224 protein-coding genes, 1 tRNA gene and 1 pseudogene (2 of these 226 cut by a window edge) are annotated in these 224,680 nt (G+C 69.7%); 134 read left to right on the top strand and 92 right to left on the bottom strand.

What is annotated here, in order from left to right:
* Both RAC69_RS05490 and RAC69_RS05485 read left to right on the top strand, forming a co-directional pair.
* On the top strand, positions 1 to 97 hold the final stretch of the coding sequence (locus RAC69_RS05490; protein WP_375085711.1) for an MATE family efflux transporter. The gene continues 1,382 nt to the left of window position 1, outside the view; 97 of the gene's 1,479 nt are visible here — the last part of the coding sequence; its start codon lies beyond the left edge, outside the window; its stop codon occupies positions 95 to 97.
* Positions 98 to 242: 145 nt separating this feature from the next.
* Entirely contained in the window at positions 243 to 623 is a 381-nt protein-coding gene (locus tag RAC69_RS05485) for a hypothetical protein (protein WP_375085709.1), read from the top strand.
* A gap of 107 nt (positions 624 to 730) precedes the next feature.
* Here RAC69_RS05485 and RAC69_RS05480 read toward each other — a convergent pair whose 3' ends face one another.
* Together RAC69_RS05480 and RAC69_RS05475 are read right to left on the bottom strand one after the other, a co-directional pair.
* Entirely contained in the window at positions 731 to 1,204 is a 474-nt protein-coding gene (locus tag RAC69_RS05480; protein WP_375085707.1) for an acyl-CoA thioesterase, read from the bottom strand.
* 71 nt (positions 1,205 to 1,275) lie between these two features.
* Positions 1,276 to 1,875: a hypothetical protein gene (locus RAC69_RS05475; RefSeq protein ID WP_375085706.1), complete on the bottom strand. Its 600-nt coding sequence runs from the start codon at positions 1,873 to 1,875 to the stop codon at positions 1,276 to 1,278.
* A gap of 267 nt (positions 1,876 to 2,142) precedes the next feature.
* Between RAC69_RS05475 and RAC69_RS05470 the strand changes: the two genes are divergently transcribed.
* Together RAC69_RS05470 and RAC69_RS05465 are read left to right on the top strand one after the other, a co-directional pair.
* The gene (locus tag RAC69_RS05470; protein WP_375085704.1) at positions 2,143 to 2,757 is read left to right on the top strand and encodes a ClpP family protease; all 615 of its coding nucleotides are present in this window, start codon (positions 2,143 to 2,145) and stop codon (positions 2,755 to 2,757) included.
* On the top strand, positions 2,754 to 3,347 hold the full coding sequence (locus RAC69_RS05465; protein ID WP_375085702.1) for a ClpP family protease: 594 nt from the start codon (positions 2,754 to 2,756) through the stop codon (positions 3,345 to 3,347). Before RAC69_RS05470 ends, RAC69_RS05465 begins: the two co-directional genes overlap by 4 nt.
* A gap of 6 nt (positions 3,348 to 3,353) precedes the next feature.
* Here the strand turns inward: RAC69_RS05465 and RAC69_RS05460 are convergent, their stop codons facing one another.
* The 4 genes from RAC69_RS05460 to RAC69_RS05445 all read right to left on the bottom strand — a co-directional run bounded on the left by RAC69_RS05460 (position 3,354) and on the right by RAC69_RS05445 (position 6,112).
* Positions 3,354 to 3,692 (bottom strand): helix-turn-helix domain-containing protein, encoded by a 339-nt coding sequence (locus RAC69_RS05460; protein ID WP_375085700.1) that lies wholly within the window; start codon positions 3,690 to 3,692, stop codon positions 3,354 to 3,356.
* 315 nt (positions 3,693 to 4,007) lie between these two features.
* The gene (locus RAC69_RS05455; protein WP_375085698.1) at positions 4,008 to 4,505 is read right to left on the bottom strand and encodes a MarR family winged helix-turn-helix transcriptional regulator; all 498 of its coding nucleotides are present in this window, start codon (positions 4,503 to 4,505) and stop codon (positions 4,008 to 4,010) included.
* Positions 4,505 to 5,164, bottom strand: coding sequence for a GTP cyclohydrolase II (ribA, locus tag RAC69_RS05450; protein WP_375085696.1), 660 nt, complete (start codon positions 5,162 to 5,164; stop codon positions 4,505 to 4,507). Before ribA ends, RAC69_RS05455 begins: the two co-directional genes overlap by 1 nt.
* A gap of 27 nt (positions 5,165 to 5,191) precedes the next feature.
* Positions 5,192 to 6,112 carry a DMT family transporter gene (locus RAC69_RS05445; RefSeq protein WP_375085694.1) on the bottom strand — a complete coding sequence of 307 codons (921 nt, stop codon included), beginning with the start codon at positions 6,110 to 6,112 and terminating at the stop codon, positions 5,192 to 5,194.
* 113 nt (positions 6,113 to 6,225) lie between these two features.
* Between RAC69_RS05445 and RAC69_RS05440 the strand changes: the two genes are divergently transcribed.
* Positions 6,226 to 7,062 carry a sulfurtransferase gene (locus RAC69_RS05440; protein ID WP_375085692.1) on the top strand — a complete coding sequence of 279 codons (837 nt, stop codon included), beginning with the start codon at positions 6,226 to 6,228 and terminating at the stop codon, positions 7,060 to 7,062.
* A gap of 17 nt (positions 7,063 to 7,079) precedes the next feature.
* On the opposite strand, the gene RAC69_RS05435 is transcribed toward RAC69_RS05440, so the two are convergent.
* A complete protein-coding gene (locus tag RAC69_RS05435) occupies positions 7,080 to 7,988 on the bottom strand; it encodes a helix-turn-helix domain-containing protein (RefSeq protein WP_375085691.1) in 909 nt (302 codons plus the stop codon).
* A 301-nt stretch (positions 7,989 to 8,289) separates the two neighbouring features.
* On the opposite strand from RAC69_RS05435, the gene RAC69_RS05430 reads away from it, so the two are divergent.
* From RAC69_RS05430 to RAC69_RS05420, 3 genes are all read left to right on the top strand, one after another.
* Positions 8,290 to 8,928, top strand: coding sequence for an acyl-CoA synthetase (locus RAC69_RS05430; protein ID WP_375085689.1), 639 nt, complete (start codon positions 8,290 to 8,292; stop codon positions 8,926 to 8,928).
* Entirely contained in the window at positions 8,925 to 9,272 is a 348-nt protein-coding gene (locus RAC69_RS05425; protein ID WP_341933004.1) for a hypothetical protein, read from the top strand. The genes RAC69_RS05430 and RAC69_RS05425 overlap by 4 nt, the downstream gene beginning before the upstream one ends.
* A 64-nt stretch (positions 9,273 to 9,336) precedes the next feature.
* Positions 9,337 to 10,758, top strand: a complete 1,422-nt coding sequence (locus RAC69_RS05420) for an MFS transporter (RefSeq protein WP_375085687.1) — start codon at positions 9,337 to 9,339, stop codon at positions 10,756 to 10,758.
* A gap of 38 nt (positions 10,759 to 10,796) precedes the next feature.
* Here RAC69_RS05420 and RAC69_RS05415 read toward each other — a convergent pair whose 3' ends face one another.
* The 3 genes from RAC69_RS05415 to RAC69_RS05405 are packed head-to-tail and all read right to left on the bottom strand — an operon-like array spanning position 10,797 to position 13,002.
* On the bottom strand, positions 10,797 to 11,087 hold the full coding sequence (locus RAC69_RS05415; RefSeq protein ID WP_375085686.1) for a hypothetical protein: 291 nt from the start codon (positions 11,085 to 11,087) through the stop codon (positions 10,797 to 10,799).
* Positions 11,084 to 12,466: an adenylosuccinate lyase gene (gene purB, locus RAC69_RS05410; RefSeq protein ID WP_341936187.1), complete on the bottom strand. Its 1,383-nt coding sequence runs from the start codon at positions 12,464 to 12,466 to the stop codon at positions 11,084 to 11,086. The genes RAC69_RS05415 and purB overlap by 4 nt, the downstream gene beginning before the upstream one ends.
* Complete coding sequence (locus RAC69_RS05405) at positions 12,463 to 13,002, bottom strand: low molecular weight protein-tyrosine-phosphatase (RefSeq protein WP_341933007.1); 540 nt, start codon at positions 13,000 to 13,002, stop codon at positions 12,463 to 12,465. The genes purB and RAC69_RS05405 overlap by 4 nt, the downstream gene beginning before the upstream one ends.
* A gap of 156 nt (positions 13,003 to 13,158) precedes the next feature.
* Here RAC69_RS05405 and RAC69_RS05400 point away from each other — a divergent pair, with 156 nt between their 5' ends.
* On the top strand, positions 13,159 to 13,437 hold the full coding sequence (locus RAC69_RS05400) for a hypothetical protein (protein WP_375085684.1): 279 nt from the start codon (positions 13,159 to 13,161) through the stop codon (positions 13,435 to 13,437).
* The gene (locus tag RAC69_RS05395) at positions 13,434 to 14,714 is read left to right on the top strand and encodes a hypothetical protein (protein ID WP_375085682.1); all 1,281 of its coding nucleotides are present in this window, start codon (positions 13,434 to 13,436) and stop codon (positions 14,712 to 14,714) included. Before RAC69_RS05400 ends, RAC69_RS05395 begins: the two co-directional genes overlap by 4 nt.
* A gap of 17 nt (positions 14,715 to 14,731) precedes the next feature.
* Here RAC69_RS05395 and RAC69_RS05390 read toward each other — a convergent pair whose 3' ends face one another.
* The 3 genes from RAC69_RS05390 to RAC69_RS05380 form a co-directional block, all read right to left on the bottom strand.
* Entirely contained in the window at positions 14,732 to 15,136 is a 405-nt protein-coding gene (locus RAC69_RS05390; RefSeq protein WP_375085680.1) for a phage holin family protein, read from the bottom strand.
* A gap of 64 nt (positions 15,137 to 15,200) precedes the next feature.
* Positions 15,201 to 15,569 (bottom strand): type II toxin-antitoxin system death-on-curing family toxin, encoded by a 369-nt coding sequence (locus tag RAC69_RS05385; RefSeq protein WP_375085678.1) that lies wholly within the window; start codon positions 15,567 to 15,569, stop codon positions 15,201 to 15,203.
* 3 nt (positions 15,570 to 15,572) lie between these two features.
* Positions 15,573 to 15,779 (bottom strand): ribbon-helix-helix protein, CopG family, encoded by a 207-nt coding sequence (locus tag RAC69_RS05380; protein ID WP_375085676.1) that lies wholly within the window; start codon positions 15,777 to 15,779, stop codon positions 15,573 to 15,575.
* 62 nt (positions 15,780 to 15,841) lie between these two features.
* On the opposite strand from RAC69_RS05380, the gene RAC69_RS05375 reads away from it, so the two are divergent.
* From RAC69_RS05375 to RAC69_RS05350, 6 genes are all read left to right on the top strand, one after another.
* Positions 15,842 to 16,909 (top strand): histidinol-phosphate transaminase, encoded by a 1,068-nt coding sequence (locus RAC69_RS05375; protein WP_375085674.1) that lies wholly within the window; start codon positions 15,842 to 15,844, stop codon positions 16,907 to 16,909.
* A gap of 86 nt (positions 16,910 to 16,995) precedes the next feature.
* Entirely contained in the window at positions 16,996 to 18,123 is a 1,128-nt protein-coding gene (locus RAC69_RS05370; protein WP_375085672.1) for a thiamine pyrophosphate-dependent dehydrogenase E1 component subunit alpha, read from the top strand.
* Positions 18,120 to 19,100 carry an alpha-ketoacid dehydrogenase subunit beta gene (locus RAC69_RS05365; RefSeq protein ID WP_375085671.1) on the top strand — a complete coding sequence of 327 codons (981 nt, stop codon included), beginning with the start codon at positions 18,120 to 18,122 and terminating at the stop codon, positions 19,098 to 19,100. Before RAC69_RS05370 ends, RAC69_RS05365 begins: the two co-directional genes overlap by 4 nt.
* A 122-nt stretch (positions 19,101 to 19,222) precedes the next feature.
* Entirely contained in the window at positions 19,223 to 20,578 is a 1,356-nt protein-coding gene (locus RAC69_RS05360; protein WP_375085669.1) for a dihydrolipoamide acetyltransferase family protein, read from the top strand.
* A 60-nt stretch (positions 20,579 to 20,638) separates the two neighbouring features.
* Positions 20,639 to 21,469: an alpha/beta fold hydrolase gene (locus RAC69_RS05355; RefSeq protein ID WP_375085667.1), complete on the top strand. Its 831-nt coding sequence runs from the start codon at positions 20,639 to 20,641 to the stop codon at positions 21,467 to 21,469.
* Positions 21,459 to 21,896 carry a GbsR/MarR family transcriptional regulator gene (locus RAC69_RS05350; protein ID WP_375085665.1) on the top strand — a complete coding sequence of 146 codons (438 nt, stop codon included), beginning with the start codon at positions 21,459 to 21,461 and terminating at the stop codon, positions 21,894 to 21,896. The genes RAC69_RS05355 and RAC69_RS05350 overlap by 11 nt, the downstream gene beginning before the upstream one ends.
* On the opposite strand, the gene RAC69_RS05345 is transcribed toward RAC69_RS05350, so the two are convergent.
* The gene (locus RAC69_RS05345; protein ID WP_375085663.1) at positions 21,829 to 22,455 is read right to left on the bottom strand and encodes a 2'-5' RNA ligase family protein; all 627 of its coding nucleotides are present in this window, start codon (positions 22,453 to 22,455) and stop codon (positions 21,829 to 21,831) included. The genes RAC69_RS05350 and RAC69_RS05345 overlap by 68 nt on opposite strands.
* Positions 22,456 to 22,500: 45 nt before the next feature.
* On the opposite strand from RAC69_RS05345, the gene RAC69_RS05340 reads away from it, so the two are divergent.
* Positions 22,501 to 23,556 (top strand): dipeptidase, encoded by a 1,056-nt coding sequence (locus tag RAC69_RS05340; RefSeq protein ID WP_375085662.1) that lies wholly within the window; start codon positions 22,501 to 22,503, stop codon positions 23,554 to 23,556.
* A gap of 49 nt (positions 23,557 to 23,605) precedes the next feature.
* The gene (locus RAC69_RS05335; RefSeq protein ID WP_375085660.1) at positions 23,606 to 24,475 is read left to right on the top strand and encodes a LysR family transcriptional regulator; all 870 of its coding nucleotides are present in this window, start codon (positions 23,606 to 23,608) and stop codon (positions 24,473 to 24,475) included.
* 7 nt (positions 24,476 to 24,482) lie between these two features.
* Here the strand turns inward: RAC69_RS05335 and RAC69_RS05330 are convergent, their stop codons facing one another.
* Together RAC69_RS05330 and RAC69_RS05325 are read right to left on the bottom strand one after the other, a co-directional pair.
* Positions 24,483 to 25,928 (bottom strand): LCP family protein, encoded by a 1,446-nt coding sequence (locus RAC69_RS05330; protein WP_375085658.1) that lies wholly within the window; start codon positions 25,926 to 25,928, stop codon positions 24,483 to 24,485.
* Positions 25,929 to 26,052: 124 nt separating this feature from the next.
* Entirely contained in the window at positions 26,053 to 27,273 is a 1,221-nt protein-coding gene (locus RAC69_RS05325; protein WP_375085657.1) for an ROK family protein, read from the bottom strand.
* A 101-nt stretch (positions 27,274 to 27,374) separates the two neighbouring features.
* On the opposite strand from RAC69_RS05325, the gene RAC69_RS05320 reads away from it, so the two are divergent.
* The 18 genes from RAC69_RS05320 (at position 27,375) to RAC69_RS05235 (ending at position 44,166) form a co-directional block, all read left to right on the top strand.
* Positions 27,375 to 28,718, top strand: coding sequence for an extracellular solute-binding protein (locus RAC69_RS05320; RefSeq protein ID WP_341933022.1), 1,344 nt, complete (start codon positions 27,375 to 27,377; stop codon positions 28,716 to 28,718).
* On the top strand, positions 28,715 to 29,683 hold the full coding sequence (locus tag RAC69_RS05315) for a carbohydrate ABC transporter permease (protein WP_375085654.1): 969 nt from the start codon (positions 28,715 to 28,717) through the stop codon (positions 29,681 to 29,683). Before RAC69_RS05320 ends, RAC69_RS05315 begins: the two co-directional genes overlap by 4 nt.
* Complete coding sequence (locus RAC69_RS05310; RefSeq protein ID WP_341933024.1) at positions 29,683 to 30,561, top strand: carbohydrate ABC transporter permease; 879 nt, start codon at positions 29,683 to 29,685, stop codon at positions 30,559 to 30,561. Before RAC69_RS05315 ends, RAC69_RS05310 begins: the two co-directional genes overlap by 1 nt.
* Before the next feature lie 55 nt (positions 30,562 to 30,616).
* Positions 30,617 to 32,308, top strand: coding sequence for a glycoside hydrolase family 13 protein (locus RAC69_RS05305; protein ID WP_375085652.1), 1,692 nt, complete (start codon positions 30,617 to 30,619; stop codon positions 32,306 to 32,308).
* Positions 32,309 to 32,490: 182 nt separating this feature from the next.
* Positions 32,491 to 33,516, top strand: a complete 1,026-nt coding sequence (locus RAC69_RS05300; protein WP_375085651.1) for a metal ABC transporter solute-binding protein, Zn/Mn family — start codon at positions 32,491 to 32,493, stop codon at positions 33,514 to 33,516.
* Positions 33,513 to 34,355 carry a metal ABC transporter ATP-binding protein gene (locus RAC69_RS05295; protein WP_375085649.1) on the top strand — a complete coding sequence of 281 codons (843 nt, stop codon included), beginning with the start codon at positions 33,513 to 33,515 and terminating at the stop codon, positions 34,353 to 34,355. Before RAC69_RS05300 ends, RAC69_RS05295 begins: the two co-directional genes overlap by 4 nt.
* The gene (locus RAC69_RS05290) at positions 34,352 to 35,230 is read left to right on the top strand and encodes a metal ABC transporter permease (protein WP_375085647.1); all 879 of its coding nucleotides are present in this window, start codon (positions 34,352 to 34,354) and stop codon (positions 35,228 to 35,230) included. Before RAC69_RS05295 ends, RAC69_RS05290 begins: the two co-directional genes overlap by 4 nt.
* A gap of 77 nt (positions 35,231 to 35,307) precedes the next feature.
* Entirely contained in the window at positions 35,308 to 35,724 is a 417-nt protein-coding gene (locus RAC69_RS05285) for a Fur family transcriptional regulator (RefSeq protein WP_096713480.1), read from the top strand.
* 65 nt (positions 35,725 to 35,789) lie between these two features.
* Positions 35,790 to 36,755, top strand: a complete 966-nt coding sequence (locus tag RAC69_RS05280) for a permease (protein WP_375085806.1) — start codon at positions 35,790 to 35,792, stop codon at positions 36,753 to 36,755.
* Positions 36,748 to 37,545 (top strand): TIGR03943 family protein, encoded by a 798-nt coding sequence (locus RAC69_RS05275; protein WP_375085644.1) that lies wholly within the window; start codon positions 36,748 to 36,750, stop codon positions 37,543 to 37,545. The genes RAC69_RS05280 and RAC69_RS05275 overlap by 8 nt, the downstream gene beginning before the upstream one ends.
* Positions 37,535 to 39,169 (top strand): hypothetical protein, encoded by a 1,635-nt coding sequence (locus tag RAC69_RS05270; RefSeq protein WP_375085642.1) that lies wholly within the window; start codon positions 37,535 to 37,537, stop codon positions 39,167 to 39,169. The genes RAC69_RS05275 and RAC69_RS05270 overlap by 11 nt, the downstream gene beginning before the upstream one ends.
* Positions 39,170 to 39,174: 5 nt before the next feature.
* Entirely contained in the window at positions 39,175 to 39,870 is a 696-nt protein-coding gene (locus RAC69_RS05265) for a DNA-3-methyladenine glycosylase (protein ID WP_375085804.1), read from the top strand.
* A 149-nt stretch (positions 39,871 to 40,019) separates the two neighbouring features.
* Positions 40,020 to 40,256, top strand: coding sequence for a 50S ribosomal protein L28 (gene rpmB, locus RAC69_RS05260; RefSeq protein WP_025102729.1), 237 nt, complete (start codon positions 40,020 to 40,022; stop codon positions 40,254 to 40,256).
* Positions 40,256 to 40,426, top strand: a complete 171-nt coding sequence (gene rpmG / locus RAC69_RS05255; RefSeq protein ID WP_017203558.1) for a 50S ribosomal protein L33 — start codon at positions 40,256 to 40,258, stop codon at positions 40,424 to 40,426. The genes rpmB and rpmG overlap by 1 nt, the downstream gene beginning before the upstream one ends.
* 3 nt (positions 40,427 to 40,429) lie before the next feature.
* On the top strand, positions 40,430 to 40,735 hold the full coding sequence (gene rpsN / locus RAC69_RS05250) for a 30S ribosomal protein S14 (protein WP_067195802.1): 306 nt from the start codon (positions 40,430 to 40,432) through the stop codon (positions 40,733 to 40,735).
* A gap of 263 nt (positions 40,736 to 40,998) precedes the next feature.
* Positions 40,999 to 41,583, top strand: coding sequence for a TetR/AcrR family transcriptional regulator (locus RAC69_RS05245; RefSeq protein WP_375085641.1), 585 nt, complete (start codon positions 40,999 to 41,001; stop codon positions 41,581 to 41,583).
* A 199-nt stretch (positions 41,584 to 41,782) separates the two neighbouring features.
* A complete protein-coding gene (locus RAC69_RS05240) occupies positions 41,783 to 42,070 on the top strand; it encodes an HU family DNA-binding protein (protein WP_050724056.1) in 288 nt (95 codons plus the stop codon).
* A gap of 86 nt (positions 42,071 to 42,156) precedes the next feature.
* The gene (locus tag RAC69_RS05235; RefSeq protein ID WP_375085639.1) at positions 42,157 to 44,166 is read left to right on the top strand and encodes a cytochrome c oxidase assembly protein; all 2,010 of its coding nucleotides are present in this window, start codon (positions 42,157 to 42,159) and stop codon (positions 44,164 to 44,166) included.
* Between the two features lie 28 nt (positions 44,167 to 44,194).
* Here the strand turns inward: RAC69_RS05235 and RAC69_RS05230 are convergent, their stop codons facing one another.
* Positions 44,195 to 45,259: a hypothetical protein gene (locus RAC69_RS05230; RefSeq protein WP_375085637.1), complete on the bottom strand. Its 1,065-nt coding sequence runs from the start codon at positions 45,257 to 45,259 to the stop codon at positions 44,195 to 44,197.
* A gap of 184 nt (positions 45,260 to 45,443) precedes the next feature.
* Here RAC69_RS05230 and RAC69_RS05225 point away from each other — a divergent pair, with 184 nt between their 5' ends.
* Positions 45,444 to 46,841: an ATP-dependent RecD-like DNA helicase gene (locus RAC69_RS05225; protein WP_375085636.1), complete on the top strand. Its 1,398-nt coding sequence runs from the start codon at positions 45,444 to 45,446 to the stop codon at positions 46,839 to 46,841.
* A 54-nt stretch (positions 46,842 to 46,895) separates the two neighbouring features.
* Here the strand turns inward: RAC69_RS05225 and RAC69_RS05220 are convergent, their stop codons facing one another.
* Both RAC69_RS05220 and RAC69_RS05215 read right to left on the bottom strand, forming a co-directional pair.
* The gene (locus RAC69_RS05220; RefSeq protein ID WP_375085634.1) at positions 46,896 to 47,543 is read right to left on the bottom strand and encodes a heme oxygenase (biliverdin-producing); all 648 of its coding nucleotides are present in this window, start codon (positions 47,541 to 47,543) and stop codon (positions 46,896 to 46,898) included.
* Between the two features lie 66 nt (positions 47,544 to 47,609).
* Entirely contained in the window at positions 47,610 to 47,924 is a 315-nt protein-coding gene (locus RAC69_RS05215) for a DUF2470 domain-containing protein (RefSeq protein ID WP_375085632.1), read from the bottom strand.
* An 86-nt stretch (positions 47,925 to 48,010) separates the two neighbouring features.
* Here RAC69_RS05215 and RAC69_RS05210 point away from each other — a divergent pair, with 86 nt between their 5' ends.
* Together RAC69_RS05210 and corA are read left to right on the top strand one after the other, a co-directional pair.
* Complete coding sequence (locus tag RAC69_RS05210) at positions 48,011 to 49,294, top strand: serine hydrolase domain-containing protein (protein ID WP_375085631.1); 1,284 nt, start codon at positions 48,011 to 48,013, stop codon at positions 49,292 to 49,294.
* 34 nt (positions 49,295 to 49,328) lie between these two features.
* Positions 49,329 to 50,345: a magnesium/cobalt transporter CorA gene (gene corA, locus RAC69_RS05205; protein ID WP_341933040.1), complete on the top strand. Its 1,017-nt coding sequence runs from the start codon at positions 49,329 to 49,331 to the stop codon at positions 50,343 to 50,345.
* Between the two features lie 39 nt (positions 50,346 to 50,384).
* On the opposite strand, the gene RAC69_RS05200 is transcribed toward corA, so the two are convergent.
* Together RAC69_RS05200 and RAC69_RS05195 are read right to left on the bottom strand one after the other, a co-directional pair.
* A complete protein-coding gene (locus RAC69_RS05200) occupies positions 50,385 to 50,615 on the bottom strand; it encodes a multidrug transporter (RefSeq protein ID WP_375085630.1) in 231 nt (76 codons plus the stop codon).
* Positions 50,602 to 52,011, bottom strand: a complete 1,410-nt coding sequence (locus RAC69_RS05195; RefSeq protein ID WP_375085629.1) for an APC family permease — start codon at positions 52,009 to 52,011, stop codon at positions 50,602 to 50,604. Before RAC69_RS05195 ends, RAC69_RS05200 begins: the two co-directional genes overlap by 14 nt.
* Positions 52,012 to 52,161: 150 nt before the next feature.
* Here RAC69_RS05195 and RAC69_RS05190 point away from each other — a divergent pair, with 150 nt between their 5' ends.
* Positions 52,162 to 52,851, top strand: coding sequence for a GPP34 family phosphoprotein (locus RAC69_RS05190; protein ID WP_375085627.1), 690 nt, complete (start codon positions 52,162 to 52,164; stop codon positions 52,849 to 52,851).
* Positions 52,852 to 52,890: 39 nt separating this feature from the next.
* Here the strand turns inward: RAC69_RS05190 and RAC69_RS05185 are convergent, their stop codons facing one another.
* The gene (locus RAC69_RS05185) at positions 52,891 to 53,625 is read right to left on the bottom strand and encodes a DeoR/GlpR family DNA-binding transcription regulator (RefSeq protein WP_375085625.1); all 735 of its coding nucleotides are present in this window, start codon (positions 53,623 to 53,625) and stop codon (positions 52,891 to 52,893) included.
* A gap of 64 nt (positions 53,626 to 53,689) precedes the next feature.
* On the opposite strand from RAC69_RS05185, the gene RAC69_RS05180 reads away from it, so the two are divergent.
* Positions 53,690 to 54,073, top strand: coding sequence for a DUF4406 domain-containing protein (locus tag RAC69_RS05180; protein WP_375085624.1), 384 nt, complete (start codon positions 53,690 to 53,692; stop codon positions 54,071 to 54,073).
* A 22-nt stretch (positions 54,074 to 54,095) separates the two neighbouring features.
* Here RAC69_RS05180 and RAC69_RS05175 read toward each other — a convergent pair whose 3' ends face one another.
* Complete coding sequence (locus tag RAC69_RS05175; protein WP_375085622.1) at positions 54,096 to 54,998, bottom strand: SDR family NAD(P)-dependent oxidoreductase; 903 nt, start codon at positions 54,996 to 54,998, stop codon at positions 54,096 to 54,098.
* 56 nt (positions 54,999 to 55,054) lie between these two features.
* On the opposite strand from RAC69_RS05175, the gene RAC69_RS05170 reads away from it, so the two are divergent.
* On the top strand, positions 55,055 to 55,687 hold the full coding sequence (locus RAC69_RS05170; protein WP_375085620.1) for a DUF1684 domain-containing protein: 633 nt from the start codon (positions 55,055 to 55,057) through the stop codon (positions 55,685 to 55,687).
* A gap of 12 nt (positions 55,688 to 55,699) precedes the next feature.
* Here the strand turns inward: RAC69_RS05170 and RAC69_RS05165 are convergent, their stop codons facing one another.
* Genes RAC69_RS05165 through RAC69_RS05155 form a run of 3 tightly spaced genes read right to left on the bottom strand, consistent with a single transcriptional unit; the run spans position 55,700 to position 59,831 of the window.
* A complete protein-coding gene (locus tag RAC69_RS05165; protein WP_375085618.1) occupies positions 55,700 to 57,115 on the bottom strand; it encodes an FGGY family carbohydrate kinase in 1,416 nt (471 codons plus the stop codon).
* Positions 57,112 to 58,296 (bottom strand): NAD(P)/FAD-dependent oxidoreductase, encoded by a 1,185-nt coding sequence (locus RAC69_RS05160; RefSeq protein WP_375085616.1) that lies wholly within the window; start codon positions 58,294 to 58,296, stop codon positions 57,112 to 57,114. Before RAC69_RS05160 ends, RAC69_RS05165 begins: the two co-directional genes overlap by 4 nt.
* A 41-nt stretch (positions 58,297 to 58,337) precedes the next feature.
* Positions 58,338 to 59,831, bottom strand: coding sequence for an APC family permease (locus tag RAC69_RS05155; RefSeq protein WP_375085614.1), 1,494 nt, complete (start codon positions 59,829 to 59,831; stop codon positions 58,338 to 58,340).
* Between the two features lie 88 nt (positions 59,832 to 59,919).
* On the opposite strand from RAC69_RS05155, the gene RAC69_RS05150 reads away from it, so the two are divergent.
* From RAC69_RS05150 to RAC69_RS05125, 6 genes are all read left to right on the top strand, one after another.
* Positions 59,920 to 60,660 carry a GntR family transcriptional regulator gene (locus tag RAC69_RS05150; protein WP_375085612.1) on the top strand — a complete coding sequence of 247 codons (741 nt, stop codon included), beginning with the start codon at positions 59,920 to 59,922 and terminating at the stop codon, positions 60,658 to 60,660.
* Positions 60,657 to 61,298 (top strand): HAD family hydrolase, encoded by a 642-nt coding sequence (locus RAC69_RS05145; RefSeq protein ID WP_375085611.1) that lies wholly within the window; start codon positions 60,657 to 60,659, stop codon positions 61,296 to 61,298. The genes RAC69_RS05150 and RAC69_RS05145 overlap by 4 nt, the downstream gene beginning before the upstream one ends.
* Positions 61,299 to 61,417: 119 nt before the next feature.
* Positions 61,418 to 62,725 carry an extracellular solute-binding protein gene (locus RAC69_RS05140; protein WP_341933053.1) on the top strand — a complete coding sequence of 436 codons (1,308 nt, stop codon included), beginning with the start codon at positions 61,418 to 61,420 and terminating at the stop codon, positions 62,723 to 62,725.
* Positions 62,726 to 62,796: 71 nt separating this feature from the next.
* Positions 62,797 to 63,669 carry a sugar ABC transporter permease gene (locus RAC69_RS05135; protein ID WP_341933054.1) on the top strand — a complete coding sequence of 291 codons (873 nt, stop codon included), beginning with the start codon at positions 62,797 to 62,799 and terminating at the stop codon, positions 63,667 to 63,669.
* On the top strand, positions 63,666 to 64,559 hold the full coding sequence (locus RAC69_RS05130) for a carbohydrate ABC transporter permease (protein ID WP_375085609.1): 894 nt from the start codon (positions 63,666 to 63,668) through the stop codon (positions 64,557 to 64,559). The genes RAC69_RS05135 and RAC69_RS05130 overlap by 4 nt, the downstream gene beginning before the upstream one ends.
* 1 nt (position 64,560) lies before the next feature.
* Positions 64,561 to 65,286: an alpha/beta fold hydrolase gene (locus tag RAC69_RS05125; RefSeq protein WP_375085607.1), complete on the top strand. Its 726-nt coding sequence runs from the start codon at positions 64,561 to 64,563 to the stop codon at positions 65,284 to 65,286.
* Between the two features lie 91 nt (positions 65,287 to 65,377).
* Here RAC69_RS05125 and RAC69_RS05120 read toward each other — a convergent pair whose 3' ends face one another.
* The 3 genes from RAC69_RS05120 to hisD (RAC69_RS05110) are packed head-to-tail and all read right to left on the bottom strand — an operon-like array spanning position 65,378 to position 68,204.
* On the bottom strand, positions 65,378 to 66,121 hold the full coding sequence (locus RAC69_RS05120; protein ID WP_375085605.1) for an HpcH/HpaI aldolase/citrate lyase family protein: 744 nt from the start codon (positions 66,119 to 66,121) through the stop codon (positions 65,378 to 65,380).
* Positions 66,118 to 66,876 carry an SDR family NAD(P)-dependent oxidoreductase gene (locus RAC69_RS05115; protein WP_375085604.1) on the bottom strand — a complete coding sequence of 253 codons (759 nt, stop codon included), beginning with the start codon at positions 66,874 to 66,876 and terminating at the stop codon, positions 66,118 to 66,120. The genes RAC69_RS05120 and RAC69_RS05115 overlap by 4 nt, the downstream gene beginning before the upstream one ends.
* Positions 66,873 to 68,204, bottom strand: coding sequence for a histidinol dehydrogenase (gene hisD / locus RAC69_RS05110; RefSeq protein ID WP_375085602.1), 1,332 nt, complete (start codon positions 68,202 to 68,204; stop codon positions 66,873 to 66,875). Before hisD (RAC69_RS05110) ends, RAC69_RS05115 begins: the two co-directional genes overlap by 4 nt.
* Positions 68,205 to 68,303: 99 nt before the next feature.
* On the opposite strand from hisD (RAC69_RS05110), the gene RAC69_RS05105 reads away from it, so the two are divergent.
* The 3 genes from RAC69_RS05105 to RAC69_RS05095 all read left to right on the top strand — a co-directional run bounded on the left by RAC69_RS05105 (position 68,304) and on the right by RAC69_RS05095 (position 71,704).
* Positions 68,304 to 69,305, top strand: coding sequence for a LacI family DNA-binding transcriptional regulator (locus tag RAC69_RS05105; protein ID WP_375085600.1), 1,002 nt, complete (start codon positions 68,304 to 68,306; stop codon positions 69,303 to 69,305).
* A 217-nt stretch (positions 69,306 to 69,522) separates the two neighbouring features.
* Positions 69,523 to 70,503, top strand: coding sequence for an ester cyclase (locus tag RAC69_RS05100; RefSeq protein WP_375085598.1), 981 nt, complete (start codon positions 69,523 to 69,525; stop codon positions 70,501 to 70,503).
* Positions 70,504 to 70,534: 31 nt separating this feature from the next.
* Entirely contained in the window at positions 70,535 to 71,704 is a 1,170-nt protein-coding gene (locus RAC69_RS05095) for a cupin domain-containing protein (RefSeq protein ID WP_375085596.1), read from the top strand.
* 64 nt (positions 71,705 to 71,768) lie between these two features.
* On the opposite strand, the gene RAC69_RS05090 is transcribed toward RAC69_RS05095, so the two are convergent.
* Positions 71,769 to 72,695, bottom strand: coding sequence for a LysR family transcriptional regulator (locus RAC69_RS05090; RefSeq protein WP_375085594.1), 927 nt, complete (start codon positions 72,693 to 72,695; stop codon positions 71,769 to 71,771).
* A gap of 77 nt (positions 72,696 to 72,772) precedes the next feature.
* Between RAC69_RS05090 and hisD (RAC69_RS05085) the strand changes: the two genes are divergently transcribed.
* Positions 72,773 to 74,089, top strand: coding sequence for a histidinol dehydrogenase (gene hisD, locus RAC69_RS05085; RefSeq protein ID WP_375085592.1), 1,317 nt, complete (start codon positions 72,773 to 72,775; stop codon positions 74,087 to 74,089).
* Positions 74,090 to 74,246: 157 nt separating this feature from the next.
* Here hisD (RAC69_RS05085) and RAC69_RS05080 read toward each other — a convergent pair whose 3' ends face one another.
* Positions 74,247 to 74,462 carry a hypothetical protein gene (locus RAC69_RS05080; protein ID WP_375085591.1) on the bottom strand — a complete coding sequence of 72 codons (216 nt, stop codon included), beginning with the start codon at positions 74,460 to 74,462 and terminating at the stop codon, positions 74,247 to 74,249.
* 40 nt (positions 74,463 to 74,502) lie between these two features.
* On the bottom strand, positions 74,503 to 74,658 hold the full coding sequence (locus RAC69_RS05075; RefSeq protein ID WP_375085589.1) for a hypothetical protein: 156 nt from the start codon (positions 74,656 to 74,658) through the stop codon (positions 74,503 to 74,505).
* Between the two features lie 3 nt (positions 74,659 to 74,661).
* Here RAC69_RS05075 and RAC69_RS05070 point away from each other — a divergent pair, with 3 nt between their 5' ends.
* From RAC69_RS05070 to nhaA, 3 genes are all read left to right on the top strand, one after another.
* Entirely contained in the window at positions 74,662 to 77,127 is a 2,466-nt protein-coding gene (locus RAC69_RS05070; RefSeq protein ID WP_375085587.1) for a glycoside hydrolase family 2 protein, read from the top strand.
* 71 nt (positions 77,128 to 77,198) lie between these two features.
* Complete coding sequence (locus tag RAC69_RS05065; protein ID WP_375085585.1) at positions 77,199 to 77,372, top strand: hypothetical protein; 174 nt, start codon at positions 77,199 to 77,201, stop codon at positions 77,370 to 77,372.
* 71 nt (positions 77,373 to 77,443) lie between these two features.
* On the top strand, positions 77,444 to 78,694 hold the full coding sequence (gene nhaA, locus RAC69_RS05060; protein ID WP_375085584.1) for a Na+/H+ antiporter NhaA: 1,251 nt from the start codon (positions 77,444 to 77,446) through the stop codon (positions 78,692 to 78,694).
* Here the strand turns inward: nhaA and RAC69_RS05055 are convergent.
* Positions 78,666 to 80,318, bottom strand: a complete 1,653-nt coding sequence (locus RAC69_RS05055) for a RecQ family ATP-dependent DNA helicase (RefSeq protein WP_375085582.1) — start codon at positions 80,316 to 80,318, stop codon at positions 78,666 to 78,668. The two genes, nhaA and RAC69_RS05055, sit on opposite strands and share 29 nt — an antisense overlap.
* A 48-nt stretch (positions 80,319 to 80,366) precedes the next feature.
* On the bottom strand, positions 80,367 to 81,434 hold the full coding sequence (locus RAC69_RS05050) for a spore photoproduct lyase family protein (protein ID WP_375085581.1): 1,068 nt from the start codon (positions 81,432 to 81,434) through the stop codon (positions 80,367 to 80,369).
* Between the two features lie 79 nt (positions 81,435 to 81,513).
* On the opposite strand from RAC69_RS05050, the gene RAC69_RS05045 reads away from it, so the two are divergent.
* Positions 81,514 to 82,500 (top strand): alpha/beta fold hydrolase, encoded by a 987-nt coding sequence (locus RAC69_RS05045; RefSeq protein ID WP_375085580.1) that lies wholly within the window; start codon positions 81,514 to 81,516, stop codon positions 82,498 to 82,500.
* A gap of 1 nt (position 82,501) precedes the next feature.
* Here the strand turns inward: RAC69_RS05045 and RAC69_RS05040 are convergent, their stop codons facing one another.
* From RAC69_RS05040 to RAC69_RS05030, 3 genes are all read right to left on the bottom strand, one after another.
* Positions 82,502 to 83,077, bottom strand: coding sequence for a sigma-70 family RNA polymerase sigma factor (locus RAC69_RS05040; RefSeq protein WP_375085578.1), 576 nt, complete (start codon positions 83,075 to 83,077; stop codon positions 82,502 to 82,504).
* A gap of 78 nt (positions 83,078 to 83,155) precedes the next feature.
* A complete protein-coding gene (locus RAC69_RS05035; RefSeq protein WP_375085577.1) occupies positions 83,156 to 83,386 on the bottom strand; it encodes a hexameric tyrosine-coordinated heme protein in 231 nt (76 codons plus the stop codon).
* Between the two features lie 30 nt (positions 83,387 to 83,416).
* A complete protein-coding gene (locus RAC69_RS05030; protein WP_375085575.1) occupies positions 83,417 to 83,962 on the bottom strand; it encodes a carboxymuconolactone decarboxylase family protein in 546 nt (181 codons plus the stop codon).
* 123 nt (positions 83,963 to 84,085) lie between these two features.
* On the opposite strand from RAC69_RS05030, the gene RAC69_RS05025 reads away from it, so the two are divergent.
* From RAC69_RS05025 to RAC69_RS04995, 7 genes are all read left to right on the top strand, one after another.
* Positions 84,086 to 84,937 carry an AraC family transcriptional regulator gene (locus tag RAC69_RS05025; protein WP_375085573.1) on the top strand — a complete coding sequence of 284 codons (852 nt, stop codon included), beginning with the start codon at positions 84,086 to 84,088 and terminating at the stop codon, positions 84,935 to 84,937.
* Positions 84,938 to 85,054: 117 nt separating this feature from the next.
* Positions 85,055 to 86,161 (top strand): LacI family DNA-binding transcriptional regulator, encoded by a 1,107-nt coding sequence (locus RAC69_RS05020; protein ID WP_375085571.1) that lies wholly within the window; start codon positions 85,055 to 85,057, stop codon positions 86,159 to 86,161.
* Complete coding sequence (locus RAC69_RS05015) at positions 86,158 to 87,783, top strand: FAD-dependent oxidoreductase (RefSeq protein WP_375085570.1); 1,626 nt, start codon at positions 86,158 to 86,160, stop codon at positions 87,781 to 87,783. Before RAC69_RS05020 ends, RAC69_RS05015 begins: the two co-directional genes overlap by 4 nt.
* Positions 87,784 to 87,835: 52 nt before the next feature.
* Positions 87,836 to 89,143: an ABC transporter substrate-binding protein gene (locus tag RAC69_RS05010; RefSeq protein WP_375085568.1), complete on the top strand. Its 1,308-nt coding sequence runs from the start codon at positions 87,836 to 87,838 to the stop codon at positions 89,141 to 89,143.
* Between the two features lie 4 nt (positions 89,144 to 89,147).
* Positions 89,148 to 90,098 (top strand): carbohydrate ABC transporter permease, encoded by a 951-nt coding sequence (locus tag RAC69_RS05005; protein ID WP_375085566.1) that lies wholly within the window; start codon positions 89,148 to 89,150, stop codon positions 90,096 to 90,098.
* Positions 90,088 to 91,017, top strand: coding sequence for a carbohydrate ABC transporter permease (locus RAC69_RS05000; RefSeq protein WP_375085564.1), 930 nt, complete (start codon positions 90,088 to 90,090; stop codon positions 91,015 to 91,017). Before RAC69_RS05005 ends, RAC69_RS05000 begins: the two co-directional genes overlap by 11 nt.
* 100 nt (positions 91,018 to 91,117) lie before the next feature.
* Positions 91,118 to 93,115 (top strand): DUF1349 domain-containing protein, encoded by a 1,998-nt coding sequence (locus RAC69_RS04995; RefSeq protein ID WP_375085563.1) that lies wholly within the window; start codon positions 91,118 to 91,120, stop codon positions 93,113 to 93,115.
* Positions 93,116 to 93,171: 56 nt separating this feature from the next.
* Here RAC69_RS04995 and RAC69_RS04990 read toward each other — a convergent pair whose 3' ends face one another.
* Together RAC69_RS04990 and RAC69_RS04985 are read right to left on the bottom strand one after the other, a co-directional pair.
* Positions 93,172 to 93,624, bottom strand: a complete 453-nt coding sequence (locus RAC69_RS04990; RefSeq protein ID WP_375085561.1) for a BLUF domain-containing protein — start codon at positions 93,622 to 93,624, stop codon at positions 93,172 to 93,174.
* Between the two features lie 69 nt (positions 93,625 to 93,693).
* Positions 93,694 to 94,209, bottom strand: coding sequence for a TetR/AcrR family transcriptional regulator (locus tag RAC69_RS04985; RefSeq protein WP_375085560.1), 516 nt, complete (start codon positions 94,207 to 94,209; stop codon positions 93,694 to 93,696).
* A gap of 126 nt (positions 94,210 to 94,335) precedes the next feature.
* On the opposite strand from RAC69_RS04985, the gene RAC69_RS04980 reads away from it, so the two are divergent.
* Entirely contained in the window at positions 94,336 to 95,475 is a 1,140-nt protein-coding gene (locus RAC69_RS04980) for a zinc-binding alcohol dehydrogenase family protein (protein ID WP_375085559.1), read from the top strand.
* Between the two features lie 221 nt (positions 95,476 to 95,696).
* Here the strand turns inward: RAC69_RS04980 and RAC69_RS04975 are convergent, their stop codons facing one another.
* The 3 genes and pseudogenes from RAC69_RS04975 to RAC69_RS04965 form a co-directional block, all read right to left on the bottom strand.
* The gene (locus RAC69_RS04975; protein ID WP_375085802.1) at positions 95,697 to 96,005 is read right to left on the bottom strand and encodes a TIGR02391 family protein; all 309 of its coding nucleotides are present in this window, start codon (positions 96,003 to 96,005) and stop codon (positions 95,697 to 95,699) included.
* A 47-nt stretch (positions 96,006 to 96,052) separates the two neighbouring features.
* Positions 96,053 to 96,586: pseudogene (locus RAC69_RS04970) on the bottom strand (SDR family NAD(P)-dependent oxidoreductase); the annotation flags it as partial.
* 79 nt (positions 96,587 to 96,665) lie between these two features.
* The gene (locus tag RAC69_RS04965) at positions 96,666 to 97,454 is read right to left on the bottom strand and encodes a TetR/AcrR family transcriptional regulator (protein WP_375085557.1); all 789 of its coding nucleotides are present in this window, start codon (positions 97,452 to 97,454) and stop codon (positions 96,666 to 96,668) included.
* Positions 97,455 to 97,584: 130 nt separating this feature from the next.
* Between RAC69_RS04965 and RAC69_RS04960 the strand changes: the two genes are divergently transcribed.
* The 3 genes from RAC69_RS04960 to surE are packed head-to-tail and all read left to right on the top strand — an operon-like array spanning position 97,585 to position 100,762.
* Positions 97,585 to 98,784, top strand: coding sequence for an aspartate aminotransferase family protein (locus RAC69_RS04960; protein WP_375085556.1), 1,200 nt, complete (start codon positions 97,585 to 97,587; stop codon positions 98,782 to 98,784).
* Complete coding sequence (locus RAC69_RS04955; RefSeq protein WP_375085555.1) at positions 98,784 to 99,944, top strand: NAD(P)/FAD-dependent oxidoreductase; 1,161 nt, start codon at positions 98,784 to 98,786, stop codon at positions 99,942 to 99,944. Before RAC69_RS04960 ends, RAC69_RS04955 begins: the two co-directional genes overlap by 1 nt.
* The gene (gene surE / locus RAC69_RS04950; protein ID WP_375085553.1) at positions 99,944 to 100,762 is read left to right on the top strand and encodes a 5'/3'-nucleotidase SurE; all 819 of its coding nucleotides are present in this window, start codon (positions 99,944 to 99,946) and stop codon (positions 100,760 to 100,762) included. Before RAC69_RS04955 ends, surE begins: the two co-directional genes overlap by 1 nt.
* Before the next feature lie 130 nt (positions 100,763 to 100,892).
* Here surE and RAC69_RS04945 read toward each other — a convergent pair whose 3' ends face one another.
* Complete coding sequence (locus RAC69_RS04945; protein WP_375085551.1) at positions 100,893 to 102,392, bottom strand: APC family permease; 1,500 nt, start codon at positions 102,390 to 102,392, stop codon at positions 100,893 to 100,895.
* 201 nt (positions 102,393 to 102,593) lie between these two features.
* Here RAC69_RS04945 and RAC69_RS04940 point away from each other — a divergent pair, with 201 nt between their 5' ends.
* The 6 genes from RAC69_RS04940 to RAC69_RS04915 are packed head-to-tail and all read left to right on the top strand — an operon-like array spanning position 102,594 to position 109,407.
* On the top strand, positions 102,594 to 103,670 hold the full coding sequence (locus RAC69_RS04940; protein WP_375085550.1) for a phosphotransferase: 1,077 nt from the start codon (positions 102,594 to 102,596) through the stop codon (positions 103,668 to 103,670).
* Positions 103,667 to 104,428, top strand: coding sequence for an SDR family NAD(P)-dependent oxidoreductase (locus RAC69_RS04935; RefSeq protein ID WP_375085548.1), 762 nt, complete (start codon positions 103,667 to 103,669; stop codon positions 104,426 to 104,428). Before RAC69_RS04940 ends, RAC69_RS04935 begins: the two co-directional genes overlap by 4 nt.
* Before the next feature lie 46 nt (positions 104,429 to 104,474).
* Entirely contained in the window at positions 104,475 to 105,845 is a 1,371-nt protein-coding gene (locus RAC69_RS04930) for an aldehyde dehydrogenase family protein (RefSeq protein WP_375085546.1), read from the top strand.
* A gap of 34 nt (positions 105,846 to 105,879) precedes the next feature.
* Positions 105,880 to 106,782 (top strand): alpha/beta fold hydrolase, encoded by a 903-nt coding sequence (locus RAC69_RS04925; protein WP_375085544.1) that lies wholly within the window; start codon positions 105,880 to 105,882, stop codon positions 106,780 to 106,782.
* Positions 106,779 to 108,293 carry a flavin-containing monooxygenase gene (locus tag RAC69_RS04920; protein ID WP_375085542.1) on the top strand — a complete coding sequence of 505 codons (1,515 nt, stop codon included), beginning with the start codon at positions 106,779 to 106,781 and terminating at the stop codon, positions 108,291 to 108,293. The genes RAC69_RS04925 and RAC69_RS04920 overlap by 4 nt, the downstream gene beginning before the upstream one ends.
* A 7-nt stretch (positions 108,294 to 108,300) precedes the next feature.
* A complete protein-coding gene (locus RAC69_RS04915; RefSeq protein WP_375085541.1) occupies positions 108,301 to 109,407 on the top strand; it encodes an alcohol dehydrogenase catalytic domain-containing protein in 1,107 nt (368 codons plus the stop codon).
* Positions 109,408 to 109,473: 66 nt separating this feature from the next.
* On the opposite strand, the gene RAC69_RS04910 is transcribed toward RAC69_RS04915, so the two are convergent.
* Together RAC69_RS04910 and RAC69_RS04905 are read right to left on the bottom strand one after the other, a co-directional pair.
* Positions 109,474 to 110,235, bottom strand: coding sequence for a glucose 1-dehydrogenase (locus RAC69_RS04910; protein ID WP_375085540.1), 762 nt, complete (start codon positions 110,233 to 110,235; stop codon positions 109,474 to 109,476).
* Entirely contained in the window at positions 110,232 to 110,672 is a 441-nt protein-coding gene (locus tag RAC69_RS04905) for an ester cyclase (RefSeq protein WP_375085539.1), read from the bottom strand. The genes RAC69_RS04910 and RAC69_RS04905 overlap by 4 nt, the downstream gene beginning before the upstream one ends.
* Positions 110,673 to 110,825: 153 nt before the next feature.
* Between RAC69_RS04905 and RAC69_RS04900 the strand changes: the two genes are divergently transcribed.
* From RAC69_RS04900 to RAC69_RS04885, 4 genes are all read left to right on the top strand, one after another.
* On the top strand, positions 110,826 to 111,599 hold the full coding sequence (locus tag RAC69_RS04900) for an electron transfer flavoprotein subunit beta/FixA family protein (protein ID WP_375085537.1): 774 nt from the start codon (positions 110,826 to 110,828) through the stop codon (positions 111,597 to 111,599).
* Positions 111,600 to 111,607: 8 nt separating this feature from the next.
* Positions 111,608 to 112,561 carry an electron transfer flavoprotein subunit alpha/FixB family protein gene (locus RAC69_RS04895; RefSeq protein WP_375085535.1) on the top strand — a complete coding sequence of 318 codons (954 nt, stop codon included), beginning with the start codon at positions 111,608 to 111,610 and terminating at the stop codon, positions 112,559 to 112,561.
* A gap of 704 nt (positions 112,562 to 113,265) precedes the next feature.
* The gene (locus RAC69_RS04890; RefSeq protein ID WP_375085533.1) at positions 113,266 to 113,994 is read left to right on the top strand and encodes a cytochrome b/b6 domain-containing protein; all 729 of its coding nucleotides are present in this window, start codon (positions 113,266 to 113,268) and stop codon (positions 113,992 to 113,994) included.
* Positions 113,995 to 113,997: 3 nt separating this feature from the next.
* Positions 113,998 to 114,135: a hypothetical protein gene (locus RAC69_RS04885; RefSeq protein WP_375085532.1), complete on the top strand. Its 138-nt coding sequence runs from the start codon at positions 113,998 to 114,000 to the stop codon at positions 114,133 to 114,135.
* A gap of 134 nt (positions 114,136 to 114,269) precedes the next feature.
* On the opposite strand, the gene RAC69_RS04880 is transcribed toward RAC69_RS04885, so the two are convergent.
* From RAC69_RS04880 to RAC69_RS04870, 3 genes are all read right to left on the bottom strand, one after another.
* Positions 114,270 to 115,304, bottom strand: coding sequence for an aldo/keto reductase (locus RAC69_RS04880; protein WP_375085531.1), 1,035 nt, complete (start codon positions 115,302 to 115,304; stop codon positions 114,270 to 114,272).
* A gap of 24 nt (positions 115,305 to 115,328) precedes the next feature.
* Positions 115,329 to 115,745, bottom strand: coding sequence for a DUF1761 domain-containing protein (locus RAC69_RS04875; RefSeq protein WP_375085529.1), 417 nt, complete (start codon positions 115,743 to 115,745; stop codon positions 115,329 to 115,331).
* A 78-nt stretch (positions 115,746 to 115,823) separates the two neighbouring features.
* Complete coding sequence (locus RAC69_RS04870) at positions 115,824 to 116,279, bottom strand: VOC family protein (protein ID WP_375085528.1); 456 nt, start codon at positions 116,277 to 116,279, stop codon at positions 115,824 to 115,826.
* Between the two features lie 97 nt (positions 116,280 to 116,376).
* On the opposite strand from RAC69_RS04870, the gene RAC69_RS04865 reads away from it, so the two are divergent.
* On the top strand, positions 116,377 to 117,378 hold the full coding sequence (locus tag RAC69_RS04865; RefSeq protein WP_375085526.1) for a helix-turn-helix transcriptional regulator: 1,002 nt from the start codon (positions 116,377 to 116,379) through the stop codon (positions 117,376 to 117,378).
* Between the two features lie 80 nt (positions 117,379 to 117,458).
* Here RAC69_RS04865 and RAC69_RS04860 read toward each other — a convergent pair.
* Positions 117,459 to 117,532 (bottom strand) — tRNA-Gly (locus RAC69_RS04860).
* 92 nt (positions 117,533 to 117,624) lie between these two features.
* Here RAC69_RS04860 and dcd point away from each other — a divergent pair.
* Both dcd and RAC69_RS04850 read left to right on the top strand, forming a co-directional pair.
* Positions 117,625 to 118,230, top strand: coding sequence for a dCTP deaminase (gene dcd / locus RAC69_RS04855; RefSeq protein WP_096714482.1), 606 nt, complete (start codon positions 117,625 to 117,627; stop codon positions 118,228 to 118,230).
* A gap of 1 nt (position 118,231) precedes the next feature.
* The gene (locus RAC69_RS04850) at positions 118,232 to 118,750 is read left to right on the top strand and encodes a hypothetical protein (RefSeq protein ID WP_375085524.1); all 519 of its coding nucleotides are present in this window, start codon (positions 118,232 to 118,234) and stop codon (positions 118,748 to 118,750) included.
* A 27-nt stretch (positions 118,751 to 118,777) separates the two neighbouring features.
* Here RAC69_RS04850 and RAC69_RS04845 read toward each other — a convergent pair whose 3' ends face one another.
* On the bottom strand, positions 118,778 to 119,209 hold the full coding sequence (locus RAC69_RS04845; protein WP_375085523.1) for a DUF6069 family protein: 432 nt from the start codon (positions 119,207 to 119,209) through the stop codon (positions 118,778 to 118,780).
* A gap of 83 nt (positions 119,210 to 119,292) precedes the next feature.
* Between RAC69_RS04845 and RAC69_RS04840 the strand changes: the two genes are divergently transcribed.
* The gene (locus RAC69_RS04840) at positions 119,293 to 119,877 is read left to right on the top strand and encodes a TetR/AcrR family transcriptional regulator (RefSeq protein WP_375085522.1); all 585 of its coding nucleotides are present in this window, start codon (positions 119,293 to 119,295) and stop codon (positions 119,875 to 119,877) included.
* Positions 119,878 to 119,982: 105 nt separating this feature from the next.
* Here RAC69_RS04840 and RAC69_RS04835 read toward each other — a convergent pair whose 3' ends face one another.
* On the bottom strand, positions 119,983 to 120,615 hold the full coding sequence (locus RAC69_RS04835) for a hypothetical protein (RefSeq protein WP_375085520.1): 633 nt from the start codon (positions 120,613 to 120,615) through the stop codon (positions 119,983 to 119,985).
* Between the two features lie 313 nt (positions 120,616 to 120,928).
* Here RAC69_RS04835 and RAC69_RS04830 point away from each other — a divergent pair, with 313 nt between their 5' ends.
* Positions 120,929 to 121,288: a MarR family winged helix-turn-helix transcriptional regulator gene (locus RAC69_RS04830; protein ID WP_375085518.1), complete on the top strand. Its 360-nt coding sequence runs from the start codon at positions 120,929 to 120,931 to the stop codon at positions 121,286 to 121,288.
* 87 nt (positions 121,289 to 121,375) lie between these two features.
* Here RAC69_RS04830 and RAC69_RS04825 read toward each other — a convergent pair whose 3' ends face one another.
* Positions 121,376 to 121,612, bottom strand: a complete 237-nt coding sequence (locus tag RAC69_RS04825; protein WP_375085517.1) for a hypothetical protein — start codon at positions 121,610 to 121,612, stop codon at positions 121,376 to 121,378.
* Between the two features lie 80 nt (positions 121,613 to 121,692).
* Here RAC69_RS04825 and RAC69_RS04820 point away from each other — a divergent pair, with 80 nt between their 5' ends.
* On the top strand, positions 121,693 to 122,928 hold the full coding sequence (locus RAC69_RS04820; protein WP_375085516.1) for a DUF222 domain-containing protein: 1,236 nt from the start codon (positions 121,693 to 121,695) through the stop codon (positions 122,926 to 122,928).
* On the opposite strand, the gene RAC69_RS04815 is transcribed toward RAC69_RS04820, so the two are convergent.
* From RAC69_RS04815 to RAC69_RS04805, 3 genes are read right to left on the bottom strand one after another with little or no spacing between them, the layout of a single operon-like run.
* The gene (locus tag RAC69_RS04815; RefSeq protein WP_375085514.1) at positions 122,925 to 123,860 is read right to left on the bottom strand and encodes a cation diffusion facilitator family transporter; all 936 of its coding nucleotides are present in this window, start codon (positions 123,858 to 123,860) and stop codon (positions 122,925 to 122,927) included. The two genes, RAC69_RS04820 and RAC69_RS04815, sit on opposite strands and share 4 nt — an antisense overlap.
* A 40-nt stretch (positions 123,861 to 123,900) precedes the next feature.
* A complete protein-coding gene (locus RAC69_RS04810) occupies positions 123,901 to 125,310 on the bottom strand; it encodes an MFS transporter (RefSeq protein WP_375085512.1) in 1,410 nt (469 codons plus the stop codon).
* 48 nt (positions 125,311 to 125,358) lie between these two features.
* Positions 125,359 to 126,273, bottom strand: a complete 915-nt coding sequence (locus RAC69_RS04805; protein WP_375085510.1) for an Lrp/AsnC family transcriptional regulator — start codon at positions 126,271 to 126,273, stop codon at positions 125,359 to 125,361.
* A gap of 222 nt (positions 126,274 to 126,495) precedes the next feature.
* Here RAC69_RS04805 and RAC69_RS04800 point away from each other — a divergent pair, with 222 nt between their 5' ends.
* From RAC69_RS04800 to speB, 4 genes are read left to right on the top strand one after another with little or no spacing between them, the layout of a single operon-like run.
* Positions 126,496 to 127,818, top strand: a complete 1,323-nt coding sequence (locus RAC69_RS04800; protein WP_375085509.1) for an MFS transporter — start codon at positions 126,496 to 126,498, stop codon at positions 127,816 to 127,818.
* A 48-nt stretch (positions 127,819 to 127,866) separates the two neighbouring features.
* Entirely contained in the window at positions 127,867 to 129,534 is a 1,668-nt protein-coding gene (locus RAC69_RS04795; RefSeq protein ID WP_375085508.1) for an amidohydrolase, read from the top strand.
* A gap of 1 nt (position 129,535) precedes the next feature.
* Positions 129,536 to 131,167, top strand: coding sequence for a thiamine pyrophosphate-binding protein (locus tag RAC69_RS04790; RefSeq protein WP_375085507.1), 1,632 nt, complete (start codon positions 129,536 to 129,538; stop codon positions 131,165 to 131,167).
* A 16-nt stretch (positions 131,168 to 131,183) separates the two neighbouring features.
* The gene (speB, locus tag RAC69_RS04785; protein WP_375085504.1) at positions 131,184 to 132,134 is read left to right on the top strand and encodes an agmatinase; all 951 of its coding nucleotides are present in this window, start codon (positions 131,184 to 131,186) and stop codon (positions 132,132 to 132,134) included.
* Positions 132,135 to 132,171: 37 nt separating this feature from the next.
* Here the strand turns inward: speB and RAC69_RS04780 are convergent, their stop codons facing one another.
* Positions 132,172 to 133,041, bottom strand: a complete 870-nt coding sequence (locus RAC69_RS04780) for a serine protein kinase RIO (protein WP_375085503.1) — start codon at positions 133,039 to 133,041, stop codon at positions 132,172 to 132,174.
* Positions 133,042 to 133,298: 257 nt separating this feature from the next.
* Between RAC69_RS04780 and RAC69_RS04775 the strand changes: the two genes are divergently transcribed.
* A complete protein-coding gene (locus RAC69_RS04775; protein WP_375085501.1) occupies positions 133,299 to 134,501 on the top strand; it encodes an MFS transporter in 1,203 nt (400 codons plus the stop codon).
* 9 nt (positions 134,502 to 134,510) lie between these two features.
* Here the strand turns inward: RAC69_RS04775 and RAC69_RS04770 are convergent, their stop codons facing one another.
* The gene (locus RAC69_RS04770; protein WP_375085499.1) at positions 134,511 to 135,428 is read right to left on the bottom strand and encodes a helix-turn-helix domain-containing protein; all 918 of its coding nucleotides are present in this window, start codon (positions 135,426 to 135,428) and stop codon (positions 134,511 to 134,513) included.
* A 94-nt stretch (positions 135,429 to 135,522) separates the two neighbouring features.
* On the opposite strand from RAC69_RS04770, the gene RAC69_RS04765 reads away from it, so the two are divergent.
* Positions 135,523 to 135,984 carry a DUF3817 domain-containing protein gene (locus tag RAC69_RS04765; RefSeq protein ID WP_375085497.1) on the top strand — a complete coding sequence of 154 codons (462 nt, stop codon included), beginning with the start codon at positions 135,523 to 135,525 and terminating at the stop codon, positions 135,982 to 135,984.
* 26 nt (positions 135,985 to 136,010) lie between these two features.
* Here the strand turns inward: RAC69_RS04765 and RAC69_RS04760 are convergent, their stop codons facing one another.
* Entirely contained in the window at positions 136,011 to 136,940 is a 930-nt protein-coding gene (locus RAC69_RS04760) for an NAD(P)/FAD-dependent oxidoreductase (RefSeq protein WP_375085496.1), read from the bottom strand.
* A 210-nt stretch (positions 136,941 to 137,150) separates the two neighbouring features.
* Between RAC69_RS04760 and dnaK the strand changes: the two genes are divergently transcribed.
* The 5 genes from dnaK (at position 137,151) to RAC69_RS04735 (ending at position 142,615) form a co-directional block, all read left to right on the top strand.
* Positions 137,151 to 139,019, top strand: coding sequence for a molecular chaperone DnaK (gene dnaK / locus RAC69_RS04755; protein ID WP_375085494.1), 1,869 nt, complete (start codon positions 137,151 to 137,153; stop codon positions 139,017 to 139,019).
* Between the two features lie 2 nt (positions 139,020 to 139,021).
* A complete protein-coding gene (locus tag RAC69_RS04750; protein WP_341933119.1) occupies positions 139,022 to 139,660 on the top strand; it encodes a nucleotide exchange factor GrpE in 639 nt (212 codons plus the stop codon).
* 7 nt (positions 139,661 to 139,667) lie between these two features.
* Positions 139,668 to 140,651, top strand: a complete 984-nt coding sequence (locus RAC69_RS04745) for a DnaJ C-terminal domain-containing protein (protein WP_375085493.1) — start codon at positions 139,668 to 139,670, stop codon at positions 140,649 to 140,651.
* Between the two features lie 45 nt (positions 140,652 to 140,696).
* A complete protein-coding gene (locus RAC69_RS04740) occupies positions 140,697 to 141,128 on the top strand; it encodes a heat shock protein transcriptional repressor HspR (RefSeq protein ID WP_375085491.1) in 432 nt (143 codons plus the stop codon).
* Positions 141,129 to 141,211: 83 nt separating this feature from the next.
* Positions 141,212 to 142,615, top strand: coding sequence for an FAD-dependent oxidoreductase (locus RAC69_RS04735; RefSeq protein ID WP_375085489.1), 1,404 nt, complete (start codon positions 141,212 to 141,214; stop codon positions 142,613 to 142,615).
* A gap of 12 nt (positions 142,616 to 142,627) precedes the next feature.
* Here the strand turns inward: RAC69_RS04735 and RAC69_RS04730 are convergent, their stop codons facing one another.
* Positions 142,628 to 143,272, bottom strand: coding sequence for a Pr6Pr family membrane protein (locus tag RAC69_RS04730; RefSeq protein ID WP_375085488.1), 645 nt, complete (start codon positions 143,270 to 143,272; stop codon positions 142,628 to 142,630).
* A gap of 210 nt (positions 143,273 to 143,482) precedes the next feature.
* Here RAC69_RS04730 and RAC69_RS04725 point away from each other — a divergent pair, with 210 nt between their 5' ends.
* From RAC69_RS04725 to RAC69_RS04710, 4 genes are all read left to right on the top strand, one after another.
* Positions 143,483 to 144,469, top strand: coding sequence for a carbohydrate ABC transporter permease (locus tag RAC69_RS04725; protein ID WP_375085486.1), 987 nt, complete (start codon positions 143,483 to 143,485; stop codon positions 144,467 to 144,469).
* Positions 144,469 to 145,422 (top strand): carbohydrate ABC transporter permease, encoded by a 954-nt coding sequence (locus RAC69_RS04720; RefSeq protein WP_375085484.1) that lies wholly within the window; start codon positions 144,469 to 144,471, stop codon positions 145,420 to 145,422. Before RAC69_RS04725 ends, RAC69_RS04720 begins: the two co-directional genes overlap by 1 nt.
* Before the next feature lie 74 nt (positions 145,423 to 145,496).
* A complete protein-coding gene (locus tag RAC69_RS04715) occupies positions 145,497 to 146,861 on the top strand; it encodes an extracellular solute-binding protein (protein ID WP_375085483.1) in 1,365 nt (454 codons plus the stop codon).
* 181 nt (positions 146,862 to 147,042) lie between these two features.
* Complete coding sequence (locus RAC69_RS04710) at positions 147,043 to 147,483, top strand: DoxX family protein (RefSeq protein WP_341933127.1); 441 nt, start codon at positions 147,043 to 147,045, stop codon at positions 147,481 to 147,483.
* A 22-nt stretch (positions 147,484 to 147,505) separates the two neighbouring features.
* Here RAC69_RS04710 and RAC69_RS04705 read toward each other — a convergent pair whose 3' ends face one another.
* Entirely contained in the window at positions 147,506 to 148,429 is a 924-nt protein-coding gene (locus RAC69_RS04705; RefSeq protein WP_375085482.1) for a hypothetical protein, read from the bottom strand.
* 84 nt (positions 148,430 to 148,513) lie between these two features.
* On the opposite strand from RAC69_RS04705, the gene RAC69_RS04700 reads away from it, so the two are divergent.
* The 5 genes from RAC69_RS04700 (at position 148,514) to RAC69_RS04680 (ending at position 154,250) form a co-directional block, all read left to right on the top strand.
* Positions 148,514 to 149,668: a DUF4185 domain-containing protein gene (locus RAC69_RS04700; protein WP_375085480.1), complete on the top strand. Its 1,155-nt coding sequence runs from the start codon at positions 148,514 to 148,516 to the stop codon at positions 149,666 to 149,668.
* Between the two features lie 148 nt (positions 149,669 to 149,816).
* Complete coding sequence (locus tag RAC69_RS04695; protein WP_375085478.1) at positions 149,817 to 151,181, top strand: ABC transporter substrate-binding protein; 1,365 nt, start codon at positions 149,817 to 149,819, stop codon at positions 151,179 to 151,181.
* Between the two features lie 113 nt (positions 151,182 to 151,294).
* Positions 151,295 to 152,188, top strand: coding sequence for a carbohydrate ABC transporter permease (locus tag RAC69_RS04690; protein WP_375085477.1), 894 nt, complete (start codon positions 151,295 to 151,297; stop codon positions 152,186 to 152,188).
* Positions 152,188 to 153,093, top strand: a complete 906-nt coding sequence (locus RAC69_RS04685) for a carbohydrate ABC transporter permease (RefSeq protein ID WP_375085475.1) — start codon at positions 152,188 to 152,190, stop codon at positions 153,091 to 153,093. Before RAC69_RS04690 ends, RAC69_RS04685 begins: the two co-directional genes overlap by 1 nt.
* Before the next feature lie 44 nt (positions 153,094 to 153,137).
* Positions 153,138 to 154,250, top strand: coding sequence for a DUF4185 domain-containing protein (locus tag RAC69_RS04680; protein WP_375085473.1), 1,113 nt, complete (start codon positions 153,138 to 153,140; stop codon positions 154,248 to 154,250).
* Between the two features lie 58 nt (positions 154,251 to 154,308).
* Here RAC69_RS04680 and RAC69_RS04675 read toward each other — a convergent pair whose 3' ends face one another.
* On the bottom strand, positions 154,309 to 155,442 hold the full coding sequence (locus RAC69_RS04675; protein ID WP_375085471.1) for a glycoside hydrolase family 172 protein: 1,134 nt from the start codon (positions 155,440 to 155,442) through the stop codon (positions 154,309 to 154,311).
* 104 nt (positions 155,443 to 155,546) lie between these two features.
* On the opposite strand from RAC69_RS04675, the gene RAC69_RS04670 reads away from it, so the two are divergent.
* From RAC69_RS04670 to RAC69_RS04650, 5 genes are all read left to right on the top strand, one after another.
* A complete protein-coding gene (locus tag RAC69_RS04670) occupies positions 155,547 to 156,533 on the top strand; it encodes a LacI family DNA-binding transcriptional regulator (protein WP_375085469.1) in 987 nt (328 codons plus the stop codon).
* Positions 156,534 to 156,677: 144 nt separating this feature from the next.
* Positions 156,678 to 158,168 (top strand): FGGY-family carbohydrate kinase, encoded by a 1,491-nt coding sequence (locus RAC69_RS04665; protein ID WP_375085467.1) that lies wholly within the window; start codon positions 156,678 to 156,680, stop codon positions 158,166 to 158,168.
* The gene (locus RAC69_RS04660) at positions 158,165 to 160,780 is read left to right on the top strand and encodes a GH116 family glycosyl-hydrolase (RefSeq protein ID WP_375085466.1); all 2,616 of its coding nucleotides are present in this window, start codon (positions 158,165 to 158,167) and stop codon (positions 160,778 to 160,780) included. The genes RAC69_RS04665 and RAC69_RS04660 overlap by 4 nt, the downstream gene beginning before the upstream one ends.
* Positions 160,777 to 162,411 (top strand): fucose isomerase, encoded by a 1,635-nt coding sequence (locus RAC69_RS04655; protein ID WP_375085464.1) that lies wholly within the window; start codon positions 160,777 to 160,779, stop codon positions 162,409 to 162,411. Before RAC69_RS04660 ends, RAC69_RS04655 begins: the two co-directional genes overlap by 4 nt.
* A gap of 169 nt (positions 162,412 to 162,580) precedes the next feature.
* Positions 162,581 to 163,507: an endo-beta-N-acetylglucosaminidase H gene (locus RAC69_RS04650; RefSeq protein WP_375085463.1), complete on the top strand. Its 927-nt coding sequence runs from the start codon at positions 162,581 to 162,583 to the stop codon at positions 163,505 to 163,507.
* A gap of 19 nt (positions 163,508 to 163,526) precedes the next feature.
* Here RAC69_RS04650 and RAC69_RS04645 read toward each other — a convergent pair whose 3' ends face one another.
* The 4 genes from RAC69_RS04645 to RAC69_RS04630 are packed head-to-tail and all read right to left on the bottom strand — an operon-like array spanning position 163,527 to position 169,946.
* Positions 163,527 to 166,790 (bottom strand): GH92 family glycosyl hydrolase, encoded by a 3,264-nt coding sequence (locus RAC69_RS04645; protein ID WP_375085461.1) that lies wholly within the window; start codon positions 166,788 to 166,790, stop codon positions 163,527 to 163,529.
* Positions 166,787 to 167,719, bottom strand: a complete 933-nt coding sequence (locus RAC69_RS04640) for a carbohydrate ABC transporter permease (RefSeq protein WP_341933143.1) — start codon at positions 167,717 to 167,719, stop codon at positions 166,787 to 166,789. The genes RAC69_RS04645 and RAC69_RS04640 overlap by 4 nt, the downstream gene beginning before the upstream one ends.
* A complete protein-coding gene (locus RAC69_RS04635; protein WP_341933144.1) occupies positions 167,716 to 168,642 on the bottom strand; it encodes a sugar ABC transporter permease in 927 nt (308 codons plus the stop codon). The genes RAC69_RS04640 and RAC69_RS04635 overlap by 4 nt, the downstream gene beginning before the upstream one ends.
* A 2-nt stretch (positions 168,643 to 168,644) precedes the next feature.
* Entirely contained in the window at positions 168,645 to 169,946 is a 1,302-nt protein-coding gene (locus RAC69_RS04630) for an extracellular solute-binding protein (protein WP_341933145.1), read from the bottom strand.
* A 212-nt stretch (positions 169,947 to 170,158) separates the two neighbouring features.
* On the opposite strand from RAC69_RS04630, the gene RAC69_RS04625 reads away from it, so the two are divergent.
* Positions 170,159 to 171,469 carry a glycosyl hydrolase gene (locus tag RAC69_RS04625; protein WP_375085459.1) on the top strand — a complete coding sequence of 437 codons (1,311 nt, stop codon included), beginning with the start codon at positions 170,159 to 170,161 and terminating at the stop codon, positions 171,467 to 171,469.
* A 15-nt stretch (positions 171,470 to 171,484) separates the two neighbouring features.
* On the opposite strand, the gene RAC69_RS04620 is transcribed toward RAC69_RS04625, so the two are convergent.
* Entirely contained in the window at positions 171,485 to 172,516 is a 1,032-nt protein-coding gene (locus tag RAC69_RS04620; RefSeq protein WP_375085458.1) for a LacI family DNA-binding transcriptional regulator, read from the bottom strand.
* Between the two features lie 166 nt (positions 172,517 to 172,682).
* Here RAC69_RS04620 and RAC69_RS04615 point away from each other — a divergent pair, with 166 nt between their 5' ends.
* Together RAC69_RS04615 and RAC69_RS04610 are read left to right on the top strand one after the other, a co-directional pair.
* Entirely contained in the window at positions 172,683 to 175,679 is a 2,997-nt protein-coding gene (locus RAC69_RS04615) for an alpha-mannosidase (RefSeq protein ID WP_375085456.1), read from the top strand.
* An 87-nt stretch (positions 175,680 to 175,766) separates the two neighbouring features.
* Positions 175,767 to 176,177 carry an MmcQ/YjbR family DNA-binding protein gene (locus RAC69_RS04610; protein WP_375085454.1) on the top strand — a complete coding sequence of 137 codons (411 nt, stop codon included), beginning with the start codon at positions 175,767 to 175,769 and terminating at the stop codon, positions 176,175 to 176,177.
* A gap of 140 nt (positions 176,178 to 176,317) precedes the next feature.
* Here RAC69_RS04610 and RAC69_RS04605 read toward each other — a convergent pair whose 3' ends face one another.
* Positions 176,318 to 176,908 carry a hypothetical protein gene (locus tag RAC69_RS04605; RefSeq protein ID WP_375085452.1) on the bottom strand — a complete coding sequence of 197 codons (591 nt, stop codon included), beginning with the start codon at positions 176,906 to 176,908 and terminating at the stop codon, positions 176,318 to 176,320.
* 106 nt (positions 176,909 to 177,014) lie between these two features.
* On the opposite strand from RAC69_RS04605, the gene RAC69_RS04600 reads away from it, so the two are divergent.
* Positions 177,015 to 177,677, top strand: coding sequence for a GntR family transcriptional regulator (locus RAC69_RS04600; RefSeq protein ID WP_375085451.1), 663 nt, complete (start codon positions 177,015 to 177,017; stop codon positions 177,675 to 177,677).
* Between the two features lie 62 nt (positions 177,678 to 177,739).
* On the opposite strand, the gene RAC69_RS04595 is transcribed toward RAC69_RS04600, so the two are convergent.
* Complete coding sequence (locus RAC69_RS04595; RefSeq protein ID WP_375085449.1) at positions 177,740 to 178,777, bottom strand: zinc-binding dehydrogenase; 1,038 nt, start codon at positions 178,775 to 178,777, stop codon at positions 177,740 to 177,742.
* 140 nt (positions 178,778 to 178,917) lie between these two features.
* Between RAC69_RS04595 and RAC69_RS04590 the strand changes: the two genes are divergently transcribed.
* From RAC69_RS04590 to RAC69_RS04550, 9 genes are all read left to right on the top strand, one after another.
* On the top strand, positions 178,918 to 179,901 hold the full coding sequence (locus RAC69_RS04590) for a phosphoglycerate dehydrogenase (RefSeq protein ID WP_375085448.1): 984 nt from the start codon (positions 178,918 to 178,920) through the stop codon (positions 179,899 to 179,901).
* 46 nt (positions 179,902 to 179,947) lie between these two features.
* Positions 179,948 to 181,249, top strand: coding sequence for an ABC transporter substrate-binding protein (locus RAC69_RS04585; RefSeq protein ID WP_375085446.1), 1,302 nt, complete (start codon positions 179,948 to 179,950; stop codon positions 181,247 to 181,249).
* Positions 181,250 to 181,316: 67 nt separating this feature from the next.
* Complete coding sequence (locus tag RAC69_RS04580) at positions 181,317 to 182,255, top strand: carbohydrate ABC transporter permease (protein ID WP_375085444.1); 939 nt, start codon at positions 181,317 to 181,319, stop codon at positions 182,253 to 182,255.
* A complete protein-coding gene (locus tag RAC69_RS04575) occupies positions 182,252 to 183,115 on the top strand; it encodes a carbohydrate ABC transporter permease (protein ID WP_375085442.1) in 864 nt (287 codons plus the stop codon). The genes RAC69_RS04580 and RAC69_RS04575 overlap by 4 nt, the downstream gene beginning before the upstream one ends.
* 2 nt (positions 183,116 to 183,117) lie before the next feature.
* A complete protein-coding gene (locus RAC69_RS04570; protein ID WP_375085440.1) occupies positions 183,118 to 184,866 on the top strand; it encodes a dihydroxyacetone kinase family protein in 1,749 nt (582 codons plus the stop codon).
* Positions 184,863 to 185,594, top strand: a complete 732-nt coding sequence (locus tag RAC69_RS04565) for an SDR family oxidoreductase (RefSeq protein WP_375085438.1) — start codon at positions 184,863 to 184,865, stop codon at positions 185,592 to 185,594. Before RAC69_RS04570 ends, RAC69_RS04565 begins: the two co-directional genes overlap by 4 nt.
* 80 nt (positions 185,595 to 185,674) lie before the next feature.
* Positions 185,675 to 186,544: a dihydrodipicolinate synthase family protein gene (locus RAC69_RS04560; RefSeq protein WP_375085436.1), complete on the top strand. Its 870-nt coding sequence runs from the start codon at positions 185,675 to 185,677 to the stop codon at positions 186,542 to 186,544.
* A gap of 127 nt (positions 186,545 to 186,671) precedes the next feature.
* Positions 186,672 to 187,898, top strand: a complete 1,227-nt coding sequence (locus RAC69_RS04555) for a glycosyltransferase (protein ID WP_375085435.1) — start codon at positions 186,672 to 186,674, stop codon at positions 187,896 to 187,898.
* A gap of 9 nt (positions 187,899 to 187,907) precedes the next feature.
* Complete coding sequence (locus RAC69_RS04550) at positions 187,908 to 189,113, top strand: glycosyltransferase (protein WP_375085433.1); 1,206 nt, start codon at positions 187,908 to 187,910, stop codon at positions 189,111 to 189,113.
* On the opposite strand, the gene RAC69_RS04545 is transcribed toward RAC69_RS04550, so the two are convergent.
* Genes RAC69_RS04545 through RAC69_RS04535 form a run of 3 tightly spaced genes read right to left on the bottom strand, consistent with a single transcriptional unit; the run spans position 189,107 to position 190,384 of the window.
* The gene (locus tag RAC69_RS04545) at positions 189,107 to 189,601 is read right to left on the bottom strand and encodes a hypothetical protein (protein ID WP_375085432.1); all 495 of its coding nucleotides are present in this window, start codon (positions 189,599 to 189,601) and stop codon (positions 189,107 to 189,109) included. The two genes, RAC69_RS04550 and RAC69_RS04545, sit on opposite strands and share 7 nt — an antisense overlap.
* Before the next feature lie 13 nt (positions 189,602 to 189,614).
* Positions 189,615 to 190,163: a hypothetical protein gene (locus tag RAC69_RS04540; RefSeq protein ID WP_375085431.1), complete on the bottom strand. Its 549-nt coding sequence runs from the start codon at positions 190,161 to 190,163 to the stop codon at positions 189,615 to 189,617.
* 59 nt (positions 190,164 to 190,222) lie between these two features.
* Positions 190,223 to 190,384 carry a hypothetical protein gene (locus RAC69_RS04535; RefSeq protein WP_375085429.1) on the bottom strand — a complete coding sequence of 54 codons (162 nt, stop codon included), beginning with the start codon at positions 190,382 to 190,384 and terminating at the stop codon, positions 190,223 to 190,225.
* 87 nt (positions 190,385 to 190,471) lie between these two features.
* Here RAC69_RS04535 and RAC69_RS04530 point away from each other — a divergent pair, with 87 nt between their 5' ends.
* Entirely contained in the window at positions 190,472 to 191,443 is a 972-nt protein-coding gene (locus tag RAC69_RS04530) for a helix-turn-helix domain-containing protein (protein ID WP_375085428.1), read from the top strand.
* Positions 191,444 to 191,510: 67 nt separating this feature from the next.
* Here RAC69_RS04530 and RAC69_RS04525 read toward each other — a convergent pair whose 3' ends face one another.
* Entirely contained in the window at positions 191,511 to 192,209 is a 699-nt protein-coding gene (locus RAC69_RS04525) for an NRDE family protein (protein WP_375085427.1), read from the bottom strand.
* 72 nt (positions 192,210 to 192,281) lie between these two features.
* Between RAC69_RS04525 and coaBC the strand changes: the two genes are divergently transcribed.
* Together coaBC and RAC69_RS04515 are read left to right on the top strand one after the other, a co-directional pair.
* Entirely contained in the window at positions 192,282 to 193,496 is a 1,215-nt protein-coding gene (coaBC, locus tag RAC69_RS04520) for a bifunctional phosphopantothenoylcysteine decarboxylase/phosphopantothenate--cysteine ligase CoaBC (RefSeq protein WP_375085425.1), read from the top strand.
* A 71-nt stretch (positions 193,497 to 193,567) separates the two neighbouring features.
* The gene (locus RAC69_RS04515) at positions 193,568 to 195,793 is read left to right on the top strand and encodes an ATP-dependent Clp protease ATP-binding subunit (RefSeq protein ID WP_375085423.1); all 2,226 of its coding nucleotides are present in this window, start codon (positions 193,568 to 193,570) and stop codon (positions 195,791 to 195,793) included.
* A gap of 26 nt (positions 195,794 to 195,819) precedes the next feature.
* Here the strand turns inward: RAC69_RS04515 and RAC69_RS04510 are convergent, their stop codons facing one another.
* The 3 genes from RAC69_RS04510 to RAC69_RS04500 all read right to left on the bottom strand — a co-directional run bounded on the left by RAC69_RS04510 (position 195,820) and on the right by RAC69_RS04500 (position 199,091).
* The gene (locus tag RAC69_RS04510) at positions 195,820 to 197,334 is read right to left on the bottom strand and encodes an APC family permease (protein WP_375085421.1); all 1,515 of its coding nucleotides are present in this window, start codon (positions 197,332 to 197,334) and stop codon (positions 195,820 to 195,822) included.
* A gap of 146 nt (positions 197,335 to 197,480) precedes the next feature.
* Positions 197,481 to 198,068 (bottom strand): nitroreductase family protein, encoded by a 588-nt coding sequence (locus tag RAC69_RS04505; protein ID WP_375085420.1) that lies wholly within the window; start codon positions 198,066 to 198,068, stop codon positions 197,481 to 197,483.
* A 114-nt stretch (positions 198,069 to 198,182) separates the two neighbouring features.
* Entirely contained in the window at positions 198,183 to 199,091 is a 909-nt protein-coding gene (locus RAC69_RS04500; protein ID WP_375085418.1) for a LysR family transcriptional regulator, read from the bottom strand.
* A gap of 146 nt (positions 199,092 to 199,237) precedes the next feature.
* Here RAC69_RS04500 and RAC69_RS04495 point away from each other — a divergent pair, with 146 nt between their 5' ends.
* Positions 199,238 to 202,711 carry a bifunctional proline dehydrogenase/L-glutamate gamma-semialdehyde dehydrogenase gene (locus RAC69_RS04495; RefSeq protein WP_375085417.1) on the top strand — a complete coding sequence of 1,158 codons (3,474 nt, stop codon included), beginning with the start codon at positions 199,238 to 199,240 and terminating at the stop codon, positions 202,709 to 202,711.
* 68 nt (positions 202,712 to 202,779) lie between these two features.
* On the opposite strand, the gene RAC69_RS04490 is transcribed toward RAC69_RS04495, so the two are convergent.
* The 6 genes from RAC69_RS04490 to RAC69_RS04465 form a co-directional block, all read right to left on the bottom strand.
* Positions 202,780 to 203,895: an ABC transporter permease gene (locus RAC69_RS04490; RefSeq protein ID WP_375085415.1), complete on the bottom strand. Its 1,116-nt coding sequence runs from the start codon at positions 203,893 to 203,895 to the stop codon at positions 202,780 to 202,782.
* Positions 203,892 to 204,785: an ABC transporter ATP-binding protein gene (locus RAC69_RS04485; protein WP_375085413.1), complete on the bottom strand. Its 894-nt coding sequence runs from the start codon at positions 204,783 to 204,785 to the stop codon at positions 203,892 to 203,894. The genes RAC69_RS04490 and RAC69_RS04485 overlap by 4 nt, the downstream gene beginning before the upstream one ends.
* Positions 204,786 to 204,905: 120 nt before the next feature.
* On the bottom strand, positions 204,906 to 206,129 hold the full coding sequence (locus tag RAC69_RS04480) for a hypothetical protein (protein WP_375085412.1): 1,224 nt from the start codon (positions 206,127 to 206,129) through the stop codon (positions 204,906 to 204,908).
* Between the two features lie 9 nt (positions 206,130 to 206,138).
* Positions 206,139 to 207,332, bottom strand: coding sequence for a benzoate/H(+) symporter BenE family transporter (locus RAC69_RS04475; protein ID WP_375085411.1), 1,194 nt, complete (start codon positions 207,330 to 207,332; stop codon positions 206,139 to 206,141).
* Between the two features lie 23 nt (positions 207,333 to 207,355).
* Positions 207,356 to 208,045, bottom strand: a complete 690-nt coding sequence (locus tag RAC69_RS04470) for a response regulator (protein WP_375085409.1) — start codon at positions 208,043 to 208,045, stop codon at positions 207,356 to 207,358.
* The gene (locus tag RAC69_RS04465) at positions 208,042 to 209,370 is read right to left on the bottom strand and encodes a sensor histidine kinase (protein ID WP_375085407.1); all 1,329 of its coding nucleotides are present in this window, start codon (positions 209,368 to 209,370) and stop codon (positions 208,042 to 208,044) included. Before RAC69_RS04465 ends, RAC69_RS04470 begins: the two co-directional genes overlap by 4 nt.
* A 76-nt stretch (positions 209,371 to 209,446) precedes the next feature.
* On the opposite strand from RAC69_RS04465, the gene RAC69_RS04460 reads away from it, so the two are divergent.
* From RAC69_RS04460 to RAC69_RS04440, 5 genes are all read left to right on the top strand, one after another.
* Positions 209,447 to 210,625 carry an MFS transporter gene (locus RAC69_RS04460; protein WP_375085405.1) on the top strand — a complete coding sequence of 393 codons (1,179 nt, stop codon included), beginning with the start codon at positions 209,447 to 209,449 and terminating at the stop codon, positions 210,623 to 210,625.
* Between the two features lie 51 nt (positions 210,626 to 210,676).
* Positions 210,677 to 211,126 carry a VOC family protein gene (locus RAC69_RS04455; RefSeq protein WP_375085404.1) on the top strand — a complete coding sequence of 150 codons (450 nt, stop codon included), beginning with the start codon at positions 210,677 to 210,679 and terminating at the stop codon, positions 211,124 to 211,126.
* Complete coding sequence (locus RAC69_RS04450) at positions 211,126 to 211,824, top strand: winged helix-turn-helix transcriptional regulator (RefSeq protein WP_375085402.1); 699 nt, start codon at positions 211,126 to 211,128, stop codon at positions 211,822 to 211,824. Before RAC69_RS04455 ends, RAC69_RS04450 begins: the two co-directional genes overlap by 1 nt.
* 32 nt (positions 211,825 to 211,856) lie before the next feature.
* The gene (locus RAC69_RS04445) at positions 211,857 to 212,483 is read left to right on the top strand and encodes a dihydrofolate reductase family protein (protein ID WP_375085400.1); all 627 of its coding nucleotides are present in this window, start codon (positions 211,857 to 211,859) and stop codon (positions 212,481 to 212,483) included.
* 153 nt (positions 212,484 to 212,636) lie between these two features.
* Positions 212,637 to 214,358 (top strand): collagen binding domain-containing protein, encoded by a 1,722-nt coding sequence (locus RAC69_RS04440; protein WP_375085399.1) that lies wholly within the window; start codon positions 212,637 to 212,639, stop codon positions 214,356 to 214,358.
* Between the two features lie 63 nt (positions 214,359 to 214,421).
* Here the strand turns inward: RAC69_RS04440 and RAC69_RS04435 are convergent, their stop codons facing one another.
* Positions 214,422 to 215,237 carry a Cof-type HAD-IIB family hydrolase gene (locus RAC69_RS04435; protein ID WP_375085397.1) on the bottom strand — a complete coding sequence of 272 codons (816 nt, stop codon included), beginning with the start codon at positions 215,235 to 215,237 and terminating at the stop codon, positions 214,422 to 214,424.
* A gap of 7 nt (positions 215,238 to 215,244) precedes the next feature.
* Positions 215,245 to 216,105: an exodeoxyribonuclease III gene (locus RAC69_RS04430; protein WP_375085395.1), complete on the bottom strand. Its 861-nt coding sequence runs from the start codon at positions 216,103 to 216,105 to the stop codon at positions 215,245 to 215,247.
* A 37-nt stretch (positions 216,106 to 216,142) separates the two neighbouring features.
* Here RAC69_RS04430 and pyrE point away from each other — a divergent pair, with 37 nt between their 5' ends.
* Positions 216,143 to 216,703, top strand: a complete 561-nt coding sequence (gene pyrE / locus RAC69_RS04425; protein WP_375085393.1) for an orotate phosphoribosyltransferase — start codon at positions 216,143 to 216,145, stop codon at positions 216,701 to 216,703.
* Positions 216,700 to 217,602 carry an ROK family protein gene (locus RAC69_RS04420; protein ID WP_375085392.1) on the top strand — a complete coding sequence of 301 codons (903 nt, stop codon included), beginning with the start codon at positions 216,700 to 216,702 and terminating at the stop codon, positions 217,600 to 217,602. The genes pyrE and RAC69_RS04420 overlap by 4 nt, the downstream gene beginning before the upstream one ends.
* A gap of 27 nt (positions 217,603 to 217,629) precedes the next feature.
* On the opposite strand, the gene RAC69_RS04415 is transcribed toward RAC69_RS04420, so the two are convergent.
* Entirely contained in the window at positions 217,630 to 218,025 is a 396-nt protein-coding gene (locus tag RAC69_RS04415) for a hypothetical protein (RefSeq protein ID WP_375085391.1), read from the bottom strand.
* A gap of 212 nt (positions 218,026 to 218,237) precedes the next feature.
* On the opposite strand from RAC69_RS04415, the gene RAC69_RS04410 reads away from it, so the two are divergent.
* Entirely contained in the window at positions 218,238 to 219,404 is a 1,167-nt protein-coding gene (locus RAC69_RS04410; protein ID WP_375085389.1) for an anhydro-N-acetylmuramic acid kinase, read from the top strand.
* A gap of 93 nt (positions 219,405 to 219,497) precedes the next feature.
* Here the strand turns inward: RAC69_RS04410 and RAC69_RS04405 are convergent, their stop codons facing one another.
* From RAC69_RS04405 to RAC69_RS04380, 6 genes are all read right to left on the bottom strand, one after another.
* Positions 219,498 to 219,671 (bottom strand): hypothetical protein, encoded by a 174-nt coding sequence (locus RAC69_RS04405; protein WP_375085387.1) that lies wholly within the window; start codon positions 219,669 to 219,671, stop codon positions 219,498 to 219,500.
* Positions 219,668 to 220,234 carry a YdeI family protein gene (locus RAC69_RS04400; RefSeq protein ID WP_375085386.1) on the bottom strand — a complete coding sequence of 189 codons (567 nt, stop codon included), beginning with the start codon at positions 220,232 to 220,234 and terminating at the stop codon, positions 219,668 to 219,670. Before RAC69_RS04400 ends, RAC69_RS04405 begins: the two co-directional genes overlap by 4 nt.
* 1 nt (position 220,235) lies before the next feature.
* Positions 220,236 to 221,045 carry an HAD-IIA family hydrolase gene (locus RAC69_RS04395; RefSeq protein WP_341933183.1) on the bottom strand — a complete coding sequence of 270 codons (810 nt, stop codon included), beginning with the start codon at positions 221,043 to 221,045 and terminating at the stop codon, positions 220,236 to 220,238.
* 64 nt (positions 221,046 to 221,109) lie between these two features.
* Positions 221,110 to 221,742, bottom strand: coding sequence for a metal-dependent transcriptional regulator (locus RAC69_RS04390; protein WP_375085385.1), 633 nt, complete (start codon positions 221,740 to 221,742; stop codon positions 221,110 to 221,112).
* A 38-nt stretch (positions 221,743 to 221,780) separates the two neighbouring features.
* Entirely contained in the window at positions 221,781 to 222,083 is a 303-nt protein-coding gene (locus tag RAC69_RS04385) for a hypothetical protein (RefSeq protein WP_341933185.1), read from the bottom strand.
* Between the two features lie 76 nt (positions 222,084 to 222,159).
* Positions 222,160 to 223,443 carry an Nramp family divalent metal transporter gene (locus RAC69_RS04380; protein WP_375085384.1) on the bottom strand — a complete coding sequence of 428 codons (1,284 nt, stop codon included), beginning with the start codon at positions 223,441 to 223,443 and terminating at the stop codon, positions 222,160 to 222,162.
* Between the two features lie 69 nt (positions 223,444 to 223,512).
* Here RAC69_RS04380 and RAC69_RS04375 point away from each other — a divergent pair, with 69 nt between their 5' ends.
* Positions 223,513 to 224,190 carry a TrmH family RNA methyltransferase gene (locus RAC69_RS04375; protein WP_375085383.1) on the top strand — a complete coding sequence of 226 codons (678 nt, stop codon included), beginning with the start codon at positions 223,513 to 223,515 and terminating at the stop codon, positions 224,188 to 224,190.
* A gap of 46 nt (positions 224,191 to 224,236) precedes the next feature.
* On the opposite strand, the gene RAC69_RS04370 is transcribed toward RAC69_RS04375, so the two are convergent.
* A complete protein-coding gene (locus RAC69_RS04370) occupies positions 224,237 to 224,524 on the bottom strand; it encodes a hypothetical protein (RefSeq protein ID WP_375085381.1) in 288 nt (95 codons plus the stop codon).
* A gap of 134 nt (positions 224,525 to 224,658) precedes the next feature.
* A protein-coding gene (locus RAC69_RS04365) for an MATE family efflux transporter (RefSeq protein ID WP_375085379.1) crosses the window boundary here: on the bottom strand, positions 224,659 to 224,680 show its end. The gene runs 1,298 nt beyond the window's last position; 22 of the gene's 1,320 nt are visible here — the last part of the coding sequence; its start codon lies beyond the right edge, outside the window; it ends in the stop codon at positions 224,659 to 224,661.

The raw sequence follows: 224,680 nt of genomic DNA, 5'->3' as shown, positions 1-224,680 counted from the left end.
CGGCCCGACCGATGGATCCATGGTCGTGGATGCCGTCGTCACCCAGCCGATCCGCACCGTGCGGGGGTCGCGCTTCGGGTGGCTGACCCGACGTTGAACGGCTCGTCAAGATTACGCAACATCATCCTGCAGATGGATGCCGGAGCGGCGCCTCCTTCGTACTGTTGATGGTGCGGAGGGTCCGCTGACGGGGGGTCGTCATGACGTCATCGAGGGTTGCGAGCGATCTGGCATCGGTTCTGGTGCCGATCGGTGTAGTGGGGGCCGTGTTGGCCGGGTTGTGCGCGCTGGTCGCGGCGATCGCCATCGTGCGCGGAGCGGCCGGTCTGGCCGGCGGCGCGGTCGGGGTCTGGGTTCCCGCCGCGGTGCTGAGCCTGGCCGCGTCGTTCGCGAATCAGTGGACGCCGGCCGTCGTCTCGGGGGCGCTGCTGGTCGGCCTGCTCGTGATCGGCGCTGTCGTGCGCGGCATCGTCAATGCGGGGGAGCCCGCGCGGTCGACGGCGCGCGCCGCCCGCCTCGCCGCGTCGACAGGACAGGCGCAGGCGGCGCAAGCGGTCACGACGGCGGCGGCAGCCACGTCGTCGCCGCCCGCGACGGGAACCATCCCGGCGCTCGCCCGCTGACCCGCCCGCTCACGCGTCGCCGCGCGGTCCGGGCGTAACGAAGGAGATCACGGGCATCGCAGGCCGGATGCCGCGGCGAGTCCTTCATCACGTGCGATCCCGTGCGATCAGAGCTTCGGCAGCGGAACCGTCCCGGTCACGAGTCGCTCCGTCGGCATCCGGTCCCGGTTGTAGGTGATCTCGCGGTACCCGTGCGGTGTCGGACGCCCGTTCTCGTCGAGGCTCACGAACACGATCTTCTCGATCGTGAGGATGCGCTTCCGGGTGATCATGTTGCGCGCCACCGCACGCATCGTGAGCGAGGTGATGCCGAAGTGCGTCGCCTGCAGTCCGAGTTCGACGAGGTCTCCCTGTACGGCCGAGGCCTCGAACGTGATCTCCGAGATGTGCTTCGTGACCGCGCGGTAGTTGCCGAGCTGCACGATCGCGTAGATCGCCGCCTCCTCGTCGATCCACTTCAACAGGCTGCCGCCGAACAGCGAACCGTTGGCGTTCAGGTCCTCCGGGCGCACCCATTTGCGGGTGCGGAAGTTGATGCCGTCCTCCGACCATTGCCACTCGGGTGTCTGCTGCGTCGTCATGCGGTCGAGGCTACGTCCGTCATGAGTCGGCGATGTTACGCGCGTGCGAAGGATCGCGACGCCGGTACGCCCTACTCGGCCACCTCCTGCTCGAAGGGGAAGAGCGACCAGGGTGCGCAGGAGTCTGCCGACACGTCGATGACGGGGGAGCCGGCGGTGTCCGGCTCGAGCTCGCGACGGAGGCAGTCCAGCAGGTCCGCGCCGGAGAACACCACGTCGGTCTGCCAGACCGAGAAGACGGGAGCGCCGGGGCCGGCCGGGGCGGCGGGCATGTACCGGTGCGCGAACAGGGGAACGAGCGTCGGCCACTGCCCGACCCGCTCCGTCACCAAAGCGCTGCGCGCTTCAGCGTTCGGCGGCCTGACACCCCAGCCGGCGGGCCAGAACGCGTTGTTCTCGACGTCGAAAAGCACCCCCTCGCGGGGCCAGTCGAGGCGGGACCGGATGCTGTCCTCGCTGTCTCTCGTCCAATGCAGCCACCGTTCGCCCGCCGGCTGGACCCGCGCGAGCAGGTGCCGATGGTCGGGGCTGAACACGAATCCGTAGCGGGCTTCGATCTCGGCGAGTTCGGCGGGCTGCAGCCCGGGATCGAGGGGCACTCCGTGAGCCTCGAGCAGGGCGATGCAGGCGTCGATGTCGACGCCCTCGCCGGCGCCGTCGTGAAGGGGCATGGTGTTCTCCGGATTCGTGGTGGACGAGCCCACCGTATTCCAGACACGCTCGGGCAGCGCGCACGGAACGACGGACACGCGTGTCGAAGGAGATCACGCGTTCGTCTGGGGCAGCTGCGAGCGAACCTCCTTCGCAGCGAGAGATCTCCTCCGTCACGAGCGACGCGCGGCACGGCTCGCCGCACGCGAACGCCGACTCTGCTCACGGCGGATCCGCCCCCGGCGGATTCCCGCGCGGACGGAGAGGGGACGACGGATGCTGGGGGCATGAGCGAAGACAACCCCATCCCGCGGTTCGGACCGGAGGCCCGCCGTGCGCTGTTCCACGAGCGGGTGCTCGTGCTCGACGGCGCCCTCGACGACGACAACGGCACGCTGCTCATGACGCAGCTGCTGACCCTGTCGGCCGAGGACCCGACCACCGACATCGCCCTGTGGATCCACTCCCCGGGTGGCTCGGTGCCGTCCATGCTCGCGATCCGCGACCTCATGACGCTGATCCCGAACGACGTGTCTACCCTGGCCCTCGGGCTGGCCTGCAGCGCCGGCCAGTTCCTCCTCTCCGCCGGGGCGAAAGGCAAGCGCCGGGCGCTGCCGCACGCCCGCATCCTCATGCATCAGGGGTCCGCGGGCATCGGCGGATCCGCGGTCGAGATCGAGACCCAGGCCGGCGACCTGCGCCACATGCGCGACACGGTGCTGGGCCTCATCGCCGATGACACGGGGCAGCCGCCCGAGCGCATCTTCGAGGACTCGCTGCACGACCGCTGGTACACCGCACAGCAGGCGCAGGACTACGGCTTCATCGACGGCATCCTCGATTCGGTCGCCGAGATCATGCCGCGCCGGCGTGCGCGGGTCGGACTGGGGGTCGACTCATGAGCAGCTACACGATCCCGAACGTCATCGCGCAGCATCCGCGGGGCGAGCGCGTGATGGACGTGTACTCGCACCTGCTCGCGGAGCGCGTGATCTACCTGGGCACCGGCATCGACGCGGGCGTCGCCAACGCGCTCATCGCGCAGCTGCTGCACCTCGACGCCGACAGCCCGGAGTCGGCCGTGCAGTTCTACGTCAACAGCGAGGGCGGCGATCCGGGGGCGGCTCTGGCGATCTACGACACCATGCGTCACATCCGTCCGGCGATCGCGACGACGTGCGTCGGCCAGGCGATCGGCCCGGCGGCGCTGCTGGTCGCGGCGGGCGCAGCGGGGCAGCGCTCCGCACTGACGCACGCGCGCATCGTGCTGCACCAGCCGGCCGGACAGTCGCGCGGCGCGATCCCCGATCTGATCCTCGCGGCCGACGAGGTGGTGCGGGTGCGCTCCGACATGGAGTCCATCCTCGCCAGGCACTCCGGGCGCACGGTCGACGAGCTCCGTGCCGACACCGACCGCGATCGGGTGTTCACCGCATCCGCAGCGCTCGACTACGGCCTCATCGACACCGTGCTGGGGGAGCGGACGGTGTGAGCAGGCTCAGGCTGCGAGGGAGAACGCGCCCCGGGCGGCGGACACGGCAGCGGATGCCGGAGCCGCCGCCGTCCGCAACTCGTCTGCCACCGCGCTCGTGAGCTCGATGAGCGAGGTGTCGAGTGCGCCGGCGATCGCGGCGATCATCTCGCTCGACGGCTCCTTGAGTCCGCGCTCGACTTCGGAGAGATACTGGGGCGAGACGCCGGCGCGGTCTGCGGTCTCCGTGAGCGTCTCCTCGCGGTCGTGCCGGCGGCGCCGCAGCTGATTGCCGAGCAGGTGGCGCCACAGCGGCTCGGGGTCGGCGGGGCGGGGTGCGTGGGGGAACGGGACGATGTCGGCCATGACTCACGGTACGTCTCGCGCTCGTCGGGCACCGAGCGGGTCTGCTCAGATCAGAACCGGAGCAGAACCGAAGCCGCAGCGATCATCGGAAGGCGATGTTCACGCACCCCTGACTCTGCCGTGAACGGCGGCCTGTTACGTTCCTACCTGCCGGAACGACGGCCCACGAGGCCGGAGCCGGTTGCCACTGATTGGGAAAAAGGGTGGGCGGGGAGCGGGGCGTGGGGTACGTCTCGCTCTCCGCGCCCTCCCGTGGCGGCTCTGACCGCGCACCTCGGGAGGTGTCCACGCACCTCGGGAGGTGTCCACGCGGTCTCACCGAGAGACGTGTGCCGCCCTGGTCTGCGGGGGAGAGGCGAGCGCCTCCGTGACCCCCGGCAGCAGCTTCGCCGCGATCCGACCGAGCTGCTCGCGCTCCTCCTCGGTGAGCGGATCGAGCACGAGCTCCCTGATCTGCGCGACGTGCACGGGGGCCGCTCCGCGCAGCAGTTCGCGCCCCTCGGGGGTGAGGGCTGCGGTGAGCGTCCGCTTGTCCCGGCCGCAGGTCGTTCGGGTGACCCAACCGCGCTCCTCCAGCACGTCGAGGGCGTGACTCAGCCGCGACCTGCTGAGGCCCGCGATGCCGGCGAGGTCCGTCATCGTGATGGCCGCGGCATCCTCCCTCGCGAGCGAGACGAGGATCGCATAGTACGCGTGCTTGAGTCCCGTCTCGGCCTTGAGGGTGCGATCGAGGACCTGGGGAAGCAGCTGCACGAAGCGGATCGTCGGCAGCCACGTCGCCATCTCGGCGTCGTCCAGCTGCCGCTCGCTCATCACGCCGCCGACAGGTCGATGGTGTGCGAGGTGTGGTCGCGCTTGGCCTCGAGGTAGCGGTGATTCGCCGTCGTCTCGTGCACACCCGTGCGCACCTGCTCGACCACCTCGATGCCGAGCCCTGCGAGCTGCGCGGCCTTGTCGGGGTTGTTGCTCAGAAGGCGGATGCGGTCGGCTCCGACCGCCTGCAGCATCTGCGCGGCGACGGTGTAGTCGCGCTCGTCCTCGCCGCGACCGAGCGCGACATTCGCCTCGTAGGTGTCGAGACCGGAGTCCTGCAGCGCATAGGCGTCGAGCTTCGCGTAGAGGCCGATGCCGCGTCCCTCCTGGCGCAGGTAGAGGAGGAAGCCGCCCTCGTCGGCGATCCGCTCCACGGCCTCGCGCAGCTGCGGTCCGCAGTCGCATCGCTCGGAGCCGAACACGTCGCCGGTGAGGCACTCGCTGTGCGGGCGTACCAGCGGCGCATCTCCGCCGTCCGCCGAACGCCCGAGAGCGCCTCGCCAGTCGCCCAGACCGAGCAGCAGGTGCTCGCGGCCATCGGCCAGGCCGTCGAAGGTGACCACGTCCGCCGTCGTGGAGTATCCGTCGCCGAAGCGCATCGGCACACGCACGCGCGTCCGCTCGGTCGCGAGCGGGACGACGGTTGAAGTTTCAATCATGTGGGGTGAAACGCGCGCCCCGCGCTTCTATTCCCGCGACGTGGTCGCGGGTTCGTCCGTCACCGCCGGACGCCGGCGACGCACCGGCTTCAGCTCGCTGGCGAGGATGCCGAGCACGACCAGCGCCCCGCCGAGCAGAGCCGTGACGGGCAGGCGCTCGCCGGCGACGCGTCCGATGACCGCGGCCCAGACAGGCTCGCCCGCGTAGATGATGGTGGCGCGCGTGGGAGAGACCGACTTCTGCGCCCAGTTCATCGTCAGCTGGATGAGGCAGCTCGCTGCGCCCAGTCCGACCGCGCAGCCGACCCAGACCCACGAGAACGCGGGCAGCGACTCCCCGACGATCGGCATCGTGAGGAGTCCGAGGAGGCCGGCCGTGAGGAGCTGGACCACCGTGATCCGCCCGAGGTCGATGCGCCCGGCGAACAGCGAGATGAGGATGATCTCGGCGGCGATCGGCAGGGTGCTGATCATCGTGATGATCTCGCCGGAGCCGAGGCTCAACGCGACGGCGTCGGGTCCCGCGATGAGCACGAGTCCCACGAACGCGAGTCCTGCGCCGACGAAGGCCATGACCGGAGGCCGACGCCGGAACACCGCCCACTGCGCGAGCGGCACCAGCGGCACGTACATCGCCGTGATGAAGGCGGAGGTGCTGGAGTCGATCGTCTGCAGGCCCACGGTCTGCAGGCCGTACCCCAGGTGGATCATCACGCCGATCGCGACTCCGGCGCCGATGTCGCGCCAGCGGATGCCGCGCAGCGCGCTCCGGAAGATGACGACGCTGATGACGCCGGCGACGAGGAAGCGGAGACCGACGAAGAACCACGGCCCGGAGTGCTGCATCGCCCAGTGCACGAGCAGGAAGGTGCTGCCCCACACGGCGGTGATCGCGATGAGGGCGGTCTCCTGCGGGCGGAGCCGCATCCAGCGGAGTCGAGAGGGCATGCTGTCCCTTCCCGACGCGGCCCTCACGAGCCTACCGCCGCGGTGACGCGCCGAACGTGACGGCGTGTGGCGCCCGCGTCCCGACTCTGCCGCGCGCTGGGTAGCCTCGCATCATGAGCAACTTCGTGAGCGTCGCCGAACTGAACGAGCTGCAGGCCTCGGGGGCGCCGGTGCGCGTGATCGACGTGCGCTGGCGGCTCGATCGGCCGGACGGCCGCGCCGACTACCTGTCGGGGCACATCCCCGGAGCCGTGTACGTGCCCCTCGACACCGAGCTCTCGTCGCACGGTGAACCGGCCGACGGACGGCATCCGCTCCCGACGACCGAGCAGCTGCAGGATGCCGCGCGCCGCTGGGGTGTACACGACGGAGACGTCGTGGTCGCGTACGACGACGCGAAGGGCGTCGCCGCCGCGCGCGCCTGGTGGCTGCTGCGTCAGGCGGGTGTCGACGTGCGCGTGCTCGAAGGCGGGATCCGCGGCTGGCGCGACGCCGGGCACGACGTGACCACCGACGATGTGACGCCGGAGGCGGGCGACGTCACGCTCGCGGCGATCGGGGCCTCGGCGATCACGATCGACGAGGCGGCCGCGCTGCCGGCATCCGGGGTCCTGCTCGATGTGCGCGCGGGCGAGCGCTACCGCGGGGAGGTCGAGCCGCTCGACCCGCAGGCCGGCCACATCCCCGGCGCGGTCAACCTGCCGACCGTGCTGCACTTCGACTCCGCCGGACGCATCCTCGACCACGACACCGTGCGGGCGACCTTCGCCGCCGTGGGAGTGACCCCCGGCACGGCCGTCGCCGCCTACTGCGGATCGGGCATCACGGCCGCGCACACCGCGCTCGTGCTCGGCGAGGTCGGCATCGAGGCGAAGGTGTTCCCCGGTTCGTGGAGCCAGTGGTCGAACACACCGGGGCGTCCGGTCGCGGTGGGCGACCAGCCCGGCTGAATCGCGTCGCCTGCGGGCTAGCGTCCGTCGTCGTACGCCCAGCTGAGGCCGAGGGCGCCGGGGCCGAAGCCGCGTCTGATCTGCGCCACCGCGGTGCGCCCGCCGATCTCCGTCGTGGTCGTGGTGGTGCCCTGCGGGTTGTCGACGCGCTCGGTCACGTGGTCGGGGATCGCGTCCGGGTGGAAGCGCGTCCACACCAGCAGCTCGCGGCACTTCATCGCCACGGCGTGGCCGGTCTCGCGCTGCGGAGGGTAGTCGGGCGGGTAGTCGACCGCCCACTCGACGATCGTCGTGTCGGGGGCGGCGAGCGGCGCGTCGAGCTCGAAGAGCACGCCGTGCACCTCGCCGTTCGGGTGCGAGTACCGCGCCGCGATCCGTCCACCCGCGATGGCGGTGATGATCGGCGCCGGCGTCCGCTCTCCCGGGGTGAGCTCGAGGAACGGGATCGACGTGATGGTGCCGACCGTCGACTGCACGATGCTGCGGGTCTCGCAGTGCGCCACGTTGCCCGCCGCGTCGACGTCGGTGACGGAATGGGTGGTGAGCTCTCGCGCGGTGTCGGGGTACGCGGCGCCGAGCGCCGTGAACGCGTCGCGGACCGCGCGCTCGAGCTCCTGCTCGTTCATGGGGAACTGATTGGGACCGATCGGACCGGTGCGGTTGGTCGTTCCGAGCCGTACGGTCAGCTCGCCGGGGGCGAGGTGCAGGAGCCGCTCGATCTCGGCGATCGCGGCGAGAGACTGCACGCCCTCCGGTCGGCGCCGACCGGAACGCCAGTAGCTGAGCGTCGCCATCGACACGCCGTTGCCACGTGCGCGCAGCATCTCGTGGAGACGGGCCAGAGACAGCCCGCGAGCGTTGATGGCATCGCGCAGAGCGCTGGAGAACTCGTCCGACGTACGCCGGATGCTTCTCTCGAAACTCATCACACCACCCCCACCGGTATGTGAACAACCGGCCCCTACAGTGAGCATACGACCACTCAGGCATCCCGACGGGGACGAGGTGCCGTTTCTGGGGTCTACAGGGTTGCATCGAGGCAGGCAGGGTGCCCGACCTTGCACTCGATCGGCTCGACGCGGTGCCGCCCCCGTCACTGCGTATCACGTGGGGCCTGACGATCGATCTGGGGAGATCCGTCAGGCCTCACGGACGCTCCCGGCCGTCCGCACCCCCTGCGCCCCGCGCGTAGACTGGGGGGAACCACCCGGAGGACTCTGGATCGTCATGTCTGCCCCTGCTCGCGCGTTCACCCCGCGCCACGTCCAACTGCTGCGCGCGCTCTTCGCCGCGGCGGCGGCCGTGATGATCACCTTCTCTCCCGACCACTCGGCGGCCGTCGGCCTCTCGGTCTTCAGCGGGTTCGTGCTCACATCCTCGCTCGTCATGCTGCTCGCGGTGTGGCTCGTGTTCCCGGTCGGACAGCGCTGGTCGTGGGTCGTGCTCGCCCTGCTCGGATTCGCCGCCGGAATGACCGCCGGAGTGCCGGCGTGGCGCACCGAGGACCTCTTCTTCGTCGTCGTGATCGCCTGGGCGCTGACGACCGGCGTCGTCGAACTCATCGTCGGCCTTCGCGCACGCCGCGCCGGTGAGACGACCGCGCGCGACTCGATCACGGTCGGCGCCTTCGGCATCCTCCTCGCCGTGCTGCTGCTGACCATCCCCGCCGGCTTCGTGCAGCCGTACGCCATCCAGGGCGCCGGCGAGTTCGAACTGACCGGCATCATCCTCGGCGTGGGCATGTTCGGCGGCTACGCGGCGATCGTGGCCGTGTTCCTCGGCATCGCCGGGCTCACGCCGAAGCGCGTGGAGCCCGCCGCCGCGGCATCCGCCCCCGCCCCGGTCGAGCACGGAGGTGACCGATGAGCGAAGAGAAGCCCACCCGCCGCGACATCCTGCGACCCCTGCACCTGCTGGGCATCGCGCTCGCGTGCGGAGTGTTCGCCGCGATCGTCACGCTCGTGTCGACCGGTGCGTTCACCGCCCGCGTGAACACGGCGATCGCGAACGGCAGCTACGAGGGGCTCACGCCCATCGCGCTCGGCCTCGTCGTCGGCGGCGGCGCGTTCATCGTGACGCTGCTGTTCCTGGCGATGCTGATCCTCGTCGTCGATCCCGCCGACGTGACGAAGACCGTCGACCGCCCGGTGCTCTACGACGCCGAGCCCGACGCCGACTCCGACGGGCCGGCGACGCGCTCCGAGTCCTGACCGCTCGCTCCGCGATTTCGCACGTCTGCGGAATATCGGGGATGCCGGGCGGCTTGTCCTCAGGGTGACAGCATCCATCGACCGCGCCTCGGTCGGACTCCGTTCGGAACGCGGGCCGGTGCTCGGCGCCCTCATGCTGTCGACCGGCCTCATCGCGATCGACGCGACCATCCTCGCCACCGCGGTGCCCAGCATCGTGCGCGACCTGGGCAGCTACGAGCAGTTCCCCTGGCTGTTCTCCGTCTACCTGCTCGCGCAGGCGGTGAGCGTGCCGATCTACTCGCGCTTCGCCGACACCGTCGGACGCAAGCCGATCATCCTGCTCGGGATCGGGCTCTTCCTGCTCGGCTCGCTGCTGTCGGGTTTCGCGGGGAGTATGACCGCGCTCATCGTGTTCCGCATCGTGCAGGGGCTCGGCGCCGGTGCGGTCGCGCCCATGTCGATGACCATCGTCGGTGACATCTACACGGTCGCCGAACGCGCGAAGGTGCAGGGCTACATCGCCTCGGTGTGGGCGATCTCGTCGGTCGTCGGCCCCGCGCTCGGCGGCATCTTCGCGCAGCTCGATGCCTGGCGCTGGATCTTCTGGATCAACATCCCGCTCTGCCTGATCGCGGCCTGGATGCTGCTGAGGCGGTATCACGAGCAGAAGCAGACGCAGCAGCATCGCATCGACTACGCGGGCGCCGCGCTGCTCACGGTCGGTCTCACCGGACTCATCCTCGGGATGCTGGAGGGCGGCAACGCCTGGGACTGGATCTCGTGGCCGAGCGCCGTGTGCTTCGGGCTCGGCGCTGCTGCGCTCGTGGTGTTCGCCTTCGTCGAGCGCCGCGCCGCCGAGCCGATCGTCGACCTGCGGCTGGCCGCCCGACCGCTGATCCTCACCACCACGGTCGTGTCGCTCGGCATCGGCGCCCTCATGACCGGCGTCACGAGCTTCGCCCCCGCCTACCTCGAAGGGTCGATCGGCATCGCGCCGCTGCTGTCGGGTCTCGCGGTGGCGGCCCTCACCCTCGGCTGGCCGCTCGCCGCCGCGAACGCCGGACGCCTGTACCTGCGCATCGGCTTCCGGCGCACCGCCCTCACCGGGCTCGGGATCACCACGGTCGCCGCCGTCGCACTCGCCGTCGTCTCGCCCTGGCCGAACCCGTTCGCCATCGCCGGGGTGGCGTTCGTGCTCGGCTTCGGGCTCGGCTGGAGCGCCGCGCCCACCCTCATCGCCGCGCAGGCCTCGGTCGGGTGGGGCGAGCGCGGGGCGGTCACCGGCATGAACGCGTTCGCGCGATCAGCCGGCAGCGCGCTCGGCGTCGCGGTGTTCGGAGCCATCTCCAACGCGGTGATCGCGCGGGGAGCCGGGCCCGGCGACCCGGCGACGATCGTGAACGCCTCGTTCTGGGTGTTCGTCGCTGCGGCGATCGTGGCGGTGCTGACTCTCGCCGCGGCGTTCTTCATGCCGCGCGACCCGGCCGGAGCGCAGTCGGGCTGATCCGCAGCCGGGGCCTGACGCCGGTGGGTCGCCCCCGCTCAGCCGGCGAGCTCGCGCAGCCGCACCACGATGCGGTCGAGCAGGTCGTCGACCGTGTCCGCGTCGTAGCCGGGCGTGAAGCCGCGCGGAGACCCGAAGGAGGTCGTCACGACGTCGCCCGCACTCAGACCCGTCGCGGTCGCGCGCGCCCGCTCCCACGCCTCCAGCGTCGAGCGGCACTCGTCGAGGAAGCGGTCGACATCGTCGATGTCGTAGCGGGATCCGAGGCGTCGCACCGGAATGCGGGCGCCCGCGACCTCGGCCGCCGTGAGCCCGCCGCTCCCGGTCATCGTGCGAGCTGCTCGGCGATGCCGGTGTACGTCGCGGGCGTCAGCGCGAGGAGGCGCTGCTTCGCGGCATCCCCGATCTCGAGCGTCTCGACGAAAGCGGCGAGGTCCTCTGCCCCGACCCGGTGCCCGCGGGTGAGCTCCTTGAGCAGCGCGTACGGGTCCTGGATGGTGGAGCGGCCGGCGACGACCTCGGCGCGGATCACGGTCTGGATGGCCTCGGCGAGGACCTCCCAGTTGACGTCGAGGTCGGCGAGAAGCACGTCGCGCGACAGCGAGATCGCGTTGAGGCCGCGGCGCAGGTTGTCGAGGGCGAGCAGCGAGTGACCGAACGCGACGCCGATGTTGCGCTGCGTCGTCGAGTCGGTGAGGTCGCGCTGCAGCCGGCTCGTCACCAGCGTCTGGCCGAGCGATGCGAGCAGGGCGCCCGAGATCTCGAGGTTCGCCTCGGCGTTCTCGAAGCGGATCGGGTTGATCTTGTGCGGCATGGTCGACGAGCCGGTCGCACCGGCGACGGGGATCTGCGCGAAGTACCCGAGCGAGATGTACGTCCAGATGTCGGTCGCGAGATTGTGCAGGATGCCGCCGGCGTGCCGCACCCGGTCGTACAGCTCCACCTGCCAGTCGTGCGACTCGATCTGCGTGGTCAGCAGGTTGAACCCGAGACCCAGACCCTCGATGTACTCCCGCGCGATGGTCGGCCAGTCGGCATCCGGATCCGCAGCGAGGTGCGCCGACCAGGTGCCGGTCGCGCCCGAGAACTTGGCGAGGTAGTCGGATGCCGCGATCTGCGCGCGCACGCGCTCCAGCCGCCATGCGAAGACGGCGAGCTCCTTGCCCATGGTCGACGGCGTCGCGGGCTGGCCGTGCGTGCGCGACAGCATGGCGGCGTCGGCGTGCTCGGATGCGAGTTCGCGCAGCTTCGCGATCACGGTGTCGAGCGCGGGCAGCCAGACCTCCTCGACGGCGCGCTTGACGGTGAGCGCGTAGGAGGCGGAGTTGATGTCCTCGCTCGTGCAGGCGAAGTGCGTCAGCTCGGCGATGCGGTCGAGACCCAGCGTGCTCAGGCGATCGCGCACGAGGTACTCGATGGCCTTCACGTCGTGCTGGGTGACGGCCTCCTTCTCGGCGAGCCAGTCGATCTCGGCCTGACCGAAGTCGCGGTAGAGGGCACGGAGGCGCTCCTTGTCGGCATCCGACAGCGGGCTCGTCTCGAACAGCGACCGGTCGGTGAGGGCGATCAGCCACTCGACCTCGACCTCGACCCGCGCGCGGTTGAGTCCGGCCTCGGAGAGGAAGTCGGCGAGCCCGGTGACGGCGCCGCGGTAGCGGCCGTCGAGAGGGCTGAGGGGCTGCGGGGGGAGCGAGGGCGTGAAAGTCAGGGGAGTCCTCCTGATCGGGCCCCGATCCCTCGGGGCGAGCGGGGCTGGCGAAGAGCCGGCTCGAGCTGGCGGAACAGCCCGCGGGTCGCCGTCTCGATCATACCGAGCACCGAATCGAACATCTCGGGGCCGGCGTAGTACGGGTCGGGCACATCGGGTGACGGCGCCGTCGGGTCGAAGGCGAGCAGCAGCGTGACCTTGCCCTCCTCGTCCTCGTCGCGCGCCCATTCGCGCAGCACCCGCTCGTGCGTGCGGTCGAGCGCGACGACGAGGTCGTTCTCGGCGAACGACGCGTACGTGAACTGCTTGGCCCGGTGCTGCGAGCCGTCGTAGTCGCGGCGGGCGAGGGCGTCGATCGTGCGATGGTCGGCGCGTTCGCCCACGTGCCAGTCGCCGGTGCCAGCGCTGCGCGACACGATGCGCGACCCGAGTCCTTGGCGCTCCGCGAGATCGCGGAAGACGATCTCGGCCATCGGGGAGCGGCAGATGTTCCCCGTGCACACGAAGATCACGCGGAAGGGATCTTCAGATGTCACCGGTCCATTCTGCCCGTCGGGAGCTGATCGCGCGACGCCGGGATGCCGCGGCCACCTGTTCTGCACCGTGCAGCTCACCGGGAAGATGCTCACGGACACCGGCCGCGGACGCCTGCGGTCGGCGCGGGCGTCGGCGGAGCGGCGGATGCTCGGTGCATGCTCTCGCTCGCCCCGCCGGCCGACCCCCTGACCTCCGGTCCCTTGACCTCTGACGCGCTGTGGGCGTTGCTGCAGGCGCTCGCCTCTGTTCGCGTCGCGCAGGACGCGCTCGACGCTGCTGCCGGCGACGTGCTCGCACTGTCGCTCGACGCCGGCTGGCGCTCGGACGGAGTGGCGGCGCTCCAGGAGCTGCTGGGCGAGCTCGCTACCAGGACGCGGGTCGCGGCGGCCGACGCAGGACTGCACGAGGCGAGGATCGCGAGCGTGAGCGCATGAGCGGGATCGACGTCGGCCATGGTGGGGCGATCTCGGTCGACCCCGACGAGCTGCGGCAGCTGGCGGGTCGGATGGATGCCGCAGCGCTCCGCCATGACGAGGCGGCTCGGGCGCTGCGCACCGCCTATCAGCGGATCGTCGACACCCCGGGGCTCAGCGCCCTCGTCGACACGGTCGCGCTCTGGGGTCTCTGCCAGCGGTCATCGGTGTTGCACGGGGAGTGCGTCGACGCGGCCGCGAGCACCCGACTCATGGCCGACACCTACGAGTACGTCGAGCTGCTGATCGAGGCTCGGGCACGGTGGTTCGGCGCGGTGGGAGATGAGGCGCGTGCCGGCATGCGGCGACTCGAGGAGTCGGATCCGCGGATCCCGGACCTGGCGCGCGGGCTGATCGAGCGGTGGGAGGACGAGCGCTTCGCGGGGCTGATCACGCAGGTGCCGCTCGGTGGGCTCCTCGGTCCTGTCGGCATCGTTCCGGCACTCGTGGGCGCCGGGTCGAGGCTCGGCGTGATCCCCCGGGGATCCCGGCTGCGCGGCGTGACGGAACCGGTGACGGTGACGCCTGTGAAGACCGCGACGCCGTCCGCCGCGCCCTCCGGGCTCGCGGGCGCGCTGAGCCGGATCCCCGAGAAGCGCGGAGCGCAGGTCGCCGTCGAGAAGTACTCGTTCGCCGGCGGCGCCGCGAAGTACGTGGTCTACGTGAAGGGGACCCAGACATTTGCGCCCGGCGACATGGGCGGACCAGACCCGTGGGACATGAAGTCGAACTCGCAGCTGTACCTCGGTCAGACCTCCGCCTCGTATGAAGCGACGCTCGCCGCCGTCGAAGCGGCCGGTGCCCGGCCCGGCGACGAGGTGCGGATCGTCGCGCATTCGCAGGGAGGCATGGTCGCATCGCACGTCGCGATGCAGAGCGAGTACGACGTGCCCCTCGTCGTGACCGCAGGCAGCCCGGTCGATCCGACCCTCGACGAGGATCAGACCCTCGTCGCGCTCGGCTACACCGACGATCCGGTGCGGGCGCTCGCGGGCGGCGGCTCGCCCGCAGGCACGGGCTCGCGGGACAGCGTCGTGGTCACCGCAGAGCACTCACCGGGTTTCGCGTGGGGCGACTTCGGCGAGCCACACCTGCTCGCCGCGTACGTCGACCTGGCGGAGGATGCCGACGCCGCGGCCGATCCGCGCATCGAGAGCGTCGAACGGCTGTGGGACGACCTCGACGACGCCGCAGTCATCGAGCGCACCGAGTACCGCGCCGAACGGACGGCTCGGTGAGGCAGACGCCGGCGCGGTCAGTCCCGGCGGGACGTGCGGCGCTGCGGGCGCAGGATGAAGTTGAACACGCCGTTGATCACCGAGATGATCAGCGCGGCGAGCACACCCCACCAGAACGAGCCGACCGTGAGGCCCCATCCGAAGCCGCTCGTGATCCAGGCGGTCAGCCACAGCAGGAAGCCGTTGATCACGAAGCCGATCAGCCCGAACGTGATGATGTACAGCGGGAAGGCGACGATCTTGACGACGGTGCCGATGATGGTGTTCACCAGCGCGAAGATCGCAGCGACGGCCAGCAGGGTCAGCACGAGCTGCAGCGTCTCGCCTGGAGGGAACGCCGTGATCGTGACCTGCAGCACGGGGATCAGCGTGACGACCCACAGGGCGAACGCGTTGACGACGACTCGGATGATGAAGCGCATGGTCAGGCCAGTCTCGCACGAGGGTGCGCGGATGTCAGGAGGCGTGGGCCGGGCAAAGCGGTGCTCATTGGGATCGGACGTGCGCGGCAACCATCGTCGCGATCTGCTCCAGGTCGATCCGGCTCTGCGCGACGTCGAGCACGAAGTCGAAGGCTTCGTCGTTCGTGAAGGTCAGCTCGAACCCGTTCATGCGGATGAAGATGAAGGTCAGGACGAGGGAGATTCGCTTGTTTCCGTCGAACAGCGAATGGTTCTGGGCCAGCGAACTGATCAGCGCCGCCGCCTTGCCCTCGAACGTTGGATATGCGTCCGTGCCGAACATCCCGGCTGAGGGCCGCGCCAACGCCGAGAAGAGCAGGCCCTCGTCGCGGACGTGCAGACCGAGCTTCGCAATGACCGCGAGAGCCTGCTCGGGCTCTATGTACTCCGTCACCGTCTATGCGTCTTCGAGTCGTCGGATGGTGTCGGCATACCGATCCGTGATCTCGTCGGTCAGCGACAACACGCGATCCGTCTTCGACTCGCTGTTAACGAAGCGCATCGCGGCCTCGATGAGCAACGCGTGCTTCGAGGTGTGCCGAGCGCGAGCGATCACCTCGAGCTGCGTGTCGAGTTCTTCCGGAAGTCGCACCGTCATAGCCATACCAGAATGGTACTACCGCCTTCTCCTGGCCGCCACGGGCCTGTGGATCCTAGAGTGGTGCTGTGACCGACCCGATCCTCCCGCGCATCCGCCCCGCCATCGCCGCCCTCGCGCCGTACCGGCAGGGCAAGCAGGCCGGGCCCGATGCGTTCAAGCTCTCGAGCAACGAGAACCCCTTCGAGCCGCTCCCGTCGGTCGTCGAGGCTCTGCAGCACACGACGCCGATCAACCGCTACCCCGACGCGACCGCTGGCCGCCTTCGCGAGCGCCTGGGAGCCCGGTACGGAGTTGAGCCCGACCAGGTGCACGTCGCGGCGGGCAGCGTGTCGATCCTGCACCAGCTGATCCTCGCCACGGCCTCCGTCGGCGACGAGGTCGTCTACGCCTGGCGGTCGTTCGAGGCGTACCCGAGTCTGCCGCTCGTCGCGGGCGCGACCGGCGTGCAGGTTCCACTCACGGCCGACTCCCGCCACGATCTCGATGCGATGGCGGATGCCGTCACCGACCGCACCCGCGCGGTGATCCTCTGCACGCCCAACAACCCCACCGGTCCGATCATCACGCGCGCCGAGTTCACCCGCTTCCTCGAGCGAGTGCCGTCCGACGTGCTCGTGATCCTCGATGAGGCGTACGCCGAGTTCGTCACAGACGAGGACGCGATCGACGGTCTCGCCGAGCGCGTGTTCGAGCAGCATCCGAACGTCGTCGTGCTGCGCACGTTCTCCAAGGCCTACGGCCTCGCCGGCCTGCGGGTCGGCTACGCGATCGGCAACGAGAAGGTCCTCGACGCGGCGCGCACCACCGGCATCCCTCTGTCCGTCACCTCCGCCGCGGAGAACGCCGCGATCGCGAGCCTGGGCGCCGAGTCCGAGCTGCGGGAGCGCGTCGCCGTGCTCGTCGAACGCCGCACCCGGCTCATCGACGGTCTGCGGGCGCAGGGGTGGGACGTCCCGACCTCCCAGGCCAACTTCGTCTGGCTCCCGACGGGCGCGGAGACGGATGCCGCGGCTGCCGCGTTCGCCGAGAACGACCTCGTCGTCCGTCCGTTCTCGGGAGACGGCATCCGCATCTCGGTGGGCGAGGAGGCGTCGGTCGACCGCGTGCTCGCCGTCGCCGCCATCCTGCGCTGACCGGCCGTTTCTTCGGATTCCCGGCAGTTACGAGGGCGTCCTAGGTATACGTGACCTGGCATGCGGCCGCGGGTAGCGTGGACCGCGTGAGTACCCCCGAGACCCCCCTCGTGCGTGTCCTTGACGCCGACGGCAGCTTCGCCCCGAGCCCCGCAGCCGAGCAGTATCTGCCTCTGATCGAGGCGATCAGCGACGCCGAGCTCGAGCAGTTCTACCGAGACATGGTCGCCATCAGGGCGATCGACACCCAGGCGACCAACCTGCAGCGGCAGGGGCAGCTCGCCCTGTGGCCGCCGAGCCGCGGGCAGGAGGCGGCGCAGGTCGGCTCCGGTCGGGCGGCCCGCGCGCAGGACACGATCTTCCCCTCGTACCGCGAGCACGTCGTCGCCCGCATCCGGGGTGTCGACCCCGTCGACATCATCAAGCTCATGCGCGGGGTGTCGCACGGCGGATGGGACCCGACCGACCCGAAGAACGGCAACACCCGGCTCTACACGCTGGTGCTCGGCTCGCAGACCCTGCACGCCGCCGGCTTCGCGATGGGCCTCTCGTTCGACGGACGCACCGGCACCGGCGACCCCGAGCGCGATGAGGCGGTGATCGTCTACTACGGCGACGGCGCCTCCAGCCAGGGCGACGTCCACGAGGCCATGGTCTTCGCCGCGAGCTATCAGGCCCCGACGGTGTTCTTCCTGCAGAACAACCACTGGGCGATCTCCGTGCCCGTCACGACCCAGTCGCGGGTGCCGCTCGTCGAGCGGAGCGGCGGCTACGGCATCCCGAGCGTCCGTGTCGACGGCAACGACGTGCTCGCCAGCTACGCCGTCTCGCGCGGCGCGCTCGACGAGGCGCGCGCCGGCGGCGGACCCCGCGCCATCGAGGCCGTCACCTACCGCCTCGGCGCGCACACCACCAGCGACGACCCCACGAAGTACCGCGGGTCCGACGAGGAGGAGTCGTGGGCGCTCCGCGACCCCATCGTGCGCATGCGCGCGTTCCTCGAGAACCGCGGCGCCTCGGCGCAGTTCTTCGCCGACACGGATGCCGAGGCGGCCGACGCCGCGGAGGATCTGCGTGCTCGCACCGTCGAACTCGGTCCGCCCAGCGCCGACAAGATGTTCGACCACGTGTACAGCGACCCGCATCCGCTCATCGCCGAGCAGAAGGCGTGGCGCGCCCGCTACGAGGCGTCGTTCGAGGGAGGCCAGGCATGACTCTCGAGACGATGCCGTTCAGTAAGGCGTTGAACGCCGGTCTGCGCAAGGCGATGGAGGACGACCCGAAGGTCTTGCTCATGGGCGAGGACATCGGCAAGCTCGGCGGAGTCTTCCGCGTGACCGAGCATCTGCAGCGCGACTTCGGCGACCGCCGGGTGCTCGACACCCCGCTCGCCGAGTCGGGGATCGTCGGCACGGCCATCGGTCTGGCCATGACCGGCTTCCGCCCGGTGATCGAGATCCAGTTCGACGGTTTCGTGTTCCCGGCGTTCGACCAGATCACGACGCAGCTCGCCAAGCTCACCAACCGGCACGAGGGCTCGCTGAGCCTGCCGATCGTGATCCGCATCCCGTACGGCGGCCACATCGGCGCGGTCGAGCACCACCAGGAGAGCCCCGAGGCGTACTTCACGCACACGCCCGGTCTGCGGGTGGTGTCGCCGTCGACGCCGAACGACGCGTACTGGATGATCCAGGAGGCCATCGCGTCGAACGACCCGGTGATCTTCATGGAGCCGAAGAGCCGCTACTGGCCCAAGGGCGAGGTCGAACTGGATGCCTCCGCCGCGCCGCTGCACGCCTCGCGCGTGGTGCGCACCGGAACCGACGTCACACTCGTCGGCCACGGCGCGATGGTCACCACGCTGCTGCAGGCGGCCGCGCTCGCCGAGTCCGAGGGCACGAGCTGCGAGGTCGTCGACGTGCGGTCGCTGTCCCCGATCGACTACGAGCCGATCCTCGGTTCGGTGCGCAAGACCGGACGCATGGTCTACGCGCAGGAGGCGCAGGGCTTCACGAGCCTCGGCTCCGAGGTCGCGGCGACCGTCATGGAGCGCGCGTTCTACGCTCTCGAAGCCCCCGTGCTGCGGGTGTCGGGGTATGACACCCCGTTCCCGCCCGCGAAACTCGAGGGCGCGTACCTGCCGGATGCCGACCGCATCCTCGAGGCCGTCGACCGGTCCCTGGCCTACTGATGCGTGCCGCAGTCGCCTTCCCCCGGGTCATTGAGCGAGGAGCGCAGCGACGAGACGAAATGCCTCACCGCGTTTCGTCTCGCTCCGCTCGCTCAACGACCGCGAACGAGTAAGGATCAATCATGAGCACGCAGAACTTCAACCTCCCGGACGTGGGCGAGGGCCTGACCGAGGCCGAGATCGTCGCGTGGAAGGTCGCCCCGGGTGACACCGTCGCGATCAACGACGTGATCTGCGAGATCGAGACGGCCAAGTCGCTCGTCGAGCTGCCGTCGCCGCACGCGGGGGTCGTCGGTGAGCTGCTGGCGGCCGAGGGCACGACGGTCGAGGTCGGATCGCCGATCATCACCTTCGTGACGGATGCTCGCGACGACGCCGGACCCGGTGTGATCGCGACGGCCGAGGCGCCCGCTCCCGAGGAGGGCGGCGGATCCGTGCTCGTCGGATACGGCTCCGGCGGTGGCGCGACCTCGCGGCGCAAGCGCCCCGCGGAGCGCCCCGTGCGCTCGTCGGTGGGTGTGATCGCGAAGCCGCCGATCCGCAAGCTCGCCCGCGATCTCGGTGTCGACCTGACGACCGTCGCCCCGACCGGCGCCGACGGCGAGGTCACCCGCGACGACGTCGTGAAGCACGCCGAGCAGGCGAGCGTCTTCCGCAACATCCAGACCCCGGAGTGGGGCGATGTGCGCGAGGAGACCGTGCCGGCGCCGCCGTCCGCCCCGGCCGGGCTGGCCCGCGGATTAGCTCCGGCTCCGGCATCCTCTCCGGCATCCGACGATCGCACGGAGTCCATCCCGGTGAAGGGCGTGCGCAAGGCGACGTCGTCGGCGATGGTGCAGAGCGCGTACTCGGCGCCGCACGTCACCGTGTGGAAGGAGATCGACGCCTCCCGCACGATGGAGCTCGTCAAGCGTCTGAAGGCGTCGCCGGACTACGCCGACATCCGTGTCTCGCCGCTGCTGATCATGGCTCGCGCGGTCATCTGGGCTGCTCGCCGCACTCCCCTCGTGAACGCCGCGTGGATCGACACCGAAGACGGCGCCGAGATCGCCGTGCGCCACTACGTGAACCTCGGCATCGCCGCGGCCACTCCGCGTGGTCTGCTCGTGCCGAACATCAAGGACGCGCAGGACCTCAGCATGAAGGACCTCGCACGGGCACTGAACCGGCTGACGCTCACGGCGCGCGAGGGCAAGACGCCGGTCGCCGACCAGCAGCACGGCACCATCACCATCACCAACATCGGCGTGTTCGGGATGGATGCCGGGACGCCGATCATCAACCCCGGCGAGTCGGGGATCGTGGCGATGGGCACCATCAGCCAGAAGCCGTGGGTCGTCGACGGCGAGGTGCGTCCGCGCTGGGTCACGACGGTCGCGGGATCCTTCGATCACCGGGTCATCGACGGCGACGGCATGAGCCGCTTCATCGCCGACGTCGCGAGCGTGCTGGAGGAGCCCGCACTGCTCGTCGAGTGAGGCGGAGCGCCGCCGGGACTCGCCCGCACGACGACCATCCGAATCGTCTATATTCAGAGAATGGTGAAAATAGCCGGTACGCTGGACAGGCCGACCGCCCGGCTGGCGTACTCGGACTCCGGCGACGGCTCAGTCGTCGTGGTGCTCACCCACGGTGCGGGCATGGACCGTTCGATGTTCGAAGACCAGGCGGATGCGCTGGAGAGGCGCGGCATCCGCGTGATCTCCTGGGATCTCCGCGGTCACGGCGACTCGACGTTCGACCACGGGGCCCGGTTCACCGCCGACGATGCCCTCGCAGACCTCGATGCCCTTCTGACGCACTGCGGTGCGGACGCCCCGCTCCTCGTCGGACACTCGCTGGGCGGCAACCTCGTCCAGCGCTTCGCGCAACAGCATCCTGATCGGGTCCGAGGGCTCATCATCATGGACTCCACGTGGAATACCGGCCCGCTCACCCTGGCCGAGCGTGTCGGACTTCGCCTCGCGGCGCCGGCCCTGGCGCTGGTCCCCGCGACCTCGCTTCCCGGTCTCATGGCGCGGGCGTCGGCCGTCACCGACGACGCGATCCGGCGGACGACGGAGGTGTTCGCGCGCATGCCGAAGGCGCGCTTCCTGGACGTGTGGCGGGCCACGGTATCGTTCGTGTCTCCCGACCCGACCTCTCGCTCATCCGTCCCGCTCGCGCTCGTGCGCGGCGCACGAGATGAGACAGGGAACATCGCGACAGCGATGCCCCGCTGGGCCGCCCACGAGGGCGTCCACGAGCACGTCGTGGCAGATGCCGGACACATCGTCACCTGGGACGCTCCGGCAGCGAGCACGGACGTGCTTCTGCAGGTGCTGGCGGAGTGGAACCTCATCGCGAAGGAGGAAGACGATGACGCCTGAGGAAGAGTCGTTCGTGAACGACATGGGAGACACGCTCGCCGGATGGCACCTGCGTCGGGCGACGGGCCGGACCTACGGCTACCTTCTCCTTCGCGGCGAGCCGTGCACGAGTGAGGCGCTGCGCGAGGATCTGGCGCTGAGCGCCGGCGCGGTCAGCGAGGCCGTGCGGGAACTCGTGTCGTGGGGCCTCGCACGCACGGTCCCTCAGTCGGGGAGTCGCCGGATCCTCATCGAGGCGGCCGGTGGGTTCGAGCAGCTCCTCGCGGCGAGCCACGAGCGATCGCGCGCCTTCATCAGAACCCTGCAAGGCGCCGAAGGGCTGACCGATGACCGGCGCGCGACGGAGAGGCTCCGCGACGTCACGAACCTGTTCTCGTCCTACATCGAGGCGGGGGAGCAGGTTCTGCGCAGCCGACGGGGCGGCTGAGCGCGCGGCGCGCCTTCTCCTGCTCGCCTCCCGGACCCACCACCATCCTGACGACCCCGGCATCCGCGTCCCAGTGCCGCACGACGCCGGCCCGTCCGTGAATGTCCGCGCCGAGGCGCTCGAGCGCGGCGGGCAGGTCGGCAGCGCGGATGCGACGCGCGAGGGCGACGTGCGGCATCCACTCTCCCGGCGCGGTGTGCGGCGCATCCTCGCCGGGACCGACCGCTGACAGGATCGCCTCCCGCAGCGCCAGCAGCCTGTCCGTCGGCACGACGCTGCGCGCCAGAACCCGTCGCTCCCCGGTCCCGAAGAGCAGCGGAGCCCCGAGCGTGATCGGGAAACCCGTCATCGCGGCGAAGACCTCCGGAGCGACCGGCGCGAGACCCACGCGCGCGACCAGGGTGATGTGCGGACGGTTGCTCGCCGCCGTGTGCGCCGCGAGACTCGACACCCCGAGGTCGGCGAGCGCCTGCCACTCGACGCGCACCGCGGACTCGGTCTCGGGGTCGAGCAGCAGCTCGATCGCTGAGGGGGAGCGCCGCGGCTCGGAATCGTGCACGGTGCGATTATCCCGTGACGGTGACGATGCCTCTAGCCTCGTCGTATGACCGACTCACCGCTGACCGATCCATCGCCGGCCGGACTCATCGACGGACACAACGACCTGCCCTGGGCGGCGCGCACGCTCGCCGGCTACTCCGTCGAGGGGCTCGACGACGCCGCGGCGCCCTCCCCGTTCCAGACCGACCTGCCTCGGATGCAGGAGGGCGGCGTGCGAGGTCAGTTCTGGTCGGTCTACGCGGAGGACGAACCGGGGGTGGATGCCGTCCAGTACACCCTGGAGCAGATCGACTTCGTGCACCGCCTCGTGCGACGCTACCCGGACCGACTCGCCCTCGCGCACACGGCCGCCGACGTCGAACGCGCCGGGCGAGAGGGGCGGATCGCCAGTCTGCTCGGCGCCGAGGGCGGCCACAGCATCGGCGGATCGCTCGCGACGCTGCGGATGTTCGCGCGGCTCGGTGTGCGGTACATGACTCTCACGCACAACAACAACACGCCCTGGGCCGACTCCGCGACCGACGAATCGCAGCACGACGGGCTGAGTGCGTTCGGCGAGTCGGTCGTGCGCGAGATGAACGCCCTCGGCATGCTCGTCGATCTCTCGCACGTGTCGGAGGCGACGATGGACCACGCGCTGCGCGTCACCGACTCGCCCGTCATCTTCAGCCACTCGTCCTGCCGGGCGATCACCGACCATCCGCGGAACGTGCCCGACGGCATCCTGCAGCGGCTGGAAGGCAACGGCGGCGTCATCATGGTCTCGTTCGTCCCCGTCTTCGTGTCGCGCGACTGGGCCGACTGGTTCGCCGCCGGACAGGACGGCGACGCGCCGCCGGTGACCATCGACCACGTCGTGGCGCACCTCGACCACGCCAGAGAGGTCGCCGGCATCGACCACGTGGGGATCGGCAGCGATTTCGACGGGTTCGACCACTTCCCCGAGGGGCTCGCAGACGTCACGGGGTTCGCACGGCTGCGCGAGGCCCTCTCGGTGTCCGGGTGGTCGGATGCCGACATCGACAAGGTCTGGTCGGGCAACATCCTGCGGGTGCTGCGCGCGACGGACGACCGGTTCGCGGCGCAACTGCCCGGGTAGCACCCGCACCGGCCGGCCTGCAGGCGCCCACTGATACGTTGGCATACTGATGTCCCGTCCCTCGCTCGGCCAGATGGAGGCCCTGGTCGCCGTCGCAGACCACGCATCCGTCACCGCCGCGGCCGACGAACTGGGCGTCTCCCAGCCCTCCCTCACCAGACGGCTGCAAGGGCTCGAGCAGGCCCTGGGCGTCGCGCTCCTCCGTCCCTCCGGCCGGGGCGTCGAGCTCACGCACGCAGGAATGGTGGCAGCCGCCGCGGCCCGCCGCGCGCTCACCGAAGTCTCGGTGATCGATGCGCTCGCCGAATCCGTGCGGACCCTCGCCGCCGGATCCCTCCGCCTCACCGGCCTGCCGTCGCTGATCTCGTCGCTGGCCCCCGACCTCGTGGGCCCCTTCCACCTCGCGCACCCCGGCGTGACCCTCAGCATGACGACCGAAGAGGACCCGGCGGCGGTCGTGGCATCGCTCCGCGAGGGACGCGCCGACCTCGCGCTGTGCGCGCTCGACGGCGTGCCGGGCGACCTCGTCGCGGTCGAACTGCCGTCGCAGCGTTTCATCGCGGTCGCTCCGGATGCCGTGGGCGACCGCCCGCTCCGCGAGCTGCTCGCCGATTCGACGCTGGTGACCCTTCCGACGGGCACGTCGATGCGCGCGACGACCGAAGAGGTGTGCCGTCGGCTCGGCGCGCGCCCGGCTCGGGTCGTCACCACGACGCAGCGCGACGGCCTGGTGCGGCTCGCCCTCGCGGTCGGCGGCGTCACGGTCGTCCCCGATGCCTTCGCCGAGCTCGCCGTCGCCCTCGGCGGACGCTGCATCGCCGTCGACGACCAGCCCGCACGGCCCATCGGGCTGCTGCACACCGCCGACGCGCTGCGGAATCCCGCCGTCGCGGGCCTGCTTCAGACGCTGCGGGGCTGAACCGCGCTCACGCCGCGCACAGGTCGGTGTCGGCGCTCCGGCTGACCGCGTCGACGGGACGCGGCGGCACGTGCACCTCGGCGGCCCGATCGGGGAAGTCGGCGCCGAGGACGAGCTGCACGCCGGAGCCGCTGCCGGTGCGCACCTCGATGCCCCCGCCGAGGTCGACGACGAGGCTCGCGGCAGTGGCCTGCGCCTCGGCATCCTCCCCGGCGACGATGACGGTGGTCTCGGTGCGCTCCGCGTTCGACAGCCCCTGCACGGTGTACCCGAGCGCGCGGACGTCGTCGGCGACGCGGCCGGCGAGCCCGCCGACGCCGGCGCCGTTCGAGACCGTGAGCGGTGTGGCCCGCACTGCGGCATCCGGCACCTCTTCCTCAGCCGGAGGGGCGTCGGCAGCCAGCTCGATCGGCACGTCGTCCCGGATGGCCTGGAACACGACGGTGGCGTCTGCGGCCGGCACGACCCTGTTGCGGTCCTGCGGCGCCGGCGTCCACGGCATCGTCAGGAACGTGACGTCGCTCAGCGGCACTCGGGCGAGCCGGGCCGCGAGACCGGCGAGGTCGGTCAGTGCTCCGAGCCCCGGATCGACGGTCATCGACGAGGTCGCGGCGTCGAGGAACGCGTACAGGCGATCGGGCCGAACGAGCACATCGCTCTTGGTGGCCTTCTGCACGATCGCCGACAGCACCATCTGCTGATGGCCGAGTCGGGCGATGTCGCTCTCCTCGGCGAGGGCATGCCTGGTGCGGGCGAGCGCCAAAGCCTGTGCCCCGTCGACGGACTGCGGGCCGGCCGGCAGGTCGAGACGCGCGTGGCCGTCCTGCAGCGGCTCCGGCAGGCAGACGTCGATGCCGCCCAGGGCGTCGACCATCCCGATGAAGCCCTCGAAGTCCATCTGCACGAAGTGGTCGATGCGCACTCCCGTGAGCTTCTCCACCGCGGCGACGGAGCAGGCCGGGCCGAGGTTCAGGGCCGAGTTCAGCATCCCCGATCCTCCCCTCGACGACCCGCGACCGGTGTCGTCGCAGGCGGGCAGGTCCATGAGCGTGTCGCGGGGCAGCTGCACGGCGTCGATGCGGCTGTTGTCGTCGGCGATGTGCGCGAGCACCATCGCGTCGCTGCGCTGGGTGCCGTCGTCGTCGCCGAACTCGTCGGACGCCAGCGCGCGCGCATCCGAGCCGAGGAGCAGGATGTTCACGGCGCCGGTCGCCGGCTCGTCCTCGACCGGATCGTCCTGACCGCCGACCGAGGCGCGGATCGGCGCGGTCGTCACGTTGCCCTGCAGCTGGGCGACCGCCACGAGGCCGGTCGCCACCAGGCCGACGATCAGCACGCCGGCGGCCAGCGCAATCGCCCGGCGTCGGCGCCTCCGACGGGGGAGGGAAGCGGCGGGGGCGGCGGAATCGACGGAATCGGCGGCGGGCGAAGGCGGGGTCTCAGGGCGTCTCACCGATCCACGTCATCACGGCCGCCGGACGACCACAAATAGCGCCCAAGCCTTCACCCATGCATCCGCTGCATGAATGGACGCGAACGGATGCCGTGGCGCGCCGCTGCGCGAGCGCGGCGCGCCGCTACGCGAGCGCGGCGAGTCGTCGCTCGGCGAGCAGCGGCACGGCCCGCTCGCGCGCCGCACGCCGGGCGGTCGTGACCGCGCCGATCGAGACGACCTCGGCGCCGAGCGTGGAAGCGAGGATCTCGGGTGCGGGCAGGTGCAGCTGCGCGGGGAGCACCTCGCGGGCCGCGGCGAGCACGGGTTCGATGCTCTCGGCGACGGCGCCGCACACCACGACCCGCGCCGGGTCGTACATGCTGCCGAGCACGCCGACGACGCGGGCGAGGGTCTCGCCGACCCGGGCTGCGGCGAGGAGCGCGTCGGCATCGCCGGATGCCGCGGCCATCAGCACGACCCGCGGGTCGACCTGCTCGGCATCCGCCAGTCGGCCGATCGCCGTGTCGTGCGCGATCTCGCCGCTCTCGACCGCCGCGCGCACCTGGTCCTGCAGGGCGTAGCGGAGCCCGACGGCCGATCCGACGCCGATGATGTGGTCGAACACGACGCCCTCGCCGACGCCGCCGTGCGCGCCGTGCAGCACGTGGCCGTCGACCACGACGCCGCCGCCGAACCGTTCGCTCGCGAGCAGGGCGACGTAGTCACGGCATCCGACGGCGGCGCCCGACGAGCCCTCTGCGATCGCGGCGAGCTGGGCGTCGTTCTTGATCTCGACCACACGGGCCCAGTCGGACAGGGCGGCGGCGAGACCCGGATTGGTGCGCTCCCAGAAGCCGTCCGGGTGCGGCGGGGACATGCCGTCGCGATCGACGGGCGCGGCGACGCCGACGCAGATCGCGAGGATGTCGTCGCGCACGGCATCCGCCTCCTCCAGCGCCCGCGCCATCTGCCCGAGGATCGTGTCGCGCCTGGCGCGTCCGGACTGGGTGGGGTCGAGAGCGGTGCGGTGATGCACGAGGGTGCGGTCGAGCACGTCGGCGACGGTCACGGTGAGGTGGGTGTCGCCGGCGTCCACGCCGATGACGACGCCGAGGTCGGGCGCGAGCACGAAGCGCCGTGCCGGTCGGCCGGAGCGATAGCTGCCGGCCGCCCTGGCGTTGGGCAGCTCGCGCAGCACCTGCGCGCTCACCAGCGTGTCGATCGCGTCGATTGCGGTCGAGCGGGTCATCGAGGTACCGGCCATGACCTCGGTCGCCGTGAATTCTCCGCCGGTCCAGGCGAAGTCGAGCACGGCGCTCACGCTCGCGCGACCGGTGCCGAGGCCGGCGCTCACTTCTGTCACGGCTCTTGACCTCACTCTCGCTCAGATGAGAGAGTACCGGTCATCGAAGTAAATTCGCTCACTAGATTTAGTCTGCTGATTTACAGGACGAAAGGACGACGGTGTCTGACAGATCCCCACGCCCGGCCCGCATCGCGGCCGGGGTCGCGGCGCTCGCGCTCGTCGGCGCAGCGCTCACCGGATGCTCCTCGGCGGGCGGTGCCGAGACCATCCGCTTCACGTTCAACAAGCGTGAGGCCATCGAGTTCATGACCGAACTCGTCGCCCAGTACAACTCCTCGCAGGACAAGGTGCACGTCGAGGTCGACACGTCCGGAGTCGACGTCATCTCGGCGAGCTTCGTCCGAGGGAACCCGCCCGACATCATGCTCGCCAACTACAACTACGAGGTCGCCCGCTTCGTGCAGCGCTGCGCGCTGACCGACCTCTCCGGCACCGAGGCCGCCGGTCAGATCCGCGACGACCTCGGCCCGCTCATGGATCAGTACGGCTCCTGTGAAGGGCGCACGAGCGCCCTGCCCTACTCCGTGATGGCGGCATCCGTGATCTACAACAAGGAGATCTTCGAGCAGCAGGGTCTCGAGGTCCCGACCACGTGGGACGAGCTGATCGCCGTGTGCGACCAGCTCAAGGCCGCGGGCATCGACCCGTTCTACGCGACGTTCAAGGACGACTGGACGGTCGCGCAGGGCTGGTACGACTACACCGCCGGCGGCTCGGTCGACGTGATCGACTTCTTCGACGCCATGGCCACCGAGGGCACAGAGGTCGGCCCGGACTCGTCTGTCTCGTTCGAGAAGGACTTCGCCGAGCCGATGGACAAGATGCTCCAGCTCGCGAAGGACTACACGAACGCGGATGCTCCCAGTCGCGGCTACGGCGACGGAAACCTCGCCTTCGCGAAGGGCGAGGCCGCCATGTACCTGCAGGGCCCGTGGGCGTTCAGCGAGATCGCGAAGACCTCTCCCGACCTGGCCCTCGGCACGTTCCCGCTGCCGATGACGAACGATCCGTCCGAGCTCGGGGTCCGCGTCAACATGGACCTCGCGGCCATGATCCCCGAGGGCTCCCGACACCAGGAGGCCGCCCGCGACTTCCTCGAATACCTCTTCCTGCCCGAGAACATCCAGGCGTACAACGAGTCGCAGCTCGGCTTCACTCCGACCACCGACGCCCCCGCACCCGACGACCCGCGCATCGAGGGGATGATCGAGTACTACGACAGCGGGCAGATCTACCAGGGCCCGTCGGTGCTCGTGCCGAAGACGCTGCCGCTCAACAACTACGTGCAGGCCATGGTGCTCGGAGCCTCTCCCGCATCGACGCTCCGCACCATGGACGCGGACTGGGCGCGCATCGCGTTCCGCGCGCCCATCCCCAGCACGGAGGACAACGCGTCCGCCGATGCCCCCGCATCCGGCGAGACAGAGGAGTCCACGCCATGACGAACGCCGCCACGACGCGCTCCGCGTCGAACCTCACCAAACCGAATACCCCGACCACCGACACGACCGCGATCGTCACGGGCAGCGCCCGCGGCCTCCGACGCCACCGTAAGCGGGTCGAGCCCATCTACTACCTGTTCCTGCTGCCGACGCTCGTGATCTTCACGCTCGCGATCACGGTGCCGGGCGTCATGGGCATCTTCTTCAGCTTCACCGACTCGATCGGCCTGGGGGAGTGGAGCTTCAACGGCGTCACGAACTACGTCGCGATGTTCAGCGATCCGTCGATCCTGCAGAGCTACCTCTTCACGTTCGGCTTCTCGATCGCGACCGTGATCGTCGTCAACGTGATCGCGTTCCTGCTCGCGGTCGGGCTGACGTCCCGCATCCGCTTCAAGACCGGGCTCCGCACGATCTTCGTGATCCCGATGGTGATCTCGGGCATCATCATCGCCTACGTCTTCAACTTCCTGTTCTCGAACTCGATCCCCGAGGCGGGTGCAGCCACGGGCATCCCGTGGTTGGAGACGAGCCTGCTCGCCAACCCCGACCTCGCCTGGGTCGCGATCGTGATCGTGACGGCCTGGCAGGCCACGCCGGGCACACTGCTCATCTACATCGCCGGACTCCTGTCGGTGCCGGGCGAGGTGTACGAGGCGGCGAGCATCGACGGTGCGAGCAAGACCCAGCAGCTGCTGCGGATCACGGTCCCGCTCGTGGCCGGCTACGTGGTGATCAACGTGATCCTCGGTTTCAAGGGCTTCCTCAACGCCTACGACATCATCGTCGGACTCACCAACGGCGGACCCGGCACTGCGACCCGCAGCGTCGCGATGACGATCATCGCCGGGTTCAACGGCGGCGACTACGCCTACCAGATGGCCAACGCGACGATCTTCTTCATCGTCGCCGTGCTCATCTCGCTGCTGCAGCTCTCGCTGACCCGCGGAAGGAACGCCCTCTGATGTCCACCCAGACACTCACCACCGTCACCGCCGACGGCAAGAAGCCGCGTATCCGCATGGAGCGCGTCAACTGGTCGGGCACCGTCATCCTCATCCTCTGCGCGGTCACCGTGCTGCTGCCGCTGTACGTCACCATCTCGATGGCGTTCAAGACGACAGGACAGGCCGTCGACGGCAACGCGTTCTCGCTGCCGGCGCCGTTCAGCATCGACGGGTTCGTGCAGGCGTGGAACCTCACGAAGTTCCCCGTCGGCGCCGGCATCTCGCTGCTCGTCACCGCAGGCACCGTGGCGGCCACGATCATCCTCGCGGCGTTCGCCTCGTACGCGATCGTGCGCAACTGGGACCGCAAGCTGTTCCGCTGGTCGTTCTTCTACCTGCTCGCGGCGATGTTCATCCCGTTCCCCGTGGTGGCGCTGCCGCAGATCCAACTCACCGGACGCGTCGGCCTCGACAACCCGTTCGGCGTCATCATCCTCGCGACGATGTTCCAGCTGAGCTTCAGCGTGCTGCTGTTCACCGCGTTCCTCCGCTCGATCCCGATCGAGCTCGAGGAGAGCGCCCGCATCGACGGTGCGTCGACGTGGCAGACGTTCTGGCGGCTCATCTTCCCGCTGCTCGCACCGATGAGCGCGACCGTCGGCATCTTCGCCTTCCTCTATGCGTGGAACGACTTCATGATGCCGTCGCTCATCATCTCCGACCCCGCCCTGCAGACCCTGCCGGTGCGGCAGAACCTCTTCCAGAACCAGTTCAGCAACAACTACAACGTCGCCTTCGCGTCGTACCTCATGGCCATGGCCCCGGCGATCCTCGCGTACCTGTTCACGCAGCGCTTCGTGATGGAGGGCGTGACGCAGGGCGCCGTCAAGGGCTGACCATCCGAACCACCGAAAGAATCCGAACCACCGAAAGAAGGAGCACCACCCTCTTATGACCGATGCGACTCTCACCGAGACCCGCAACGACCACTCCGACATCACGGCGGCCTGGTGGCGTCAGGCGATCGTGTACCAGATCTACCCCCGCAGCTTCGCCGACGCGAACGGCGACGGCCTGGGCGACATCCCCGGCATCGTCTCTCGCGCCGACTACCTCGCCGAGCTCGGGATCGACGCCGTCTGGCTCAGCCCGTTCTACCCCTCGGCGCTCGCGGACGGCGGATACGACGTGGCGGACTACCGCGACGTCGACCCGCGGCTGGGCACGCTCGCCGACTTCGACGAGATGGTCGCGGCACTGCACGAGCGCGGCATCCGCGTCGTCGTCGACATCGTGCCGAACCACAGTTCCGACCTGCACGAGTGGTTCCAGGAGGCGCTCGCCGCCGGGCGCGGATCGGCCGCGCGGGAGCGGTACATCTTCCGCGAGGGGTCCGGGCCGGACGGCGACGAGCCGCCGACCGACTGGACCGCCGCGTTCGGCGGGTCGGCGTGGGAGCGCGTCGAGGACGGCCAGTGGTACCTGCACAGCTTCGCACCGGAGCAGCCCGACCTGAACTGGGACCACCCGGAGGTCCGCGAGGACTTCCTCACGACGCTGCGCTTCTGGTCTGACCGAGGGGTGGACGGCTTCCGCATCGACGTGGCGCACATGCTGACCAAGGATCTCAGCGAGCCGCTGCCCAGCACCGCCGAGCTCGACGCACTGCCGCACGACGGCAACCACCCGCTGCACGACCGCGACGACGTGCACGAGATCTACGCCGAGTGGCGGCGGGTCTTCAACGAGTACGACCCGCCCCGCACGGCTGTCGCGGAGGCGTGGGTGAGCACCCCGGAGCGCCGCGCGCGCTACGCCTCGGCCGAGGGGCTGGGTCAGGCGTTCAACTTCGACCTGCTCGTCGCCGACTTCGACGCGGAGCAGTTCCGCACGGTCATCACCGACAACCTCGCGCAGGCGCGCATCACGGGGTCGTCGACGACGTGGGTGCTGTCGAACCACGACGTCACGCGTCACGCCACCCGCTACGGCCTCGCTCCGCTCAACGGGCGCAAGGGCGTAAAGCAGGGTGTGGAGTGGGTGGCCGCGGGCGGACCGGCCGAACAGCTCGACCGCGAGCGCGGGCTGCGTCGGGCGCACGCCGCGACGCTGCTGCTGCTCGGTCTGCCCGGCAGCACGTACCTGTACCAGGGCGAGGAGCTCGGGCTGCAGGAGGTCGCGGAGATCGGACCGGAGCAGCGCCAGGATCCGTCGTTCTTCCGCGGGGCCGAATTCGACGGCCTCGGAAGGGACGGATGCCGCGTGCCGCTGCCGTGGACGGCATCCGGTCCGTCGTTCGGCTTCGGTGCCGGCGACGCGCATCTGCCGCAGCCGGAGTGGTTCGCCGAGTACGCGGTCGACGTGGAGGATGCGGATCCGTCGTCGACCCTCGCGCTGTACCGTGAGGCGCTGCGGCTCCGTCGCCTGCTGCAGACCGACGAGACCCTGGAGTGGGTCGAGACAGGGCGTGCCGACGTCCTGCGCTTCGCGCGGCCGAACGGCTGGCAGATCGTGACGAACTTCGGCTCGGAGCCGTTCGACCTGGGCGCGGAGGCCGACGACCTCGTCCTGGGCACGCTCGTCGAGGGGGCCGTGCCCGCGGACTCGACGGTCTGGCTCGCGCCGCAGGGTCTCATAGCCTGACGCTCGACGGGACGGATTCCGCCGTGGCGGCCCGCCGCCGTGCCGAGGCCACCGCCCCGTGGGACCCACCGCCCCGTGGGCCGCGGGTGGTGGGTCTCGACGTATTCGACGGCTTTCGGCGGCACGGATCGCGGCATCCTCCCGATTTGATAATGGTTCTCATTAGCGCTTAGAGTGAGAGCATGAAGAAGCCCGTCGTCGCCCTCGCCCTCGCATCCGTCGCCGCCCTGTCGCTGGCCGGATGCTCCACCACCCCGGCCGCGGGAGAGGGCGGCGACGACGGCATCACGGTCGTCGCGAGCACCAACGTCTACGGCTCGCTGGCCGCGCAGATCGGCGGCGATCGCGTCGAGGTCGAGTCGATCATCACCTCGGCCACGCAGGACCCGCACTCGTACGAGGCCTCGGCGCGCGACCGCCTCACGGTGCAGAAGGCCGACCTCGTGATCGAGAACGGCGGCGGATACGACTCCTTCATCGACACGCTGCTGCAGGACGCGCAGGATCCGCACGTCGTCACGGCCGTCGAGTACTCGCACGACTACCCGGGCAACGAGGGCCATGACCACGCCGACGACGAGGAGGGCCACGACCACGGCGACGAGGCCGCCACGGAGGAAGAGGGCCACGACCACGAGCACGCCGACGGAGAAGAGGGCCACGAGGGTCACAACCACATCGAGGGCTTCAACGAGCACGTCTGGTTCGACCCGCACACGATGGTGCACGTCGTCGAGGCGATCGCTGACGAGCTGTCGGAGCTCGACCCCGACGGCAAGGACGACTTCACCGCGAACGCCGACAAGATCGTCGCCGACCTCGAGGGGTTCGAGGCCGACCTCGCGACCCTGAAGACGGATGCTGCGGGAGCGAACGTCATCATCACCGAACCGCTGCCCGGCTACATCGCCGCGGCGGCCGGCCTCACCGACGTCACGCCCGAGGGCTTCGCCGAGTCCGTGGAGGAGGGCACCGACGTGGCCCCGGCCACGCTGCTCGCGACCCTCGACGTGATCTCCGCGGGAGACGTGCGCGCGGTGCTGACCAACGCGCAGACGGGTGGCGCCGAGACGCAGCGCGTCGAGGATGCTGCGACGGATGCCGGTATTCCGCTCGTCGCGTTCACGGAGCTGCTGCCCGAGGGATCGTCGTACTCTGAGTGGATGAGTGACGCGATCCAGAGCCTCGCCGACGCGCTCCAGTCGTGAGCGGCGCCGCCGACACGACCGCAGGCCCCGCGCCGCGCACCCCCGTCCTGGAGGTGCGCGGCGCCGCCCTGCAGCGCGGCGACCGCGAATTGTGGTCCGGTCTCGACCTGACCGTCGAGCCGGGGGAGTTCATCGCCGTGCTCGGACCGTCGGGGTCGGGCAAGACCACGCTGCTGCGCAGCATCCTGGGCCTGCAGCCGCTGTCGGCAGGAGAGATCCGCGTCTCGGGCGGGCCCGTGCGCAAGGGCAATCGCCGCATCGGCTACGTGCCCCAGCAGCGCACCCTCGCTCCCGACACCAGCATGCGCGCGCGCGACCTCGTCGCCCTCGGCGTGCAGGGCAGCCGGTTCGGATTCCCCGTGCCCCACCGCGGCGACAAAGCCAAGGTCGACGAGCTGCTGCGCGCGGTCGGCGCCTCGCACTTCGCCGACCGGCGGGTGGGGCTGCTCTCGGGTGGAGAGCAGCAGCGCCTCCGGGTCGGACAGGCGCTCGCCGACGAGCCGTCGCTGCTGCTGTGCGACGAACCGCTGTCGAACCTCGACCTCGCGAACCAGGTCGCCGTGACCGACATCATCGACCGGCAGCGCCGTGAGCGCGACGCCGCCGTGCTGTTCGTCACCCACGACATCAATCCGATCCTCGGCCGCGTCGACCGCATCCTCTACATCGCCGGCGGCCGCTTCGTGCTCGGCACCCCCGAGGAGGTGCTGCAGACCCGCGTGCTCACCGAGCTCTATGGCACACCCGTGTTCGTGCTGCGCGCCGGCGATCGGCTGGTCGTCGTCGGAGTGCCGGATGCCGAGCCCCACCACGACCACGATCACGAGGCCCACGCATGACCGCCGCCACCGGCATCGTCCAGACCGTGGACTGGAGCGACGTGTTCTCGTTCCAGGACTACGGCGACCTCGTCGCGCTGCTCGCCAACTCGATCGTCGCGGGCGCCGTGCTCGGCATCGTCGGCGGACTCATCGGCGTCTTCGTGATGCAGCGCGACCTCGCGTTCGCCGTGCACGGTGTCAGCGAGCTCTCGTTCGCGGGCGCGGCCGCTGCCCTGCTGTTCGGCGGCAGCGTCGTCGCCGGCTCGCTGGGCGGAGCGCTCGTCGCGGCCGTCCTCATCGGCATCCTCGGCGCGAAGGCGAGGGACCGCAACTCGATCGTCGGCGTGCTGATGCCGTTCGGTCTCGGTCTCGGCATCCTGTTCCTGTCTCTCTACGACGGCCGCAGCGCGAACCGCTTCAGCCTGCTGACGGGTCAGATCGTCTCCGTCTCGAGCCCCGACCTGGGCTGGCTGCTCGGCATCAGCATCGTGGTGCTGCTCGGTCTGCTGCTCATGTGGCACCCGCTGCGCTTCGACTCCCTCGATCCCGAATCGGCCGCGGCGCGCGGCGTGCCCACCCGCGCGGTGAGCCTGCTGTTCATGGTGCTGCTCGGCCTCATCGTCGCGGTCAGCGTGCACATCATCGGCGCGCTGCTCGTGATGGCTCTGCTCGTGACGCCGGCCGCCGCCGCGATGCGCGTGACCGCCGGACCCGTCGCGGTGCCGCTGCTCGCGGCGCTGTTCGGATTCGTGTCGGCGGTGGGCGGCATCCTGCTCGCGCTCGCGGGCACCCTGCCGGTGAGCCCGTACATCACGACCCTGTCGTTCACGATCTACGTCGTGTGCTGGATCATCCAGCGGGTGCGCGGAGGCGTGCGGCGCGTCCGCGCCTGACGCCGTCCGGAAGGGCGCCCGTCCCAGCGGCGCCGCTCCCAGCCCCCGACAAGCACGGCGCGCCTAGAATCGTGGGTATGGCTCAGCGGAACACCTGGCAGCGCGAACGCGTGCGCGAAGCGCTCGCCGACGCGCGCGGATTCGTGAGCGCCCAGAGCCTGCACGCGTCGCTGCGCGACGACAACACGGGAATCGGCCTCGCCACCGTGTACCGCGCGCTCGCCGGCCTCGCCGCTTCCGGCGATGCCGATTCGCTGCAGAGCCCCGAGGGCGAGGCGCTGTACCGCGCCTGCACGACGCAGGGTCATCACCACCACTTGATCTGCCGCAACTGCGGTCTCACCGTCGAGATCGAAGCGAAGGACGTCGAGCAGTGGGCGCATCGCACCGCCGCCCTGCACGGGTTCACGGACGCCGCGCACGTGGTCGACATCTTCGGCCTGTGCGCCCCCTGCACCAACAAGCGCGCCGCAGAAGAGGCAGCGATCGCGTGACGGCGCAGGCCCCGACCCGCACGGCGCACTCGCACGGGCCCGTCAGGCCGCCGCGGTCGCCCTGGATCGGCGTCGCCCTCGGCGCCGGCATCGTCGCGGCGCTGTTCCTCGTCGACGCGTTCCTCCCGAACCTCTACGACGCGGCGCTGCCCAGCCGGGCACAGGATGGCCTGACCCTCGCTCTCAGCGTGCTGATCGAGGCACTGCCCTTCGTCATCCTCGGCGTGCTGCTGTCGATCGTGGTGCAGGTGTGGCTGCCGTCCGACGTCATCCACCGCTGGCTTCCGCGACGCGCGTGGGCCCGCCGTGCCGTGCTGTCGCTGCTTGGCATGCTGATCCCGGTCTGCGAGTGCGGCAACGTGCCCTTCGCCCGCGGACTCATGATGCGCGGACTCGCCCCGGCCGAGGCGCTCACGTTCCTCATCGCCGCCCCGATCGTGAACCCGATCGTGATCCTCACGACGCACGCGGCGTTCGGGTTCGACGACGGCATCCTCGTCGCCCGTCTCATCGGCGGCTACGTCATCGCGAACCTCATCGGCTGGATCTACAGCCGACACCCCTCGCCCGACTCGCTGCTGACGCAGCGCTTCGTCGACACGTGCGAGCGGGTCACGCACGAGCCGGGAACCCCGGTGCGCCGCAGCCTCACGCAGTTCCTCGTCGAGCTGCGCGCGGTCATGCCGGCGCTCATCATCGGATCTGCCCTGGCCGGTGCGGTGCAGGTGCTCATCCCGCGGGAGCTGCTGCTCGCGATCGGATCCAACCCCGTGCTGTCGATCGTCGCGATGATGGCGCTCGCCATGACCGTCGCGATCTGCTCGAACGTGGATGCGTTCTTCGCGCTGTCGTTCGCCTCGACGTTCTCCTCGGGCGCGATCGTCGCGTTCCTGCTGGTCGGGCCGCTCGTCGACGTGAAGATGCTCGCGCTCATGCGCACCACCTTCACCACCCGCACGCTCGCGGGAATCGTCGGCGTCGTCGTGCTCGCCGCCTTCGCCATCGGGATCGGGGTGAACGTCTTTGTCTGAGCAGTCCGTCTCGCGCCGCCGAGCCCTCGGCACCCGCTGGCTGGGTGTGGGGCTCGCGACCATCGTCTCCATCGTCACGCTCGGCCTCGGCGTGACCGGACGCCTCACCCTCTACATCAGCCCCGAGTCGGTGTGGTTCGCCTGCGCCGCCGCGGTCGTGACCCTCGCGGCCGCGATCTGGTCGTGCACGCTGCCGCTCGGCGCCGAGACCGACCACGGGCACGATCACGGATCTCACGATCACGGATCGGACCATGCGGATGCCGAGGACGCGCGGCCCTCCGCCCGCCGCGCTTTGGCGACGGCCGGCACGGTCGCCGGTGGCGTGATCGCGTCGGGTGTCGTGGTCGCCGCACTCGTGCTCCCTCCCGCCTCCCTGTCGGTCGAACTCGCGATGTCGCGCGCGGGGGAGCAGACCGCGCTCTTCGTCGGCGCCGATGACGTGACGCTGGGCGTCGCCGACACCTCGACGTTCGGCGTGGGCGACTGGGCGAGCGTGTTCGCCTCCGCCACGAACACCGCCGCCTACGACGGCAAGGCCGTGTCGCTCACGGGGTTCGTCACGCCGTCGGATGCCGACGGCGTGAACCTCACGCGGCTCGTCATCACGCACTGCGTGATCGACGCGCAGACGGCGACGCTGCCCGTCACGATCGACGCGGGGGAGTTCAAGACAGGACAGTGGGTGCAGGTCGAGGGCACCGTGAAGGCGGATGCCGACGGCCGACTGCACGTCGACCCGACCTCGGTGCAGCCCATCGACGAGCCCGGGGACCCGTATGAGTACTGACGAGCCGCCCGTCCCGCGCACACGCGCCGAGATGCGTGCCGCCCGCGAGGCCGCCGCCCGCGAGGCCGCCGCCCGCGAGGCGGAGGCCCGCGAGGCCGACGTCACTTCCCGCGGGTCGTTGAGCGAGGACGGCGCAGCCGACCGAGACGACACGCACGGGGTTCGACCCGACGCCGCCCCGTCGCCGGAACCGGGTGTCTACTCACCTCCGCCGCCCGCGACGACCGAGGGCCCGACCCCCGCCGACGCACCGCCGCGCAATCGCCGCTTCCTCGTCGCGCTCGGGGCCGTGCTCGGCATCCTCGTCCTGGTGGGCGCGGGCCTCGGCGTCGTGAGCCTGACGCAGGGCCCGCGGATCACCGAGGTGCAGGTGAACCCCGAGCAGGCGGTCGAGACGTCGGGCAGTCGGGTGATCCTCACGACGAACCAGGCGCTGTCGGCGATCGACGAGTCGCAGGTGACGGTCGAACCGGCTGTTCCATTCACGCTCGATGCGGCAGGGCGCGGTGTCGGCATCCGCTTCACGGTCCCCCTCGACGACGCCACCGAGTACACGGTGCGCATCGCCGACGCGACCGGAGCCGGCGGGGGTCCGTCGACGACGCTGACGACGAGTTTCACGACGCCGTCGTCGAGCATCTTCCTGCTGCGGCGCGATGCCGACGGCGACGACACGATCTTCCGCACCGATCTGACGGGTGAGAACGCCGTGCCGGTGTACGCCGCCGACAAGATCAACGACTTCCGCGCGACGTCGACGCAGCTGGTCGTCTCGGTCGAAGAGGACGAGGGGTCGAAGCTCCTCGTCATGAAGCGCGACGGTTCCGATCCGCGTGAGCTGAAGCTCCCCGGTGACGGATACGTCGGCGCGATCCAGGTCTCCGACCGCGGCGGGTACGTCGGCTACAGCTACTCCGACCGCGAGCTCAGCGACACCGAGGGGCGAGCGAGCGTCCTCGTCACCCAGTCGCTCAGCGGCGACGACGACCCGGTGGTGACCGAGGTCGGCGGCACGGAGGCGAACATCTTCGTCTGGCAGTTCGTGCCCGACAGTTCGGCGGTGCTGTTCATCGACTTCGACGGGGCGCTGTCGCTCGTCGACCGCTCGACGGATGCCGGTGTTCAGTCCCTGGGGCTGGCGACGACCATCCAGGGCATCAGCCGCGGCACGTACACGGCGATCGTCGAGCGGCTCGACGGCTCGGTCGTCGAGCTCAACCTCACGGACGGATCGGAGCAGCCGCTCGCCGCCTCGAACCCCGACTACGGCACGGCGACGACGATCACGCCCTATCCGGGCGGCACGCTGCGGCACGTCGTGGCGCGTGATGAGAACGGCATCCCGTCCGGCCAGGCGATCATCACGGTCGACGACGAGGGCACCGCGATCCCCCTCGTCGAGGTGGGGTCGACCGATTCGATCCTGCAGGCGTGCGCGTCGCCCAGCGGCCAGTACGCCGCCGTCGTGATCGCCCCCGACCTCACCGACAACCCGTACGACCGCATGCTGCTGCCCCTGCCCGAGAAGATGGAGACGCATCTGCTCGACCTGCGCACGGGCGACGAGATCGTGGCCCTCACCGGGTTCGACGCCTCGTGGTGCCAGACGGCGCCGCAGTTCTGAGCACCATGCCGTTGGATGCCGTGCACCGGGCGACCCGCGCCGAGCTGTCCGGCCTGCCGGTCGACGTCGCCCCGTCGTTGCTGGGCGGAGAGCTGCGCACCCTCGTCGCCGGCTCCGCGGTGCACCTGCGGATCACCGAGGTCGAGGCATATCACGGGCAGGGCACCGGGCCGCATGCCGACCCCGGTTCGCACGCTCGCATGGGCCGCACGGCACGCAACGCCACGATGTGGGGCGAGCCGGGGCACCTGTACGTGTACCTCAGCCACGGCATCCACTCCTGTGTGAACGTCGTCTCGGGCGCCGAGGGTCAGGCGGGCGGGATCCTGCTGCGCGCCGGCGAGGTCGTGCACGGTGTGGATGCCGCCGCCATCCGCCGTCGTGCCGAGCCGCCTCTCACGTCGCGCCTGCTGCGCGACCTCGCCCGCGGGCCAGGGCGTTTCGGGCAGGCGGCCGGGCTGCGGCATCCGCTGCACGACGGCATCGACGCGGTCGCCGGGTCCGAGCTGGAGGGCGCGCGGGCGGAGCTGTGGCTGCGCGACGAGCCGGTGCTCGACGTCGCGACGGGGCCGCGTGTCGGCGTCGCCGGTGTCGCGGGTACCGACGCCTTTCCGTGGCGGTTCTGGATCGCCGGCGACCCGACCGTCTCGCCGTTCCGCTGGGGGAGGGGTGCGCAGGCCGCGTCGATCGGGCGAGCCTGACCGTGCTAGACTGACTCTTTGTCTGCGCACACTCCTGTGCGCAGTTCGCGTGCTACAGGGTTCCCGAGCTTGTCGACGGGCCCGTGGCGTGCAGACAAGGGATCTTGGGTGAGGCCGTCCGGCCTCACGGTAATGAAGGAGTCACCATCATGGCAGCAGTGTGCCAGGTGACCGGTGCTGTTCCCGGCTTCGGTCACAACGTCTCGCACTCGCACCGCCGGACGAAGCGCCGCTTCGACCCGAACGTGCAGAAGAAGACCTATTTCGTCCCGTCGCTCGGTCGTAAGATCACGCTCAACGTGTCCGCCAAGGGCATCAAGGTGATCGACGCCCGTGGCATCGAGAACGTGGTCAAGGACCTCCAGGCGAAGGGTGTGAAGCTCTAATGGCCAAGAAGGCTCAGGACGTCCGTCCGATCATCAAGCTGCGTTCGACGGCAGGTACGGGTTACACGTACGTGACGAAGAAGAACCGCCGCAACACCCCCGACCGTCTCGTGCTCAAGAAGTACGACCCGGTCATCCGTCAGCACGTCGAATTCCGAGAGGAGCGTTGATCCATGGCTAAGAAGAGCAAGATCGCTCGCAACGAGCAGCGCAAGGCAGTCGTGGACCGCTACGCGGAGCGTCGTCTCGAGCTGAAGAAGACCCTCGTCGACCCGAACGCGTCGGACGAGGCCCGCGAGGCCGCTCGCGTCGGCCTGCAGAAGCTGCCGCGCAACGCGTCGCCGGTGCGCCTGCGCTCGCGCGACGTCATCGACGGCCGCCCCCGTGGTGTCCTCACGAAGTTCGGCATCTCGCGTGTCCGCTTCCGTGACATGGCGCACCGCGGCGAGCTGCCCGGCGTGACCAAGTCGAGCTGGTAAGCCACAGCATCCAGTCGGAAGGGGCGAGGATCTTCGGATCCTCGCCCCTTCTGCATCCCCGGGCTCTGCCTCGCCCGCGTCCTGTCCCCCGCCGCGCGTATCCCCCCGGGCGCGCCCGCGTACCGAAGGAGATCGCACGTATCGAAGGATCGGATGCCGCATCCGGTCCTTCGATACGCGTGATCTCCTGCGGTACGCGCCGCGGGATCCCTCCGTGATCCTCGCGGGACAGCGCGACGGATGCCACGATGAGAGGGATCGCCATGGACACCACGACTCCCCGACGGCCGAGCGCCGCGCGCATCCGCCTCATCGACACGGCGACCCGCCTCTTCTACGAGGAGGGGATCCACGCGGTCGGCGTCGACCGCATCATCGAGGAGGCGGGCGTGACGCGCGCCACCCTCTACAAGCAGTTCGGCGGCAAGGAAAACCTCGTTCTCGCCTACCTCCGCAACGAGGACGGAGTGCTCCGGTCGCTGTTCGACGAGGCGGAGTCGGATGCCGCGGGCCCGGCGACCCTCGTCGACGCCGTCATCGACCGGATCGCCGCCGACATCCGCCAGCGGCACACGAGAGGCTGCCCCTTCATCAACGCCGCGGCGGAGTACCCCGACGCGGCTGGTCCGGTGCGCACGGTGATCGACGAGCATCGCGACTGGTTCCGGTCCGCCCTGGAGGGCGTCGCTGCGGCGGCCGGTCTCCGGCATCCCGCGGAGGTCGCGGACTCGCTCGTCATGCTCCGTGATGCCGCACTCGTCGGCGGCTATCTCGACGGCGAGGACCGCGTCGCTCCGGCCTTCGAGCGAACGGCCCGGGCGGTGGTCGACGACCACCGAGGGTCGTGAGCGAGCCCGTCACGGGGCGTCCTCAGGCGTCACATTCGTCACATCTGCACCACGACACGCCAAGGAAAAGCCCAAAACCCGCGAAATGACGCGGAAATGAGGGTCGTCGTTGGTACATTCAAGGCGGTCACACGACCAACGGCAGGCGCCCGTCTGCCGAACCACAAACGATGCGACGGATCCGTCGCTGGAGGATGACATGGCTGACAAGTCCATCACCAAGACCGAGCTCGTCGCGAGCATCGCTTCCGCCACCGGCCAGAGCCAGGCCACCGTCTCGGGCGTTCTCGACGCGCTGTTCTCCTCGGTCTCCGACGCCGTTGCCAAGGGCAGCAAGGTCTCGATCCCGGGCTGGATCTCGTTCGAGCAGGTCGCGACCGCCGCTCGCACGGGCCGCAACCCGCAGACCGGCGCCGAGATCAAGATCCCGGCCGGCAAGCGCGTCAAGGTGACCGCCGGTTCCAAGCTCAAGGCTGCCGTCAAGTAAGACCGCACCTTTCGAAGGCCGCTTCCGATCCGTTCGGGGGCGGCCTTCGGCGCGTCCTCCCCGGCCACGCGGCTTAGGCTGGAGGGGTGAGTTCCCGCGCCGTGTCAGCCCCGACGAGCCCTGCCTATCGTGCAGTCGGCGTCGGCATCCTGCTCGCGGGCGGACTCGTCGCCGTGGTCGTCGCCCTGATCCTCGGCGGAGGCGCGGCCCCGCTCCTGCTCCAGGACCCCGGACCCTTCGTGCGCTGGGCGATCCCCGTCGTCAAGCTCGTCATGAACATCGCCGCCGCAGCCATGCTCGGCTCGCTCGTGCTCGCCCTCTTCGCGCTGAAGTCGGAGCAGAACTCCTTCGAGGTCGCGCTCAACACGGCATCCGTCGGCGCAGCCGTCTTCACGGTCTCGGCCGGCATCAGCGCGTTCCTGACCTTCATGGCCGCGTTCAACCCGCAGCTGAGCGCCGAGCGGGAGTTCGGGTCCCAGCTCGGCCGCTTCCTGCTTGAGACCGCGCTCGGCCAGTCGTGGCTGATCACGACGATCATGGGCTCCGTCATCACGGTGCTCGTGTTCGCCTGGCGCAGCTGGCTGCCCACCCTGCTCACGGCCCTGCTGGCCGCGGCATCCTTCCTCCCCCTCGCGACGCAGGGGCACTCCGGCGAGCTGTCCGGTCACAACGTGGCCGTCAACTCGATCCTCCTGCACACGATCGGCGCGGCAGTCTGGCTCGGCGGCCTGCTGCTCGTGATCGTGCTGCGCGGTCGATCCGACATCGGCACGGCGAAGCTCGTCGCCCGCTACTCGAGCCTCGCGATCGCGGCGTTCGTGGTCGTCGCCGTCTCGGGACTCGCTCGCTCGGTGGTCGCCCTCGGCGACATCACGCAGCTCATGACGCCCTACGGCGGCATCCTCATCGCCAAGGTCGTGCTGCTCGTCGGCATGGGGCTGTTCGGGGCCTGGTACCGCATCCGTCTCATCCCGCGGCTCGACGGCGCGCAGGGGGCGCGCTGGTTCTGGATGCTGGTGCTCGGCGAGATCGCGCTGATGGGCCTCGCGTCCGGTGCCGCCTCGGCGCTCGCGCGCACGCCCCCTCCCACCGGGGAGGAGGCGGCTTTCGTGCAGACGCCGGCGGAGAACCTCACGCGCTCCCCGCTGCCGCCCGAGTTCACGATCGACCGCTGGTTCACGGCCTGGGACATCGACATCCTCTGGCTCGTCGCGGCCGGGTTCGGTCTGTTCTTCTACCTCGCCGGCGTCCGCCGCCTGCAGAAGCGCGGCGACCGCTGGCCGATCCACCGCACGGTGTTCTGGGTGCTCGGCGTGCTCATGCTCGTGTGGGTGACCGGTGGGCCGATCAACGCGTACCAGGAGTACCTCTTCAGCGTGCACATGCTCGGGCACATGATGCTGTCGATGGCGATCCCACTGCTGCTGGTCTCGGGCGCACCGATCACGCTCGCGCTGCGCGCGATCCACAAGCGCGACGACGGCACCCTCGGCGGTCGCGAGTGGATCATGTGGGCCGTGCACTCACCGTTCGCGAAGGTGGTCACGCACCCGTTCGTGGCGGCGGCGATCTTCATCGTGTCGCTCTGGGCGTTCTACTTCACCGACCTCGTGCGCTGGTCGATGTACGAGCACCTCGGCCACGAGTGGATGGTCGCGCACTTCCTCATCTCGGGCTACCTGTTCGTCATGAGCCTCGTCGGGGCCGACCCCGTTCCGTACCGCCTGCCGTACCCGGGCCGTCTCATCACCCTCATCGCCGTCATGGCCATGCACGCGTTCTTCGGCATGGCGATGATGATGCAGGAGGGGCTGTTGGTCGCCGACTGGTTCGGCTCGATGGGCCGCGACTGGGGCCCCTCCCCGATGGAGGATCAGTACATCGGCGGCGGCATCGCGTGGTCGATCGGAGAGATCCCCACGCTCATCCTCGCGATCACCGTGGCGATCCAGTGGAGCCGCAGCGACACCAACCTGCAGAAGCGCCGCGACCGGCATGCCGACCGCACGGGCGATGCCGAGCTCGAGGAGTACAACGCCCGGCTCGCGGAGCTGGCAGACCGCGACCGGCGCGAGGCGGAGCGCGCGGCGCGCTAGTCGCGCGACCCGTCAGCCCTGCGACGCGCTAATCCTGGGGCGCGTCGTCGGGCGACCCCACGCGGATCGACGCCGAGCCGTCGGGCAGGATCGTGATGGTGCCGTTGACCTGGAAGGGCACGTCCTCGGAGATCGCCTGCACCGTGCCGTCGAACAGGGAGCGGATCTCGACCTCGACGTGCGCCACGGCATCCGTCGGGGGGATGCTCCAGTGACCGTTGTCGTCGGGGACGACCGTGACCTGCGGCTGTGCGGCGATCGACCATTCCGGCAGCGAGGCGATGCGGTTCGACACCTCCAGTCCGAACGGGCAGGCCGTCGGCTGCAGCACCTCCTGCGTGGTGCACGCGGTCAGGAACTCCTCGACGCGCTGCTGCACGACCGCCGTGAACTCCTCGGTCGGCTCGGTCTGCACGTCGAGAGGCGTGACGGCGAGCGGGGTGTCGGCGAGCACGCCCACCCCCGTCGACGTCGAGATCGGGGTGTCGACGGTCACGGAGTAGATGCCGGGGGTGAACACGAGCATCGGGAGCGGGTCGAGCGGCGCGGCATCGGCCGAGATCTGCCGACGGTCGACCTCGAAGCCGTTGATCGAGAACCGGTCGGCACCTCGGAGCGTGAGGTTCACGACGGCGAGCGGGCTGGTCGTGAAGCGCCAGTTCGGGGTGACCCCGGCCCAGCCGTCCTGGGCGACCGAGAACGTCGTCGTGCCGTCGTGCTCGCCCGCGCGGTACGAGACGGTGACGGCGATATGGTCGCCCTCGGGCTTCTCCGACACGATCTCGACCTGCGAGAGCGGCGCGAGCGCGGCCTGACGCAGCATGGCTTCGGATGCCGTGGCCATGATGCCCGCCTCCTCCAGCGTCTCGCTGTCGATGGCCACACCGGGCACGCGGAGCGCGTCGGCGGCCTTGCCCTGCGACAGCAGGTCGAGATATCGCTCGACGAACGCGGACGGGCCGTAGAACTGCTGATACAGCGTGGCGCCGCCCGCCGCCAGGGCGGCGACGAGCACGAGTCCGACGACGGCGAGAAGCGCGAGGTCGGCAGCGAGACGGGAGCGCCGGGGCGCCTTCGTCTCGACCTGCTGCATGGCGCAAGTCTAGGAGGGAGCGCTGGGGGGACGCCGAGCGTCGCCGCGTCGTCGCGCCCGTGTCAGACGGATGCCGCGCGGTGCCGCCACGTACCATGGGGGAGCGTGCGCACGGCATCCGTGTGCGCGCCCCCGCGGCCGTGATCGCCGCGCTTCCACCCGTCGCCAGCCCTGTGAGAGAGTCGTGTCCCTTCCCGCCCTGTCAGAAGAGCAGCAGGAGCTGTTCCGCCTGATCGAGGACACGAGCGAGCACGTCTTCATCACGGGCCGCGCCGGCACGGGAAAGTCCACCCTCCTGCAGCATTTCGCCTGGAACACCAAGAAGCAGATCGCGATCTGCGCACCGACCGGCGTCGCCGCCCTCAACGTCGAGGGGCAGACGATCCACTCGCTGTTCCGGTTGCCGATCGGTCTGATCGGCGACTCCGACATCGACCAGAACGACAACACCCGCCGCATCCTCAACGCGATAGAGACGCTCGTGATCGACGAGATCTCCATGGTGAACGCCGACCTCATGGATGCCATCGACCGCTCGCTCCGGCAGGCGCGCGGCAAGCGCGGCATCCCGTTCGGCGGGGTGCAGGTCGTCATGTTCGGCGACCCGTACCAGCTGGCGCCGGTCCCGCCGCGCGGCGACGAGCTGCGCTACGTCAAGGACCACTACCGGTCCTTCTGGTTCTTCGACGCGAAGGTCTGGGCAGGCTTCGACGGCGGCGATGCGGAAGCACCCTCGGGCGATGCCCTGTTCGCGGTCGACACCCGCGCCGAGCTGCACGTGCGCGAGCTCGTGCAGATCCACCGGCAGTCCGACGACGGCTTCAAGGCGATGCTGAACGCCGTGCGCTACGGCCGCGTGACCGCCGAGATCGCCGGGGTGCTCAACGCGCAGGGCGCGCGGACGCCGCCCGAGCCCGAGCCGGGCGAGGTGCCGATGATCACCCTGGCGACGCGCAACGACATCGTGAACGGCATCAACAGCCGTCACCTCGCGGCGCTGCCCGGCAAGGAGCAGACGGCGAAGGCCGAGATCAACGGCGAGTTCGGCCGGGGGGAGGCGTCGCTGCCCGCCGAGACCGAGCTCAAGCTCAAGGTCGGAGCCCAGGTGATGTTCCTGCGCAACGACACGTCGATGTCGGGGGAGCCGCCGCGGTGGGTCAACGGCACGATCGGCACGGTCGTGCGCATCCTCGGCGAGACCGTGCGCGTCGAGATCGACGGCGAGGAGGTCGACGTCGAGCCCGCCGTCTGGGAGCGATTCCGATACTCGTACGAGCCCACCACGAAGAAGCTGACGCGTGACGTGATCGCCGAGTTCACGCAGTTCCCGCTGCGTCTGGCGTGGGCCGTGACGATCCACAAGTCGCAGGGCAAGACGTACGACCGGGCGATCGTGGATCTCGGATCGGGGGCGTTCGCGCCCGGTCAGACGTACGTCGCGCTCTCCCGGCTGACCTCGCTGGATGGGCTGTACCTCTCGCGGCCGCTGCGCCCGAGCGACATCCGCGTCGACGAGGACGTGCGGCGCTTCATGCGCGACGCGTGGATCGCGCGGTCGACCCCGGAGGTCGGGAAGGGCTGAGGTGTCCCGGAGGTCGTCGACCGAGCGGAGCGGGACGAAACGCGGTGGCCTGCGTCAGGCGGCGACGCGCGCCCGGTCGAGGTCCTCGAAGAGCTCGGTGTTGAAGCGGTACGCCAGGAGCACCTCGTCGATGACGCGCTCGCGCTCCGCATCGTCCCAGGGTGCGGCGTCGAGCTGCTCGCGGTAGACGTCCTTGAAGGCGTTCGGGTCGGCGATGTCGTCGAACAGGTAGAAGCCGATGCCGTTGGTCTCGAAGCCGAAGCGGCGCGCCATGACCCGGCCGATGAAGATGCCGCCCGACAGGTCGCCGAGGTAGCGCGTGTAGTGGTGGGCGACGAACCCGCCGACCCAGGTCGCGCCGACGTGGCGGATGCGCGCGACATAGGCACGCGTCGTGGGCAGCGGCGTGATGAGCGAGCGCCACTCGTCGCCGAGCAGGAACGCGAGGTCGGCCTCGAGAGCCGGCAGACGGGTGAGCTTGTCGCTGAGGAAGACCGAGGCGACGGGGTCCTGGCGCATCCGGTCGCCCGCGCCTTCGAGCGCCTCGTAGATGAAGTAGTGCTGCGCGACGAGGGAGATGTAGTCCTCGCGGGAGCCCTCGCCCTTGAGCAGATCGGACATGAACCCGGCCCCCTCGCTGCGCGAATGCGAACCGGAGGAGCGCTCACGGAGGGCGGCGGAGAAGGAGAGGATCTCGGACATGTCCTCAGTGTAAGGGTTACCTAACTTGAAGCGAAACCCTCGATCCCGCTGTGTCGGCGCCCGTCGTCAGTCGTGGGGCCGCGGCTCGATGCCGAGCTTCGCGCAGGCGAGGTCGTAGATGGCGACGACCTCGCGCCGCACCGCCGGACGCTCGGTGATGGGGCCGCCCGGCCACGGGACGCGCAGCTCGGACGCGGTGCCGCCGCGGGTCACGCTCCACGTGCCGCCGTCGCCGTCGAAGCCGGTCATGGTCGATCCCGTGACCTCGCCCTCCTCGCCGGTCGAGAACGCCCTGGCGATCAGCATGTTGTCGTCGGTGTGGTCGCCGTTCATGTGACGGAGGACGGCGGCGATGATGTCGGCATCGAAGGCGTGGGGCATGATCATCACCCTACGGGCACGCCCGATGCGTACTTTCAGCCTCCGCGTTCTAGACTCGGGAGACACGTCTTCCGGGGGTCCCCTTCATGCAGCTTCTCTCGTCGCGCAGGTTCCGCGCAGCAGCGGCCGGCGTCGCCATGCTCGGGATCTTCCTCACCGGGTGCACGTCCGAGCCCTCTTTCAGTTACGAGCCGCCGGCTCAGGTCGACGGCGCTCTGCCCGATGACACGGTCGCGGCGATGCAGGATGCCGTCACGAACGCGCTCACGGCCTCCGGCGCGACCGGTGCGGTCGTCGGCGTCTGGGTGCCGTGGAGCGGCAAGTGGGTGACCGGCGTCGGGACGCAGGATCCGGGTGCCGGAGCCGAGATCAGCACCGACATGGCGTTCCGCATCGGCGACGTGACCCGCCTCATGACCTGCGACGTGCTGTACGCGCTCGCCGACGAGGGGACGGTCGACCTCGACGACCTCGTGCCCGACTATGTCTCGGGTGTGCCCGACATGAAGGATGTCACGCTGGTCGACCTGTGCAACGGCACGAGCGGCATCGGCTCGTCCGAAGCGGTCGCCAAGTCGGCGTGGCTCAACACCCCGGAGCGCGTGTGGTCGCCCCTGGAGCTGGCCTCCTACGGTCTCGGCGCCGGACGTGTCGCCCCGCACACCACGTACCGCGAGTCGGACGCCGGGTACCTGATCCTGGGTCTCGCCCTCGAACGGGCTTCCGGCCTCTCCGCCTCCGAGCTCATCGCGCAGTACGTCACCGAGCCGCTGGGGCTCCCGAACACGTCGCTTCCGCGCGCAACCGCGGCGCCGCCGTCGGCGGGCGCGGTCATGGAGGGCCACTACCTGTCGCCCGTCGAGGGCGGGTACAACTGCGCGGCTCCCGTCGACATCACGACCATGTCGTCGAGCACCGGGTTCACCGACTCGGGCGTCGTGTCGACCATCGAGGACCTCGGTCGCTACGCCCAGGCCGAGGCGGCCCAGGTGCTGCGGACCGAGGAGGAGCCGAACCGCTTCGGCGCCCCGCTGCCCGCCTACGAGGGTGCGCCGTCGTGGCAGCAGGCGACCGGCGGCGCGAGCCTCGTCGGCTCCATGGTCGGTCAGTACGGCTGGACTCCCGGCTACGCCACGGCCGCGTACTCCGACCCGACCACCGGTTTCACGGTCGCCGTGTCGCTCAACGACTCGACGCAGGGCGGCACGGTCGCCGCGTACCTCGCGTGGGAGCTCGCCGCCATCGCATCGAAGGCCCCCGCTGCCTCCGGACAGACGGCGCCCGAGTTCGGTCTTCCCTTCACCGCCGAGCAGTATCACCAGGCGATCGCCGAGACGGCCATCGCCTGCGTCGCCCCCGCCGAGGGCTGAGCGCACCCGGCACGGCCTGAGCAGGAGGAGCGCCATGCCGATCATCGACAACGCCATCTATGTCGACGGTGTCCGCACCGAGAACCCCGCGAGCCTCAGCGAGACCTTCGAGCTCATGCACGCGCGCGGCGGCATGAGCTGGATCGGCCTGTATCGGCCGAGCGCCGATGAGATCCGCGAGGTCGCCGAGGAGTTCGGCATCCATCAGCTCGTGGTGGAGGACGCGCTCTCGGGCCATCAGCGCTCGAAGCTCGAGCGCTACGGCGACGTGCTGTTCATGGTGCTGCGTTCCGCCCGCTACCTCGACGCGACGGAGGAGGTCGAGTTCGGCGAGATCCACGTGCTCGTCGGACCGGAGTTCGTCGTCACGATCCGCCACGCCGAGTCACCCGACCTCGGCAAGGTGCGGCACCGCCTGGAGGGTGACCCCGCGCTGCTCACGCAGGGTCCGGAGGCGGTGCTCTACGCCATCCTCGACGAGGTGGTCGACGAGTACGCCCCGGTGCTCGCCGGTCTCGAGAACGACATCGACGAGATCGAGAGCCAGCTGTTCGAGGAGGGCGTCGACGCGACCCAGCGCATCTACGAGCTCGGTCGCGAGGTCATCGACTTCCAGCGGGCGACGCAGCCGCTGTCCGGCATGCTCGACGCCCTGCTTCGCGGATCCGAGAAGTACCACGTCGACGAGGAGCTGCAGCGGTACCTGCGCGACGTGCTCGACCACACGCTGCGGATCGCCGACCGGGTCACCACGTTCCGCACCGTGCTCGACAACGCGCTCACGGTGGAGTCGACGATCGTCGCCCGCCGCCAGAACGAGGAGATGCGGCGCATGACCGAGCTGAGCATCCGGCAGAACGACGAGGTCAAGCGCATCTCCGGCTGGGCCGCGATCCTCTTCGCCCCGACGCTCGTCGGCACGGTCTACGGCATGAACTTCGACAACATGCCTGAACTGCACTGGGCGTTCGGGTACCCGATGGCGATCGGGCTGATGCTCGCGATGGGCGTGGGCCTCTACGTCGCGTTCAAGCGCAAGGGCTGGCTCTAGCCGAGCGCCGGCCGCGCCGTCGGTCGGAGAGCACGCGGCTCAGCGGTCGACCGGGCGGCCCTCGTCGTCGAGCTCGACGCCCGGGCCGGGGCCGGGGCGCACCGCGGCATCCGGAGCGATGTCGATGCGCGTCACGCCGTCGTGCTCGGTGACCTCGATGCGCGGAGCCGCGTCCTCCTCCGTCGCGTTCGGGGCGGTGGTCAGCTGGTCGTGACGCTTCTCTTCGAAGCTCATGTCGTCGACGCTGCTCGTGTCGTCAGGCGTTGCCATGGGTGTCCTCCTGGGTGTCGTGAGGGGTGGTCGGTGAGGCGGATGCGGTGGCGGCTGCTGTCGCCCGGTCGGAGCGGGCGCGTCCCCAGCGGGCGAGGACGAACAGCACGACGCCGACGGCGAGAAGGATGGCGCCGAAGAGCCAGACGACGGGACGCTGCTGGGTGAGCAGCAGGATGCAGGACGCGACGCCGAGCACCGGCACGAACGTCCAGACGCGGAAGTGGTCGCGCTCGACGCGGTCGCGACGGAGCACCAGCACCGACACGTTGACGCTGAGGAACACGAACAGCAGGAGCAGCACCACGGTCTCGGCGAGTGTCGCGAGGTCGCCGACGAGCGTCAGGCCCATCGCGACGAGGGTCGTGGTGAGGATCGCCACCCACGGCGTCCTGCGGTTCGGGAGCACCCGCCCGAGGATGCCCGGCAGGAGGCGCTGCTCGGCCATGCCGTAGGTGAGACGGCTCACCATGATCATCGTCAGCAGTGCGCCGTTGGCGACGGCGATCAGCGCGATGAGGCTGAACAGCCACGAGGGGATGCTGACGCCGGTGGCCTCGACCACCGCGAGCAGCGGGCCGCTGGACTCCTGCAGCTCGGACGCGGGGAGTGTGAGGGAGCTCGCGACGCCGACGAGCACGTACACCGCGCCGGCGGTGGACAGCGCCCCGAACAGGGCGCGCGGGTAGGTGCGGCGGGGGTTCTTGACCTCTTCGATCATGTTCGCCGAGGTCTCGAACCCGACGAACGAGTAGTACGCGATCACGGCTCCGCCCAGCACTGCGAGCGCGACCGGCGTGCCGTCGGGGGTCGCGGTGAGTCGCGACGCGTCACCGCCACCGCCTGCGACGAAGATGCCGACCACCGCGATCACGATCACGAGGCCGCTGAGCTCGATCGCCGTCATCACGAGGTTCGCGCCCATCGATTCCCGGATGCCGCGGGCGTTGAGGGCGGCGACGACCGCGAGGAAGACGATGGCCACGGGAGTCGCAGGCAGGTCGAAGAACGTGCCGAAGTAGTCACCGGCGAAGGCGATCGCGAGACCCGCCGCACTCGTCACGCCCGCGGCGAGCATGCTGAACCCGACGAGGAACGACACGATCGGACTGCGGAAGGCGCGCTCGGCGAAGACCGACGCCCCGCCGGCACGCGGGTACTTCGTGACCAGCTCGGCGTAGGAGCCTGCGGTGAGCAGCGCGAGCAGGAGTGCGAGCAGCAGGGGTGCCCACAGCATCCCGCCGACCTCTTCGGAGAGCACGCCCATGAGCGCGTAGATGCCGGCGCCCAGCACGTCGCCGAGGATGAAGGCGAACAACAGCGGTCCGGTGATCGCACGCCGCAGCTTCGTGGGCGTCTCGGCGCCGGCGGGCGCGTCTGTGGTGTCGGATGCCATGCGCTGAACCCTAGGAACGCGATCGTCGTCGGGCGACGGGGTTGACACGGCGGGGTCCGGTCGGCCACACCCGGTCGGCCGGGCGGCGGACCCGGCGAATCATTCCTCCGGTGGATGCCGGGCGGCGGCGCTCCTGCGTACCGTGGAGGCATGCTGATCGTCGAAGAGCTCCACATGCTCCTCCTCCGTCCTGACGGCCGGGTCGAATCCTCGGTGAGCGTCAATCGCCTGTACGGCGAGATCGCCGCCGTGCTCACCGACCTCGCGCTGCGTGGTCGCATCACCCTCACCGAGGAGCGTCATCCCGTCGTCGAGATCGCGTCGACCGAGCCGACCGGGCACCCGGTGCTCGACACGACGCTCGAGCGGCTGGTGCCGCTGCGCGGCAAGCGTCTGCAGTCGCTCATCGGCCGTCCCAAGCTCGACCCGCTCGAGGTGGTCGTCGAGTCGCTCGTCGTGCAGGGTGTGCTCGTGCGCGGTGAGCGCGGATTCTTCGGCTGGGGGTCCGTGCGCACGCCCGAGTCCGACCCGGCGCCCGAGCGCGTGCTGCGCGCCCGCCTCGCCGACGTGATCGCAGGCAACCGCGCCGCCACCAGGGCCGATCTCTCGCTGCTGTCGATCCTGCAGAACCTGAACGCGGCGCACGCGATCCTCCGGGAGGAGTGCGCCGGTGCTTCGGCTCGCGACCTCAAGAAGCGGATCGAACAGCTGACGGCGGACGCGCCGCAGGCCGACGGCACCGCGGTCGGCGACGCGGTGGCGAGCGCCCTCGACGCCGCGATGGCTGCGGCGATGATGGCGGCCATGACTCCCGCGATCGTCGGGGCCACGGTCACCTGAGCCCGGTCACCCGAGCCCGGTCACCCGACCTGCCGCCCGTCAGACCGTCGGGAGGCGTCCGATGAGGGGATTGCGGTCGTCGGGGTCGACCACGATCCCGGTCACCGCATCGAGGGCGAGAACGGGGAAGTGCGACGTCGCCCCGATCTTCTCCTCGCTGCCCAGCACGTAGGTGCGTCGGCTCCGGGCGGCGACGGCTCGTTTCGTCGCGGCGTCGTCGAGACGCCCGGTGGTGAGGCCGTTCTCGGGATCGATGCCCGTGACACCGAGGAAGAACGCGTCGGAGGAGAGGTGCTGCAGGGCTTCGATCGCCAGCGGTCCGCCCGACACGAGCGAGTGGCGCGACAGCTCCCCGCCGATCATCACGACCCGGGCGTCGGTGTGCTCGGCGACCGCCAGTGCGACGGCGGGGCTCGGAGTGATCACGGTCAGGTCGGCGCCGGGCGGCAGCATCCTGGCCATCGCGAGCGTGGTGGTCCCCGCGTCGAGCACGACGGTGGATGCCGGGGCGATGAGGTCGACCGCGCGGCGGGCCACGCGCTCCTTGCTCTCCGTCGCGAGGCGGAGTCGCGCGTCCACGGGGCGGTCGGCGGCGGGAATCGGGAGTGCTCCGCCGTAGACGCGGACGAGCTCACCGGCCTCGGCCATCTCGCGGAGGTCGCGACGGATGGAGTCCTCCGACAGCGACAGCTCGCGGGCGACGTCCTTCGCGACGATCCGACCGTCGCGCTGCAGGATCTCGCGGAGGTGGGTCCTGCGCTGCGCGCTCAGCATCCGGATAGCCTCGTTCTTTCATGTAGTTGCACGTTTGTGCACGGTTAACGATACAGTGCTCGGCATGAACACACCACTCCTGATCCTCATCGCCGGCCCCTACCGCTCCGGAACCGGCGGAGACCCCGCGCTCATCGCTCGCAACCTCGAACGGCTCGAGGAGGCGGCTGCGCCGATCCACCGCCTCGGACACGTGCCGATGATCGGCGAATGGGTAGCTCTCCCCGTGCTGCGCGGACTCTCGGACAGCGCCGCGGGAGGCGAGGCAGGAGAAGACGGCGACGTCATGTACGAGACGGCCCACCGCCTGCTGCAGCACTGCGACGCGGTGCTGCGCCTGCCCGGAGCCTCAGCGGGCGCGGACAAGGACGTCGAGATCGCTCTCCAGCGCGGACTCCCCGTCTACCGCTCGCTCGACGAGATCCCCGCCGCGGTCCACGTCGCCTGACGTCCACGGGCGGCGCGACCGATCACGCCGGGAACGTCACTCCGGTGAGCTCCTCGGCGGCCGTCCAGAGGGCGCCGCCGACCTCCCGCGAGCGCACCTCGTCCGACGCGCGGACGCGGCGCGGAGCGCCGCGGAACTCCAGCGGTCCGCCCGGCCCCCAGTAGTCGCCGCCGGTGGCGTCCGGCGAGGCCGCGGCGTGCACGATCGCCGCGGCACCGGCATCCTTCCCCTGCACCACCCCGCGGGTGAGGGAGGCGAGTCGTCTGGTCGACGGCCGGACGGGGGCGAGGCCGTCGCGCTCCGGGGTGAGCGGGTCGACCGCATAGCCGGGGTGCGCGCAGAGCGCCGAGCGCGCCGTGCCGCGCCACCGTCGATCGAGCTCGAACGCGAGGGCCATGAGCGCGGCCTTCGAGCGTCCGTACTGCCGCAGCGAGCTGCCGGTCCACGGGGCGTCGAGCGTGTCGGGGGAGATGCGCGCGAACCGGTGTGCGATCGAGCCGACGGCGACGACCCTGGCATCCGGAGCGAGAGCGGGTGCGAGCTGGGCGAGCAGAGCGAAATGGCCGAGCGCGTTCGTCCCGATCATGAGGTCGTGCCCGTCGGCGGTGCGCTCGCCGCGGTCAGCCGCCTTCACCCCCGCGTTGCAGATCACGCCGTGCAGAGGCTCGTCCACGCTCGCCGCCGCAGCGGCGATGCCGGTCAGCGTACCGAGATCGAGGGAGAGGATGCCGACGTCGGCGCCCTCGACGTGCGTGCGGATCGACCGCTCGGCCACGGTCGCGCGGTCGACCGAGCGGCATCCGAGCACGACCCGCGCGCCGCGGGCGGCGAGCAGCTCGGCGCACCAGTATCCGATGCCGGCGTTCGCCCCGGTGACGAGGAACGTGCGGCCGGCCAGGTCGCGGGTCTGCGGGGTCGGGGTCATCACACCAACCTACGGTGCTCGGCCCCGGGCGGCGCTGCCTCCCGTAGCCTGGGCGCATGACCACGCAGAGTGCACGAACGGCCCTCGAGGTCGCCGACTGGCGGCGCCGCGTCTTCGCGCTGTACGCCGCGATCCGTGAGGCCGATTCGCCCGAGGAGGCCCACGAGCTCTGGCGCATCGAGCGCGACGAGCTGCTGCTGCGGCATCCGGCCACGCCGCTCCTGCCCGACGACCGGGTGCTCTTCGAGGGCGTGCCGATCGCCTCGTACGACCCGGAGTGGCGCTTCGAGCTGCCGATCGAGCCCGCGGAGCCCGGCGGTTTCGAGTTCGCGACGGGCACCGACGGCGTGGTGCCGTTCGAGCGCGTCGGTCTCGTCGAGATCCCCGGCGTGGGCAGCCTCGACGTCTGGCGGCTCACCACCTACGGGGGCGGTCTGTTCGTCCCGGTGCGCGACGCGCTCGCCGGTACGCCGGACGGCACGTACGGCGGCGGACGCTACCTGCTCGACACCATCAAGGGCGCGGACCTCGGGTCGGATGCCGAGCGCGGTACCGTCGTGCTGGACTTCAACTTCGCCTACAACCCGTCGTGCGCCTACGACCCGGCGTGGGCGTGTCCGCTCGCGCAGCCGGGCAATGTGCTGCCGGTGGCTGTGCCGGTCGGCGAGCTCTACGCGGGGACCGCCTGACCGCCGGGCGGGTCAGGACAGCGACTCCGCCACCGCGCGCCAGCGCCCCGAGAACTCCGCGGCTCTGTCGTCCGACCACTGCGGCTCGTACGTCTGCGAGGGCGACCACGGCACGATCGCCTCGTCGAGCGTGAGCGAGGGATCCGCCGCGCAGCGGGCGAGCGCGGCAGCGCCGAGAGGTGTCGCATGCTGCGACGGATACACGTCGACGGGGACGCGCATGAGATCGGCGACCGCCTGCATGAGCACCCGGCTGCGGGTCAGCCCGCCGTCGACCCGCAACCGCTGGAGCGGGGAGCCGAGGTCTGCCGACATCGCGCTGGCCAGCTCGGCCACCTGCGCCGCGATGCCCTCCAGCACCGCGCGCACCAGATGCTCGCTGCCCGTGGACAGGGTCATGCCGGTGAACGTCGCCGTCGCGTCCGGACGCCACCAGGGAGCGGCGAGTCCCGCGAGGGCCGGCACACACAGCACGCCGTCCGCGTCGTCGGCGGCGACCCGGTCGAGATCGGCGGCCGTGTCGATGAACGTGAGCTTCTCGAGCCAGCGCACCGCGGACGCGGCCGTGTACACCTGACCGTCGAGGCAGTAGCTGGTCTGCTCGCCCTGCTGCCACGCCACCGACGACGAGAGCCCGGCGGTGGAGCGCACGGCCTCCGTACCGGTGTTCGCGAGCAGGAACGCGCCGGTGCCGAACGTGCACTTGGCCTCACCGGGTTGCAGGCAGCGTTGCGCGACGAGCGCCGCCTGCTGGTCGACGATCAGCCCGCCGACCGCAGCGGAGCCGCCGAAGGCGGTCGTCGTGCCCGCGACGTCGTCGGACGCGAGGATGCGGGGGAGTCGCTCGTCGGCGAGTCCGAACAGGTCGAGCAGCTCGGGGTCCCAGGCGGCGCTGTCGAGGTCGACCGCCAGGGAGCGGCTGGCGGTCGAGGCGTCGGTGACGAACTCGCCCGTGAGGCGGTGCAGCAGCCAGCTGTCAGAGGTCGTCACGACGCCCTCGCGGGTGAGAGTGCGCCGGATCCACGCCTGCTTGGGTGCCGAGAAGTATGGGTCGAGCACGAGTCCGGTACGGCGGGCGATGTCGTCCGCGTGGTCGCGCAGCTCGGCGCACACCGATTCGGCGCGGCGGTCCTGCCACACGATCATGGGCGACAGCGCGGCGCCGGTGTCGGGATCCCACGCGAGCACGGTCTCGCCCTGGTTCGCGAGGGTGACGATGTCGACCTCGGCGCCCGCCTCGGCGACCGCGGTGCGTCCGGCGCGGAGCACCGAGTCGAGCAGCGCCTCGGGGTCCTGCTCGACTCCGCCGCCCGAGAGGTACGTCGGCCGCACGGCGACTTCGCTCAGGGCGAGGATCTCCCCGGACTCGTCGACGACGACCGCCTTGGTGCCCGACGTGCCCTGGTCGATCGCGAGCACGGTGGTCATGACGGCTGATCCTCGCCCGCAACGGCACCCGGCAGCACGCCGCGGTGCTCGGCCGTGCGACGCCACCACGGCGTGCTCGCGGCCGGAACCGGCGCCGCGGGCGTGGGCGGCTGCAGCGGACCGACCTCGATGCCGACCGCGGGGAGCAGCTCCGCCACGTGATCGGCGATGCCGAGTGACGCGGTGAGGCCCGTCGAGCGGATGGCCGCGACGTTGATCAGGCGGGCATCCTTCTCCGACGACCCGATCACGTAGTTGCTCCCTCGGCCGGCAGGGCGGAGCCCCGCGTAGCTCGCGATCGGCTCGAGGCCGTCCAGCGCGGGGAACTGCGCGACGGCCTTGGCGAGGATCTCCTCCCGTGCCTCCCGGCGCACCGTCCAGTCGTCCTTGTCGTCGAGGTCGACCGCGGTCGGACCAGCGATCACCTTGCCGTCGAGCGTGGGGAAGACGAGCACGCCCTTCGTGCGCTTCGTCGGCACCGGCAGGATGATGCGGTCGAGCGTCGCGCCGCCCGGCAGCTCGAACACGAAGAACTCGCCCTTGCGCGGGTAGATCTCGAACGAGTCGTCGCCGATGAGCCGGGCCACGTCGTCGGCGTGCAGCCCGGCGGCATTGACGACCGCGGCGGCTCGAATGGTCCGGCCGTCGATCGTCTCGACCACGATGGCCTCCTCGCCCGGCGTGAGCGCGGAGACGCGTGCGCCCAGCTCCACCCGTGCCCCGGCGGCGACAGCCGACGCCGCGAGCGCCGACGTGAACGCGACGGGGTCGCTGACGGACTCGCCCGGTACCAGCAGGGCGCCGTCCGACTCGCGGATCTCGACCTCCACGCCGTTCGCGGCGGCGCCGGCCGCGAGCGCCGCGACCGTCTCGGCATCCTCGTCCGTGTGCGGCACGAGCTCGGCGCCGCAGTGGATGACGGGCACTCCGAGCGCGTCGAGGATGGCCGGACGGATGCGGGCGGCGCGCAGGATCAGCTCGGTCTCGAGCTCGCCCGGGGTCGAGTCGAAGCCGGTGTGCAGCACGCCGGAGTTCGTGCCGCTCGCCGCGAGACCGAGCGCGCTCTCGGCTTCGAGGAGCACGGCATCCACTCCGCGGTGCGCGAGCGTGTAGAGCAGGGCCGACCCCACGATTCCTCCGCCGATGACGACGACGGGGAGGGCGGGAGAGGGGGAGTTCATGATGGTTCCACTTTCGCTGGTTTCTCTGGAGGAGGGGCGTCTCACCGGGAGGCGGACGCGGTGTCGTCGTCGAACGTGCGGTCGACGTCGGCCATGTCGGGCATGGTGAGACCGCGGCGTCCGCGTGTCGCGAGCAGGTAGACGAGGTACGCGATGCCGATCACGAGCATGATGCCGACGTACAGTCGCGGCTGCTCGAATGAGACGTCGCGGAAGATGAGCAGCTCGTACACGAGCCAGACGCTCGCGAGGATCAGCACCGGCACCTCCCACCGGCCGAGCGAGAACCCGGCGCTCGCGGGGAGCGAGCGGCGCTTCACGATGTACAGCAGCACGGTGCCCGCGTAGATGATCGCCGGCAGCAGGGTCGCCGCCGAGAACAGGATGAAGAGCGCGTCGCTCGTGCCGCTGAAGATCGCGAGGATCGCCTGCGTGATGACGAGGTAGCCGAGCGTCGCCGCCACCGGGGTGTGCCGGGTGCGGCTGACGCGGCGGAGCAGCTGCCAGGCGGGGAAGCGCTCGTCGCGCGACATCGCCCAGATCAGGCGGGTGCCGCTGAGGGTGATGACGAGGCCGCACGAGAAGATCGAGATGACGACGAGCACGAGCAGGATCTTCCCGACCACGGGGCCCAGCACCGAGGTAATGACGGTGGCCACCGGGGTCGCCGACTCGGCGAGCTTCGCGGTGTCGCCCGCGAGTGCGGTCACGGCGATGAGGAACAGCATCCCCAGCACGCCGAGGGCGACGACGGCCTGCACCATGGCACGGGGGATCACGCGCTCCGGGTTCTTCGTCTCCTCGGCGAGGTTCGCGGCCGACTCGAAGCCGACGATCGTGAACGCGCCGAGCAGGAACGCGAGCGGGAACGGGCCGGCCTCGGTGAGCCCGCCGAAGTCCCAGTACCCCGCTTCGGCGACGGGTGCCGTGGCGAACAGCTGCGAGAAGTCGAGGCGTCCGAGCGCCGCACCGACGGCGAACAGCAGCACGGTGATGCCGATCATCCCGATGATCTGCACGGTCACGGCGACCTCGTTGACGCGGTTGGTGACCTTGGTGCTCAGGGCCACGAGGATCGCCTGCAGCAGCATCACGAGGGCTGTGATGACCCAGCAGTTGGCGGGGCTCGGGGCGTAGCCGAACAGCTCGGGCAGGATCGTCGCGGCGATCGTGTAGTCGACCGCGACCACCACGACGACGAGGAAAGCGAACGAGATCCACCCGGTGAGCCAGCCGAGGATCGGGTTGGCCAGGCGCGACACCCACTGGTAGGCGTAGCCGCTGATCGGGATGCGGGCGGCGAGCGCGCCGAAGATGAGCGCGACCATGGTCTGACCGACGACGGCGATGGGCCAGGCCCAGATGCCGCGGGGTCCGCTGCTGTTCAGCACGGCCCCGTAGGTCGTGAAGATGCCGGTCGCGATCGAGACGAACCCGAAGGCGACGGCGAAGGATGCGTAGAGCCCGAGCTCCCGCTTCATGCGGGTGCCGGTCGGGGCTGCGGGCGGGGCGATGGGAGCTTCGGGTGTTTCCATGACTCGACCTTCATTCGACGGCGGTGGATACAGCTGGTCTATACCAAGGCACGGTAGAGCGAGCACGAGTAGCGTGTCAATGGTGGGCATGCGCGAGACGGAAGAATTCACACGGACGAAATCTGGCGAGCCCGCCTACGTGCGCATCGCCGGCGAGCTGCGCACCCGCATCGACGAGGGTGAGCTCACCCCCGGCACGCCCCTGCCGGCGGAACGAGACCTGAGCGTCGAGCTCGGCGTGAGCCGCATGACCCTCCGCCGTGCGCTCGGGGTGCTCGAGAACGAGGGGCGAGTGCACCGCGACGCGACCCGCGGCACCTTCGTGTCGGAACCCCGCGTGCGCCTGCGGCTCGGCTCGTTCTCGCAGGAGATCGCCCGTGCGGGCGGCAACCCGGGAGCCGAGCTCCTCTGGGCCGAGGAGCGACCGGCCGACGAGACCGTCGCGGCGGGGCTCGGCATCCCTGCCGGCTCACTCGTCTACGCGCTTCGGCGCCTGCGGCGCTCGAACGACGAGCCCCTCGCCGTGGAGACGACCTACTACCGCGCCGACCTCGTGCCGGGCCTGCTCGACGGCGACCTCGCAGGGTCGCTGTGGGACGAGCTGCGCGCGCGGTTCGGCCTCGCCATCGCCCGCACCTCGGCGGAGCTCGAGGTGGTCGTGCTGGATGCCGACGATGCACGCCGCCTGGGCACTCGCCGCGCCGCGGGCGGACTGCAGCTGACGCGACGGACGTTCCTCGCCGACGGCGACTGCCTGGAGTTCGCGGTCGACGTCTACCGCGCCGACCGGGTCTCGCTCATCATCGACCGGGCGGTCGACGCGGAGTGACCACGGTCTTCGATCTCGACGGGGTGCTCAGCCGCGCCGACACCATGGCCACGCTCGTGTTCGCGCGGCTGCGGTCGCGCCCGTGGCTCGTGCTGCCGGTCGCGGCCCTCGCGGTGACCGCCGCGCTCGCTCCGGCGGCGGGGTCGCTGCGCCCGCGGTGCAACCGCGCCATCGTGCACGTCGTCCTCTCCGGGGTGTCGGAGTCCGCCTACGCGCGGCTCGCTGTCCGCACCGCGCAGGGGCTCGCCGCACGGCCCGACAACGTGCGGCCCGAGGTGCTGACCGCGCTGCGCCGGGCATGGGCCGACGGCTCGGGCGTCGTGACGACCGCGACCGAGCACGCGCTCGCCGCGGCGTACCTCGACGCCCTCGGCGTCGGCGGGATGCCGCTGCTCGCGTCGCGCTTCCGCTTCTCCGCCCGGGGTCCGCGCTTCGCGGACCACAACGTGGGCGAGCGCAAGGTCGAGACCCTGGAGGCGATGCGCCCCGGCGCGATCGCGGATACGCTCTACACGGATTCCGCGAGCGATCTGCCGCTCGCCCGACGCAGCCGTCGGACCGTGCTGGTCGACGCCCGACCCCGCTCGACGCGGGAGTTCTCGCGTCACGGCATCTCGTTCGAGGCGCTCGGCGGGTGACCTCGCCGGTGTCGGGACGGCCGGTGTGGCACGACCGGTGCAGTATACGTATTCCAACTGTCGAGAAAGCCCGAATATAGGCTTCCCTAAGTCGACTGCATACGTATACCATCAGCGACATGGGACACACACAGCACCGAGCACTGCCGGTACTCGCACTCGTCGCCGTGGGCATCGTCGCCCTCGCCGGCTGTGGCGCGGGTTCCCGCACCGACAATGAGAACTCGACGAAGGTGACGTGCGACTACACGGCACCCGAAGGCAAGACGACGGTCAACGTCCTCGCCTACAACTCCTCCGCGATCGACCCGTTCACCGACACGATGGTGTCGAGCTGCTCGACCGACGACGTGACGCTGAAGCACGACCCGATCGACTTCGGCGGCCAGGTGACCAAGACCACCGCGACCCTCGCGGGCGACACGGGCACCTACGACATCATCGAGACATACGGCTTCGTCATCCCCGGATTCGGCGAGGAGGAGAAGCTCGTCCCCCTCAACGATCTGTGGGACAAGTACGCCGACGACTACGGCCTCGGCGACATCAGCCAGTCGATGGTCGAGGGCATGTCGTACGACGGCGACATCTACGCGGTGCCGATGCAGGCGCAGATGTTCGTCATGGCGTACCGCACCGACATCTTCGACGACCTCGGCCTCGAGGTCCCGACCACGTTCGACGAGATGATCGACGCGGCCGAGGCGATCAAGGGCGCCGGGCTCATGGACTATCCGATCGCCCTGCCGTGGCTCGCCACGGCCGACGTCACCACCGGCTTCCAGGGTGCGATGAACTCGCTCGGTGCCGACTTCGTCACCGCAGACGGCGAGGTCACGCTCGACACCCCCGAGGCCAAGCAGGCCGTCGAGGCGATGCTCGCGCTCAAGCCGTACATGGACCCGCAGGTCACCACGTTCGACCAGCCCAAGGTGCAGCAGCAGATGTTCAACGGCACCGCGGCGATGTCGATCATGTTCTCGGGTCGCATGTTCGACCTGACGCTCGACTCCAACTCCAAGTTCGCCGACTCGTTCGGGTTCGCCGGGGCGCCGAAGGTCACCTCCGACGCGGAGTACTCGTACAACCGCCTCTCGATCGACGGCTGGTCGATCCCGTTCAACACCAAGCTGGACCACGACATGCTCTTCCAGATGATGGCCTCCGCCGTCAGCGAAGACGCGTCGAAGGCTTCCGTCCCCGCGGCCTACCCGGCCCGTGAGGGAATGGTGACGGAGAAGAACTCCCCGTACGGTGCGGCGGCCAACGACTCGATCGCCAGCGCCATGCCCCCGATCGTCTCGCCGATCGCGGCCGACATCACCAACGAGATCCGGCCGATCCTGGTCTCGATCCTGAACGGCCAGATCGCGGTCGACGAAGGACTCGCCCAGATGCAGGCCGCCGGCGAGAAGATCGCCGGCTGACCGACGCACCGACGTCATGACTGTGGCCTGAGCGCGAGTTCAGGCCACAGTCCGTCCAAGGGAGGACGCTTATGAAGGCACGCGAGTTCTGGCTGCTCTTCTTCCCGAGTCTGCTGGTGATGGGGGCGCTCCTCGTGCTCCCGCTGGTGCGCACCGTGCAGTGGAGCTTCGAACAGGTCCGCTACGGCTCACCGGGCACCTTCATCGGGCTCGAGAACTTCACCGACGCCCTGACCGATCCGCGCTTCCACAAGGCGGTCGTGTTCACGGTGGTCGTGACGATCATCACCACCGCCATCCTGCTGGTCTTCGGCTACATCATCGCCACCGGCATCAACCGCATCACCACCTCGCGCCCCCTGGTGCTCGGCATCATGCTCGTCTCGTACGTGCTGCCGAATCTCGTGGGCGCCGTCGCGTTCTCGTGGCTCTTCGACGACAACTTCGGCGGAGTCGTCAACCGGCTCATCGGCTTCTTCGGCGGCACCCAGGTGCTGTGGTTCACCGACCAGGTGCCCAACGCGATCCTGGTGATCGCGAACACGGTCTGGCACATGCTGCCGTTCGCGATGCTCATCATCCTCGCCGGGCTGCAGGGCGTGCCGAACGAGCTGAAGGAGGCCGCGAAGATCGACGGGGCCAACGCGTTCCAGACGCACATCAGCGTGATCATCCCGACGATCCGCGGCGTGCTCGGGTTCGTGACCCTGATCACGATCATGGACGTGCTGCGCATGTTCGACAACCTGATCCCGCTGTCGCCGCAGGCGCAGAACATCGGCAACGAGTCGATCATGCTCTACGTCTACTCGGTGGCGTTCGCCGACGGCGCCGAGAACCTCGGCCTCGGCAGCGCGATCAACGTGCTCACCATCCTCCTGATCCTCATCATGCTGATCCCGTTCATCCGGGGCATCTTCAAGGAAGCGAAGGCCGAACGATGAGTCTCACCTCCGCAGAGCTCTCGACGAGAGCCATCGTCACCCGCGGCGCGCCGAAGCGCCGCCGCCGCGGGCCCCACCGCCCGCCCGTCATCACGGGGCTGCTGCTCGGCATCCTCTGCGTGGTCGTGCTGAGCCCGTTCATCTGGATGACGCTGTCGGTGACCAAGCCCACCGACGTCGCGTTCTCGAACCCGCCGGTGCTTTGGGACTACCAGCCCACGCTGCAGGCGTTCGTCGACCTGTGGGAGACGACGTACTTCGCGGACTACCTCGTCAACACGCTCGTCGTCGCGGTGGTCTCGACCGTGATCGCGCTCGTGATCGGCATCCCCGCGGCGTACGCGCTGTCGCGCTTCCCGAGCTACGTGTCGGCGCTGCTGCTCGTTCTCGCGCTGATCTTCCGGGCGCTGCCGCGCTTCTCGGTCGTGCTGCCGATGTACGACATCAGCCGCGCGCTCGGCATCTACGACACGACGTTCGCGCTCGCGATCGCCCTCGTCGCGATCAACCAGCCGTTCACGATCTGGCTGCTGCGCAACTTCTTCGCCGAGATCCCGCGGGAGCTCGACGAGGCGGCGATGATCGACGGCTGCACCCGGATCGGGATGCTGCGGCGCGTCATGATCCCGTTGATGGGGCCGGGCATCCTCACCGCCGGCATCTTCGTGTTCCTGTTCGCGTTCCAGGAGTACCTCACGGCGCTCGTGCTCACCGACACGTCGTCGAAGACGGTTCCGGTGTTCATCGCGACGCAGCTCGGACAGACCCTGCCGATGCTGCAACAGGCGGGAGCCGCATCGATGCTGCTGACCATCCCGGTGTTCGTGATCGCGTTCATCGCGCAGAAGTACCTCGTCGCCGGTCTCAGCGACGGCGCCGTGAAGGGCTGACGTGTCGGCATCCGTCCCGCCGCTGACGCTGCTCGCCGGCATGAACTGCACGGCCGACCTGTGGGCGGACGCCGGCTTCGACACGGAGGGTGGAGGGGTGATCCGGCCGATGCTGGATCGCCCCTCGCTCCGCGCGCAGGTCGACGCGCTGCTGGCGGAGCTGCCCGCGCAGTCGGTGATCGTCGGGCACTCGCTCGGCGGGATCGTAGGCATGGCGCTCGCCCTCGCCGCTCCGCACCGCGTGGCGGGGCTCTGCCTCGTGTCGACGAACGCGAAGGCGCCCACCGGGGCGCAGCGCGCGGGCTGGACGGAGTGGATCCGCCGCCTCGACGACGGCGACGACGCCCGATCGCTGCAGCAGAGCATCCTCGAACCGCTCCTCGGCGAACGCCTGGCCGCCGAGCGCCCCGACCTCGTGGAACGCGCCCTGAGCATGGGCGACGACACGGGCGTCGACCTGCTGCGCACGCAGCTCGAACTGCAGCTGACCCGCGTCGACCTGCTGTCGCGGCTGTCATCGCTGCGGATGCCGACGCTCGTCGTGTCCGGACTCGACGACGTCATCTGCCCGCCTCGGTTCCACACCGAGATCGTGGCGGAGATCGACGGTGCGCGGCTGGTGTCGCTCGACGCCGGTCACCTGCTGCCGCTCGAACGGCCGCGGGAGTTCGGCGATCTCGTGCGCTCCTGGTGCGCGCAGCGGGTTCGGCCGGCAGCCGTGGCGTGAGCGGGCGACGCACGCACTGCAGGAGATCTCACGCAACGAAGGACGGATGCCGCGATCGCGTCCGTCGTCACGCGAGATCTCCTGCGCAAGCTCAGCGCGTCGGAGCGGCCAGATCGCGCAGGTGCGTCATGAGCGACGACGCGAGGTTGTAGACGACGAGGTCGGCGCCGTGCGCGAACGCCGCAGTCGCGGCATCCTTCGTCCCTACGATGTCCATGCGGAGGGCAGCGGAGCGCGCGAGCGCCCCGTTCACGACCGCGACGGCCTCGGACACCGGCAGGTCGTCCGCTCCGGATGCCGCGGCGAGGTCGGCCGGGCCGATCATGATGCCGTCCAGGCGCGGGGTCGACGCGATGGCCTCGACGTTCGCGACGCCGCGCGGCGATTCGATCATGCCGAGCACCAGGGTGTTCTCGAGCCACCAGTCCCGGTGCGCGGCTGCCGCGACCTCGCCGAAGCGCCCGACGCGGCTGTAGGTCGCGAAGCCGCGCGAGCCGACGGGCGGATAGAGGGAGGCGTCGACGAGGTCGGCTGCGTCCTCGGCCGTGTCGAGGTGCGGGGCGAGGATGCCCTGCGCGCCCTGGTCGAGCACCCGCAGCACGAGGCCGCGGTCCTTCTCGCCGACCCGCACGACGACGGGCACGCCGTGCACCGCCGCCAGCGCGATGTGGTGACGCAGCGCGACGATGTCGGCCGGTCCGTGTTCGCAGTCGATCAGCACGAAGTCGAAGCCGGCGACGGCCAGCATCTCGACGGTCTCCTCGGCCGGCATGCGCAGCAGAGCGCCGATGAGCTTCTCACCGGCGCTCGCGCGCTGCCGCAGCGAGGCGGTCACGCGACCATCCCCGCCGAGAGATCGACGTCAGCGCCGCACATGCCGGGCATCGCGAGCATCGCGACGACGGCTGCGCCGACCTCCTCCTCGGTCACCATGCGGCCCAGCGCGGCCCGCGACACGAATGCCTGCTCGGCGTCGTCGACGCTCGTGCCGGACCGCTCGGCCTCGAGGCGGAAGTTGCGCGCCATGCGCGGCCCCTGCACGGGACCAGGCGACAGCGAGTTCACCCGCACACCGGCCGGCCCGACCTCGAACGCGAGGGTCGAGGTGAGCCCGATGACGGCCATCTTCGAGGCGCAGTACGGAGTGCGGTGGGCGAGCGGGCGCTTGCCCGACACGGATGCCACGTTGATGACGTCGCCGTCACCGCGCTCGACCATGCCCGGGAGCATCGCCTTGCACAGCAGGAACGTGCCGCGCACGTTGACCGCGAACACCTCGTCCCAGTCGTCGACCTCGATGTCGGTGAGCGCCGCCACCGGGCCGGGGATGCCGGCGTTGTTGACGAGGATAGACACCTCGGTGCCCTCCAGCGCGCTGCGCAGGGCGTCGACGGATGCCGGGTCCGCGACGTCGCACGCGACAGCGCGGGACCTCGGACCGAGTTCGGCGACCACGGCGTCCAGCTTGGCGGTGTCGCGGCCGACCACGACGACCGAGGCTCCGACGGCGTGCAGGGCGCGGGCGATCGCCGCCCCGAGTCCGCTGCCGCCGCCGGTGACCACGGCCGTGCGGCCGGTGAGATCGGTCATCGGGCGTCCGCGCCGATCGCGGCGTGGCTCTCGTCGATCCAGTCGAACTGCGTGCCCGCGTGACGCCACGCGCGCGCGTCGCCCGAACGGGCGTGACCCTCGAACAGCTCGACGCGGGCAGCGCGTCCGCACACGGCGCCGAGCTCGGCGGACGACTCGGTGTTCTGCACCTCCTGGTACGTGACGGTGCGCAGGTACTTGCCGACCCAGAGACCGCCGGTGTAGCGGGCGGCGCCGAGCGTCGGCAGCACGTGGTTCGTGCCGATCACCTTGTCGCCGTACGACACGCAGGTGTTCTCACCCAGGAACAGGGCGCCGTAGTCGTGCATCCTCGTCAGCGCCTCGCGCGGGTTCTCGGTGAAGATCTGCACGTGCTCGAACGCGAAGTCGTCGGCGATGCGGTACGCCTCGTCGAGGTCGTCGGCGACGATGACCTGGCCCCAGTCGCGCCAGGCGGGCCCGGCGTAGTCGCGCGTCGGCATGCCGGGGAGGATCCGGTCGATCCAGTCGATGACCTCCTCGGCCAGTTGCCGCGAGGTGGTGACCAGCACGGCGGGGGAGTCGGGGCCGTGCTCGGCCTGCGACAGCAGGTCGACCGCGGTGAAGAAGGGGTCGGCGTGCTCGTCGGCGACGATGAGGATCTCGGTGGGGCCGGCGAACAGGTCGATGCCGACCTCGCCGAACAGCTGGCGCTTGGCCTCGGCGACGTAAGCGTTGCCGGGGCCGGCGATCATGTTGACCGGCTCGATCGTGTCGGTGCCGACGGCCATGGCTGCCACGGCCTGCACTCCGCCGAGGATGTAGATCTCGTCGGCGCCGGCGAGCTTCATGGCGGCGACCGTGGCGGCAGGGATCTCGCCGCGGATCGGCGGGGTGCACGCCACGACGCGGGGCACCCCGGCGACCTTGGCCGTGATGATGGTCATGTGCGCGGAGGCCGTGAGGGGGTACTTGCCTCCGGGGATGTACGCGCCGGCCGCCTGCACCGGCACGTGCTTCTGGCCGAGGAAGACCCCGGGCAGCGTCTCGACCTCGATGTCGACGAGGGAGTCGCGCTGAGCCTGGGCGAAGCGACGAACCTGCGCCTGCACGAACTCGATGTCGGCGATGACCTGCTCGTCGAGCGTGCCCATGATCTGCGCGATCTCGTCGTCGGAGAGCCGGTACGACTCCGGGCTCCAGTTGTCGAACTGCTCGGCGTAGCGTCGGACGGCCGCGTCGCCGTTCTCGCGGATGTCGCCGATGATCGCCCTCACCCGCTCCGCGACGTCCTGCTGAGCGGTGTCCGCGAACGTCTTCGTCGGCGCGGTCTTCAGATGCAGGGGCATGGCCCTTCCTTTCATTGCATACGTATGTGCTGATTATGACCGCGTATGCATTCCGGCGTCAAGGGCGGTAGAATCCGGTGACCGAGGGGGAGGCCTGACATGGTCGTCACGAGCCGGGATGTAGCCCGTCTGGCAGGGGTGTCGCAGCCGACGGTGTCGCGCGCGCTCCGTGACGACGCCCGCGTGTCCGAGGCGACCAAGCTCCGTGTGCGTGAGGCGGCCCAGCTGCTCGGCTATGTGCCGAGCGAGGCCGGCCGGGCGCTCTCGTCCGGCCGCACCAGGCGCATCGGCCTGCTGCTCACCGACCTCGACAACCAGTTCTACTCGCACATCATCGCGCCCGTGCATCGCGAGCTCGAGGCCCTCGGCTACCAGCTGATGCTGCACACCGAGTCGGCCGACAACGACACGGTCGTCGAGCGTCTGCTCGCGAACGGCCTCGACGGCGTCATCCTCGCCACCACGACCGTCGACTCCGTGGCTCCGCTGCGCCTGCGTGACCGGGGTCTGCCCTTCGTGTACTTCAACCGCACCGGGTCTTTCGTCGATGCGGACGCGGCGGTCGTGAACTCCGTGCCGGGCTATCGCGAGGCGGTCCGAGCGGCCGTCGCCCTCGGGCACCGGCGCATCGGCGCGGTGCTCGGGCCGAGCAACACCAGCACGGGGCAGGGGCGCGAGGCGTCGCTCCGCGACGCCCTGAGCGCCGAGGGGCTGCAGCTCGACGAGCGCGACGTGCGCCGCACCCGCTACGGTGCGACCGAGGGAGAGGCCGCCGCAGCCGAGCTGCTCGCCGGGTCGGACCGCCCCACGGTGCTCTTCTGCGGCAACGACGTCGTCGCATACGGCGCGCTCAACGCCGCCCACCGCGCCGGCCTGCGCGTGCCGGAGGACCTCTCGGTCATCGGCTTCGACGACCTCCCCGAGGCGGCATGGCCCATCATCGACCTCGCCACGGTCGGCTATGACATCGTCGGCATGGCGCGCGCGGCGGCAGACCTCGTCGTGCGGCGCATCGAGGAGCCGAGCGCCGAGATCCGGACGTCCGGGTTCGCGTCGACCTTCATCGCGCGTCGCACGCTGGCGCCCGCGCCGACGCGCTGACTCCGCGGGTCTCTCCGCTCCTGCGGCAGCTCCTCCCTCGTGCGCTGGAGCGTCGACCGCGGCGTCCGTTCCGGCCTCGATCGACGGCCCCCGGGGAATGACCACGTGTGCGCTGGAACCTCTCTTGCGCTGTCTTGTGCATACGCATACACTGACCACAACGAGGCGTGCGATCACCGATGAACCGCAGCGTCGTATCTCGAAGGAGTGGAAAAGCGTGTCTCTCGACCCGGTCGCCTACCTGCCGTACAAAGACCCCGACGACTTCATCCGCGAGGTCACCGACCTCATCTGGGTCGATCGGTCGATCAGCTACATCCGTGAGAACTACGAGCCCGACTCGATCGTGCACGGCGCCCTCGGCACCTCCACGACCCGTCAGGAGGTCATCGAGGGGTCGCTCATGCGCATCTCGGCGACGCCCGACCGCACAGGTCAGGCCGAAGACGTCATCTGGGAGGCCCGCGGCGACGACGCGTTCCTCAGCTCCCACCTCGTGCTGTCGGGAGACCTGCACTCGCCGTACGTGAGCCGCACGATCGCGAACTGTCTCTACCGCCGCGGCCGCATGGTCGAGGAGTGGGTCGTGCGCGACACGCTCGCCGGGGCGCTGCGCCGCGGCGACGACCTCGACGAGCTGGCGCGGGCGCAGGCGTTCCGCGGCTTCTCCGGCTCCTGGACCGAGCCCGCCCCCGCCGACCCCATCGCGAAGGGCGACTCGGGCGTCCGCCCCGACGAGCACCGCGCCGAGGTCGAGACGGTCATCGACATGATCCAGACCGTGTGGAACGACCGTGACCTGCAGAAGGTGGAGAAGTACTTCGACCGCGACCTCACGCTCAACACGGTCGGCGACCGCACCATCATCCGCCCGGAGGGCTACCGCCGCGCGCTGCTGCGCCTGCTCGAGTCGTTCCCCGGCGGGCAGTTCGAGATCCGCGACATCCAGACCAACTACGACGTGCGCTACGCGGGCCTGCGCGTCGCCGTCGTCTGGAAGTTCGTGGGGGACTACAACGGCGTGCCGAACTACGGTCCGCTCACCGGCACGCCGATCGACCTGATCGGCATCTCACAGTTCACCTTCCACAACGGCGCCATCGTCAAGGAAGTGCGCCTGTGGGACGACATCGCACTCCGTGCGCAGATCGCAGGGTCGCGCGGCGACGAGCCGGTGCCCTTCGCCAACATCTACTGATCATCGACTGATCGACAAGGGAGAAGAAGACATGAGTACCGTCATCGAGGGCACGACGGACGTCGTCGTCGACACCGAGGAGATCCAGCGACGGACCATCCGCCGTTCGGACTGGGTGCCGTGCAACTCGGCGTTCATCGACTGCCGCACCCCGGGGTCCGACCGCAAGGAGAACTACTCCTTCATCGGCGCCGGCGTCTCGCAGAACGCGAGCCAGTACGTGAACCTCGAGGTCAACCACGGGTTCAACACGGGCGCCGCCGGGATGCCGAACGGCATCTCGAACAACCTGCACCTGCACTTCACGGCCGAGGTGTTCATCAACCTCGGCGGAGAGTTCCGGCTGCGGTGGGGCGTCGACGGCAAGCAGGGCGAGTACATCAGCCACGACGGCGACATCGTCACGATCCCCACCTGGATCTTCCGCGGCTTCACCAACGAGGGACCGGACGACGGCATCCTCTACACGGTGCTCGGCCGAGACGACAACGGCGGCATCATCTGGGGGCCGTCGGTGCTCCGTGAGGCGGAGTCGTACGGACTGCACCTCACGGCCGACAACAAGCTGATCGACACCGTCGCGGGTGACGTGCTGCCCGACGACGTGGCGCTCATCAAGCCGATGAAGCAGCACTACATCGACGAGCTCACCGAGTACTCGGTGGAGGACATGCGCTCGCGCGTCATCCAGCCCGGCGACCGGAAGTACTCGGCCGCGGCGCTGCTGTGCGCGGCAGTCGACGGCGGTCGCGTCGAGCTCGCCACCGCGATCGGCTACGGCATGAGCGAGAACCGCCGCCAGGTGCCGAACGTGCACGAGCCCCACTCGTTCAACCTCGCGTGGGTCAAGGCCGAGCCCGGTCAGGGCGTGCTGCGTCACCGTCACGACAAGACGCAGGCGCTGCTGTTCAAGACCGGACGCTGGGAGGTCACCCTCAACGGCGACCCGTCGACGACGGTCACACTCGGGGCGGGTGACACGTTCTCGGTGCCCGAGGGCGCCTGGCGCTCGTACGTCTGCGTCGAGGGCGACGAGACCGGCTCCGGCACGGTGCTCGTCGTCAACGGCGGCGACGACCGCGTCTACCTCGAGTGGGCCCCCGAGGTCGTCGAGGCCGCGGCTGCCGCCGACTGGACGATCGACCCCAACGGCTACCTCGCGCCGCTCGGCGTGATGGTCACGGCCACGGAAGACGACTGAGCCGACGCCGCTCACGACGGGGCGCGGGGAGCGATGGCTCCTCGCGCCCCGTCGCGTCTGCGGTTCACTGCAGCGGCGTGCGCCCCGCGTGCTCGGGGAGGCGTTCGCGCAGCATCCGCTCGGCGAGCTCCGCGAGCTTGCGGGTCGCCGGCGACAGCAGCACCCCTTCGCGCTGCACGAGCGCGATCGTGTCGTGCATGGGGTCCGCGAACGAGAAGGTGCGGATGCCGGGAGGGAAACCGTCGGCCTCGGCGATCGACCGCGACACGATCGTGTCGGCCGTGCCGGCGGCGACGAGGCTCAGGGCGGTCTCGACGTGCTCGACCTCGACCGACGGCTCGATCGTGAGGCCCTGCAGGCGGGCGCGCTCCAGCAGCTGCCTGCGTGTCGGGTCGTCCCATCCGGCGAAGGCGTCGTACAGCACGAGTTTCGCCTCGGCGACCTCGGAGATGGTCACCGGTCCGCTGTCGACAGGCCTGGTCGAGGAGACGTAGAGCACCTCGTCGCGGAAGAGCGGCTTGACCTCGAGGCCGTCCTCGTCGATCGGCAGCACGAGCAGACCGGCCTCGAGCTCCCCGCGCGCGATCGACCGCGCGACGTGCGCGGAGTTGATGCCCACCAGCCGCAGACGCACGTTCGGATGCCGGTGGTGGAACGTCTCGGCGAGATCGGCGAGGGCGTAGTACGCCGCGTTGCGCAGCACGCCGAACGTGCAGATGCCGCGGTCGAGCGAAGCCAGCGAGTGGATCGTGTCGATGCCGTTCTGCACGGCGCTGACGGCCTGCGCGGCGTGCGGGCGCAGCTCCTGTGCGGCGGCCGTCGGCACGAGACGGCGGCTGCCGCGCACGAAGAGCGTCGCGTCGAGCTCGCGCTCGAGGCGGGCGACGAGCTCCGACACGGACGCCTGCGTCATCCCCAGACTCGCCGCCGCTGCGGTGAACGAGCCGTGTTCGAGAGCCGCGAGGAAGGCGGTGAGCTGGGTGATGGTCACGGGCCAATGGTAAACCCGATGCATCCGTTCGGATCATCAGGCTTGTCGGATGGATGCCGCCGATCTAGCCTTCCTGCATGCGTTACTCTCCTGCAGTCCTCGCGCGTCATGATGGCGCCTTCCACCACCTCAAGACCCCGCTGATCGACGCCCCGGCCGCGCAGCGCGACCCCGCCGTAATCGAGACCGTGACGACGATGCTCGCCGACATCCGGGAGCGCGGCATGGACGCCGTGCTCGACTACGCGAGGAAGCTCGACAACTATCAGGGCGCTGTTATCGAGCTCACGCCCGAGCAGATCGCGAGCAGCGGCGAGCGACTCGATCCCGCCCTGCGCGAGGCGATCGAGCTCGGCGCCGCGCGCACCCAGGCCTTCGCCCGCGAGCAGCGCTCGCACCTCGCCGACTTCGAGACCGAGCTGGTGCCCGGCCTCGTGACCGGTGCCAAGTACATCCCCGTCTCCCGCGTCGGCGCCTATCTGCCGGCCGGACGCTTCCCGCTCACGGCGAGCGCGTTCATGACCGTGGGCGTCGCGAAGGCCGCGGGCGTGCCGACCGTGATCGCCTGCACGCCCCCGCAGCCCGACGGCGGAGCCAACGACGCCGTCGTGTACGCCGCGCACCTCTCCGGCGTCGACCGCGTCTTCGTCATCGGCGGAGTCCAGGCGCTCGCCGCCATGGCCTACGGCCTGCTGGGCGAGCTGCCCGTCGACATGCTGGTCGGCGCGGGCAACGCCTTCGTCGCCGAGGCGAAGCGTCAGCTGTTCGGCACCGTCGCGATCGATCTGCTCGCCGGCCCCAGCGAGGTCGCGGTCATCTCCGACGAGACGGCCGATCCCGAGCTCGTGGCCGCCGATCTGCTCGGTCAGGCCGAGCACGGCCCCAATTCCCCGGCTGCGCTCATCACCACGTCGGAGGAGCACGCTCGCGCCGTGATCGCCGAGATCGACCGACAGCTCGAGACCCTCGCGACCGCCGAGATCGCCGGCGCGGCCTGGCGCGACTACGGCGTGGTGACCGTCGCGAAGGACCGCGAGACCGCCGCGGCCCTCATGGACGACCTCGCCCCCGAGCACCTCGAGATCCTCACGGCCGACGACGACTGGTACCACGAGAACCTCCGCAACTACGGGTCGATCTTCCTCGGGCCGTGGAGCACCGTCGCCTACTCCGACAAGGGCATGGCGGGCACGAACCACGTGCTCCCGACGGCCGGCGGCGCCAAGCACAGCGCCGGGCTCTCGGTGTCGCGCTTCCTCAAGCCGCTCACGTACCAGCGCATCAGCCGTGAGGCGACGCCCGCGCTCGCAGACGCCGTGCAGGTGATCTCCGACTCGGAGGGCATGGCCGCGCACAGCGCGACCGCCACGCTGCGCACGGCTCGCCTCGGCTGACGGCATCCGTCTCCGCAGACGGCATCCGTCTCCGCGGACGGCGGGCCGCCAGGACGCCGACGCCCCGGTCCGCGCCGAGGCCCCGGGCTGTGTACGTCACCAGCCCGGGGCCTCGGCAATGCACCGGGGCGTCGGCAATGAACCGGCGCCCGACGGATCAGCCGCCCGACGGGTTCTCGACGGGCTTGCCCTCGTCGTCGGTCGTCTGCTCGTCGAGCGTCTCGCGGACGTCGTCGGAGTCGTCGGAGTCGTCAGGGCCGTCGGTCTCGCCCGTGTACCTCTTGTCGCCGGAGTCGTCGGGCGCGCCGCCCGACGCCGTGTCGGCCTCCTCGCCGGAACCGGGAGTGCCCTGCGTGTTCGACGGGTCGCTCATGTCGTCCTCCTCTGCTCATGTTCGGTCGTGTGCGTCGACCCTAGGTCGGCCCTCTCGCACCGGTCAGGGGGTTGACCGGCGTGGCCATCGGGTTCATGCTCTGCGCCAGCGTTGACTGGATGCTGCAGATGTGCGCCGACGCGGTCTCCTCGGCGGCGCCCGACGCTTCCCCCGAGCCGTGACCGATGAAAGGCACCCTGTGACCGTCACCCGACGACCCCTGCACGACGGATGGACTGCGATCGCCGCGAGGGGGACCGTGCCGCCGGCTGTCGCCGACGCCGGTGCGATCCCGGCGCAGGTGCCGGGCAGCATCCACACCGACCTGCTCGCGGCTGGTCTCATCCCCGACCCGTACCTCGACGAGAACGAGAAGACCCTGTCGTGGATCGGCCTCGTCGACTGGACCTACCGCACCACGATCCCCGGGGTGGACCCGGATGCCGACGAGCGCCACGATCTCGTGTTCGACGGCGTCGACACGGTCGCGTCGATCCGCCTGAACGGCGTCGAGATCGCGAGCGTGCAGAACATGCACCGCTCGCACCGCATCGACGTCACGTCGGCGCTGCGCGCGGGGGAGAATGAGCTGGAGGTGGCGTTCCGGTCGCCGATCCGTGCGGCGGATGCCGCCAGCCTCGCGCTCGGCGCCCGCCCGCACGCCAACCACCACCCGTACAACGCGCTGCGCAAGATGGCGTGCAGTTTCGGCTGGGACTGGGGCATCGACACGACGACCTCGGGCATCTGGCGCCCCGTCGCCATCGAGAGCTGGTCGGATGCGCGGCTCGGGGACGCGCTGATCGCGGGCGACGTGGTCGAGGGCGTGCCGCGGGTGCGGGCCACGGCATCCGTCGACGGAGCCGCCGATGGTCTGCGTGCGCGGCTCGTCGTCGCCGGGGCGGAGTTCGAGGCCGAGGTGCGCGACGGCGCGGTGCTGGTCGAGGGCGACGTGCCGTCGGCCGAGCCGTGGTGGCCGCGGGGCCACGGCGCGCAGCCGCTGTACGACGCGCGGCTCGAGCTGCTGCGCGACGGCGAGGCGATCGACGAGCACGAGCGGCGGGTCGGGTTCCGCTCGGTCGCGGCGCGACTGCAGGAGGACACGGAGGGCATCGGGTTCGCGATCGTCGTGAACGACCGGGCCATCGAGATCCGCGGGGCGAACTGGATCCCCGACGACGCGTTCCCGCACCGCGTCGACCGGGCACGGTACGCCGAGCGACTCGCGCAGGCGGAGTTCGCGGGCCTCAACCTCATCCGCGTGTGGGGTGGCGGCATCTACGAATCCGACGACTTCTACGCCGAGTGCGACGAGCGCGGCCTGCTGACCTGGCAGGACTTCCTGTTCGCGTGCGCGGCGTACTCGGAGGAGGAGCCGCTGTGGACGGAGGTCGAGCTCGAGGCCCGAGCCGCCGTCATCCGCCTCGCCTCGCATCCGTCGCTCGTGATCCTCAACGGCAACAACGAGAACATCTGGGGCCGACAGGAGTGGCGCTGGGAGGGGCGACTCGACGGTCGCACCTGGGGCGCCGGGTACTACTACGAGCTGCTGCCGGCGATCGTCGGCGAGCTCGCCCCGCAGGTGCCCTACACGCCCGGCAGCCCGTTCAGCCCCGACCGCGACGACCGGCAGAACGCCGCGGAGCGCGGCACCATGCACGTGTGGGACACCTGGAACCAGAAGGACTGGACGCACTACCGCGACCACCGTCCGCGATTCGTCGCGGAGTTCGGGTGGCAGGGACCGCCGACGTGGAGCACGCTCACCAGGGCTGTCGGCGACGACCCGCTCACCCCCGAGTCGCCAGGCATGATCGTGCACCAGAAGGCGATCACGGGCAACGACAAGCTCACCGACGGCCTCGTGCCGCACCTGCCGCTGCCCAACGACATGGACGACTGGCACTGGGCGATGTCACTCAACCAGGCGGTGGCCGTGCGCACCGCGATCGAGTGGTGGCGCTCGCTCGCCCCGTACAACACAGGCACCGTCACCTGGCAGCTCAACGACTGCTGGCCGGTGACCTCGTGGGCCGCCGTCGATGGAGACGGGCGCCGCAAGCCGCTGCTCTTCGCCCTGCGGGCGGCGAACGCTCCGCGCCTGGCGACGATCCAGCCCGGCGCCGAGGGGCTGACCCTCGCCGCCACGAACGACACCGACGAGGACTGGCGCGCCGAGTTCGCGATCACCCGCCGGTCGTTCGAGGGTGTGCCGCTCGCCGAGCAGACCTGGTCGGTCGTCGTGCCGGCGCGCGGCATCGAGCGGGTCGCCCTCGCCGCCGACGTCGCTGCCGCGCAGGACGCCGCCGGCGAGATGATCCGCGCGACCGCGGCCCGCGGGAGCGCCGCCGCAGACGCGACCGCCGACTGGTTCTTCGCGGAGCCGCGCGACTCGTCGCTGCCCGCCGCGTCGACCGAGGTCGCAGCGCACCGGACGGATGACGGCTGGGCCGTCGACGTCACGGCGGGGACGCTCGTGCGCGATCTCACGCTGCTCGTCGACCGCATCGATCCTGCGGCCGAGACGGACGAGGCGCTCGTCACGCTGCTGCCGGGCGAGACCGCCCGGTTCACCGTGCGGGGAGCGACGGATGCCGACGCCGCGGCGTTCTCGGACCGGCTGGTGCTGAGGTCGACGAACGACCTGATCCGACGGGATTCCTGACCGTGGGGAGGGTCCGGTCGATGGCGGATGAGCGCTGTCGGCCGGACCCGGCCCGGCGGTAGAATGGGGTCATGCCTCCCCGTCCGATGCCCGCTGCGGTGCGCGCTCCGCGCCTGCTGGTATCGGCGACCCCGATGGCCGCCGGCGAGAAGGTCGTCATGCACCCGGGGACCAACGGATGGACCAGCGTCTGGGGCACGCTGTCGCATGGAGAGATCGCGGGCTGCCCGCCGCCACGCAGCTGACGCACCGCCGACCCCGGTGGGTGGTGCGCTCCTGCTCGTGTCGCCCGTTCCCACCGTGAGGTAGGTCATCCATGTCCTCGTCGTCCATCTTCCGCGTCGCGCCCCATGAGCTGTGGCGTGGCGTGCGCTCCACCGTCCGCAGCGACGTCACCGCAGGAGTGCTGCTCCTGGCCGCGACCGTCGCCGCCCTGATCCTCGCCAACAGCCCCGCGTCGGGCTGGTACGCCGCGATCCGCGACGTCACGTTCGGCATCCCCGAGCTGCATCTGGAGCTGTCGGTCGGCGCGTGGGCGGCCGACGGCCTGCTCGCGATCTTCTTCTTCGTCGTCGGACTCGAACTGAAGGAGGAGTTCGTCGCGGGGCGCCTCCGCGATCCGCGGGCTGCCGCGCTCCCCATCGCCGCCGCCGCGGGCGGCGTCGTCGCTCCGGCGCTGATCTTCCTGCTCTTCACCGCCGGAGACGCGGACGCCGCATCCGGCTGGGCGATCCCGACCGCGACCGACATCGCCTTCGCGGTGGCCGTGATCGCAGTGGTCGGGCGCTTCCTTCCGCCCGCGCTCCGGGTGTTCCTGCTCACTCTCGCGATCGTCGACGACCTCATCGCGATCACGATCATCGCCACCGTCTACACCGACACGATCAGCCTGCCGTGGCTCGCACTCGCACTGCTGCCGCTCGCCGGATTCGCCGTCGCCGCGCAGCGGGGCGTGCGCGCGTGGTGGATCCTGCTGCCGCTCGCCCTCGCCACCTGGGCGCTCATCCACGCCTCGGGCGTGCACGCCACCGTGGCCGGTGTGCTGCTCGGGTTCACGGTGCCGGTGCTGCCCACGCCTCGCGCGCGCGTGCGCGTCGACCGCCGGGAGTCCGAGCCGGTGTGGGAGGGGCTGGCCCCGCACTGGGCCGATCGGTGGGGCGTCGTCGCCACGGTGTTCGCGGTCCCGGTCTTCGCGTTCTTCTCCGCCGGTGTCGCGATCGGCGGGGCGGAGGGGCTCCGTTCGGCGTTCAGCGATCCGCTGACACTGGGCATCGTCGTGGGTCTCGTCGCGGGCAAGCCCCTCGGCATCCTCGTGACCACCGTCGTGCTGACCCGCCTTCCCGGGTTGCGGCTCGATCCGTCCCTGCGCTGGTTCGACCTCACCGGCATGTCGTTCGTCGCCGGCATCGGCTTCACGGTGTCGCTGCTCGTGGGCGAGCTGGCCTACGGGAGCGCCTCGGTCGCCGACGAGCACGTGAAGATCGGTGTGCTCACAGGCTCGCTCGTCGCCGCCGTGCTCGGTGGTGCGTTGCTCGCGATCAGCGACCGGCGGGCTCGGCGAGCGTGAGCGCGCCGCTGTCGATCGCGGTGAACGACAGCACCTTGTACCCCTCTGACGCGAAGTACACCGTCGCCCGGTCGGCCTCCACGCCCGTGACCGTGCCCTCGCCCCAGTCGCGGTGCCGAACGCTCTGGTCGATCGAGACGGGGGCATCGGCGATCGCCGCGTCGTCATCGGTCGACCTCGAGGCGTCGCGCTGTTCGCACCGGTCGCAGTTGTCGCACCAGGCGGGGCCGTCGACCCCGAAGTACTCGAGCAGCACCCGGCGACGGCACTGCGTCGTCTCGGCGTACGCGCGCATCATCGCGAGACGGGAGTCGGCGATCCGCTCGCGTGACTCCAGCGTCTCCCGCACGGCCTTCGTCGCCTGCGCCGCTGTGACCGGGCGGACCAGGCGCACCCCGTCGGTGGTGTCGACGAGGCCCGCGTCGACCAGGTCGTTGACGAGACGGGTGACCGTGCGCGTGGGCCTGCCGACGGCATCCGCCAGCGCGCGCAGGTGGGCACCGGGCGTCGCGACGATCGCGGAGCGCACCGCGCGGATGTCGGCGGTGCGCACCGAGCGCCTCGTGAAGAAACGCCGGAGCCCGAGGTCTTCCGGCCGGTAGTGCAGGGCGGTGGTCGCCGGCTCTCCGTCGCGGCCGGCGCGTCCGACCTCCTGGTAGTACGCGTCCAACGATTCCGTGACCGTGGCGTGCAGCACGAAGCGCACGTCTGCCCTGTCGATGCCCATCCCGAACGCGGAGGTCGCGACGACGACGTCGAGGCTGCCGTCGCGCCAGCGGTCCTGCACATCGCGCCGCTCCGCGGCCTGGAGTCCCGCGTGGTAGGCGGCGACGCGGCGGTCGTCCGAGGCGATCTCGTCGGCGTAGCTCTCGGCCTCCTTCCGCGTCGCGACGTACACGATGCCCGGCGCGGTCCACGTGCGAGCCTCCTGCACGACCGCGGCCTTCTTCTCGGCGTCGCTCTCGTGCCGGTGCACGACGAGACGGATCTCCGGACGGTCGACGCCGTGCACCTGCACGTCGACGTCGGTCATCGACAGCTTCTCGATGATCTCGGCGCGGACCGGTTCGGAGGCCGTCGCGGTCATCGCGAGCACGGGCGGGTCGCCGAGTTCGCGGCGCACATCGCCGAGCCGTGCGTAGTCGGGGCGGAAGTCGTGCCCCCACGACGACACGCAGTGCGCCTCGTCGACGACGAACAGCGAGACGCCCGCCGCAGCCAGGCGTGCCACCGTCTCCTCCTTCGCCAGCTGCTCGGGGGCGAGCAGCACGTACACCGGGCCGCCCTGATCGATGAGCTCCCAGGCGTGAGTGGCGTCGGCGGCGGAGGTCGAGCCGTTGAGCGCGACGGCCGGCGGGGCGGCCGGCGCCTCGCGGATCGACGCAAGCTGGTCGGCCTGCAGGGCCACGAGCGGCGAGACGACGAGCACGACGCCGCCGCGCTGCGCGCCGGCGACCTGGTACACCGCCGACTTGCCGCCGCCGGTGGCCAGCACGAGCAGAGTGTCGCGCCCAGCGACCGCCGAGGTGATGGCCTCGCGCTGCCCGGGCAGCAGCTCCTCCCACCCGAATCCGTCGCGGGCGATGTCGTCGACGGAGGCGGGGGACGTGCGAGAAGAGCTCATGTCAGCGACGGTATCCCCGCGATCCGGAACGTGCGCGAGGGTTGACATCTAGAACGCGTACCGGATGCGGCACGAGGGCAGGTGACGGGCGACGAGCCGGGTGAAGGTCTCGACGTGCCCGCGTTTGAGGTCGGCGCGATATCGCACGTTGACCGCGCCGTTCTGCGACACCTTGGTCTCCTGGGTCGCCGGCGTCCACAGCAGGTCCTCGGCCTTCGGATGCCAGCCGAGGTTGACCTCGTGCAGTCGTTCGTTGTGGGTGAGGAAGATGACCTCGGCCGCCAGCTGCCGTTTCGCCGCAGGTGACAGCACGTCGTCGAGGTGCACGAGCAACTCGGTCCACTCCTCGAGCCAGGTGGGCGTGACGATGATCGGCGAGAAGTTGAGGTGCACCTCGTAGCCGGCCTCGACGAAGTCGTCGATCGCGGCGATGCGCTCGGCGATCGGCGAGGTGCGGATGTCGGTGACCTTCGCGACGGATGCCGGCATGAGCGAGAAGCGGATGCGGGTGCGGCCGAGCGGATCCCAGTCGAGCATGTCGCGGTTGACGTACTTCGTCGCGAACGACGCCTTCGCGGTGGGGAGCATGCGGAACAGGTCGCAGACGTCGCGCACGTTCTCGCTGATCATCGCGTCGACCGCGCAGTCGCTGTTCTCGCCGATGTCGTACACCCACGCCTCGGGGTCGCACTGGTTCGGCTCGGTCTTCGGCCCCTGCTTGCTGACGTGCCGGGCGAGGTGCGCCGTGATGCGGTCGATGTTGGTGAACACCGTGACCGGGTTGCTGTAGCCCTTGCGCCGCGGCACGTAGCAGTAGGCGCAGGCCATGGCGCAGCCGTTCGCGAGCGAGGGGGCGATGAAGTCGGCCGAGCGGCCGTTGATCCGTGTCGCGACGCTCTTCTTCTCGCCGAGCACGAGCGCCTCGGTCTTGATGCGCACCCAGCGCGCCACGTTGCGCTCGTCACCGTGCACCTCGGGGATCTGCCAGTGCGACGCGACCGGCACGATCGCCGCGTCGGGCCACCGGGCGATGATCTCCTGCCCGCGGGGCGAGCGCGCGGCATCCGGCTCCGCATAGATCCGCCTGACGTCGAGCAGGGGAGAGGGCGCACGCATGCCTCCTGTCTACTCCCGGGCACCGACATCGCGGGTCCGTCCGCGCCGAATCCGTGCCGCGGACTGGCAGGGTGGAGGGGTGACGAGCGGATCGGACAGGCCAGAGGTGATCGTCGAGCACGTGACCTCGCCGTCGGCGACCACGCGCGTCACCCGGGTGACGACGACAGCGGCGGCGGGTCGGGAGCCCTTCGTACTGGTCGCGGGCATCGGCGTCGCGGCGAGCTACTTCGAGTTCCTCGCACCGACGCTCGCGCAGCGGGGCGACGTGTACGCCCTCGACCTCGCCGGATTCGCCGGCGTCGCGAAACCCCGCGAACGCACGCCGTCGATCTCGTTCTTCGCCGACCAGGTCGAGGCGGTCCTCGACCACTACGGACTGTCGACGCCGGTGCTCATCGGCCACTCGATGGGGTCGCAGATCGTCACCGAGGTGCTGACGCGCAGGCCCGACCTGCGTCACGCCGTGCTCGTGAGCCCCGTCGTCGACGAGCACGAGGCCACCGTCTTCCGCCAGGCGGTGCGATTCCTGCAGTCGTCGCTGCGCGAGTCGCTGCACCTGGCCATGATCGCCGTCTCGGCGTACATCCTCTGCGGCCCCGTGTACTTCCTCCGGGTGCTGCCGCACATGCTCCGCTACCGGATCACGGATGCCGTCGGCGGACTCTCGACGCGGATGCTGTTCATCCGCGGTGAGCACGATGCGACCTCGTCGCGGCGCTTCCACTCGCGACTGATCGCCGCCTGCCCGTCGGCGTCCCGCTGGGAGATCGAGGGAGCGGCGCACTCGATCATCAACGCGCACGCCGTGGGGGTCGCGAAGCTCACGATGCGGCATCTGGACGACGACCTGCCTGCGCGGGGCCGGATGTCGGACGAGGAGGCGCTGACGCCTCCGCCCGTCCGGACCGATCTCGCGATGATCGTCGGCGCCGTCGCGGCTCGGGTGCGCGAGTGGGTGAGCGCACTGCGCGGCGACGAGGCGGGCGTCGCCGATGCCAAGGAGGACCACGCGCGGATCCTCTGGCGCGCGTACCGGTCGGGCGCGCGGCACGCGCGGGACTGACTCAGGCGGGCTCGGGGGTCCCGATGCCGGCGGTCTCGGGCCGGGCCCGCTGGGAGTGGTCGTGGAGTCCGGAGAGCCCGGCGCGGGTGTGCGACCGTACCGCTGCGAGCGTCTGCGCCGTGCGGGCGGCGATCTGGAACTGCGTCAGCCCGGCGTAGTACGCGAGTGCGATGCACTGCGACTGCTCGGGCGGGAGGCTGCGCATCGCCTCGCTGAGCCGGTCGGCGTAGGACTCCTCGTCGGCGGCTCCGCCCTCTGCCTCCGACTCGACCGACCGCAGATGGGCGACGGCGTACCGATGCGCGATGCCGCACAGCCACACCGCGATGGTGTCGCGGGAGGCGTCGAAATCGGCGGCGTGCTGCCAGGCGTGCAGGTAGGTCTCCTGCAGCACCTCCTCGGCCGCGGTCCGGTCGCGGACGACGCCGAGGATCAGGCCGAACACCTGCGCGGAGGTGAGGTCGTACACCTGCGCGAGGGCGGCCTGTCCGCCTGCGGCTGCCTCGGCCATCAGCCGGCGCTCCGCACCCCGCGCAGCATCCTCACCGGAGGAGGAGAGCGGGGTGGGAGCGTCCATGACCTGATCGTCGCACGCGGCAGGAAGTGGCGCGCGTGCTTGAAACGGGCGGGGAAAGGTGGTAGCCGTCGCCCGACGTCACCCCCGCCAGTACCCGTTGGCCGTCGCCACCGTCTGGAAGTTAGTGGCGACGACCTGGGAGATGGCGATGAGCGCTCCGAAGTCCTCCGCGTAGACGGCGCGGACGCGCTCGCGCACCTCGGCCGAGGGCTGGGTGAGCTTCACCGCGGTGCGGGACAGTCTCACCGCGAGGGCGTACCCGTCCTCCGGAGTCGGAGTGAGCAGTGACGGAAGCCAGGAGTCGGTCATGAGAATGCCTTTCGGTGGATGCCGGAGCGATCAGCGCGCGCGGCGGAGCGGGACGGTGGGGAAGTCGATCGGGACATCGAGGGCGATGCTCACGTAGTTCGTGAAGAGGTTGAGCGCGACCTGGCCGATGGTCTCGACGATCTGCTCGTCGGTCCAGCCCTGGTCGCGGACCGCCTGCACGTCGGCCGGAGACAGCTGGCCCCGGTCGTTCACGAGCGCGAGCGCGAACGCGAGGAGCGCAGCGGTCTTCGGATCGTCCGACTCGCCGTGCTGTGCGGCGGCGAGGGCGTCGCGCGTGAGTCCCGCCTTCTTCCCGAGCGCGGTGTGGGCGGCCAGGCAGTACTCGCACGAGTTGCGATCGGCGACCGCGACGGCGATCTGCTCGCCGAGGGCCGCACCGAGGGTCCCGCCGCCGAACGCGCCGAAGGAGCCCCACATGCTCGCGAGTGCGGCGGGCGAGTTGGCCACCGCGCGGAACATCGCCGGCACGGTGCCGAAGGCGCCCGAGATCTCGTCGAGGTGCTCCCTGACGGTGCCGATGGTGTCGTTGCGGTCGATGAGAGGGACGTTGGCCATGGTTCTACTCCTTGATCGGGCCACCCTCACGCGGGTGGCGATGACTCCATCCTTCCGATCGACCGTGGACGATACGCACCATTCCGTCTTGACTAATTGACAGATAGTCCAGATACTGAGCCCATGCCCCCCGTCGATCGCCTCTCGCCCCTGCTCGCGCGATTCCGGGTGCGCACACGCCTCTTCCACAGCGGGCCGTTGTGCGGGGTCACCGCGTTCCCCGCCGAGGCCGGACGCGGGTTCCTTCACGTCCTGCGGGAGGGGGAGATGGAGATGGAGGTCAGGCGACCAGGCGGCTCATCCGACCGGATCGCCGTGACCGAGCCGAGTCTGCTGTTCTTCCCTCGGCCGACCGAGCACGTCTTCGTCGGCGCGCCGACCGAGGAGTCCGACTTCGCGTGCGCGACCGTCGAGCTCGCCGGCGGTGCACAGCATCCGCTCGTGCGGGCGCTGCCGTCGGTCGTCGTTCTGCCCCTCGCCGAGGTCACGACGCTGCGACCGGCGCTCGACCTGCTCTTCGCGGAGGTCGACGATGCGCGCTGCGGGCATCCGATCCTCATCGACCGGCTGTTCGAGGTCGTTCTCATCCAGCTGCTGCGGTGGATGCTCGACAACCCCCAGCGACTCGCGCTGCCGCCCGGACTGCTCTCCGGGCTCTCCGACGAGGGGTTGGCACGCGCGCTGTCGGCCGTGCACGAGGCGCCGGGCGAGCCGTGGACGCTGCTCGCCCTCGCCCGCACCGCTGCCATGTCGCGGAGCGCCTTCGCCGCCCGCTTCAAAGACGTGGTGGGCACCACACCCGCCGACTACCTCACGGAGTGGCGCCTCACGATCGCGCAGGAGCAGCTGCGCGCGGGCACCCCGGTCGGCACGATCGCCGCGGAGCTCGGCTACGCGAGCGCGTCGGCGTTCTCCCGCGCGTTCTCTCAGCGACTCGGATGCAGTCCGAGGGCGTGGCTCGCGCTCGCCGCCTGACGCGCCACGGGCGGGCGCCCCCGGCGTCCGCGCTAATAATGCGTATTATCACGTTGACCATCTCGGTCCTCTGTCGCCAGAGTGAGGGAACACCCCGCAGGCGATCAAGGAGGATCGATGCCGCACCACCGCTCGACGCAGGCCGATGTCGCCGCTCTCGCCGGCGTCAGCCAGGCGACCGTCAGCATCGTGCTGAGCGGGCACACGCCGAAGGGCGTGCGCATCTCGGAGGCCACGCGCAACCGGGTGCTCGAGGCGCTCCGCATCACGGGCTACTCGGCCAACCCGGTCGCGCAGCGCCTCGCCGGCGGCAAGAATCAGCTGCTCGGCGTCTTCACCTACGAGAAGACGTTCCCGCGCGGAGGCCGTGACTTCTACGGCGCCTTCCTGAACGGCATCGAGGAGGCGGCCGAGCAGCTCGGCGTCGACATGCTGCTGTTCACCTCGGCGCGGGTGGTCGACGGACGACGCCGGCTCGCGGGCGACGGGTGGCAGCGGCTGGGCATCGCCGACGGATGCCTGCTGCTCGGGCAGCAGGAGGACCGCGAAGAGCTGCAGCACCTGCTCGACACGAACTATCCGTTCGTCTTCATCGGCAAGCGCGAGACCGACAAGCACCTGCTGCCGTACGTCGGCGCCGACTACGTCACGGCCACCGCGCGCCAGGTCGATCGGCTCGTCGCTCTCGGGCACACCCAGATCGCCTATGCGGGCGCGCGCAGCGACGACCAGTCAACGCGCGATCGCGTCGACGGCTACCGAGACGCGATGAAGGCCAAGGGGCTCGCGCCCCGCTTCCTCGACCTGCGCGACGGCGCCCGCGGCACCGACGAGATCGTCGAGCGCGGCATCACCGCCCTGCTGCTCGCTCCCGAGAACGACCCGGACGAGATCGCCGACGCGCTCGAGGCGAGGGGGCTCGCCGTTCCGCGCGATCTGTCGGTCGTGCTGCTCGGTCAGCCGCACCTGCCGCTCCGCCGCGGGCGCCGGTGGTCGGGTTTCTCCGTCCCTCGCGAGGAGATGGGCGCCCGCGCCCTCGTGCTGCTCTCGCGGATCGTCCATCAGGATGCCGAGCCGACCCGCCGCGCCTCGGTCCGCCCGTCCGCCGCCCTGCGGCTCACGGACGCCGACTACCACCAGATCATCGACTGCCCGGACGTCGAGGGCGACACCGTCGCGCTGGCCCCCTCCCTCACCCGACCCTTCGAAAGGAACCCTTCGTGACAACGCGAGAACTGACCACCGACATCCTCGTCGTGGGCGCCGGACTCGGTGGCGTGGCCGCCGCCCTCGCCGCCGCCGACCGAGGTGCCCACGTGATCCTCACCGAGGAGTACCCGTGGATCGGCGGCCAGCTCACCTCGCAGGCGGTGCCGCCCGACGAGCACCCCTGGGTGGAGGAGTTCGGCATCACCGCCCGCTACCGGCAGCTGCGCGACGGCATCCGCGAGGTCTACCGTCGCCGCTATCCGCTGACGGAGGCCGCGACGGGCCGCGCCGACCTCAACCCCGGTGCGGGCTGGGTGTCGAAGCTGTGCCACGAGCCGCGGATCGCGGTCGGAGTGCTGGAGGAGATGCTCGCCCCGCACCGGTCGACGGGCCGCATCCGTCTGCTGGAGCGCGTGCGTCCCGTCGCGGCCGACGTCGACGGAGACCGCATCACCCGCGTCACGCTGCAGTCCGAGGTCGACGGCGAGACCGTCTCGGTCACCGCGCAGTACGTGCTCGACGCGACCGAGACGGGCGAGCTGCTGCCGCTGTCGGGCACCGAGTACGTGACCGGCTTCGAGTCGCGCGCCGAGACCGGCGAGCCCAGCGCCCCCGACGAGGCCCAGCCCGACAACGTGCAGGCGCTCAGCGTGTGCTTCGCGATCGAGCACGTCGACGGCGACCACACGATCGAGCGCCCGGCCGACTACGACTTCTGGCGCGACTATCTGCCCGAGGCCTGGCAGGGCAGCCGGATGCTGTCGTGGGAGGCCCCGAACCCCCGCACCCTCGAGATGGGCACGCGCGCATTCGACCCCAACCCGGGCGACGACGTCGCCGAGGTCGACGCCGACCAGTCGCGCAACGCGGGTGACGCGAACCTGTGGACGTTCCGCCGCATCGCCGCGCGCGACCAGTTCGCGGCCGGCTTCTACGACAGCGACATCTGCCTCGTGAACTGGCCCAGCATCGACTACTTCCTCGCCCCGGTGCTCGACGTGTCGCGCGACGAGGAGCTCGAGCACTACCGGCGCGCCAGGCAGCTCTCGCTGTCGATGATGTACTGGATGCAGACCGAGGCGCCGCGCGCCGACGGCGGCACCGGATACCCCGGTCTGCGGCTGCGCCCCGACGTGATGGGGTCGGACGACGGGCTCGCACAGGCCCCGTACCACCGCGAGTCGCGGCGCATCAGGGCGCTCACCACGGTCACCGAGAACGACGTCTCGTACGACGTACGCGGAGACGACGGAGCGACCAGGTACGAGGAGTCGGTCGGCGTCGGCATGTACCGCATCGACCTGCACCCCTCCACGGGCGGCGACACCTACATCGACGTGGCCTCCACGCCCTTCGAGATCCCGCTCGGCGCGCTCATCCCGCAGCGCACCGCCAACCTGCTCGCCGCGAACAAGAACATCGGCACGACGCACATCACGAACGGCTGCTACCGGCTGCACCCCGTGGAGTGGAACGTCGGCGAGGCGGCCGGTCACCTCGCCGCCTACTGCGCCGCGACGGACACCACTCCGCACGAGGTGCACGGCGACGTCGGCATCCGCTCCGACTACCAGCGCGAGCTGGAGGCCGCGGGCGTCGAGCTGCACTGGCCGGAGGGCCGCGTCTACGCCTACTGACCACCCCACCTACTACCCACCCGAATCACAGCACAGCAAGGAGAAGACAACCATGAGCACATCCGCATCGCGTCGTCGGCGTCTGCCGATGACGGCCGGGGCCGGCATCGCCGCCGTCGCCCTCGTGCTCGCCGGATGCAGCGGGAGCCCCGAGGGCACCGCCACCCCCGACGAGCCCGTCGAGCTCCGCATGACGGTCTGGACGGCCGACGAGACGCAGCTCGGCCTGTTCCAGGAGATCGCCGACGAGTACGTCGCCGAGAACCCGGAGCTGGTCTCGAAGGTCACCTTCGAGCCGATCCCGTTCGACGACTACACGACGACGCTCACGACCCAGCTCGCGGGAGGCAACGCCCCCGACCTCGGCTGGATCCTCGAGAGCTACGCCCCGGAGTTCGTGTCGTCGGGTGCCCTCTACGACATCACCGGCACGCTGCAGGACCACGAGGGGTACGAGTACGACGACCTGCTCGACTCCTCGCTCGCGCTCTGGCAGCAGGACGACAAGCTCTTCGCGTACCCGTTCTCGAATAGCCCGTTCGCCGTGTTCGTGAACACCGACCAGATCGCCGCGGCCGGTCAGCCGAACCCGGCCGACCTCGTGGCCTCGGGCGACTGGACGTTCGATGCGGCCCGCGACATCTCCGCCGCCTCCGCCGCGACCTCGGGCAAACAGGGTCTCGTCGTGCGCGACTTCGACTATAAGGTGTGGGAGAACCTCGCCACCATCTGGTCGTCGTTCGGCGCCTCGCCGTGGAGCGAGGACGGCGCCAGCTGCACGCTGACCGACCCCGAGATGGTCGACGCGATGACGTGGATCCACGACGCGATCTTCGTCGACGGCGCGATGCCCGAGCCCGGAGTCACCGCCGACTTCTTCGCCGGGGACGCCGCGATGACGATCACGCAGATCAGCCGCGCGTCGGCCCTCGACGACTCGTTCGGCTGGGACGTCGTGCCGCTGCCCGACGGCCCGGAGGGGCGCCAGAACGTGATCGGACAGGCCGGCATCGGCGTGTTCGCGAACGCGGAGAACCCCGGCGTGGCCGCCGATTTCCTCGCCTTCTTCACGGCGCCGGAGAACGCCGAGAAGCTCGCCGCCTACTTCCCGCCGCCCCGTGAGTCGCTGCTGAACGCCGAGACCCTCGCCGCCGGCAACCCGCGCCTCACCGAGGAGCAGCTGCAGGCCGTGGTCGTCGACGGCATCCAGGATGCCGTCACCAAGCCGGCGCACCCGAACTTCGCCAAGATCCAGGACACGGTGCGTGCGCAGCTCGACGCCCTGTGGACCGCGGACGCCGACGTGGAGTCCGTGCTCGGCAGCACCTGCGAGACGATCGCTCCGCTTCTGGAGGGCTGATCGCATGACATCCTCCGCCGTCCTCGCGGCGGCCGACACCGCGGAGCGGAAGGGGCGTCCCGCACGCCCCCGCCGCTCCGCGGCGACGCGGCAGGACTGGATCGTCGGGTACACGATGGTCGCCCCCGTAGTGCTCGGCGCCGTCGCCTTCGTCATCGTCCCGCTCGTCGCCGTGCTCTGGTTCTCGCTGCACGACTGGAACGTGCTCGCCAACACCTTCGTGTTCTCGGGAACCGACAACTACGAGCGGATGCTGGCCGACCCCGGACTCAGGGACTCGCTGCTCGCGAGCCTGTGGTTCTCGATCGGGCTGGTCGTGCTCAACGTCACGCTCGCCCTCTTCCTCGCGGTGCTTCTCAACCAGAAGCTGCCGGGGACGACGACCTTCCGCACGTTCTTCTTCTCGCCGGTCGTCGTCTCGCTCGTCGCGTGGACCATCGTCTGGAGCTTCCTGCTGCAGTCCGACGGCGGCATCAACGGCTTCCTCGCCACCGTGGGAATCGAGGGGCCGAACTGGCTGCGCAACGACGTCACGGCGATGCTCGCCGTGATCGTGGTGCAGGTGTTCAAGAACGTCGGCCTCAACATGATCCTCTTCCTGGCCGCGCTCCAGGGCGTGCCGGAGGAGATCGGGGAGGCCGCACGGATCGACGGGGCTGGCGCCTGGCGTCGCTTCCGCTCGATCACGCTGCCGATGATCAGCCCGACCATCCTGCTCGTGATGATCCTCACCATCGTCGGCTCGCTCGAGGTGTTCGCGCAGATCGCGGTGCTCACCGGAGGCGGGCCGGGCAACTCCACGACCGTGCTCGTCTACTACCTGTACCAGCAGGCGTTCCGCTTCAACGACTTCGGCTACGCGAGCGCCATCGCCGTGCTGATGTTCCTCATCGTGCTCGTGCTGACGCTCGTGCAATGGCAGACCAGGAAGAGGTGGGTCTTCAATGAGAACTGACGTCATCGACCGGCCGGAGTCCCTCAGCACCCGTGCCGTCACGAACGGATCCCCGGAGCGTCGCGAGCGGCCGGGCGCCGCCACCCGCCGCCGGCGCTGGTTCGCGGGAGGCCTCATCGCGCTGATGGCCGTGCTCAGCATCCCCTTCGTCTTCCCGACGCTGTGGATGATCACGAGCAGCTTCAAGCCGATGAGCGAGATCCTCCAGAAGGTCCCGACCCTGTGGCCGGCCAACCCGTCGGCAGACGCGTACGGCGAGGTGTTCCGCCTGCAGCCGTTCGCGCAGCAGTACTGGAACAGCCTCTACATCGCCGCGCTCGTCACGGTGGGCACGATGCTCGTCGCCGCCATGGCCGGGTACGCGTTCGCGCGCATCCGCTTCCCCGGCGCGAACGCGCTCTTCCTCGTGGTGCTCGTGGGGCTGCTGGTGCCCAGTGAGGTGACGATCGTCCCGCTGTTCCGCTTCGTGAACTCCCTGGGGCTGATCAACACGCACTGGCCGCTGATCGTCATCCCCGTGCTCGGGGCGCCGGCGGTGCTCGCGGTGTTCATCATGCGCCAGTTCTTCCTCGGGCTGCCGACGGAGCTGGAGGAGGCTGGGCGCATGGACGGCCTCGGGCGCTGGGGCATCTTCTGGCGCATCGCCTTCCCGCTGGCCCGGCCCGCGCTCGCCGCGGTCGCGATCTTCACGTTCCTGAAGTCCTGGAACCTGTACCTCGAACCGATCGTGTACCTGTCGAGCAAGGACATGTTCACGCTGCCGCAGGCGCTGACGCAGTACGTCGACGCCTACGGCGGGCCGATGTGGAACGTGCAGCTCGCCGCCACGACGCTCACGGTCGTGCCCGTGCTGGTCGTCTTCCTGTTCGCGCAGAAGCAGTTCGTGCAGGGACTCGCCCACACCGGTCTGAAGGGCTGACCCGGAGCGCCCTCACTCGCGTCACGCCCGGTTCCGACCGGGCACTGTTCGTCGCGCCCTCGCCAGGGCATCCATCGCAGGATCCACCGAAGGAGAAGCAATGAGAACGACAGCCAGACGTGCGCAGCGACGCGCACTGTCGCTCGCCGCCGTCGCCGTCGCCGCGGTCATGGCGGCGGGAGGCGCCCTGCCCGCGCAGGCGGCACCCGTCGGATCGGGAGGCGGAGTCGCCGCTGAGGTGGCACCCCCGCCCGCCGATTGGCCGGTCTTCGGCTACCAGGGGATCATCACCGACAAGTTCGACATGGTCTACAACCCGACCGACGAGTACATCTTCCCCAGCGTCTTCCACGCCGGGGAGCACTTCGCGGACCCGCTCGGCGAGTGGTACCTCTACCTCGCGCCGCACGACGACCCCGGCGGGATCGTGCTGATGTACGCCGACAGCCTCGAGGGTCCGTGGACCGAGTACGCCGCGGGGCCCGTCATCACGAACGACTGGCCGCCGCACTACGGACCGGTGCCGCACGTGTCCAGCCCCGACGCGTTCTGGAACGCCGACGAGGGCAAGATGTTCCTCTACTTCCACGGCAACAACTCGGTGACGCGCTTCGCGACGAGCGCCGACGGGGTGACGTTCGAGTACGGCGACATCGCCGTCACGAACGCGATGGGCGACGTGCCGGGCACGCGCAGGATCACCGAGAGCTCGTACGCGCGGGTCTTCGACCACCCCGATCCCGACTCGCCGTACAACTACGCGATGTTCTACATGGCCAACGACGACACCCCGATCGCGGGCGGTCTCACCGGCATCCGTCGCATCCGGCTCGCGGAGTCCGTCGACGGGCGCACCTGGGTCGTCGACCCCGTGCCGGTCGTCGAGCCGGGCGAGGAGGAGGGGGCGAACGTCTCCGGACCCAACCTCTGGGAGCACGACGGCCAGCTCTACGTGCTGTACCACGCGTCGAGCGGCAAGTCCTATGCGCGCACGATCGACCCGACGCTGCGCGACGTGGGGGAGACGCCGATCCTGCTGCACGAGTCCAGCGGACTCGGCACCGACACCGGCCGGGTGGCATCGCCGGAGGTCGTGACCGACGGCGGCGAGACGTATCTGTTCTATGAATCCGGAGACCGCCTCGGCGGCACGATCGCCTGGGCGAAGGCCGGGGCGGAGACGGTCATCGAACCCCCGTTCGGTGGGTTCGCCGAGGATGCCGCGAACCCGCTGTTCGCCACCTGTGCCGCCCCGGGGTCCGACGAGTTCGACGGCGCGCTGGGCGACCAGTGGGATCGCACGGTGCGGGCGGATGCTGCGCGGCACACCGTCTCCGACGGCGCGCTGATCGTGCCGACCTACACGGGAGGGGTGTCGGCGGCACCGCTGCTGCAGCAGGAGCTGCCCGCCGGGGCGTGGCAGGTGACCACCAAGGTCGGTCTCACGCCCACCCAGAACTTCCAGCAGGCCGGTCTGCTGCTCTACGCCAGCGACACGAACTATCTGAAGTTCGACCTGGGCAAGGCCACGCCTGGTCGGGTCGTCGAACTGGTGGGGGCGGGCTCCCCGGCCTTCACCAGTCAGCAGCGCACCGACGTCGGCGAGGTCTGGCTGCGGCTGACCAGCGACGGCCGCGAGATCGAGGCGTCGGTGTCGTACGACGGCTCGACGTTCGAGGCGTTCGGGAACCGGGTGCGACTGGAGACGTCTCCCGGCGTCCCGCGGTACACCCACGTCGGGCCGTTCGCCTTCCGCGGCGCCACGGCGGCGGCGGAGCTCCCCGCGACGTTCGACTGGTTCCGCTTCTCGCCCACGCCCGAGGCGTACGCGGCATGCATCGACGCCGGCACGGACCCCGGCACGGACCCGGGCCCCGGCACGGATCCCGGGGCCGGATCGGGCGGCGGCGCCGACCCGTCCACGGGAACGGATGCCGCGGGTGCGGCAGGATCCGGATCGGTCGCCGCCGCTCCCCGCCCGCGGGCGGGAGCGCTCGCCGCCACCGGAGCCGACCCCGTGCCGTTCGTACTCGCCGGAGCGCTGCTGCTCGTCGTCGGGGGCGCGCTCGTGCTGCGACGGAGGAAACGGCTCGGCTGATCTCCGTCGGCTGATGTCCGTCGGCTGATCTCCGACGACGCGCCGGGAGGCGTCCGCTACGCCTCCCGGCGCTGTTCCCCGTCGCGCACCCGGAACCACATGGTGAGTTCCATGAGCGCCCGACCGATCATGTCGTGGTCGCCCATCCTCAGGTCGTCGAACGAGTCGCGGTATCCCTCCGCCGGAGTCGCGTCGAGGGCGGAGAGCGACTCGTAGCCCATGGTCCAGTGCGCGAAGCGGCGCTCGTGCAGCGGCTCCTTGAGGAGGATGCGCACGTCGCGGTGCCGGCGATCCTGCACGATGCGCCCCATCAGGTGCTCGACCTCGTCACGGTCGCCCTCGAGGATCTGCACGAACTCGCCATCGCGGTGCAGGAGCAGTCCCGTGATGCCGCGCGACCGGTTGCCCGCCCTGCTGCTTTCCAGCAGCTCGCTGAGCTCTTCCTCGGTGAGGCGCTGTGCTGCGGAGCTGGTGTAGACGAGCGAGAGCATCGGGTGGTCCTGGTCCATGTGGTCAGGCTAGCGAAAACACTTCCGTTCGAGAGGCACGCCGGGACGTCCTCGTCGCGATCCGTCGGGTCACTCGTCGATCCACTGTCGCAGGTCGTTCCACACCGACGACAGCGCATCCTCCAGCGGGGTGTCGGCGGGCCCGTCCAGCCACCTGTCGATCGCGAGGTCGAAGCAGGTCACGGCGAGGGCCGCCAACGTCTTCGCCTGCGCGGACCCGATGCCGCGCTGCGTCAGGGACTCGTCGATCGCGCGCGCGAGATGATGGCCCCGCAGCAGGTCACGCTCGTGGAGCGCAGGCTCGCCCTGGATGATGCTCCGCCGACGAGCGATCTGCTCTCGCCAGTCCTGCAGGCCCCGTCCCGCGGCGGCGAGACCTGCGCGCACCGTGGCTGCCCCGCCGCTCTCGGGAGGAACCGACTCCATGAAGTCGCTCACGGCTCGGGGGAGCTCGCGATCTCGGAGGAACAGCACGTCGCGCTTGTCGGCGAAGTGTCGGAAGAACGTCCGCGTGGTGAGTCCCGCCGCCTGGGCGATCTGCGGAACCGTGGTGCCGCCGTAGCCCTGGGCGGAAAACAGGGTCATCGCGGCGGCTTCCAGTCGGAGCGCGGCGTCCGGTGACCATCGAGGCATGCGCCCATGATGGCACGAACTGTCATCACGTGTACAGTGATGACACGACATGTCATCAGCGGAAAAGGATGCAGAACGATGAACTCGAACTCGGCGGCGTGGATCGACTCTCCCTATGCGGATCTGACCGTCCGACAGGCCCCGGTGCCGACGCCGGGTCCCGGACAGCTGCTGATCGCCGTCCGCGCGGTGGCGGTGAACCCGCTCGATGCGATCATCCAGTCCAACGGCGCCGTGATGTACGGCTGGCTGCGGTACGCGGTGATCCTCGGGGAGGACGTCGCGGGAGTCGTCATCGGCACCGGGACCGGCGTGGACGACTTCGCCGTCGGCGATCGGGTCGTCGCCTACGCGATGGGCCTCGAGAAGGGGCGGGATGCTGTCTCCGAGAGCGGCTTCCAGGAGATCGTGGTCGTCGAGGCGGGCCTCACTGCCGCCTTGCCGACCGCCGTGTCGTTCGAGGACGGCGTCGTGCTGCCCCTCGCGCTGTCGACGGCCGCAGCCGGCCTGTTCGAGGAGGGACAGCTGGCGCTGGACTTCTCTCGGCTCGGAGGCGCGCCGCCGCGCGACGAGGTCGTCGTGATCTGGGGTGGAGCGACGTCGGTCGGCGGCAACGCGATCCAACTCGCCCGCGCGGCAGGCTATCGGGTCATCACGACGGCCTCCGCCAGGAATCACGACCTGATGACGCGCCTCGGGGCGGAGGCCGTGTTCGACTACCGCGACCCGCGAGCGGTCGATCGGATCGTCGCCGAGGTCGGCGGCTCCCGAGTGGCGGGCATCCTCGCCGTCGCCGTCGGGTCCGCCGAGCCCTCGCTGCGGATCGCGCGCGCGACGGGGGCCACGAAGATCGCGATGGCGAGCCCGCCTGTCTCGTTCTACGACCAGCCACGCCGGCGCGGCTTCTCCCTCGCCCGCATCCGCCTCTTCCTGACGCTCGGAACCCGCACTGCGCTGCTGCAGGTGCGGAGTCGCTCCCGTGGAATCACGCCGTCGTTCATCTGGGGGAGCGCCATCGCCGCCTCGCCGGTCGGCCCCGCCATCTGGGGCCGCTACCTTCCCGCCGCGCTCGCCTCCGGGGAGCACCGCCCCTATCCGCAAGCCCGTGTCGCCGGACGCGGCCTTGCGGCGGTCCAGCACGCGATCGACACTCTCCGCGACGGAGTCTCGGCGCAGAAGCTCGTCATCTCGCTGGATGAGGCGCAGCGGGGATCCTGATCGATCACCGGGGAGGAGCCGACCCGCGTCGGACTCATGTGGTGTCACTTCCAAAGCTATCCCGGACTATGACCAGCAATTGCCCCATTGTTCGGACTGAGTCTTCCGCTGATTTCCGTGAATCGGACAGGACGGCGTTCCATGGTCACTTCGGACAAACTGAAACTGTAAAGGCCAGATCCGGCCGCTATTCGCCTCACAGTGCGATCCCTTGCTTGCCGCTATTTCAGAGGGGTCAGAGAAGCGCCATCCAATCGACGGTGGACGTATGAGAACAGGGCGAATGCATCGAAGAAGTCCGGCATTGCTTCGGCGGCGTTGATGCGATTGGAGTGAGCACGAGGGTTTCTGAAATGCCCGTGGATGCCCAGCAAGAGGTTGTTGAAGCCACGATGCTCGCTGATGTCGGAGTCTGACTCATACGCATTGATGAAAAGAACGGGCTTCTCGCGCCCCGTGGCGAAAACTCCGTTATACAGAGCGACGCCGTCGCCCGCCAGACCCGTGATTCCCCGCACCCGAGCGGGGATGCTCTTCGCTGCCTTGGAGAGCGCATGGAACAGGGAACGATTGACGAACTCTTCGGCGTGTCGCCAATTATCGGTGCAACGGCGTTGACGCGGATGCCGGCACCGCCGAACTCGAGAGCGGCGATCTTTGTCGCTGCGATCACGGCATGCTTGGAAGTGCTGTACGAGGCGTAGCCGGGCGTCCCGATGACCCCGAGTATCGACGAGGTGTTGACGATGGCGCCGCCGCGGCCCATGAACTCCCGGGCAGCCTTCATTCCGTTGATGACTCCCCAGGCATTCACCCGCTGATGCGTCTCGAAATGGGAGGCAGTGGTGTCGACGATGTCGGTGAGCGGCAAAGCGATGCCGGCGTTGTTGATGAGGACGTCGATGCGTCGAGCGGCGCCGGCGGCATCGCGGACGGCATCCTTCATCTCCGCCTCATCAGACACATCGGCGACGGCGAATCGTCAGCCGATATCGCGTGCCGCAGCCTCCGCCGCCGCCGGATCTCGGTCGATCACTGTCACCGAGGAACCCGCCTGTGCGAGCCTCCGCGCGGTCGCTAGCCCGATCCCGGAGCCTCCTCCGGTGACCATGGCGATCTTTGGTCCAGCCTGAACTTCCTTCACCCCTGACTTCGTCGTTGCTAACGTTCGTTAGTAACGACGAACGCTATCAGGAGATGGCCAGGAGGGCCCGGGTCAGATTCCACACCGTGACCATGACCGCATCGCGTTGCGCGCTGGGGACCTGGGTCGACGAGCGAAGCTCTCCGGGCAGGAAACGATGCGCACTGTTGCACAGCAGCATCACGGCAGACGATACGTCCTCTGACGAGGATTGCCCTGCGTTGACCTCGATGACGAGTGCGCGGATGAAGTTCAGGTAGAGGGCCTGCTCGTCGCGGATGTGCTCGAGCACGCCGTCCGGCAGCGCGCCGGCGACGCCGAACTGATTTATGGCCGCGTCCCACGCGACCGCGGTCTCACCGAAGTCGATCTGCCATCGGACATGCCTGGCGAGAACGGCGTGAAGTTGATCCACGGCCGACAGGTCGTAACGGATGTCCTCGATGACGAAGGCGTGGAACTGGTCGAGGATGCTGCGGAGTCCTACGGCCAGGATCTGCGTCTTACCGTCCGGGAAGTGTGAGTACAGGCTGGCAGCCTTGATGCCGACATCCGAGGCGATATCTCTCATCGAGGTGCCCGCGAATCCGGTCTTTGTGAACAGGGACATCGCCGTGGCCAGGATCTTCGCTTTGGCGGGGGACGGGGCATCTGCCGCGTTCTGTCGTTCTTGGACCCGTAGCACGAGTCGCAGAAGCGACTCGCGGGAACTCGGACTTGCCTCGGCCATCGAACTCTCCTCGCGCGCAAAGGTGGGCTGCGCCTCATCAGTGTACGGGTCGCTTGTCGAAGGCAGAGGTGATTGACGTATGAGGCTAACAGACGTTAGCCTCATAGAAACCGCGTCAGTAAGGACAACAATGTCAACGCCCGTAGCGCATCCGGTGTCTAACACAGCCCCGGCACGATCTCGCTTCCTCGCCAGAGGGGTCTCGTCAGCCGCTCGGCTCAGGGCGCGCCCGCTCGTGCTCCGTTCCGCCCATGATGCGCGCGTTGTCGACGTCGATGGCCGCGAGTACGCCGACTTCGTCCTCGGCATGGGGCCGATCCTCCTCGGCCACAGCCGACCAGAGATCCTCGACCGCGTGCAGACGCGGATGCGGCAGGGTGCGCTGTACGGCACGACCGAGCAGGAGTTCGAGCTCGCCGAGACTCTCTGCCGTGTCCTTCCCCACGCAGAGACGGTCGCTTTCTCCAACACCGGGAGCGAAGCGACACACCTCGCTCTCCGACTGGCGAGGGCAGGGACCGGCCGCCGCCTCATCGTCAAGTTCGAAGGTCATTACCACGGGTGGATCGACCCCCTGTTCGCGAACACCCAGATGAACGACGCGACGCGAACCGCCGACTTCCCGGTACCCGGCCAGCACAGTGTGCGCGGACAGGCGAGTTCCGCCGATGTCATCGTGATCCGCTGGAACGACGTCGACGAACTCCGGCAGGTCTTCTCCGACCACCGCGGCGAGATCGCGGGCGTCATCGTCGAGCCGATCCCCATGAACTTCGGCACGCTCATGCCGGACGCAGAGTTCGCTGCCGAACTTCGCAGCATCACGGCGCGAGACGGGGCGCGGCTGATCTTCGACGAGGTGCTGTCAGGATTCCGGCTCGCACTCGGCGGTGCGGCCGAGATCCTCGGCGTCAGCCCGGATCTCGCCGTCTACGCCAAGGCCATCGCGAACGGCTTCCCACTCGCCGCGGTCGCGGGCACACTCGAGGCGATGGATCCGATCATCAATGGGCCGATGCTGCCCGCCGGCACCTACAGTGGCAACCCGATCTCGGTCGAAGCCAGCCTCGCTGCGCTGGACATCCTGCAGAACGACCGCACGGAGATGTACCCACGGCTCGACCACCTCGGCTCTCGCCTCGCACAGCAGATCCGTGCCATCGCCGATGAGACCGGCGCCCCCCTCAGCGTGAACCAGATCGGCTCTGTCCTGCAGATGTTCTGGGGCGTGGACAAGACCATCCGGGCATACGCCGACGCGGACACGAGCGACCGGGCGACGATGAGCCGCCTCAGCGAGGGGCTGCTCGACAAGGGCTCACTCGTCTCCGGACGTGGTCTCATTCTCTTGAGCGCCATGCACACCGAGGCAGACATAGACGCACTGGCCGCCGCACTGCGCGACGGCGTCGACGAGATCACCAAGGAGAACTAATGAGCGACACCACCCCACAGCTTCGCGTCGTGGTCATCGGTGGCGGAGTGGCCGGTCTCAGCACCGCGTACTACGCCGCTCGCGGCGGAGCATCCGTGCACGTCATCGAGAAGGACTCCATCGCGGCGGCCTCATCCGGCCTCTCCGCCGGCATCTTCAACCGTCAGACCTTCAACCCGGTCGACCTCGCGCTTCGCGTGGAGAGCGGCCGCGAGTTCGCCGAGTTCGAGCGGGAGACGAGCTTCGCCGTCACGCGCACCGGATACATGCGTCTTGCTCGGACAGCCGCCCAATGGGAGCGCGCCGTGTCCACGATCCAGAGCGGTGATTATCCCGACACCACTCTCATCGACGCGGCGCAGGTTGCGGAGCTCGTGCCAGGGATGCGGATCGACGACGTGTTCGGGGCGATGTACGGCCCCGAGGACGGTTTCATCGACGGGCCGGAACTGTGCGCGGCGTTCCTCGAGCTGGGTAAGCGCCACGGTGTGACCTTCGCCGGCAACACCGCGGTCCTCGGGGCCGATACGAGCGGTGCCCGCATCACACTCAAGACGTCCTCCGGGTCGGTGGACGCTGACGTCGTGGTGAACGCGGCCGGTGCGTGGCTCTCGAAGGTGGGAGACCTGCTCGGCGCCCCCGTCGGCATCAACAACCAGCGGCACGAGGTCGCCGTCGTGCACGTGCCGGAGCTGGCCGACGTGAAGGTTCCCGCCGTCCAGACGTACTTCCCCGGTTCTGGTGAAGACGCCGTGTACATCCGACCGGAAGGTCCGGGTCGGTTCCTCACCGGTTTGCACTCGTACGAGTCCTCGGGAGAGCAGGCTGACCCGGAGGCGTACGCGCGGAAGGTGTCCGAGCAGTACATCGAAGAGGTCGCCGAGGCGCTCATCGACCGCTTCCCCGAGTGGGAAGATGCGAGCATGGAGGCCGGCTGGGCGGGAATCTACCCGCACAGCCTCGACGGCGCCTTCATCGTCGGTCCACACGAGCAGGACAGGCGCATCGTCACGGTCGGCGGTCTCGGAGGCGTCGGCCTCACCGTGTCGCCGGCCATCGGACAGATCGCCGCTGACTGGGTCCTGCATGGCGAGTCCACACGATTCGACTTCGTCGACGACCTGCTGCCCGACGCTCCCTCGCGCAAGGTCAACGCCTGATGGCGCGGGTGCTCCTCACCAACGACGACGGCATCTCATCGCCGGGACTTCTTGCGACCAGACAAGCGCTGGCCGACGCAGGACTGCAGGTGCTCGTCGTCGCTCCTGACGGCAACCGCAGCGCCATGGGCCATCGGATCAACATCCGCTCCGAGCTCACCCTCCGACTCGAGCGCTCCGACGAGGTCGGGGAGATGTGGTCGTGCTCGGGAACGCCGGCGGACTGTGTGCGCATGGCCTACTTCACCGCCGATCTGCCGGAGTTCGACGCGGTGGTGTCGGGAATGAACCTCGGGCCGAACCTCGGCGAGGACGTCTTCTACTCCGGCACGGTTGCCGCCGCCATCGAGGGAGCCTTGCTGGGCAAGCCCGCGATTGCGGCTTCGCAGGCCAGTGGTCATCTGCCGGAGTCGTTTCTCGCGCAGGCGCCCACGGAGTTCCCCCACGCGCGCTTCGTTGCGGACCTCGCAAAGCGGGTTCTCGCCGCTTCAGCAAGCCTCGACGGCGTCATCCTGAACGTGAACCTGCCGTCCACGCTCGAACGTGGTGTCGATGCGGCGTACGCGCGCCTGGGGCGGCGCGACTGGACGACCACCGGAAACACCACATCCCGTGACGGCGACACCATCACCGTCTCGAGGCCGTGGATCGCCGAGCCGACCGCTCTCGTCGAAGAGGGGACCGACTTCCACGTCGTGCTATCAGATCGGATCAGCGTCACGCCGCTCCGGGTGCGCAGTGGCCTAGAAGATCTCTCTGCCTCGTGGCGTGAGCACGCGCCGCTGTCCATCACACTTGAGAGCGTCGACCTCGTGTAACCCCCGCCGCACATGAGAGAAGAGCCGGAGTCCCGATGTGACTCCGGCTCTTCTCTTATGCGACCCGAGCGGCTGACCGTGCGAATTGCGAGCCGGCGCGGCCCCAGGAGGTCGCGCCGACTCGCAGGGCTCAGTTCTCGCGTACCTGCTCCAGCGAGGACTGCGCGTCCGCGCCCAGCGGCGCATCACTATCGGTACGGGCCTCCATCTCATCAGCGAGAATCTCCGGGTCGACGGGGTCACCTTCGACCCGGCGGCGACGCAGCCACCAGACGAAGGGAACGAGGCCGACGACAACGGGGATGATGAACAGCCAGTACGAGACGCGCAGCCCGGCGAAGACGGGGTTGGTGAGGTCGGATGGCCATTGCAGCGCGATGAGAGCACCCGCGGCGGAGATCAGAGCGACGATGTTGACGGGCATGCCCCAGCGCCCCAGGTTGAAGCCGCCCGTGATCCGTCGACGCGGCCACCCTTTTAGGCGAGCGACGAACAGGGCAGCGATGAGAAGGAAGTACGCGACGTAGATCGCTGACGTCGCCCCCGCCGCCAACGCCGAGATCGTCTGCGCGATGAGCAGCGGGATGGCGGTGAGGATGCCGACCGTGATGATCGACACGGTGGGAGTGCCGCGGAAGGTGCGAGCGAGCACGGAGCCGCCGGGCAGCTGATTCGCGCGGGCCATTCCGAACAGCTGGCGGGAGACAGCCGTGAAGAAGGCATTGCAGCCGAGGATCTCGATCACGAGGAGGAGAACGAGGTACACCTTCGCGGCCCAGGAAGGCAGCCATGCGTCCATGATGTCCGTGAGGGCTGTCGGGCTGTCGATGATCGTGTCGACATCAGGGATGGCGAGGATTACGACGACGAGGAAGAAGACCCCGATGAGGACGGTCATGCCGAAGGCGATGAGCACGGCCTTCGGGGCGACCCGACGCGCGTCCTTCGTCTCCTCGCCGACGGCGCCTGCCGATTCGAAGGTGAACATCACCCAGAGGGGCATGAAGATACCGCCGAGGAGAAGCATGGGTATCCAGTCGGTGAAGGACTCCGCGTGGCCCAAGTCGAAGAAGATCGTGAGGGGCTGGTGCTCGCTCGCGATGAAGAGCCATGCCGTCAGGCCCACCGCGATGATGAGCTCGAACACGACACCGATGAAGATGATCTTCCCGAGCAGTTCGATCCCGAACGCGTTGACCACGGTGGCGAGAACGATCATGCCCAGTGTGATCAGAGCCGCTTCCAGAGGCGAGAACTCGATCCCGAGGAGGGGGCCGACGGTGAGGGGCACGAGGAAGTACCACCCGGTGAGCGCCCAGCACTGCGCGAACAGGTACAGCCACCCGATCCACCACCCGAGCCGGGTGCCGGCGACGCTGGCGCCCCAGTGATAGAAGGCACCGGCGAGAGGCATTCTCGAGGCGAGTTCCGCCCAGAGAAGACACATCGCGAGCACGCCGATGGCGACGAGCAGCCAGCCCCAGAACATCGCGGGACCGGAAGTGGAGATGGCGAAGTTGAACAGGCTGTAGATGCCCGCAGTCGCGCCGACCGTGGAGAACGCGAGAGATGCGGTCTCACGGAGATTGAGTTTTCGAGCAAGCTGCCCGGATCGGGTTGTATGGGGCATGGTACCTTCCTTGGTATCGCCAAGCTAACAATCGTTAGGTATAGTGAGTATGGGCCAGTGATCAGCGATGATCAAGGGTTTGAGCGGCAATTTACACATCCGACACAAAGCACGTGCAAGATAGAGACGAGATCGCCGAAGATCCGTGAGCGGCTCAACCTAACGAAAGTTAGGAACTGGCATGAGGCAAGCGAGGAACCAATGACGTACACACTCAGCTTCGAAGATGGCATCGGCGACGCCCTGCGGCAGCGCGTGCACGAGACGCTGGACGCTCTCGATGTCCCCGAGGTCCGAGGCCCCGTAGACGTGCGGGTGCTTGACGGGGGGGCGATGAACCAGAACTTCGTCCTGCGGACGCTTTCGACCGATCTCGTCCTGCGGATCGCCGGTGTCGAGGTCGACCGTTTTGGCGTCGACCGAGCACAGGGTCTCGCCGCGCACCGAGAGTGGCAGACAGCGGGGATCTCTCCTCGGCTGTATGCCGCGACGCTCCCGAGCGGCGACTGCGTCTCGCAGTTCCTCAACGCTCGCACGCTCGACCGCGCCATCCTGCAGCAGCTGGGCACCCTCGAGGCGTGCGTTCGTGCATTGAACGTCGCTCACCACACCTCGACGGTGGGCGGAGCGTGGTCGATCTTCGATGACATCGACCGTTACCGCACCCTTGCAGAAGAAGAGCGGCTCGCGCTTCCGGAGGACTTCTCCCGCTTCGTCGTCGCATGTGACGCCATCGAGCTGTCGCTGTCGACAGCAGAGATCCCGGATGTCATGGCACACAACGACCTGCAGCTGCAGAACTACCTGCTGGCAGAGGACGGCGCCTGGATCATCGACCTCGAATACGCCGCGCCCGCCAGCCCCTACCTCGACCTCGGCATGCTGTACGGCTACGGCGAGTTGAACCCCGCGCAGCGGGACTCGCTGCTCGAGACGTACTTCGGGTTCGTACGCGAAACCGACCAGCACCGTCTGGAGCTGATGCACTTCGCCGCCGCCCTGCGCGAGGCGATCTGGTCGGTCTGCGCGCAGCCCACGCTCGGTGAAGCGACGGGGTGGAGCTACGCGGACTGGGCGCTGCGGTTCTTCGAGAAGGCGCGGGCGGTCATGTCAGATCCCGGATTCGACGACCGGGTCGCGCGTGCAGGTCGCGCCCAGGATGACGACCGCGCGTTCGAGAACGCCGCACGGCTCGCCGAAGCGAACGCCGGAATCTTCCGCGCTCGCGCGCTGGGTGGCGAACTCAGCGCCGCCATCTCGACGGGCGCGATCCGATGACCGCGACACGGGTCGCGCTCGTCACCGGCGGCGGCAGCGGCGTCGGACGGGCGACGGCAGTCAAGCTCTCCCGTGAGGGATACCAGGTGGTCATCGTCGGTCGCGACGGTGCAAAGCTCGACGAGACCGCGACGCTCGCCGAAGGAATCGTGGCGATCCCGGCGGACATGGGCTCCGAGACAGAGGCCTCGAGAGTCGTTCAGGAGGTCGAGGACCGCTTCGGTCGACTCGACGCCCTCGTCAACGCGCACGGAGTCATCGGACCGGTGAAGCCGCTCGAAGAGCTCGACGAGAACGACTGGCTGAGCACCATCCAGATCAATCTCATGGGTCCCATCCGAGCCCTCTCGGCCGCGATCCCCGCCCTGGAGCGCGCCGGTGGCGCTGTCGTCAACGTCGTCTCGATCAACGCCCTTCAAGCTGAACCCTGGGTCGCGCCGTACGGCGTCACCAAATCGGGACTCCTCGGATTCACACAGTACGCAGCCATGGAGCTCGCCGGCCGAGGTGTCCGTGTCAACGCGGTCCTTCCCGGGTGGGTCCGAAGCCCGATGTCGGATCCGTTCTTCGACGAACTCGGCCTGGCCGGGAAGAAGATTTCCACCAACCTTCTCGGCCGACCGGCCGAGCCAGAGGAGATCGCCGAGGTCATCTCGTTCCTGGTCGGTCCCGGTGCCAGCTTCATCAGCGGCGAAGGAATCGTCGCGGACGGCGGCCAGAGGATCGCCCTCGCCCCGCTCCGCGCGGCCGACGACTGACCCCACTCCCATATCCCCTCACCATCTCGAACTAGGAGACACCTCGATGTCGACCATCACCGTCATCAACCCCGCAACCGGACAGGCAGACGCGCACTGGGACTACAGCACCGACGCGCACATCACCGACGCACTCGACCGGGCAGACTCCGCGTACCGCGAATGGCGCACCTGGAGCCTGGCCGAGCGCACGCAGGTCCTTCGCAACTTCGCCGCACTCGTCGAAGAACGACGCGAGGAGATCGCCGAGGTGATCTCTCGCGAGATGGGAAAGCGATTCGCGGACGCGAAGGGCGAACTGCAGTACGCCATCGACATCCCGCGATACTACGCCGACAACGCGGAGGAGTTCCTCGCCGACGAGGCTCGCGAGAGCAACACCGGTGGACGCGCAGTCGTCCGGAAGTTCTCGACCGGCGTCATCCTCGGAGTCATGCCCTGGAACTACCCCTACTACCAGGTCGTCCGCTTCGCGATCCCGAACCTCGCCGCGGGTAACACCGTGATCGTCAAGCACGCGTCTCAGAACCCAGAGTCCGCCGAACTCATTGAAAAGCTCTTCCTCGAGGCCGGCCTCCCGGACGGCGCATACATCAACCTTCGTCCGTCTCATGCCCAGGTGGAGACGATCATCGCCGACCCGCGCGTGCAGGGCGTGTCCGTCACTGGTTCCGAGGCCGCCGGATCTGCCATCGCGGCGACCGCAGGTAAGCACCTCAAGAAGGTGCTGCTCGAGCTGGGAGGCTCCGACCCGTACCTCGTCCTCGACACCGACGACATGGCCTCTGTCGCCTTCCACTGCGCGAAGGCGCGGATCAGCAACAGCGGCCAGTCCTGCAACGGCGGCAAGCGATTCATCGTCCTGGACGCCCTCTACGACGACTTCGTGGAGCAGTTCACCGAACAGCTGACGGCTTTCACGCCGGGTGACCCGTTCGCCGAGGATGCAGGCTTCGGGCCGCTCAGTTCCGCAGCCGCCGCGCAGGAACTCGCCGAGCAGGTCGAAGACGCGACCAGCAAGGGTGCCACGCTCCGTCAGGGCGAGACCGGCGACGGTCAGGGGGCCTTCTTCCCCGCATCCGTCCTGACGGACGTCACCCCTGAAATGCGGGCGTACTCCGAAGAGCTCTTCGGCCCCGTCGCGGTCGTCCACCGTGCACGCGACATCGCGCACGCGGTCGACCTCGCGAACGAGTCGCGCTTCGGCCTCGGTGCCGCCGTCTTCCACCGCGACCTCGCCGTCGCGGAAGAGGTGGCCAACCGTCTCGAAGTGGGGATGGTCTGGGTGAACGAGCGCGAGGGCGGCGGTCCCATGCTGCCCTTCGGTGGCGTCAAGGCATCCGGCTTCGGCCGCGAGCTCGGCCCGGACGGCATCGGCGAGTTCATCAACCGCAAGCTCATCCACCTTCCCGCCTGACTCGGCGGACGAACGAGTCGGAGGTTCATCTCTCATGTCCATCTACCCGGGTGCGGTGCGCCTCACGGTTCGGCACGACGGCGTGGACGCCGTCGTGCACGACGGCGGTGTCGAGAACGGGCCTCCCATCGTCCTGCTACACGGCACAGGAGGACGGGTCGAGACACACTTCTTCACCGTCTATCCGATGTTGGCGTCCCGCCATCGTGTCATCGGCATCGACCTGCCGGCTGCCTCCTCGACGGGGGAAGCACTCTCCGTCGAGGAGCTGGCGGCTCACGTCTGGGCCGTGATCGAGGAGCGTGCGCGCGGACAGCGCGTGGCGCTCGTCGGGTACTCCCTCGGGTCATCGGTGGCGGCTGTCGCGGCCGCCACCCGACCGGCCGATGTCGACAGCCTCGTGCTGCTCAACGGATGGGTTCAGACCGACAACGCCCTGCGGTTGAGATTCGAGCTGTGGCAGCAGCTGTACTCACGTGGGCTTCGTGACGAGCTCGCACGTTTCATGCTCATGAGCGTCTACAGCCGCTCCTACCTCGACTCGATCCCCTACGTCGGTCCACGCCCGTGGGCTCAGGTCGAGCAGATGCTCGACGACTACTCGGTCGGACCGGGAAGCGAGCAGCAGGTGCGTGTCAACGCGGCTATGGACCTCACACGTGTCCTTCCGCGCATCACCGCCCGCACCCTCGTCATCGGAAGCATCGACGACCAGTACATCCCTTTCGTGCACAGCAAGGAACTGTTCGGCGCCATCAGCGCGGCGTCCCTCGCCGCCATCGGCGGTGGCCACGGATCGGTCACGGAGCGTCCTGCGGAGGTCTTCCACCTCGTTGACCGTTTCGTCCGCGATCCCGCGGCATACCCCGCGGGGAGCATCGTCGGGGACGATTCGGTTCTTCAACTCGCGGCACTCAGACAGGAGCAGAGCGCATGACCGAGAACGACACCCAGTTCGCAGGCGCCACCGAGGACGACGTCGATGTCATCATCATCGGCACCGGCTTCTCAGGGCTGGGGCTTGCCGCGCAGCTGAAGAGGCGGGGGAAGGACTCCTTCGTCGTGCTTGAGCGAGCGAGCGACGTGGGGGGCACGTGGCGGGACAACACGTACCCCGGAGCCGCGTGCGACCAGCCGTCTCACATGTACTCGTTCTCCTTCCGTCTCAATCCGGAATGGAGCAGCATCTTCTCGGCGCAGCCCGAGATCTGGGAGTACCTGCGCGAGACCGCGAGGCATGAAGGCATTCTTCCGCACGTCCGCTTCGACACGGAGGTGATCGAAGCCGAATGGGTGACCGACGAGAACATCTGGGTCGTGCACACCAGTCGGGGCGATTTCCGTGGACGTTTCCTCGTGAGTGCGGCGGGGCTGCTCTCGGAACCGAAGCTGCCCGACATCGCCGGGCTCGCTGACTTCCGGGGAGACCTCTTCCACTCCGCGCGGTGGGATCACGACACCTCTCTCGAAGGCACACGCGTGGGCATCATCGGCACCGGAGCATCCGGTGTGCAGATCATCCCGGAGCTCGCGAAGATCGCCGATCACGTCGACGTCTTCCAGCGAAGCGCTCACTGGGTCACCCCGCGCGGTGTCCACGAGTACACCGCCGTGGAAAAGGGGATGTTCCGCAAAGACCCCGAAGCGCTGCAGCGTCTGCGGACGCAGATGTTCTGGGAGAACGAAGAGCGCTTCGCGGCCAGAGCAGCAGTACCAGCCCTGCTCGACAAGCTGCGCGGCGTCGCGCTGGCTCTGTTGGAAGAGCAGGTCCCCGACCCTAAGCTGCGACGCAAGCTCACCCCGACCTTCGAGATCGGGTGCAAGCGCATTCTCAAGTCGAGCAACTACTACCCCGCTCTGATGCAGGAGCACGTGGACCTGGTCACCGAAGGCATCGACCACATCGACGCCACCGGCATCGTGACGAAGGACGGCGTCCACCACGACCTCGATGCGCTCGTGCTGGCGACGGGGTTCGAGGCGACGGACCTCCCCATTGCGCGGAGGATTCGCGGCGAAGGTGGCAGGTTGCTGTCGGAACGATGGGCGAACGGCGCGGAGGCGTACAACACGACCTCCGTGAGCGGCTTCCCCAACTTCTTCGTCATCGGGGGGCCCAACACCGGCATCGGCCACAACTCCCAGGTCTACATGTTCGAGTCGCAGATCGAGCACATCCTCGGATGCTGGGATTACATGACCGTGCATGGAATGACGCATATCGAAGTACGCACCGACGCAGAGGATCGCTTCCGCGATGGGCTCGACAGGCGTTCGGCGTCGACGGTGTGGTTCACCGGTGGATGCGACAGCTGGTACATCGACCCCCGCAACGGACGGTTGACCACCCTCTGGCCGGACTACTCGCACATGTTCCAGGAGGAGATCGCTCCCTTCGACCCCGACGCGTACGTCATGTCCACGCATGCCGTCGAGCAGGATGCGTGAGCACGCCATGAAAATCACCGGTGCCGTCCTGGCCGACGCAGGCGTCGAGCGTCCCTACGCGCGATCCCGTCCTCTCCACGTCGAGGAGATCGAGCTGGATCCGCCGCGCGCCGGCGAGATCCTGGTCCGCATCGAGGCCGCAGGGCTCTGCCACTCCGACCTCTCCGTCATCAATGGCTCGCGCCCTCGTCCCCTGCCGATGCTGCTGGGCCACGAGGCTGCCGGCATCGTCGTGGGTCTCGGTCCCGATGTGGACGACATCACGGTCGGTGAGCGGGTCGTCATGACCTTCCTCCCGCGGTGCGGTGAATGTGAGGCATGCGCGACAGACGGCCGCGTCGCCTGCAGCGTCGGCAGCGCGGCGAACAACGAGGGCGTACTCCTCGGCGGAGGCCGTCGACTCCATCGAGACGGCGAGCAGGTCAACCATCACCTCGGCGTCTCGGGTTTCGCCGATCACGCCGTCGTGAGCCGCAGGTCCGTGGTGGCCGTGCCGGACGACCTGCCCGCAGACCTCGCCGCCGTGCTCGGTTGCGCCGTCCTCACGGGAGGCGGCGCCGTGCTCAACGCGGCTGAACCGGAACCGGGGGAATCCCTCGCCGTGATCGGGCTGGGAGGTGTCGGTATGGCAGCTCTCGCCGTCGCCGCGGGTATCGAAGGTGTCCGCACCGTCGGCATCGACATGTCGCGCGAGAAACTCGACACCGCACGCGCGCTCGGCGCGGACGAGGTGTACACGCCGGACGAGGCTCTCGACGCGGGCATTCGGGTGTCCCATGCCGTGGAGGCCGCGGGTCACCCCGCCGCATTCGAGACCGCGCTCGCGCTGACGAAGGCGGGCGGGCGGACGGTGACCGTCGGGCTTCCAGCGCCGGATGCGCGGGCCTCGATCTCCCCGCTGCTCCTGACAGCTGAGGCTCGCACCATCATCGGCAGCTACCTGGGTTCCGCCGTCGCGGAACGCGACATCCCGATCTACGTGGAGATGTGGCGACAGGGGCGTCTGCCGTTGGAGCGGCTGGTTTCCGGGCACATCACGCTCGACCAGATCAACCAGGGCATGGACGATCTCGCAGATGCGAAGGTCCTGCGTCAGATCGTGACGTTCGTGTAGAGGCTGAGGTCTCACCGGCCCTGCACACTCATGGAGGCCCCGACCGAGTCGGGGCCTCCATGAGTGTCAGCGAGCCGCGATGAGCCCGCCATCGACGACGATCTCGGCGCCGGAGACGAACGAGCTATCGTCCGAGACCAGGAACAGCACAGCTCCCGACACCTCATCGGGTGCAGCTCCTCGACGAAGCGGTGTCGCAGCGAGGAAGTCCTCGAGAGCGGATGCGGGCAGACCGCTCAGCTCCGTTTCGAGCATGGGGGTGTAGACCACACCCGGGTGGACGCTGTTGACGCGGATGCCGGCCGGGCCGTGCGTGGCTGCCGCGGCTTTGGTCATCACGGTGACCGCACCTTTTGATGCGGTGTAAGCGACGTACCCCGATGTTCCCACAAGCCCGTACACGGATGAGATGTTGACGATGGAGCCTGCTCCCTGACGCTGCATCACGGGTACGACGTGCTTCATGCCCAGGAACACTCCCTTGGCGTTGATCGCCATCGTCCGGTCCCACTCCGCCTCCGAGGTCTCGACAGCATCAGCGAGCTGGACGACCCCTGCGTTGTTCACAAGGAAGTCGATGCGCCCATGATCGGTCATCACATCCGTGACGAGTGCCGACCAGGCATCCGCGGATGTGACATCGAGAAGTCGACCGAGCGTGCGGTCAGGCGTTGCTGCCGTCGTGCGCTCGAGACCCTCTTGGTCGATGTCTGCGGCGTACACGGCCGCTCCCTCGCCCGCCAGACGTGTCACGTGAGCGGCGCCCATGCCGCCTGCTGCACCGGTGACGATTCCCACACGCCCTTCGAGGCGTCCGTGCGCACTCATCGCAGCTGCGATTCGATCCACCCGGTGTCGTAGGCGAGCGTCTCGTGGCGCACCTTGGTGTTGTCCTCGTTGCAGCGGTAGATCGCCACCGCCGTGTACGAGATCCGGCGGCCGGTGGGCGCGTGGCCCATCAGCTCACCGGTGTGATCTCCGCTGATGTCGAGGACCATGGTCGAGACGTGATCAGTGTTGATGATCTCGTTCGGCACGATCCGGATGTTGGAAAGACCTCCGAAGAACCCGTGGCAGAAATCCCAGAGCTCGCTCAGGCCATGAACGACGTCCGACGTCGAGGTGTCCTCCAGGATGCAGTCGTCTGTGAACAGCTCGCAGATCGCGTCGGACATCCGGTCGAGCCACCCCTCCTGGGACGGATCGGCCGAGGCGATCAGTTCGAACTCGCGGAGCATCGGAGCGCTGGGTGCGGGGATGGACATGAACTCTCCTCAGGTTGGCTAACAACTGTTAGTGGCTTACAGTAGTCATCAACGGTCCAACTCGCTAGAGCGGTTCATAATGAGCTAACGCTCGTAAGTCAGGCGCCGGACTATCCGCCAAACGCAGCGCTCGTCATCGGGAGGAAGAGCGACATGAAGATCGTGGTCCTGGTCAAAGAGGTTCCGGACACATACGGAGATCGTCGTCTGTCTCTCGAGACAGGCTTGACCGACCGAGCTGAGGGTTCGGTGCTCGACGAGATCTGCGAGCGCGCAGTGGAGGTGGCGGTGTCGTACGCGGGGACCGCTGCTGACGTCGAGGTGGTCCTCCTGTCGATGTCCGCCGAAGGCGCGTCGTCGTCCGTTCGAAGAGGCCTGGCGATGGGCGCCACGTCAGCAGTCCAGGTGCGTGATGACGAGCTCCTGGGCGCCGACCTCAGTTTGACCGCCGAGGTGCTGGCCGCTGCGCTGCGGCGAATCGGATTCGATCTCGTCATCGCCGGGAACCAGTCCACTGACGGCGCGGGGGGAGTGATCCCTGCGATGGTCGCCGAACTGCTCGACGTGCCGGCCGCTACCTACCTGTCATCCGTGCGCATCGAGGACGGGGCGGTCTCCGGCATCCGCGCATCGGATGCCGCCGACGTCTCCCTCCGCGCTGAGTTCCCGGCCGTGATCTCCATCACGGAGAGTCTGCCCGACCCGCGTCTGCCGAACTTCAAAGGCATCATGGCCGCGAAGAAGAAGCCGTTCGAGACGCTGACTCTCAACGATCTCGACGTCGCCCCGCTCGCCCCGGACGCCTCCCGCTCGATTGTCATCGATGTGAGCGAGCGTCCTGCCCGCGCAGCCGGACGCAAGATCGTCGATGAGGGGCAGGCGGGCACCGAGCTCGCGACCTTCCTGCGCGAGAACCGACTGGTGTGAGGTGGACTGTGAACTTTCCCTCTGATTCGATCCTGGTCGCCCTGGAGGCCTCACCGGCGGGCACCCTTCTGAATTCGGCGGCTGAGCTCTTGGGCGCGGCCGCGTCCATCGGCACGCCCGTCGCACTCGTGCGTGGTGACGAGAGCCTCGCCGCTGCGGCGGCGGAACGAGGAGCGGCCATCGTGCTCGTCGTCGAGCACGCCGGCGACCCCGTCGACTGCTTGGTCTCTGCTGCGGAGGCTGTGAGCCCCGACGCCGTCTTGATCTCCAACAGTGTCGAGGGCCGTGAGGTGGCAGGGCGCTTCGCGGCGCGACGTCGTGCCGCCATCGCCGTGGATGCGGTCGGCGTGGAAACGGACGCGGAAGGGATCGTCGCCCACCACTCCGTGTACGGCGGCGCGTACGAGGTGCGTTCGGCACCGACATGGGGCGCTCCCGTCATCACGCTTCGCGAGGGCGCCGTGGAGGCGCGTGCGGGGGCGGTCGCTCAGCCGCGTACCGAGACGCTCTCCGTCACCGCAACGGCCAGACGCACGGCGGTGGTCGAATCTGTGGAGCCGCGGATTCTGCAGACATCCAGGCCCGAGTTGCGCGGAGCGACGAAGGTCGTTTCGGGCGGACGGGGGTTGGGCTCGACTGAACAGTTCGCTCTCGTCGAGCAGCTGGCGGATGTTCTGGGGGCGGCAGTCGGTGCCTCCCGAGCCGCCGTCGATGCCGGGTACGTGCCCCATTCCTTCCAGGTTGGCCAGACAGGTGTGGCCGTATCGCCGCAGCTCTACGTGGCGCTGGGAATCTCGGGTGCCATTCAGCACAAGGCGGGCATGCAGACAGCGAAGACCATCGTGGCGGTCAACAGCGACCCGGATGCACCGATCTTCGACATCGCAGACTTCGGCATCGTGGGCGATCTCTTCCAAGTGGTCCCCCAGCTGATCGCAGCACTCGAGACGCAGAAAGTATGACGAACACAGGCATCGTGCTCAGGCGCGGTCTGCCTCGACGGGAAGGTGGCGCCCCGTGGCCGCCTGAGACGGCGGCGCCAGCAGGATCTCATACGCACCCACGGCGAGAGCCTGGGCGGCCTGACAACTCGGCTACCTCATTCGAGGCCCACGACGCCCGAGTCAGGTGGCGCCGTGGGCTGCCCCGAGTCGCTGGAGGTGAGGGCTGGCCCCCTGTCTCAGCTGAACTGTCCGGGGCCGTAGCTCAGGCGACTGCGGCAGTGCAGCCGCGCTCGCGTCGCGGACTCCCTCGAGTGGCTGGCGGAGAACCCTGGCCGCCCGAGGTCTCGATACGAAGGGCAGAAGGTGACGGGTCTCGTCACCCGCTCGCCGCCGTCGGGCCTGTGCCGAGCATGTCTGATACGCGTGGTCCGACGGGGGAGCTCCTCTCGGAGCCCATCCGTCACACGCGGACCGCCTGGGCAGGGACGCGGGACCGCAGCGGGGCACTCCCCAACGAGGACTCCGTGATGCGGAGATCGTCGGCGCGACTGGTGCTGGCGAAAAGGGCCGTCCTCGGAGCTGCCGCGTTGACGTTCCTCGCGGGCATGGCTGTCCTGGCATCCCGGATCGTGCTGTCGACGTCTTGGGGGGCGGACTTCCTCGCTCAGTACCCGGGCGAGTACCACCTGCCAGAAGCCGCCCCTGTCGGCGTGCCAGGGTGGATGGCCTGGCAGCACTTCTTCAACGCGTTCCTCATGGTGCTGATCATCCGCTCAGGTCTCCAGGTGCGAACGGAAAAGCGTCCGAGCGTCTCGTGGTCCCCGAGGTGGAACCCGCAACGAAAGATCAGCCTCACTATCTGGTTCCACCAGGCGTTGGATGTCCTGTGGCTCACGAACGGGTTCGTGTTCGTGATCCTCCTGTTCGCGACAGGTCAATGGATGCGCATCGTCCCGACCAGTATCGACGCGATCCCCAACGCCATATCGGCTGCTTTGCAGTATGCCTCGCTGGATTGGCCTACGGAGAACGGCTGGGTGAACTACAACGCTCTACAGCAGATCGCCTACGGGCTCACCGTGTTCGTGGCTGCGCCTCTCGCCGCGATCTCTGGCGTTCGCATGTCCGGCATCTGGCCGGTAAAGGCTCGGCGTCTTTCGCGGCTCTACCCGGTCGAGTGGGCACGGGCCATCCACTTCCCCGTGATGCTCTACTTCGTCGTCTTCATCGTGATCCACGTCATCCTGGTCTTGGCGACAGGCGCATTGCGGAACCTCAACCACATGTACGCCGCACAGGGGTCCCCAGATCCGACCGCCTATGCGGACAACTGGCTCGGATTCTGGCTCTTCGTGTGTTCGCTCGCCGTCATCGCCGCTGCGTGGGCAGCCGCGCGACCACTCGTTCTCGCCCCCATCGCGCGACTCTTCGGAAGCGTGAGGCGAGGGTGAGGGGTGATCTACGGGCAGGAGTGCATCACGGCCGACGTGGAGATCGTCCCCGCCACCGACGTGAACGGCGCCATTCAGCGCCTCGAAGAGGGTGACATCCGCTACCGCTTCGTGCTGGATTTGCAGGGCGGGCTCGGATGACTAATCTTGCGGCTGCTCGTCGAGGCCCCTCGGCGATGGCCTTCCAGTTGAACCGTAGCTTCGACAACGCGGCGCTCGAGTATCTCTCGAGCGCCGCCTTGCCACACAAAATGGAGTGATAGCGCGCGTTCGTTCTACGCCGCTGAGCGCGCCCCCAGGCGTCGGCGCCGGAGGGCCGGATCAAGGAGTGAGGCGGGCACGTAGCCCACGTCACTGACCCCGACATCCGTGCCAGGGGGCACCACCTTGTCGATCTGATCGAGAACGTCGTCGTCGAGTTCGACGACGGCACCCGCCAGGAGGTCATCGAGCTGCTCTGCAGTGCGTGGGCCGATGATCGCGGACGTCACCGAGGGGTTTGCACTGATGAATGCGAGGGCCATGTGGGTCATCGAGATTCCTGCGCGTTGGGCCACGGGTGCCAGGCGTTCGACAGCATCGAACTTCTGGGGGTCGGTCATGTGGCGGGGGCCCCATTTCGCACGGCTCGAAGACACGGACGCGCCAGTCTCCCCGAGATACTTACCCGTGAGCAGGCCCCACGCCAGCGGACTCCACGTGAGCACACCAAGGCCGTGCCGGTCGCATACCGGGAGCACCTCGCGCTCGATTCCCCGAGCGAGGATCGAGTAGCTCGGTTGCTCGGTATGCAGTTTCACCCTGTTGCCGCGCTCGGCGATCCACATCGCCTCGACGATGTCGGACGCGACGAAGCTCGAGGACCCCACAGCGCGAATCTTGCCGCTTGTAACGAGGTCGGTCAGCGCGGACAAGGTTTCATCGAGGTCGGTCAAGGGATCGAAGTGATGGATCTGATAGAGGTCGATGTGATCGACACGGAGTCGTCGCAGCGAGTTCTCCACCGCCGAGACAATCCACCGACGCGACGCCCCGCGGTGATTGAGGTTCTCGCTCATCGGTCCACCGAACTTGGTCGCGAGAATGACGTCGTCTCGACGACCTCGAAGAGCGGAGCCGAGGATCTCTTCGGTGGCGCCGCCGCCGTAGACGTCCGCGGTATCGACGAAGTTGATCCCCGCATCGAGAGCGCGGTGCACGATGCGACGACAGTCGTCAGGGTCGGGTGTTCCGACAGGTCCGAACATCATGGTTCCCAGGCAGTAGGGGCTGACCTGCATGCCGGTGCGGCCGAGTGGTCGCAGGTGCATTGGAGTGGTCCTTTCTCGAGACGGTCACTGCCAGGCGGTGAGGATGACGCACGCGATTACCGTGCACACGATGAAGTACGGCGCGTTGATGAGCGTGTAGAGCAGTGGACGCGGGAAGTTCGGGTTGATGGCGATGGTCAGAGTCTGCGCGACCAGGTATCCGATGGCGATCACCAGCGCGAACACCACGCCGTCTCCGACGGAGTCGATGTCGAGCGCGCGCAGCAGGACGGCGCTCGTCGTTACGACCAGAAGGCTCGAGACGAGGGGACCGACGATGAAGAGGGCGCCCGGTCGGGGCAGTTCGCGATCCTCGTTGCCGAGGGCGACGCGGTACGGGGTGCCGACGACGGCGGTGAAGTAGACACCGCCGAGGACTGCGAAGACGAGAGTGGAGGCGATGACGGCGAGCCAGTTGATCTCGGGGATGACAGAGAGCACAGAAGGATCTTTCGTTAGGAGGGAGATGGGGAGCATCGGCCGCGGCGACGGCTTACGGTCGCCGCGGCCCTTGAGGATTTAGGACGCGGTGACGCTCGCGCTCCACGTGACGCCGAACCTGTCGGTCAGCATCCCGAAGCCGGCGCTCCATGCGGAGGCTGCCAGCGGCTCGATGACTTCTGCGTCCTCGGCGAGGCGGTCCCAGTAGGTCTGCAGCTCGTCGAGGGTCGCTGCGCTGATCGAGACGAAGACGGCCTGGTCGGTGATCGTCGTGTTGTTCTCACGGCGAGTCGATCCGCCGCCGGCGAGGCCGGAGGCCGCGTTTCCGGGGATGTCGTACGCCATGACGCGGAAGCCGTTCTCCGCGGCGACGAGACCGAAGACGACGTTGTCCGCTCCGGGGAGTTCGGCGGGCATCCCGAAGTCCGCGTAGGTGTTGACGACGACGTGGCCTCCGAAGACGGAACCGTAGAAGTCGAGTGCCGCGCGGGCATCGCCGCGGAAGTTCAGGTGAGTGGTGGTCTGGACGGTCATGACGCTCCTTGGTGATGAGAGGGCGGGTTGCCCTGTACCAAGAGAGTGACAGTCCATTAGGTCAGTTTCTGTCCGGTTGCGCGATTATCCTCGACATATGTCGTCAACCACCACACGGCTCCTCGAATTGCTCTCGCTGTTGCAGACGACGCGCGAGTGGCCAGGGCCGGAGCTGGCATCGCGTCTGGGTATCAGCGACCGCACCGTACGGCGCGACATCGACCGGCTTCGCGACATGGGATACAACATCCGCGCCACGCACGGGTCCGATGGCGGGTATCGTCTGCAAGCCGGAAGTGAGCTGCCGCCGTTGCTCTTCGACGAGGATCAGGCGCTCGCTGTCGGAATCGCACTCCAGACGGTCGTCGGAGTGGGGGTGAGGGATGCGGCGGAGCGGGCCCTGCTGACCATTCGCCAGGTGATGCCGTCACGCCTGCGGCATCGTCTCGACGCCGTCGATGTCGTCTCCATCGCCTCGCGACCCGGTGCGGCGTCCCCGCACACCGTGTCACCCGACGTGCTGGTCGCGCTGTCCACAGCCATCTCCTTCTCTGAGGTCCTCAGGTTTGACTACGCGAGCCGAGAAGGATCCGAGCGAGACGACCCCACTCGCCCCGCCCGGCGGGTGGAGCCGCATCGGATCGTCACATCACACGGGAACTGGTACCTCCTTGCGTGGGACCTCGACCGTGACGACTGGCGCCTCTTCAGTGCCGACCGCATCACTCCCCGCGTTCCGACGGGACCCCGCTTCACGCCCCGCACGGTCCCCGGAGGCGACGTCGAAGAATTCGTGGCCGCTCGGTTCAAAGGCTCCGACACGAATAAATGGCCATGCCGCGGATCCGTCATCCTCGACCTCCCTCTGCGCGAAGTGCTCCCCTTCGTCGGCGACGGTCGAGCCGAGGCCCTCGACGACGACCGATGCATCCTCACCGCAGGATCCTGGTCGTGGGGTTCGCTCGCCGCCGCCCTCGGTCGATTCGAGGTGCAGATCGAGGTCATCGAACCCACCGAGCTCCGCGACGCGTTCGCCACTCTCGCGCAGCGGTATGCCCTGACGGCGACGGGAGGCGGAGAGGTTACGGCTACTCCGTGAAGACTGAGTCGCTCCGATGACCCTTGAAAACTTCAGTCTGAAGAGGGTCCGGAATGTCCGGGATAGCTTTGGAAATTACATGGAGGGGCTGACGGGAATCGAACCCGCGCTGTCTGCTTGGGAAGCAGAAGTTCTGCCATTGAACTACAGCCCCGTACCCGTTCCGAAGACCGGGTGATCGCAAGCCTACCCGCCAGGCACGTCACGACCAAAGCGTCGCGCCGACGCGGCAACTAGGCTGGTGCCGTGCTTCTCAGCGATCGCGACATCAGGGCAGAACTCGCATCAGGCCGGATCGGCCTGCAGCCGCACGAGCCGGAGATGATCCAGCCGTCGAGCGTCGATGTGCGCCTGGACCGCTATTTCCGCCTGTTCGACAACCACAAGTACCCGTTCATCGATCCGTCGGTCGATCAGCCGGAGCTGACGCGGCTGATCGAGGTCGACCCCGACGAGCCGTTCATCCTGCACCCGGGGGAGTTCGCGCTGGGGGCGACGTTCGAGCAGGTCACGCTCGCAGACGATGTGGCCGCGCGTCTGGAGGGCAAGTCGTCGCTGGGGCGCCTCGGGCTCATCACGCACTCGACCGCCGGCTTCATCGACCCCGGCTTCACGGGGCACGTGACGCTCGAGCTCGCGAACGTCGCGACGCTGCCGATCAAGCTGTGGCCGGGCATGAAGATCGGGCAGCTGTGCTTCTTCCGCCTGACCTCCCCGGCCGAGAACCCGTACGGGTCGGGTCCCTACGGCAACCGTTACCAGGGGCAGCGGGGGCCGACGGCATCCCGGTCGTTCCAGAATTTCCACCGCACGGACGTCGGGGTCACGGATGTCGGAGCCCTCGGAGGCTGACATGAGCGACGACAGCACACGCCCGCAGGACGACTCGGCGGATGCTGTCGCGCCACCGCCCGCGACGCCGGTTCCCGACGAGCTGCTCGCCGCGCCTCCGGCATCCGACACTCCTGTCCCGGAGGGGCTGCTGACGCCGCCCCCGGCATCCGACACCCCCGTGCCCGCGGCGCTGCTGACGCCTCCGCCCGCCGACATCGCACCCGCGGACGCTGTGATCCCCCCTCCGCCGGCGGATGCCGAGCTGCCGGCGACCCGCAGCGCTCGCCGCCGTCCAGCCGTGCTCGCGGACGATGCTCCGTCGGCGGTCGCCGACGACTGGGCCCGTCCGTCGGTGGCGCCGCAGGATCCGGACCGCGGGTCGTATCGCGGCCTCGCGGTGGCGGTGTTCGCGGTGCTCGTCCTGCTGCTGGCCGGCGCGATCGCGGGCGCGGCCTACCTCGCGACGTCGGTCGGGCTGCCGTTCGCGGCGGATGCCGTCGCCGCGCCGATCTCGACGGCATCCGCTCTCCTGGGCTGACGGGGTCGCGCCGCCGCTCTCCCTCTGTCAGCGCCTGCGCGCGGCGAGCGCGTACGCGGGGACGGCGACGGCCACGACGACGACGTGCATCACCATGAGCGCGATCACGGCGCCGGTGGTCGTGCCGGGGATGAAACCCAGCGCGAGCAGCAGCACGTCGGGGATGAACGAGGCGACCGTCACCAGCGGGACGAGGATCGACAGCGTCCGGCGCGGATCCTTCGCGCGCCGGGTCGCGAGTGACCAGCCGACCCACCCGGCGGCGACTCCGAGCGCGGTGAAGAGCCCGAACGCGGGCGGGGTGAGGGGTCCGTAGGCGGCGGGTGCGCCGGTCGCGATCGCGACGGCGGCGACGACGGCATTGAGTGCGATGGCGACGGCGACGGCGGCGGTGAGGATCAGCGCCGCGCGGGCGCGTGGCCGGGTCGCGGCGGGCTGTGCGGATGCGGTGGTGACCATGACGACTCCTTGCTCGAGGAATACGGTACTGATCAGTACCGCTATATACGGTACTGCTCGATCCCGGAATGTACAATGGGCACGTGGGAGCGGACGAGGCGAGCAGGGCGGCTGGTCGCCCGCGCGACCCCGGAGTCGAGGTGGCGATCCTCTCGGCGGTGCAGGACCTCCTCGTCGAGGCCGGGTACGACGGCACGACCATCGCGGCGGTGGCGGAGCGGGCGCGGTGCGGCCGGTCGGCGATCTACCGCCGCTGGGAGACCAAGGCCGAGCTCGTCGTCGCCGCGGTCCGCGCTCTGCAGGTCGCGACGGAAGCACCGGACACGGGCACCCTGCGCGGCGACCTGCTCGCCGCCGCAGGGCACTTCGCCGACGCCGACGAGCGGACAGCCACGGTACTCGCCGGCATCCTCAGCGAGATCGGCCGCGATGAGGAGCTGCGCACCGTCGCCTATCGGGTGATCGGCGGACCGCCTGTCGCCGTGCTGACCACCGTGATCGAGCGGTGGAAGGAGCGCGGCGAGGTGCGCCAGGATGCGCCCGTCGCGCTCATCGCCGGGATCGTGCCGACCGCGGCGTTCGGCAGCGTGAGTCTGCGCCGCCGCGCTCTCGATCCGGAGACGGTCGCGGACCTCATCGACCAGGTGGTGCTGCCGGCCCTGCGGTAGTCGCCGGAGTCGGTCGCCGTGCGGCGACGCAGGCGCGGGAAAGGTCGGCGGAGACGCAGAGAGCCCGACCCTGCGTGAGGATCGGGCTCTGCGAGGATGCCGTGGTCAGGCGTCGTGACCGCGACGGAAGCCGGCGTCGAAACCACGCTCGAACGCGTGGGCGGGGTGGCCGCGGTGGCCGCAGTCGTGGCCGTGCTCGCGCTCGAAGCCGTGACGCGGGTCGAAGCCGTGACGGTGCCCGAAGCCGCGGACGTGACCGAAGCCGCGAGGGCCGCCGAAGCGGTGACCGCGTCCGTGGCGGTGGTGCCGTCCGCGTCCGCGCGGGAGCGGCGATTCCTCGTCCCAGCCGAGTGCGCGTGCGATGCTCTCGAGGGAGGACATCGTCGTGGCGAGGTCGTCGGGGGAGACGGCGTCGGTGACCGTCGCGCGGATGCCGTCGACGAGGGCGCCGAGTCGGTCCTTGGCGGCGCGTCCCTCATCGGTGAGCGCCCAGCCGTCGCCGTCGGCGACCACCCAGCCGCGGTCGACGAGATCGTGCAGCTTGTGCGCCGTGAGCGGGCGGCGGGCGGGAGCCGTTCCGTCGACGACGTTCAGCAGCCGCCAGTCGCGTCGAGTCGCGTGCTCGCCGGCGAAGGCGGTCTCGAACTGCGCGGCCATCAGGCGGTCGACAGCCTTCAGCCAGTAGCCGAAGGGGCGGTCAGGGGTCTGCTCGGTGTTCTGTGTATCGGTGGTGTTCATGGGAAGTCCTTAGATGTCAGTGTGCATGTGCTTGTCACAGTGCATGTGTATGTAGTGTGACATGGACATGGATTACATGTCAAGTCGCATGTAAAATCGAGCTGTGACGACTTCAGACGAAGACCCCACCGAGGCGATCGCCCGCGCACTCTCGCGGCTGCGTGGAAGGCGTCCGGGAGAGTGGGGGCGGGGTCCGGGCGGGCATGGTCCGCACGGGTGGCACGGCGGGCCGCACCCCGACCACTTCGAGCACGGTCACCCGGGCCACTCGGTTCACTCGGGCCACACGGGTCGCGCGGGGATGCCGCCCTGGATGACCGACCCGTCGGGGCGCTTCGGCGGACCGGCGCGGATGCGGATGCTCGAGGCGCTCGCCGCGGCATCCTCTCCCTTGAGCGTGAGTGATCTCGGAGCCGCGATCGGCGTCGATCAACCCCGCGCGTCCCGCCTGGTCCAGCAGGGTGTCGCGCACGGGTGGGTGCGCCGCGAGGCCGACCCCGACGATGCGCGTCGGACGCGCATCGCGCTGACCGACGAGGGGCGCACCCTCGCGAATGGGATGCGCGGCGAACGACGAGAGATGCTGGGGAGCGCGCTGGCCGCGTTCACCGACGAGGAGCGGACCGAGTTGGCGCGGTTGCTCGGGAAGCTGGCCGACAACTGGGGTGCGTAGGCGCTTCTCTCCCATGGCTCTTCGGATGTGCCGGAACGGCGGACGCGAGTTTCGGAATACTGCTCTGAGCTGGGATAAATCATCCCGTTATCGGGTCCGAATGTCGGAGGCGACGGGTTGTATGGGGGTATGACATCCCGCACCCGCGAGCTCCTCGATCAGGTCGTCTCCGACCTGGATCGCGCGCTCGGCGACGACGCGCTCGCCGGAATGACCGACGATGAGCGCATCGCGGTCATCGCGTCCGCGGGCGCAGTCCTGCGTCGCGCGGAAGCCGTCGTCGTCGAGGCGCTCGCCACCGCAGACGCGGCCGATCTCCCGCACGCCGCCGGGTGTCGCTCGCAGAATGAACTGCTGCAGCGTGCTCTCGCGGTCGACGTACCGCCGCGACGCGCATCGGTCGGGTGGTCGGCCTCGTGCGGCGCGACGTCAACCTGCTGTCGGGCGAGCGGATGCCGGCGCGATGGCCCGCACTGCGCGATGCGTTCATCGACGGCAGGGCGGGAATCGCCGGGATGCTGGCGGCGACCGCACCGGTGGAGAAGGCGTGGGAGCGGCTCTCTGCCGACGAGCGAGCGGGTGCAGACGAGTGCCTCGCCCAGGCGGCGCGTGGGCGAGGCGGCAGGGATGCAGACGGTCCGGGTTCAGAGACTGGCGAGCGCGGTGATGCAGGCGGCGAGGGCGATGACGCTGCGTCGAGTGCCGATGACGGACCGGTGCCGACACCCGACGATCTCGCGTACCTCGCGCATGCTCTCGTCGCCGTGCTCGACCCCGACGGAGCCGAACCCGATGACCGCAACGCCCAGCATCGACGCGGGATCACGCTGGGTCGACTTCGCGACGGTGTGCGACCCATCCGCGGGTGGCTGTCGCCCGAGGTCGCCGCGCAGCTCGAAACCGGCATCGACGCGATCACCAACCCCACCGGAGCGGGGTCGGCGTCGCGCGTCGCGTTCCTGCCCCGCGACCCCGACCCGTTCGACTCGGATCCGTTCAACTCGGACCCTCGCGCGGTGATCGACGCGCGCACAGCGGTGCAGAAGCGTCACGACGCGTTCGCTGCCGTGCTCGCGATCGCCGCCCGGCACAAAGACATGCCGACTCTCGGCGGAGCAGCGCCGACGCTCGTCGTCACCGTCGACGCACGTGACCTGGAGGAAGGCGCGGGGTGGGCCACGCTGCCCGGCGCTCACGGTGACTCGCACGGCCAGATCCCGGTCGGGGTCGCGGCCCAGGTGGGCTGCTCAGGCACGATTCAGCGCGTCACCATGGACGCGGGCCGGATCGTCGGGATCGACAGCACGGACCGCGTGTTCACCGTGCACCAACGACGAGCGATCGTCGCACGCGACAAGGAATGTCTGATCCCCGGATGCCATGTCCCGGCGTCCTGGTGCGAGATCCACCACGTCACCGAACATGCCAGAGGCGGACCCACCCACACCGACAACGGTGTCCCCCTCTGCTGGTGGCACCACCGGTCACTCGACCACTCCGGGTGGGAGATCCGCATGAACGAGGGCATACCGGAAGTGCGCGGGCCTGCCTGGTGGGACCCGGAACAGCGATGGCGCGCGCCCCGGCTCAGCGTGCCGTCGCGACTCAGCGCGCCGCGCCCGTTCGCCCGAGCGTGTTAGACCGTGGCGACGCCCGCTGGCGCCCCGAAGTCGAGAGACGTCTCGTCGTCGACCGACAGCGACAGCACGACCGTCTCGACCACCGGGTGCGACTCGATCTGCCGTTCGACCTCGCGCAGGCGGCGGGCCACGTCGTGCTCCCGCGCGTCGCCCGCGAGGTCGACCTCCGCGACGATGAACAGTCGGTTCGGACCCACGTACTCGATATGCAGATACGTGAGTCGTTGGATCTGCGGCGATGTCAGCAGCGCGCGCCCCACCCGCTCCCGCAGTGCCGGCGACGCGTTCGACCCGATGAGGAACGCGATGTTCCGCCGGATGAGGATCAACGCCACGACACCCAGTAGCACGCCGACGAGGATCGACCCGACCGCATCCCACGCCGCGACGCCCGTGATCTGATGCATCGCGATCGCGCCGCCGGCGATGACGAGCCCGATCAGCGCCGCCGCATCCTCGAAGAACACCGCCCGAAGGGTCGTGTCGCTCGTCTCGAGCACGTAGTCCCACGTCGACGACCCCCGCTCTCGGGCGAGCTTCCGCGACCGCACGAGCGCCTGTGTGAACGACGCCCCCTCGAGCACGAACGCGATGCCGAGGATCGCGTACGCGATGCCGGGGCTCTCCACCGGGCCGGTGTCCGACAGCTCCTGCACGCCGTGCATGATGGACACGATCGATCCGGCGGTGAAGATCCCGAACGCCGCGACCAGCGACCACACGAACGCCGCGCGACCGTACCCGAGCGGATGCCGCTCGTCCTTCGCCTTCGCACCGTGCCGGTCGGCGATGAGCAGGAAGATCTCATTCCCGGCATCCGCCCACGAGTGCGCGGCCTCGGCGACCATCGACGCCGACGACGTGATCACGGCCGCCACCGTCTTGGCGATCGCCACGAGGACATTGGCGAGGAACGCGATGATGACCGTCACGCGGTCAGGCTACTCCCGTCCACGCCGGGGTGGGCGCGGGTCAGCGCGTCGTGGCCCCGACCGGCAGCAGCAGGAGGAACCCGGCGATGAGCACGATCACGATCCCGACGATGCCGAAGGCGGTCGCACCCGTGAGCACGATCAGCAGCGTCCACGCGCCTGACGACATCCAGCTCGCCGCGCGACCCGTCGTGGCGTACAGGCCGAAGATCTCACCCTCGCGTCCGGCCGGAGTGACGCGGGCGAGGAACGAGCGCGCTGCCGCCTGCGCGGGCCCCACGAACGCGCAGAGGAGCAGACCGCCGATCCAGAAGACGATCGTGCCGGCATCCACGAGGACGAACACGGCGAGACCGGCGAGGATCATCGAGGCGAGAGACACGAGGATGATGCGCTTCGGGCCGTAGGTGTCGTCGAAACGTCCCGCGATGATCGTCGAGACGCCCGCGATGAGGTTCGCCGCGATGCCGAAGATCACGAGCTCCAGGAACTCGAATCCGAACACCTGCCCCGCGATGATCGCACCGAATGCGAAGACGCCGCCCAGCCCGTCGCGGAACACCGCGCTCGACAGCAGGAACCAGAACGTGTTGCGCGTCTCGGGGTTGCGGTACAGGCCGACGACGTCCTTCACCAGCAGTCCGTACGATGCGAAGAAACCCACTCTCCGCTCCGGGCGGCCGAGCGACGGCTCGGGCACGTTGAGGAAGATCGGGATCGAGAACACGATCGCCCAGATCGCACAGCCCACCGCGATGATCCGGAACGGCAGCCCTCCGTCCTCCGGCAGACCGAACCAGTCGAGCATGTAGAACACGACGACCAGCACGAGCGCGAGGATGCCGCCGATGTAGCCGAATCCCCAGCCGAGACCCGAGATGCGGCCCACGGTCTTCGGGTTCGCGATGCCGATGAGCATGGCGTTCGAGTTCACGGCGGCGATCTCGCCGAACACCGACCCCGCCGAGATCAGCGCCACGCCGAGCCAGAACAGCGCAGGCGTCGGCTCGACGAACCACAGGCCGAACATGCACGCGATGAGCGCACCCGTGCCGATGCCGAGCCACAGCTTCTGCCTGCCGGCCGCGTCCGCACGCTGACCCAGGACGGGGGCGATGAGCAGGATCGCGATGCCCGCGATCGTCGACCCCAGCCCGAGACCCGACGCGAGGTCGGCCTCGGCCGCCAGCCGCACCGGGTCCTTCGCGTCGAGCGCCGCGATGTCCGCGGGCAGGAAAGCCTCGGTCGTCAGGTACAGCGCCGTGAAGATGAACGTGAGGATGACCGTGTTGAAAGGCTGTGTCGCCCAGTCCCACAGCGCCCACGAGAACACCTGCTTCCTCGGTGCGGGGGTGTCGCCGCGCAGGTCGAGGCCGATGACGCCGACCGCGCCGCTGTTCGCCGTCGCAGCGGGGTCGGGGACCGCGCTGCTCTGCGGGGATTCGCTCATCCTCGCAGTCTGGCGGCGCGCGGTGAACGGACGGTGACGGCGCGCCGTTCAGCCCTGCCCGACCAGCCGGGTCAGAGCGGGCGCATGCAGGGTGCGCGCGTAGTCCTCCTTGAGCACCGCCAGATGCAGCCACGCCTCGATCCGCGTGACGCCGGGAAGCGACCGCAGGCGCTCCAGGCTCGCATACAGCGCCCCCGCCGACGGCTCGACCAGGGTCGCGACCGCGTCGAAGCGGCCCAGAGTGCGTGCAGCGAAGTCGATGCCCCGCCCGGTGCGCAGCTCCTCGATCACCGCATCGTCGTCGTGGTTGAGGTTCAGCCCCACCCCCATCGACAGCTGCCGGTGCGCGAGGCCGCGCGCCTCGACCGCGCTGATCTTGATCACACCGCCGTCGATGAGCCGCTGCACCCGGGTCGCCACCGCCGACGGCGACAGCCGCACCGCCTCGCCGAGTGCACGGAAGCTCATCCGCCCGTCCGACTGCAGGTGCTCGATGAGGTCCTCGTCGATCGTGTCGAGCGTCACGTCTCCGTGGTACTCCGACACGAAGAACCCCTTCACCACCGTCGAGTAGATGATCGTGTTGATGTCGAGCACGCCCCCGATCGCGCGGATCTGCGCGAGCAGATCGTGCAGCTCCGCCATCGACCCGAGACGCACCTCCGTCACCAGGTCGTGCGCGCCGCCGACCGCCGACACGAGCACCGTCTCGCTCATGTCCCGGAGGTGCTCGGCGACCACCTCCACCGATCCGTCGGTGCGGATCGACACGTGCGCGAGCACGTGCTGCCCCAGGAACACCGGATCGACCGCGGCGACCACGCGCACGGTGCGATCGTCGAGCATCGCCCGCAGCCGCGCCGCCACGGCCGCGCGCGACTGTCCGAGCCGCACCGACAGCGAACGGATGCTGGAACGACCGTCCTCCTGCAGGGCACGGATCAGTTCGGCGTCGAAATCCATGGGTCCGCCCACATTCGTCAGTTTCCCGCGATCGCGCGACTGCGCGTGCACATCTGCAGTGTAAGCGCACTCGTGGCGGGCGGGAAGGCGAGAGATGCGTCAGTGTGCGATCAGAAGTCCAGTGAATCGTCTGTCACGCTGGAGTTCTGGTCTTGTCGCAGACCCGGTCCCGTCCGTAGCATCCTTCGCTATCCGAACATCTTCCGCAAAGGAGCGGGCCTCATGGCTTCCATCCACAGCAAGGCGCGACGCGCGGGCATCGCCGCCTTCGTCGGCACCACCATCGAGTGGTACGACTTCTACGTCTACGCGACCGCCGCGGCGCTCGTCTTCGGTCCGCTGTTCTTCCCGAGCGGCGACCGTCTCGCCGAGACCGCCGCCGCGTTCGCGACCTTCGCCGTCGCCTTCCTCGTGCGTCCCCTCGGCGGCATCGTCTTCGGTCACATCGGCGACAAGCTCGGCCGTCGCGTCTCGCTCGTCATCACGCTGCTGCTCATGGGCGTCGCGACGGTGCTGGTCGGTTGCCTGCCCACCTACGAGAACATCGGCATCCTCGCACCGATCCTCCTCATCCTGCTCCGTGCGATCCAGGGTCTCGCGGTGGGCGGCGAGTGGGGCGGTGCCGTGCTCATGAGCGTCGAGCACGCGCCCGAGAAGTCGAAGACGTTCTACGGCGGATTCACCCAGCTCGGCAACCCGGCCGGTGCGCTGCTCGCCTCGGGCATCTTCGCGATCATGTCGCGCGGCGGCGAGGACTTCATCATCGACGGCGGCTGGCGCATCCCGTTCCTCCTCTCGATCGTGCTCGTGGGCGTCGGCCTCTGGGTGCGCTACCGCGTCGAGGAGTCGCCGGTCTTCGAGAAGAAGATCGAGGGCCGCAAGCAGTCCATGCCCCTCGCCTTCGCGTTGCGCGCCAACTGGAAGCCGATCCTGCTCGGCATCGGCATCTTGCCGATCTCCACCGGCGGCTACTACCTGGCCACGACGTTCGCGACCGCGTACGCCACCGGCGAGCCCATCGCGATCAGCGAGCAGGTCATCCTCGACGCCATGACGATCGCCTCGTTCGTCGAGTTCCTCGTCACCCTCCCGGTCGCCTGGCTGGGCGACAAGTGGGGTCGCAAGAACGTCATGTACATCGGTCTCGTCACCTCGGTGCTCACGTTCGTGCCGTTCCTGCTGATCATGCCGGGCCGCGTCGAACCGCTCATCTTCCTGTTCGCCTCGCTCGTGCGCATCGCGATGAGCGCGACCTACGCGCCGATCGCCGCGATCCTCGCGCAGATGTTCCGTCCGCAGGCCCGCTACACGTCGATCGCCCTGTCGTACGGCGTGGGCGCCGCGGTCTGGGCCGGCTTCTCGCCCTGGTTCGCGACGCAGCTCATCGCCTGGACCAGCAGCGTCTGGGCGGTCATCGCGATGTTCATCGGCATGGCGATCATCGCCGGCATCTGCACGCGTCTCGCGCCCCAGCACTCCGACGAGGCGCCGGTCACGGCATCCTTCACCGCCCGCACCGACACGACGGCGAACCGGCTCCCCTGACCCGCGCCGCTCCCGCCCCACCCGACCGCATCGACAGCGAACAGGCCCATGAGAAAGCTCACCCCCTTCGACCGCTCCGCCCAGACGACGCCGCGACTGATCACGGCCCGCGCGATCCACACCGTGGATGCCGACGCCGCCACCGCGACGGCCCTGCTCACCGACCGCGGCCGGATCGTCGCGATCGGCTCGCTCGCGGAGTGCGAGCAGGCGGCCGAGCGGGCGGGCCTGCGCCCCGAGCGGGTCGACCTGGGCGATGCGGTCGTGGTGCCCGGCTTCGTCGACGCGCACGCGCACCCCCTGATGTTCGGTCAGATGATGACGTGGGTGGACTGCGGACCCGAGAAGGCCGGCAGCATCCCCGAGATCGTGGCGCTGCTGTCGGCCGCGGCGGCCGAAGCGCCGACCGGACGTCCGGTGCGCGGGTACGGGTACGAGCAGCGGAACCTCGCCGAGAAGCGGCACCCCACCCGCTTCGAGCTCGACGAGGTCGCCCGCGACCGCGAGGTGTACCTCATGAACGCCTCTGGTCACGGCGGCGTCGTGAACTCGTACACGCTCGCCGCGGGCGGCGTCGACCGCGACACCCCGAACCCCGACGGCGGCGAGTTCTTCCGCGACGCCGACGGCGAGCTGACGGGCGAGCTGTCGGATGCCGCGTGCAACATCCTCACCGGCGTGCACGGCGTGAAGATCGGCCACCACGGACCGAACTTCCATCTCGCCGACGAACCGGAGGAGCACCTCAGGCAGCTGGATGCCGCGACGCAGCGCTTCCTCGCGGGCGGGGTCACGTCGATCGGCGACTGCCAGGTCACCCGGCGCGAGTTCGACATGTACCTGCGGCTCGCCGAGACCGGACGCCTCGAACTGCGCGTGTCGATGTACCTGCTGTCGCACCTGCTCGACGAGGCGCTCGAGATGGGCCTGGTCGGGCAGTTCGGCAACGCGCACCTGAGCTTCGCGGGCATCAAGTTCTACGCCGACGGCACTCTCGGCGGGTGGACGGCGTACTTCCCCGACGGCTACGTCGGCGACCCGTGCCGCACGGGGCAGCTCTACCACGAGCCCGCCGACTACGCGGCGCTGATCGCGAAGGCGCATGCGGCCGGGCTGCAGACCGCCACGCACGCCCAATCGCCCACGGCGATCGAAATGGTCGTGTCGGCGATCGAGGCGGCGCTCGCCGAGCATCCCGATGCCGACGCCCGTCACCGCATCGAGCACTGCGGCCTGCCCACCCCCGAGCAGATCGAGCGGATGGCCGCGTCGGGCATCCGTCCCGTGAACCAGACGCAGCACTACTTCAACTGGGGCGAGGGCGTGGAGGAGGCCATCGGCACCCCCGGTGAGCGCTTCAACCCGCTCGGCGAGTTCGAGCGCGCCGGCGTGCCGATGACCATCTCGTCCGATGCCCCCGTCGCCGAGCCGATCCCGCTCGAGGCCATCCAGACCGCCGTCACCCGGGTCACGCGGCGCGGCCACAGGCTCGGCCCCGACGACCTGCGCATCTCGGCCGCTGCCGCGCTCCGCGCGCACACGTACGAGGGGGCGGTGTCGATCGGCCGCGAAGACGACCTGGGCTCGCTCGAGGTCGGCAAGTACGCCGACTTCGTCGTGCTGTCGGACGACCCGCTCGCAGTGGCCGGCGAGGACATCGCGCAGATCGCGGTGCGCGAGACCTGGGTCGACGGCGAGCGGCGGTACCGTGCCTGACGTGAGCGCCGTCCTCGATGACACCACCGACTACTCCGACACCGCGGGGCGGGCGGTGCTCGAGACCATCCGCGGGTACGGCGTCGACGCCGTCTTCGGCATCCCCGGCACGCACAACCTCGAGCTGTACCGACCGCTCGCCGACCTCGGCATCCGGGTCGTGACGAACCGTCATGAGCAGGGTTCGGGCTACGGCGCGGACGGCTGGGCTCAGCAGACCGGCCTGCCGGGCGTCGTCATCACGACCTCGGGACCCGGCCTGCAGAACGCCATGAGCGCGATCGGCACGGCCTTCTGCGAGTCGCGTCCGCTCCTCGTCCTCTCGCCGGGAGTGGCGCGCGGGGCCGAGTTCGCCGACGTCGGCACGCTGCACGAGACGAAGGACGCCACGGCCATGGTCGGCGCGATCGCCGAGTGGTCGCGCCGGGTCACGAGCGCGACGGAGGCGGTGGATGCCGTGCACGACGCGTTCGCGCTCTTCCGCACCGGTCGGCCGCGCCCCGTGCACATCGAGATCCCGCTCGACGTCCTCGAAGCGCCGGCCGACGTGCCCGCCGAGGCACGTCGGCCGCGGCCGCTCCCGCCGCGAGCGTCGGGCGACCCCGCAGCCCTCGCCGAGGCCGTCCGACTCCTCGTCGGGGCCGAGCGTCCGGTCGTCCTCGCCGGCGGCGGATCGACGGATGCCTCGCACGAGCTCACCGCGATCGCCGAACGCCTCGGAGCGCCGGTGCTCACGACCCTGAACGGCAAGGGCGTCGTCGACGAACGGCATCCGCTCTCCCTCGGGTCGAACCTGCGCCTGGCCGCCGCCCGCGCCGTCGCCGAGGGCGCTGATGTGCTGCTCGTGGTCGGCTCGAAGCTCGGAGAGGCGGAGCTGTGGGCACCGAGGCTCGAAGCCGAGGGCTCCGTCGTGCGCGTCGACATCTCCCCGGCGCAGCTCGACAAGAACCTCGCCGCGACGGTCCGTCTCGTGGGAGACGCCGCCGCCGTGACCGGCGAGCTGCTGCGCCTGCTGCCGGCCGGTCAGCGGACCGCGCGCGATGTGACCGCGGAGCGCGAGGCGATCGAGCGGGAGTCCCGCGAGACGGCCCCGGAGACCGTCGCCCTCGCCGAGCTCATCGTCGACGCCCTCCCCGATGACGCGATCGTCGCGGGCGACTCCTCGCAGGTCGTCTACATGGCGCTCGGGAGCATGCTGCGCTCACCGCATCCGCACACGCTGCTGTACACGCCGACCTACGCGACCCTCGGCTACGGCCTGCCCGCCGCGATCGGCGCCAGGGTCGCGCAGACCGAGCACCCGGTCGTGAGCGTGATCGGCGACGGCGCGCTCATGTTCTGCGTGAACGAGCTCGTCACCGCCGTCGAGCAGCGCCTCGACCTCACGATCGTGTGCGTCGACAACGGCGGCTACGCGGAGATCCGTCAGAACGAGGTCGACCGCGGCATGGCGCCCGTCGGCGTCGACCTCGTGCAGCCCGACTGGGCCGCCCTCGCCGCCGCGTTCGGCGCGCAGGGTCGCCGCGTCGACGAGCGATCCGACATCGTGCCGAGCATCCGCGATGCGATCGCGACCGGCGGCGTGCAGCTCGTGCACCTGCCCCCGCACCTCCTCCAGCCCTTGACTCCCTGACGAACAGGAACGACACATGACCGAGAACGTGGGCCCCGTCGACGCCTCAGCCAACCCCCGCTACTCCGGCATCGCGACCTTCGCGCGGCTGCCCCGCATCGAGGACGTCGAGCGCGCCGACATCGCGGTCGTCGGCATCCCGTTCGACTCCGGAGTGAGCTATCGGCCCGGCACCCGCTTCGGTCCCTCGCACGTGCGCGAGTCATCGCGCCTGCTGCGGCCGTACAACCCCGCGCAGGACGTGTCTCCGTTCGAGCTGGCTCAGGTGGTGGACGCCGGTGACATCCCCGTGAACCCGTTCGACCTGACCGAGGCGGTCACCGAGGTCGAGACGGCAGCGCGCGCCCTCGGTGACCGGGTGCAGCGCATCGTCACGATCGGCGGCGACCACACGGTCGCGCTGCCGCTGCTGCGGGCGGTCGCGGCGAAGCACGGGCCGGTCGCGGTGCTGCACTTCGACGCCCACCTCGACACGTGGGACACGTACTTCGGCGCCCCGATCACGCACGGCACGCCGTTCCGCCGCGCGAGCGAGGAGGGGCTGATCGACCTGACCGCCAGCTGCCACGTCGGCACGCGGGGGCCGCTGTACTCGAAGCAGGACCTCGAGGACGACGCCCGCCTCGGCTTCTCCATCGTGTCGAGCGAGTACATCGAGGAGCACGGCGTCGAGGCCGGCATCCAGCGCATCCTGCAGCGCGTGGGCGATCGGCCACTGTACGTGTCGATCGACATCGACGTGCTCGACCCCGCGCATGCGCCCGGCACGGGAACCCCCGAGGCCGGCGGTCTCACGAGCCGCGAGCTGCTGCGCATCCTCCGGGCGCTGCGCGACCGCGACATCGTCGGCGCCGACGTCGTCGAGGTGTCGCCCGCGTACGACCACGCGCAGATCACGGGGATCGCTGCGAGCCACGTCGTCTACGAACTGGTGTCGCTGCTCGCCGCCCGCGTCGGCAGCCGCTGAGGCACTCCGCCGAGGAGCCGATCCGGTCGCCCTCGGGCTACCCGAAGGCCGCTGCGAGCAGCTCGGAGAACAGCTTCTCGGGGTCGGCGTCGATGCGCCGGCGCGCGAACCAGTCGCACACGTTGACGCAGTCGCGATGCAGGAGGTCGAGTCCCTGCGGGTTCGCGATCACGTCGACGATCTGGGGCAGGTCGATCACTCGCACGCGTTCTTCGTGCACGAGCAGGTTGTACGCCGAGAGGTCGCCGTGCGCGAACCCGGCCGCGGCGAACACGCGCATGAGGTCGACGATCTGCGTGAAGTACCCCGCGAGCTGCGCCCGGTCGCCGCGGGTCTGGGCGAGGCGCGGGGCCGCGACACCGTCGGCATCCCCGATGAACTCCATGAGCACCTCCGTGCCGCTCACCTGCACCGGGTAGGGCACCGGGGCCCCGAGTTCCCACATACGACGCAGTGCTGCGAACTCGGCGAACGACCACTGCGCCGCGGCGACCTCCCGCCCGTGAGCGGACTTCTTCGCCAAAGCGCGGGTGTCTCGCGTGTTCCGCGTCGTGCGCCCCTCGGTGTACACGGCGGAGCGGTGGAACCCGCTGCGGTTGCTGTCGCGGTAGCGCTTGGCAGCGAGGAGCGTGCGCTGGCGCGGATCGCCGGGCACGGCACGTTCGAGCAGGAAGACGTCGGCCTCCTTGCCCGTCTTGAGGATGCCAAGTTCGGTGTCCAGCGCTCCCGCGCTGGTCACCACCCAGCGGGGCCGCGGCTCGGGCCCGCGCTCCGTCGGGGTGGTGAACGGCCAGGTGGTCCAGCGCTGGTCATCGCCGGGTTCGACGTCGGCGAACACGGGCACGGTCTCGAAGGGGGAGGAGTCGAAGAGAGAGGAGGCTTCCGAGGAAGCGGAGTGATCGGACACGGTGGGGCTCCGGGGAGAGGGAGGCCGCGCGTGGATCAGGAGCGGGCGGCCTCGGGAACGATGTCGGCGGGGGACGCGACGAAGACGGTGTTCATGTCATCCCCTCCTTCGATCGGGCCTCCCGGGCGATTCCCGGTGCGTCGTCGAGCATAGGGCGGCGGCGCCGACGCTGTCCAGCCGCGCACCTCCGGACGAACGGTCGGATGCCGTGGACGCCGCGTCGGGCGCGACGCGGGTCGGCCCGCGATGCTGGAAGCATGACCACGACCGCCCCCGTTCCCGTGACGACCTCCCGCGCCGACGGCATCCGCTACGGCGGACTCGTCGTGCTGATGCTGATGGGCTTCCTGCTCGTCACGGCCGAGTTCCTCCCCAACGGCGTGCTCACCGAGATGGCAGACGCCCTCGGCGTCACACCAGGGCAGGCGGGGCAGACCGTGACGGTCACCGCGCTCGTCGGCCTCGTGGTCGCGCCCACGGTCGGGCTGATCTTCCCCCGCCTCGATCGACGGTCGCTGCTCGTGTGGATGGCGCTCGCCGCCGCCGTGTCGAACCTCGTCGTCGCGATCGCGCCGAACCTGCTCATCGTGCTGCTGGCGCGATTCCTCCTCGGGGCCGCGATCAGCGCGTTCTGGGCCATGTCCATCACGGTCGCCGTGCGGCTCGCCGGACCGGAGCACCTCGGCCGCGGGGTCATGTTCACCTCGGCCGGCGTCTCGCTCGCGACCGTCGCCGGTGTGCCGCTCGGCGTCATGCTCAGCGAGCTCGTCGACTGGCAGGCGGTGTTCGCGATCGCCGGCGTGCTCATGGTGCTGCTGGCCGCAGCGCTGCGGTTCGTGCTGCCGTCGGTGCCGGCGGAGCAGGCGTCCAGCATCCGTCTCCTCGTCGACACGCTGCGCCGACCCGGCATCGGACTCGGCATGATCGGTCACGTGTTCGTCGTGCTGGGGCACTTCCTCGCCTACACGTACGTGCGGCTCGCGCTCGAGCGGATCCCCGACGTCGACGCCTCGACGATCGTCGTGCTGCTGGCGCTGTTCGGCCTCGGCGGCCTCGCGGGCAACCTGTCGATCGGGTTCGTGATCGACCGGCGGTTCGCGTTCTTCGCGGTGTTCGCCCCCGCCGTGATCGCCGTGTCCGTGCTGGCGATGATCCTGCTCTCCGGCGCCGTCGTCGGGGTCGGGGTCGTCGTGCTCGTGTGGGGCTTCTTCTTCTCGTCGTGGCTGCTCGTCGCGAACACCTGGGTCGGGCACCGCATGCCCGATCGGCTGGAGGCGGGCGGCAGCCTGGTCGTCGTCGGATTCCAGGGCGCCATCACGCTCGCAGCCGGCGTCGGCGGACTGCTCGTCGACACCCTGAGCGTCGAGGCGGTCTACGTGATCGGCGCGGTCGTGCTCGTGCTGGGTGCTGTGCTGTTCGGGGCGTCGAACCGGGTCAGCTCGCGCGCGGCCCGCGGCTGAGGCGCAGGGTCAGGCCGGGACCGGCGTGCGCTGCGACGCCCGCCAGGCCGACGGCGTCAGCCCCGTGCGGCGACGGAACGCACGGCTGAACCCCTCGTCGGAGGCGTAGCCGAGCTCACGGGAGGTCTCCGACACCGTGCGGCCGGCCGCCAGCATCCCCTTCGCCACGTCGATGCGCACCTCGGTGACGTAGTCGGCGGGCGAGCGGCCGATCGCGTGGCGGAACCGCTCGGCGAACGCCGACCGCGACATCGCGCCCACGGTCGCAAGGCTCTCGACGGTCCATTCCCGGCCGGGCTGATCGTGGATCGCCGCGATGACGCGGTCGAGGAAGGGATCGGGGGATGCCGCGGGCCAGCCCTCCGGCGCGCAGCCGTTCGCGGCCCATGCGCGGATCACCGAGAGCAGCACGGTCTTCGCCATCATGCGGCAGATCAGCGGGTCGCCCTGCCGGGCGGGGGAGCCGGGAGGGTCCGTCGGACCCATGCTGCCGGCGAGGGCAGCTGCCGCCGGCTCGAGCGCGTCGAACGCGATCACCGTGACGGGGTCGGGGAGTCCGGTGATGAGCGCCTGCGCGGCGTCGGAGAACTCGAGATCGAACACGACGACGTCGGCCGGTTCCGCGGCCTCGAGCGCGAATGCGGTGCGCCCCGGGGTGAGGAAGGCGTCGCCGACCGTCAGCGCCGTGTCGGCCGGTCGCTCGTCGACGGCGATGAGGGTCGAGGCGCGGTCGACATCGAGACGGCAGCCCGTGTTCAGGGGCGGATGCCCGTGCACCGTGCCCTCCGCGAGGTAGACGAGGGTCGCTGACCCCGCAGGGAGCGAGAGGCGCTCGCCGGGCTGCAACGCGGCACGGCGGGCGACGCCGACCGTGAGGTCGACGCCGTCGAGCACCCGGGTGAGGGCGGAGGGAACGGTCGTCACCATGCCTTGGGCAACGCTCGGACGGCGACCGGTATTCCGATTCGAGCGGCGGGAGGACGCCCGGTTACGCTGGCAGGACACCCACCCGAGGAGTCCCGTGTTCCGCTCACCCGGTCGTCTGTTCCGTGTCCTCGCGATCGCGGAGGCGATCACCTGGACGATCCTCATCGCGGCGATCATCGCCAGGGCTGTCGGCGTCCCTGGCCTGGTCGTGACGGCGGGCGGCGGCATCCACGGCTTCGTGTTCCTCGCCTACGGAGCGACCGCCGTGCTCGTCGCGCTCAACCAGCGCTGGCACGTCGGTGTCGCGATCGTCGCGATCGCCAGCGCCGTCGTCCCCTATGCGACCATCCCCGCCGAGATCTGGCTGCACCGTACGGGCCGGCTGACGGGGGAGTGGCGTCTCACCGAGACGGACGACCCGCGTGACGCCCGCTGGTACGACCGTCTGATGCGCTGGTTCCTGCAGCGCCCCTGGGTGCTCGCGATCCTGCTCGTCGCGGCGATCGTGGCGCTGTACGTGATCCTGCTGCTGGCTGGCCCTCCCGGCGGCAAGTGACGAGTGCACCGGCCCCGGTGTCGCACTCAGTGCGTGAACGACACCCCTGCGGCATCCCGCACCATCGCTCCGGCGACGCGGGCGCCCGCGCCGGCGGCGACGATGAGCTGCTGCGGGCCCGGGACGGCCGTGTCGCCCGCGGCGTAGAGGCCGGCGACGTCGGTCCTGCCCTCACCGTCGACGACGAGGTGCCCCGCGGCATCGACGGTGGGGGCGAACCCCTGCAGGAACGACAGGTCGTTGTGCCACTCGGGCCGCACGAACCCGCCGTCGACCGGCACCGCGGAGCCGTCGTCGAGCCGGACGGCCTCGATGCGCCCCCGGTCGCCGAGCAGCTCGGCGATGCGCGCACGGCGCACGTCGACGCCGGCGGCCGCGAGCTCCGCCTCCTGCACCGCCGTCACGGCCTCCGATCCGTTCGTGAACACCGTGAGGCTGTCGGTCCAGCGCGCGATGAGCCGCGCGCGGTCGGCGAGATCGCGGGTCTCGCCGATCAGAGCGAGGCGCCGGCCGCGCAGCTCCCACGCGTCGCACGCCGCGCAGCTGAACAGGCTCATGCCGTAGTAGCCGCGGAGGTTCGGCACGTCGGGCAGCGTCTCGCGCAGCCCGGTCGCGAGCAGGACGGATGCCGCTGACGCGACCTCGGTCGGAGCGGTGCGGCCGATCGCGGCGGTGAAGCCGTCGCCGTCCCGGCTGAGCTCGAGCACTCGCACGCGGGAGCGGATCTCGACGCCGGGGTAGGCGGCCAGCTCGGCGCGGGCCAGGCGGCGGAGCTCGTGCGGCGGCACGCCGTCGCGCGTGAGGAAGCCGTGGGAGGTCAGCGTCGCAGCGTTCCGAGGCCGGTCGGCGTCGATAACGAGCACACGCAGCAGTGAGCGGCCCAGGTTCAGTGCGGCGGAGAGGCCGGCCGGCCCTCCGCCCACGATGAGCGCGTCGTAGGGCGTCGTGTCGGTCATGTCGTTCCTCCGACTCCATCCTGCCAGCAGTCGGTGAGGGTGGCCTTACTTGTCCTTCTCTTCTCGGCGGATTCAAAGTTGAGCCGATTCATATCAAGTTTGTTTGACACCCGAGGAGGTCCGGAGTACAGTTGAGCCATCGCGACTCAGGTTTCCCTGATCGCCCCGGACTTTCCGACCATCAGACTCAGCAACACAAAGGAGAAGAACATGGCACGTGCTGTAGGAATCGACCTCGGTACGACGAACTCCGTCGTCAGCGTCCTCGAGGGCGGCGAGCCGAAGGTCATCGCCAACGCCGAGGGCTTCCGCACGACCCCCTCGGTCGTCGCGTTCACGAAGGACGGCGAGGTGCTCGTCGGCGAGACCGCGAAGCGCCAGGCCGTCACCAACGTCGACCGCACCATCGCGTCGGTCAAGCGTCACATCGGCACCGACTGGTCGTTCGACGTCGACGGCAAGAAGTGGACACCGCAGGAGATCTCCGCGCGCATCCTCCAGAAGCTCAAGCGCGACGCCGAGTCCTACCTCGGCGACACCGTGACGGATGCCGTCATCACCGTCCCCGCGTACTTCAACGACGCCGAGCGTCAGGCCACCAAGGAGGCCGGCGAGATCTCGGGCCTCAACGTCCTGCGCATCATCAACGAGCCGACCGCTGCCGCACTGGCCTACGGCCTCGACAAGGGCAAGGAGGACGAGCTCATCCTCGTCTTCGACCTCGGTGGCGGAACCTTCGACGTCTCCCTCCTCGAGGTGGGCAAGGACGACGACTTCTCGACGATCCAGGTCCGCGCGACCGCCGGTGACAACCGCCTCGGCGGCGACGACTGGGACCAGCGTCTCGTCGACTACCTGATCAAGCAGTTCAAGGAGACCACCGGCGTCGACGTCTCGGGCGACAAGATCGCCCTGCAGCGCCTCAAGGAGGCAGCGGAGCAGGCGAAGAAGGAGCTCTCCTCCTCGACCTCGACCAGCATCAACCTGCCCTACCTGTCGCTGACGGAGTCCGGCCCGGTGTCGCTGAGCGAGACCATCACCCGTGCGAAGTTCGAGGACCTCACGAAGGACCTCCTCGACCGCACCAAGAAGCCCTTCGAGGACGTCATCCGCGAAGCCGGCATCAAGGTCGCCGACATCGACCACATCGTGCTGGTCGGCGGATCGACCCGTATGCCTGCCGTGGCCGAGCTCGTCAAGCGCGAGACCGGCAAGGAGGCCAACAAGGGCGTCAACCCCGATGAGGTCGTGGCCGTGGGCGCAGCCCTGCAGGCCGGTGTCCTCAAGGGCGAGCGCAAGGATGTGCTCCTGATCGACGTCACCCCCCTGAGCCTCGGCATCGAGACCAAGGGCGGCATGATGACCAAGCTCATCGAGCGCAACACGGCCATCCCGACCAAGCGCAGCGAGACCTTCACCACGGCCGACGACAACCAGCCGTCCGTCGCGATCCAGGTCTTCCAGGGCGAGCGCGACTTCACGCGTGACAACAAGCCGCTCGGCACGTTCGAGCTGACCGGCATCGCGCCGGCGCCCCGCGGCATCCCGCAGATCGAGGTCACGTTCGACATCGACGCCAACGGCATCGTGCACGTGTCCGCGAAGGACAAGGGCACCGGCACCGAGAAGTCGATCGTCATCTCCGGCGGCTCGTCGCTGTCGAAGGAGGACATCGAGCGCATGGTGCGCGAGGCCGAGGAGCACGCCGCTGAGGACAAGCAGCGTCGCGAGGCCGCCGAGGTGCGCAACCAGGCCGAGACGCTCGCGTACTCGATCGACAAGCTGCTGACCGAGAACGACGACAAGCTGCCCGAGGACGTGAAGACCGAGGTCAAGGCCGACGTCGACGCGCTCAAGACGGCGCTCGCGGGCGACGAGGACGAGGCCGTGAAGACGGCGTTCGACAAGCTCAACCAGTCGCAGTCGAAGATCGGAGAGGCGCTGTACGCCTCCTCGCAGGCGGAGGGCGCTCCGAGCGCCGGTGCCGAGGGCGGCGACGCCCCGGCCGGTGACGGTTCTTCCTCCGAGGAGGACGTCATCGACGCCGAGGTCGTCGACGACGAGGACGAGAAGAAGTAATCATGACGGACAAGAACTTCGACGACGACGAGGTTCGCAGCGAGGGGTCGGATGCTCAGGCATCCGGCCCCGAGCCGCAGAACCAGGACTCCCGCGAGGCGATGGCCGCCGAGGGATCGGACGAGACGCCGGTCGACGGCGCCCCCGACGACCTGACGGTCGACGACATCCTCAGCGCGGGGCAGACCGAGGAGGCCGCGGCAGGCGACGCCGCACTGGCGGACGCCGAGGACGCGCTGTTGCACGACCTCAAGCGCCTGCAGGCCGAGTACGCCAACTACCGCCGCCGCACCGAGGAGCAGCGTCAGGTCGAGATCGAGCGCGCGAAGGGCGAGGCCGCCAAGGGCCTCATCCCCGTGCTCGACGATCTCGCCCGCGCCGCCCAGCACGGTGACCTCGTCGAGGGCACGCCCTTCGCCGTGATCGCCGACAAGGTGCGCGCCGTGGTCGATCGCCTCGGTGTGGTCTCGTACGGCGAGAAGGGCGAGGAGTTCGACCCGCAGCGCCACGAGGCCATCTTCCAGCAACCCACCCCCGGCGCCACGACCACCACGATCCTCGAGGTGGTGGAGGTCGGATACCGCCTCGGCGACGTCGAGCTGCGGCCAGCGAAGGTCGTCGTCGCCGTACCTGCCGAGTAGGTGATGAATGGCTAGCCAGGACTGGTTCGACAAGGACTTCTACAAGACCCTCGGGGTCTCGAAGGACGTCAGCGACGCCGATCTCAAGAAGACGTACCGCAAGCTCGCACGCAAGTACCACCCCGACTCCAATCAGGGTGACGAGAAGGCGGAGGCGAAGTTCAAGGAGATCAGCGAGGCCTACTCGGTGCTCTCCGACTCCGAGCAGCGCAAGGAGTACGACGAGATCCGCGCCATGGGCTCGGGCGCCCGCTTCACGGCGGGTGGCCAGTCCGGTGGCGGCTTCGAAGACGTGTTCAGCCGGTTCGGCCAGCAGGGGCGCGGACAGTCCGCCGACTTCGAGGACATCTTCGCGATGTTCAACCAGGGGCAGGGCGGCTCGTTCGGCTCCGGCCGGTTCGGGCAGACCTCCGGGGGGTTCCGCGGCTTCGGCGGCCCCCAGCGGGGCGCCGACGTCACCGCACGCACCACGCTCGACTTCGTCACCGCCGTGCAGGGCGAGACCATCACCCTGCAGGGCGAGGACGGCAAGCCGTTCAAGGTGAAGATCCCCGCAGGCGTCTCCGACGGACAGAAGATCCGTCTGCGCGGTCGGGGGCGCCCGTCCCCGGACGGCGGCGAGAGCGGCGACATCGTGGTGCAGATCACTGTTCGACCGCATCCGGTATTCACCCGTGACGGACTGAACCTGCGCATCGTCGTTCCGGTGACCTTCACCGAGGCCGCGCTGGGCGCGACCATCGAGGTGCCCACCCTGGGCGGCGAGACGGTCAAGCTCCGCGTCGCACCCGGCACCCCCTCGGGGCGCGTCCTGCGCGTCAAGGGGCGCGGCGTCACGACCGCCAAGGGCACCGGCGACCTGCTCGCCGAACTCCAGGTCGCGGTGCCGTCGCACCTCGACGAGGAGGCCAAGGAGGCCCTGCAGAGGTTCCAGGCCCTCGAACCCGCCGAGAACCCCCGCGCCGATCTCATGGCGAAGGCACGGCGGTGACCATGACGACGATCACGAACACCGGACGGAAGAAGGTGACACTCCATGGCTGACATGCAGATGGATGCCGACACCCCGGTGTTCGCGATCGCCGTCGCGGCCGATCTCGCCGGGATGCACCCGCAGACCCTGCGGCAGTACGACCGGATCGGGCTCGTGGTGCCCGGCCGCACCTCGGGCGGCTCGCGCCGCTACTCGACCCGCAACATCGAGCAGCTGCGCGAGGTCGCACAGCTCTCGTCCGAGGGCATGAGCCTTCCCGCCATCGCTCGACTCCTCGATCTGGAGGACGAGAACCGGATGCTGCGCCGTCGCATCGCCGAGCTCGACGCCGCCCTGCGCGCGGAGCGGGAGAACCGCCCCGGCGTCCGCGTCTTCGCTGCCGGTTCGTCGGGCGTCGTCCCGATGCCGAGCGGTCGACGCATCCGCCGCTCCACCGAGCTCGTGCTCTGGCATCCGGGCAGTAGCCGGAACTGAGTCCGGGGAGAAATCGTCGAATCCGGCGGGCGGGGCAGGAGAGCTCGCCCACCTCGGCGCGGTATCGTTGCGACACGATGAGGATGACGCGTCGCACTCTGCTGATCGGCGCCGGCGCCGGCGTCCTGGGAGTGATTCTCGCCTCCTGCACGCCCGAGCCGGCGCCCACTCCCACGCCCTCGCGGACGCCGACGCCGACGCCGACCGGGGGTGCGATCTCGCCCACCGCGTTCGCGCGCAGCGCCTGGACCAGCGACCCGTTCTCGCTCGGCGCCGCGAGCTACACTCCGGCCGGCACGCAGCAGAGCGCGCGCGAGACCCTTGCCGCCCCGGTCGACGACCGTCTCTTCTTCGCCGGCGAGGCCACCGACACCGAGGCACCGGGCACGATCGACGCGGCCCTGCGATCCGGTGACCGCGCGGCAGACGATGTCATCCGCGCCGCGGGCGACGGTGAGCGGATCGCCGTGATCGGTGCGGGGTTGGCCGGCGCCGCGGCGACCTCGCGGCTCGTGGCCGCCGGATACGAGGTCATGGTGTTCGAGGCCCGCGACCGGGTGGGCGGGCGAGTGCAGTCCGTGGTCGACGAGGAGCAGTGGCCCGTCCCGGCACAGCTGGGCGGGTGGCTGCTCGCCTCCGCCGACACCGAGATGGCCGCGCAGCTCACCCGCCTCGACATCCGCTCGACGACGCTCGGCACCCCGCTGTGGCGCTCCGCCGACGGCGACGTCGACCCGGTGTCGTCCGACCCCGTGCAGGCGGCGATCACCGCAGGGCAGCAGCAGCCGGCCGACGTCGCGCTGGCCGACGCCCTGACCGACGCGGGCGTCGACCTCGACGACCCCGGCGTGGTCGCGCTGCTCGCCGCGATCGCAGCGTCCTCCGGCTCCGACGTCGACGAGGCGTCGACGTGGTTCCCGCCGACCCTGCCGCCGGGCGAGTTCACCGCTCCGCTCGGCGATCTCGCAACGATCGTCGACGACCTGCTCGACGGCGCGAAGGTGAGCCTGACGTCGCCGGTGTCACGAGTGGCCTACGACGAGGCCGGGGTGAGCCTCGGCATCGCGACAGGGGAGTCGCTGTCGTTCGACCGCGTCGTCATCACCGTTCCCCTCGGGGTGCTGCAGGGCGAGGGGCTGCAGTTCGCGCCGGCGCTCCCGTTCGGCCAGCGCGGAGCGATCGCCGAACTGGGCATGGGGCGCATCGAGACCGTATGGATGCGGTTCGAGGAGTCGCCGTTCGCGGCGACGGCCCCGGAGGAACCCGATGGGGATGCGTCCGCCGATCCCGCCGTGCCGACGGTGTGGCATGTCGTCGGCGGCGACGCGCTGATCCGCACCTGGTTCGACCTCACCCCGGAGACGGGGGAGAGCATCGTCGTGGGGATTGTCGGCGGCGAGGCCGCGGGCGAGTTCGCCGAGCTCGACGATCAGCAGGCCCTCGAGGCGGCCATTGCGTCGCTGGCTCCGTTCCTCCCGACGCCCTGACGCCCGCGGACGTCAGACCGGCGGCCTGTCGTGGCCTCGACGACGCATCCTGCTGACGAGGACGATGACCGCCGCGACGGCGGCGAAGATCGCGAGGGCGATCGCGCTTGTGATGAGGAACTCCGGCGGCCCCGACACCTGCCGGGGGTCGAGGAAGTAGTACGGGTACCAGCCGACGATCGGGCCCCGCCACAGCGTGACCCCGCCCCAGGCGAGCGGGAAGGCCAGCGCGGTCGGCACGACCCACCACGGGACGCCCCTGTGTCCGGGGGTCAGGACCCAGGCGAGGGCGGTGCAGGCCGGCAGGTAGAAGTGCAGCACCTGATCGGACCACGGGACGTCGACGCGGATGCCGCGCAGCCCCGCCTGCCAGACGATCAGGGCGAACGCGAGGCCGGCGGTGATCGTCCAGGTCAGCACCAGGGCCAGCGCGACCGTGAACCATCGCGGGTCGGTCGCCCGTGCGAAAGCCAGGACCGCGCCGATCACGAGCACGACGACCAGAGCGCAGTTCGACTGGACGGTCAGGTAGGCGAAGAAGTTGTCGCCGGCGATCGTGCGAGAGCTGAGGCCCCAGAACAGCCGGTGCACGAGGGCCACGGTGCAGACGCTCGCCGTCGCGAGGCGCAGCACGCCGAAGACCGCTCGTGCCCTCACCTTCGCCGCTGCCCCTTCCCCGTCGCGCGCCGGATCGCGCGCCGCGTCTCCTGGCGAGTCTACGGAGTGCGGCTGATGGCGGCGCGGAGCACGGTTCGGCCGGCGGGGGCCGAACGAGAAGCACAACCGAGCGGAGAAGCGCAAGGGGCATGGAGGAGCGCTTCTCCGGTCCTAACCTTTCGCGGTGCCACAGGCGACGGGAGACACGACATGACAGACACCCGGCACCGCGAGGAGACCACGCAGCGCAGCGCAGGTCGTCGCGGTCGCGTTCGAGACGGCAACGGGCGCGAACTGACGCAGCACTACAACAAGCGCGAGGCGCTCGCCGGATACCTCTTCATCTCGCCGTGGATCATCGGGTTCCTGATCTTCACCGCGGGGGCGATGGCGTACAGCCTCTACATCTCGTTCAGCAACTACAACCTCGCGACCAACACGGCCCGGCCCGTCGGCACGACCAACTACGAGCAGCTGTTCGAGGATCCGCGGGTGGGCGTCTCGCTCGCCAACACCCTCTTCTACGTCGTCATGGCCGTGCCGCTCGAAATCGTCTTCGCGCTCATCCTCGCGCTGCTGCTCAACCGCGTGGGCCGCGGGGCCGGCATCTTCCGCACCCTCTACTACCTGCCGAAGATGACGCCGGCCGTCGCGACCGCCGCCGTGTTCTTCCTGCTGCTGAACGGCAACTCCGGCGCGATCAACCAGTTCCTGCGCCTCTTCGGCGTCCAGGGTCCGCAGTGGCTCGTCGACCCCGCATGGGTGAAGCCGAGCATCGTCATCATGACTCTGTGGACGGTCGCCGGCACGATGGTGATCTTCCTCGCGGCGCTGAAGAACGTGCCGACCGAGCTCTACGAGGTCGCGTCCATCGACGGCGCGGGGGCGATCCGCCGCTTCTTCTCGATCACGCTCCCGATGATCTCCGGCGCGATGTTCTTCAACGTCATCGTGCTGTCGATCGCCGCCTTCCAGATCTTCGACCAGGCGTATCTGCTGTTCTGGCGAGATCAGAGCAACTCGTCTCCCGAGGCGTCGCTCTTCTATGCGATCTACCTCTTCCAACAGGCCTTCCGTCAGTTCAACTTCGGTTTCGCCGCCGCCATGGCCTGGCTGCTGTTCGTCATCATCATGATCATCACGGTCATCCAGGTGAAGGTCGGCAACCGGTTCGTCTACTACGAGGGAGACCGCTGATGTCGACGTCCCTGCGGCAGCTGCCGCCTGCCGCCGAGCCCGTGCTCGAGAACGAGACCCGCGCGATCACCGTGCCCGACAAGTCGCGATGGCGGCGCGCGATGTCGCAGCCGAAGAGCCTCGCGGTGCGGATCGTGCTCGCCGTCATCCTCGTCGGGTTCGGGCTCCTCTTCCTCTACCCGTTCGTGTGGCTGCTCGCCGCGAGCTTCAAGCCCCGCGGAGAGGTCTTCGACAACGCGCTCATCCCCAAGACGTTCGTGCCCGAGAACTACATCGAGGTGTGGAACCAGCTCCCGCTGCTCAGCTGGATGTGGAACAGCGTCGCGATCGCGCTGCTCGCCGCCGGGGCTGTCGCGATCTCGAGCTCGATCGTCGCGTTCGGCTTCGCGTACTTCACGTTCCCCGGCCGCGGACTGCTCTTCGGACTCGTCCTCGCCACGATGATGCTGCCGGGCGCCGTCACGATGATCCCGATCTACCTGATCTGGAAGGAGACGGGGATGCTGGGCACGTGGGTGCCCCTGTGGGGCATGAACCTCTTCGGCTCCGCGTTCTACATCTTCCTGCAGCGGCAGTTCTTCCTCGGCCTGCCGCGGGAGCTCTTCGAGGCCGCGCGTCTCGACGGGGCCAGCTACTGGGGGCTGTTCTGGCGCATCGCGATGCCGCTCTCGATCCCGTCGTTCATCATCGTCTTCCTGTTCGAGTTCCAGGCCAGCTGGAACAACCTGCAGTCGGCGCTCATCTATCTGAACGCGGGGTCCGTCGACGAGTTCACGGCACCGCTCGGCATCGCCTATGCCATGACAAAGTACAGCCCGACGGCCGGCGGCCACGGCGATTACCAGTACGTCATGGTGGCGTCGCTGATCGTCACGCTGCCCATGCTCCTCCTGTTCGCCTTCGGGCAGCGCTACTTCATCGAGGGCGTCGCCACCCAGGGCCGAAAAGGCTAGCCCGCAGGGGCCGACCGGGACACCACGGCTCCTCCACCGATCCGACACCACACAGCAACGAAAGAAGGAATGACATGCGCACCCGCATCCTGGGATTCGCCGCCATCGCCGCGGCATCCGCCCTCGTCCTCGCCGGCTGCAGCGGGGGAGGCGCGGACGAAGGCGGCGCGGATGCCGACTTCGACGCCGAACCCACCGGCACCCTCAACGCCTGGGGCTTCGAGAACGCCGATGACGTGGGGCAGTCCCGTGTCGACTACGCGGCCGATCAGCTCGCCGATGTCGAGGTCGACCTCGATGCCACGGCCTTCGACGCGCAGAAGTTCACCACGCGCATCGCGAGCGGCGACGTGCCCGACGTCGTGCAGATGGACCGCCGCTACGTGACGACCTACGCGGCGCAGGGCCTGATCATGCCGCTCGACGAGTGCTTCGCGGCGCAGGACGTCGAGCCGCGCGACCACTGGTATCCGTTCGTGGTCGACGACGTCACGTACGACGACGAGGTCTGGGCGGTGCCGCAGTTCTACCAGCCGCCGGCCATCATCGTGAACAAGACGGTGCTCGCCGAGGCCGGCGTCACCCCCGACCAGTTCGACACGTCGGACCCCGACGGTCTCATCGACGTGATCGGCAAGATCTATCAGGAGTCGGGCGGTGTGCCGTCGCGACTCGGGTTCGACCCGGTCGCGACAGGCCAGGGCGGACTCTGGATCCTCGCGATGGGAGGGCAGCTCAACGACGACGAGGGCGCCCCGACACTCGATGACCCGAGCAACCTCGCCGGCATCGAGCTGCTGAAGCGCATCACCGACGCCCAGGGCGGATTCGCGGCGGTGAAGAGCTTCACCGACTCGTTCGACACGTTCGGCGACGACAACCAGTACGTCGCCGGTCAGGTCGGCGCGCAGGTCAACGCGCAGTGGTACCCGAATGTGCTCGGTCCGTACGCGGATCAGATCGACATCGAGGCCGTGCCGTTCCGCGACAAGGACGGCGAACCGTTCTCGGTCGCCTCTGGCACGGCGTTCGTCGTGCCGGTCGGCGCGAAGAACCCGGCGGCGGCCTGCGCGTGGATGGTCGACCTCACCTCGGACGACGCATGGATGGCCGCCGGGGAGGCCAGGGCGCAGACCCTCGCCGACGACGGCGGGCTCAACACCGGCCTGTTCACCGGCTCTCCCGCGGCCGACGAGGCGATCCGCGACCAGTTCGTCACCGAGACCGGCAACGCCGGCTTCGACCAGGTCATCTCGACGTTCTATGACGTCGTCGGCTACGGCCAGTCGTTCGGCTCCTCGCCCGCGGGGCAGGAGATCCAGAACGAGCTGAACAACGCGATCACCGCGGCCCTGCTCGGCGACAAGGAGCCGGAGGAGGCGCTCGCCGACGCGCAGCAGGCCGCGATGCGCGCCTACGAGAACGCCACAGCCGGCTGAGCGCGGGCGGAGCGGATGACCGGAGGGGTGGGGCGATGCGGTCGCCCCGCCCCGTCGGCGTCAGCAGCCGCCGGAGCTCGCCGCGCACAGGAGATCGCAAAGTGTCGTTCCTAGCGTGGAGGCAGGGAACGCCCCTGCTCCGCGCCTGGCGCGGTGTCCTGCCACGAAGGAAGAACTCCTCATGACGAACACCACCGCCCCCTCTGCCGCCCCCTCGTTCGGACTGCTGGTCCTGCGGCTCGTCGTCGGCGGGATCTTCGCCGCCCACGGTGCGCAGAAGGTCTTCGAGTACACGATCCCCGGAACCATCGGGAGCTTCTCGGGAATGGGCATCCCGCTGCCCGAGATCGCCGCTCCGCTCGTCGCGTTCCTCGAGCTGATCGGCGGCATCCTGCTCGCGCTCGGTCTGTTCACGCGGCCCGTCGGCATCCTGCTCGCGGTCGACATGGTCGTCGCGCTCGTCGCCGTGCACCTGCCCGCCGGCCTCTGGGTGGGCGAGGGCGGCTACGAGTTCGTCGCGGTGCTCGGCGTGGCGGCCCTGGCGCTCGCGTTCACCGGCGCCGGGCGCTTCTCGCTCGACGGCGCGTTCCTGCGCGGACGCGTGCCGGCCTGGATCAGCTGACACCGGCACGGCGGCACTCCGCTCACACCGGTTCGACCGAGAACCGGAACGCCGCCCCCTGGCGGAACGGCTCGACGATCTCGACGTTCTCGAACGCCGGACCGCCGGGGATCGGCGAGGTGCTGGCCCAGTACGCCCAGCGGGCATTCACTCGCGCTTCGAGCTCGGGATGCGGATCGTCGACCCGCCACCGCTGCACCGAACGCCGGCCGAGGAACCTCCAATGGTCGGCGGTGTCGGGCGCGTACTCGACCGACCACGGATCCTCCTCGTCCCCGACGGCTTCGACGATCGCTGCCCCGTCGTCGCGAACGAGCTCCGCGAGGCGGAAGCGCCCGTGCTCCGTGAAGGCAGTGCCGGTGAATCCCGGCCACAGGTCCGCCGGGGTGACGATGCGGTCCGCGAGTCGCAGCATCCGCAGTCTCGCCCAATTGCCCATGGTGGCCGTCAGCACGAGATGGGCGAGCGGCACCGAGCCCTCGTTCGCGAACCCCGCGACCTCGACCTCGTGCGGGCGATCGGCGGCGAAGCGCACGCGCACACGCACGTCTGCCCCCTCGTCGAAGCGCTCGACCCCGATCCACACCGTCAGGGTCTCGACACCGTCGATCTCGGCGATGACCCCGCGGGCGGGCCCCGCCGACGCGGCGGGGTTCGCTGCGGCCTCCGGGTCGTCGGCCGCCCACATGCGCTTGCCGCGCTCGCCGGGGTCGAGCGTGCTCGGCTCCAGCTCCGAGAACCCGCGCTCCGCCCGCCCCTGCGGGATCGGTTCGACGGCGATGAAGTTCACGAGTCGTTCGGGCGGGTGGTCGAGGTACGGCGTGTAGACGCGCAGGAGACCTCGCGGGCCGGGCAGGGGAGGGATGCCGATCCGGATGCCGTCGCGGTGGCCCCACCGCGGCTCACCGTCGGCGCGCAGCCAGGGTCCTTCGCTCGACGCGGACATGCCTGAGACCCTAGTGCTCTGAAATCGATTTCGCTAGGTTCGATGCCAGGCGCGGTGCTCCCGCACCGCCGATCGAGGAGGATCATGCGCCGTGCGTCCGCATTGCATCGCCGCCTGGCCGCGGCATCCGTCGTTCTGGCTTTGGCGCTCTCCGGCTGCGCCGCAGGAGCCGGGGGATCCGTCGTGAGCGTGGATCCGAACCCCGACAAGCCGTTCGTGCTCGAGGGTGTCTCGAACCTCACCGAGATCGCTCGCTTGACCGGACCCGGCGCGATGAACGACACGGCGTCGGTGTCGGTGGCCGGCACCGATCTCGGTTCGATGACGAACGTCGGCGACCGCACCTTCTTCTTCTTCGGCGACACGTTCGGCGAGCGCGACCCGGAGTCGATCGGCGGGCAGGGTGGGTTCTGGCGGTCGAACGTCGCGGCGTGGACGGAGGACGACGACCCGACCGACGGCATCGACTTCGACGGGTGGGTGACCGACGACATCGGCCTGGCGGAGGCCCTCATCGAGGGCGATCACGATGCCAACGGCGCGGAGGGAGAGGTCACGAAGATCCCCACCTACGGCTTCGCGATCGGCGACACCATGTACGTGTCGTACATGTCGGTGCGCTTCTGGGGAGAGCCCGGGGCCTGGGATGCCAATCGATCGGCGCTGATCGTCTCGCGCGACGGCGGCCGGACCTGGGACCCCGTCGAGGGCATCGAATGGCCGGGGGACTCCAACTTCGTCCAGGTCGCGACCGCCGAGGTGAACGAGGGCGGCGAGCATTGGATCTACTTCTGGTCGATCCCGTCCGGACGCTTCGGCAGCGTGCAGCTCATGCGTGTCCGAGCGACAGAGGAGGCCGTCGAGGACCAGTCGGCGTACTCGTACTTCGCCGGGGTCGACGGCGGTGCGCCGACCTGGAGCGACGACATGGCCGACGCCCAGACCGTGGTCGACGGCACGATCGGTGAGCTCTCGGTGATGTGGTCGACGTACCTCGATCGATGGGTCATGACCTACTCCGACGCGGGGGACGCGTACATCCGAGAGGGCATCACGCCGTGGGGGCCGTGGGGCGATCCGCTCGAGCTCGTGCCGGGCAGCGAGTACGAGGGTCTCTACTCGCCGTACCTGAATCCGCGGTACGTGACGGAGGACGGCAGGCGCATCCACTTCACGCTGTCGCTGTGGGGGCCGTACAACGTGTTCTGGTTCTCTGCCGATCTCGAGCGGGCGAACTGAGATCTCGGATCCCTTGCTTATGAAATCGATTTCGCCTACTCTGGCGCATACCCGGTCGCCGAGGACCGTCGGCGGGGCCGGTGGGTTTCGGCGACAGCCGAGCACACAGCAGCGACTCGACGAGGAGTCCGTTCCTGAGGAGGAACCCATGAGAATCACCCCACGCACCCGCAGGGCGACGTTCGCCGCTCTCGGGGCTCTCACCATCGGCGCGATGATCGCGGGCTGCGGATCCGGCACGCCAGGAGAATCCGCCGACTCCGGCGGCGAGGACGGCGTCACCACGATCCAGTTCTGGCACCGCAACTTCACGCCGGTCGAGAACGAGTGGTACGAGGACATCATCAAGAAGTTCAACGACTCGCAGGACGAGATCAAGGTCGTCGGCACGCAGGTGCCCGGCGACGCGTGGGACCAGAAGATGAAGGCCGCGCAGGCCGCGGGCAAGGCGCCTGACATCTACACCCACCCCGGCAGCATCCAGGATGCGGTGAACGCGGGGCAGCTGCACGAACTGGACGGGATCGTGCCGGACGACGCCCTCGCTGAGATCTCGGATGCCGCGAAGCCCGTGTCCGAGATCGACGGCACCTATTACGCCTATCCGCTGCTGCTCGAGCCGCAGGCCGTGCTGTTCTGGAACAAGGACATGCTGGACGCGGCGGGCGTCGACTCGGAGCAGGGGCCGACCACATGGGACGAGCTCATGGACGCGTGCGCCAAGATCCAGCCCACGCTCGCCGACGGGCAGTACTGCATCTCGCCGGCGCAGGACGCGGCGACGTTCGCGTGGTCGACCGTCGGACAGCAGTACAACTTCGCCGGGCACACCGCGCTGAACTCCGACTGGACCGCCGCCGACATCGACGACGCCGGGTACCGCGACATGATGACGCAGTACAAGACGCTGTGGGACGAGGGGTACATGCCCAAGCAGCCCCTCGCGGACTACGGCGGGGGCAAGGACTTCGGCGAGGAGAAGGTCGCGTTCAAGGTCTCCGGATCGTGGATGCTGTCGGAGATCGGCTCCGACTACGCCGACGTGCTCGGCAAGACCGGGATCGGCCCGATGGTGAACTCCGCGGAGGCCGACGGCCGCACCGCGACCACGCTCGGCAACTTCAAGTGGGTCGTCGACGCGAAGACCAAGAACGCCGAGGCCGCGGGGGAGTTCCTCTCCTGGGCCATCGCGGGCGACCCCGAGAACCTCGTGCCGTTCTTCGTCGACACGCAGTTCACCAAGGCGCCGGTGCGGCAGTCGGTGCAGGATGCCGTGGCGGCCGACCCGAAGGCGGCCGACGCCCCCTGGTCGTCGATCATCACCGAGGAGATCGCCCCGAACGCGATCCCCGAGCCCACCTACCCGTGGGACGTCTCCCTCGCGGTCGGCACCGCCTTCGAGTCGGTCATGAAGGGGTCCGCGTCGCCGGATGCCGCGATCGACACCGCGAACAAGGCCATCCAGACGGTCATCGACCGCGAGGGTCTCGCCGACAAGGCACCGAGCCAGTAGCACTCCACGCGGGGGTCGGCGCCGCGCGCCGGCCCCCGCCTACGGGTCACGTCAGCACGAGGGAACGGGTGGAGCGAACGATGGTCAGTGCAGTCTCGACGGAGCGGCGGGCGGTGAGAAGCCGCACGGACGCCCGACGCTACCGCGACACGAAGGTCGCGTACCTCTTCCTGCTCCCGGTGGTCGGCCTGCTCGGGATCTTCGTGATCTGGCCGGCGATCTACGCGGGGTTCCTGTCGTTCCAGAACTGGAGCTTCTACAAGGACCCCGAGTTCGTCGGCTTCCGCAACTTCACCGCCGTCCTCAGCGACCCGCTGTTCTGGGCGTCCGTGGGCCGCGGCTTCGCCTTCGTCGCGATGACGGTGCCGCCCATGCTCGTGCTCGCCTTCTTCTTCGCGAGCCTGGTGGTGAGCGTGTCGCGGCGCTTCGCCGACATCCTCAAGGTCAGCATCTACATCCCCACGATCATCTCGTCGGTCATCACGTCGATCATCTTCGTGCTGATGTACGACTACTCGGGCGGACTGCTCAACTGGTTCCTCGGCATCTTCGGCGTCGACCCGATCGCCTGGATCGGCGACCCGGCGTGGGCGCTGCTCGCGATCGCGATCCCCGCGATCTGGCTGGGTATGGGACTCACGTCGCTCATCATGGTCGCCGCGATGGTCGACATCCCCACCGAGTTCTACGAGGCGGCGGCGATGGAGGGCGCCAACTGGTGGCAGAAGACCGCCTTCATCACGCTGCCCCAGATGAAGAACATCATCCTGTACCTGCTGATCACCGGATTCGTCGCGGCCATCCAGCAGTTCGAGCTGCCGCTCGTGATGACAGGCGGCGGGCCGCTGGACTCGACGACCCTGCCGAACCTGTTCATCTTCAACCACTTCCGCAACGACATCAACGTCGGGTACTCGATCGCCGCCGCGCTCGTCATGTTCGTCGTGCTCGGCACGGTCTCGGCGATCGTCTTCAAGTTCGTCAACTCCGAGAGGCTGGTGGACTGATGGTCACCATCGCGCCGCAGGACACCACGCGCGGGATCGTGCTCGCAGGGACCGAGCCGTCCCGGCGCGCCCGCCTGCCGAGGACCCCCGGGTCGTGGGCGACGGTCATCGCGAAGCTGCTCGCGGGAGCGGTGTTCCTCGTGGCGGCGCTGTTCCCGCTCGCCTGGATGATCATCGCCGGATTCAAGTCGAAGACCGAGGTCATCCAGACCCCGTTCCAGTTCTTCCCCGAGGTGTGGCGCTGGGAGAACTACGCGCAGATCCTCGCCGACCCCACCTTCACCCGCACGATGCTGTGGACGTTCGGCGGCGCGGTGCTCTTCACGCTGCTGAGCCTGACCGTCAACTCGCTCGCCGCCTACGCGTTCGCTCGCCTCGACTTCCGGTTCCAGCGCACGCTGTGGGTCATCGTCATCACGACCATGTTCATCCCGGGGATGACGATCCTGCTCACGAGCTTCATCGTCGTGACCCGGCTGTCGATGCTCGACACGCTCGCCGTGCTGGTGCTGCCTGGGGCTGCGAGCGCCGGCACGGTGTTCTTCATCCGCCAGTTCTACCTGAACATCCCCGCCAGCCTCGAGGAGGCCGCGATGCTCGACGGCTGCGGACGGTTCGCGATCTTCGTGCGCATCTTCCTGCCGCTGTCGAAGCCGCCGTTCGTGGTCATGGGCATCACGTCGTTCCTCGCGTACTGGAACTCCTACGTGTGGCCGATCCTCACCATCACCACGCCCGAGCGCTTCGTCGTGCAGCAGTTCCTCGCGACGTTCCGGTCCGAGCGCACGAGCGAGCTCGGGCTGCTCATGGCCGGCTCGGTGCTGGCCGCGGCGCCCGTCATGATCCTGTTCCTCATCTTCCAGCGCCAGATCATAGGAAACATCAAGATGGCCGGTCTGAAGTAGGGCCGGCCGACGCAGAGCGACACCCACACGGAAAGAGGTCGACGATGACCGAGCAGCACACATCCCCGCTCATCTCCCGCCGAGGCATCCTGCAGGGCGCGCTCGCGCTCGGCGCCGGGATGCTGGCGGCACCCGCGGTCGGAATCGGCGCCGCCGCTCCGGCATCCGCCGCCGGCCCGCTCACCGTCACGAGACTGAAGGTGCTCGCCGGGACGCAGAGTCCCGTGCAGTACGGGATCGGGGCGACCGATCTCGGCATCCCGGCTCGCACGCCGGACGGACGCCTGCTGTTCGTCTTCGGCGACACGTGGGCCGATCATGTCGGAGGCGCGAACTGGCGCTCGCCTGTCGGTCTCTACTCGTCGACCACGAACCTCGCCGCCGGGGTCGTCTTCACCGGCTCGGCCGGAGCGGGCGCCAACACGCAGGGTGTGGCGCCGCAGTTCTGGTACTACCCGCACGACGCGTACTTCACGACCGTCATCCCGTCGGACGTCATCACGATCGGCTCGCGCATGTATCTGCACGCGATCGTGAACGGCCCGCAGTTCGGGGCGGTGCGATGGACCGAGCTGTGGAAGTCCGACGACGACGGCGCCACCTGGCAGCACACCGGGCTGCAGTTCCCGGCGGATATGGCGGGCGGCAAGTTCCAGTGCATCACGTGGGGCCTCGGCAACGACGGATACGTGTACATCTACGGCACCGGGTTCCAGCGCGACAAGGGCATCGTGCTCTACCGTGTGCCGTCGAACGACATGACCACCCTGTCGGCCTACCAGCCGTGGGGCTTCGCGAACGGCTCGTGGGGCTGGGGCAAGCCCGTGACCGAGATCCTGCCCGGTGGCTTCGGGGAGATGTGCCTGCGGCCGCTCGGCGGCAAGTGGATCCTCACCTGGTTCAACGCGGCCGCGTACCGGATCGACGCGATGGTGCTGAACACCCCGACCGACAATCTCCACACCGCCGCGAAGACCACCCTGCTGACCGGTACGGAGTGGGGGCAGGAGGACTCCTCCCACGTCGCGCAGCTCTACGGCGGGTACATCATCCCCGGGTCGACGCTGTCGGACCTGCATCTCAGCGTCAGCCAGTGGAACACCGGCAACAACAGCGTCTACCACTCCGAGCAGTTCCGCGTGCAGGGGCTCGTCTAGGCGGGTGGCGTGTGCGCGATCGGATGCCGCGGCTGACCCGCCGCAGCATCCGATCGTCTCAGTCCTGCGGGGCGCGCGGGGGAGTGGCGCCGAGGTCGGGCACCGGGGCGGTCCCTAGGTGCACCTCCAGGTCATCGGCCGAGGGCGTCCTGGGCCTGCGCGCCGTGGGGCGGTCGAGGTAGAACATCGCCGTCGAGGCGATGTCGTCGCGCAGCGGCAGGTAGCGCCATCCGCTGCGCCAGCCGAGCGCCTGGATGTCGACCTTCGGGATGCCGGTGGCGAAGTGGATCGGGTCGAGCAGGTGCCACCGGTACATGCCGAAGCGCTGCTGGCTGACGTAGAGACCGTCGGGGCGGATGATCTGCGGCATCCCGAGGTACGGCGTCGAGAACGCGGTGTACCCCTGGCCGGGGATGTCGAAGTTCCAGGCTCCGCCGAAGTAGTCCTCGGTGCCGGTGCCCGCGATCGTCGGGTAGTCGGTGTCGTCGTCGAGGTAGAACTTGATCTCTCCCTCGCCCCACCAGCCGTTCGAGTTCACGCCCCACGCGATGTATGTGCCGACGTACTGGCCCTTCCCCTCGATGCCCTCGAGGATCACGTGCGGGGTCAGCTCCTCCAGCGGGTTCGACCGGCGCCACTGCGCATGGAAGTACGCGTCGTGGGAGTGGTCGCCGCCGATCTCGTACGTGACCTGGAAATAGATGCGCACGTCGACGACGGAGGTGTTCTCGATCGTGAGGCGGGCGCCGTCGCGGAACGGCATCGGCCAGTACGAGTTGAATCCGCCGTGCGGGTTCGCGGCGATGGTCTGCGAGTTCACTTGCGCGAAGACGCCCCAGCCGTTGCAGAAGAAGTCGCCGTACGGCACCTCGACCGCCGGTTCGTCCGAGCCGTCCCAGTAGGCACGCAGCAACAGGGTGCGCCAGTTGTCGGTGTGGGTCGTGATCCAGATGTGGGTGATCTTTCCCGCGCCCTCGATGTTCGCGAGGTCGAAGGTCTCGCCGGCCTTGACGTCGACGCTCGGGGAGATCTTCCAGCCGGGGCCGAGGTCGCGGGCGCACGATGCCCCCGTGCCCTCGGTCGCCCGGCCTCCGCCCCCAGCGGATCCGTCGAAGTTCTCGGGGCTGATCGATCGCGTCTGCACGGATCGCAACGCTGCGATGCTCGCGAGGTCAGAGGGTGCATGAGTCATGGCGGCCAATGTAATCGATTTCAGGATGGAACACCAGAGATCCCGCGATCGCGCGCTACTGTTGCTGGAGATCCGGCTCGGCCGGGCGCAGCAATGAGGTTCGAATGGCCACCATCTACGACGTCGCGGAACTCGCCGGAGTGTCTCCCGCCACGGTCTCGCGCGTCTTCAACGGCACGAGCGTGTCGGAGGACAAGGTGGCCGCGGTGCGCGACGCCGCGGCGAAACTGAGTTTCACCCCCAACCGGATGGCCCGGTCCCTGCGTCGGCAGAGCTCCGAGGTGATCGCCCTCGTGATCCCCGACATCGAGAACCCGTACTTCACCGAGATGGCCCGCGGCGTCGAGGACGTCGCGTCCGAGGCCGGCTATTCGGTCGTGCTCTGCAACTCCGACTCCCAGGTCGAGAAGGAGGCGACGTATCTGCGGATCGCGATCGCCGAGCACATGTCGGGCGTCATCATCGCGACCGCCGACGAGAGCACCAAGCTCGACACGATCCTCGCCACGGGGCGACCGGTCGTCGCGGTCGACCGCAGCACGGCCTACGACATCGACGGAGTCGTCATGGCGAACAGGGCGGCAGGGACGTCGGCCGCGAAAGACCTGTTGGATGCCGGATACCGCCGCATCGCGTACATCGGCGGCCCCGAGCACATCGACACCGCCGCCGAGCGCGCGGCAGGCTGGCGGACGGCGCTGACCAGGGCGCAGCCCGACCTCGACGTCGACGAGCTGGCGCGCTTCGCATCGTTCCGCGTGGAGGGCGGCCGGGAGGCGATGGAGGAGCTGCTCGCGCTGCCCGAACCACCGGACGCCGTCGTCGCCGGCAACAACCTCATCGGCGTCGGCGCGATCCAGGTGCTGACGGAGCGCGGCCTCACCCCGCCGCGCGTGGGCGTCGCGGTGATCGGCTCGCTGCCATTCACGACGCTCTCTCCCAGCGCGGTGACCGTCGTGCGGCTCCCTGCGCGACACATGGGTGTGACGGCGGCACGGATGCTGCTCGAGCGCATCGGCGGTGACACGCAGCCCTCGCGCACCGTCGTGCTGCGCAACGAGATCCAGCCCGCCAGGGCCGTTCGCGCCTGAGTCCGGCGCGCGGTTCGCCTCTCCGAGTGGCGGCCGGATCAGCGGCTCGTAAACATCCGATCATCTGGTTGCGGGATGAAATCGATTTCGCGTACAGTTGCGAGAGATTTCAGAATCGTCGGCCCGGGTTTCAAGGAGGACACCATGCGCTGCACCCTCGGGGTGGACATCGGCACATCCAGCAGCAAGGGCGTGCTGGTGGATGCCGACGGCGCGATCGTCGCCACCGCGACCCGGTCGCACGACGTCTCCCGCCCGCGCACGGGGTGGGTCGAGATGGACGGCGACGTGTGGTGGGACGAGTTCGTCGACCTCGCCCGCGAACTCCTCGCTGCGGTGCCCGACGCCGAGGTCGCCGGCGTCGGCGTGAGCGGCATGGGCCCCTGCATCCTCCTCGCCGACGAGGACGATCGCCCCGTCCGACCGGCGATCCTCTACGGCGTCGACACCCGTTCCACCGCGCAGATCGAGCGGATGACGCGGGAACTGGGCGAGTCGGAGATCACGCGCATCGGCGGATCGACCCTGACCTCGCAGGCCGGAGGCCCCAAGCTCGTCTGGGTCGCCGACGAGGAGCCCGACGTGTGGCAGCGCGCGCGCCGGGTGTACATGCCGGCCTCGTGGCTCGCCCGACGTCTGACCGGCGCCTACGTGCTCGACCACCAGTCGGCGAGCCAGGTCTCGCCTCTCTACGACATCGAGCGCGAGGCGTGGCACGACGAGTGGTGGCAGCGCTACGCGTCGTCGATCGAGCAGCCGCCGCTGCTCTGGGCCGGCGATGTCGCCGGCGCCGTCTCCGCCGACGCGGCGCAGGCCACCGGCATCCTCGAGGGCACTCCCGTGATCGCCGGCACGATCGACGCGTGGACCGAGGCCGTCAGCGTCGGGGCGCACGAGATCGGCGACCTGATGCTCATGTACGGCACGACGATGTTCCTCGTCGCGACAGGCGAAGAGACGCTGCGCACCCCCTCCATGTGGACCACGGCCGGGGCCTTCGCCGGTACGAGGAACCTGGCGGGTGGGCTCTCGACGTCCGGCGCCCTCACCGCGTGGCTCACGGACCTCACGGGCGCCGACTACCCGCAGCTGCTCGCCGAGGCGACCACCTCCGGCGCCGGGGCCCGCGGGCTGCTCGTGCTCCCGTACTTCGCGGGGGAGCGCACGCCCATCCAGGATCCGGACGCCCGCGGCGTCATCGCCGGGCTCACCCTGGCCCACACCCGCGGCGACCTCTACCGCGCCGCGCTCGAGGCGACCGCCCTCGGTGTGCGGCACAACGTCGAGACGATGCGTGCAGCCGGCGCGGACATCCGCCGCATCGTCGCGGTCGGCGGCGGCACGCAGGGACGGCTCTGGCTGCAGATCGTCTCCGACGTCACCGGCCTCGTGCAGGAGGTGCCGGCGACGACGATCGGCGCGAGCTACGGCGCCGCCTTCTTCGCGGCGGTCGCCACGGCCGACGGCGAAGCGCCGAGCATCGCCGCGTGGAACCCCGTCACCGAGACCATCCGTCCCGACGACTCGCTGCGCGAGCTCTACGACGAGCTGTTCGACCGCTACACCCGCCTCTACCGCGAGACGGCGGACGTCGTTCACGAGCTCGCCGCCGACCAAAGGGGCGCGTCAGCATGACCCGCCGCGCCCGCGGCATCCCGCACACCTCGCAGGCGACCGCCTTCCCCCTCGGCGGCATCGGCACCGGGAACGTGTCGATCGGCGCTCGAGGCGAGCTGCGCGACTGGGAGCTCGAGAACCTCCCCGACAAGGGACGCCGCAACCCGCACTCGTTCTTCGCGATCCATGCGGCACCCCAGGGCGGGCGGTCGGTCACCCGTGTGCTCGAGGCGCGGCTGACGGGTCGACACGACGCCGACGCGGGGTACCCGTTCGACCAGCTCGCGGGCCTGCCGCGCCTCGACGGGGCGACGCTGCACGGCGAGTACCCGGTCGTCGACGTCGACTTCACCGACGCGACGCTCCCCGTCGACGTCTCGCTGCACGCGTTCACGCCGCTCGTCCCCCTCGACGCCGACGAGTCCGGCATCCCCGCCGCCGTGCTGCGTTATCGGGTCACGAATCCCGGCGAGACCGCGACGGCGGTGACGGTCGTCGGCAGCGTCTCGCACACGGCCGGACGCGGCACGCCGGGGCCCGACGCCCCGTGGGGGATGCGCGGCACGCAGCGGGTGCGCTGGCGCGAGGACGAGGGGGTGCGCGGCCTCGATTTCGACATCGACCTGGCCGAGGACGACCCCGGCTACGGCACCCTGAGCCTCACGACCGCCGACGAGTCGACGACGGTCAAGCCGCAGTGGGTGACGAGCTACTGGCCCGACGGCGCCCGGCTGTTCTGGGACGATCTCGCCGACGACGGCCTGCTGCAGCCCGAACCGCGTCTCACGCTCGAAGACCGGCCGCGTGGCCTGTTCGCCGAGCTGGACGAGACCGGGGCGGCGGACTCCTCCCAGGCAGCCCCGCTGACCGAGGAGCAGATGCTCGCGAAGCTGCCGCGGCTGCGCACCGGCTCGCTCGGCATCGCGCACACCCTCGCTCCGGGAGAGAGCCGCGACTTCGAGTTCGTGCTCGCGTGGAGCTTCCCGAACCGCCGCAGCGGCTGGCACGGGCACATCGTGTTCGCCGACCCGGCGGACGGCGTCATCCGCAACCACTACGCGACGCTCTGGCCCGACGCGTGGAGCGCCGCCGCGCACCTGCACACCGAACTGCCGACCCTGGAGCGGACGACGGATGCCTTCGTCGAGGCGCTCTACGGCGGCAGCCTCGACGCCGTGCTGGCCGACGCGGTCGGCGCGAACATCGCCGCGGCCCGGTCGACGACGTGCTTCGTCGTCGAGTCGCCGCATCCCGATCTCGGAGAGCAGCCGGTGTTCGCGGCGTGGGAGGGGTCCTTCGATCACGGCGGATCCTGCGAGGGCACCTGCACCCACGTATGGTCGTACGCGCAGACGGTGGCCTGGCTGTTCCCGTCGCTCGAGCGCAGCGCCCGCCGGGCCGAGTACCTGCTCGAGACCGATGACGCCGGCGCGCAGAAGTTCCGCGGCAACCGGGTGCTCGGCGGTCCGTCGTGGTTCATGGCCCCCGCGGTCGACGGCCAGCTCGGCACGCTGCTGCGCCTGCACCGCGAGTGGCGCTTCAGCGGTGATGACGACTTCCTGCGCGAAGTGTGGCCCGCAGCCGTTCGCACCCTCGACTATGCGGCGCGCGAGTGGGACCGCGACGGCGACGGTCTGCTCGACGGCGAGATGCACAACACCTACGACATCGAGTTCCACGGCACGGAGCCGCTCGCCAACGGCATCCACCTCGCCGCACTCCGCGCGGGGGCGCGCATGGCCGCGCATCTCGGCGATCTCGATCGCGCCGAGGAGTGGACGCGCCGCGCCGACCACGTGGCCGCCGCCATGGATGAGGTGCTGTGGAACGGCGAGTACTACCGCCAGGTGATCGACGACGTCGATGCGCACCGCTACCAGTACGGCGAGGGCGTGCTGTCGGACCAGCTGCTCGGACAGTTCCACGCGTTCGTCAACGGCCTCGGTCACATCCTCCCCGCCGCGCACATCGACTCGGCGCTCGCCGCGATCGTCGCCCACAACCTCCGCGACGACCTCTCGGCGCAGGAGAGCACGCAACGGGTGTACGCACTGAACGACGAAGGCGGACTGCTGCTCGCCTCCTGGCCCCGCGGCGGCCGGCCGACGATCCCGTTCGTGTACTCCGACGAGGTCTGGACCGGCATCGAGCACCAGGTCGCGGCATCGCTGCTGTACGCCGGGCGCTCCGACGACGCGCTGCGGATCGAACGGGCCGTCCGCGCGCGCTATGACGGCACCCACCGCAACCCGTGGAACGAGATCGAGTGCGGCAACCATTACGCGCGGTCACTCGCCTCGTGGGCGCTGCTGCTCGGCACGAGCGGCGCGCAGTGGGACGCCCCGACGCAGACGCTCTCCTTTGCGCCGGCGGGCGGGGGCTCCTTCACGGGACTCTTCACGACCGGCACGGGCTGGGGGCGCGTCGAGATCGACGACGCTTCCGTCACGCTCCACCTCGAGGGTGGACGCCTCGACATCGACGAACTCGTGCTGCGCGGCCGCGTCCTCGCCGGCCCGATCCGACTCGGGGAGGGAGAGACGCAGCGTGTCGATCTCGCGCCTCCGACCGAGAGCGGCACCACCCGTACGAACACCATCATCACCCGCACCACCCGAGAGGCACCATGACCACCTACACCCTGCCGGCACCGGCATCCCGCCCGGCATCTGCCCCGAAGACCGCGTACCTGATCGCCTCAGGGGACCTGCGCGAGTCGGCCAACACGGCCGGCTGGCCCACGCAGGTCGAGTTGGAGGCCGGGGTCACCGGCGTGCTGAACGACCTGGGCTGGACAGTGATCCGCGCGAACGACGTCGACCCCGAGACCGGTCACGGCTTCATCTCGAGTCAGCGCATGGGCCTCGAGGTGTTCAAGAACATCCCGGTCGACGCTCCGCTCATCGTCGCCGAGGCCGTATGGCAGTACTCTCACCACGTGCTCGCCGGACTCCGCACGCACGAGGGTCCGATCCTCACCGTCGCGAACTTCGCGGGCGACTGGCCAGGCCTGGTCGGTCTGCTCGGCCTGAACGCGGGCCTGACCAAGATGGACAAGCCGTACTCGTCGATCTGGTCTGTCGACTTCACCGACGACTGGTTCCGCGACGGCATCCGCGAATGGACCGAGACCGGCACCATCACGCACGACGCCTCGCACGTGCGCGCGCTGCCCGAGCTGCCCGACAGTCCGGAGAAGCAGCTGGGTGAGGCGCTCGCGGCGGAGCTTCTCGCGGAGAAGGCCATCATCGGCGTCTTCGACGAGGGCTGCATGGGCATGTACAACGCGATCTTCGACGACGAGCTGCTCAACAAGACGGGCATTTACAAGGAGCGTCTGTCGCAATCGGCGCTGTACGCCGAGATGCTCGAGGTCGCCGACTCCGAGGCCGATGCCGCCTACGACTGGCTCATCGAGCACGGCATGACGTTCCGGTACGGCGAGGACGCCGCGACCGAGCTCACCCGCGAGCAGGTGCAGTGGCAGCTCAAGATGTACATCGCCGCGCTGCGCATCGCCGACGATTTCGGGTTGGATGCCGTCGGCATTCAGTACCAGCAGGGGCTCAAGGATCTCGTGCCCGCCTCCGACCTCGCCGAGGGCATCCTCAACTCGACCGAGCGTCCGCCGGTCACCTCCCGTGACGGCTCGCGGGTGCTGCACGAGGGGCGCGCGTTCCCGCACTTCAACGAGGCCGACGAGGGTGTCGCGGTCGACGCGCTCGTGACCGACCGCGTGTGGCGCGCCATGGGGCTCGTACCGGACAACACGCTGCACGACGTCCGCTGGGGTGAGGACTACGACGGCCAGTTCGTCTGGGTCTACGAGATCTCGGGTTCGGTGCCCGCCTCCCACCTCGGCGGGTGGCAGAACGCCGAGGGATGGCGGCAGGGCCACGTGTTCTTCCCCGCGGGCGGCGCCACGATCAACGGCGTCTCGAAGCCCGGCGAGGTCGTGCTGTCGCGGGTCTTCATCGCCGACGGCATCCTGCAGGCCGACATCTTCCGCGCCTCTGTCGTCGAGCTGCCCGAGGAGGAGACGCAGCGCCGCAAGAACGACACGAACCCGGAGTGGCCGATCGCGCACGTCGTGCTGCACGGCATCTCACGCGATCAGTTCATGGCCCGCCACAAGGCCAACCACGCGCAGACCGTCTACGCCCCCGACGCCGAGACCGCCGACAAGGCGCTCATCGCGAAGGCCGCGATGTTCGCCGGCATGGGCATCAAGGTCAATCTCGTGGGTGACGTGAACATCTGAGCGGATTGCGACCGATCTGACCCCGGCGAGAGGGGCGGATGCTGCGGCATCCGCCCCTCTCATCGTGTGTGCGAACTCTTCCGGGTGCTTCACTTAAGCGATATAGTCATCGGCACGCCGCATCGACGCGGCGCGAGATCGACAACGACGCCGAAGGAGAAGCTCCACCATGAGTCAGCCGAACCCCCGTCATTCCCTGATCCGGCGATGCCTGGCGGCATCCGCTGCGCTCGCCATCGCCGCTGTCGGAGGCGTTGCCGCCTCGTCGGCCACGGCGGACGAGGCGCCCGACACCGACGCGAAGCTCGCCGTCTACGTCGAAGTGAACTCGAACGATTTAGCGAACGTCGCCGACTACCGGCTCGCCGATTCCGGTGCCCCGGCGGTCGACCTGGCGATGATCTTCGCCGCGAACATCAACTACGACGGCGAGAAGGCGTACCTGCACTTCAACGAGCGCGTCGCCGGGACGCTGCAGGATGCCGAGAACCAGATCCGTCCGCTGCAGGCCCAGGGCACCAAGGTCCTGCTGTCGGTGCTCGGCAATCACCAGGGCGCCGGCTTCGCGAACTTCTCGACCTACGCCGAGGCCGACGCGTTCGCCGCACAGCTCGCCGACGCCGTGACCACCTACGGACTCGACGGCATCGACTTCGACGACGAGTGGAGCCAGTACGGGGCGAATGGCACGCCTCAGCCCAACGCGCAGTCGTTCGGATGGGTGGCGTCGGCCCTGCGCGACCGCCTCGGTCCCGACAAGCTCATCACGCTGTACGCGATCGGACCGTCGTACACCACGACCGACTTCGGCGCCTTCGACGTGAGCGCCACTCTGGACTACGCCTGGAATCCGTACTACCCGACCTACGACGCCCCCACTGTTCCCGGGCTCGCCGACCGCTCGCGCATCGGCGCTGCGGCGATCGACCTCTCGAACACGAGCGCGGCGACCGCCGCGGACTTCGCTCAGCGCACGGCCGCCGACGGGTACGGCGTCTACGTCGCGTACAACCTCACCGCGACGAACCAGTCCTCGCTGATCTCGGGCATCACCGAGGCGATCAAGGGCGAGGCGACCGAGTACGCCCCGCAGTGAGAGCCCTGAACGGCGCGGTTCAGCCCAGATCGAAGAGCTCGATCTGACGCACCGTGACCTCGGCCTCCGCCCGCACACGGAGCGCCGAGGTCACGGTGCGTGCGGCCAGCGCGATGGGCGTGGTGCGATTCGCGGGAAGCTCGATATCGGCGGTGACGGCGATCCGCTCCCAGCCCCGCGGCGTCTCCGACTCCCACACGAGCGCGGCCGAGGATGCCGCCGACACCGTCGTCACCGAGACGTCGCTGACCGCCCGCGCCTCGGCGAACCGCCAGCCGATCCACCCGCCCTGTCGCAGGACGATCCCGTCGGCGCCGGCCGGATCTCCGTCGTCGAACGCGCGCTCCGCGTGCCGGACGCCCTCTGAGGCGATCGGCGAGCCGTCGTTCGCCGTGAGGTCGGGGCGCCACGGCGCGGCATCCGTCTCCGTAGCTCCTCCGAGCCACCCGTTCGGGTCGTCGCCGAACACCAGATCGAGCACGATGTCGGTGGACCGAGGTCCCACCAGGACGTCGACGGGCAGCTCGGCCGTCGGGAGTGGGACGCCGTTCACCCGCGCCTCGTGCAGCACGTGCGCATTCGGCGTGCTGCGGTGTGACCGGATACGCAGGGACGACCCGTTCCCGCGGTCGACGCGGACGTCGTCGAGCAGGGGCGAGCCGATCCGCAGCATCCCCGAGGCGAGCTCCAGCGGATACAACCCGAGCGCGGCCCACAGCCACCACGCGCTCATCTCCCCGTTGTCCTCGTCTCCGGGGAAGCCCTGACCGATGTGGGCGCCCGCGAACAGGCGCCCGGCCAGCTCGTGCACGGTCTCGCCCGCACGCCACGGCTGATCCGTGAACGCGTACATGTACGGGATGTGGTGCGCCGGCTGGTTGGAGATCGCGCACATGCCGGCGCGCAGAGCACGGGCTTCGCGCTGCTCGTGGATGACCGAGCCGTACGCGCCGCCGAAGCGCTCGTCGGCGGTCTCCGGCTCGGCGAACAGGGCGTCGAGGTGGCGGCGCAGTCCCGCACGGCCGCCGTAGAGCTCGGCCAGTCCGTCGCCGTCGTGCACCGCACCGACCGACGTACCCCACGCGTTCGTCTCGACGTTGTCACCGCCCCACGTGCGCGGGTCGAAGGGCTCGGACGAGAACGATCCCCGGTCGTCGCGGCCACGGAAGAACCGCGCCTCGGGGTCGAACAGCGCGCGGTACGACAGCGCACGGTTCGCGAAGTAGCGGCAGAAGGCGCGGTAGCGCGCGGCATCCGTCGAGGAGATGTCCGGGTCGGACGCGAGCTGCGCGGCGAACCGGCCGAGGGCGGCATCGCTGATCGCGTTCTCGATGCTCCAGCTCATGCCCTCCGGCACGGCCGAGGAGATGTACCCGGTGAATCGGCCTCGGTCGATGCCCTTCCGGCCCCGGCGTGCGTCGGGCCCCGGCTCGCACGCGTTGCGCCAGCCGCTCTCGAACGCCGCGCGCCGATCGAAGTCGACGCCCCAGCGCGCGGCATCCGCGAAGATCTGGTCGCTCGACGTACCGACCATGCTGTCGACGTATCCCGGTGCACTCCACCGCGCCATCCAGCCGCCGCGGCGGTACTGCGCGAGCTGCCCGTCGAGCAGCAGCCCCGCGAGCGCCGGATCGAGCAGGGCGAGACCGGGCCACTCCGTGCGATACGTGTCCCAGTAGCCGTTGTTGACGACGAGCTCGCCGTCGACGACCGGCGCGCTCGTGCGCACCTCGCCGAACGGCGTCCGCTCGGCGAAGACGTCGGCGAACGCGGATGCCGGAGAGTGGGCCGACCCGGTGTCCTCGGCTGCGGTGTTCGGATACAGGTGCATGCGATGCAGGGCGGCGGCGATCCGCGCCCTGTCCTCCTCATCGGCGAGCGCACGATACCCCGCGTCGGACGCGGGCAGCGGTGGGATCGTGACGCGGTCGAGCAGCCGGTTCCAGGATGCCGCGGCGTCGGCGCGCAGCTCGTCGAACCCGGTCGCGGCGTCGAGTTCGAGAGCGAGGCTGCGCTCGGCCTGCTCGATCGACAGGAATGACACGGCCACCCGCACCTCGAGCGATCCGCGGCCGGCGACGAACCCGGCCACCCGTCCTCGTCCGGCGTCGGAGAGTGGGCCCCGTTCGGTGCAGCCGCTTCCGACCACCCGTCCGGCGAAGTAGCAGCGCGGGGCGTTGCCCCAGTCCTCGGACCCCTCGGGGATCCAGCCCGCGAAGCCGTCGGCATCCGTCCAGTGGAGCTCTCCCTCGTCGGTGAGCTGGTCGATCACGAAGCCCACGCGCTCGTCGGCGTCGTCGCCGCGCACACAGAACGCCGCGCCGTGCACGGTCGCCGTGAGCTCGGCACGGATCCGGCTGCCGTACCCGTCGTCGAGCACCGCGGCGTACTCGTGCGGCCGCGCGCGCTCGGACCCCGGGATGATCCAGCGCCGGCGGGCGCCGTGCTCCGACACCGCGGTGCCGGAGAACGGCATGAGCTGGAGCACCGAGCGGTCGCCGATCCACGGGCTCGGCTGATGCGAGAACTGCAGCGCCTCCAGCCGGCGGCCCTGCGGATCGTCGTGCACGGACGGGCGGTACGGCCAGTTCGCGTCGGCTGCGTCATTCGCCGGGGTCACGAACGTGAAGCCGTGCGGACGTGCCACCGCCGGAATGGTGTTGCCGCGTGAGAACCGCGCGCCCGAGTGCGTCCCTCGACGCGTGTCGACCCGCTCCACGGGAGGGAGGTCGGATGCCGCGGCGCTCCGCTGTTCGACCAGCACCTGCACGAAGCCGCTCACCCGAGCGGGGAGGCCGGCGGCATCGGCCAGCGATCCCGCGCCGAGCACGACCTCGACCGCCCCGCGACGCCCGGCGAGCGGCGCGAGCGAGACGGTGTCGGCGTTCCACTGCTCCGGCATGCTCCAGCGTGCCGCGAACTGCGCGTCCGCCGTGATCGCGAAACCGTAGCGGTCGCGGACGGCCGGGTCGTCGCCGAGGCGTCTGACGTCGCCGAGCCCGTTGACGTTCCCGTCGCCGTCATCGACGCGCACGTCGACCGACACGGCGAGCGCGGCGTGCGGCGCGAGCGCGGCATCCGCGCCGTCGGCGTAGAAGGCCCAGTGCAGCACGGTGTCCGGTGCGATCTCGATCGGGCCCAGGTCCGGCACGTCGACGCGCTGCGGGCCCGCGGCCGGATCGACGTCGAACGCGAACACCGGCGCCGCGAGGACGCCGGAGCGCGGGCGCGACGACGGCGGGTCCGCCGGGCCGTCCGCGGGGGTGAGCCGCGGCGCAGTCACCCCTTGACGGCGCCCTCCTGGACGCCCTTGAAGAAGAACCGCTGCGTGAACGAGAACATGATCACGATGGGCACGAGAGCGATCATGGTGCCGGCGGCGATGAGCCGCGGGTCCACGGAGAAGCTGCTGTTCAGGTAGGCCATGCCGACCGTCAGGGTGTACTTCGACGGGTCGGACAGCACGATGAGCGGCCAGAGGTAGTCGTCCCATGCGCCGATGAAGGCGAAGATCGCGACGACCGAGACCATGCCGCGGATGTTCGGCCACACGATGTGGCGGATGCGCTGCCAGGTCGTGGCCCCGTCGACCGTCGCGGCATCCAGCACGTCCTTCGGGATCATGCGGCACGCGGTCGCGACGAGCAGCACGTTCATGGCGCTGATCGCCCCCGGCAGGAAGACGCCCCAGAGGGTGTCGGCGAGGCCGAGCGCGCGGATCGTGAGGAAGTTGCTCGTCACGGTGACCTCGCCGGGGAAGAGCAGGGTCGACAGCAGGATGGCCATGACGATCCACTTGCCGCGGAACCGCATGCATCCCAGTGCGTAGCCGGCGAAGGTCGCGAGCACGACGTTGCTGATCACGGTGCCGACCGACACGAGCAGCGAGTGCCACGCGTACAGATACACGGGCACGACGTCGGCGACGGTGGCGTAGTTCCCGAGCGTCGGATCGCGGGGGATGAGGTTCGGCGGGAAGGAGTAGATGTTCTCCTGCGGGCCCTTGAACGAGGTCGACAGCTGCCACACGAACGGGCCGATCACGAGGAACAGCACGAGCAGGAGCAGCGCGTAGCGGCCGATCAGCCCGCCGAGCGTCGGCTTGCTGAAGTCGCCCGAACCGCGGCGGCGGAAGATGCGCTCGCGCGACGGCGGCGCGGCGTCGTCGGCGGGGCGCTCGTCTTCGGTGCGGGGGCGGGTCAGGATGCTCATGCGGGAGCCTTCGCCTTCTTCTCGCGATTCATGAAGGCGATCGCGGCGAGCGGGATGAGGGTGAGGAGGAACAGCGCGACGCTGATCGCGGAGGCGTAGCCGATGTTGCCGTTCAGGCCGGATCCGACCTGACGGATCAGCATGACGAGCGACATGTCGTAGCCGCCCGGCCCGCCGGTGCTCTTGGAGAGCACATCGAGCTCGGCGAAGACGCGCATCGCCGACACCGCTATGAGCACCGAGATCAGCAGCATCGCCCCGCGCACCGAGGGGATCGTCACCGACAGGAAACGACGGAAGGATCCGGCGCCGTCGAGCATCGCCGCCTCGTGCAGCTCCTTGCCGACGTTCCCGAGGGCGGCGAGGTACACGACCATGTAGTAGCCGAGGCCCTTCCACACGGTGAGGAGGATGGCGCAGCCCAGCAGCAGCCACCGATCGACGAGGAACGCCACCGGCTTGTCGACGACTCCGAGGAACTCGAGCGTCTGGTTGATGATGCCGCGACTGTCGAACAGCCAGGTCCAGATCAGGGCGACCACGACGACCGAGGCGATCACGGGGAAGTAGAAGGTGGTGCGGAAGAACGAGATGCCGGGGAGCTTCTTCTGCACGAGCAGCGCCAGCAGCAGCGGCAGGATCGTGAGCAGCGGCACGCATACGACCACGTAGATGATGCAGGTGGTGAGCGCGTTCCAGAACATCTCGTCGCCGAACATGCGCTCGTAGTTCGCGCCGCCGACGAACTCGGGCGTGCGCAGGGGCTTGGCGTCGGTGAAGCTCAGGACGACCGTGTTGAGGAACGGCCAGAGCGCGAACACCAGCACCCAGATGACGGCGGGTGCGAGCAGGAGCCACGGCGTGAACCACCTGTGGGAGGTGATCCCGCTGCTCCGCTTCCGGGTGCCGGTGTCCGCGGCCATGCTTACTGGTCCACCCGGTTCGCGTTGGCGTACTCGACGATCTTGTCGAGCTGCGTCTTCGGGTCGGCCTCGCCGTTGATGGCGAGCGCGATCTGCTGCGTCATGTACGTCGCCATGTCGGACGTCCACTGGAACGGGATCGCCTTCGCATCCTGCATCGCCGTGAACACGGTGTCGATCGCGGCGAGCTGCTTCGGGTCGGTGACCGACGACGAGATGTTCTCGACGACCGTGTCGCCGCCGGAGGTCGTGCCGGGCGCGGTGCCGACCGCCAGCGACGAGAACGCGATCTGGTTCTCCTCGTTGGTGACGTACTCGGCGAATGCGAGCGCCGCGGACTTGTTGTCGGAGTCGGCCGAGACGTTCAGCCCCTGCACGTACAGGGGAGGGATGCCGAGGCGCGGCGTCGCGACCGTGTTCTCGAGGAGCGCCGGGGCGTCCTTCTGCAGGTCGGTGGTGAAGCCGGTGCCGCCGGTGGTGAAGGCGACCTTCTCCTGGATGTAGGCCTCGGCGTTCCCGCCGTAGTCGCCGGTCAGCGCCTCGGCGGGCATCGCTCCTGCCGCGTAGGCGTCGGCGTAGGCCTGGATGATCTCGGCGGCCTCGTCGGTGTTGAAGACGAACTCGCCCTCGTCGTCGATGACCTCCATGCCGGCGGACGTGAAGGTGTCGAGTGCGGGGATCGACGACAGCAGCTGCACCTTGCCGCCGGACTGCGATGCGACGTCCTTCGCGAGGGTGAGGAGCTCGTCGACCGTGGTGGGCAGGTTGTCCTCGGTGACGCCGTAGGGCGCGAGCTGTGCGAGGTTCCACCATGAGGCGTCGCTGGAGAGGTACCAGGGCAGACCGTACGTGCCCTCGACGCCCGGGTACTGGCTGTAGGACTCCCACGCGCCCGTGTTGTAGACCGACTTCAGGTCGGCATCCGCCTCGTCGATGTCGAGGAGCTTGCCGGCGGCGACGAGCGGATAGGCGATGTCGGGCGGCAGGTTCAGCACGTCGGGCAGCGTGTTGGCATTGGCCTGGCTGAGGATCTTCTCCTGGTATCCGTCGCCGGGCTGGTCGAGCCACTCGACCGTGACGTCGGGGTGCTCCTTCTCGAACGCGTCGATGAGGTCTTCGAAGTACGGCGTGAACTTCTCGTTCTTGAGCGACCAGGTCTGGAACTGGATCGTTCCGCTCAGCTCGCCGGACGTGTCGATCGGGCCGCTGTCGCCGCCCGCGCCGCCACCTCCCGTGCAACTCGTCAGCGCCAGGACGCCGATGCTGAAGGCTGCCACCGTGGCAATGCGTGTCGGAACTCTCATCGTGCTTCTTCCTCGAGGCGGGCGATCGGGCGCCGGTCCGATCATTGGACTACAGCGCTTTAGCAGATGAAACCATCCGAAACGGCGCGTGTCAAGGCTCGCCGCGGCGGCCTCTTGCGGCGATCTCGGCGTGGTATGCGCGATGTTGCTCAAGCGTTATAGTGGTCCGATCCCGTCCTCGCCGGAGGACACCGTCGGAAAGGTCCGGATACATGACGCAGCGCGGCGCCCTCGATGCTCCCCTGAGATTCGGGGCGAACTACACGCCGTCGAAGGACTGGATGCACTCCTGGCTGGAGTTCACCCCCGACGACGTGCGCCGCGACTTCTCGGCTCTCGCGGAGCTCGGCCTCGACCACGTCCGCGTCTTCCCGCTGTGGACCGTGCTGCAGCCGAACCGCACCTTCATCCGCGACAGGGCCGTCGACGACGTCCGAGCGGTGGTCGACATCGCCGGCGAGTTCGGGATGGACGCGAGCGTCGACGTCATCCAGGGCCACCTGTCGAGCTTCGACTTCGTGCCGTCCTGGCTCGGGACCTGGCATGACAAGAACATGTTCACCGATGCCAAGGCCCTGAGCGGCCAGGTCGCGCTCGTCGATCGCCTCGGCCGTGCGCTGCGCGACGCCCCCAACTTCCTCGGCCTGACGCTCGGCAACGAGACGAACCAGTTCTCCGCTCACACCCACCCCTCGCCTTGGCCGGTGACGCAGGACGAGGCGGGCGGATGGATCTCGGCGCTGCTGTCGGCGGCCGAGCAGGCGGCCCCGGGGTTGCCGCACGTGCACAGCGAGTACGACGCCGTCTGGTACATGGACGGTCACGGGTTCACGCCGGCGCACGCCTCCCGCCTGGGTGCGATGACGACCATCCACTCGTGGATCTTCAACGGCACGGCGCAGCGCTACGGCGGAAGGTCGGTGGCCTCCGACCGGCACGCCGAGTACCTCATCGAGCTCTCCCGCGCCTTCGCGACCGACCCCGACCGCGTCGTCTGGCTGCAGGAGGTCGGCGCGCCGTCGAACTGCCTCGCCGACGACGAGATGCCCGACTTCCTCGAGGCGACCGTCCGTTCGGCCGCGCGCACCGAGAACCTCTGGGGCATCACCTGGTGGTGCTCGCACGACGTGAGCCGCGAGCTCGGAGACTTCCCCGAGCTGGAGTACTCGCTGGGTCTCATCGATCAGACGGGTGCTGCGAAGCCGATCGGCCGTCGCCTCGCCGAGCTCATCCCCGAGCTGCGGCGACGCACCGCCGCCCCCGCGCGCGACACCGCGATCGTCGTCGAGGTCGACGAGCGGGAGGTGCCGGTGAGCAGGGCTGCGCTGAGCCCGGGCGGAGCGGTTTTCCAGGCGTGGGTGGATGCGTGCGCCGGCGGGCTCGACCCCGCCCTGGTCACCTCCCTCGACGCGCTCGATGCCGCGGCGCTCGACGCCCGCGGCATCCGGCACCTCATCCGTCCCGATCTCGCCGCGAGCGGTGTCGACCGCTACGGCTCGGTGAACACCGTCGTGCAGGCCTGAGCCGGGGTCGCCCGCTCAGGCGACCGGCGCCGGCGGCGCGGTGCTCTCGCGCACCGTCAGCGTCGGGGTCGGGCCCTCGACGCTCGGCAGGTTCGCTCCTGCCTCGATCTGCTGCAGCAGCAGCGTCGCCGCGCGCTCGCCGAGCTCGAACGTGTCGCGGGTCATCGCCGTGATCGACGGGTTGATGAGGCCGGCGATCACCGAGTCGTCGAAGGAGGCGAGGGACACGTCGCGGGGGACGTGTCGGCCCATCTCCTGGGCCACCCTGAGCCCGGCCACGGCCATGACGTCGTTGTCGTAGACGATCGCGGTCGGACGCTGACGGCCGGCCAGGAGCGTGCGGGTCACGGCCGACGCGCGCGCGGGGGAGAAGTCGGTCGTGATGACCTCGCCCGCGACGCCGTCGCCGGTCATGCGGTCGAGCACCTCGGCGCGCAGCCGCGTGTGCTCGAGCTCGGCGGGCCCGGCGACGTAGGCGATGCGCTCGTGGCCCAGCGCGGCGAGATACGAGAACAGCGACTCCGCCACCGCGTCATCGCCGATCCAGACGCTCGGCACGGAGCCGTCGGGCGACGGCTTCGAGCCGATCATGACGGCGCGAGCGTCGAGGGCGGTGATGCGCTCACCGCGGGGATCGTCGTCGCGGGGGTCGATGAGGATGATTCCGTCGACCTGATTGGAGGAGCGCCACTGCCGATGCACCTCCATCTCTTCCGCGATGCCGCTCACGAGGCGCAGCTGCAGGCTCACCTTGCTCTCGGAGAGGCGGGATTCGATGCCCGCGATGAGGTCGGTGAAGAACGCCTCCGACCCCAGCGACCGGGCAGGGCGCGCGAGGGCGAAGCCGACCGTGTTCGCGCGCGCCCCGACGAGTGCTCTGGCTGCGGAGCTGGGCTGCCAGCCGTTCTCTTCGACGATCGACAGGATGCGCTGCCGCGTCTCCTCGCTGACGCCGGGGCGGCCGTTCAGGGCGAACGAGACGGCACCGGGCGAGACGCCTGCCATGCGCGCGATGTCGGCGATGGTGACGCGTTTCGCCGGGCTCATAGTCCCTCACCATACTTGATCGGTTTAGCCCCCAGGAAGACGTGACGACATCCTGTGAGCACGGATGCTAGATCGCTTTAGTAAATCGGATAGCATCGTCGGACGGCACCGCAATCCCTCTCGCCGTCCCCCGCCCCCTCTCACCGTCGAGCTCGGAGAATGACCCATGCATGACGACACCTCGCTCACCGTCGGCCGCGTCAAGCGCGTCCTGGAAGAGCGGATCCGCCCCGCCGTCCACTCGGCCTCCGTGCCGCTGGAGATCGCACTGCACGAGTTGCCGGGTGAGCCCATCGCCCCGACCGAGGGACTCGCCCTCGACTTCGAGCCGGCCGCGGTCGGCGAGATGTGGGGTCCCGCCTGGGGCACCACGTGGTTCCGGCTCACCGGCAGCGTGCCGGCGGAGTGGGCCGGCCGCCGCGTCGAGGCCGTGATCGACCTCGGCTTCGACATCAACATGCCGGGGTTCCAGTGCGAGGCGCTCGTGTATCGTCCCGACGGCTCTCCCGTGAAGAGCATCAACCCGCGCAACCAGTGGGTGCCGATCGCCCAGACCGCCGCCGGCGACGAGCCCGTCGAGCTGTACCTCGAGGCGGCGGCGAACCCCGTGCTGCTCGACTACCACCCCTTCCTCCCGACCCAGGAGGGCGACATCCGCACGTCGTCCCCGGAGCGCCTGTACCGCTCGCGGCGGATGGACCTCGCCGTGTTCGAGCAGGAGGTCTTCGACCTGTCCCTCGACCTCGAGGTCCTGTACGAGCTGCAGGCCGAGCTCGCTCCGACCTCGCCGCGGCGCATGCGCATCCTGCAGGCGATGGACGACGCGCTGGACGTGCTCGACCTGCAGCGCATCGCCGAGACCGCCTCCGACGTCCGTGCCCGCCTCGCAGGCGTCCTGGCTTCGCCTGCCGAGGCCAGCGCGCACCGGATCTCGGCGATCGGGCACGCGCACATCGACTCCGCCTGGCTGTGGCCGGTGCGCGAGACGATCCGCAAGGTCGCCCGCACGACCTCGTCGATGACCTCGCTGATCGAGGAGCAGCCGGACTTCCAGTACGGCATGTCGAGCGCGCAGCAGTACGCGTGGCTCAAGCAGCACCGCCCGGAGGTGTGGGAGCGCGTCAAGGCCGCCGTCGCCGATGGACGCTTCCTTCCGCTCGGCGGCATGTGGGTCGAATCCGACACCGTGATGCCGTCGGGGGAGTCGCTCGTGCGCCAGTTCGCGTACGGCCAGCGGTTCTTCGAGCGCGAGTTCGGCATCCGCTCGAAGGGGGTCTGGCTGCCCGACAGCTTCGGCTACTCGCCCGCCCTGCCCCAGCTCATGCGGCGGGCGGGGTTCGAGTGGTTCTTCACGCAGAAGATCTCCTGGAACCAGCAGAACGTGTTCCCGCACCACAGCTTCCTGTGGGAGGGCATCGACGGCTCGCGGATGTTCACGCACTTCCCGTCGATGGACACCTACAACTCGCAGCTGAGCGGCATGGAGGTCGCGAAGGCCGCGCGCCAGTTCAAGGAGAACCGCGTCTCCTCCCGGTCGATCGCGCCCGTGGGCTGGGGCGACGGCGGCGGCGGCACGACCCGCGAGATGACCGGCAAGGCCGAGCGCCTGCGCGACCTCGAGGGCAGCGCGCGCGTCGAATGGGAGCATCCTGACTCCTTCTTCGAGAAGGCGCGTGCCGAGATCGCGAACCCCGCGGTCTGGGTCGGCGAGCTCTACCTCGAACTGCACCGCGGCACGCTCACCAGCCAGCACGCGACGAAGGCGCTGCACCGCTGGGCGGAGCACGCGCTCGTCGAGGCGGAGCTGTGGGCGGCGACGGATGCCGTGCGGACAGGCGCCGCATACCCGAAGGCCGAGATCGACCGGCTGTGGGAGACCGTGCTCCTGCACGAGTTCCACGACATCCTGCCCGGCACCTCGATCGCCTGGGTGCACCGTGAGGCCGTCGAGGTGTTGAGCGGCGTGCTGTCGGACGCGCAGGACATCGCGGATGCCGCCCGGCGGTCGCTCGCGGGCGAGGGCGACCGCGAGCTGCGGTTCACGCCGAGCTCCGTCGACGGTCGCGGCCGCGCGCTCGGCGCCGCCTGGGCGGACGGACCAGCCGGCGCTCCCGTCTCGCTCGGGGAGGAGGCGGGCGGCTGGCGTCTCGAGAACGAGCTCGTGTCGGTGCTCGTGTCGGGCGAGGGTCTGATCGTGTCGGCCGTCGACAAGGCCACGGGACGAGAGGCCGTCGCCGAGGGCCGCGCCGCGAACCTCTTCCAGCTGCACCAGGACTTCCCCAACATGTGGGACGCGTGGGACATCGACCGCTACTACCGCAACAGCGTCGACGACCTCACCGGGGTCGCGTCGATCTCGGCATCCGTCGTCGACGGCGTGGCCGCAGTGCGGGTCGTGCGCGAGTTCTCTCAGTCGCGCATCGAGCAGACCATCGTGCTGGCCCCCGGCTCGCGCACGGTGCACCTGCGCAACGACGTCGACTGGCACGAGACCGAGAAGCTGCTGAAGCTCGCGTTCCCGCTCGACGTGCAGGCGTCGCACACCGAGGCCGAGACGCAGTTCGGCTACCAGTCGCGCGTCACCCACACGAACACCAGCTGGGAGGCCGCGAAGTTCGAGGCGTCGATGCACCGTTTCGTGCTCGTGCGCGAGCAGGACTTCGGCGTCGCGCTCGTCAACGACTCGATCTACGGGTACGACACATCGCGTGACGTGGACGGCGACGCGGTCACCACGACCGTGCGCCTGTCGCTGCTGCGCGCGCCGCGGTTCCCCGACCCGGACACCGACCACGGACCGCACCAGATCGAGATCGGGTTCGTGATCGGAGCGGATGCCGCGATCGCCACCGCCGAGGGCATCGCGCTCAACGCGCCGGCATCCGTCGTGCGCGGTGCGCGCGAGGTCGAGCCGCTCGTATCGGTCGCGGGCGACGGCATCGTCGTGTCGGGCGTCAAGCTCGCCGACGACGGATCTGGCGATGTGATCGTGCGGCTGTACGAGGCGCTCGGGCGCCGTGCGGTCGGCTCGCTGGCTGTCGGGTTCGAGCACTCGGAGATCCGCGAGGTCTCGCTCATCGAGGATCCGCTGGACGACGCGCGGGTCGGCGGCGAGCTGCGCCTGCGCCCGTTCGAGGTGCGGACGCTGCGCATCGTGCGCTGAGCTGTCGGCGGCGCACGTGTGCGATCGTTCCGCGCACGTGCGCGAGGGGCGGTTGTGGCGACCGCTCTACGGGAGGACGATGGCGCCATGGCGACCATCGACGACGCGCGAGCGATCGCGCTCGCGCTCCCCGGTGTGACCGAGCGGGTGGGCGGACACACCGGGGAGCCGGCGTGGCGATTGTCGAGCGGCCAGATCGCGTGGATCCGCGGTCCTCGGGCGACCGACCTGCGGCAGCTCGCCGCGCTCGGAGCCGCATGGCCGGAGCGGCCGGTGCTCGCCGTGCGGGTCGGCAGTCAGGAGGAGAAGGAGGCGCTGCTCGCGGCCGAATCGGAGGCCCTCTTCACGATTCCTCACTTCGACGGGTACTCGGGACTTCTCGTGCGGCTGGACGCGATCGAGCGCGACCGCCTCGCCGAGCTCATCGCCGACGCCTGGCTCGTGCGCGCGCCGGTGCTCGTCGCGAAGAGATGGCTCGACGAGCGCGGACTCGCCTAGCGCGGATCGTCTCTCCGCCGCTGCTCTCGTGTCGGTCGTCGAGCGGGCGGGGCGGGACGAAACGTGTACCGCTGCCTGTCTCCGACTCTCTCCTGCATCGTTCCCCGGCCAGGTCCCGCATGACGATGTGCGGGCGGAGCTCAGGCGGGTCCGAGGCGGAGCACCTCCGGCGACTCGCCTCCGGTGAGCTCGTCCGCGACGCGGATGCAGCGCGCGAGATCGTCGAGCGCGCCGTCGAGCGTGCCGAAGCGCTCCCGATCGCTGCACACCGCCGTGAGGGTGATGAGGTGCGTCCCCGTGTCCCAGGTGTAGGTGGCGAAGGGCGGTGTCGCGGGGGACGGCGGCATCGCGACGACGAGCTTCTCGCCCGCGCCCAGCCACCGGCTGGAGAACGACTGGGTGTCGTCGTAGTCCATCGGCATCGATGCTCGGGCGATCCGCACGTCGGGCGTCAGCACCTGCACCGTGGCCATCGCGACGACGAGCTCGGGGTCGGCCCGCCACGTCCAGACGAGGACGCGACCGTCGGCCCGACGCATGAGCATCGGAGCCGCCTGGCTCATCGCCCACGCACCGAACCGGGACCCCGGCCGCTCGGTCGCGCCGAGCGCGGCGTTCGCCTGGCCGAGCAGCATCCTGATCGCGGCCTTGCGGTGGCGTCGCCCCTTCCACCCGAGCGAATCGGTCACGGGGATCCAGAGCTGCGGGTCGGCCTCGGCAGTCAGTCGCATGACACCACGCTAGCCGCAGCGCCGCGTGGGAACTTGACGGTGGGCGTGTGCATAGGTGACACTCAGATTCCGATAACTGTTAACTGTCAGATGAGGTGGAGCGTCGGTGAATTCACGACCACTGGGCATGGGGGAGCAGATCGCTCACCGCCTGCGCGTCGAGATCATCACCGGAGGCATCGCCCAGGGCGAGCATCTCGCGGAGGATGCGCTGGCGAGTCGGTTCGACGTCAGCCGCGGTCCGATCCGCGACGCCTTGCGCCAGCTCGAGTCCGAAGGGCTCCTGGAGAGCCGACGCAAGCGCCTGTACACGCGCGGGCTCGGACTCGAGGGGGTCGAGGAACTGTACGAACTCCGCGAAGCCCTCGAATCGCTGGCGATCCGTCTCGCCGTCGCGCGCGCCAGCGCGAAGGAATGGGATGCGGTGCAGGACATCGTCGACCGCATGCGCGCCGCGGGCGAGGTCGGCGATGTGGAGATGTTCGCCGAGGCGGACATGGACTTCCACACCTCCTTCTACACGATCTCCCGGAACCGTCGCCTCATGGAGGCATGGCGCCCGTACCAGCGCACGTTCGCGATCCTCTTCGAGCTCAGCGACACCCCCGACATCCCCGCCGCCACGGCGGACCATCAGGGCTTCCTCGACATCGTGCGCACCGGCGACGCGGATGCCGCGGTCAAGCGTCTCCAGCTGCACCTGACGCTCGCGAAAGGCCACGTCCGCGACGCGCTTCCGGAGCCGCTCCGCTCCGGCCTCGACGCCTGACTTCTCGACGCCTGACTTTTCGACGCCTGACTCCTCGAGACCTGACGAATGCCGGCTGACGCCTAGACGCGTCGGTCGATCCGTCCGCTCACGTCGACGACCACCTTGCCGCTCACCGTCGGGTCGACCATCGTCTCGAACGCGCTGGCCGCGCTCTCGAGCGGGGTCACGGCCGTCACGATCTCGGCAGCGTGAGGAGAATCCCTCAGGAGTCGGAGCGCGTCGTCGAACTCGCCGGAGAAGCGATGCGTGCCGATGAGGTGCAGCTCTTTGGTCACGATGCCGGAGAGTGCGATCGGTCGCGGGTCGCGCGGCAGCATCCCCAATTGCACGATCCGCGCGTCCGCGCGCGCGATCGACACGGCCGACTCCAGCGCGGCTGGGACGCCGCTGGCTTCGATGACCACGTCGGCGCACGACGCGCGCGGCTCCTCCACGGAGAGGTCCACCACGGCATCCGCGCCGATCCGACGGGCGAGCGCGAGCGGGGCCTCCCGCACGTCCGACACCGTGACGCGGCGTGCACCCGCACGCCGGAGCGCCAGTACCGCGAGCAGTCCGATCGGACCCGCTCCGCAGACGAATGCCTCGGCGCCCCGCAGGTCTCCGGCGCGAGACAACGCGTGCAGCACCACGGCCGTCGGCTCGGCGAGCACCGCGGCCGCGGAGGGCAGCTCCGCCGGGATGACGCGGAGGCGCTCGGTGCGCAGCGCCAGGTACTCCTGGAGGCCGCCGTCGGTATGCGGCCACGTCGACGCGGAGCCGAGGAACGAGGGCGACTCCTCGCGGAGATCGTCAGGGACGTCGTGCTGCCCGGGGCGCGGGCACGGCCACACGGGGTGCACGGCGACGCGGTCGCCGACCGTGACGAATGCGTCGTCGGCCGGAGCCTCCACAACGGTGCCGACGATCTCGTGGCCGAGAACAAGGGGTGCGCGCACACGGAAGTCGCCGTTCGCTCCCTTCCGGAAGTAGCTGAGATCCGATCCGCACAGCCCGACCAGATCGACTCTCACCAGTGCGTGCCCTGCCCGGACCACGGGCATCGCGCGATCGACGATCTCCACGGTTCCGGTTCCCGCGAGTCGGACGGCTCTCATGTGTGTCTCCGTTCACTTCATCGTGTCTTGACCTGTACCCAAGTCTGGCATATGTTGATTGTTAACAGTTTTACAGTTCTAGGAAATCGTCGACGGTGACGCCAGCCTCCGCTGCTGCTCACCTCCGGAAGGGCAGCAGGATGAACAACAGCACAGCCGCGGTCGGTGCCGGGCGCACCGTCATCGTCGGAGCCGTGCGCTACGCGGAGCTCTGCGGGCGCGGTCGGCAGCTGCTCCTGGACAACGGATTCACGCTGGTCGAGAACGAGACCACCGTGCCCTGGACGGCCGCCCAGCTGCGCTCCCATGTCGGCGCGGCCGACGCCGCGGTCGCCGGGGTCGAGGTCTTCGACGCCGCGGCCCTGGCCGCAGCCCCCGCCCTCCGCATCATCTCGCGCCTCGGGGTCGGCCTCGACAACGTCGATCTCCCCGCCGCCCGCGCCCAGGGTGTCGAGGTCGTCAACGTGCCGGGCGGCAACGCCGAGGCCGTGGCCGAGCTCGCCCTGGGCTTCATGCTGTCGCTGCTGCGCCGCCTGCCCCAGATGGACGAGGCCGCGCGCTCCGGCCGCTGGGACCGGTATGTGGGCAGCGAGCTCGCGGGGAAGCGGATCGGGCTGCTCGGATACGGCGCGATCGCTCGTCTCCTCGCCTCCCGCCTGTCCGGCTTCGACCTCGACATCAAGGCCTACGACCCGTACGCCGACCGCGAGCAGGCCGCTCGCGCGGGCGTCGACATCGTCTCGCTCGAGGAGGCCGTGAGCGACGTCGACATCGTCAGCGTGCACGTGCCGCACCTGCCCGAGACGCACCACCTCGTCGATGACGCGCTCATCGGGCACATGCGCGACGGAACGATCCTCATCAACACGAGTCGTGGCGGCCTCGTCGACGAGGCAGCGCTCCTGCGCGGCCTCGAGTCCGGCCGACTCGCGGGCGCCGGCCTCGACGTGTTCGAGCACGAGCCGGTCTCACCCGAAAACCCCCTCTTCCGTCATGAAGCCGTCGTGACGGCGCCCCATGCAGGTGCCGACACGAAAGAGGCGTACGACCGCATCGGCTGGGCCACCGCCCAGGCGATCGTCGACGTCTTCTCGGGGCGGACCCCCGCCCACGTCGCGAACTGATCCACCCGAATACCCGAGTACCCCCTCATACAGATAAGGAACGAAGATGTTCAGCAGGAAAGCACAGCGCTCCGCCCTCGCGGTCCCCGCCATCGGTGCGCTCGTCATCGGCCTCGCAGCCTGCAGCGGCGCGCCCGCCGACGCCGGCGACGGAGAGGTCACAGAACTCACCATCATCGCCGCCAACAGCCCGTGGACGGAGGGGCTGAAGACACTCGCCTCGACCTACGAGGACGAGACGGGCATCAAGATCAACATCGAGGCGTACGGCAACGAGCAGCTCAACGACACCCTCAAGGTCAAGCTCAACGCGCAGTCCGACGACGTCGACATCTTCGCCTACCAGGTGCAGGACGTCATGCGGGAGTTCTCCCGCAACGGCTGGCTCACCGACATGACCGACTACGTCGAGTCCGACGCCGAGTGGGACTGGGAGGACTTCCAGCCCGCCGCCCGAGAAGCGGTCCAGCTCGACGGCGCCGTCTACGGCGTGCCCGTGATGACGGAGCGTCACGTCGTCTACTACCGCTCCGACCTGCTCGAGGCCGCCGGCATCCAGCCGCCCGAGACGCTCGACGACCTGGAGGCAGCGGCCAAGGCGCTCAACGACCCCGAGAACGGGTTCTACGGCATCGCCATGCGCGGCGCCCGCGTCCCGCTGGTCACCCAGCTCTCGTCATTCATCTACAGTTTCGGCGGCGACTTCCAGGACGAGGACGGCAACGCCACGATCGACAGCCCCGAGGCGGTCGAGGCGATCGAGTTCTACGGAGACCTCCTGAAGAACTACGGCCCTCCCGGAGCATCGAACATGGGATGGGTCGAGGCGTCGGCGATCTTCGCGCAGGGCAACGCGGCCTTCTACCTCGACGCAGACAGCCAGGCGTACACGTTCCTCGATGAGTCGAACTCGGCCGTCGTCGACTCCGTCGCCTTCGCACGGTTCCCCGAGGGGCCGGCCGGGTCGAAGTTCTACAACATCGTGCCGCAGACCGTGGGCATCAGCGCCTTCTCGAAGAAGCAGGACGCGGCGTGGGAGTTCATCAAGTGGGTCACCAACGAGGAGAACACCACCGCGATGCTCGCCGACGACACGGTTCCGGTCGCTCGTCAGTCCGCATGGGATGACGACGCGGCGACCGCGAGCTTCCCCGCCGGGCTCGTGGAGATCATCCGCAACGTCGGCGAGGACGGCGTCGGGCACGACCGCCCTCAGCTCGAGCAGGTCGCGGCCGCTCGCGAGATCGTCGGCGGCCCGGTGATCACCGCCATCGAAGGGGGAGACGTCGAGTCTGCGGCCGAATCCGCCAACACGGCGTTCCAGGACCTGGTGGACTCCGAGAAGTAATCCGGGAGGGGGCGTCGTGCCCGCAGTCACGACGCCCCCTCAGCCCCGCTGGTCGAGGAGGACCACGATGTCGAGCACGTCGCTCAAGAACACCCCGCTCGCGACGCCGTACCGTCGCAAGCCCGTCGACTGGGTCGACGCCCACCTGAAGTGGATCCTGATCATCCCCTCGGTGGTGTTCATCACCCTGCTGATCGCGTTCCCCGTCGGCTACACGATCTTCCTGTCGCTCACCAACGCGCAGGGCGCCGTGACGCGCCCGTTCGAGTTCATCGGCTTCGACAACTACGCGCACTGGCTCGGCGATATGACGCGCTTCTGGCCGGCGGTCGGACGCACCGCGTACTTCACGATCGTCGCGCTCGTGCTCGAGCTCGTCATCGGGCTCGCGATCGCACTGCTGCTCCGCAAGACGTTCCGTGGACAGGGACTCGTGCGCGTGTTCATCCTGCTCCCGCTGGTGGCGACCCCGGTAGCCGTCGGCATGATGTGGCTCGTGATCTTCGAGCCGACCATCGGCTTCGCCAACGTCCTCATGAAGGGGATCGGTCTTCCCGCCCAGGGCTGGCTCTCCGACAAGGACACCGCCCTGAACACCCTGATCTTCATCGACGTGTGGCAGTGGACCCCGATGGTCATCCTCATCCTGCTCGCTGGCCTGTCGACGCTCCCCGAAGAACCCGACGAGGCGGCGCGCGTCGACGGCGCGAACGCGTGGCAGCGATTCCGGCACATCACCCTGCCGCTGCTGTCGCCGGTCATCGGCGCCGCAGCCATCCTGCGCGCGATCGACGCCCTCAAGACGTTCGACATCATCTACGCGACCAAGGGCCGGGGCGGCGGATCGAGCAACGAGGCGGAGACCCTCAACATCCTCGCGTACAGCGATGCCTTCGAGTACTCCCGCTACGGACGCGCGTCGGCGCTGCTGATGCTGTTCTTCATCCTCATCATCCTCGTGCTGCTCGTCATCGCGATCCTGCGCAAGAGAGCGGAGAAGCTGTGAACACCTCGACCTCCTCCTCGGCGACCGTCACGCGGCGTCGGCGCCGCCCCGTGCAGATCGTGGGCGGATGGGCGCGCGCCCTCGGCATCCTCGCTGTCGTGATCGCTTTCGTCGCGCCGCTGATCTGGATGCTGCTGGCGAGCCTCAAGACGAATCTCGAGATCATCGATCCGAGCAAGACCTTCTCGTTCACCCCCACGCTGAAGAACTTCGAGACGGTGTTCGGAGCGCAGGCGTTCGGCCCGATCATCCTCAACAGCATCATCGTCGGTGCGGGGGCGACGCTGCTGGCGCTCGTGATCGGCGTCCCCGCGGCGTACGGGATCGCGCGGTTCAAGGCGACCAACACCACGGCCTACCTCCTGATGGCGCGCATCATCCCGGGGGTGAGCCTCCTGATCCCCTGGTACTTCCTCTTCTCGCAGATGCAGCTGGTCGGCACCTACACGGTGCTGATCCTCACCCACGTCTTCGTCACGATGCCGCTCGTGGTCGCGATCATGTCGAGCTTCTTCGACGGCATCCCCGAGGAGCTGGAGGAAGCCGCGCAGATCGACGGGTCGAGCCGCATCGGCGCGTTCGTGCGGGTCGTCCTCCCGCTCTCGGTGCCAGGCATCGCGACAGCGACGATCCTGTCGTTCATCTTCAGCTGGAACAACTTCCTGTTCGCGCTCGTGCTCTCCAACCAGTACACGCGAACGCTGCCTGTCGCGATCGTGAATTTCACGAGCTACGCGGCGGTCGACTGGGGTGGGCTGATGGCGGCCGCGGTCGTCATCACCGTCCCGGTCATGATCATCGCGCTGCTCGCGCAGCGGTACGTGGTCAGCGGCCTCACGGCCGGCGCGACGAAGGGCTGAGGATGCCGAAGCTCATCAACGATCCGCACGACTTCGTCGACGAGGTCATCGAGGGCATCCTGCTCGCGCACGGCGATCGCCTCCGTGCGGCCTCGGACGACGCGAGGGCCATTGTGCGCACGCGTACCGCTCCGGGAACCGTCGGCATCGTCACCGGCGGCGGGTCGGGCCACCTTCCCCTGTTCCTCGGCTACGTCGGGGTCGGTCTGTGCTCCGCCGTCGCCGTGGGCAACGTGTTCTCCTCGCCCTCGGCCGCGCAGATCGCCGCAGCCACCCGGGCCGCCGACCACGGCGCCGGCGTGCTGTACCTCTACGGCAACTACGGCGGCGACGTGTACAACTTCGACCTCGCAGCCGACCTCGTCGAGCCAGACGGCATCCGCACGATGACGGTCCTCGGGACGGATGACGTGGCGAGCGCTCCACTCGATCGCGCACGGTCACGACGGGGCGTCGCCGGCATCTTCTTCGCGTACAAGATCGCCGGCGCGGCCGCCGCGCGGGGCGACGACCTCTCGACCGTCGCCGAGATCGCCCAGCGCGCCGTCGACCGGACGGGGACGATGGGCGTCGGCCTCTCGCCGACGGTGCTGCCCACCACGGGCAGGCCGTCGTTCGAGCTCGGCGAGGGGCAGATGGAGGTCGGCATCGGCATCCACGGCGAACCCGGCAGCCGCACCGGCGCTCTCAGCGGGGCGGACGACGTGACGGACGAGCTCCTCGACCGCATCGTCGCCGATCGCGGCATCGAGAAGGGCACGCGCGTGGCGGTGCTCGTGAACGGGATGGGGGCGACGCCGCTCGAGGAGCTCTACGTTCTCTCGCGCCGCGCCCGCCACCGTCTCGACGCCCTCGGCGTGCGCGTCCACCGCACCTACGTCGGGGAGTTCGCGACCAGTCTCGAGATGGGCGGGGCGTCGATCAGCGTCCTCGTGCTCGACGAGGAACTCGCGGACCTGCTCGACTCTCCGGCCGACTCGCCGTTCTTCACGCAGGTGGGCACCGCCCCGGCAGCGGCAGCGCCGCAGGTTCCGCAGAACGACCACACCGCACCGCGCGGTTCGGCAGAGGGTCGCGCGTCGATGCCCTCGTCGGCGTCGACCGAATCCGCCACGGACGCCTCTCGTGAGGCCGCCGGGGCGCTGCTCCGCGGCATCCGCGGCGTGATGCCGCTCTGGGCGCAGCATGCCGACGAGCTGCGGGATCTGGATGCCGCGCTCGGCGACGGCGATCTCGGCATCACGGTCTCCTCCGGTGCCGCAGCGATCGTCCGAGCGGTGGACGACGCGTCGGCCGATGACCCGGCCCAGCTGATGCTCGCGGCGGGGGAGGCCTTCGCCACCGCGAACCCCTCGACCTTCGCGGCGCTCGTGGGCGGCGGGATGCTCGCCTCGGCGTCCGCGCTCCGCGGCGCGACCGCGCTGGACCGTGAGGTGGTTCTCGCCGCCCTGTCGGCGCTCGCCGACCGCATCGCCGAGCGCGGCGGCGCCCGACCGGGCGACAAGACCGTTCTCGATGCGGTCCTCCCGTCTCTCGCCGCGCTGGCGTCGGCTCCGTCCGACGCCGACGAGGCCCTCGCCGCGATGCGGGCCGCAGCCTGGCGGGGTGTGCGTGAGACGGCGGAGCTCGTCTCGCAGCGCGGTCGGGCCTCCTGGGTGGGGGATCGCAGCGCCGGACGCCCCGACCCGGGCGCCACCGCCTACGCGAGACTGCTCGACGCGGTCGCCCGGTGGCGGGAGGCCGACGCGTGAGCGCCGGCGTCGCGTGGGTGATCGGCGGCGGTTCCGGCATCGGACGCGGCGCGGCGGTGTCGCTCGCGGCGTCCGCCGACGTCGTGATCGTCTCCGGCCGCCGCGAGGAGGAGCTGCAGCGCACGGTCGACGCCGTGCACGCCGCGGGCGGCCGAGCCGTCGCTCTCGCAGTGGACGTCGGAGACGAGGATGCCGTCGCGCACGCCGCCGAGCGCATCAACGCCGAGCACGGCCCCGTGCGCACACTCGTGTACAGCGCGGGCACGAACGTGCGCAACCGCTTCTGGTCCGACACCACCCCGCTCGACTTCGCGCGCGTCGTCGACATCAACCTCACGGGTGCGATGCGCGCCGTCCACGCGGTGCTGCCGGGCATGCGCGTCGCGGGCGACGGCCTCGTGGTCCTCGTCTCGTCCTGGGCGGGGTGGCGCTTCGCGCCCGGTGTCGGGGCAGGGTACTCCACGAGCAAGACCGCGCTGGGGGCGCTTGCCGAGACGGTGAACGCGCAGGAGCGCCTGCGCGGCATCCGTGCGACCCACTTCTGCCCCGGCGAGGTGGCCACCGAGATCCTCGACACCCGTCCGAATCCGCCGAGCGCCGCCGAGCGGGAACTCATGCTCACGGCCGACGACGTGGGCGAGGCGATCCGCTGGATCGCCGATCTTCCCGCGCGCATCTGCGTGAACGAGATCGTCTTCACGCCGACCTCGAACACCTCGTATGCGTGAGGCCCCCCGCCGGCGCCGTCGACCCCCGATCACACGACCCCCGATCACACGACCCCCGATCACACGACCCAGGAGCATCAATGACCCGCCGAGACATCATCACCGCCGTACCCGTCGCCTTCTCCGAGGACGGCGCCCTCGATCTGGAGGGTTCGCGCGCGATCCTCCGCTTCGTCGGGGAGTCCGGCAACGAGGGGGCGTTCGTGCTCGGCACGACCGGGGAGTTCCCCGCGCTGTCGTTCGAGGAGCGCGCCGCCCTCACCCGTGCCAGCGTCGAAGAGCTCGGCGACCGCATGCGCGTCATCGTGCACGTCGGCGCGCCCAGCCTGTTCGAGGTGCGCCGTCTGATCGAGGCGACCCGCGAGGCGGGAGCGACCGAGATCGCCGTGATCACCCCCTACTACCTGTCGGCGAGCGAGGAGGGTCTCTACGACTTCTTCCGCGAGGTCTCCGCGGTCAGCGACGGTCTCGACGTGTATGTCTACGTGTTCCGCGACCGCACGGGCAACTTCGTTTCCGCACCGCTCATGGCGAGGCTCGCCGCGCTCCCGAACATCGTGGGCGCGAAGATCAGCGGAGAGCCGCTCGCCCAGGTGGCCGAGTACCGCGCTGTCGTCCCCGCGGACTTCGTGCTCTACACGGGGAGCGATCGCGACCTCGCGGTGGCGGCCGACAGCGGCGCGCAGGGAGTCGTGTCGGGGATCTCCTCGGTGCTGCCCCGTCCGTTCCGCGCGCTGCGCGCCGCCGCGATCGAGGGCGACGCCGATGCCGTGGCCAGCGCGCAGGCAGACGTCGACACGGCCGTGGACACGATCCAGGGCGACATGGCCCGGATGAAGGCCGCGTACGCGGTGCTCGGTGTGCCGGCAGGTGGAGTGCGGATGGCGATCGACGCGCCGGACGGGGCCGCGATCGCCGAGATCGAGACGGCGGTCCGCGACCTGTCGTGACGCGCACGCGGAGGGAACGTCGCCGATCGTCTCGACCGCGGCGTTCCCTCCGGGGTGCGATCAGGGCCCTCGGGTAGAGTGGCCAGCGCCCAGATCGGGCTTCCTGGCCGCCAGACCGATAGGCAGAATGTCTTCCTCTTCCTCCGATCCGACGAGCGCTCCCGACGCCGCCCCCACGACCGGGTCGCGTCCGCTGCGCATCCTGATCGGCTGCGACACGTTCGCGCCCGACATCAACGGAGCCGCGCGCTTCGCCGAGCGCCTCGCCGCCGGTCTCGTGCAGCGCGGTGACGACGTCCACGTCGTGGCCCCCAACCAGGCCTACCGCCGCACCCCGGCGCGCACCGAGGTCATCGAGGGCGAGCCGATGACGCTGCATCGGCTGCCGTCGGTGCGCTGGGCGCCGCACGACTGGCTGCGCTTCGTGTGGCCGTGGCGCTCGAAGCACTACGCCCGCAAGGTGCTCGATGCGGTGCAGCCCGATGTCGTGCACATCCAGTCGCACATCGTCATCGGCCGCGGTCTCGCCCGCATCGCGCACGAGCGCGGCATCCCCGTGATCGCGACGAACCACGTGATGGCCGAGAACATCCTCGATCACACCACGATGCCGAAGTTCATCGACGACCTCGTGCTGCGGTTCGCGTGGGCCGACGCGAAGCGCACCTTCTCGCTGACCCGCGCCATCACGACGCCCACGCGACGTGCCGCCGATTTCCTCGAGCGCACGGTCGCGGTGAAGAACGTGATCCCGGTCAGCTGCGGCATCGACCGCACCCAGTATCGGCCCGTGATCGGCCCCCGCGACAAGAACCGCATCGTGTTCGTCGGCCGTCTGACCGCCGAGAAGCAGGTCGAGGTCATCTTGCAGGCGATGACGAAGCTCGACCCGGCGCTCAACGTCACGTTCGACATCGTCGGCGGCGGAGACCAGCGCAAGCAGCTCGAGAACCTCACCGGACAGCTCGGGCTCACGGACCGCGTGACGTTCCACGGTCGCACGACCGACGAGGAGCTGCGGGCGCTGCTGTCTCGCGCGTCGGTCTTCACGATCGCCTCGATCGCCGAGCTGCAGTCGATCGCCACCATGGAGGCCATGGCCTCCGCCCTGCCGATCGTCGCCGCCGACGCGGTCGCCCTTCCGCACCTCGTGCACGACGGCGAGAACGGCTACCTCTTCGAGCCGGGCAACGCGGATGCTCTCGCCGCACGTCTCACCGATGTGCTCACCGCCGACCAGGCCGAGTACGAGCGCATGCAGCAGGCGTCTCTCGATGGCGTCGTGATCCACGACATCAACCGCACCCTCGACACCTTCGAGGCGCTGTACCGCGACGAGCCGCTGCCGCAGTAGCGGCCGATCATGCACGTCGTCTTCTTCGGCGATCAGCACCTGGACTCCCTCGGCGGCGCCCAGGTGTCGATGCGGCTGCAGCGCGAGTTCCTCGAACGCGCCGGTCACACCGTCACGGTCGTCGCGCCGCGCATGCACGGTCCTCGCGCCGCGCGCACGCCCGACGCCGCGAACGTCGACCTGCCGTCGATCCCGGTCACCGTCGACCGGGAGTACTCGATGACGTGGCCCGGGCGGGCGACCGACCGCGCGCTCGATCGCGCCCTCACCCGCCGGCCCCCGGTCGACCTCGTGCACGTCCAGGCCGACTTCTGGGGCGCCTTCATCGGGCACCGTTACGCGGCTCGGCACGGCATCCCGGTCGTGCACACCATGCACAACCGCGTGGACGTCGGCATCGCCGCCGTAACGCCGCTGCACCGGCAGGTCCTCACGGTGCTCAACGCGTGGCGACGCCTCGCCCTCCGCGGAGTCGCCGCACCCGTCGGCGGCTCGGACGGCTGGGCGTTCCTGCGCGGACTCGCGAGTGGCGCGGATGCCGTCACCGCGCCGTCGACCCACTTCGCCCGCCGACTCAAAGAGCACGGTGTCTTCTCGCCGGTCGACGTCGTGTGGAACGGCATCGACGACGACATCCGAGAGCAGACCCTCGCCGCCGCGCCCGCGCAGCGCGAACCCGGGCGCCCGCGGTTCGTGTGGCTCGGGCGGATGAGTCCGGAGAAGCGTCTGCTGCCGTTTCTCGAGGCTTTCGTCGAGTCGGGTGTCGACGCCGACCTGGAGATCATCGGCGGCGGCGCGCAGCGAGCGGCGGCCGAGAAGATCGTCGCCGCGTTGCCGCACGTCCGGTTCGCCGGCCGACTCGGCTACCCGCAGACGCTCGCCCGCATCGCCGCGGCCGACGCGCTCGTCCAGACGTCGATCGGGTTCGAGACGCAGGGCATGACGCCGTTCGAGGCAGCGACCCTCGGCACGCCATCGATCATCAGCGATCCCGACATCGCCGCCGAACTCGGGGGCGGGCTGTGGGCCGTCCCCGGTGCGGCGGGCACCGAGGCGCAGCGCAGCGCAGGATTGGTCGAGACGCTGCAGCGCGCGGCATCCGACATCGCCTCGGGGATCGCCCCCGTGCCGTCACGCGAGGTCGCCGAGGCCTTCCGCCAGTCGTCGAGGACCGCCGCGATGGTCGAGGTCTACGAACGCGTGCTCGCTCAGTAGGCGACCCACGAGACCACGCTCGACAGCGCGGTGGCGAGGTAGCCCACGAAGGCTGCCCCCGCGAGACCGATCGCGATCGCGGCGAGCAGATGCGGGCCCGAGCGGCGCAGGGCGACGATGCCGACAGCCAGCGCTCCCGCGTTGCCGAGGAACACGAGGAAGTTGATCACGCCGGTGAAGCCCATCATGGCGCCGTAGTAGTCGCCGCTGTACAGGAGCGGCGTGAGCAGCGACGACAGAAGGCGGATGCCGAGCGCCACCAGCGCGACGATGAACGCGATGCGTCCCAGTGCGCCGCCCGAGGCCCGGGGCGTGGGCGGCGCGGCCGGATAGCCCTGGCCCTGGTACGGCTGGCCCTGGTGATGCTGACCCTGGGGCGGGTAGCCCTGGTACTGCTGACCCTGGGGCGGGTAGCCCTGCGGCTGGCCTGCCGGCTGCGCTCCCGGTTGCGGTGCCTGTGGCGGATACTGCTGATGCGGATCGGTCATGGTGTCTCCCGGGTCAGCTGTAGGTCAGGGTGAGGGCGAGGCTCGACACCCACGCCACGAGGATGCCGAGCACTTCCGACGCCGCGATGCCGATCGCTATCCCCGCGAGGATCTGCTGGCCGGGGCGCCGCACGGCGACGATCCCGAGGATCAGGGCGACGACCGCGACGATGAGCACGAGGAGATTGCCCACCCCGAGGATGGCGCCGTAGGCGGATGCCGAGAAGTCGACCGCCCTGAGGAGGACGGGGGTTCCGACGGCGACGAGCACCCCGACCGCGAGCGACGCGAGCGCGACGATGAAGGCGACGCGGCCGAGTGCCCCACCCGTGGACGCCGGGGCTCCGGTGGGCGTCGAGGCGCCGGGGTAGACCCCGGGCTGCGCCGGCTGCCCGTATGGCTGGCCTGGCTGCCCGTACGGCTGGCCTGGCTGCGCGTAAGGCTGGCCCGGCTGCCCGTATGGCTGGCCGGGTTGTGCGTACGGCTGGCCGGGGCGTCCGTGGGGCTGGCCCGGGTGCCCGGAGGGCTGTCCGGACGGCTGCTGCTGGTGCGGCTCGCTCATGGTCATGAGCGTAGCCCCCGCCGTCGCGGACTCAGGAGTGGATGGACGGAGGGCCGTGCTCAGTGGTAGACGTGGCCGGACTCGGCGCGGTCGAGGGCGTCGCGGCCGGCGACCTGCCGCCAGTCGGTGGGCTGACGGCGATAGCCGTCACGACGGAGCTCGACGACCGTGGCGATGAGGGCCCAGGTGATGAGAGCGAGGAGTGCGAGGAGAAGGATCATGGCAGAAACGCTACGGTCGATCTTGATCCGCCACGAGTGGCAGAATAGACTCGTATCGTACGAATACTGCCAAGCCGAGGAGCCGCCATGAAGACCGTCGCCTGCGTGATCCACGACGGGTTCTCGCCCTTCGAGTTCGGTGTCGCCTGTGAGGCGTTCGGGCTCGACCGCACGGACTCCGGAGTGCCGAACTTCGACTTCCGGGTCGTCGCACCGCAGCCCGGCGCCGTGGCGTCGACGATGGGGTTCTCCGTCAATGTCGAGCATGACCTGTCCTTCGCGTACGAGGCCGATCTCGTGGTCTTCTGCCCGGTTCCCCGGTCGTCGTGGACGTCCCTCGACCAGCGGCTGATCGATCTCGCCCGCGACGCCGTGGCGCGTGACGCCTGGGTGCTGACCGTCTGCAGCGGATCGTTCATCCTCGCCGCGGCCGGTGTGCTCGACGGTCGCCGCGCGACGACGCACTGGCGCTACTCCGACGTGATGGCCGACATGTACCCGCAGATCGACATCGACCCGGACGTGCTCTTCGTGCAGGACGGTCGCATCATCACGAGCGCAGGCACAGCCGCCGGCATCGACGCCTGCCTGCACCTGCTGCGTCTGGAGCTCGGCGCCGAGCTCACCAACCGCATCGCCCGCCGCATGGTCGTGCCGCCGCAGCGCGACGGCGGACAGGCGCAGTTCATCGACCGTCCGATCCCCGTGGTTCCGAACGACTCGCTCGCGGCCGTGGCCGACTGGGCGGTCGAGCACCTCACCGAAGACCTCGGCGTCGACCAGCTCGCCGCCCGCGCGCTGATGTCGCCGCGCACCTTCGCCCGCCGCTTCAAGGCCGAGTACGGGGCGACGCCCGCCGCGTGGCTCGCCAGGCAGCGGGTGCTGCATGCGCAGCGGATGCTGGAGCGCAGCGACCTGCCGCTCGACCGCATCGCGGAGGAGTGCGGGTTCGGCTCGGCGGCCGTCCTGCGGCAGAACTTCGCGAGGGTGCTGGGCACGACGCCGACCGCGTATCGCGCGCGGTTCTCGTGCACCGACCCCGAGACGTCGGCGGCCTGATCGGGGAGCGCCCGACCGGGGAGGGCCTGGCCAGGGAGGCCTGGCCAGGGAGGTCCGATCCGTCCGGCTACTTCCAGCGGCCGGGGCTCGGCAGCGCCCGGTAGTCGAGGTCGATGCCCTGCGGCGTCACGGCGGCGGTCGAGTAGAGCAGCGACTGCGTCGGGAAGCCGTACGGCCGGTTGTCGCGGATGATCGCCCGATCGTCTTCGGGGTCGAGCCGCGCCGAGACCCCCAGCAGGGCGATCCAGTCCGCCGCCCAGTCGGAGCTGTCGGCAGCCGGGCCCAGTGCGCGGAACTCGGGCAGCCACGTCGCGATACGCGGTGTCTCCGGATCGTCGAGGTCGTCGTGCGCGATCATGTGGGTGCCGGGGTCGACGGGCGTCTCGCGCAGCTCGACGCCGTCCCAGCTCAGCACGCGCGCACCGTCGGGGCGCACCTCCAGCAGGTTGAAGCCGTGCATCGGCAGCGGGGCCTCGGGGGAGCGACCGGTCACCGACTCCAGCACGAGGGAGCCGCGCGACTGCGCGAGATCGTCTGGCAGCTCGGCGATGTCGGCGCGATTCAGCAGCACGGCGAGTCGGCGCTCGGCGGGGTTCACGGCCAGCCACGCGCCGCCGGCCCGCAGGTCGCGGATCCCCGAGACGCCGGGATAGCGATCAGGCCACCATTCGCCTGGAGCATCCCACGCCCGCAGCGGATCCTCGTCGCGCACCGCGAGGAGTCGGGCGTTCGCGGCATCCTCGACGTCGATCACCACCGTGCACACCCAGCCAGTCTAGGTCGGGGGTGCGGGGGGGGGACCGACCGCGAGGTCGGTGCGGTGCGGCAGAATCGAACAGTGAACATCGTCGTGGGAGTCACCGGGGGAATCGCCGCCTACAAGACAGTGCACCTCGTGCGACTGCTCACGAAGGCCGGGCACGACATCGCGGTCGTGCCGACGGAGGACGCGCTGCGCTTCGTGGGGCTGCCGACGTGGGAGGCCATCAGTCGGCATCCCGTCACGACGAGCGTCCACGACGACGTCGCCCGCGTCCGCCACGTCGCGCTCGGGCAGAACGCCGACCTCGTCGTCGTCGCCCCCGCCACGGCGAACTCGATCGCGAAGATCACCGCGGGCATCGCCGACGACCTGCTCGGCACGACGCTCCTCGCGACCGAGGCCCCTGTGCTGCTCGCGCCGGCCATGCACACCGAGATGTGGCGCAACGCCGCGACGCAGGCGAACATCGCGACCCTCGTGAGCCGGGGCGTGCACCTCATCGGCCCCGCGGAGGGCGAGCTCGCCGGCGGCGACAGCGGACCGGGGCGCATGGCCGAGCCGGAGCAGATCCTCGCCGCGACCCTTGAGCTCCTCGCGCCGCGCGACCTCGAGGGACTGCGGGTCGTCGTGTCGGCGGGTGGCACGCGCGAGCCCATCGACCCGGTCCGCTTCCTCGGCAACCGCTCGAGCGGACGGCAGGGCGTCGCGCTCGCCGCGGAGGCCGCCGCGCGCGGCGCCGCCGTGACGCTGGTCGCCGCGAACGTCTCGCGCGATGTGCTGGGCGAGGCGCGGCATCCGTCGATCCGTGTCGTACCCGTCGGCACGGCCGCCGAGCTCGCTGCGGCCATGAAGCACGCGAGCACCGAGGCCGATGTCGTCGTGATGGCGGCGGCGGTCGCCGACTACCGGCCCGCCTCGGTGTCGGACCAGAAGGTCACCAAGGAGCTCGGCGGGCTGAGCAGCATCGAGCTCGTCGAGACCGAGGATGTGGTGGCGGCGCTGTCCGCCGCCCGCGGCGTGGGGAGGGCGCCCGCCGGCCAGACGATCGTGGCGTTCGCCGCGGAGACGTCGGAGAGCGCGGACGAGCGCCTCGACCGAGCCCGCCGCAAGCGGGAGCGCAAGGGCGTCGAACTGCTCGCGGTCAATCTCGCGAACGCCGGCCACGGGTTCGAGGTCGGGCACAACGCCGTCGAGATCGTGGGCGACGGCGGGACGGTCGTGGCTTCAGCCGACGGCACGAAACGCCAGGTCGCGCAGGCGATCCTGGACGCCGTCGTCGCCGTGCGCTAAACTTGAGTCATCTCCACTCAAGTTTTTCGGGTGGAGCTCGCGACGACAAGGAGTCTCCTCAGGAGGAACAGATGCCAGGCCCACAGAGCACCCCGCAGAACGACGACCAGCAGTCCGCCCTCGAGCAGTTCGGGATCAACCTCACCGACCGCGCCCGCCAGGGCAAGCTCGACCCCGTGATCGGCCGCGACAGCGAGATCCGACGCGTCAGCCAGGTGCTCACCCGGCGCACCAAGAACAACCCGGTGCTCATCGGGGAGCCGGGCGTCGGCAAGACAGCGGTGGTCGAAGGGCTCGCGCAGCGCATCGTCGCCGGCGATGTCGCCGAATCGCTCAAGGACAAGGAGCTCGTGTCGCTCGACATCTCCGCGCTCGTGGCCGGTGCCATGTACCGCGGTCAGTTCGAGGAGCGCCTGAAGAGCGTGCTCAAGGAGATCACCGAATCCGACGGCCGCATCATCACGTTCATCGACGAGCTGCACGTGCTCATGGGCGCCGGCGGCGGCGAGGGATCGGTCGCGGCATCCAACATGCTCAAGCCCATGCTCGCGCGCGGCGAGCTGCGGCTGATCGGCGCGACCACGCTCAACGAGTACCGCGAATTCATCGAGAAGGATGCCGCGCTCGAGCGCCGCTTCCAGCAGGTCTACGTCGGCGAGCCGACGGTCGAGGACACGATCGCGATCCTCCGCGGACTCAAGGGTCGGTACGAGGCCCACCACGGGGTCACGATCTCCGACAGCGCCCTGGTCGCGGCCGCCGCCCTCTCCAACCGCTACCTCCCCGCCCGGCAGCTGCCGGACAAGGCCATCGACCTGATCGACGAATCGATGTCGCGGCTCAAGATGGAGATCGACTCCTCGCCCGTCGAGATCGACCAGCTCAAGCGCCAGGTCGATCGCATGAAGCTCGAGGAGCTCGCGCTCAAGCGCGAGAAGGACGCCGCGTCGAAGGAGCGCCTCGGCGCGCTGCGCGAGCAGCTCGTCGGCATGGAGGCGCAGCTCGCGGAGCTCGAGGCCCGGTGGGCGCGCGAGCGCCAGGGCCTCAACCGCGTCGGCGAGCTCAAGAAGCAGCTCGACGACGCCGTCACGCAGCGCGACCTCGCGATGCGGGAGGCCGACTACACCCGTGCCTCGAAGCTCGAATACGAGACGATCAAGCGCCTCGAGCGAGACATCGCCGAGGCCGAGAAGGCCGAGGCCACGGCATCCGCCGAGCCCCGCATGGTGAACGAGCAGGTCACCGACGAGGACATCGCGGCCGTGATCGCGGCGTGGACCGGCATCCCCGTCGGGCGCCTCCTGCAGGGCGAGAGCGAGCGTCTGCTGCACCTCGAAGGCGAGCTCGGCCGTCGCCTGATCGGACAGAAGGATGCCGTGAAGGCGGTGTCGGATGCCGTGCGCCGCTCGCGTGCGGGTATCAGCGACCCCGGTCGCCCGACCGGATCGTTCCTGTTCCTCGGCCCGACCGGTGTCGGCAAGACCGAGCTCGCGAAGGCGCTCGCCGACTTCCTCTTCGACGACGAGCGCGCCATGGTGCGTATCGACATGTCGGAGTACGGCGAGAAGCACTCGGTCTCGCGACTCGTCGGAGCTCCTCCCGGGTACGTCGGGTACGAGCAGGGCGGTCAGCTCACCGAGGCCGTGCGGCGTCGCCCGTACAGCGTGGTGCTGCTCGACGAGGTCGAGAAGGCGCACCCCGAGGTGTTCGACGTGCTGCTGCAGGTTCTCGACGACGGCCGGCTGACCGACGGGCAGGGGCGCACGGTCGACTTCTCGAACGTCATCCTGATCCTCACGTCGAACCTCGGGTCGCCGATCCTCATCGATCCGACGCTGTCGCCCGATCAGAAGCGCGAGCAGGTGATGGCGCTCGTGCGGCAGGCGTTCCGGCCGGAGTTCCTGAACCGTCTCGACGACATCGTGATGTTCCAGGCGCTCAGTGAGGACGACCTCGCGCAGATCGTCGAGCTCTCCGTCGACCAGCTGCACGATCGGCTCCGCGATCGCCGACTGTCGCTCGCGGTCACGCCCGATGCGCGGTCATGGCTCGCCGAGCGCGGCTACGATCCCGTGTTCGGCGCACGTCCGCTGCGTCGTCTCATCCAGACCGAGGTGCAGAACAAGCTCGCCACGGCGCTGCTCTCGGGCGGTGTGCACGACGGCGACACGGTGCGTGTCGACGTCGCGGCGGACGGCTCCGGTCTCGTGCTCACGGCGACGACACCCGACCCAGCGCCGGAGGTCCGCGACGACGGCGACGAGGACGTCATCGAGGCGGAACTCCTCGACGACTGATGCCCACGCGCTGAGTCCCGACGGGCTCAGCGCGGCGGCGTCCGGCGTGAGATGCCGTTCAGCGCGTCTCGCTCGAGCCCCTGTCCGATCAGCGAGTGGCGTCGCGAGTACGCGAAGTAGATCACGAGGCCGAGGGCGAGCCAGATCGCGAAGCGCAGCCACGTCTCGGTGCTGAGATTCAGCATGAGCCAGAAGCACGCGATCGCCGAGATCCACGGCAGCCACGGCGACAGTGGCACCGTGAACGGACGCTCCAGGTCGGGACGCGACTTGCGCAGGATCGGCACGCCGATGCTCACCAGCACGAACGCCGACAGGGTGCCGATGTTGATCATGTCGCCCAGCACCTGCACGTCGGTGAAGCCGGCGATGATCGCGATGATCACACCCACGATGAGCTGGATGCGGATCGGCGTGCCGCGCTTCGCGTCGGTGACGCTCAGCGAACGAGGGAGGAGTCCGTCGCGGCTCATCGCGAACACGACGCGGGCGAGGCCCATGAGGAGCACCATCACGACGGTGGTGAGGCCGACGAGGCTGCCGATCGCGATGACCTGCGCCGCCCACGTCGCGCCCACCAGCTCGAACGCGCTCGCCAGGGACGGCTCGTCGAGCTTCGCGAGCTCGGTGTACGACACCATGCCGGTGATGACGACGGCGACGAGCACGTACAGGACGGTCACGATCGCGAGGCCGAGGATGATGCCGCGGGGTACCGTGCGCTTCGGGTCCTTGGTCTCCTCGGCGCTGGTCGCGACGACGTCGAAGCCGATGAAGGCGAAGAACACGAGGGCTGCGCCGCTGAGGATGCCGAACACGCCGTACATGGTCGGCTCGGAGCCCGTCATGAACGAGAACAGCGACTGCGTCCATGCGCTCTCCGAGGCCGCGCCCTCCTGAGCCGGGGGCACGAACGGGGTGTAGTTGGCGCCGTTGATGAAGAAGAACCCGACGACGATCACGAACAGCACGATCGCGACCTTGATGACCGTGAACACGCTGTTCACGCGGCTCGACAGCTGCGTGCCGAGGGCGAGCAGAGTCGTGAAGATCGCGACGATGACGACGGGGCCCCAGTCGAAAGCGAGCGGTCCCAGCTGCAGCGTCATCGGGATGTCGAGGTCGAACAGCGACACCGCGTCGCCGAGGTACACGCCCCAGTACTTCGCGATGACGGCCGACGCCATCAGCATCTCGAGGATGAGGTCCCAGCCGATGATCCACGCGAGGAATTCGCCCAGCGTCGAGTACGTGAACGTGTACGCGGATCCCGCCACCGGGATGGAGGACGCGAACTCGGCGTAGCAGAGGATCGCGAGGCCGCACACGACCGCGGCGATCACGAACGAGATGATCACCGCCGGGCCGGAATGGCGGGCCGACGCCTCGGCGCCCACCGAGAAGATGCCGGCGCCGACGGCCACGGCGACGCCCATGACGGCGAGGTCCCACACCCCGAGCGAGCGCTTGAGGGAGCGCTTCTCGTCATGGGTCTCGGCCATGGACTGCTCGACCGACTTGATCCTGCGCAGAATTGCCATGCCGACGAGTCTAGGTCGGTGTCGTCACGCAGTGTTCCTGACAAATGACGCCGGGTTCCTGACAGATGACGCCGTGTCACCGACGCACGACGACGCCGCCCCGCCCGATCGGATCGGGCGGGGCGGCGTCGTCGCAGGGGAGTGGGTCAGGCGCTGAGGATGACCGTCTCGTCGATCGGGCGACGCACGCGCGGGGCGACCTCGCGCTCCTGCAGCACCTCGGGCAGCGACTCGACGTCGCCGAACTCGCCGACGGCGAAGACGGTGGCGGGCGCGAAACGCTCTTCGAGGTCGGCGAACTCGCGCACGACCTCGGGGTCGAAGCCGCTCATCTGGTGCACGACGAGGCCGTCGTGGTGGGCCTGGACCGAGAAGTGCGCGACGGCCTGGCCGAGGTCGTAGAGGGCGTGGGTGAGCGGGGTGCCGTCGGCGGTCGCGGTCTCGGCGATCGCGACGACGAGCACGGCGGCGTTGCGCGCCCAGGTCTGGTTGAAGCCGATGAGCGAGTCGGTGACCTGCGCGTGCAGGGCGGTGCCGCGGCGGGCGACGATGAAGCGCCACGGCTGCGAGTTGTTGGCGGACGGGCTCCAGCGGGCGGCCTCGAGGGCGGTCGCGAGCTTGGCCTCGTCGATGTCGTTCTGCGCGTCGTACGCGCGGGGGCTCCAGCGTCCGGCGAGGACGTCGAGGACGGGGTGCTCGGTGGGGGCGGTGCGGTCGATCACGGGAGTGCTCACGGGAATGCCTTTCAGAGGAGTCGGAACCGGACTCCTTCGTCCGCGTACGAGGGTGCCAACGAATGTATGTGCACGCATATTCCCGTGACGTCGTGTGACGTGCCAGTGCCGTTCTCAGTCGAGAAGATTGCGGGATGCCGTCGACGCGAGCGCCCTGCGCACGGCGCGGATCGACGGGGCAGCCGCTGAGACCCGACGCGCAGACGAGAAGATCTCCCGCCGGGGCTCGTCCGGGAGCGGCGACAGGTCGACGGTCGGCGTCTCGCCCGCCCACACCAGCTCGGGCAGCAGGCCCACCGCGAGCCCCGCCCTGATCAGGCGCACGTGGGCGGTGAGGTCGGCGACCTCGAAGCGCACGTCGGGCTCGAACCCCGCGGTGCGGCACAGCTGCTCCGCCCACGCGCGGGACGCGGTCCCCGCCGGTTCGAGCACCCAGGGCTCGTCGCGCGTCGACCACAGCGCCGCCACGGCATCCGCCTCTGCCGGGCTCCCCGGCCGCCGCGCGAGCGCGATCGTGTCATGGGCGAGCACGACGCGATCGAGGTCGGCGTGCAGGGGGCGCGTACGACCGGGGTACTGCTCGGCGAGGATGAGGTCGAAGTCGCGGCTCGAGACGCCGACGAGCCCCGTCTCGGGGTCGCTCTCGGTGACCTCGACGCGGAGCGACGGATGCTGCGCGCGGAGCGCAGCGAGGGCGCCGGGCAGCAGCGAGTGCGCGGTCGACTGGAACACGGCGAGGTGCACGGTGCCGGTGACCTCGGTGAGCGATTCGGCGACCGCGACCTCGGCCTGCTCGAGGCGGTCGAGGATGCCGACGGCCTCGCCCACGAGCACGGTGCCCTGCGGCGTGAGCTGGACGCCGCGGCCGACGCGCCGGAGCAGCGGGACGCCGACCTCGCGCTCCAGGGCGGCGAGCTGCTGCGACACGGACGCCTTGCTGTACGAGAGAGCGTCGGCCACCGCCGAGAGGGTGCCGAGACGCGAGAGTTCGACGAGCATCCGCAGGCGGTTGACGTCGAGCATCCCGGCTCCTCACGCGGACGCGGATCGTTCATTCATGCTGAACGGTCATCGTGCGAATCGATTGATAGACGTAGCCTACTGCGCCGTCTGACAATGATCGAGCCGCGCACGCACCCGCACGCGTGATCCCCCTGGAAGGTCTCCCGATGACTGTCGCCGCCGACACCGCCACCCCTGACACCACTCCGCGCACGGAGGAGGTCGCCGCGCTCGTGCAGCGCTGGCTCGCCGAGAGCGAGACCCACCCCGTCGAACCCGCCGCCCAGCGCCTCTCCGAGGTGCTGAAGGACCCGAACGGCCTCGCCTTCACGGTCGGCTTCGTCGACGGCGTCATGCGCCCCGAAGACCTCGACGTCGCCGGTCGCAAGCTCGCCGAACTCTCCGACATCACCCCGACGCTGCTGCCCGGCTACCTGCGCGCCGCGATCAAGGCCGGTGGCTTCTTCGCACCCAAGCTGCCCGGCGTCGTCGTGCCCATCTCGCGCCGCGTGCTGCGTGCCATGGTCGGACACCTCGTGCTCGACGCGACCCCCTCGAAGCTCGGTCCCGCGATCGCGAAGCTGCGCAAGGGCGGCAACCGACTGAACCTCAACCTCCTCGGCGAGGCCGTGCTGGGCGAGCGCGAGGCCGGCCGCCGTCTGCAGGGCACCCACGACTTCCTCGCGCGCGGCGACGTCGACTACGTCTCGATCAAGGTGTCGAGCGTCGTCAGCCAGCTCTCCATGTGGTCGTTCGACGAGGCCGTCGCCGACGTCGTCGAGAAGCTCACCCCGCTGTATCGCCTCGCCGCCACCGCAGAGGCCGCGGGCAAGGCGAAGTTCATCAACCTCGACATGGAGGAGTACCGCGACCTCGACCTGACCATCGCGGCGTTCACCAGCATCCTCGACCAGCCCGGTCTCGAAGACCTCGAGGCGGGCATCGTCCTGCAGGCCTACCTGCCCGACGCGCTCGCCGCCATGCAGCGCCTGCAGGAGTGGGCCGCCGCGCGCCGCGCGAAGGGCGGCGCCCCCATCAAGGTGCGCGTCGTCAAGGGCGCGAATCTCGCGATGGAGGAGGTCGACTCGAAGATCCACGACTGGCCGCTCGCGACCTACGGCACCAAGCAGGACTCCGACACCAACTACAAGCGCGTGCTCGACTGGGCCATGACGCCGGAGCGACTGGATGCCGTGCGCATCGGCGTCGCCGGGCACAACCTCTTCGACATCGCCTACACCTGGCTGCTCGCGAAGGCCCGCGGCGTGACCGATGCGGTGGAGTACGAGATGCTGCTCGGCATGGCGACCGGTCAGGCCGAAGCCGTGCGCAAGGACGTCGGCCGCCTGCTGCTCTACACGCCGGTCGTGAACCCCGCCGAGTTCGACGTCGCGATCGCCTACCTCGTGCGCCGCCTCGAAGAGAACGCCAGCCCCGAGAACTTCATGTCGGCCGTGTTCGAGCTCGCCTCGAACCCGCAGCTGCTGACCCGTGAACGCGAGCGCTTCGAGCGGTCGCTGGCCGCGCTCGTCGCCGACCCGTCGGCCCCGTCGCCGAACCGCGTGCAGAACCGCGCCGCCGAAGAGCTGACGGATGCCGTGACCACAGGGTTCCACAACCAGCCCGACACCGACCCCGCGATCGCCGCCAACCGCGCGTGGGGTCGCGAGATCCTGCAGCGCTCCGTCGGCTCGACGCTCGGTCTGGACGCCATCGCCGCAGCGCGCATCGACGCGGAGGCGCAGCTCGACGGCGTGTTCGCCACCGTGCAGAGCGCTGCCGAGAAGTGGGCTGCCCGCCCGGCATCCGAGCGCGCCGCGATCCTGCACCGGGCCGGCGACGAGCTCGCCGCGCGTCGGGCGCAGCTCATCGAGATCATGGCGCACGAGGCGGGCAAGACCATCGCCGAGGCCGACCCCGAGGTCAGCGAGGCGATCGACTTCGCGCACTACTACGCCGAGCGGGCTCTCGACCTCGAGAACATCACCGGGGCCGACTTCGTGCCGTCGAAGGTCACCGTCGTGACCCCGCCGTGGAACTTCCCCGTCGCGATCCCCGCCGGCGGCGTGCTCGCCGGCCTCGCCTCCGGCTCCGGCGTCATCATCAAGCCGGCCAAGCTCACCCAGCGCTGCGGCGCCGTCATGGTCGAGGCCCTGTGGGCGGCCGGCGTGCCGACCGAGCTGCTCGCTCTCGTCGACCTCGCGAACCGCGACCTCGGCACCCAGCTCGTGGCGAGCGAATCGGTCGACCGCGTCATCCTCACCGGCGCGTACGAGACGGCCCAGCTGTTCCGCTCGTTCCGCTCCGACCTGCCGCTGCTCGCCGAGACGAGCGGCAAGAACGCGATCATCGTCACGCCCTCGGGCGACCTCGACCTCGCGGCCGCCGACGTCGCCCGCAGCGCCTTCGGCCACGCGGGGCAGAAGTGCTCCGCCGCGTCGCTGGCGATCCTCGTCGGGTCGGTCGCCGACTCGGACCGGTTCGAGCGCCAGCTCGTCGACGCCGTGACCTCGATGCGCGTCGGCCTGCCCGACGACCCCGCCACCCAGATGGGCCCGATCATCGAGCCAGCGAACGGCAAGCTGCTCACCGCGCTCACCACCCTCGACAAGGGCGAGCGCTGGCTCGTCGAGCCGAAGAAGCTCGACACCGAGGGCCGTCAGTGGACGCCCGGTGTGAAGACCGGTGTCGCGCCCGGGTCGACCACGCACCTCACCGAGTTCTTCGGCCCGGTGCTCGGCATCATGCGCGCGAAGGACCTCGACGAGGCCATCCGCCTGCAGAACGCCGTCGACTACGGTCTCACCGCCGGCATCCACTCCCTCGACTCCGCCGAGGTCGCGACCTGGATCGACAACGTCGAGGCGGGCAACCTCTACGTCAACCGCGGCATCACCGGCGCGATCGTGCAGCGCCAGCCGTTCGGCGGCTGGAAGCGCTCGGCCGTGGGTGCGGGTGCGAAGGCCGGCGGTCCGAACTACCTGTTCGGCCTGGGCGAGTGGACCAGGGGCGAGCTGCCCGCCGCGGCATCCGACGCCGCCACGCTGTCCGCCGTCGACGCGCTGCTGAGCGCCGCGGCCGCCGACCTCGACGCCGTCGAGATCGAGTGGCTGCACCGCGCCGCTGCCGACGACGAGCGCTCCTGGACGTCGGAGTTCGGCGTCACGTCCGACAAGTCCGGCCTCGGTGTCGAGCGCAACGTCTTCCGCTACCGCCCGGTCGAGGTCGACGTGCGTATTGCGGAGGGCGCGCCGCTCGCCGACGGCATCCGTGTGATCGCCGCCGCCCTGCGGAGCGGTTCGCCGTTCGCGGTGTCGGCACCGGCTCTGCCCTCGCGCGTCGAGAAGGCGCTGCGCGCCGCGGGCGTGACGGTGTCGCACGAGAAGGACGCCGGGTGGGTCAAGGGCTTCGCCAAGGCGGCGGCGAAGGCCGCGCACAGCTGGCGTCGGGTGCGTCTCGTCGGCGGCGACGCCGCCGCGCTGTTCGAGGCCCTGGGCGGCACCCCCGACGTCGCGGTGTGGTCGCACGCCGTGACCGGCGCGGGCCGCGTCGAGATGCTACCGTTCCTGCACGAGCAGGCCGTGTCGATCACGAACCACCGCTTCGGCAACCCCACGACGCTCTCCGAGGGCGTGATCTGACCGAAGATCACCGACAACGACGAGACCCCCTGCCGCCCGGCAGGGGGTCTCGCGCGTGAACGGGGCACTCAGCCGCGCAGCGCCTCCGCGAGCTTGACGCGGCTGCCCATGCGCAGCAGCGAGTTCTCGTAGATCTTCGCGCCGACGGCGATCGCCGCGACGCAGCTCGCGAGCAGGATCACGAGGCTCAGCAGCGGCTCCCACCACTGCGCTTCCCCGACGAACAGGCGCATCGGCATGCCGACCGGAGCCGAGAACGGCACGTACGACATGATCGTGAGCACGAGCGGGTTGTCGTTGAACACGATCACCAGCACGTACGGCGCCATGATGAGCATCGTGATCGGGGTCGTCGTCGATCCGATGTCCTCCTGGCGCGACACCATCGAGGCCGCGGCCGCGAACATCGACGCGAGCAGGACGAACCCGAAGAGGAAGAACACGGCGAACCAGATGATCGGGGCGCCGAGTGTCGCGAGCACCTCGCTCTGACCCGTCGCCGTGAGGCCTATCGTCGCGACCGCCGCGATCGCGAGGATCTGCCCCATCGCGAGGATCGTGTTGCCGATGACCTTGCCGGCGAGCAGCGTGCGCGAGGAGATGGTCGACAGCAGGATCTCGACCACGCGGGTCTGCTTCTCCTCCACGACGCTCTGCGCGATCGTGCCGCCGAACGTCGCCGCTGCCCCCATGAACACGATGCCGAACGCGATGGCGATGAAGTAGCGCAGCAGCGGGTTCGTGGTCGCGGGCTCGAGGATCTGCACCTCGGGCGCCTGCGACAGCGCCGACACGAGTCCGCTCGGGGCGTCCTTGAGGGCGATCACGGTGAGCCCGGTCGCGCCCTCGCCGGGAACGACCGCCGCGTCGACCTTCTCGGAGCGGAGCAGCTCTTCGGCGGCTGCGATGTCGGCGACCTCGGTGGCCTCGACGTTCGGCAGGGCCGACACGACGGATGCGGTCTCGGCCGTCACCGCGACCGGCATGGACTCCGCGGCGGCGTTCTTGCTCGCGAAGCCTCCGATCACGATGCCGGCGAGCGCGATGAGCAGCAGCACGCCGGTCGAGATCAGGAAGGCCTTGCTGCGCAGCTTCGAGCCGATCTCGCGTTCGGCGACGAGCCAGATCATCGAGGCCTGGGTGCTCGAACGGGCGGGGCGGCGGGAGGGGGCTGGCGTGCTCACTGGATGACCTCCTTGAAGATCTGGGCGAGGGAGGGATGCTTCGGCGCGAAGCTCGCGACGTCGCCGCGCTCCACGGCGGTGCGCAGCACGCGCTGCGCGGTCTCGGGGCCGTCGGCGTCGAACAGGGCGTAGCCGCCCTCGAAGTCGACGACGGTGACGCCCGGTTCGGCGCGCAGCCACCCGGCATCCCCGGAGGAGACGAGCTCGTAGCGGTTGCCGGCGTGCTCGGCTCGCAGGCCGTCGCGGGAGCCCGCGGCACGGATCTGCCCGCCCGCGAGGATGACGAGGTCGTCGCACAGCCGCTCGACCACGTCGAGCTGGTGCGACGAGAACAGGATCGACGCTCCCTTGGCGGCGGACGACTGCAGCACCGACGCGACGACGTCGACGGCGAGGGGGTCGAGTCCTGAGAACGGCTCGTCGAGGATCAGGACCTCGGGGTCGTGCACGAGGGCTGCGGCGATCTGCGCGCGCTGCTGGTTGCCGAGCGACAGCGACTCGATGGTGTCGTTCAGGCGCTCCTCGAGTCCGAGCTCGGTGAGCAACGCGGTCGCGCGGGTCGTGGCATCCGGCTTGCTGAAGCCGTGCAGCCGGGCGAGATACACGATCTGTTCGAGCACCTTCATCTTGGGGTACAGCCCTCGTTCCTCCGGCATGTAGCCGAAGTGGCTGCGCTGGTCGCCGGTGAGCGGCTGTCCGTCGAGGGCGACGGTGCCTCCGTCGGCGGAGAGCAGCCCGAGGACGATCCGCATGGTGGTGGTCTTGCCTGCGCCGTTGCCGCCGACGAAACCCGTCAGGCGGCCGGGGGCCACCTCGAACGAGACGTCGTCGAGCACGCGCCGAGAGCCGTAGCTCTTGGTGATGCCGGTGAGTACGAGCTGTCCTGTCATGCCTTCACGCTAGGGCGGTGGCGGGGGCGGCGGCATCCCCCGTGCGGCGGATCGCCGTCGAGGACTCCGAGCGCGGGTCCGCCGCGCGGCGGACGCCATCCTCCCCGGGGTGGGATGCGCTCAGGGCGAGGTGAGGAACACGAGGATGCCGAGGGCGAACGGCGCCGTCGTCACGAAGAACACCGCCCCGACGATGACGGCGACGGCGACCCACGGGCTGCGCCGCCGCAGGCGCTGGCCGGGCGGTGCGACACCGACGGGCGGCGGGGTGACGACGCCGGCGGGAGCGGCGAACGGCAGGGCCGGGGCACCCGCGGGCACGGGGGCCGCGGCGGGAACGGGCGCCCCGCTCGTCGGCACCGGCAGCGACGGATGCCGAGGCGCCGCCGTGACCTGTCCGCGCAGCCGCTCGTCGCGCCACCGCGCCCACTGATCGAGCTTCACGAGCAGCGCACCCACCGCACCGAACAGCCACGCCCAGGTCGCGGGATCGAGCGTCGAGACCTCGCGGCGCGTGTAGAGGAAGAGCCAGTCGTCGACGATCTCGACGTCGAGCTCGGCCGCGTGATCGATGAACCGCGCCATCACGTCGGGGGTGAACAGGTACAGCGCGTCGACCTCGTAGCCCTCGGGGCAGTACAGCGAGAAGTACCGGTCGAAGTCGCCTTCGAGCGAGAGGCGCTGGTCGCGGCGGAACGCTCCGGCGAGGCTGCTGCCCAGGGCGTTGTTCCCCAGGGCGTCGAGCAGGATGTTCGGCAGCGGCACGTCGAGTTTCACCGCGACGTACCCCCACCGGTGCGTCTGGCTCTGCTTGCCGTTGCTCGTCGTGTACTGGTAGTTGCCGAACTCCACGAACCGCGGGCTCGTGCCACGCAGCACGTCGGTCGAGACACGGCTCGATCCGGTCTGGAAGATGAGGCCGGGGAGCGGCGGCTCGTCGATCCGTTCCAGGTAGGCGAGAGCGTTCGAGGCCGCGAAACGGCTGAGCCGGAAGCGGGTGAGGGCCCGCTGGCGGTTGGCCCGTCGCACGAGCGTGACCAGGCCGACGGTGAGCCCGCCGAACAGGAGCAGACCGATGAGGGCGCCGACGAGCACGCCCGCGTCGCGCCCGATGGCGTAGCCGATGCCCATGAGCAGCACGCCGGCCACCGGGACGATCAGCAGCACCGCCACGATCACGAGCACCCAGGCGACGACCTGCCCTGCCGTCGTGGGGTTCGCACGCCGATGCGCGCGGGCGAACGCGTCGACCTCGGCGGGATTCACTGGTTCGCTCAGCGCACGGGCGTCGAAGAACCCGACCGAGGTGCCGGGCGGCGGGGCGGCGGGCGGGGGAAGGCTCACGCGTCCACGCTAACGCGCTTCGCCGCGCCGACCGGCGTGCAGCACGCCGCGCACGAGGAGCCCGGCGACGAGGGCCCAGAACGCCGCGCTCACCCCGAGCACCGCGATACCGGACGCCGCGACGAGGAACGTGACCACGGCGGGGATGCGCTCGCCGGGATCGTCGATGGCCTGCTGCACCGACGAGCCGAACGCTCCGAACAGGGCGAGGCCCGCGACGGCGGGGATCACGGCATCCGGCGCGAGCAGTACGAGCGCGGCGAAGGCGGCCGAGAAGGCCCCGAGCACGAGGTACGACGCGCCCGTCGAGACGCCGGCGATCCAGCGTCGTCCGTGGTCGGTGTCGGCCTCGGGGGATGCCGCGAGCGCGGCACTGATCGCGGCGAGGTTGATCGCGTGGCCGCCGGCGGCGGCGCCCGCCGCGGTGCCGATGCCGGTCACGAGCATGGCGGGGCGCCACGGCACCTCGTAGCCGAAGCTGCGCATGATGGCGATGCCGGGCACGTTCTGCGACGCCATCGTGACGATGAAGAGCGGCAGGGCGATGCCGACGAGGGCGCCGACCGTGAACACGGGGGCGGTGAGCTCGACGCGGGGCAGCAGCAGTCCGGCATCCACGGGGGCGCCTGACTGCACGAGCGAGACCGCGACGACGACGGCCGCGGCGACGAAGGCCAGCGGCACGGCCCATCGCGGCGCGAGGCGGGCGAAGACGAGCCACGTCAGCACGACCGGCACGACGCCCCACGGGTTCGCCACCAACCCGGTGACGGGCGCGAGGCAGAGCGGCAGCAGCACGCCCGCGAGCATGGCCTGGGCGATGGACGGAGGGATGCGGGCGATCAGCGCGCCGAGCGCGGGCCACAGCGCTGTCAGCAGGATCAGCGCGGCGGCGACGAGGAAGGCGCCGACCGCGGCGGGCCAGTCGCCGTCGACGGCGCCGGTCGCCGCGAGGAGGGCGGCACCGGGCGTCGACCATGCGGCCGTGATCGGCATGCGGTAGCGCCAGGCCAGCACGATGCAGGCGAGGCCCATCGTGAGGCACAGCGCGAGCAGACCGCTCGCCGCCTCGACGGGGGTCGCGCCGACCGCGCCGAGCCCGGTGAGCACGACGGCGAACGAGCTCGTGAAGCCCACGAGTGCCGTGACGATGCCGGCGAGCACCGGCCGGGCCAGGGGGGATCGGGGCGGCGGAGCGGACACCCTCCGAGAGTAGCGGGATGCCGTCAGGCGAGTCCGAGCCGGTAGGCGAGCACGACCGCCTGCACGCGATCCCGCGCGCCGAGCTTCTGCAGGATGCGTGACACGTGCGTCTTCACGGTGGCCTCGCCGATGAACAGCGCTGCCGCGATCTCGGAGTTGGTGCGGGCGTCGGCCAGCAGCGCGAGCACCTCGGCTTCGCGCTCCGTGAGCGGTTCGCTGAGGGGCGGCGTCGGCGCGGGCGGGTGCGAGGCGGCGGTCGACGGCGGTGTCGGAGAGGACGCCGTGGCGAACCGGACGAGCACCCGCCGCGTCACCTCGGGCGCGAGCATGCCGTCGCCAGCGGCCAGCGCGCGGACCGCGGCGATGAGGTCCTCCGCTCCGGCGTTCTTGAGCAGGAAGCCGCTCGCTCCGGCATCCAGCGCCTGGTACAGGTAGTCGTCGCGGTCGAACGTCGTGATGATCGCGATCGCGGCCGAGACGCTCGGTTCGGCGACGATGCGGCGGGTCGCCTCGATGCCGTCCATATCGGGCATCTGCACGTCCATCGTGATGACGTCGGGGCGCAGCGCGGCGGCCTGCACGACCGCATCGGCGCCGGTCGCGGCCTCGCCCACGACGGTGATGTCGGGTTGGGTGTCGAGGATCGTGCGGAAGCCGGCGCGGAGCATCGCGTGGTCATCGACGAGCAGCACGCGGATCCGATCCCGGGTCATGACGGGGCGCCTCTCTGAACGGTGTCGGCGTGCACGGTGTCGGCGGGCTCATCGGGGCCGGGATCCTGAGCGCTGCCAGCGTCGCGGCTGCCGAGCGGCACCCTGGCTCGCACGCGCAGGCCGCCGGTGCTGCGCGGCGCGACCTCGAGGGTGCCGCCGGACGCGGCGGCGCGCTCCCGCATGCCGAGCTGCCCGAGCCCTGGACGAAGGACGGCGACCGCGCGTCCGGTGTTGACGATCTCGACCTCGACGGCATCCGCGTCGTAGCGGACCCTGACGTCGGCGGTCGCGCCGTAGCCCGCGTGCCGGCGTGCGTTCGTGAGCGACTCCTGCGCGATGCGGTAGAGGTTCACGGCGACGACCGACGGCACGGCGACGGGGGCGCCGACCACGGCGTAGTCGGTGGGCAGGCCGGCCTCCGTCGACGCGCGGGCCAGGTCGGCGATGTGGGCGAGTGTGACGGTCGACGCGGTCTCCGTGCTGTCGCCGCCGGGGGTGCGCAGCGTCTCGAGCAGCTGCCGCAGCTCGTGGATCGCGTCGCGCGCCGCTCCCTCGATGTCAGAGAGGATGCCGCGGGCCTTCTCCGGGTCCCGATCGATGACGAGCCGTGCGGCGCCGGCTTGCACGCCCATCACCGAGACGTGGTGGGCGACGACGTCGTGGAGCTCGCGGGCGATGCGCACCCTGTCGAGCGCGACGGCCTGGGCGGCCGTGACCTCGCGCTCGCGCTCGAGCTCGGCCGTGCGCAGCTCCAGCACCTCGCGCGCCTGCGCGGCGTTCCACGAGCGATCGCCGAAGTAGTAGGCGCCGCCGAAGTACAGCGCGTTGAGCAGCACCTGGATCAGCATGAACGCGACGTACGGCGACATCAGGCCGGCCACGACCTCGGCCTTGTCGGCCTGCTCGATCGCCTCCCGGTACATCGTGATGAGCAGCCAGACGAACATGCCGACGATGATCGCGATGCGCACGATCATCGCCGCCCTGCGGTCGTTCATCCACGCGCCGACCGTGTACAGCGCCACGAACATGGCGATGTTGCCGACGTAGATCTCGGGCACCTGGAACGAGATCGCGAGGAAGTACGCGACGCAGATCACGATCGCCACGAGCGCCGGCCAGCGGCGCCGCACGGCGAGCGGCGCCGTGACGACGACCGCGTAGACGAGCGCGGTCCACGGTTCCGCCCTCGTGTCGCCGTAGATCTCGGCGATGGTCGAGAGGGCGGCGCTGAGGACGGCGCCGACGAACATGACCGCGGCGAGCACGAGGTCGGCGCGCTGTTCGCGGGCGCTCGGCGTGCGGGTGAACGTCGCGGCGGGCATCCCCCCACCGTACGGGCGGGACGGATGCCGCGGCATCCCCCGCGCGACGGATCGACGCCACCTGCGAGAATCGAGCGTGACCTCCGCGCCGCGCCTCGCCCCGCTGTACCTCGCCGGTTTCACCACCGCTTTCGGCGCGCACGGCATCGCCGCCGCGCTGGGCGCGGAGACCGACGACATCGGGTGGACGCTGCTCGCCTTCGGCTTCACCCTCGCGCTGTACGACCTCGCTGAGGTGCTGCTCAAACCGCTGTTCGGCGCGCTGAGCGATCGCGTCGGCGTCCGGCCCGTGATCATCGGCGGCCTGCTGGCCTTCGCCGCGTTCTCGGTGGTGGGGGCCGTGGTGCCGGGGATGGCCGGACTGGTGATCGGGCGCTTCGGGCAGGGGGCGGCGGCGTCGGCGTTCTCCCCGTCGTCGTCGGCCGCCGTCGCGCGGCTGACCGACGATGCCACGCGCGGAAAGTACTTCGGTCGCTACGGCTCGTGGAAGAGCCTGGGCTACGCCCTCGGTCCGCTGCTCGGGGCCGTGCTCGTCGTGTGGGGCGGACTCCCCGCGCTGTTCTGGGCGCTCGCCGTGCTCGGCCTCGGCGCCGCGGCATGGGTCGCCGTCTCCGTGCCGCACGTTCCGGTGCTGGCCCGCAAGCGCGTGACGCTCCTCGATCTCGGGCGCGAGCTCGTCGCCCCCGGGTTCCTCGTGCCGACTCTCGTGCTGGCTGCGACGACCGGCGCGCTCGCCGTGGCGGTCGGATTCCTCCCGCTTCTCGGCAGGCAGGCCGGACTCGACACCGTGTGGAGCATGGCGATCGTCACGGTGCTGGCTGTCGCGTCGAGCGCGGCGCAGCCCCTGGTGGGCTCGGCGCACGACCGCGGCCGGATCTCGGTGCGCGGCGGCACGGTCGGCGGACTGCTGCTCATCGCGGTCGGCATCGCACTGTCGGCGGTGACCGGTCACCCCGCCGCGCTGGTCACGACGGCCCTGCTCGTCGGACTCGGTGTGGGCACGGCGACGCCCGTGGCGTTCTCGCACCTCGCCGCGTCCACACCGCCTGAGCGCATGGGGCGCACGATGGGCAGCGCGGAGCTGGGTCGCGAGTTCGGTGACGCGGGCGGACCGTTGGTCGCGGGGGCCGTGGCGACGGCATCCGTCCCGGGGATCGGGCTGGGAGTGGTGGCCGCCCTCACCGCGGGCGCGGGCGTGCTGGCGGCGGTCGGGACGAGCACGTCGAGAAATCGAGGACTTGCTCTTGACAAGTGAACTTGCTTTTTGCAAGTGTCGAGCATCATCACCCACGACAAAGGAGTCATCGTGACCAGTGTCTTCGTCAACCTGCCCACCACCGATCTCGATCGCGCCAAGGCCTTTTACACGGCCCTCGGCTGCGAGATCAACCCGAACTTCACCGACGAGAACGCCGCGTGCGTCGTCTGGTCGAAGGACATCTACTTCATGGTCCTCAAGCGCGAGTTCTTCCAGACCTTCACCGACAAGCCGATCGCCGACCCGAACCAGGTCGCGCAGGTCTCGGTCTCGTTCAGCCGCGACTCGCGCGACGAGGTCGACGCCATCCTCGAGAAGGGCCTCGCCGCGGGCGGCGTCGAGTCGCGGCCTGCCCAGGACTACGGCTTCATGTACTCGCGCGACCTCGACGACCCCGACGGCAACTCGCTCGGCTTCCTCTACATGACCCCCGAGGCCGCCGAGAACGGCCCCGACCACGTGGCCGATCACGCCGCGGAGCAGAACGCCGCATCCTGATGGCGGCACGCAGCTACGGCCAATACTGCGGGGTCACGACGGCCGTCGAGCTGATCGGGGAGCGGTGGGCGCTGCTCATCGTCCGCGATCTGCTCGTCGGACCCCGTCGGTACACCGACCTCAAGCAGGGCCTGCCGCGCATCCCCACCAACATCCTGTCCTCCCGGCTCAAGGAACTGCAGGACGGCGGCGTCGTACGCCGTATCCCGCTGCGGCGCGGCCTCGCCTACGAGCTCACGCCGTACGGGCAGGCGCTCGAGTCCGTCATCCTCGAGCTCGGGCGCTGGGGCTTCCAGACCATGGGAGACCCCCGAGAAGGCGACGTCGTCACGCCCGACTCGCTCACGATGGCCCTGCGCACGGCATTCCAGGCGGACGCCGCCGCCGACGCCGAGTACGAGCTGCACGTCGGCGACGTCGCGCTCCGCGCATCGGTGCGCGGGGGAGACCTCGTCGTCGCGCAGATCTCCCCTCCTGCTCCGCGCGCCCCCGCCGCCGACGCGCGGCAGCCGCAAGGAGAGCCGGATGCCGTGATCGTCGCCGGTCCCGGCATCCGTCGGCTGATCGCCGGCGCGATCACGCCGGACGAGGCGATCGCGCAGGACGTGCTCGCCGTCGTACGGGGCGATGTCTCGCACCTCGAGTCGTTCGCCCGCACGTTCCACATCGCGCCGCTGGGCGCATCCCTTCTCGTGTAGCACCGCTGTTTCCCGTGCGAAGGAGCACTCTCATGACCGGACGCATCGTGATCGACCTGTTCGCCACGCTCGACGGCGTCGCCCAGGGGCCGGGCGGTGTCGGCGAAGACACGTCGGCCGGCTTCGCCTTCAGCGGCTGGCAGGCAGGCTACCCGTCGTCGGGTGTCGGATCCCAGGTGACGGAGGGGATGCAGCAGCTCGACGCCCTGCTGCTCGGCCGCCGAACGTACGACATCTTCGCCGCGTACTGGCCGCAGCACACCGACGGCCCGTCCGGCGAGATCGGGCAGCTGTTCGACCGAGTGCCGAAGTACGTCGCGACCCGCGATGCCGATCGGGCCCTCGACTGGGCGGGGAGCACGCGCGTCGGCGGCGACCTCGCGACCGAGGTCGCCGCCCTGCGCTCCCGCCACCGCGAGGTGCACGTGATCGGCAGCATCGACTTCGTGCACACCCTGCTCGCCGAGGGGCTGTTCGACCAGCTCAACCTCTGGGTGTACCCGATCCTGCTCGGGGCCGGCAAGAAGGTGTTCCGCGACGACGCCCTGCCCTCGGTGCTCGAGCTGCTCGAGACGCCGGTCACGGATCCCGAGGGCGTGACGCTGTTCCGCTACGGCCGCACCGACCGCACGCCCGAAGTCGGGACGTTCGAGGACTAGCTGACTCGTGTATCTCTTTCGTCTCGACTATTCCTCTCCTGTGCACGAACCCCTAGATTCGAGGGTGAAGTCGCCGAGTCATCGGCGCGTTGTTCGAGGTCGTTCGTCGCGGTGTCCCACCGCGCGGCCGACCTTCTCTCGGAGGGTGGGATCATGGCGCGACGACGCGCATTCATTCGGGCTGTTCTCGGAGGCGCTGCGGCTCTCGCGCTCGCCCTCGGCGGCGTGACCACGGCCGCGGAGGCGGCGGACGACCCGGTCGGTTCGATCAGCGGCACTGTCGCGCGCGCCGACGACGGGTCACCCGTCGCGGGAGTCACCGTCTCGGCCGACGGCCCGACGTGGGCCTCCACCACGACCGACTCGACGGGTGCGTACACGCTGCCCGGGCTCGCGGCGGGGTCGTACGTCGTCAGCTTCTTCCCGGAGGGCACCGATCTGAAGCGCGAGTTCTGGGAGGGGGCGTTTGTTTACGATCAGGCGACCCCCGTCGTCGTCGGAGTGGGCGAGGTCGTCCCCGGGATCGACGCGTCGCTCGACCAGGGAGGGGCCGTCGAGGGAACGGTGACCCGCTCCGCCGACGGTTCGAGTTTCGCGAACGTGTTCGTGCAGGCACTCGACGATCAGGACGAGATCGTGGGGCAGACGACCACGGACGCGTCCGGACGCTACACGCTCGGCGGGCTTCCCGCGGGGTCCTACCGCGTCCGCTTCGCCGACGCCGCCCAGGAGTTCGTTCCGGAGTACTGGAGAGACGCGTACGCGTGGGGTGCTGCAAAGCTCGTCACCGTCGTCGAGAAGCAGACCGTGAGCAGCGTGGACGCTGCGCTCGAGGTCGCGGGATTCATCAGCGGCACCGTGACGCGGGCCATTGACGGGCAGCCGCTCCTCGCTCTCGTCACCATTTACGAAGCAGAGCTGGATCTCATCGATATCCCCGGCGCGTGGACGGAATTCGACGGGTCGTATCGCATCGCGGTTCCGCCGGGATCGTACAAGCTGCTTTTCGGATCGACCGGACTCAAGCAGGAGTACTGGGATGATGCGGAGATCTGGGAGACGGCGACCGCGGTCACGGTCGCCGCCGGTCAAGAGGTCACAGGCATCGATCCGATGCTCGAGCCGTCCGCCACGATCACGGGAACGGTGACCGTCGATTCCGCGGCGCCCTCACAGATCTGGGTCGAGGCGTGGCAGAACGGTCAGAACGTGCGCACGATCGGCGCAAACGCCGTCACCGGCGCGTACACGATGCACGTGTCGAAGGGGCCGTACATCCTCAAGGCCCGGATCGAGTTCGCCGACGGCAGCATCACGGCGAAGTCCCAGTACTTCGACGGCGTGGACACTGCGCAGGAGGCCACTCCGATCACCGTTGTGCCAGGGCAGTCCGTGACGGGTGTGGATTTCGCGCTCACTGTCGACACGGTCGCGCCGGAGCCCGAGCCGAGGCCCGCGCTGTCCCTCACGGCCTCCACCGTGCGCGCCGGCGGCGCGATCCAGGTCGTGGGTGAGGGATTCTCCGCGGGTGAGGTCGTAGCGTTCGAGCTGCACTCCGACCCGATCGCCCTCGGATCGCTCACCGCCGATCAGAGCGGACGGCTGAGCGGCACGCTGCGCATTCCGGCTTCCGCTCCCGCCGGCGTGCACACACTGGTCGCGCTCGGTGCGGGAGGTGCGATCCAGGCGAGCGCGGCCGTTCAGGTCACCGCCGCGGTCGCTGCTCCGTCGACCGGAGCCGCACGCGGTTCGGCGACGAATCCCGATCGTCTCGCGGCCACGGGCAATGAGCTCCCCGCAACGGCACTGCTCGCGGGGCTCTTCCTCGCTGTCGTGGGCACCGTGCTCGTGCGTCGTCGACGCGCGCACAGCTGACACCGGATCACCCCGCGAACCCGGTCGTCCCGCGAGGGCGGCCGGGTTCGTCGAGTCCCGGGGTCAGGCCGTGGCGAGCATCCGCTCGATGACGCGAGCCACCCCGTCATCGTCGTTCGACGCGGTCGTCTCGTCGGCGGCAGCTTTCGCGGCATCCAGGCCGTTGGTCATCGCGACCCCGTGACCGGCCCAGCGCAGCATCTCGACGTCGTTCAGCGCATCGCCGAAAGCCACGACGTCCGCGCGGTCGATCGCGAGGTGCTCGCAGAGCCGCGCGAGTCCCGTGGCCTTGGTGACGCCCTCGGCCATGATCTCGACGAAGGGCGCTCCGGAGAGAGTGGCCTCGAAACCGGTGAGCCCGAGAGCCCGCAGGGCGTCGAAGACGGCAGCGGGAGCGAGTTCCGGGTGCCGGATGACGAGCTTCAGGCTGGGAGCTGCGAGCACCTCGGCGAGGTCGACGCCGCCCATCGACGCCGGGTCGCGCTTGTGGTCCGACATGTCCGCGATCGCTGCGTAGCCGTGCTGGGCCACGAACGTCTCCCCGCCCTCTCGCACGCTCGCGAACAGCAGATCGGGGATGCTGTCGCCCAATGCCTGAGCCAGCGTCCGGATCGTCTCCGCCGGCAGCTCCTCGGCGAACAGCATCCTGCCCTCGGTGAGGTGCGTCGCATATGCGCCGTTGCTGCACAGCGCCCAGCCGTCGAAGCCCGCACCGGACGCGATTGCCCGCAGACCGATGGGCTGCCGGGCCGTGACCGGGACGACGTGGATGCGGCGCTCGCGCGCCGCATCGAGAGCCGAGCGCGTGCGGGCGCTCACCTCCGACGCGGACGTGAGCAGCGTGCCGTCGAGGTCGGTCGCGATCAGGCGCAGGGTCACGCGACCGTCAGGAGAAGATCATCGGGAGGTCGTCGTCGTCCTCCCCGGCGGCAGTCCCGAGGCGGCTGTTGTCGAGCTCGACGACGACGGGCACGTGGTCGCTGGGCTGCTCGCCCTTGCGCTCCTCGCGGTGGATCGAGGCGCCGGTCACCGCATCGGCGAGCGTCTTCGAGCCGAGGATGAAGTCGATGCGGATGCCCTCGTTGCGCGGGAACTTGAGGCGCTGGTAGTCCCAGTACGTGTACCCCTCGGGCAGCAGCGGCCGCACGACGTCGCTCACGCCGGCGTCGGCGAGGGCGAAGAAGGCCTCGCGCTCGGGCGGGGAGACGTGCGTGGAGACACCCTCGACGATGTCGGGGTCGCCGTTGTCGCCATCGAACGGGATGATGTTGAAGTCGCCGACGAGCGCGAGCGGCAGGTCGGGGTTCGCGGCGAGCTCCGCGGCCGTCGACTTCTTCAACTCGTCGAGCCAGTGCAGCTTGTAGGCGTAGTGCGGATCGCCGAGCGCACGGCCGTTAGGCACGTACAGGCTCCACACGCGCACGCCGTCGACGAGCACGCCCAGCGCGCGGGCCTCGAGCGGTGCATCGGGCCCCTCGTGCCCCTTCGCGAAGCCAGGCATCCCGTCGAAAGACGTGCGCACGTCGGTGACGGGGAGGCGGCTGGCGATCGCGACGCCGTTCCACTGGTTCAGGCCGTGGACCTCGACGTGGTACCCGGCCTCTTCGAACGGGCCGTAGGGGAACTGCTCCGGCTTGCACTTGATCTCCTGCATCGCCAGCACGTCGATGTCCTCTCGGACGGCGAACTCGACGGTGCGGGTCACGCGGGTGCGGATGGAGTTGACGTTCCAGGTGGCCAAGCGCATGCGTCAAGCCTAGGGCTTGCCTCCTACACTGGATGCCGTGACCGCACTCGACGCAGACCGCCAGACACTCCTCGATCTCATCACCGACGAGGCGGTGTTCCACGGCGACTTCACCCTCTCCAGCGGCAAGAAGGCGACGTACTACGTCGACATGCGCAAGCTCACGCTCGACCACCGCGCAGCGCCGGCCATCGGGCGGATCATGCTCGACCTCATCGCCGACCTCGACGTCGCAGCCGTCGGCGGCCTGACTCTCGGTGCCGACCCGATCGCGAACTCGGTGCTGCACGCCTCGGTCGCGACGGATCGTCCGCTCGACGCCTTCGTCGTGCGCAAGGAGCCGAAGGACCACGGCCGCGGCCGTCAGATCGAGGGCGCCGATGTGAAGGGCACGCGCGTCGTCGTGCTCGAAGACACGTCCACCACCGGGCAGTCCGCGCTCAAGGCGGTCGAGGCGCTGCGCAAGGAGGGCGCCGAAGTCGTCGCCGTCGCCGTGATCGTCGACCGCAAGACCGGGGCACAGGCCGCCATCGAAGCCGAGGGTCTCGAATGGCGAGCGGCCTTCGACCTCGACGACCTCGGGCTCGACCCCCAGTGACCCGTTACGCTCTCGCCGTCGACATCGGCGGCACGAAGATGGAGGCCGCGCTCGTCCGCGAGGACGGCACGCTCGTCGACGGCAGCCGCAGCCGCCAGGCCACGGGTCGCGAAGCGACGTTCCCCTCGCTGGATCTCGCGGTCGCCGCGGTCGTCTCGCACGCACTGGCGCCGCTGCCGGCGGACGCCGAGCTCGTCGGCGCCGGAGTCGGCAGCGCCGGACCCATCGATCGCTCCGCCGGCGCCATCCTGCCCGTGAACATGCCGCTCGCGCGCGGATACGGCCTCGCGGCATCCGTGCACACCGCAGCGTCCGCGATCCGCGGTGCGGAGGTGCGCACCGTGCTCGGCCACGATGGCGGCGCCCTCGCGCTCGCGGAGTCATGGCTCGGAGCGACGCAGGGCGCCGGAGCGTCGCTGTCGATCGTCGTGTCGACGGGCGTCGGCGGCGGTTTCGTCGTGGGTGGAGCCTACATCCCGGGCGCGACCGGCAACGCCGGTCACCTCGGCCAGGTTCGCCGCGAGGGCGGGCTCACGCTCGAGGAGATCGCCTCCGGACCTGCCAGCGCCGCGTGGGCGCAGCAGCAGGGCTGGACGGGGTCGACCGGCGAGGATCTCGCCAGGGATGCCGCGGCAGGCGTCGCCGTCGCCCGGGCGGCGATCGAGCGATCGGCGACGGCGGTCGGGCAGGCCCTTGCCGACGCGGCCACCCTGGTCGACCTCGATGTCGTCGCGATCGGCGGCGGGTTCTCCCGGGTGTCAGCCGACTACATCGACCTGGTGCAGGCAGCTCTGACGGCGAGCGCCGCGCACGAGTACTCCCGTCGCACCCGCGTGGTGCGGTCGGGGCTGGGCGACGAGGGGCCGCTCATCGGTGCGGCCGCCCTCGTGCTGCGCTGATCGTCCTCGGGCTTCTCGGAGCGACGATCAGCGGGCGCGGGTCAACAGGCGCGGCACCGGACCCTCGAGGCGGGCGACGGCGATCTTCACCTCTGTGGTCTCGTGTCCCACCGCGTCGATCCGGTCGGTGAGACTTCTCTCGACCTCGTCGATCCGGGCGTTGAGTGTGCGCTCGACCTCGTCGATCCGGGCGTTGAGTGTGTGCTCGACCTCGTCGATCCGGGCGTTGAGTGTGTGCTCGACCTCGTCGATCCGGGCGCTGAGTTTGTGCTCGACCTCGTCGATCCGGGCGCTGAGCCTGCGTTCGACCGCATCCGTCCGACGCACGCACCACGCGAAGCCAAGGAACATGCTCGAGCCCAGTGTCACCACGATGCCGACCGCGCTGAGCACGACCGCAATGATTCCTGCGGACACGAACATGCTCCTATTCTGACGCGACCCCAGTAGGTTCCGCAGAATGTTAGCTGGTACCCGGTGACCGCTCGCCCGGCCCGACCGCTCGTCTCCCCGAGCGGGGGATAACCCAGGATGAGCCAGGCGCGTGCAGAAGAGGCCCGCGACGTTCGGCCTACATCCCTAACAAACTCCCCGTAGGCTCGGATCACAACACTCACGCAGCGGGAAGGACACTCATGCGCGTACTCGGACTGCTCTCCGGCACCTCGCACGACGGGATCGACGTGACGGTCGTCGACTTCCGCGAGGAGGCGGGAGCTCTGCACGGCATCGTGCTCCACGAAGACAGCGTTGCGTACGAGACCGCGCTGCGCGCCCGCCTCGTCGCCGCCCTCCCGCCCGCGCAGACCACGCTGGCCGAGGTGTGCGAGCTCGACACACTGATCGGCCAGGCGTTCGCGGAGGTCGCTGCCGCAGCATCCGAGGCCGTCGGCGGAGTCGACGCCGTGTGCACCCACGGTCAGACCGTCTACCACTGGGTCGACGGCGACCACGCGCTCGGCACCCTGCAGATCGGTCAGGCGGCCTGGATCGCCGAGCGCGTCGGAGCTCCGGTCGTGTCGGACGTGCGCATCCGCGACATCACCGTCGGAGGGCACGGCGCACCGCTCGTGTCGTTCCTCGACGAGTTGCTGCTCCGCGACCGCGCGGGCGTCTCAGCAGCCGTGAACCTCGGAGGCATCGCCAACATGACCGTGGTCGGTCCGGACGGGCTCACCGCCTACGACATCGGTCCGGCCAACGCGCTCGTGGACGCCGTCGTCGTCTCCGAGGGACTCGATCCTCGCGGCTACGATGCCGATGCTGCGATCGCGCGGACCGGGTCGGTCGACGACGTGCTGCTCGCCGCCCTGCTCGCGGACCCGTACTACGCGCTGCCCGCTCCGAAGAGCACGGGCAAGGAGCATTTCCACCTCGACTACGTGCGCTCCCACGTGGACGATGCTCGTCGTCAGGGACGGGAGATCTCGGCACCCGATCTCGTCCGCACGCTCACGGAGCTCACGGTGCGCACCGTCGCCCGAGACGTCCGTGCGGCAGGCATCGGCTTCCTCGCCGTGTCGGGTGGCGGCTGCCACAACCCGCTCCTGCTGCAGGGGCTTCGCGATGCGCTGCCCGGAGTCGAGGTCGTGCTCGCCGACGAGCTCGGCGCGCCCGTCGACAGCAAGGAGGCGATCCTCTTCGCGCTCATCGGCTGGTGCACGATGCACGGCGTGGCTGCGGTCACTCCGGGAGGGACGGGCGCGCGCGATGCGCGCATCCTCGGAACGATCACACCGGGTCGCGGTCCGCTGCGGATGCCGGAGCCGGTGGCGTCGGTGCGGAGCCTCACGCTGAGCTGAGCGGCGCGGGCGTGCAGCCGTGCGGGCAGGGAGTCGTGAGGAATCCCGCGCGCTTCGTCTCGCTCTGCTCGCTCACCGAGCCACGAGGGAACCTCAGCGCCTGCGGTCGTCGTCTTCCCACGGGCCTTCCCACCAGCCCGCGCGGCCGTCGCCCTCGCCGGCACCCGGTCCGCGTCGGCGGGAGCGCACGAACTGCACGACGAGCACGATGAGCGACGACGACATGATGACGACGAGCACCAGGAACAGCAGGTCGGACTGGCTCACGGGCGTCTCCCTTCCGCCGCGTCGGCGACGATCTTGGCGATGCGGGATGCTCGGGTCTCCGGTCGCTTCGCCATCGCGATGTGCGTGAGGCCGAACTTCTTCACCGACGGGGGGAACGCGTCCCAGTTCGCGCGCGCCGCGGGCACGGCATCCAATGCCGTCGTGAACTCCGGCGGCTCGACTCCCGCCTCGGGGCCGTCGAGCACCGTCCACGATCCGTCGGCGCGGGCGGCCTCGAGCACCCGGATCCCTGCGGGCGCCATCTGCCCCGTCGCCTCGAGCTCCGCGATCCGGGCCTTGTTGGTCGCCGCCCACCCGCTCCCGCGTCGGCGCGGACTGAACCACTGTCCGACGGTCGTGTCGTCGAAGGTGCGCACGGGTCCGTCGATCCAGCCGAAGCACAGCGCCTGGCGCACGGCGTCGTCATAGCCGACGCCCGTGGATCGGCCTCGCACGCTCAGCAGCCAGACGCCGGCCGTGCGCTCGTGGTTCTGCTCGAGCCAGGCGCGCCAGGTCGCGGCATCCGCTGCCGAGATCCGTTCGCCGTCGTCGAGCGCGCCCATGTCAGTCCTCGTCGAGCGTCGGGATCGACTCGGTGACCGTGGGCAGCAGGTCGGCGACCGAGTCGACGACCTCGTCGGGGCGGAACGGGTACTTCTGCATCTCGGCTTCGTCGCTGATGCCGGTCATCACGAGCACGGTGTGCAGACCGGCCTCGATGCCCGCGACGATGTCGGTGTCCATGCGGTCGCCGATCATGCCGGTCTTCTTCGAGTGGGCGCCGATCTTGTTCAGGGCCGACCGGAACATCATCGGGTTGGGCTTGCCGACGACGTAGGGCTCCTTGCCGGTCGCCTTCGTGATGAGCGCCGCGATCGCGCCGGTCGCCGGCAGCACTCCGTCGGCGGACGGACCGGTCGCATCGGGGTTCGTCACGATGAAGCGCGAGCCCTTGTTGATGTGCCGGATCGCCTTCGTGATCGCCTCGAAGGAGTAGTTCCGCGTCTCGCCGACGACGACGAAGTCGGGGGCCGTCTCGGTCATGATGAACCCGGCCTCGTGCAGGGCCGTGAGGATGCCCGCCTCGCCGATCACGAACGCCGAGCCACCGGGCAGCTGCTGCTTGAGGAAGTCCGCCGTCGCGAGCGCCGAGGTCCAGATGCGCTCCTCGGGCACGACGAGTCCGCTGGCTCGCAGTCGCGCCGACAGGTCGCGTGCCGTGAAGATCGAGTTGTTCGTGAGCACCAGGTAGGGGATCTCGTTCTGCTCCCATCCGGCGAGCAGCTCGGAGGCGCCGGGGATGGCGGTGTTCTCATGCACGAGCACGCCGTCCATGTCGGTCAGCCAGCACTCGATGTCGTCGCGGTGTCCCATGTGCACAGCCTATTGGGCGCGTGTTGCCGGGAGGTGACAGTCTCCTGGCGGCCCGAGCCGGGCGCTAGGCGGTCAGCCAGACGATGTCGGCCGCTCCCGCCGGCAGCTCCACGTCGGCGCCGTCGAGGCGGATGCCGGATGCCGTCGTCTCGACCGTCGCCGCCACGACCAGACCCAGCGCATCGAGGGTGCGCAGCAGCTCGGGGTCGCGATCGTCGACGCGCAGCACGCGACCGGTGTGACCGGCCGGCGCGTCGGCGAGCAGCACGAACGGCTCCCGGTCGACGATGCCGTCCGCATCAGGGATCGCGTCGCCGTGAGGATCGAACCGCGGGCGTCCGAGACGCTCGTCGATGCCCTCGAGCAGGCGGTCGCTGATGGTGTGCTCGAGCACCTCGGCCTCGTCGTGCACCTCGTCCCAGCCGTAGCCGAACTCCTGCACGAGCCACGTCTCGATCAGCCGGTGACGCCGCACCATGGCGAGGGCTCGCTGCGTCCCGGCATCCGTCAATCGCACCGCCCCGTAGGGCACGTGCGAGACCAGACCCGCGGCGGCGAGCTTCTTCACCATCTCCGTGACCGACGACGGCGCGATGCCGAGCTTCGCCGCGAGCACCGACGGGGTGATCGGCGCGTCCTGCCATTCGGTGTGCGCGTAGACCGTCTTCAGGTAGTCGTCTGCTGCCGGGGATGCCACTGTTCCAGCTTAGGCGAGCCCCTTCGGGCGGCCGTGAGTCAGGGGTTGGCGACCGCGACGAGGATCCCGAAGGCCACCTGACCCGCGAAGAACACCACGAGGAACCCGAGCAGTGCCGCGAACAGGGAGAGACGCCCGTCGAAGCCCTCGACCTCGGCGATCCCGATCTTGCGCGCACGGAAGGCGAGCACGAGCGTCGCGACGCCGAGCGCGAGCTGCACCCACGGGCCGCCGACGGGCAGCACCTTCGGGAAGGCGACGAGCAGGCCGCCGATGACACCGGTGGCGAGCCCGACCCACGTGAGGATGCGGACAGTGCGGCGCGCGGAATCGGCAGACATGTCATCGAGCCTAATCGGCGGCGGAGAGCCGGCTCTCTGCTCTGCTCTCCTCTGCCTGCTCTGCGCTGTCGGCGGCTCAGGCTCCCGTGAGAACCAGCCAGAGCAGCGCGCCGTTGAGCGCGATGAGCAGAACGGAGGCGATCACGCCGGCGGCGGTCGTCCACGTGCGGTTGGCCCACGCGCCGAGCGTGCGCCGTTGGGCGGTGAGAGCCACGAGCGGGATGAGCGCGAACGGGATGCCGAACGACAGTACGACCTGGCTCAGCACGAGGGCGAGCGTCGGGTCGACGCCGACTCCGAGGATCACCAGCGCCGGGATCAGCGTCACGAGCCGTCGGGCGAGCAGCGGGATGCGCACGCGCAGCAGCCCGTGCATGATCTCGGCTCCCGCGTACGCGCCCACCGACGTGGAGGCGAGGCCGGAGGCGAGCAGACCGACGGCGAAGAACGTCGCCACCACCGGACCGAGTCCGGCGGCGAGAGCCGCGTGCGCACCCTCCAGCGAGTCGGTTCCCTCGACGCCGGCGAGGTTCGCCGCGGCCAGCAGCAGGATGCTGAGGTTTACCGAGCCCGCAATGAGCATCGCGATCGAGACGTCCCACCGGGTCGCGCTGAGCAGGCGGCGGATGCGGGAGGTCTCGGTGCGCGCGGCCTCGGTCGGTGCGTGCTCAGCCGCGGACCCGAACCTGTCGCGGGCGAGCGACGAATGGGCGTAGATCGCGTGCGGCATGATGGTCGCCCCGAGGATGGATGCGGCGAGGAGCACCGACCCGGTGTCCTCGAAGCGCGGCGCGAGGCCGCCGACGACTCCGGACGGGTCGGGCGGGGCGATGAAGAGGCCGGCGACGAAGCCCACGGTGATGATCGCCATGAGGCCTATGATGACGAACTCGAACGGACGGGGGCCGCGACGGCTCTGCACGGCGAGCAGGATCATCGAGACGGCGCCGGTGATGACTCCGCCGAGGAGCAGCGGCACGTCGAAGAGGAGATTGAGCGCGACCGCGCCCCCGATCACCTCGGCGAGATCGGTCGCCATGGCGACGAGCTCGGCCTGCAGCCAGTAGGCGCGGCGGGCCCAGGGGCGCCGGATGCGCGCGCCGAGCACCTGCGGCAGGCTCTGCCCCGTCACCACGCCGAGCTTCGCGGAGAGGTACTGGATGAGCCAGGCCATGACGTTGCCGACGACGACGATCCAGACCAGCAGGTAGCCGTACTGGGCGCCCGCCGTCATGTTGCTGGCGACGTTTCCCGGGTCGAGGTACGCCACCCCGGCGACGAGGGCGGGCCCCAAGAGCCACAGGCTGCGAGTCGGGGTCACGCGCGACGTCGGCGTCGGGAGCACGTCATTTTTCGGCATGCCGAAATCGTAGCGGATATTTCGGTGTACCTAAATATGACCGGGGGAGGCGCGGGATACCCTGACGGAATGGACGAGCAGCCCCTCTCCGAGCACCCCGTGCCGCGTGGATCGACCGACGGCGACGCGGTCTCACCCCAACCCGGCTACGGCGTCGGACCCTGGCCCGGGGGAGAGGACGCATGGCCCGAGGGAGCACAGTACGACCCCGAACTGCTCGCCACCGGCGACACGCGGAACGTCATCGACCGGTACCGCTATTGGCGCATGGAGGCGATCGTCGCCGACCTCGACACGCACCGACACCCGTTCCACGTCGCGATCGAGAACTGGCAGCACGACATGAACATCGGGTCGATCGTGCGAAGCGCCAATGCCTTCCTCGCCGACACGGTGCACATCATCGGTCGGCGTCGCTGGAACAAGCGCGGAGCCATGGTCACCGACCGCTACCAGCACGTCGTGCATCATGACGACGTCGACGGTTTCGCCGCATGGGCGCGCACGCAGGAGCTGCCGATCATCGCGGTCGACAACGTGGAGGGCGCCGTGCCGGTCGACCGTGCCGAGCTCCCTTCGCGGTGCGTACTGCTGTTCGGGCAAGAGGGGCCTGGGCTGTCGGCGGAGGCGCTCGCCGCGGCATCCGCCCACATCGAGATCACCCAGTACGGTTCCACGCGCTCGATCAACGCGAGCGCCGCGGCCGCCGTCATCATGTACGAGTGGTGCCGGAGACACGCGGCCTGAGCCGAGCCGCGGATCCGCTCCGGAGTCGCCTGTCCGGCCTCGGCGGTCAGCTGCGATCGATGCCGGAGAGGTGACGGTAGATCGCGTTGACGTCGCGATCGATGGCGTCGATGCGGCCATGCACGGCGCGGAACTCCGTTCTCACGGCCTCGAAGCCGAGCGCCATCTCCCTGCGCACGCTCGCGAACTCGTTCCGCACGCTCGTGAACTCGTTCCGCACGCTCGCGAACTCCGTCTTCATGATGCGCACGAACATCGTCACGACCAGCGTGATCGTGCCGCACATCCCCGCCGCGAAGACGCCGATCAGTGCCCACACCTGTGGTTCGTTCATCCCCAGCATCCCTTCAGTGTCCCTCGATGATGCAGGGCGGCGCGAGCCGTTCGGACGCTGTATCCCGGAAAACTCCGGGGTCTGTGAACATCGTTCTCCGAAGTGGAGGTGTGCAGGAGGGGACCGCCGAGGGATCAGGCGCCTGCGGACACCCAG

Origin of the sequence: Microbacterium sp. LS_15, assembly GCF_041954735.1 — a bacterium.
Taxonomy (GTDB): Bacteria; Actinomycetota; Actinomycetes; order Actinomycetales; family Microbacteriaceae; genus Microbacterium.
The sequence above is the reverse complement of the archived record's forward strand: the minus strand, read 5'-3'. Positions and strand labels throughout refer to the sequence as shown.

Coding starts and splice junctions, on each gene's coding strand:
- RAC69_RS05480 (WP_375085707.1), bottom strand. CDS start 1,204: ATGACGACGCAGCAGACACCCGAGTGGCAATGGTCGGAGGACGGCATC.
- RAC69_RS05475 (WP_375085706.1), bottom strand. CDS start 1,875: ATGCCCCTTCACGACGGCGCCGGCGAGGGCGTCGACATCGACGCCTGC.
- RAC69_RS05470 (WP_375085704.1), top strand. CDS start 2,143: ATGAGCGAAGACAACCCCATCCCGCGGTTCGGACCGGAGGCCCGCCGT.
- RAC69_RS05465 (WP_375085702.1), top strand. CDS start 2,754: ATGAGCAGCTACACGATCCCGAACGTCATCGCGCAGCATCCGCGGGGC.
- RAC69_RS05460 (WP_375085700.1), bottom strand. CDS start 3,692: ATGGCCGACATCGTCCCGTTCCCCCACGCACCCCGCCCCGCCGACCCC.
- RAC69_RS05455 (WP_375085698.1), bottom strand. CDS start 4,505: ATGAGCGAGCGGCAGCTGGACGACGCCGAGATGGCGACGTGGCTGCCG.
- ribA (WP_375085696.1), bottom strand. CDS start 5,164: ATGATTGAAACTTCAACCGTCGTCCCGCTCGCGACCGAGCGGACGCGC.
- RAC69_RS05445 (WP_375085694.1), bottom strand. CDS start 6,112: ATGCCCTCTCGACTCCGCTGGATGCGGCTCCGCCCGCAGGAGACCGCC.
- RAC69_RS05440 (WP_375085692.1), top strand. CDS start 6,226: ATGAGCAACTTCGTGAGCGTCGCCGAACTGAACGAGCTGCAGGCCTCG.
- RAC69_RS05435 (WP_375085691.1), bottom strand. CDS start 7,988: ATGAGTTTCGAGAGAAGCATCCGGCGTACGTCGGACGAGTTCTCCAGC.
- RAC69_RS05430 (WP_375085689.1), top strand. CDS start 8,290: ATGTCTGCCCCTGCTCGCGCGTTCACCCCGCGCCACGTCCAACTGCTG.
- RAC69_RS05425 (WP_341933004.1), top strand. CDS start 8,925: ATGAGCGAAGAGAAGCCCACCCGCCGCGACATCCTGCGACCCCTGCAC.
- RAC69_RS05415 (WP_375085686.1), bottom strand. CDS start 11,087: ATGACCGGGAGCGGCGGGCTCACGGCGGCCGAGGTCGCGGGCGCCCGC.
- RAC69_RS05400 (WP_375085684.1), top strand. CDS start 13,159: ATGCTCTCGCTCGCCCCGCCGGCCGACCCCCTGACCTCCGGTCCCTTG.
- RAC69_RS05395 (WP_375085682.1), top strand. CDS start 13,434: ATGAGCGGGATCGACGTCGGCCATGGTGGGGCGATCTCGGTCGACCCC.
- RAC69_RS05390 (WP_375085680.1), bottom strand. CDS start 15,136: ATGCGCTTCATCATCCGAGTCGTCGTCAACGCGTTCGCCCTGTGGGTC.
- RAC69_RS05380 (WP_375085676.1), bottom strand. CDS start 15,779: ATGGCTATGACGGTGCGACTTCCGGAAGAACTCGACACGCAGCTCGAG.
- RAC69_RS05365 (WP_375085671.1), top strand. CDS start 18,120: ATGACTCTCGAGACGATGCCGTTCAGTAAGGCGTTGAACGCCGGTCTG.
- RAC69_RS05360 (WP_375085669.1), top strand. CDS start 19,223: ATGAGCACGCAGAACTTCAACCTCCCGGACGTGGGCGAGGGCCTGACC.
- RAC69_RS05355 (WP_375085667.1), top strand. CDS start 20,639: ATGGTGAAAATAGCCGGTACGCTGGACAGGCCGACCGCCCGGCTGGCG.
- RAC69_RS05350 (WP_375085665.1), top strand. CDS start 21,459: ATGACGCCTGAGGAAGAGTCGTTCGTGAACGACATGGGAGACACGCTC.
- RAC69_RS05340 (WP_375085662.1), top strand. CDS start 22,501: ATGACCGACTCACCGCTGACCGATCCATCGCCGGCCGGACTCATCGAC.
- RAC69_RS05335 (WP_375085660.1), top strand. CDS start 23,606: ATGTCCCGTCCCTCGCTCGGCCAGATGGAGGCCCTGGTCGCCGTCGCA.
- RAC69_RS05315 (WP_375085654.1), top strand. CDS start 28,715: ATGACGAACGCCGCCACGACGCGCTCCGCGTCGAACCTCACCAAACCG.
- RAC69_RS05310 (WP_341933024.1), top strand. CDS start 29,683: ATGTCCACCCAGACACTCACCACCGTCACCGCCGACGGCAAGAAGCCG.
- RAC69_RS05305 (WP_375085652.1), top strand. CDS start 30,617: ATGACCGATGCGACTCTCACCGAGACCCGCAACGACCACTCCGACATC.
- RAC69_RS05300 (WP_375085651.1), top strand. CDS start 32,491: ATGAAGAAGCCCGTCGTCGCCCTCGCCCTCGCATCCGTCGCCGCCCTG.
- RAC69_RS05290 (WP_375085647.1), top strand. CDS start 34,352: ATGACCGCCGCCACCGGCATCGTCCAGACCGTGGACTGGAGCGACGTG.
- RAC69_RS05285 (WP_096713480.1), top strand. CDS start 35,308: ATGGCTCAGCGGAACACCTGGCAGCGCGAACGCGTGCGCGAAGCGCTC.
- RAC69_RS05270 (WP_375085642.1), top strand. CDS start 37,535: ATGAGTACTGACGAGCCGCCCGTCCCGCGCACACGCGCCGAGATGCGT.
- RAC69_RS05265 (WP_375085804.1), top strand. CDS start 39,175: ATGCCGTTGGATGCCGTGCACCGGGCGACCCGCGCCGAGCTGTCCGGC.
- rpmB (WP_025102729.1), top strand. CDS start 40,020: ATGGCAGCAGTGTGCCAGGTGACCGGTGCTGTTCCCGGCTTCGGTCAC.
- rpmG (WP_017203558.1), top strand. CDS start 40,256: ATGGCCAAGAAGGCTCAGGACGTCCGTCCGATCATCAAGCTGCGTTCG.
- rpsN (WP_067195802.1), top strand. CDS start 40,430: ATGGCTAAGAAGAGCAAGATCGCTCGCAACGAGCAGCGCAAGGCAGTC.
- RAC69_RS05245 (WP_375085641.1), top strand. CDS start 40,999: ATGGACACCACGACTCCCCGACGGCCGAGCGCCGCGCGCATCCGCCTC.
- RAC69_RS05240 (WP_050724056.1), top strand. CDS start 41,783: ATGGCTGACAAGTCCATCACCAAGACCGAGCTCGTCGCGAGCATCGCT.
- RAC69_RS05230 (WP_375085637.1), bottom strand. CDS start 45,259: ATGCAGCAGGTCGAGACGAAGGCGCCCCGGCGCTCCCGTCTCGCTGCC.
- RAC69_RS05220 (WP_375085634.1), bottom strand. CDS start 47,543: ATGTCCGAGATCCTCTCCTTCTCCGCCGCCCTCCGTGAGCGCTCCTCC.
- RAC69_RS05215 (WP_375085632.1), bottom strand. CDS start 47,924: ATGCCCCACGCCTTCGATGCCGACATCATCGCCGCCGTCCTCCGTCAC.
- RAC69_RS05210 (WP_375085631.1), top strand. CDS start 48,011: ATGCAGCTTCTCTCGTCGCGCAGGTTCCGCGCAGCAGCGGCCGGCGTC.
- corA (WP_341933040.1), top strand. CDS start 49,329: ATGCCGATCATCGACAACGCCATCTATGTCGACGGTGTCCGCACCGAG.
- RAC69_RS05200 (WP_375085630.1), bottom strand. CDS start 50,615: ATGGCAACGCCTGACGACACGAGCAGCGTCGACGACATGAGCTTCGAA.
- RAC69_RS05195 (WP_375085629.1), bottom strand. CDS start 52,011: ATGGCATCCGACACCACAGACGCGCCCGCCGGCGCCGAGACGCCCACG.
- RAC69_RS05190 (WP_375085627.1), top strand. CDS start 52,162: ATGCTGATCGTCGAAGAGCTCCACATGCTCCTCCTCCGTCCTGACGGC.
- RAC69_RS05185 (WP_375085625.1), bottom strand. CDS start 53,625: ATGCTGAGCGCGCAGCGCAGGACCCACCTCCGCGAGATCCTGCAGCGC.
- RAC69_RS05180 (WP_375085624.1), top strand. CDS start 53,690: ATGAACACACCACTCCTGATCCTCATCGCCGGCCCCTACCGCTCCGGA.
- RAC69_RS05175 (WP_375085622.1), bottom strand. CDS start 54,998: ATGACCCCGACCCCGCAGACCCGCGACCTGGCCGGCCGCACGTTCCTC.
- RAC69_RS05170 (WP_375085620.1), top strand. CDS start 55,055: ATGACCACGCAGAGTGCACGAACGGCCCTCGAGGTCGCCGACTGGCGG.
- RAC69_RS05165 (WP_375085618.1), bottom strand. CDS start 57,115: ATGACCACCGTGCTCGCGATCGACCAGGGCACGTCGGGCACCAAGGCG.
- RAC69_RS05160 (WP_375085616.1), bottom strand. CDS start 58,296: ATGAACTCCCCCTCTCCCGCCCTCCCCGTCGTCGTCATCGGCGGAGGA.
- RAC69_RS05155 (WP_375085614.1), bottom strand. CDS start 59,831: ATGGAAACACCCGAAGCTCCCATCGCCCCGCCCGCAGCCCCGACCGGC.
- RAC69_RS05150 (WP_375085612.1), top strand. CDS start 59,920: ATGCGCGAGACGGAAGAATTCACACGGACGAAATCTGGCGAGCCCGCC.
- RAC69_RS05140 (WP_341933053.1), top strand. CDS start 61,418: ATGGGACACACACAGCACCGAGCACTGCCGGTACTCGCACTCGTCGCC.
- RAC69_RS05135 (WP_341933054.1), top strand. CDS start 62,797: ATGAAGGCACGCGAGTTCTGGCTGCTCTTCTTCCCGAGTCTGCTGGTG.
- RAC69_RS05130 (WP_375085609.1), top strand. CDS start 63,666: ATGAGTCTCACCTCCGCAGAGCTCTCGACGAGAGCCATCGTCACCCGC.
- RAC69_RS05115 (WP_375085604.1), bottom strand. CDS start 66,876: ATGACCGATCTCACCGGCCGCACGGCCGTGGTCACCGGCGGCGGCAGC.
- hisD (WP_375085602.1), bottom strand. CDS start 68,204: ATGCCCCTGCATCTGAAGACCGCGCCGACGAAGACGTTCGCGGACACC.
- RAC69_RS05105 (WP_375085600.1), top strand. CDS start 68,304: ATGGTCGTCACGAGCCGGGATGTAGCCCGTCTGGCAGGGGTGTCGCAG.
- RAC69_RS05095 (WP_375085596.1), top strand. CDS start 70,535: ATGAGTACCGTCATCGAGGGCACGACGGACGTCGTCGTCGACACCGAG.
- hisD (WP_375085592.1), top strand. CDS start 72,773: ATGCGTTACTCTCCTGCAGTCCTCGCGCGTCATGATGGCGCCTTCCAC.
- RAC69_RS05080 (WP_375085591.1), bottom strand. CDS start 74,462: ATGAGCGACCCGTCGAACACGCAGGGCACTCCCGGTTCCGGCGAGGAG.
- RAC69_RS05065 (WP_375085585.1), top strand. CDS start 77,199: ATGCCTCCCCGTCCGATGCCCGCTGCGGTGCGCGCTCCGCGCCTGCTG.
- nhaA (WP_375085584.1), top strand. CDS start 77,444: ATGTCCTCGTCGTCCATCTTCCGCGTCGCGCCCCATGAGCTGTGGCGT.
- RAC69_RS05055 (WP_375085582.1), bottom strand. CDS start 80,318: ATGAGCTCTTCTCGCACGTCCCCCGCCTCCGTCGACGACATCGCCCGC.
- RAC69_RS05050 (WP_375085581.1), bottom strand. CDS start 81,434: ATGCGTGCGCCCTCTCCCCTGCTCGACGTCAGGCGGATCTATGCGGAG.
- RAC69_RS05040 (WP_375085578.1), bottom strand. CDS start 83,077: ATGGACGCTCCCACCCCGCTCTCCTCCTCCGGTGAGGATGCTGCGCGG.
- RAC69_RS05035 (WP_375085577.1), bottom strand. CDS start 83,386: ATGACCGACTCCTGGCTTCCGTCACTGCTCACTCCGACTCCGGAGGAC.
- RAC69_RS05030 (WP_375085575.1), bottom strand. CDS start 83,962: ATGGCCAACGTCCCTCTCATCGACCGCAACGACACCATCGGCACCGTC.
- RAC69_RS05025 (WP_375085573.1), top strand. CDS start 84,086: ATGCCCCCCGTCGATCGCCTCTCGCCCCTGCTCGCGCGATTCCGGGTG.
- RAC69_RS05020 (WP_375085571.1), top strand. CDS start 85,055: ATGCCGCACCACCGCTCGACGCAGGCCGATGTCGCCGCTCTCGCCGGC.
- RAC69_RS05010 (WP_375085568.1), top strand. CDS start 87,836: ATGAGCACATCCGCATCGCGTCGTCGGCGTCTGCCGATGACGGCCGGG.
- RAC69_RS05005 (WP_375085566.1), top strand. CDS start 89,148: ATGACATCCTCCGCCGTCCTCGCGGCGGCCGACACCGCGGAGCGGAAG.
- RAC69_RS05000 (WP_375085564.1), top strand. CDS start 90,088: ATGAGAACTGACGTCATCGACCGGCCGGAGTCCCTCAGCACCCGTGCC.
- RAC69_RS04995 (WP_375085563.1), top strand. CDS start 91,118: ATGAGAACGACAGCCAGACGTGCGCAGCGACGCGCACTGTCGCTCGCC.
- RAC69_RS04990 (WP_375085561.1), bottom strand. CDS start 93,624: ATGGACCAGGACCACCCGATGCTCTCGCTCGTCTACACCAGCTCCGCA.
- RAC69_RS04985 (WP_375085560.1), bottom strand. CDS start 94,209: ATGACCCTGTTTTCCGCCCAGGGCTACGGCGGCACCACGGTTCCGCAG.
- RAC69_RS04980 (WP_375085559.1), top strand. CDS start 94,336: ATGAACTCGAACTCGGCGGCGTGGATCGACTCTCCCTATGCGGATCTG.
- RAC69_RS04965 (WP_375085557.1), bottom strand. CDS start 97,454: ATGAGGCTAACGTCTGTTAGCCTCATACGTCAATCACCTCTGCCTTCG.
- RAC69_RS04955 (WP_375085555.1), top strand. CDS start 98,784: ATGAGCGACACCACCCCACAGCTTCGCGTCGTGGTCATCGGTGGCGGA.
- surE (WP_375085553.1), top strand. CDS start 99,944: ATGGCGCGGGTGCTCCTCACCAACGACGACGGCATCTCATCGCCGGGA.
- RAC69_RS04945 (WP_375085551.1), bottom strand. CDS start 102,392: ATGCCCCATACAACCCGATCCGGGCAGCTTGCTCGAAAACTCAATCTC.
- RAC69_RS04940 (WP_375085550.1), top strand. CDS start 102,594: ATGACGTACACACTCAGCTTCGAAGATGGCATCGGCGACGCCCTGCGG.
- RAC69_RS04935 (WP_375085548.1), top strand. CDS start 103,667: ATGACCGCGACACGGGTCGCGCTCGTCACCGGCGGCGGCAGCGGCGTC.
- RAC69_RS04930 (WP_375085546.1), top strand. CDS start 104,475: ATGTCGACCATCACCGTCATCAACCCCGCAACCGGACAGGCAGACGCG.
- RAC69_RS04925 (WP_375085544.1), top strand. CDS start 105,880: ATGTCCATCTACCCGGGTGCGGTGCGCCTCACGGTTCGGCACGACGGC.
- RAC69_RS04920 (WP_375085542.1), top strand. CDS start 106,779: ATGACCGAGAACGACACCCAGTTCGCAGGCGCCACCGAGGACGACGTC.
- RAC69_RS04915 (WP_375085541.1), top strand. CDS start 108,301: ATGAAAATCACCGGTGCCGTCCTGGCCGACGCAGGCGTCGAGCGTCCC.
- RAC69_RS04910 (WP_375085540.1), bottom strand. CDS start 110,235: ATGAGTGCGCACGGACGCCTCGAAGGGCGTGTGGGAATCGTCACCGGT.
- RAC69_RS04905 (WP_375085539.1), bottom strand. CDS start 110,672: ATGTCCATCCCCGCACCCAGCGCTCCGATGCTCCGCGAGTTCGAACTG.
- RAC69_RS04900 (WP_375085537.1), top strand. CDS start 110,826: ATGAAGATCGTGGTCCTGGTCAAAGAGGTTCCGGACACATACGGAGAT.
- RAC69_RS04890 (WP_375085533.1), top strand. CDS start 113,266: ATGGCCTGGCAGCACTTCTTCAACGCGTTCCTCATGGTGCTGATCATC.
- RAC69_RS04880 (WP_375085531.1), bottom strand. CDS start 115,304: ATGCACCTGCGACCACTCGGCCGCACCGGCATGCAGGTCAGCCCCTAC.
- RAC69_RS04870 (WP_375085528.1), bottom strand. CDS start 116,279: ATGACCGTCCAGACCACCACTCACCTGAACTTCCGCGGCGATGCCCGC.
- RAC69_RS04865 (WP_375085526.1), top strand. CDS start 116,377: ATGTCGTCAACCACCACACGGCTCCTCGAATTGCTCTCGCTGTTGCAG.
- RAC69_RS04850 (WP_375085524.1), top strand. CDS start 118,232: ATGAGCGACGACAGCACACGCCCGCAGGACGACTCGGCGGATGCTGTC.
- RAC69_RS04845 (WP_375085523.1), bottom strand. CDS start 119,209: ATGGTCACCACCGCATCCGCACAGCCCGCCGCGACCCGGCCACGCGCC.
- RAC69_RS04835 (WP_375085520.1), bottom strand. CDS start 120,615: ATGAACACCACCGATACACAGAACACCGAGCAGACCCCTGACCGCCCC.
- RAC69_RS04830 (WP_375085518.1), top strand. CDS start 120,929: ATGACCGACCCGTCGGGGCGCTTCGGCGGACCGGCGCGGATGCGGATG.
- RAC69_RS04810 (WP_375085512.1), bottom strand. CDS start 125,310: ATGAGCGAATCCCCGCAGAGCAGCGCGGTCCCCGACCCCGCTGCGACG.
- RAC69_RS04805 (WP_375085510.1), bottom strand. CDS start 126,273: ATGGATTTCGACGCCGAACTGATCCGTGCCCTGCAGGAGGACGGTCGT.
- RAC69_RS04800 (WP_375085509.1), top strand. CDS start 126,496: ATGGCTTCCATCCACAGCAAGGCGCGACGCGCGGGCATCGCCGCCTTC.
- RAC69_RS04795 (WP_375085508.1), top strand. CDS start 127,867: ATGAGAAAGCTCACCCCCTTCGACCGCTCCGCCCAGACGACGCCGCGA.
- speB (WP_375085504.1), top strand. CDS start 131,184: ATGACCGAGAACGTGGGCCCCGTCGACGCCTCAGCCAACCCCCGCTAC.
- RAC69_RS04775 (WP_375085501.1), top strand. CDS start 133,299: ATGACCACGACCGCCCCCGTTCCCGTGACGACCTCCCGCGCCGACGGC.
- RAC69_RS04770 (WP_375085499.1), bottom strand. CDS start 135,428: ATGGTGACGACCGTTCCCTCCGCCCTCACCCGGGTGCTCGACGGCGTC.
- RAC69_RS04760 (WP_375085496.1), bottom strand. CDS start 136,940: ATGACCGACACGACGCCCTACGACGCGCTCATCGTGGGCGGAGGGCCG.
- dnaK (WP_375085494.1), top strand. CDS start 137,151: ATGGCACGTGCTGTAGGAATCGACCTCGGTACGACGAACTCCGTCGTC.
- RAC69_RS04750 (WP_341933119.1), top strand. CDS start 139,022: ATGACGGACAAGAACTTCGACGACGACGAGGTTCGCAGCGAGGGGTCG.
- RAC69_RS04745 (WP_375085493.1), top strand. CDS start 139,668: ATGGCTAGCCAGGACTGGTTCGACAAGGACTTCTACAAGACCCTCGGG.
- RAC69_RS04740 (WP_375085491.1), top strand. CDS start 140,697: ATGGCTGACATGCAGATGGATGCCGACACCCCGGTGTTCGCGATCGCC.
- RAC69_RS04735 (WP_375085489.1), top strand. CDS start 141,212: ATGACGCGTCGCACTCTGCTGATCGGCGCCGGCGCCGGCGTCCTGGGA.
- RAC69_RS04725 (WP_375085486.1), top strand. CDS start 143,483: ATGACAGACACCCGGCACCGCGAGGAGACCACGCAGCGCAGCGCAGGT.
- RAC69_RS04720 (WP_375085484.1), top strand. CDS start 144,469: ATGTCGACGTCCCTGCGGCAGCTGCCGCCTGCCGCCGAGCCCGTGCTC.
- RAC69_RS04715 (WP_375085483.1), top strand. CDS start 145,497: ATGCGCACCCGCATCCTGGGATTCGCCGCCATCGCCGCGGCATCCGCC.
- RAC69_RS04710 (WP_341933127.1), top strand. CDS start 147,043: ATGACGAACACCACCGCCCCCTCTGCCGCCCCCTCGTTCGGACTGCTG.
- RAC69_RS04705 (WP_375085482.1), bottom strand. CDS start 148,429: ATGTCCGCGTCGAGCGAAGGACCCTGGCTGCGCGCCGACGGTGAGCCG.
- RAC69_RS04700 (WP_375085480.1), top strand. CDS start 148,514: ATGCGCCGTGCGTCCGCATTGCATCGCCGCCTGGCCGCGGCATCCGTC.
- RAC69_RS04695 (WP_375085478.1), top strand. CDS start 149,817: ATGAGAATCACCCCACGCACCCGCAGGGCGACGTTCGCCGCTCTCGGG.
- RAC69_RS04685 (WP_375085475.1), top strand. CDS start 152,188: ATGGTCACCATCGCGCCGCAGGACACCACGCGCGGGATCGTGCTCGCA.
- RAC69_RS04680 (WP_375085473.1), top strand. CDS start 153,138: ATGACCGAGCAGCACACATCCCCGCTCATCTCCCGCCGAGGCATCCTG.
- RAC69_RS04675 (WP_375085471.1), bottom strand. CDS start 155,442: ATGACTCATGCACCCTCTGACCTCGCGAGCATCGCAGCGTTGCGATCC.
- RAC69_RS04670 (WP_375085469.1), top strand. CDS start 155,547: ATGGCCACCATCTACGACGTCGCGGAACTCGCCGGAGTGTCTCCCGCC.
- RAC69_RS04665 (WP_375085467.1), top strand. CDS start 156,678: ATGCGCTGCACCCTCGGGGTGGACATCGGCACATCCAGCAGCAAGGGC.
- RAC69_RS04660 (WP_375085466.1), top strand. CDS start 158,165: ATGACCCGCCGCGCCCGCGGCATCCCGCACACCTCGCAGGCGACCGCC.
- RAC69_RS04655 (WP_375085464.1), top strand. CDS start 160,777: ATGACCACCTACACCCTGCCGGCACCGGCATCCCGCCCGGCATCTGCC.
- RAC69_RS04650 (WP_375085463.1), top strand. CDS start 162,581: ATGAGTCAGCCGAACCCCCGTCATTCCCTGATCCGGCGATGCCTGGCG.
- RAC69_RS04640 (WP_341933143.1), bottom strand. CDS start 167,719: ATGAGCATCCTGACCCGCCCCCGCACCGAAGACGAGCGCCCCGCCGAC.
- RAC69_RS04635 (WP_341933144.1), bottom strand. CDS start 168,642: ATGGCCGCGGACACCGGCACCCGGAAGCGGAGCAGCGGGATCACCTCC.
- RAC69_RS04630 (WP_341933145.1), bottom strand. CDS start 169,946: ATGAGAGTTCCGACACGCATTGCCACGGTGGCAGCCTTCAGCATCGGC.
- RAC69_RS04625 (WP_375085459.1), top strand. CDS start 170,159: ATGACGCAGCGCGGCGCCCTCGATGCTCCCCTGAGATTCGGGGCGAAC.
- RAC69_RS04620 (WP_375085458.1), bottom strand. CDS start 172,516: ATGAGCCCGGCGAAACGCGTCACCATCGCCGACATCGCGCGCATGGCA.
- RAC69_RS04615 (WP_375085456.1), top strand. CDS start 172,683: ATGCATGACGACACCTCGCTCACCGTCGGCCGCGTCAAGCGCGTCCTG.
- RAC69_RS04610 (WP_375085454.1), top strand. CDS start 175,767: ATGGCGACCATCGACGACGCGCGAGCGATCGCGCTCGCGCTCCCCGGT.
- RAC69_RS04605 (WP_375085452.1), bottom strand. CDS start 176,908: ATGCGACTGACTGCCGAGGCCGACCCGCAGCTCTGGATCCCCGTGACC.
- RAC69_RS04595 (WP_375085449.1), bottom strand. CDS start 178,777: ATGAGAGCCGTCCGACTCGCGGGAACCGGAACCGTGGAGATCGTCGAT.
- RAC69_RS04590 (WP_375085448.1), top strand. CDS start 178,918: ATGAACAACAGCACAGCCGCGGTCGGTGCCGGGCGCACCGTCATCGTC.
- RAC69_RS04585 (WP_375085446.1), top strand. CDS start 179,948: ATGTTCAGCAGGAAAGCACAGCGCTCCGCCCTCGCGGTCCCCGCCATC.
- RAC69_RS04580 (WP_375085444.1), top strand. CDS start 181,317: ATGTCGAGCACGTCGCTCAAGAACACCCCGCTCGCGACGCCGTACCGT.
- RAC69_RS04570 (WP_375085440.1), top strand. CDS start 183,118: ATGCCGAAGCTCATCAACGATCCGCACGACTTCGTCGACGAGGTCATC.
- RAC69_RS04560 (WP_375085436.1), top strand. CDS start 185,675: ATGACCCGCCGAGACATCATCACCGCCGTACCCGTCGCCTTCTCCGAG.
- RAC69_RS04555 (WP_375085435.1), top strand. CDS start 186,672: ATGTCTTCCTCTTCCTCCGATCCGACGAGCGCTCCCGACGCCGCCCCC.
- RAC69_RS04550 (WP_375085433.1), top strand. CDS start 187,908: ATGCACGTCGTCTTCTTCGGCGATCAGCACCTGGACTCCCTCGGCGGC.
- RAC69_RS04545 (WP_375085432.1), bottom strand. CDS start 189,601: ATGACCGATCCGCATCAGCAGTATCCGCCACAGGCACCGCAACCGGGA.
- RAC69_RS04540 (WP_375085431.1), bottom strand. CDS start 190,163: ATGAGCGAGCCGCACCAGCAGCAGCCGTCCGGACAGCCCTCCGGGCAC.
- RAC69_RS04535 (WP_375085429.1), bottom strand. CDS start 190,384: ATGATCCTTCTCCTCGCACTCCTCGCTCTCATCACCTGGGCCCTCATC.
- RAC69_RS04530 (WP_375085428.1), top strand. CDS start 190,472: ATGAAGACCGTCGCCTGCGTGATCCACGACGGGTTCTCGCCCTTCGAG.
- RAC69_RS04515 (WP_375085423.1), top strand. CDS start 193,568: ATGCCAGGCCCACAGAGCACCCCGCAGAACGACGACCAGCAGTCCGCC.
- RAC69_RS04510 (WP_375085421.1), bottom strand. CDS start 197,334: ATGGCAATTCTGCGCAGGATCAAGTCGGTCGAGCAGTCCATGGCCGAG.
- RAC69_RS04500 (WP_375085418.1), bottom strand. CDS start 199,091: ATGCTCGACGTCAACCGCCTGCGGATGCTCGTCGAACTCTCGCGTCTC.
- RAC69_RS04495 (WP_375085417.1), top strand. CDS start 199,238: ATGACTGTCGCCGCCGACACCGCCACCCCTGACACCACTCCGCGCACG.
- RAC69_RS04485 (WP_375085413.1), bottom strand. CDS start 204,785: ATGACAGGACAGCTCGTACTCACCGGCATCACCAAGAGCTACGGCTCT.
- RAC69_RS04470 (WP_375085409.1), bottom strand. CDS start 208,045: ATGACCCGGGATCGGATCCGCGTGCTGCTCGTCGATGACCACGCGATG.
- RAC69_RS04465 (WP_375085407.1), bottom strand. CDS start 209,370: ATGCCCGCCGCGACGTTCACCCGCACGCCGAGCGCCCGCGAACAGCGC.
- RAC69_RS04450 (WP_375085402.1), top strand. CDS start 211,126: ATGGCGGCACGCAGCTACGGCCAATACTGCGGGGTCACGACGGCCGTC.
- RAC69_RS04445 (WP_375085400.1), top strand. CDS start 211,857: ATGACCGGACGCATCGTGATCGACCTGTTCGCCACGCTCGACGGCGTC.
- RAC69_RS04440 (WP_375085399.1), top strand. CDS start 212,637: ATGGCGCGACGACGCGCATTCATTCGGGCTGTTCTCGGAGGCGCTGCG.
- RAC69_RS04430 (WP_375085395.1), bottom strand. CDS start 216,105: ATGCGCTTGGCCACCTGGAACGTCAACTCCATCCGCACCCGCGTGACC.
- RAC69_RS04415 (WP_375085391.1), bottom strand. CDS start 218,025: ATGTTCGTGTCCGCAGGAATCATTGCGGTCGTGCTCAGCGCGGTCGGC.
- RAC69_RS04410 (WP_375085389.1), top strand. CDS start 218,238: ATGCGCGTACTCGGACTGCTCTCCGGCACCTCGCACGACGGGATCGAC.
- RAC69_RS04400 (WP_375085386.1), bottom strand. CDS start 220,234: ATGGGCGCGCTCGACGACGGCGAACGGATCTCGGCAGCGGATGCCGCG.
- RAC69_RS04395 (WP_341933183.1), bottom strand. CDS start 221,045: ATGGGACACCGCGACGACATCGAGTGCTGGCTGACCGACATGGACGGC.
- RAC69_RS04385 (WP_341933185.1), bottom strand. CDS start 222,083: ATGTCTGCCGATTCCGCGCGCCGCACTGTCCGCATCCTCACGTGGGTC.
- RAC69_RS04380 (WP_375085384.1), bottom strand. CDS start 223,443: ATGCCGAAAAATGACGTGCTCCCGACGCCGACGTCGCGCGTGACCCCG.
- RAC69_RS04375 (WP_375085383.1), top strand. CDS start 223,513: ATGGACGAGCAGCCCCTCTCCGAGCACCCCGTGCCGCGTGGATCGACC.
- RAC69_RS04370 (WP_375085381.1), bottom strand. CDS start 224,524: ATGAACGAACCACAGGTGTGGGCACTGATCGGCGTCTTCGCGGCGGGG.